This is a genomic window from Leptospira interrogans, assembly GCF_900156205.1.
Classification (GTDB): domain Bacteria; phylum Spirochaetota; class Leptospiria; order Leptospirales; family Leptospiraceae; genus Leptospira; species Leptospira interrogans.
This window is the reverse complement of the sequence record NZ_FTNA01000006.1, coordinates 1-217,214: the sequence shown is the minus strand read 5'-3', so window position 1 is coordinate 217,214 and position 217,214 is coordinate 1. Positions and strand designations below refer to the sequence as shown.

Sequence of the window (217,214 nt, the reverse complement as noted above, 5' to 3'; positions counted from 1 at the left end):
GTTTAGATAAGTAGAAGAACCGTTTCCTAGTATGGATATTCTTTTATTCGATGAAGGTCAAAAAATTGAATCTGTTTTGATAGAAGGTGTTGTTGGAACCGATTCTCTTTTGGTTCCGGAAGTTTATTGGAATCGGTTGGATTTTCAAGAAAGGAAGGTTCTTCGGAATAGGCTTCCTTTTTTACTGAGAAAATATTCGAAACAAATTGCGTCTATGACGCGACTTCATAATAAGGCGGGTAAAATTAAATACAATCTGGGTGTTGGTAAAATGAAAAAATTCAGTATTCGGGTTCATACCGGTGTTTGGGCGACCTTAGGTGTGTTAGCTGCTGCTCATGGGGTTTCTCGGTGTTATCTTTTTAATTATATGCTCTGGCTGGATGAACAAGGGGATTTTTTTGTGAAAACTTTGAACCGGGGAGTTCCTCGCTTTCACTGGACTTACGAAATGACTTGGAAGATCAACAGGAGACAAAATCTCATATCAAGAGAATTAAAGTTCGAACCAAACCCAATGACGGACAAATATCCCTATTACTTACAGGAGTCTTCGTAATCAATTCATTGCGAGGGGGTAAAATAACTGAGTCCATATTTAAAAGAATTACGATATAATGAATTGCATTTCTAAAGAATATGATTAACAATTCCTTTTTCATGTTTTCCACCGAGGAAGCCGTTTCTTTTGACTAAAACGAGCAAACGAAGTACATCTGTCCTTTGTTTGCTGACATCTTTGTCAGAAAACACGGTTTGAATGCAAAATATTAGTTACTCTGTTGTATAGTAAGAGTGTAGGAAAATCATAGACAACTTTTTTCAGTCCCGAATTCTGTTATTGAATCATGAATCCATTTTTATTTCTGTTAAGGAAAATTTTTTCCGCCTCTTTTATTGTTGGTTTCAAAATCCAAATTTCTCGGCTTAAACTTTGTCGATATGGTAGATTTCAGACAACATGTTTAGCACTATTTATTTTGTTACAGGCACTATTTGTAGCTTGTTCTTCTAAAACACCTCCTGATTCCAAAATTATTGAACTTTTATTTTCAGCCGATGAAAAAAAGAATCCTGACGTTCTATTTAAAAAAGTAGGGAATTTAGACGATGATCCTGAGCTTGAATCTTTTTCGTTAGTTAGAAACGGAACGGAAGAGGTTCTTGGAATTTTTAAAAAGCAAAAAGGGGAATGGTATTTACTTGGAAAATTCTCTTTTTCTTTATTGAACATAGGTCCGCTTCATTACGACGTTTCTAAATCTTCTTGGCTTCCCGGAGAATCTGATTCCCAAAAAAAAGAAGCGGGTTTTATAGTTAAGAGAATTCTAATGGATGAACTTCCAGGAGACAGATTCAATTCCTTATTTTTAGAAGTACTAAGCGAAGAGCCACCTCTTGGACTTTTTTCTGTTCCTTATGTGATTCGCAAGGGCCACAAAATTTTAGACGGACTTATGACTTTAAAAGATCATGAATTTCTAATTAAGTCCAAGCGGATCGATTTTGAATATAATAAAACCGAAAAAAATATTACGATCTTTCCATCTAACAGAAATTATGCGCAAAATTTTATTTTTAACGGCTGGGAGATGGTCCCCGATATTGCAAGAGTTGCGGTGCCTTCTCTTCTTTCTTTGGAGGCTCCAAAAGAGTGGAAAAAAGGAGTTCCCGGAGAAGTGGTTCTTTGGTTTAAAAACAGAGGCTCTTATTCGGCTGTTACATATCTTTCGATTTCGTTTCCAGACGGAGGAAAGATAAACATAGATACTACTAAAGAAGGGCAGAGAATGTATTCTCCCGGTTCGAACGTGTTTTCATCTTCTGGTAAGTATATCAGTTCCACGGTTCCTCTTGTTGAAATTACAAAGGAAGGTTGGGGAAGAAATCATAAATATGGAATTCGATTTTCTTTAACTCCGGATAAAGACGGAATTCCCAGCGTATTATTTCGTTCTTCTACTCGAATGGGAAGAGAAGTGGTCAATCTTCCAAATCAGTTTGGATCGATTCAAAAGCAGACGGATCAACAAGGATTCGTTTCTTACAAATTGGGTTTGGTTTCCAAGCAAGAATGAGCGATCTCACTAATAAAAAACTAAAAGCTGCAAGAGCGGAAGTCGTTCGGGCTCAAGTAGAACGGTTCCGTGTTTTTTACGCGAGTTATTTTCATTTGGAAGAAACGATTCCGATGGTGGAATATTTTTTTGAAAAAATTTATAACTTAGAAGGAAGAGAAGTTTGGCTTCATCTTGCGATGGACACATACCAAAAGGTGAAAGGTATGTTGAAAGAAACTTCACGGGAAAACATAGAATACTTGATCGAACTCAATAATCTTACTGAGGAAATGGATACTATTTTCGCCAAACATCTCGTAGACGGAGATTGGGATGGTAAAAGACTTAGTAGAGAAGAATACGATTTTTATTACAGTCAGATGGGTCATTATGAAGAACGAATGAGACAATTGGAAATCGTTTTAAGAAATTTGAAAGTTTTTTACGAATTGGCTCATAAACCTATCAGCGCTTACTTGATCAAACCAGCGAAGTTTATGGCTTCTTTGTTAGGCGTCTCTACTTTATTTCAAAGTGTGGAAGAAGCGTATAACGCAACTCTTCCGGTTTCTTCTAATATATTCAATTCTTTTTATGAAGAAGTAAAAAAAAGGGAAACGGAATATATTCAAACTTTACTTGGAGAAAGTAGAAAAGAAGCATGAGTCGACTTCGCAGACAACTTTTGGAGAAAGGGCATCGTAAGGAAGAGTCACATGAAAACAGAGAGCGTTGGCTTTTGACTTACGCTGATATGATCACTCTTCTTCTGGGTTTGTTCATTATTATGTATTCGATCTCCCAAGTAGACCAGACGAAACTCAAACAGGTGGCGGATGTAATCCGAGGAGGTTTTGGTTTAGGAGAATCTTTTTTTCAAGGAAATACGGTTACGTTAGAAAATGACCCTTTGCTCCAACCTAAAACTCAGCTTTATCGTTTTTGGGAACGTATAAGTTATACTTTAAAAAAATTAAAAGAGAAAGCGAAACTCAATATCGGAATTCAAGAGACAGAAGAAATTAAAATTATATTATTTGGTTCTTCTTTGGGGGAAGGGCAGTTTCAACCGGATGAGGATATGATGTTTGCATTTCAAAAAATTTCTGAATTGTCATCTGCGATGGATGTAGACATCATTCTAAAAGTTCAAATCCCATACGAAAACGAAGCCTCTCGAAAAGGATTTAGAAACGTTTGGGAATACAATTCGTATCGAGCGGAACTTATTGCAGATTCATTGTCTAAAAATTATAAAATTCCCAAGGAAAAAATTTCCATTCAAGCTTCCAGTTTATATAAGCCGGTGGAAAATTCCTCGTCTACTCCAGAGGGAAAAGCTTCCGGTGAAAGAGTAGAAATTTTTATTCGTAAAAAATCGGAACGCTGATTGGAAAAATTATGAAACTAAACAAATTATTTTTAATTTTTGGAATATTCTTTCTTTTTAATGTTTTGGGTTGTAAAAAAAAATCTCCTCCGCAAGGAATACAAGATGAAGTATGGAGGGAGGAATCTTCTGGATTGATTTCTGCTTATTGCCAAAAAATTTCAACTTGTGCAGAAGTATCTTTGAAAAGTTTGAAAGAATCTTCGAAAACGTTAATTCAGGAAAGGTTGAGTCCTGCCAATTGCGCGGAAAAATTTCGTAAGTCAAACGCGTATCTGCTTGCAAACGAAAATCCGGAAACCATAAAAAAAGCAGTAAGAGGATGTTTTCAAACTGTGATTAAAGAAAGTTGCGATAAAATCCAAAAAGGGGTTTTAGAACTTTCCGAAGACTGTAGTCTACTTCAAACGATTCAATCCAAATAACATCAGAATTGAATATGTTACGCGGTCTTAAAAGACTCAACCGATATGATAAGAAAATTTTAAGGATCCTAAAGTTAGGAGGTAAATTCACTTCTTTTAGTCAAATTGGGTTTTCTAGAAAAACTTCCGCAGGGTTTCGATTTCCGATTCATGCGTTAAAAATCGGAACGGAAAAAGGAATCAAAGAACATCCGGTTGGGATTGTTGCCGGGGTTCACGGTTTAGAGACGATCGGCATTTTGATCCTTCTTGATTTTTTAGAATATATACTGCATCCTGATTCAACTGGGTATCTTCCAGAATTAAAAAAAGATAAATTAGGAATTATTGTATTACCAATTTTGAATCCAGGTGGAGTTGCACTTAAACAAAGATCCAATCCGGCGGGAGTGGACTTGATGAGAAACTCCGGGATCGAAGCAGTAAAACCGATTCCCTTTTTTGGTGGACAAAAAATTTCCAAACGTTTGCCGTATTTTCGAGGAAACGGATTGGAGCCGGAATCTAGGGCTTTGATACGTTTGGTTCATGAATCTTTTTTCGAAGTAAAAGATGCAATACTTCCGATTTTAGATTTACATTCTGGCTTTGGAACAATCGATAACGTGTGGTGGCCTTATGCTTATACAAAATATTCTTGTCCAGATACTTCTTTGTATCAAAACATCGAAAAACATTTAAAACATCATTGCGGGCATATTCATTTTCAATACGGGCCTCAAAGTGAGACCTACACAACACACGGAGATCTTTGGGATAAACTCTATGACCAATATAGAAACTATCACAAAAATTCTTTGAATTGGAATTCTAAACTTCTCCCTTTGACTTTGGAAGTGGGAACTTGGTCGGATCTTAGAGAAGATCCTTCTAAGCTGTTTCGTAAACGTGGGATTTTTAACCCGGCTTCGTTTAACAAAATTGAAACAATAGGAAGATATAGAGGTTTTCTCCGGGATTTTGTTCGTTTAGGACTTATGAAACCGAAAGATTTGAAGTAATTGTAAAGATTAAGTCAGTCGTTTTTTGAAAAGTTTAAGTACATTTTAATGTGAACTTTATAAGAATCTGAAATTTCGCATAACGTATATCGAAGTTATGGATTTACACTAATATTAGTTCGACTTTGGGCGGCTCCCGCCAATGTATTGCGAAAGCGAGTTTAACAGTAACAAGGCGGGACCGGGCTCTCCGCTTTGGTCAATAAATTGTATAAAATAAACTTTATACTACATATCGCCTTTGATTTCAATTTATTGACCAAAGCATCGATCCCTGCCGCACATTAGCGTGGTACTAAATTTTTCCGCGGAGACCTGTCGAACGACTCGATCCGTTAAGTCGCTACATTGAATTTTCTTATATATTTTGGGGGACTATAACAAGAAGTAAACTTAGTATAATTTTTATATATTAGAATATTATACTTTTTTCAAAAAATTATCAATTTTATAGAAACATTCAAATCCTACTTTTTTGTTTTTTCCAATTTCTAATTTGTGGTTTAATAAAAAATAAAAATTCAAATAGAAAAACTTAGAACTTGTTTCAAAACTTTCAAAAAGTTTGAGTGATCATTCTTTAGAAGTTTTTAATATACTGTTAGTAGTTCTTACAAATTAGCTCGCATTTGGCAATTTGCGAACTTTTGAGCAGTTCTAACATCATTAGAGTTGTTGAAAAACTCTATAATGGGGATCAACAAAATTACTTCAATTGTCCATTTCAATGCAACAGAAACGGATAGAGAATTTATTTTTCAACAACTCTATTCAATTTTCATAGTAGTTCCCACATTTGTGTGAAATTGGAACCTCACCATAATCAACCTTACAAGTTGAAGAGGAATTTAGAATCAAAATTGAACTCGCTAAACGCTCTCTCAAACTCAGTGTCTCGCTTTATTGGCGCTCGAAAAACTCAACGTTTCGCTTCCTGAACTCAATGCATTGCTTCTATGGTCGCTCTACAGGTCGGTCGAAACTCCCTAGGAGTCGGTGTTTAGGATTTGTGGCAAGCTCTAAAAATGTTCCTTTAATAAGACTATCAAAGAATTTCTTTGACACCAAACTCAAACGTTTCTGTTGGAGTTAAAAGACTGAGAACGATTCTTCCCAGATTTTTTTCTTCTGGAAAGCCGAATATTTCTCCGGGATGAACGTATATCTTTTTTTCTTTTAATAAACGAAGTGCGTATTTCTCTTCGGGAAAAAATTCTTCACTTTCTAAAACGCAATACCAACCTGCGTTTGGAAAATCACATTGGATTTTTTTAGAAACACCATCGTGGCTCAAATTTTCTTTTAAAAAAGAAAGATTTCTCTGAATACGTTTGTTGATTTGGGATTGGATGAAATTTTTCCATTGAAAAAAATCTGCGAGTATATTTTGAACGGGAGTATTTACGGAAAGATAGGTATCGGATATTAGTTCCAAATATTCTTTCGATTTTTGTTTCCAGACTTTTGGTCCACTGAGTAAAATCCAAGATAATTTCATTCCTGGAAGACCTAACATTTTTGACAGACCATTTACGTTTACAACTGGTATGTCCGGATCGATCAAAGTATTATAAGACTCTGTTCCGTAAATGTAGTCTGAAAAAACTTCGTCAATAATTATAGGTAAATTATAATATTTTAAAGTATTTTTTATAGAATAAAAATCAGACTGATTTAAGACCGAACCTGTGGGATTGTTTGGACTGACCGATAAAATAAGTTTACATTTTTCTAAATCTTTTGGATCTAAGTCTGAGTTTGTTAGTTTCCAACGATTTTCTTTTTTAGTAAAATAGGAAACGGTTCGAATTCCTTCCATCACGGAAAGAAATTCAAACAACGGATAACCAGGTGCTGGGATTAGGATGGAATCCCCTGGATCACAAAATAACTTAAACAAAAACGAATATGCTTCCGAAGAAGAGGAAGTTAAAAACAAATCATCCGGGTCTATATCCAATCCTTTTGAAGCGTAGTATCCCTGGATTTTTTTTCGAGTCTCTAAGTTTCCTTGAGGATTTGGATGATAGGTAATTAGGTCCGAAGTTGCAAAACTATGTCGAATTGCTTCCGTAGGATATTGAAAATCAGCTTGTGTAGGGTTGGAGAGAGTTAGATCAAAATAATAAATTTGATTTTTCTTATATTCGGATAAAATTTTAGAAAACTCATTTTCCCCTTCTTGGAATGAAAACCGGGAACTAAACCGAAATGATTCTTTCACGGAGAGCCGTTTTTGAATTTTTGAATTAAAAAAAGGATTAAAGAAATTAGAACACTAACTAAAATCGAAGTAGTTAATGGAAAGTAGAATTTAAAATTTTCCTTTTCAATACGAATATCACCTGGGAATTTTCCTAAATAATTTAAGAAAGGAATTTTATTTCCGTAAAGAATGAATAGGCCGACTAACAAAAATAAGACGCCTAAAACCAAAAACGGTCTCGCAAAATTTTCCATTAACGGTTTTAATTATAATTTTTAGACTTCCAAAGTCAAGAATCATTCTATTTTTAAAATTTGTTCTTTCTGTATTACTGATAATTATATAACAAAGTACGCATTAGGGTTATTGGAAAACTTCATAGTTCAGATTAGCAAAATTACTTCAATGAATCGTTCCCATAAAATAAAAATAGATAGAAAATTGATTTTTCAACAACTCTAATATCTTGTATTCAAACTAACTTTTGAAATAAAAATTTACGGTATTTAATTTTGTAGAACTCGGTAAGAGACTTTTATAAATTCAAAAATAATAGAGTTTTTAATTTTTCTTTTTTTATTAAAGTGAATGATAATATCGTTTTATTATTCATAATTATATAATAAGTACCTAATATTTTGTATGGAACTGGCGATTTATGATAAAATTAACGGTACTCAATTTTATAGAGATCAGTAATAGAGTTGTTGAAAAATTAATTCGCCATCGATTTCCGTTGTATGGAAACTGTCGATTGAAGTAGTTTTGTTAAACTCCACTATAGAATTTTTCAACAACTCTAATATAAAATTTTCAAAAATCTAATGATCACCCAATCAATTTCTGCATAAAATTGTTATTTTGCGATTTTATAGAATCGAAACCTATTTTATAAAACTATAATTTTATTCCGAATCTTCGAGAATGAATTTGGCGGCTTGTTTGCTAAATGCCATAATCGTATAACTTGGATCGACGGAAACACCCGTGGGAAATACGCTGGAATCGGAAACGTATAAATTTTTTAAACCATGAACTCTGTGTCTCCAATCTACTACGGATGTAAAAGGATCTTGTCCCATTCTACATCCTCCTGCAGGATGAGGAGCGGCCATCATCATAGAAGCGGGGTTAAGTTCGAGTAAATTGATTTTATCTATTTCTTTTTCGGAAAATATTTTTGTACGTTTCAAATCCGGTAGAAGAATCCATTTAGCTCCGGCACTAAAATTTAATTGAGCTTGTTTACGAATGCAGTCTTTTAAAAATTCTTTTGTCAACTTTCCAAAGTTGTATGTAATGGTACGTTTACCGGAAGCGCTTACAGAAATATTTCCTAACTCTGAAGGAACATCATCTATCCACCCGATGGTACCTCCTATATGAGGAAGTTGTTTCATGATTTCTCTGTGTTCAACACCAAAGCCAGGAATTAAAGCCGCAAGACTTCCAGGTTGAAGTTGATTGGCCATAATTAAGAAGCCACCTTCAATATAACTTCCATCTTCTTTAAAACGGGCTAAGCGGAATTCTTCCACACCAAATGCGGAAGGAATATTTCTCCATTGAATGATAGGCTCTTCATAAAACGCATGAATGAAAGGGGAGGGATTGATTGCTAAGTATTCACCAAGAGCCGGAAGTTTTTTCTTCCATCCGTTTTTAAGTAAGAATGTAGAACTACCGAAACCACCGGCAGAGATTGCAAAAATCGGAGCTTCAAATTTTAAAACGATATTCGATTCTTTTCCGGAAGGACGGTCGATCATTACTGCTTCTAAAAATTCTACTTTATCGCCTTTTAGTTCTAAACGAACTGCTTTACAATCTGCATAAATATCTGTTCCTAAAGACATTGCTTTAGGAATATGTGTGACCAGCTGACTTTGTTTAGCCCCATACATACAACCTTGCATACAATGACCAGATTTTTGACAGTTCTTTCTGGCTTGTGGGACAGGATTGCCTTCCCAGCTGAGAGATTTGCAAGCCTTGCGCACAAGCTGATTCATTTTATTATAATATTCTTCTTTAGCGGGATGAACGTTTAGAGTTTCATCTAATTCCTTCCAATAGGGATTTAGGTCTTCGGGAGAATGACCTTGAACTCCGTATGTTTTTTTCCAAAGATTGAGTCTGTCATCAGGGGTTCTGTAGCTGTCTGCCCAGTAGTGAACGGAAGCTCCACCTACGTTTTTTCCATAAACTAAATTGATTGTACCAGTTGCATCGGTAGCCATGTTTCTTTCTGCGGAAACCTTTCCGGCCATGTTAAGTTCGTGGTTGTCGAATGTTCCTGTGTGATAGTAACCACCTTCTTCAATCATTATTACCTTCTTTCCGTTTTTAGAAAGTTCATAAGCTAAAGTGGCACCACCACATCCAGTTCCTACGATCACTACATCCGCTTTTACGGTTCTGGAATCTCCTAAGTTTTTCCATTCGTAAACGCGACCGCTCATAATTCCCCCAAGATTTTTTTATAATAGATTCTGGATTCGCTTAATTTTTCTGGAGGATTTCCAAAAGGTCCGTCATACGAAATTGCTTTGAAAGAAGATTCATGACCGTAATAAACCAAATAAACGGGTAGTTTAAGATTTGCTAATGCTGCTCGGATCGTATCGGATTTGGTTGTTTCCTGAGAAAGCAAAAAATTCTTTCGATCTATTTCGTTTAACTTAGAAAAACGACTCCAATATCCACTTATCAAAGGAAGATATTCTAAAATTATAATGAGGGATTTAAAATCGTCGGAGATACTTGGATCTACGAAAAAAAATTCTTCGTCTAACCTTCGAATTACTTCTGCTTTTTCAAGATCGGGAAAACCCGGTGTGGGAGGTAAAAGAGTTTGAGAATAAGCCTGTAAAAATTCAACTTCGGACGATGAAAAAAATAAAGTCTTATACGAGGATCGTTTGAAACGATTGAAAAAGAATGCACCAATACAAAGACTCAATAACCCCCCAAGACCAAAACCGAATAGTTTTCGTCTCGATATTTTTTCTGTCCATAAGCTCATAACTTTCGGTGATTATTCTTGAATTAGTATGAATGTCAATTCTGAAAAAGGAGATTGACGAGACGATTACTCCATAAACTTTGTCAAACATGGCCGATAAAAACGATAAGGTAAAGCAGAACGCACCTGGAAAATATTATATCGATAATAGTTGTGTTCCTTGTAATGACTGTTTAGAAGAAGCTCCTATGCTTCTTAAATATACAGAAGATGAATCTAAAGTTTATTTTCATAGACAACCGGCAACTCCCGAAGAAGAAATAGCTGCTAGAAAAGCAATGGAAATTTGTCCTGTCGAAGCCCTCGGAGACGACGGAGAATAAATTATTATTTCAGATTCGACAAGAATATCAGTTCTTCATCTTTTAAGAATTCCTAATCTTCAATTGTTCCCAAAACTTAAGAAAATAGAATTAAACCAAACTCCAGTCCTTTTTAAAAAGCTGTCTTAAATGATTTACAGTTTTTCCAAAATGAAATAATTTTCACAAATTACGTCCCATTCCAGTGCCTTGTGGATTTTGCTCAATCATATGCGTGTTTCGTTTTTTAGTAAGTGTCCGGGATTTGTATTTAAACGGTAGATTTATGCAAAAGTTTAAAACATCTATTATGTAGGAATCAAAGGTAAAAACTTTTGTTTCTTTTTTAACTTCATTGAGTATTGTTTTTGATTTCTAACTTTAAAAGCCTTTACGAATAAAAAGCCCGATAACAAACCGTTTCAGGTTAAAAATTTATGAATTCGACAAAATAAAAACGTAAAAATCTACGTTTCATTTCCGTAATGAATTGTCTTTTATAAAATAGTACCCAATTTGAGGAAATCAACGGTACACAAATTGAGTGAATTTAAGATTCAGTCGGCTGATTTTTATAAATTTCTAATTGAAAGAAGTCCGGAGCTAATTTGTTTTCATGATCCGAACGGAATTTTTCTTTATGTCAGCCCTTCCGTAACTTCTATGTTAGGTTATCAACCAGAAGAATTGATCGGTAAAAATCCATATGATTACTTTAATCCTTTAGATAGAGAAAGGATATTTACAAATTCTCATAAACCGATTTTAGAAGGAAGAGAACGGGAACGTGTAGAGTATCAGTTTCTGAGAAAGGATGGAAAATACGTTTGGTTACAGACGATTACCCAACCGATTTTTGACGACCAAGGAAATGTGATCGCGCTTTTAGCAACTACAAGAGAATATCTAGAGCAAAATACAATTTTAGATACTACAAATAGTAAACAGGTTCTGGATGAGATTCGTCTTTCCGAAGAAAAGTTTTTTAATGCGTTTTATTATTCTGGCATTGGAATGGCTCTTGTTTCTTTAGAAGGAAAATGGCTGGAAGTGAATTCGAGCCTTTTGGATATAATCGGTTATTCTAGAGATGAAATTTTAAAACTTACATTTCAAGATATAACACACCCAGATGATCTTACCGCCGATTTAAATCTTTTGCAGGAAACACTAGAGAATAAGCGAGATAGCTATAGAATGGAGAAGAGGTACTTTCATAAAAACGGAAGTATCATTTGGGTTTTATTGATGGTATCTATTGTAAGAGATTCTCAAAAGAACCCGTTGTTTTTCATTTCTCAGATCCAAGATATTACTGATCGCAAGAATATGCTTTCTGCTTTGATAGAAAAGAATGAAACGCTTCAAGTTTTGAGTAATCACTTGGCGGAAAGAAATTCTCAATTGGAAGAATTCAACCAGATCGTTTCTCACAATCTGCGTTCTCCTATTGGAAATATATTTACTCTTACTACTATGCTTTGCGAGAAATATGGCACAGACAAAGACCAGCTTTTTCAATCTTTAGAAACGAGCGTAGAAGATTTAATGACCACCTTAAATGATATTGTAGAAGTAATCAAAATTCGAAAGAATCGAAATGTAGATAAACAGACGATTCTGTTTAAAGATGCATTTAATAAGGTTCAAAATCTTCTTTCTGCTCAGATTCAGGAAATGAATGTAGATATTCGAACTGATTTTAATGCGTCTCCTGAAATTTTTTATTCGAAAGTATATCTGGAAAGTATATTGTTGAATTTATTGAGTAATGCCTTAAAATATTCCGATCCGAACAAAAAACCGGAAATTTCTTTCGTCTCATTTATTGAGGATAAAAAGATCTTTTTAGCTGTACGGGATAACGGTCTAGGAATCGATCTTAAAAAATACGGTCATCAAATCTTTAAAATGAACAAAACGTTCCATCGAGAAAAAGAGGGTCAAGGTATCGGGTTATTTATGACGAAAAATCAAATAGAATCTCTTGGGGGTGAAATAACGGTTGAAAGTTCTCCCGGTAAAGGTACATCTTTCCTCATTAATTTCAATAAATACAATGATTTCGAACAATAGTAATATGAATTTTTGGTTGGTGGATGATGATTCCATCTATATTATGATCGCTAGGCGTTTTTTGGAAAAAGACGGTAGGGTTACAAAACTACGCGATTTCCAAGATGGTGAACTAGCCCTTCAGGAACTTCAAACACTGAGTTTAGATCAGGAAGAACTTCCAGATGCAATCCTTTTAGATATCAATATGCCTTTTATGGATGGTTGGCAGTTTTTAGACGAGTTTAAGAAGATTCAAGGGGCTTTGGCTAAAAAAATTACCATTTTTATGGTTAGTTCGTCCGTAGATGAGAGAGATATTGTAAAGGCAAATTCTTTTCCGGAAGTCAAAGGTTATCTTTCTAAACCTCTTACCCAAGATCACATTCAAAGACTTTATAGCCAACTTGCTTGATTTAACATCAGTTTCCAATGGAAAGAATTTTCTAAAAGTTAGCGGCACATTTAGAAAACAAACGAACTTTGTTTTCTTTGCTATAGATTAACGTAAATTCTGCGTAAAAGAATCCGTGATTCTGGAAAATTCGTAATCTAAACATTGCAAATCGATTCCTAAAATGTGGGAGCTGCTGCAATTTAAAAATAGAAGTTGATAATCATTGAATTCGGTGTAAGAAAATTTGAGTGAATAAAAACTTAATCCATAAAACGTTTCCTAAACTAGGTTCTTTACGAATCGCAGTGTTAGGTTGTAATCAATAACCGCTTTCACATTAGTTATATCGAACTTACGTTATCCAAGTACGGGAACTCATATAAAAATTATAATAATAAAAAAAACTATAAATCATTCAATACGATGTTTTTGTGCAAATTATCGCAAATCATGATTTTACGAATCAATTCTAAAATTATAGGAACTCATACTTTTAGAAAAAACTTTCTCGTTTTCTTACGCTGAACTTACTTTATTATAAAACGTTTACGTCTTGTATTTGGTGAAAAACCATCCTACAAAAGCCCCGATTGGTAAGGTGATCCAACCATAGAAAATTAAACTCCACAAAGTGCCTATTGAAACAACGAAAAGACCAGAGAAAGGATTTAGAGGAGGAATATTATCCGGATTTCTAATATTCAAAATCCAGTATTCGATATTTGCAAATAGAATAAAATAGTAAAACGTTAGATGATGGGAAATGATCACGATTACAATTCCCAGAAAAATTCCTCTTGTGACTCCATAATTTTGACTCTTTTCTACAAAAAACTTCCAAATCACGTAAGATGCAGAAAATCCTGCCAAGGCAGAAAAAATAGGAAAAGTTTTATAATCTCCAGTTGCGGTCAATGTGATTATAATTCCTACGATCAATCCTATAATTGAACAAGTTATTGCTAATATTAAACTCATTTAATCTACCTATAAAGTTTTAGAGAAACATTTTTGTAAAGAGAAGCTTTTATAATATGCGTCTTCAATTGAACGATAATCGACAATTTCAAACAGAAATTTGATAGTATAATAGAGTTGTTTAAAAAAAGCCCGTATCGACAAACAATTTTACCTATTTATTTTAATGAAAAAAACAGAAGAAAATTAATTTTTCAACAACTCTAATTTTTTCATTCTCCTTGCCCTAAAGAAAAGGCTCTTTTTCCGTTAAAGTAATAAAGATTTTCCGTTTTGATTGTATCAAAACCGGCCAAGTCTAACTTTAAAAGAAGTTCTGCTACTTGTTTATGAGAAATTGGATGGTAGGAAGGGTCCTCTTGTTTAATCAGTGCATTTTTGCTTACAAATCTACATCTCCAATGATCGATCAAAAAAGTTTCCGGTTGGCCGTCAGGATAAACTTTGACTCCCCGGTTGGTGATGATTTTTAACATCAGTTCGTCGGAAACAGATTTGAGTTTATTTCCGAGTTCGTTCGGATCCTTTCCTACCCAATCCAGAAAAATATCCACTCCTACTAAATCTTTCTTTTGAATGTTTCTTTTATATTCAGGAATTATAATTTTCTTAGCCTTTCCAAAAGAAACTGGTTTGAATTTTCCAGGAAGATGACCTAAATTTCCGATTACCGCGTCGGAAAATTCTTTGGTTCCCACTTTAATTCTGCTTACTCCCGGTTTAAAAATATCTCCGGTATGAATTCCTTCTTCTATGGTCAATAACCACGCGTTATTAATTTTTGCAGCGATGTCCGGTTGTCCAATGTGAACGAGCATCATCACTGCGGCGTTGAGTAAGCCAGATGGATTTGCCAGATTTTTTCCTGCTATGTCCGGAGCAGAACCGTGGATTGCTTCGAACATAGAAACAATTTCTCCGATGTTGGAAGAACCTGCCATTCCTACTGAACCCGCGATCTGAGCGACTATATCAGAAATAATATCTCCATATAAATTTAAAGTAACTACTACGTCAAAATTTTGAGGTCTGTCTGCTAGGTTGGCTGCGCCTATATCTATGATTTGAGAATTTACTTCTAATTCTGGATATTCTTTGGCTACTTCTTTGAAAATGTCATGAAACAAACCGTCTGTTTGTTTCATAATATTGTCCTTTACCATCGCGGTTACTTTTTTTCTTCCGTAAGCTCTTGCATATTCGAATGCGTAACGAATGATCTTTTCTGATCCTGGGTGGGAAATTAATTTAAGGCATTGAACCGTGTCATTGGTTTGTCTGTGTTCTATTCCAGTATAAAGATCTTCTTCATTTTCACGGATGATTACAATATCTAGGGAAGGGTGTTTGGTTTCTACGTATGGATACAGTGAAAAACAGGGTCTAACGTTTGCAAATAGACCTAGGGTAGTTCTGACAGTAACGTTTAAACTTTTGTAACCGCCTCCTTGAGGAGTTGTAATGGGTGCTTTTAGAAATACTTTAGTTTGTCTCAGAATATCCCAGGCTTCCGGTTTAATTCCGGAAGAGTGTCCTTCCTTATAAACTTTTTCGCCGATTTCGATTTCAATCGGTTCAATTTTAGCTCCGGCAGCATTTAAAATTTTAAGAGTCGCATCCATAATCTCAGGACCGATTCCATCACCGTAGGCAATTGCGATTTTAGTTTTTTCGGACATTCTATTCTCCTAATACTTCTATAAGATCTGAAACGTAGAGTATGGTCAATTCTCTTACATCAAAAAAATAGAATTTGTGTAAAATGTTACGGTTCGATTTTGTATAATGTTTTTTTATTGCTCCGTATCGACTCTTTTCGCGTTATACCGAACTCACGTTAATTTAGTTTTGTACAAATTGTTTTGAGTCTTAGAAAATTATATGAGTTCTTAACATTTTGAAATTTTAAGGATTCACGTGAGTAACAAATGGGAAAGTGATTATTATGCCGCGTTCGCAAGCCATTTTAATTATAAAATTCACTGCTACTACTACGACTCAAAACGCGATCCATAGAAAACGATTTGTTGAACGACTCGGAGAACTCAGCGAATGCCTTTAAGGATTTGCATTCAGGAGTTGTTGCACCTGAGTTTTTATTCGCCCCGTTTTCTTACTCTGAATTCAAGTTTACTATTGTTTAGAACTATATAACAAAGTTATACAATGTTTTGCAGTAGAAATTTACGGTACTCAACTTTATAGAATTCGTAGAATATTTTTAATTTTGATTAGAATCAGTCTTTAAAATTAAATGTACTCTGTTTTATGCCTATCAATAGAACGAACTCTGAGAGATATTAGATGAAATTTTGAAAAAGTATGAATCCAAAGAAGTTTCTATCAGAAATATTTAATAGAATTGCTGAAAGTTCAAATTAACCAAACTGTTTCAATCAACGTTTCCATGAAACAGATGGAGAATCGATTTTTCAATAACTCTGATGGTTTCAAAATAGGAAAAATACAAATAAAATTTATTGGAAGGTATCTAACGTAAATTCCGTTGTAGGTGACTTAATTTAAGATTTTAAGATAAGCTTAAAATTCAAACCGATAAAAAAACAGATTTTTATCGATAAGACAAAAATAATTATTCGATTTCAAAATCTGCTTCTGAATCTACTAAAAACTCCTCTTTAGAATAGATTAGCTCCATAACGTCGTCCATCCAATCCGGAGTTCCGTGATTTGGATCTCCAAAAGGATCGTTTTTTCTGTATTGTTTCATGATTTCGCTGTGTTTTTGAAGTTGTTCCCTTGTGCTTGCGTTCATATTCAAATTGTCGGTTTAAAAAATCCTTTCATAACAGATTTTAGAAAATAATTAATAATTTCTTTCCAAAAAGTACAACTAAAAAATCGATTCATTTTAAAATATTCTAAATTTTAAATGAAATCTATCGTCGCAAAAATCTAGAGATACGAAAGTTGTTTAAGAACTATTTTTCTTTGTTTTTATTAAGATGAATGGATAAAGCTGATTTGTGAATTGTAAATATGGATTGTTTTGGCAATTTTAATATAGCATTGTATTGCGAATCTTGATCGCAAAGATCTGTTTAGTAAAAAATATTAAAAGTGATTTCAAAAATATCTTAGGAATCATTGGAATTTTAAACAAAAATAATCTATTATAAGCTACCAGTAAAACGAATCGATAAAATCGTTTTGTTAGTAATAGAACTAACAAACTCCATATAAATCAAAGAGAAGTCTTGAAACTCCTCTTTGATTTATGTAGTTCGTTTTAGAATAATTCGTTTCCTTTAAAAAAGAAAGAAATTTCTAATGCTGCATTGTCATCTGAATCCGAACCGTGGACTGCATTGGCTTCTTTACTTTCTGCATAAAGAGCTCGAATGGTTCCAGCGGCGGCTTCTTTTGGATCGGTGGCCCCGATTACTTCCCTCCAATGAAGAACTGCGTTGTCTCTTTCAAGAGCAGCGGCGACGATTGGACCGGAAGACATGTAGTTGCATAAGTCGTTGTAAAACGGACGAGCAGAATGCACTTTATAAAACTGTTTAGCATCTTCGAGAGATAACTTGAGGTATTTTAAACCTAGAATTTTGAATCCTTCTTTTTCAATTCTAGAGAGAATGTTTCCGACGTGTTTGTTTTTAACTCCGTCTGGTTTTATCATGATGAACGTTCTGGACATTTTTTTTCCTTATTGAGAGAGTTTTTTAAGTAATGCTTTACTTACGATTTCTGGGACCTGATTGCTTACGTCTCTTCCATGTCTTGCTACTTCTTTTACGATCGTAGAAGAAATGAATGAATATTCTCCGGAAGACATTAAAAAAACGGTTTCCACATTTGGAGCCAATTTTTTATTCATTAAAGAAATTGCATATTCGTAATCAAAGTCCGTAACGGCTCTAAGTCCTCTAATGATACTATTGGCTCCGACTTTATTACAATAATCAACGGTAAGACCTTGAAAGGTATCGATTTCCAAACCTTTCATACCTTTTGTAACTTCACGAATAAATCCAAGTCTTTCTTCGATCGAAAATAAAGTGGACTTGTTCGAATTGACGGCAATCGCAATGATTACTTTGTCGAAAAGTCCCAAAGATCTCTGAAGAATATCCAAATGACCTTTTGTAAGAGGATCAAAGGAGCCTGGATAAATTGCCAGGTGTTTCATTTTTTGCGAAGCCTTGCCGTTTCTTGAGCGGGTAAGCCGTAGATGTTTATAAAACCTTCGGCGTCTTTCTGATTGTATAATTCTTCTTTTTCGAAAGTCGCCATTTCTGGGTTGTAAAGAGATACTTGGGATTTTCTTCCTACAACAGAACAAATCCCTTTGTAAAGTTTTATTCTTACGGTTCCACTAACATATCTTTGTGTTTCTGTAATAAAAGCTCGAACTGCTTTCATTCTGGAAGAAAACCAATGTCCGTTATAAATGAGTTCTGCAAATTCGATGGAAAGTTTATCTTTATGATGTTGTGTGTCTCGATCGATCGTAATCGATTCTAAGTCTCTATGAGCTAAAAATAATATAGTCCCGCCGGGAGTTTCGTAAACTCCTCTAGATTTGATTCCTACGAGTCGGTTTTCAACGATGTCAACTCTTCCCACTCCATGTTTGCCCGCAATCGTATTGAGCGTTTCCATGATTTCAAGAGGATTCATTTTCTTACCGTTGATTGCTACACAATTTCCTTCTTCGAAATCGAGTTCCAAATATTCAGGAGCATCGGGAGCTTTTTCGGGAGAGGTTGTTAATAAAAACATTTTCTCATCTGGTTCTTTATAAGGATCTTCTAATATTCCACCTTCATAAGATATATGCATTAGATTGCGGTCCATCGAATACGGTTTTTCCGCAGTTACTGGAACTGGAATTCCTTTGGATTTTGCGTATTCAATTAGATCTGATCTACCGCCAAAACTCCAGATTCTCCAAGGAGCGATGATTGTTTTTTCAGGAGCTAAGGATTTGACTCCTAATTCAAAGCGAACTTGGTCATTTCCTTTGCCAGTGGCCCCGTGTGCAAATGCGTCTGCACCTTCTTTTTCGGCCACTTCTACCATTGCCTTGGCAATTAAAGGCCGAGCCAAAGAGGTTCCAAGAAGATACCTCATTTCATAAATTGCATTTCCTTGAATGGCTGGGAAAATAAAATCTCTAGCAAACTCTAAACGCAAATCTTGGATATAAACCTTAGAAGCTCCTGTTTTAATTCCTTTTTCTTCTAGTCCGGAAAGTTCTTCCTTTTGACCTATATCCGCAGTAAAAGCGATTACTTCGCAACCGTATGTATCTTTCAACCAGGTAAGAATTACGGACGTATCCAATCCACCGGAATAAGCGAGAACGATTTTCTTAACAGGTTTGTTTTGCGCCATTCTGAGAACACTGAAAATTGGTACGGGTCTCTAGACAACCGGATTTTCCCGATTTTACTACGGGATTTGGAGTGTTTAGTTTTGGCTCTCCGCTACGGAATAGAATATAAGTTTGGTGTAAAGAAAATTAGAAAAGAATTTTCTAAAAGTATGAGTTCCTACAATTTTAGAATTTGTTCGTAAAATCGTGGTTTGTAGTAGGTTCCTACATCATTTACAGACAAACCTAAATTTTGTGTGAGTTCCCGCATTGAATACGACAATTTCAATTGTTATCAACTTTTATTTTTTAAATTGAAGTAGTTCCTACATTTTAGGAATCGATCTATAAAATTCAGATCAACTTTTTTCAGAATTATGGATTTCTTACGCAGAACTTGTGTTAGTAGAATACTTAAAAATGATACGGTTTAAATACAGAATTTATGATACTTCATCGTATCGGGATGAATGGAAGTTTAAAATAAATTCTAAACAACATATATTGTATTTCTTTTTTGAGAACATTTTTATAAAAAACTTTTCTCAAATTTTTTTTGATCTCTTGTTTTCGAACAATCGTGTATTTTTAATTCTAAAAAAATAATCTAATTTCAATTTGGTGATGGAATAAGATTCGTTTTGTAGAATATTCTTATTTATAAAAATAATATTTGTTAATTTTTTATGTTTATGTAAAAAATTTATTTACTTTTAAGGTATATTTTTTTCTAGTTCAATCTCCTTAAATTTAACCTTTATGAATATTATTTTTTCTACATGTTATTTTTAGAATAACGGATTTTTAAATGATTATTTATATCTCGCTTAATGTTTAAGGGTTTTCGTAGAAGACAGATTTAAAATTAAAACAGAGGGATTGAATGAGACTTTTAAAGTTATTAAAGATCAATTCGAATATAAAGATACTCTTAAGTATGTTTATGATTTCGATATTATTTTCTTGTAAGGATAAGCAGGACCCAGGAATGGAATCTTGGTTGTGGGTTTTAAATCCTGTCCAATTGGATAATAAGGCGCTTTCTGAAAGGACGTATACGTCAGATGGTAGGATAACATTTGCGAAGTTCAATTCGGATCTAGTTCCTTATTCACGTAAACAAGCACCTGAAGTTCTTAAGACGTATTTACAATTACCCTTAACTTCTCAAGCTACATTCTTGCGTTCGGCTCGTGTAGGAGATTTTGATCACGATCGTTTTCAACAGAGATATAAAGGTGTTAGAGTAGAGAATGGAATTTATACAGTGGTCTCAAAAGAGAATACGATAGAACTGATGATGGGTGAATTTTACCAAGTTCCAGAGAATTTTAATTCCTCTCCTAAACTATCCGAGTCAGAAGCACTTTCAAAGACTTTAAAACATATCGGAGCTAAGAAGTATATTTGGGAATCTGTTGAACGAGAAGCAGCATTGAAACGTAAGAAAAATGATCCAAATGCAAGTTATTTTCCGAAGGGAGAACTATTAGTTTATGAACATTCATTAGGAAAATCCAATACTAAAAAAGAGTTTCGATTGGCTTATAAATTTGGTATAGCCTCGATAGATCCACCAATATCGAGATACGTGTATGTGGATTCTAACTCTGGGGAAATTCTATCCAGTAAAGATGCTAGAAGATACGAAGCGGGTGGAGGAGATACAATTCCAACGACTCCACCAACTCCTCCGGATACAAATTACGGAATTTGTTTTCCGGATCAAACTCCTTGTATCAAACAAGGATCAGCGTCTACTCGTTTTAGCGGAGTGAAAACGATTACAACTTATACTGCAGGAGAAGAAAATCATTATGAACTGAAGGATTATTCGAGAGGTAAAGGAATCATTACGTATTCTTGGGAATTTATAGAAGATCCATTTATGGGTATTTATTTATTGAATGTTCCCATTGTTGATATTAATAACGGTTGGACGAAATTTGAATATCATGACGATTATAATCATGATGCATTATTGGATGCACATTGGGGAATTGAAATGACGTATGATTATTTCAAATCCGTTCATAATCGGTTGAGTTATGATGGAAATGATAGCAAAGTAGTGAATAACGTGCACTATTTTAATATTTTCGTAGGTAATAATGCATACTGGGATCCTATGACAGAGGAAATCTATTATATATACTGTCCTCATAACAGTAGTACATGCAAAAGTCTTAATTTACCTATTATTTTAGACCCTACATATGAAGATTTTACTTCTTTGGATATTGTATCTCATGAATTTGGACATGGTATCAACGGGGATCTTGCAGGTTTTAATCTTGATATGGAGCCAGGCGCTCTCGATGAAGGTTTTAGCGATATTTGGAATGTTGGTGTAAATAACTACGTAAATAAAGTTTTAGGAATGCAAAAGAATATTTGGTTAGTAGGAGATGAAACGGTTCCGGGAGGAGGAATGCGTTCTGTGTCAAATCCAAAATCTACTACAGTAATGTCCCCTGGGCCAAATACGTATTATGGAGGTCTTTGGGATTCTGAAAATAACGAAGCGCATACGAATAGTCTTGTTTTGAGTCATTGGTTCTATACTTTATCCAAGGGAAAACAAGGGATCAATGATCATTGGTGTGAGTATAACGTTTCTGGAATCAACATTGAAAAGGCGGAAAAAATCGCTTATGCTGCTCTCTATTATCTTTTCCCTACATCCGGTTATACTTCTGCAAGGACCGCTGCGATTTATTCGGCTAAGGCTTTGTATGGTAAGTTTTCATCGGAAGTAAAAAGTACAATTGATGCTTGGGATGCAATAGGTGTTCCAGCTGATACAACTTCTCGCGGTGGACAAGGAATGTATAAGCCGCACTATTATATCACTTTTGTAAAACTTTCTAATTTAGAGAGAAGTTCCGGAAATGATTGTGGGTACAAGGATAATTCATACCTACATCCTACTGTCATTAAAGGATTTACGTATAACATGGTGTTATCGAGCGAAGGTGAGGTAAGTATTCCGTCTAAGGTTCACAAATGGAGAGTATGGATCGATTTCAATCGAAATGGTAGTTTTGAATCCTCGGAAATGGTAGTTCAGGATTCTATCAACGATACATTTGGAGGAACACTTCAAAAATCGATTCAGATTCCAACGAGTGCGCTTACTGGCGATACGAGGATGAGAGTTTCTATGAAGGCAGTCCAAAGCGGAGAAAGTTATCAACTTGCGAATGAATCCTTTACCGAAGGAGAAGTTGAAGATTATTCGATAACTATCAATAATTTCAGTATTTAGAAATCTCTAAAATAACTGCGAAAAGTTTCAAAATTGGATTAGATAGAATTAATCAATTTAGAACCTTTTTGCAGTTTGAAGTTCGAGTTTGTCTTAAAATTTTTGAATTCTCAACAAAACGTATTAGTTCCCGCAGATTAAGTTTCTTAAAATAATTTATAGATCTTTGAGTATTTATAAAGTTTGTATGGGTTTTCAGGTTTTGAAGTGTATTCTTAAAAATTCTATCTAAATTTCAAAAATAAATTCCTCGTTAATTAGTCATAACAAAACAGCAATTTGATGAAAAAAACGAATGTTAAAAAAAGCTGTTTTATGATTTTATAGAAATTTATTAAGAGCTTGTCCAAAACTTCAAAAAAATTTTACGCATCATTCTTTAGAAATTTTTAATAAAATGCAGTAGTTTCTACAAATTAGATTGCATTTGGCAATTTGCGAACCTTCGGGCAGTTCTAATCTCATTAAATTTTTGTACTAGGTCTCGCATTTCGAGATTTTTGGGCAAGTTCTAAGATAATTTCATTTTCAAATTAAATTTTAAGACCGAAAAACCTACCAAAATTATCTTTTAAACCTTCAAAAGAGATGTATTAATTCCCACAGATTAGGTCCCTTAAAACAATTTATAGATCTTTGAATGTTCTTGAAGTTTGTGTGAGTTTCCACATTTTCAGGTTTTTATTCACTGTTAAAGAATTTCATCTGATTAAAATTCATTAGAGCTGTTGAAAAATTAATTCTCATCTGTTTGTTGCATTGAAATGAATCATTGAAGCAATTTTACTAATCTCCGCTATGGAATTTTCAAAAATTCTATTTTATAAAAAGTCTTCTTTATCTTCAAATTTTTTAAATAGTATTTATATAATTGAGTATTGAATCGGTTTAGGATTCATTTTCAAAGTTAAGATTCTTCTATTTTGAGATTTTGTAAAGGTCCTTTTTAAGTATAAAAATACTTTACTCTTCTAATATATTATTTTAATCATGCGTCTGTTTAAAACCTTAAATTCACTGAGGGTATTTTATTACATATTTTTTTGTAAATTTGAAATAATTTAACCTAACGCGTTATAGTTGGTGAGTGAGGGTTTACTAAATTTAAAATTAAAACAGAGGGATTGAATGAGACTTTTAAAGTTATTAAAGATCAATTCGAATATAAAGATACTCTTAAGTATGTTTATGATTTCGATATTATTTTCTTGTAAGGATAAACAGGGCCCGGGAATAGAATCTTGGTTGTGGGTTTTAAATCCTGTTCAATTGGATAGTAAGGCGCTTTCTGAAAGGACGTATACGTCAGATGGTAGGATAACATTTGCGAAGTTCAATTCGGATCTAGTTCCTTATTCACGTAAACAAGCACCTGAAGTTCTTAAGACGTATTTGCAATTACCCTTAAGTTCTGAAGCTACATTCTTGCGTTCGGCTCGTGTAGGTAATTATGATCAGGATCGGTTCCAGCAGAGATATAAAGGTATTAGAGTAGAGAATGGAATTTATACAGTGGTCTCAAAAGAGAATACGATAGAATTGATGATGGGTGAATTTCACCAAGTTCCAGAGAATTTTAATTCCTCTCCTAAGCTATCCGAGTCAGAAGCACTTTCAAAGACTTTAAAACATATCGGAGCTAAGAAGTATATTTGGGAATCTGTTGAACGAGAAGCAGCATTGAAACGTAAGAAAAATGATCCAAATGCAAGTTATTTTCCGAAGGGAGAACTATTAGTTTATGAACATTCATTAGGAAAATCCAATACTAAAAAAGAGTTTCGATTGGCTTATAAATTTGGTATAGCCTCGATAGATCCACCAATATCGAGATACGTGTATGTGGATTCTAACTCTGGGGAAATTCTATCCAGTAAAGATGCTAGAAGATACGAGGGAGTTCAATTTCCAAGTCCAAAACCTCCTATAGAAATAGATATTGATTATAGTCGTTGTATAATAGACAGAGAATATTGTATCGAACAGGGAACGGCAATGACCCGTTTTAGCGGATTACAATCGATTACAACTTGGACGGCAGGAAAAACGAACCATTTTGAACTGAAAGATAATTCGAGAGGCGGTGGAATTTATACTTACTCTTGGGAATTTGTAAAAGATCCTTTGGAAGATATTCAACTTTTGAATATTCCAATGATTGATACTAATAACTCATGGTCGCAATCTGAATATCATGACGATTATAATCATGATGCGTTATTGGATGCACATTGGGGAATTGAAATGACTTATGACTATTTCAAATCCATTCATAATCGGTTGAGTTATGATGGTGATAATAGTAGAATATTTAATAACGTGCACTATTTTAATGCGTTTGTAGCGAATAACGCGTATTGGGATCCTGTTACGGAAGAAATATATTACGTTTACTGTCCTCATAAAAATAGTATATGCAAGGGTTTTAATCTACCGATTCTCTTAGACCCTAAATATGAAGATTTTACTTCTTTGGATATTGTATCTCATGAATTTGGGCATGGTATCAACGGGGATCTTGCGGGTTTTAATCTTGATATGGAGCCAGGCGCTCTCGATGAAGGTTTTAGCGATATTTGGAATGTTGGTGTAAATAACTACGTAAATAAAGTTTTAGGAATGCAAAAGAATATTTGGTTAGTAGGAGATGAAACGGTTCCGGGAGGAGGAATGCGTTCTGTGTCAAATCCAAAATCTACTACAGTAATGTCCCCTGGGCCAAATACGTATCATGGAGATCTTTGGGATTTTGAAGATAACGAAGCACATACGAATAGTCTTGTTTTGAGTCACTGGTTCTATACTTTATCCAAAGGAAAATTAGGATTTAACGATTATGAATGCACGTATAACGTTTCTGGAATTGGCATTGAAAAAGCCGAAAGAATTGCTTATGTTGCCCTTCTTTTTCTTTCTTCTACGTCCGGTTATACTTCTGCAAGGACTTATGCGATTATTGCGGCTAAACTATTGTATGGTTTGTTTTCTTCGGAAGTAAAAAGTACAATTGATGCTTGGGATGCAGTAGCTGTTCCGGCTGAGACGACTTCTCGCGGAGGACAAGGTATGGTAAGGCCTCGACATTATATCGCTTCTGTAAAACTTTCTAATGTAACGAACGATTCCGGAAACGATTGTGGGTACAAGGATAATTCATACTTACTTCCAACGGTCTTGAGAGGAGTGACGTATAACATGGTGTTATTGAGTCAGGGTTCGGCAAGTAATCCGTCAAAAGTTCACAAATGGAGAGTATGGATCGATTTTAATCAAAACGGTAGTTTTGAATCGTCGGAAATGGTAGTTCAGGATACTGTTAATTCTTCGTTTGGAGGAACATTACAAAAATCGATTAAGATCCCAACGAATGCACTTACTGGATATGCGAAGATGAGAGTTTCTATGAAGGCGGCTCAAAGTGGAGAAGCTTATCAAGGTTCGAGTGAAAGCTTTGTAGAAGGAGAAGTGGAGGATTATATTGTTTCGATTCTAGATTTCAGTTTATAGAAATCTTTAAGGGAATTTCTATAAAATGAATTTTAAAAGGAACTGATCACTAAACACCAGTGTTATGTAGAAGTTCTTTATGAAATTTTGTCGTCTTGAAATTTTATAGAGATTCCCTTTTATTTAAGAAACTTTTATAAAGTCTAAAAAAACTATATTCAAATCAAATTTCCGTATAAAATTATCTTTTAAGCGAAGATTTCTTTAGGTTAAAAATTTATTTGATAGAAGTTCTTTTATTTTCAGATTTCAAATAAAATCTGTTATTCTTCCCGAAAAACAAATAATGGCGATGGAAATTTTTTAACTCAAAACTCAATTGGTATAGGATAACTTTAAGTTTAGTTCTTTTTCTTTTCTATAGTAATATCTTTCCTATATAACGTGAGTTCGATCTAGGAAAGTAAAAGTTGGAAATTATCTTTGGATCTCAAATTCAAAGAAGGTTTTTTTGGAAAAGACGAAAACAAACTACGATTGTTACTACCTCACTCAAACTTAACTGAAATTTACTGTTTCTTTTTCGTAATACTGGGGCGAAAGTATTTTCCGTTCCAGATTATTTTTTGTTGTGTACAATAATCGTCTATTGATGCAGATCCATATTTAACCTCCGTTTTGCTGAAAAGTTTGGTTCAATATGTGATCTAGTGCATTTGAATACAAAATCTTTCTTTTTTTTCTATCTTACATCGAACTCACGTTATATAAATCCTTATCCCTAGTTCAACTGTACTCGTTAATTTGAGATAAATTAAAAGCTTAAAAAGTTTAATTTTTTCGTTATTAGTTTGTTTTTTTAGGCAACTTGAAATAGATCCGGTTGTTACGTTTTAGTATAAATTTTCATATTATAATATTAATTAAATATTCTATATATAAAATAATTTATTTTTTGAATATATTGCTTTTTTTATGTACCTTTCTCAAGTTTTTGATTCTTTGTTTGGAAGAATTTTAAGTTATGGTTTGTTGAAGTTGTTAGTTTTTGATTTAGCAAAAGTAAATTTAAAAATTGGGTTAGAAGGAGAAATTGAATGGAAAATTTTAAGTGGTTAGGTATCGATTTGAGGTTAAAAATACTCATTTGTATTTTTTCGATTTTATTTTCTTGTAAGGATAACAAACAAGAATTTGGAGAATCTTGGATAAGTCTTTTCAATAATGTGAAAATGGATGAAAAGGCAATTTCAGATCGTCATTATTCATCAGATGGAACACTTACGTTTGCCACGTTCAATTCGGATCTTGTTCCCTATAATCGCAAACAAGCACCTGAAGTTTTGAAAACGTATTTACAGTTAACTTTAAATTCGGAGCCAGTTTTTTTACGTTCGAATCATATTGGAGATTATGATCATGATCGATTCCAACAGAGATACAAAGGAATTAAAGTCGAAAATGGAACGTACACGGTAGTCTCAAAAAGAAACACCATCGAATTTATGATGGGTGAATTTTATCAAGTTCCGGAGAATTTTAATTCTTCTCCTAAATTGTCAGAATCAGAAGCGTTTTCAAAAGCGTTAAAACATTTTGGAGCTAAAAAATATATTTGGGAATCTCCGGAAAGAGAAGAAGCTTTCAAGAAAAAGCAAGATGATCCTAGTGCGACTAATTTTCCAAAAGGTGAACTTTTAGTTTATCAACATTCATTAGGTAAATTGAATTCTCAAAAAGAATTTCGATTGGTTTACAAATTTGGAATTGTATCAATTGAACCTTCTTTTTCGAGATATGTGTACGTAGATTCCCATTCTGGTGAGATTTTAGCAAATATGGATGCTAATCGTTATGAAGCTGGTGGTGGAGATACGACTCCAACAACTCCACAAACTCCGCCAGATACGCATTACGGAATTTGTTTTCCTGACAAAACTCCTTGTATTAAACAAGGTACGGCTGCGACACGTTTTAGCGGAATTCAGTCGATTATAACTTGGACTACAGAGGCAGATTATTTCGAACTCAAAGATTATTCAAGAGGTAAGGGAATCGTTAGTTATTCTTGGGAATTCGTGAGAGTTGCCCCATCGGCATTGGAAACTGTAAAAATTCCTCTGATCGATACTGATAATAATTGGACGAAGGCTGAATATCACGATGATTACAATCACGATGCAGTTTTGGATGCGCATTGGGGAATTGAACATACGTACGACTATTTTAAATCCGTTCACAATCGTTCTAGCTTTGATGGAGAAGATGCCAAGATAGTAAATAATGTACACTATACAAAGGTGCTTAATTTTAATAATGCACACTGGAATCCTATTACAGAAGAATTAGAATACACGTACTGTCCTCACGATAGTAGTCTTTGTCATGGTATTAATGATGAGATTCTTTTAGATCCAAGATTTGAAGATTTTACGTCTCTGGATATTGCATCTCATGAATTTGGGCATGCGATAAATGCATACGCTGCTGGTTTCGATTATAACGCAGAATCTGCTGCTCTCGATGAAGGATTTGGTGATATTTGGAATGTTGGTGTGAATCACTATGTGAATAAAATTTTAGGAATGCACAAGAATGTCTGGAGATTTGGCGACGAAACCGTTCTCAATGGAGGAATGCGTTCTCTACAATATCCGAATTCTGCTACGCCGGTTACTTTGGGAGGAGCGGATACGTATTACGGAGACCTTTGGGATTTTACCAATAAGAAGACTCATGAAAACGGTCTGGTTCTCGGTCATTGGTTTTATATTCTTTCCAATGGGAAGAGTGGGATCAATGATCATTCGTGTGAATACAATACAACTGGAATCAGTATCGAAAAAGCGGAGAAAATAGCTTATTCTACCATCCATTATCTTTCTCCAACTTCTGGATATGTAGCAACAAGGAGTGCGGCTATTCTTGCCGCTAAAAATCTGTATGGGAAGTTTTCATCAGAAGTAAAAAGTACGATCGATGCTTGGGACGCGGTAGGTGTTCCTGCGGAAACAACTTCTCGTGGAGGAGATGGAATGAGAAAGGTTGGAAATTATATCACTTCTGTAAAACTTTCGGGCATGGAAAATAATTCCGGAAACGATTGTGGATACAAAGATAACACGTATCTTCATCCTTGGGTATTGAAAGGGGGAACGTATCAGTTGGTGTTATCAAGTGAAGGTTCCCAGCTTCCTTTGAAATCTCATAAATGGAGTGTGTGGATCGACTTAAATCGAAATGGGATTTTTGATTCTTCTGAGATAATACTTCAAACTTCAAATCAACTTTGGGGAGAAGGAACTCTTCAAAGATCGATCGTAATTCCAACGACCGCTTTGACTGGAGATACGAAGATGAGAGTTTCTATGAAGGCTGCGGATTCTTGGGAAGCATATCCGCGTGCTGACGAAAAGTTTTACGATGGGGAAGTGGAGGACTATACAATAAGTATTAATAGTTTCCGTCTCTAAAAATCTATAAAACTATACGACTAGTATCTAAATCGGCTCGATGTAAAAACGTTGAGTCGATTTTTGCAAACTTGTCTGTCTTTTGCACATACAAAAATTTTTTCTAAGGTTCTCTTTGATAGAATTATAAATTAACTTTACTGAATATTCTTAAAATATAACTTATTTTCAAAGATCAGAAAATAGAGTTGTTGAAAAATAAATTTTCCATCTGTTTCTGTTTTATGAAAACAGTCGATTGAAGCAGTTTTGTTAAGCGGGCATTATGGAATTTTTCAACAACTCTAATAAATAAAAATGATTCCAGATTTTAATTTGAGTTCGTTTTTTATAATCCGGCTTCGATCCGTCCTTTGATTTTACGTAGAATTAAAATCATTGCGTACGTATCTAATTTACAGTATTCGATTAGATTTTTTTCTACTTCTTTTCTTTCATTTTCAGACATAGATTCCGTTTTGGCTCTTAAAAATTCAGAGTTTGCCATTTGGCCGGATTGTATTTTTAAATTCTTATAATTCTTACCCGTGATAATTGGAAGAATTGTTTTTAAAGAGGTACTTCCTTTTTGATCCGGATGATAATATTCATATCCCCAGAACGGCGTAGCTAAATCGAGAAAATTATCTTGGATCGACTTAAGCCAATCCTTATATTCTGTAAAAATCGCTGCTGATTCATCTAAACATCTTTTTTCAAATTTATCATTAAAACAAACAATAGTTCCTTCTGGTAAAATCCATTCTTGCAGTTTTTCTAATATTCCTTTTCTTGGATCTACGATTCCGTCGTCTATGTAGTGAAAATTTTCCGGTTCTTGGAAAAGATCCTTACGAATCACGTGTAATGAAAATAAAAAAGGAACGTGTTGAAATGGATAAGTTTTAGGATAAACCGGAATAGGAGGGTTGATCGATTCGAAATCTAAAAAATAGATTGGATAACGTATTTTTTCAAAAAGTTCAGTAAAAACTTTTTGATTTATAAACGGTTTTCCAGTCTGCATCGTTTGGACTTGGGTTTTTTGTCGGGCGGTTAAATTTTCAGTTTCTTGAATATCTTTTAGATAAAGAATTCCTTGTTTGTAAAATTTTAAGGATTCAGCCTTTCCTTCCCGAAGTGTAAAAATATCTCCCGGAACTTTTCGCGCCAGACAAATGTCCGGATACGAACAATCTCTAGGATGAGAACATAGATTACTCGTAAAACGAGGAGGAAGATTTTTTCTCGAAACAAGATCAAATAAAGAATAAGCACATTCTTTTGTTTCTTTTTCTTTAAGAAAAACTTCGTCTGTAACATCCTTTCGAACAAAAAAGGAATCGATATGGATTTCGTCTTCGAATTGAAATTTGGAATTCACAAAAAGAAGAGAACATTTAGAGATTGGAAAGCCGGATTCCTCCGCTACAAATTTTTGAAATGCAATTTCTGGAATATGTTGTTTTTTAAATGAACTTGAGGCTTTAAGAACTACGATTTCAAAAGTTCCGGGTATTTCTTTGTTTGGAAGTATATATTCCGTTTTCATTATAAACTTTTCGGTTTCCAAACAGGCGGATCTGACGCTTTGGCCGGATTTTAAAAATTTTCTGGTTTCTGTATCAGAATAACGGACGTTTTTAGACTTGGGAAAAAGAGAATGAGAAAGATCTCTTAAAAGTGATTTTTGTTTTGGAGAAATGTATTGGTGTTCAAAAGGATCGAAGTCAGGATGAGGTTGATACGTATTTAACCAGAGAAGATATTCACACTGAAATCCTGTTATAAAATCCGATTTAGTTAGCTTTGAAATTTCTTCTTTGGATCTTTTGAGAGGAAGACTTATCCATTTCGAAAAAAATTTCCGAAATGAATAAATCCATTTTAGAATTAAAGCCGCCCGGTTTTTCAGGCCAATAAAACCTTGATGTCCTTAGGACTGGAAACCGCATAGATTTTATTTTCAGAAGTTCCCATGTTCGCTTGAGTCAGTTTCTGACTTACCACACTTGGCCCGAAATCGATACCGGTAACGTTTGTTGCGGTAACAAAAGGTTTAACAGCCTTATCCCAATAAAGGGTTTTTATCAACATCTCTCTAAAAAGTGGAATCCCAAGTTCAGAGTCGGATTGCATGTTTCTTCCGTCAAAGATAGAATAAACCGGAATTTTCAAATCGGAACCTTTAAAATTAAAACCAATTCTTTCCATATCCGACGGAATGGTTTTATTTGTATCTTCCATATGAGGAGAATGAAAAGGAGCAGTAGTTCTCAGATAAACAAACTTCACTTTTTTTTCGTCCATTTCTGATTTGAATTTTTTACGAAATTCTAATAAAGATTCCGGGCTTCCGGAAACGATATTGGAGTCGGGAGTATTATAAAGACTTACATAAATCGCTTTACTTCCACTCAAACCCAAAGAGTCGTTTGTTTGTTTGACTCTGTCTTCTAATTCTTTTTGAGAATAACCGATCACTGCAACCATAGGGGCAGGTTGTTTATCACCAACTTCTTCGTTTGCTTTGAGAAGTGCTTCGGAAGGATTGTAAGTGCCTACGAGTTCTTGCGCTCTATAACCGATATATAAAACGAACTTTAAGAATTTGGAAAATGCAGAATAAAAATCTGAACCTTCTTTACCAAGCGCGATCAATGCAGAAGAGATCACTCCTTGGCTATGTCCAGTGGCGCCGATTGAATTAGAAATTAATTCGGAAACTGGAAAACCTTTGTTTGTGAAGGCTATGTAATTTCCTATTTGAGTCAGAAAAATTCCTACGATAGAAACGGGAGCGCTACAGAGATAGTTTTCATCTGGAGCCGAATCTGGGTTTTTAACCCAACTTTCAAAATCGTAACCGCCGTAGATGATTTTTTTATCGAGTTTAGGAACTTCTTCTGCGATAGCTTTAAAAGAGGTATCAAAGAATTCTTTAAGAGAAGGTTCTGACTCATAAAGTTTAGAGATTTCTTTTAAAAAGGGAGAACCTTGTCCTCCAAATTGCAAAAAGAGTTTTCCTCCGCTTGCTTTGACTTGATTCAAAAAGTTTGCGATTGCCATGAACTTTTGCTTTCCTTAGGTGTTTAAGGATGGATCTCGTTTTATAGATGGATTCGCAATTCTTTTTTCTCCAGGGATTCGAGTTGCGTTCACGCAGGAAATTGTGTATTGTTGGATTCTTGTCTTTTTAAGCTAGGATTTAATGGATGAAAACAAATCGAATGATGGAGAAGGATTTTCAAGAGCACCTTTCTAAAGCGACTCCTTCAAAACCGTTTCTATTTTTTAATCGAGTCAATTGTATTTACGACGGATCGAAAATCATTTGGAGAGGCTGCCCGCCCGAAAACGTGGATAAGAGTAATTTAGATCTCAACGCCCTGCAAAGTCATTCCGATTTTACAATCGATTTTATGAAAGGTTATGAAGATCGCATTCTTGAAGATGTTGATCCGTTTTCTCTGCGAAAAATAAATTGGAGATTATTGGCAGATGTACGTTATGTGATTCAAGATGGAATCATTTTAAAAGGAATAGACGGAGCAAGTTTTCGGTCGTTGAGTAAGAGTCCCAGTGAGATATTTTTCAAAGATAAAAAGGCGGTTTATGTCGAAAAATTTGGAAAGTTGAAAAAGATTGATAACGCGGACCCTGAGACCTTTAAAAAAATAGGATTCTCTTATGCAAAAGATAAGAATCATTTTTTTTGTGAAGATGTCGAACTCCCTGGTTTATCCGAAAACTATACGATCAATGTATGCGGTTTTTTGTATGATGATACTATAATCTATCACTATGATTTTAGAATCGATGTGGATACAAAGACCTTTGAAATTTTGGATTTCGAAGAACATTCTAAAGCTATAAATCCTTTTATGGGTCCGTTCTTGTTAAGAGACAAAATGGGAACCTATCTTTACAAAGATCGTTCGAAAGAATTGATTCCAACGGACGACACAACTTCTGTGATTCGAAATCGAGGTTATTAGGTTTATTGAATATGACTCATCAGGAATGGTATTTTTTGTCCGGAAAATGAAGAGCCGACAATCTTTCCGCCGTTCAAGTTCGCTGATTTTGATTCGGGTTATCTCGAATCAAGTAATAAAAATGGACCGGTCGATTCGCTTCAAAATTCATTTGGCATTGATCACTTGGAACAATTCTACATTAGACTCGGTCGAAAGGAATCAAAAGCAGGTCGTTCCGCTCTTTGCAAATTCGGAAAAGTTCTTTCATGAGAAAATAGATTGACCCCATCTCCTAAAGCTTTTTCTCTTTTTTTTGAATCCTATTATAAAAGTAAGATTTAGAAATTCTATCAAGATCGGACCTCCTGAGTAATGGAAATACACCGATAACAGTTTGAATAAAAAATGATCAAAGTTAAAAACCTATCTAAATTCTATGGCAAAAAACTTGCTATAGACCGCCTGAATTTTGAGTTGGGAGAAGGAGAGATCGTAGGCCTTCTTGGTTTGAACGGAGCCGGAAAAACGACTACGATTCGAATTCTCACCGGGTACTTGATTGCGTCCGACGGAATCTGCGAGATCGATGGAATCAACACGTTTGAGAATCCACTCGAAGTCAAAAAGAAAATCGGTTATTTACCTGAAACTCCTCCTCTTTATCCTGAACTTTCGGTTCAAGATTATTTAAAGTTTGCTGCGAGAATCAAACAAGTTTCTTCCGAGTTAATCGACTCCGAGATCGATAGAGTTTGTGAAAGAACTTTTCTAACCGATGTTCGTAAGAATGATATTGAAACTCTTTCACTCGGATTTCGAAAGAGAGTAGGAATCGCACAAGCTTTACTTGGAAATCCTAGAATTGTTATTTTAGACGAACCTGTTTCCGGACTAGATCCAAAGCAGATTGTTGAAATTAGAAATTTAATTCACTCTTTGAAGGATGGACATACAATTTTACTTTCGAGTCATATTCTTCCAGAAGTTTATAAAACCTGCAATCGTTTCCTGTTTTTGCACCAAGGTAGAATGGTATATCAAAGAGATAGAAAACAACTTGAAGAAGAAATGGAAAAAGTTTCGGGTCTGGAAGTGACTCTTTCGGAAACGGATGTAGCATCCGGTAAAAAATATCTTTCCTCTTTTCCAGGAGTAAACGTGGATAAAATTCGATCCATCGGAGAAGACTCTAGAGGAAACACGTTTTTAGTTTCCACTTCTACCGAAAGAGAATTTAAGGAAAAACTTTTCGCATCCGCTTCTTCTTCTCCTCGTTTGGAATACATTCGTAAACAAGAAGTTACCTTAGAACAGATTTTTATGAATCAGGTTTAAAGTTATGTTTCAAAATATTAAATGGATTTTTTTCAAAGAAGTAAAAGTATTTTTCGGAACCTTTATGGCTCCTTTAGTTTTCGGCGGGACCGCTTTTTTAAATTCGCTTTTTGTATTAATTCTGAATTTTAATTCGGGTACAAACTACGTTGATACAACGGTCATTACGTTTCTTTCCTTTATGTCGACGATCATCATTTCTATGTTGATTCTTGCTATGGGAAGTATCACGGAAGAAAGAAACCGAGGCACACTTGAGTTTCTGTTTACGGCTCCGATTACCGATTTGGAAATTGTAGCAGGTAAGTTCGCGTTCGGAACTTTGATTTGTTTTTTAATTTCTGTTTTTGTAAACGGATTGTTTCCGATTTTTCTTTATTCTTTTTGGAAAGCTCCGCTTTATATAGTGGCTTCGGGAACGATAGGAGTTTTTCTTTTAGGAATTTTTTCTTTTGCGGTTGGACTTTTTGGAAGTAGTCTCGGTAAAAATCAAATGATCTCTTTATTGATTTCCATTGTGATCATTTTAACCCTTTGGGTTTCGGGATATTTTTCGTATCTATTCGATTCGGTGACTAGAAAAATTCTTTATCACCTTCATATATTTTCGCATTTTATTGCGTTTTGTAAAGGAGTTCTACCTTTGAATGGAATCGTATTCTTTGTAAGCGGTGCGTTATTCTTTCTTTATCTGACCGTAAAAGTTTTAGAATCTAGGAGATGGAGAGGATGAAAACCATATTGTTAAGAATTTTTCCTTGGGTTTCACTCGCTTCTTTATTTCTCTATTTTCCGGTTAGAGATAGCATACAATTACCCACCAATCGTTGGCTTTGGTTGGGTTTTGTATTGGTTATTTTAATATTAGAACCAGCTTATAGATGGTTTCAGAAAAAAAACATTCAAGAAGAATGGAATTCTTATATAGCTGCGGGACTGGGACTTGTGGCCTTTGGAATTTATCACCTTAGAGTGTTTTTAGAAGAGTATGCGCTGAAGTCTAATTCGATCGGATCCGGAAACGAAAGACTCAGAGAAATTCTTTTAGTACTTTTGATATTTTCTCTGATAGGGTTTTTAATTCTAACCTTGTTAAAGGAGTTAGGGAAAGATTCCGCAGGTGCTCAGAGTGTTTTAAAAACTTCAAAACAAGCGTTGATCAGATATTTTATTCTGAATTTGGCGATCGTTTTTGTAGTTCTTGTAATTGTAAATTACATTTCCGTAATGCGAAATCATAACTTCGATCTGAGTTCTAAAGGACAGTATTCTTTTAGTCCGGCTGCGATTAAAATTCTAAAGAACGTCAACAAAGAAGTTGATGTAGTTGCTTTTTACCCAAGACCTTTGGAAAATTCTCCTTCGAGCGAAAAAGCAAATTCTTTTTCTTTAAGAAGAATCCGGCCCGATTTAGAAATTTATTTGGATCAACTGAAGTCTTTGAGTCCTCAGTTTAAGGTTCGTTTTATCAATGCAGACGTAGAGCTGGACGAGCTTGCTGAGTTTGGTCAGGTTTCGAATGGAGTCATTTTACTAAGAACCAAAAAACCTTTAGCAGAGGTGACCGGAAAACAATACGCGGAACAAAGACTTTCCATCCGAGAGAAAAATGATCTAGAAGATTTAGAACGTAAGATCGTGCAGGCGGTAGTAAACATAACGACCGAAGAAAAAAATATTTATTTTACTCAATCGAACGGAGAAAGATTTTCACCTATCTTTCAAAATCTTCCAAATGAAAAAGTTGGAATTTTATCCAATTCTTTGAGTTTTTTAAACTTTAAAGTAAAGGGACTTGGGATTGCAGAAGGTTGGCCGACTCGGATTCCGGAGGACGCGGACGTTTTGATGATTGCCGGACCTACGGTTGCTTTTTCGAAAGAAGCCCAGAGTTCTCTTATCGATTTTGTAGAAAAGAAAAAGGGAAAAATTTTTATCACGATCGATCCAAAGGGAACTGAAAATTTTGGATGGCTTTTAGAAAAATCTGGATATGAGTTTGTAAAAGGTCCAATTTCTCAAGTACAAGGACAAGCGGGCATGGTGCTTGCAAAGTCTTTTAAAAAACATCCGATTGAAGAAGCTTTAACTAGAAAAGACACGGGAACCATGTTTCCCTTTGCTGGTTATTTTGTTCCGCAGACAAATCAAGGGCCGGGCGGAAAAAATCTAGAGGCATATCCTTTGATGGAATCTGGAGGGGACGCTATATTAGATAAAAATAATAATGGAAAATTGGATGCAGGAGAGGAAAGAAGAAACGTAATTTTAGGAATGGTTTTAAAAACAGTTTTAAAGGTTCAAAAAGAATCGGCCGCAGAGAATCCAAAAACGGACGAATCTAAACAGGGTTTACAAAAAGATCTGAATTCTACAGGGTTGAATTCAGATCAAGAAGTTGTTTCTCAAAACTCCGAAATCCAAAAAGATATTTCTCAAAATACGAATGTAGATTCAAAAGAAGAAGGTCGAGTAGTAATTTTTTCGGGAACTTCTTGGATTACAGATCAGTTCATTTCTTACGGAGTGAATTACGAACTTGCAACTTCCTCAATTACTTGGATGTATCAAGACCTTTCCTTGTCTTCCATTCAACCGAAAAAAGAGGAAGTAAATACGGTTTCTTTGACTGACGTTCAAAAACGAGTCGTTTGGATTTTAGGAATGTTTATTTTTCCAGGATTGATCGCGTTTGTTTCTGCGGCGATGCTTATTCAAAAGCGTAGAAAAGAAGGACAAGAATCTTGAAACGTTGGCTTGTTTTATTTTTCGCGTTAGTCGCACTTGTGCTCAGTTTTTTCTTTTTAGAAGAAAAAAAAGAGGAACGTTCGGAGGTTTCCTTTTGGGAGATTGATATAGACGAAATTGAATACCAACCGCCTACGAATTTTTGGGACGGGGAAGTTTCTATTTTTTATAAATCTTCTATTTTTCTTAAAAAAAGAAAGGGTATTAGTGAAAGTGGAAACTTTCTTACGATCGAATCCAAAGACTTAGAAACTGGAGATACGATTGTATTTGAAGGTGGGTATAATTCTGAAAACATTTTCAGAGAACTTTCGGTTTTAAAAGTAAAAGGAGTGGAACCGATTCAAGGAGAGAAGATTTCCACCTCACTACAATTAAACGAAAATTCCCCAAAGATTTATTTAAAATCTTCTGGTAAGATCCTGAAAACAATTTGGATCGGAAAAAAGAAAACTGGAGATTCAACCAGAATTGTAAAAGAAGGAAACGAAATTTTAATCATCCAGGCAAATACTATAGATCGTTTTACAAGAGGAATTGGAGAATTTAGACAAAAACAACTCATCAATTTAAAAGACGAGTCCGTCGTTGAAACGATTTGGGAAGAAGAGGGAAAAACCATTCGTCTGGATAATCACCCGTTTAAAGAAAAAACGATAAAGAAAAATTTTTGGAGAAGACTTTCCGGTAAACTTATAACTTTGGAACAAACCTTAGGAGATTCTTGGAACAACCAAGTTGTAGGTCAACTTGTAGAATTGTATCCGGACGATCCGAATGGGGCGGGTTATGCGATTGCTAAACGTTTGACAGCGGTTCCTGCAGACGCCTCATTAAAAATTCGAATCTCCAATGGGGATTGGATCACGTTACGTTATTATCCGAAAACGAATATCAATTCAATCGATTATAGACCTGCAATTCGAATCGTAAATGATAAATTTTCAGAACCTCCTTTTTATATTCGAGAAGATAGTTTCTTGCGATTAAAAGAAGTTGTGGGGAATTTGGAGAAAGCGGAACAGAAAAAAGAACCCGTAAATCAGAACGACCAGAACGGGCTTCCTAAAAATCTAACCCCAAAAAATGATCGCAGATAAAGAACAGGATTTCTCAGACGTAAGAACCGAACTGATTCAAAAAGTTTTTCAGTTTCCTGGAGATGCTTTTGATCTTTATCAGAAGATAGAAGGCTTCGGTTATTTTGAAATTTTAAAAACTCATTTTCTACTTTGGATTCTTGCACCCGTTGCTAAGATACTGTCCAATTTCTTTTTTTCGATTCTTTCGTTTGTTCGATACGAAGAAGGCGAGTGGAGTTTGTTTTCGGGAGTTCTATTTTCTTTTGTGATGTATCCCACGGTTTTATTTTTAGTCGCCCAGTTTGATGTGTTTCGGGTTTTTATGAAAAAAGTTGATCGAACCAAAGGGGAAACTCTCCCTCCTGCAAATATACTGCTTGTTTCGTTTATCCCATTTAGTGCTTCTTCTATATTCTGGATTTTACCTTCTCCGTTACAGGCCGTATTGATTTCGATCTCGTTTTTTCTATCTTGTGTGCTTTCTGTTCATAGTTTGAAAAAAAAATTGAATTGGAAAAATAAGGAAATTCTAATATTCTTTTTATCCGGATCCGCCTATTTTTTAACTGGAATATTATTTTTAACGGTTATTTATAATTTAATCAGGACAATTCTCAATTGAAGATTTATTTGATCGGAATTGGTGGTATTGCGATGGGTAACCTCGCTTCTATGCTTCAAAAAAGTGGCTATGAGGTTTCTGGTTCGGATGCGGGAGTTTATCCTCCTATGTCGGATAAATTGAAAGAATGGGGAATTCCGTATTTTGAAGGTTTTAGAGCGGAGAATCTCAAGGGTCAAGATCTGATCATAGTAGGAAATGCGATTTCCAGAGGAAATCCGGAAGTAGAAGAGATGCTTAATTTAGGAATGGATTATATTTCCATGCCCGCAGCAATTGGAAAATTTTTTCTCAAAGGGAAAAAAGTAATCGTAGTCGCCGGGACTCACGGTAAGACCACGACTACATTCTTAATTCATCATATACTAAAAGAGAATGGAGTTGAACCCGGATTGTTTGTGGGAGGGATTCGGAAAGATGGTCTACCCGGATTTGAATTGGGAAACGGGTCAATTTTCGTAATAGAAGGTGATGAATACGATACTGCGTTCTTTGATAAGTCCTCTAAGTTTTTACATTATAAACCCACCTACACGGTGTTAAATGCATTAGATTTTGATCATGCAGATATTTTTCCGGACATTACGGCGATCGAGACCATGTTCAAACGTTTGATCAATCTAGTTCCTGGAAACGGAAAAATTTTTTATTGGAATGGTTCTGGTTCTCTTAAAAAACTAGTTCAACACGTTTCGTTTACAAAGGTAGAAGGATTTGAATGGAATCGCAAAGATTCTTGCCTTACTTGGAAAAAACACGAACTCTTTTGGGCAGATCAAAAGTTAAATCCGTCTTTATTTGGAGATCATAATTATAGAAATATAGAAGTTGCAATTCGAGTTTGTTCTGAAATTTTGAAAATTCAAAATCCTTCTGGTTATAAAGAAGGGATTGCAAAGGCCATTGATTCTTTTCCGGGTGTTAAAAGAAGACAGGATATACTTTTCCAATCTCCGAATGCGATCGTAATGGAGGATTTTGCACATCATCCGGTTGCAGTGCACGAAACAATTCATGCAGTTAAAAAAAGATTTCATGGTTATAAAATTATTTCCTTGTTCGAACCTAGAAGTGCGACCTCTCATCGAAATGTATTTCAAAAAGAATATTCATATTCTTTTATAGGTTCCGATTTAACTATTCTTACTGAAATTCATAATCTAAAAAAAGTATCAAAGGATATTCGTCTGGATGTAAAAAAGTTAGTTCAAAAACTTTTAAAAAACTCCAAAACGATTCCGGTTTATGCAAAGGATCCTAAAGAGTTACTCGTTAAACTCGAGAAAATGATTCCACAATTTACGGGTCAAAAAATTCTAATCTTAGCCATGTCTAACGGGTCTTTCGGTGGTATTTATCCAAGGCTTGTTGAATTGGCTCGGAAACACGTATGAACTTATCTGAAGAATTAGATTCTATCTATAAAGAAGCGATTCAAAAAATCGGTTCTTCCATATCCGAAGAAGATTTAGATAAAAATAAAAACGATTTTATCGGAAAAAAAGGAAAGTTGACTGCGGTTTTAAAAAACGTTGCTTCACTTTCTATTGAAGAAAAAAAAACAGTCGGACAAAAAGCAAACGAACTTTCTAAAAAATTAGAAACATTCATTTCTGAAACTAAAACTTCTTTAAAGAAAAAGCTTTTTGAAAAACAGGCGGCTTCTGAGTTTTTTGATGTTCTTCGTCCTCTTTCTAAACCTTCTAACGGAAGTTTACATCCAATCACTCAGATTCAATATGAAATAGAGGACATTTTTGCTTCTATGGGTTTTAGCGTGATGGATGGTCCGGAAATTGAAACCGATACCAATAATTTTGGGGCCTTGAATTTTACAGAAGATCATCCAGCGAGAGAAATGCAAGATACGTTTTATCTTGAAAATGGAAATCTTTTACGGACTCATACTTCCGCGATTCAAGTAAGAACATTAAGAAAATTGAAACCTCCTTTTAGGATCATTGCACCCGGTAGAGTCTTTCGTTATGAGGAAGTAGACGCTTCTCACGAACATACTTTTTATCAGATCGAAGGAATGGTCGTAGGTAAGGATATTTCTGCGGCAAACTTGATTGATACAATGCAGGTTTTACTTTCTAGAATTTTTGAAAAAGAAATCAAAACTAGACTTAGGCCTGGTTACTTTCCTTTTGTGGAACCTGGCTTTGAATTGGATATAAGTTGTCTTGTTTGTGATGGAAAAGGTTGCCCTGTTTGTAAACAATCTGGATGGCTGGAACTTTTGCCTTGTGGGCTCATTCATCCTAACGTTCTATCTCACGCTGGATTGGATCCAAAAGAATGGACTGGTTTTGCGTTTGGTCTTGGGCTTGATAGACTCGTAATGATGCGTTATGGGATTCACGACATTCGTTATTTTCAATCCGGAAACTTAAGATTTTTAAAACAATTCTAATATGATTTCTACACCCATTCAAACTCGATGGATGGACATGGACCCGTTTGCTCATGTAAGTAATTCGGTTTTTGTAGCTTATCTTGAAATTGGAAGAGTGGATTATTGCAAACGTCGTTTGAATGTGAAAGGGATTTTTGATGTTCCGTTTATTTTAGCGAGAATTGAAATTGATCTTAAAAAATCCATTGAGATACACCATCAAGTAGAAGTACAGACTTCGGTTATTCGAATCGGAAATAAGTCTTGGGACTTTCAATCTAAAATCATAGAAACAAATACCAAAGAAATTTTTGCGGTTGCAAAAACGGTTCAAGTTGCGTTTGATCACGTAAACAAATCTAGCATTCCGATTCCGCATAACGTTAGATTAATTTTGGAAGAGGATCTGAAAGAATTCCAGAGTCGCCATTAAAGAAGAAAGAACTGATTCTTGGTAGTGAAATTGTCGCTGCACAATTTATTATTTATTTGTATTCTTTCCATTTTATTAAAATATTTTTATATTGATTTGGAGAACTTTTAATGGCATCTTCTATAGTATCATAATCTGAATCTTGTTCCACTTCCCAGTCCTTATTACAGCTAAACCTGTAAATTTTTTTCGGGCATATAGCTAAACCAAATATTTCTGAAGCTATAGCACCATGAGTGTAATCGACGTAACCAAATAGCTGACTATCTGACCAATCCCATAATAATACTTTAGCACCATCTAAATATTCAGGTGGTTTCATTAAGAACTTGTCCCAAAACCTTAAAGAATTTACATGATAGTTCTTTAGAAATTTTTAATAAAACACAATAGTTCCTACAAAAACCGTCACATTTGGTAATTTGCGAACCTTCAAGTAATTCTAATATTGTTAAATTTTTGTGTGAGTTCCCACATCTTGAGGTTTTGGGACAAGTTTTAAATATTCCTTTCGTACAAGCGTTCAGCGATAGCAATTGTCGAAATTTCGCGAGTTCGAATCACATAAAGTGACTATGAAATTTTTTAATGCGAAATAGGAAGTTGCCCTGCAACGAAATATAATATTCAGTTTGAGAACAGTAAAATATTGAACACTCATGAGTTTGGTTTGGAATTGTTAGGTCGTAAGGAATAAAATACAGCATTCTTTTTGTATCCGAGAACCCACTTCTTTTCAACTCGGAATAATAAATCAGATCATTTCGGTTTACTTGGCCGATCAGAAATTTGAGCGTTTACCCACTTTAAAAATACTACTCCCATTGTCATATGTTCTTCTATATCATCCCCGTACATTTCTTCCAGAGGATCATCGTGTAGCACTGGGGGCGACCGAACCCCACTTGATTTCAGCTTCGTCTCCATAAGTGATCGTTTCGATCCAATAATTTTCCCGGTGGCACATTTGCGAACTTTTGTCGGATCCAGTTTGCGTCTTCCGTAGAAAGTTTCAAAACAAACTTCGGTCCTATCATACATGGCCGTGCCCTTTGCTCGTTGGAGGCGCACATAAAAATTTTGTTTGTGCATAAAATACATCCGAATACATAACAGCATCTTCGAGTCTATAACCGATATTTCTTGATTATAACTTTGCCCTGATTCAAATCCAACACCTCATTTCTGATAATCGGTTGCGGGTTTGTCGGTAGGGCAGTAACCTATTCCAGCGTTATATACGCAGTGAATCGAGTAAATGCAAACACTCAAAAGAATTATAAATTCAAGAATACGCAAACGGTGCAATAAAACGAAATATGGAATTAGAGAATTCATGAAAAAGATATATAGAACTTTATCTATGAGAATACAAACTTTTTTCAAAGTAATTTGTTTTGAATTATATCTTCAAAAGAATTTGAATTCTATGATATTGATTATTACAAGGACATCATCACTTTATCCAGTGATCTATTTCATATTTGGATACGATCTCTTGTAAAGAATTGATCTTTATGTTTTCCTTTCAATAAATAGAAGTTAGGCGAAAATTTTTGGTCTCAAAAAGATCTTTTTTTACCTCGATACTTTTCAACCAATGCGTTAAATGTAGAAATATATTTTTCAAGTTTAACTTTATCAATATCAGAGTTTAGTGACGGTTTCCCTTTGCCATTAACGATTATGTCTAAGATATATTCTTTATTCTGAACTATAGGGTTTTTAAGTTTTCTAAACGGTTCTAGTGACGAAGATTTAATATCTGGTCTAGCTGCTCGCAACCAAGCAATTTGTTCAGTCGTAAATAGATTAGGATCAAAGTGAAGAGACTTTAATTCTGTTATTTTTTCCAGATAAGAAATATCATTATCCTTTAGTTTTTTTAGGTTAAAATCTAAGAATTTTAGCTTTTTACAATGTACTAAAGGTGACAATGATTCTACTGTGAATTTTGTCCATACTAAGTTTCCAAAATGTATCTCTTCAATTGTTTTCGAAGATACAAAATCGGTTAGGTTATGCATACGAGAGAAATCGTCTATAGCAATTCCTTTAAGTGAAGAGTTCTTTGACATATCCCATAATCGGACTGCACGTTGGTTCCAATAGAATAATATATATTGAATATTTTCAAGTTTGCTTAAAGCAGAAAGGTCTTCGACTAATGGGCACTTCCAAAAATAAATGGCTTCGAATTGAGATGCATAATTTTCAACGAAATAATTGAAAGTATCTTGGCGCAGTCCGCTGATTTGAATTGTATTCGCTTGTGGATTGGATTTAATTGTGTCTATCCTTTCCTTTAAGATTTTACCTCCGGTAATATCGTCTTCGATTAAGTAAAGAAAGGTATCATCATTCTGATATTCTTTTTCCCAATAGTATGTTAAGGATTTGCCGTGGCTCATAAGAATCTTTTTAATGTCTATAAGTGTCAACGTTCGTCTAACGACTCAGTTTGCCAAAGTTGTATTTACGAAGTCCAGCGATAGGCTGAAGTTATACAAAGTTTTTTTACTATTTTGGTATGATAAATGTCCTTACTGATCTCTATAAAATTGAGTATCATTAATTCTATCACAAAACACTGATTCTATGCAAAAAATTAGGTACTTTATTATATAGTTATGAGTAATATTTAAAATTTTAACAATTTTTTTACTCAGTTCCTCAAATTTCTTTATTATCAATATTTTCTTTTAAAATTAAGTTTTTACAGCTCAAGTTGTGTTTCATCACATACATAAATTAAATATCTCATCTAATGTAAGTGAGGTTTTAAAGGAACATGGAACATGAAGTTAAGAGATGGAAATTTTGTAAACAAAATACGAATTTATTATTTTTAGTATATTGATGAGGTAAATTTTTTATATTAGAGTTGTTGAAAAATTCCATAGTTCAATTAACAAAATTGCTTTAATCGACCGTTTCCATGAAATAGAAACAGATGGAGAATTAATTTTTCAACTATTCTATTACATTTAAAAATGTAAAAATCTGGAACTACCTTAGTTTAAATAAGTTTTAAAATAATGGAATGAGGTATTTACTTTGATTTTGGCTCATGTTAGAGGGGAAGTGATTCTATCCCTGTTATTAGCTACTCCTTTTTCTTTGTTATTGGTATTTCTTACTTACTTATTTTCTAAGTTACTTGGAAAAATTCATCCTACTTTTTGCAAAGTTAAATTAAGAACTTATTTATATCTTTGGTTTTTGTACAACTTTTTGATCGTTGTATTTATTATTAGGAATTTTTAAATTAGAGTTGTTGAAAAATTCTATGATGGAGATTAACAAAACTGCTTTAAGTTCGTTTTCATAAAATAGAAAGAGATGGAAAATTTGTTTTAAAACTCTTTAAATGTGGGAACTACTGCATTTTTTAAAAACTTCTTCTAAGGTTGTTATAGTATGTTTAGATTAAAAATATTCATTTTACTTTGTATTTATTCTTTTTCCATTTTTGCACAATCCAAAGAGAAATGTTTATTCGGAGATTGTAAGGATGGAAGAGGTATTTTTATAGACATCCATGGAAACGAATTCGGCGGAGTTTTCGTAAACGGAAAGTTAGAAGGAGTGGGTGAAATCAAATTTAAAAACGACGGAAAATTTTCCGGCGTTTATAAAAATCCCTCATACCGTGGAAAATCTAAATTCATTGATTCAGATGGAAAAGTTGTATATGGAACCGAGTTTACGGGTGGATCTTGTGGTGACTACGGATGTGAAACTTGGACTAAATTTATATTCGATTCGAATGTGAAATGTGTTTTTCTAGGGACGTTTCAAAACGGTCAAAAAACCGGGAAAGGTAGTTATACTTGTGATAACCATGAACGTTTTGAAGGAACTTACTCAAACGATTTGGCCAATGGAATGGGAAAATTAACCTATTCCGATGGAACCATTTGGGAAGGAAAATTTAAAAACGGTCATCCGGTTCGGAAATGAAGACCGATCCTGAAGGAAGTCGTTCGATGTCGTCTAACGTTGTTTCGTTTTTGTGAACGAATTCAATCAATTACATTGAATCTCATCGAACCTGCGTTTCCAGGCCGTGTTTTCGGCTCCAGGATAGGGCCAAAAACGGTTCATTTCATCGATCGTCAAACGCACTTTCGCAGCAACGATAGAATCGGCTGCACAAATTTTGCTTAAATAGGAAAATTGACGTCCTTGAATTGCACCGCCGACATCCGCTCGATCTTCCGCGTAATTCGATGTGGCATATTCGCTCACAAAACCGTCAATGGGATTCCAAAATGGAGTTAAAAAAGGAGAGATATCACCACCCAAAGCACGAGGATTGAAGGAAGAATAATCGTAGCTTCCGTATTGAAAGGAGGGCGGGTTTAGTGATACCCATTTGGGATCCCAGTAGTATCTCATAACATCATCCATACTGTGAGTAAGTTCATGGTGTATTACCTTTGATAATCTGGCTGCACTAAAATATGTAGGATCCATAGGAGTTGTTTCTGATCTGGATTTTATCCCGTCCTGAACGTCTAAAAATATAATATTTTCACTCGGTGTTGATAGAGCTCCACAGTAACTCCCTTTTAAATGGAGATTTCGGGTAAACACGATTTTTTCTGCGCGTGCTTTGATAAAATATCCTCTTGGATACCTTGCAATTTCAGTTTCGACAAGATCTTTATAATAATTTAAGTCTTCATCAGAATAGTTAGTATCATAAGAAACGTAAGGGGATGACACCATTGTATGAGTTATGATTTGAACGTCACGATCATAGTTTTCAACGCGATCTTGAAATAATAAAAGCAAAAGAAGATCGGAGGTATTTTTATCCTCTTTTTCAGTCGAACAAGCGGACAGGAAGGTAAAAACAAACAAAAGACTTAAAACTAATTTTACTACGTTTATTCTCATGGATTTTCTCTGGATGTTTTTTATAGCATCTCAATAGAATAACGAAAAGATCGTTCATTGTGTGCCAAAGAATCCTGAGAAAGCTCGGCGAAAGAATTTAAGTTATAATAAAAACTCCGATGAACCTTTCGAAACAGTCAAAAGACCGGAAAAGGAATTTACTCAAACGACCTGGCAAATGCAAACGGAAGATTGGTCTATCCCGACAGAACCATTTTGGAAGGAAAATTTAAAAACGGTATTTTAATAAGGTCACAGAAGTTACCGCCTCATCGAGACGAAAAAAGCTCTGACAAAGAATGAATCTTAATGTGGGAACTATTGCCTTTCAGAAAAGATTTTTTAGTCGTGTACCGTTTTTTGAAAAAAACTCGTAAGAAGCGCTGACGAGGGAATTATAGTTCGGATTTTGAGTTTTACAGAAAAACCCTAAAACGTTGGAACTGCTATAAGAATTGAACAACAAGAAAGAAATTCGAAACACCATATCTTAGCAAAGAGGCGTAATCTGCGGGAACTCCAACGGCAGTTTGAAAACGATCATGAAAATTAAAAATAGAGTTTTTTTAAAAGTTATGCTATTTTTGTATTTCATATTTTCTGCATGTATTTCCGCACTTGTAGCACATCCGTGTGCCACCGAATTTAAAATAGACACGGTTGAGAAGGAAGGAGTCGGCTCTATTCAACTAACGCCTACAAATCCGAATGTTTCCGTGATTCAGCCTCAATTCGATAAGGTCGGGCAATTTTCAGAAAGCCTTGCACCCGTACGGATTGGAAACAAATGGGGATATATTGATTATACCGGAACGTTTGTAATTCTACCTCAATTTGATGATGCGAAACCTTTTTCAGAAGGTCTTGCGGCCGTTAAGGTTAAAAATAAATGGGGGTATATTGATCCTACGGGAAAAATCGTGATTCAACCTCGGTTCGATGAAACGAAATTTTTTTCACAAGGACTTGCTGCTGTGAAAGTTGGAGGTAAATGGGGATATGTTGATAAAACCGGAAAAATCGCCATTCGGCTTCGATTTAACGATGCGGATTCCTTTTCGGAGGACCTTGCGGTCGTAGAAATTAAGGGAGAAGAATATGGATATATCAATAAGTCTGGAAAAATTGTCATTCGACCTCAATTTGAAAACGTATATTCATATTCTTTAGGCTCTTTTTCGAAAGGTTTTGCCGAAGTGAGGGTGAGTTATTTCATACGGGTGCGAACGTTTTATATTAATAAATTAGGCGAACGCCAAATACCAGGTTTTATTCCTCCCAATCATTACGAATTAGAAAAAATCGTAGTTTTTCGTAATGAGAATAAATGGGGGTTTTTCAGCACAAAAGGGGAGCCGGAGATAATTTCACCACACTTCGATGCAGCACATTCACCTACAGATGGTCTTGCGCCAGTCCGTGTCGAAAACAAATGGGGATATATCGATTTTACGAAATGTTTGGAAAGCGGCGACATATCTGAAAAATAACCCGAATCATTCTAGGATAAAGGCTTAAGCGACACTCACTTCCGCCAGAATCTTTTTAATCTCGGGTAAAAGAGTCGCTACGGGATTTTCAAAGTGTAGTTCTAAGGCTTCTTGCAAATTGGATAGCGCTTCCGATTCTTCTTGGCTTGCAATATTCGCCTCTAAACACTGGGCCACTTACATTTTCTCTTCTTGCCAAACGCTTGCCGTAAAGGATTTCTTCATACTTTTAAATTGCTTCCTCATTTTCCTTGTGTCCAATTTTTTTTCGACCGCTTTTTTAGAACGATCCTATTCAAATTGTTTTAATATCCCTTTGAAGAGAATGAGGGGAACATTGGTTTTCAAAACAATAGAACAAGTCTTAAAATGAGCTCTTAGAATTTGTCCAAAACATTAGGTGATACCTCGCTTTCTAAGCTGGTCTCCGCCGGGTTAACTCAATGCCATGACTTCCTATGAATCCCCGCGGCAGGGATCAAAGCGTGGTCAAGTTATTGGCAACCTAGGTTCCAATGTTGGAGTTCCTACAAAACACAATAACTTGACCATTATAACTCGACCCACAGAGAGCCCGGTCTCGCCTGATTCCGTTCAAGCTTACTTTTTTGTAATCCGTTGGCGGGAGCCGCCCAAACTTTATTACATATTCACATTCTGTTATGAATCACTGGAAGTTTTGATCGGAATTTATCTTCCTAACTTTAAAACGAAAAAAAGATTCTCCGGTTTAAAATTCTTCATCGGAAGAATAAGTCAATATCAAAGAAGAAATCAAAGTCAATAAGAATTGCGAGAATACCCAAAGCCAAACGATTAAGTTAGGTAAAACATTCACAAAGTTTAATATAGAAATAGCAGGTCCGACGTAAGCCGCTAAAGAAAAACAAATTGCAATGATCAAACCACCTACGATTCCGGTCGGTAAAGAATCTTTTGCAAGTCGGATGATCATTCCTAAAAAGAAAACTTGGATCAGATCGGCTACGATAGGCCCTACCCATAAGATCATTCCCACAGATTGGAAAAAATTTTTATAAGTAGGGTCGTAGTAAAAACGAGAAAATAAAAGACTACGAAGAGGTACAGAGATCACTTCCCAAAAGCCGAAAGCGATAAATAATCTTAAAAGAAATTGATTCCAATCTTTCGCAGTCTTTAAACTCATTTTTATTTTCCTACGATGAAAACCACGTTAGTCGTTGCGGACCCGCCGATATTCAGCATCAGTCCATTCTTAGCGCCTTCTACTTGGTAATCTCCAGCGGTTCCAGTTACTTGTTTATAAAGATCAAGCATCATACGAACTCCAGAAGCGCCTACTGGGTGACCAACTCCGATCAATCCACCGGATGGGTTGATTGGTTTTTTGCCTTTAAAGTCAATTACACCTTCTTCGATTGCTTCGTGTTCTTTACCAGGTTGAGAAATTCCAAAAGCAGAAATAGCAGCGTATTCGGAAGAAGTAAAACAATCGTGAGTTTCAAAAACGTCGATGTCTTTGACTCCCAGCTCTGCTCTATCGTAAGCGTCTTTTACGGTTTGTCTAGTCCAAGGTAGAATGAATTTATCTCCTTTGGATTCAGCTACCTTTGCTTCAAAAGTGATCGGAGCTACTCTGTGTCCCCAGCCTTTTAATCTTGGGATTGTGTTGATCTTCTTTCCTCTTTTTTTAGCGTATTCTTCGGTGTAGGATTTGTTAGCGAGAACTACCATGGCAGCGCCGTCGGTAACTTGAGAACAATCTGTAATACAGAGCCTTCCTCCGACAGCCATGTTGTATTCTCCGCCTCTTGCGTTTGCGTGTTCCTTGTTCATAAACCAAGAACGAGTTTGTGCTTTTGGATTTCTTTTTGCGTTGTCGTAGTTGATTCTTGATATTTCGGCTAACGCTCCCATAAATCTTTGTTCTGGAAGTTTATACCTTTCGAGAATTACATCCGCGAGTTTACCGAAAAGTTTAGGAAAAGGAAATTGAACTCCTTTTGCTTCTTTTTCATAGTAGGCTGCGGTTCCTAAAAAGTCCCCACCCACGGAAGAACTTACTGTTTTCATGATCTCGATTCCGAGAACAATCGCAACGTCGTAGTCTTTTGCACGAATTTTTGTAGCCGCCGCGTCAAGTGCGATGGAACCAGAAGCGCAGGCTGCTTCAAAACGACCACCTGGAATTCCATAGAATGCGGGATCAACTTCGGTTAAGAATGCACCCAAGTGGCCTTGAGTTGCGTATTGTTCTGCGTCAAAGTTACCAACGAAAATTCCAATTCGATTTTGTTTATTCAGTTTTTTGATTTCATCGGATGTGATTCCGACAGCTTCTAATCCGTCTTGAACGGCTTCTCGCATTAAGGACATGAAGGTTTTACCTTCTTTGGTCCAGTTTCTTTGAAAGTCGGTTTGTTCTCCGCCGAGGACGTAAATCTTATCGCTCATGTTGACCCCCCTAAATTATCCTTTGAAAAGTGAACGAGCATCCAGCTTTTCTTTCAACTCGTAAAACGGCTTTCCTGGTTTCGCTTTTGCTAATACTTCAGGAACCGGAAGTTTTGCTTTTTCGATCAGTTGGATCGCGTCCTTAGGTCCGCCTAAGAAATCCACAAACGCGGAAGCGGGAGCCCAGTTGAATCCGGTTCCCATTGCGAGGTCCGCCATTTCTTTTGTGTCTACAACTTCGCCAACGATAGATAGAGAGTAACTAACGTATCTTGCGATAAAATATCTTGCAAGATCCGCTTCAAAACCTTTCGCTTCTTTTACGATGTTCATCGCGCCTGTGTAATCCGCTTCCGAAATTCTTTTATTCGCCTGACGAATAAAATCAATCTCGAACTTAGGAACCGGTTCATACAAATCAGCACCTATATTATAGACTAATTTTTCTTTTTTACCATCTGGGGTTTTGGACATCTTATAAAGTCCACCACCTGTTTTTCTTCCTAAATCGCCTTTATCAATGAGCTTCTGGAAGTAGTCTGGCATTTTAAAAGTAGAATGAGCCGCATCTTTTGTCATTTCGTAGAGATTATCTACAATCGCTTTGTGAACGTCTAATCCTACGAAATCCGCAGTATCTAGAGGAGCCATCGCTCTTCCGGTGTAACCACTCATGATCGCGTCCATCAGAGCAATTCCACCTTTATCGGAATATTTTTCAGCGATCTGTGCAACCTCGTTGATGAGCTGGAAACCGATTCTGTTTCCTGCAAATGCAGGAGTATCATTCGTATAAACGACCGCACGTCCTAAAACTTTTTCTAAGTATTCGCCGAGTTGTTTGAGAACTTTTTTATCCGAACCTTTGTGAGAAACGAGTTCACAAAGAATCATTTTGTAAGGAGGATTAAAGAAGTGAGTTCCGAAATAATGTTTTTGTCCGTCTTCGTCAAAAGCTTTAGAAAGTCTTTCGATAGAAAGACCGGATGATACGGTGGAAACGATGGTTCCCGGTCTTCTTGAGCTTGCGATTCTTTTGTTGATTGGTTCTTTTACTTCGTAACTTTCTGCAACGAGTTCGAAAACCCAATCGGATTCTGAAACTGCTTTTTCTAAATCCGCATCATACGAACCTGGAATCAGTCTGGGACGGATTGTATCTGTTTTAACCGAGCCGATTGCTTTTTCGATACCTTCTTTCGCTTTGTTTGTGTCCCTAGCGAGCATGTGAACTTTTGCCTTTCCGAATGAGGCAACAATTGCCGCAGATCCGGCGCCCATGGTACCGTTCGCGCCCAATACTGTTACTGTTTTGATTTCTCTCATGAAACTATACCAATTCTTGGATTTCCCAATGGAATAGGACTTGTTTAAAACAGCCAGGTGGGGAGGAAAGTTTTTTTCATCACTGGACGGATAGAGAATTTAAAAAACAGAACGAATGTTCTGTTTTAAAAGATTACGAAAGGCTAAAAAACCAGATTTGTGATTTGTTTGTTCATCACGAAAAATCAGATGGAAGCGATTAGAGATAAAGTCGGTTGAGTTTCGAAACTACTTTTCGGATCATTCGCATTTAAAATCTTATTTTTTTAAACCGATTTTTTATGGATTCCATTCTAATGATTACGTATGAAAATTTTGTTCATATCGGGAAGTATTCGATTCGAATCCAATGCCTCGGCCCTTCTTAGAGCTATTGCCAAAACGGCGCCATCCGAGATGGAGATTATCACCTTTTCAGAATTAGGTGATCTTCCTCATTTTAGCCCCGACCGGGATGGGAGAATTCCCCAGAATCCGTAAAAAAATATCGCGAGGTATTAAGGATTGTAGACGGCGTTTTGATCTGTACTCCGGAATACGCACACAACATGCCGGGGGTCTTGAAAAATTCATTGGATTGGGTGGTCGGTTCGGGAGAATACGTGAATAAACCCGTTATGGCTACTCAGTTCTTCTCCTTCATATATGGGAGGAGAAAAGGCTCTTCAGTCTCTGCTTACCACGCTGCGCGCGATGAATGCAGCCGTAGTCTGTTCGTTTCCGATTCCGTTTTCCAGAAGAAAGCTTAATGATAAAGATGAATGGACCGAAGGAGATATGCGTAGAAAAATCTCGGACGCGTTAGTCGTCTTTTCGGATGCAATTCGTATGTATAGAGAAAGATAGAATCGCTTGGGTTTTCTAGTTCGAATAAAGAGTAAGATCAAATCCAAAATACCCACGATAGCAAAAATCTGCCTCTTGAGTAAAGATATAGTATTTTTGAGATGGGTTCTAATAAGCTTGGATATTTTCGGTTCGTTTTTTAGATAAAAATTTAATTCATCTTCCTTATTTCGCCTAACGCTGATTTATGAGTTATTACCTCACTCTTAAAGTGAGGTAATTGAAACATCCAAGAATTGCCGAAAATGATCGTAGCTTTATAAAGCTGGTTGTGCGTTGAAAAGCTGATAACGAATAGCTAGGAAAAACTATAGATAGTAGTTACCAAAATTTCCACCATGGTTTTTTTGAAATATAAAGGTTTGCGGGTGCTGTGAAAATAGCACCTGACTGTGGGTCTATGCCCACTAAACCATACTTTGTAGCTAACTGGATAATTAAGTTGGATATTTCTTCAGCGCGGGAGAAGGACATCGAAATTATGACATGTCCTTCGGAGATGTCGAAGTCGTTACTCCAAGGGCAATTGTCAATGTCATCTTCAGGCCAATCATTGAGTTGAGGATAAGTCTTTGTCAAGTCCTGTACAAAGTTCTTAACTTTTAGATTTGGTTCGATGTAAGTGGTCAAGTCGTTCTGTTCACAGAATGCGATGTACCGATCCATCGCCATAGAATCAGATTGAGGATGTTCAGTATAGAAAACGCCTAGGTCGTAACTCATATTTGATCATAAGGCAGTAGAAGTGAACCAGAGACAAGTAAAAAACTATGAAATAGCCGCACAAGTGGACAATTGTCTTAAAACCATTCACATTCCGGATTGGGTTTAGATCATACTTGTTTTGGATTACATAACCAATCTTGCATATAATAATTCAATTTCGTAGGGATTTATGAACTTGGTATAAGATTGAAAAGTAGGCTATTGAACTACAATCTATAAATGGTCTGAAATATTTTAAAATTAGAATTCATTTTTTAAGGTGACACATCTATCTGTAGCTACTGATTGACTATCATAGATACAAATTGCTTTTTGAGTATTTTCAATTCCTGTAATCATGATTTTATGAATGGACTTTAAAAATGTAGGTACATGCCCATTTTCATATACTTATTCTAATAATAGAAAGTCAAGGAGAGCTTAAAATATGAATTTCCAAAAATTGATACGATCGTTTTATCGAATGCTTTTCTCTAACGAGTTCATATTGGATGATAAAAAAATGCGAAAAAATATTTACGGCTCCGGTTGGGAGCGCCATATCAGAGCTTGTCCCAAAACCGTCCAATGCGAGAACTACTACGTTTTTAAACGATGAGAAAAATCACCCAAAATCATAAATAACTTTGAAGGAACATAATTTACGAAAACTCCCATATTTTTTCTTTTGAGATTTTACCCAGAAATATATAACACGGTATTTAATATTTTGTTCAGAAACAGGACTTTGTAATTAAAATTTACAGTATTTAATTTTATAGGGATCAATAGAACAATAAACTTTTGAGTTTCATAAAATGAAAAGTTAATATATCTTTCTGAATTTGAGTACATCTAAAATACGATCTGCCTTTTTTGCAATGGTTATAAAATCAGTATAGATGTTTGGTTTAAAAGTCCTAAGTTAAATTGATTTTTTGAAAGATTTCATAGTTTAAAATTAACAAAACTGCTTCAATCGCTCATTTCGATAAAACAAATAGAGAAGTAATTTTTCAAAACCCTAATATATTATTACTTAGTTTTTACTCAGGACTAAGTAATAGAGTCTCTATATTCGAATTGATTTTAGGAACATGAAAATGGTACTAAAAATAACGGTGATTTTGTAAAAGTTATATTTTACTAAATCAATCTAATAGAGTTGTTGAAAAATTCCATAGTTCAATTAACAAAATTGCTTTAATCGACCGTTTCCATGAAATAGAAACAGATAGAGAATTAATTTTTCAACTATTCTAATATAAATTTATTAATCTTTATATAATAGAATTATTATTATAATTATTTTCTTAAATAGAGATATGCTGAGAGGTTTAGGTACCTATTCTATAAAAATCTGCAGAAAATGCTTATTTGTCAAACATGTGCAAAAAAGTATTCATTCCTTTGTTCTTCTTCTCTAAGGAGACTTTAATGTTGAAATACATATTCAAAACAATATATTCCTATTCTTTTATATTAATGGTCACATTTTTTGTGGGATGTGGGGGAGAAAATTCAAATTCGTTTGGAATTTCTTCTTTAAAAAATTCATTTTTGAATTTGATCGATTCACACTCGAACAATTTGACTGCGATTCCTTCTGGAGGACTTTACGTTTTTGTAACTAGTTATACGAATAGTACCTCGGTTTTACCTCTTACTCACAATGGAAACTTCACGGGCATTTCCGGCGCAGATGCTTATTGTAATTCTCATATTCCTTCTAGTCTTTCCGGGACAGGGTCTTATAAGGCGATGCTTGTAGATGGTGTCAATCGTGTTGCTACTACGGTCGGACCTAATTCTTCGTCAGGACAAAAGGATTGGGTCTTTATAAAAAATACTTCGTATTACAGACCGGATGGAAAGATGCTATTTACTACGAACGATGCGGGGCTCTTTGATTTTTCGACTGGAAGTCTGAGTTATGCGTTCGCTGATTCTTTTTACCTCTGGGATTTTGGAATTTGGACTGGACTTCAGTCCAATTGGAAAACGGTTCCATCTACACAACTTTGTTCTTCTGGATCGCAGCCTTGGACAAACGGAAATGCGTCTGTTCAAGGAGGGATTGGATATGCAAATTACAAAACAGGGACTTCTATTTCAGCGGGTTCTATTCCTTGTCAATGGAAAGAAACCCAAGACCCAAGTTCTCAAGGAAGTATGGAGATGGGGATCCTTTGTGTACAAGAAAAACCTGTTACATTAAAAGCAAAGATCGGTTTTTTAGAGGATTCGCAGTGTTATGATAATAATGCTCAAGGTTCTCCTTTTACGATCCCTTGGAAACAATGCCACGAGTTTAAACGTCATTTTGATCCCGCGACCGGAGTTGCCGTTTCGAGTGACGTTGCAAGCCCTGGAAGTTACAGACCGGTTCCCGGTCAGGTTCATTTGAATTTTTTCAACAGCACTCAGACAAACCCAGTGGGTTGTTACGTATCCAATTTACAAAGTAGTCTGGATGGAAATATAAACGTTTCTCAGATAAACGCCTGTTTGAAGACCACCCCCGCTCCGGATCGGGTTCGAATTACAGTTGTGCTGGATTACAAAACAAATCTTGTATATAACAATTCGATCGGTACGATCCGTAGCGTTTGGGAGAAGACAACGATTTCAGCCCTCAATTATTTGCCATACGACCAGAGTAAATTTTTCCAGACTTTATTCGTAGATCCAAATACACAAAAGAGCCAGGTGGAGCCTTACTTTGAAGTAGTGTTGCCCTTGAGTGAATATTGGAATGCAACTACGAAAACGTACGACTTCGGAACCGTGAATCTTTTGAGTTCAATCCCCACAAGCCTCATGAACAGTATGAAGTTGACCCTTGCGAGTTGGCAGGGAGTGGTGGAATTTCATAATCGAATGGAAGCTCCCTCCGAATCCGTGGAAAAGATTCACTTTGATATGTTTATCAACAATCCAGCTCGCAATTGTGTAACTTGTTACACAATCAATTTTAATGGCACATACGGTTCCGGAGCCTATCCTGGAAATCTTTCCTTGAGCGCGCCACAGGCAGATATTACTATCTCATCAGAACTTTCGGTTGATATTCCTTTGGGTCATGAATTTGGTCATACCATAGTACAATCTGCGGCTCCTTGGACATTAACTACGACTAATAATTGGGCGGGACAGTTTAGAGATTCTAATAACCAAAACTATGGACGGGCGCACAATCTGTATGAATACCAAGATATGAGTATGGCGCTGACGGAAGGGATTGTGAATCCTATCGGTAGATATTTGATCAGCGGAAATCGGGGGAACTGGGTGCAAGGAAACTACTATTTGGGTACATACCAAAATGGTTGGCAATTGGATCCGATCGTGGACCAGACTTATTCCGATTACCAAAGGTTTCGGTACGAAATGTGGGTCCGAGGAATCTCAGAAAATTCTCCGGAGTGGAACTCCAGGTTGCAAAATATCCAAAGCATCAATTCTACTTTTACGGATCGTAACACAAACTCGAATAATGAGTATCGTTATGATGGCTTTGTTCACTATCTGTTGCAAGTGCCTCCGTATCATGTGGATAGTTATTACGCAACGGGAAACTATGCTCCGTATGTAAATCAATTTGAATATCGATACGATCAGATGAAGTTGCTGGGAGAAATATTGGACGGTGGGCCGGTCAATTTTAAGTGGGTCTTTTATGGAGACGTGGTTCATCCTAAGAATTCTCGAGTGAGTTTGAAAGATTTGTTAACCACTTTGAACGAACTCTACGACGGTTCTCCTCTTCCTGCGAACGGAAGTCCAGAGTTCAACGACAAATACCTTTCGATCAAAAGTCCGTTTTCTCCTCAATCTCTGGGATGGAAACTGATTCAGAAAGGACTTATTTCCAAGAGCGAAGTGGATAATTTATTTCGTGCGGTGGGAATGGATCAACTCGCAAACATCTGCGGTTATCCTTGGGCTTTACCAGATTGTCAGTGAGATACGTAGAATCTTTCTAGTTTAAACGATCGATCGCGAGATATTACGATTATTCTCGCGATCGTCAATAGAGTTGTTGAAAAATTCTATAATGGAAGATTAGCAAAATTGTTTTAATACAACGGAAACAGATGAAGGATTAATTTTTCAAAAATTCTAATAATCAATTTTGATTTTTAAAAGTATTTCAAGTTTTTCTAAAATAATGTGAGTTTGGCGTAAGAAAGAATTTTCTAAAAGTATGAGTTCTTACAATTTTAGAATTTGTTTTTAAAATCGTGATTTGTAGTAGTTCCCGCATTTTACAGACAAAACTAAGTTTTGTGAAAATTCTCCCCCAATTGAATACTGCAGATTCAATTGTTATAAACTTCTATTTTGAGCGTGTTCCAAAACCGTCCAATGTAGGATCTACTACGAAAATTTAACGAGATTAGAACTACTAGAAAGTTTGTAAATTGCCAAATACGGCTGAATCTGTAAGAACTACTGCATTTTATTAAAAATTTCTAAAAAATTATCGTGTAAAATTTTTTAAGATTTTGGGACACACACTTTATAAATTGTGGTAGTTCCCACATTTAAAAAATTGATCTGTAAAGTTCAGACCAACTTTTTTCAGAACCATGGGTTTCTTATATCGAACTCACGTTAAAATATTATTTTATAAAAAATGAATTTTTTCTTTGCTTTTTCGTAAGAAACCTATTCTCCAAATTATTTGTATGTTTGAAGTAGTTTATTATAAATTTCTAAATTTTCAAAATCAAAACAAACAAAAAATACAGTTTGGATTTGATTGTCTTGTTTTAGAAATTTCGTAACACTTTGAATTGCAATCTTTGCGGCGCGTTCTTTGGGAAAATGATAAATACCTGTGCTGATATTTGGAAATGCGATTGTTTTTAAAGAATGATTTTTTGCTAAAAGAAGACTATTTTTATAAGCGTTAGAAAGTAGTTCATCTTCGTTTTTATTTCCACCGCTCCAAATAGGTCCAACCGTATGAATTATAAATTTTGCATTTAATCTTCCAGCGGTTGTAATAACTGCTTCTCCGACTTTGCATTCTCCTTGTTTTTCTCGGATTTTATAACATTCTTCTAAAATTTCCGGTCCACCTGCTCTATGAATTGCACCATCAACTCCACCACCACCTAACAAAGAACTATTGGCCGCGTTTACGATCGCGTCTACTTCGAGTTGGGTGATATCTTCTTTGATTAATTTAATTTTATTATTCACTTTTAAAAATTAATTCTATGTTTTCTTTTATAGAGAATTTGTTCCAAGCTTCTGTAAAATCTTAAAAGAATCAGAATTTTAAAAATATAACTTTGGGACTGTCTCAAAAGTTAAAAATTTTCTCCTTTATAAAATTATTTCAAGAAATTTACAGTGTATTCCAAAACTAAACGGGGCTTATATAAACATTACTACAGAATTTAAAATATAGGAATTTATTATTTCCGTATCTATTTAGAATTTACTTAAGTAAATTTACACTTAAAATTGCTAATTCTTCAACTACTCAAAATTACATAATAAAGTACTCAATAACTTACACTTTAATAATGCAAGTTCTGCAAAAGAACATCTGGGCAAATCTGGCATTGCTGGACGTGCTTTCAGCTTCAGTCAATAAATTGCATGAAAGAAAAGTTATACGATATTTCGTTTTGAGTTACAATTTAGAACGCGATCCGTCGAACGATCCATGGAAAGTGAGACGTTGAGTTACTTCGAGCGCTCATAGAAGAGAGACGCTTTCGTATTGAATTCTATCAAACTTACATGAAGTGACACTTTGTAATAAACATTAGAAATTAGTAATTGGATTCGGGAATACTTACGTTGATGGTTTTTAGAATTGGGAAGTTTCAATTTTAAATTCGAATTGCGAAATTTATTCCATACTTCAAGGTCAGAGTTTGAAAGTTATTGACTATTCTGGTTGTTACGAAACTTACTCTGTTCTAATTGATGAGAAAGAAGAAAGTTTTCCAAAAAGATTTTTATTCTTTTAAAAAGAGATTTTAAATATCTTCTTTTATGAAGCGTTTGGATAAAAAAGTCAGGAATCTTGCATCTATGAGTTTCGGAAAAAAACAAATGGTACGAACCAACTTTCAATACCATTTTTATACGTCCGAATAGTAAAAACTATCAATAACTATTGAAGAATGATCTGATCAACTTTATTCTTTCTGTATTTAACAAATGTGTTTCCGTTTTGAGAATATCCAAAATACGGTCCACTTTTTTGGAATTGTTTACCGAAAACTTTTTCGGCGGTTCCTCGATCTGAACCAATAACCACACCCTTGTCGATACCAGGACTATTGTCTCCATACGCATTGACTTGAAGAACCGAACCAATATTTAATAAAAAGGAAGTTTCTTTGTTACTATAAATATAAAATTCATTTCCGGAAGATTTATCGATTTGGATCTTATCCGGTTGCCCCCATAATTTTAGTAGATCTTCTAGTTTATCACCAGGGCCAACCCCACCAATCTTGAAAACATTTTGTTTTGTATTTTGCGATGGTTCTGGTAGATCGATTCCTTGAAGATTTGCGAGATATTTAGCCCAACCAGAAAAAGAATCATAATTTTCTAAATAATATGAAGCTAATTGTTTCGTTTTCGGAGTTTTTTCTTTGTAAGATTCTAAAAGAACGTAATTTAAAATAGGAGTAAAGTTTTCGTAAACATAATCCGGATCTAATTGTATTTTTTGATGAATTGAATTTCCGATTCCTTGTAAGTAAGCCTGAACGTCGGGACTCGATTTAGATTTTTCACTGAAATTTTGTACTCTTTTATCTACCATGTTTGCGACCGATTTGAAAATTTCCATGGCCTTTTCCTCATCGTTGGTCCAATACAAAACCACGCCGAAATTGTTTGCCAGAGGAATAGAATTTTCAGCTCTTACAGTGCTTCCTGCAAGAGACTTTGCGACGTTCATGTCGTTTTCTTCAGTGGAATAAGCAAGAAGGACTGCATAGTTTGAAATAAAGTAGGGGTCTTCTGTTTTTATAATTACCTTTTGATAAGCTTCTTTCGCTTTTGTATAAGCGGCTTGATTGCCAGGGGTTGTTCGCATAACGACCCTTTTGCGAAGTCCGCCTGGAAATAACATTGAATCCCGAAAAGAAGGCATATCGATAACCGGTTTAATTTTTAAATCTTCGTTGCTTGCGGTTGACATCCAAATTTTATGAAGACAAATTGCATAAGATTTTTCTAAATGAGTATTACCAGGAAATTTAGAAAGTGCCTTTTCTAAATTAGATTTAGCCAGATCTAGATTTTTACCGAATTGAATATCATCAAAGGTTTTTTCCAATGTAGCAAGTAAAGAATAGAGTTCTTGTTTGTCGCTATTGAATCTAGAAAGTCTATCGTTTGGAGAAGGATGACTCGTAAAATACAAAGAAGTCATAGATTCTGGACTGGTTTTATCTAATTTTTTTTTCGCGATATATTCTTTATATTGATTATCTATATCGCTCATCAATTCCAAGGTACGAATCATATATTCGCCACCATAACCCGCTTTGTTTAAAAGTTGAAATCCGGTTTGATCTGCGTCTACTTCCTGATCCTGGGAGAATTTAATATTTTCTAATATAACTTCTCCGGTTGGATTTCCCTTCAATTGATAGAATTTTTTTACGGAATTAAAAGTGTGTTTGTTATAATAATGCGAAAGTTCGTGAGACAAAACGCCCGCAATATATCTTTCTCTATAAAAATTCAGTTTATCTTTTACGTCTGGTTCTGAGTTTGCAATTACTTGGTCTAAAATATCTAAAGTGCCTGAATTGATACAGAACTGTCCGCCCGCCATAGCGAAAGCGTTAAAAGAGTTGTCTTGAATTAAATTATAAACGATCGGAAAAGTAGGATTTCCTGAAGAATCAGCCAATTTACGGAACGCCGAATCGATGGGTTTTTTCCAGTGATTATGATCTTTGAGAACTTTTCTAGATTTAAGAATTGTTCCGTATTGATAGGCGCTTTGACGAACGATTTGAGCATACAACTCGGCGTCGAAATCAATCGTATTATTTTTTTGAGCGTTGATAGGAAAATAAATTGATAATGTTCCAGCGAAAAGGATGAATTTGAAAAACCTTTGCATTTTGTTGCAACCTTTAAAAAAAATATCGATTGGGATAATATAAGATGATTAAAAAAATTTCATTGTCAAGCTTGATTCAATTCTATTTTTTTTCATAGAAAAATCATGTGTAACTTTTAACTACTACATTCATTTATCCAAAGTTAAAAAAATGCGGACTTAAAAATAAAGTTTCTTAATTCTCTTCGGAAAAAGTATTTAGGTCAAATAAAGTACAATACGAATCTTCTTTCATTCCTAAAAAGATGAGCAAACACAGATTCGATTTTCTAACCTTCATTTTTAAGAAGACGAATTTTTTCTCTAAATTGTGATCCGGCGAATTTTATTTTCTGTTTGGAGATGAACAAATCCTATTTGTTCTGTCTTCGGAATATTTCGTCTAAAAACTTTTTCGTTTTAAAATAAGCTCTATGATTGAATTTTTATTTTGAAAAATTTTTTCTTCAAATATTTAAATTCCCAAAAGTTAGAAAATAAATTTTTTTAAAATTTTTGGAATTGGAAAATATACAAAGAATATCTACGTCACTAAAATCATTTACGAGAAAGGTTATAGATCAATCTTCTTCGGGTAGTAAAGGAGAAATGAAATACGCAATGAATTCCAATTTACCAGTAGTTCCAGATTTTTGATAAATAGAAAATGTTTGGTTCTCGATTGTTTTTAAACTTTTTCCTCGAATAGCAGCAATTTGGTGATTAGACATACCCCTTAGAAGTAAGAGTGCAATTTCTTTTTCTTTATCGGAGAGGTCCCATTCTTCCAATTGTCTTTGAAGAGACTCCCAGAAAGATTGATTGGTTTGAACTAAAAATTGATTTTTATTTTTGAGTCCTTCGATCATTATTTTAGCAGATTCAATATCCGTTTTTGTGTTTCTAATTTCTTGAAATAAAAAATAAATTCCTATAATAGATAACAGACCGAATGCTGCTTCGATCGTAGTAAAATAAGCCTGAGATCTTTCTATCCAATTAATATCAAATGCGAAGGTTAAAACTTCTTCAATGATCCAAAGTAAAATTAAAAAGATATACATCGAAAAAAAATAAAATCGTCTTTCTTGTGGAAACCAAAATTTCATTTTTACCTTCTAAAGAAAATTTTATTCATACAATTGTTGAATAGAGCCTAAAATTTTTAATAGTAGATTCAATTGTAAATGATTTGATAGAAATTCTATAAAATGAATTTTTAATATACCTGCATTTTTCTCGTTTAAGTTTCATTCGTGTATTTTTTGTAAAAGATTGTTATTTTTCAGATTTTATAAAAATTCGTTTCTAAAGTTTAAAACTCGTTTACAAAAAATTTCTTACTGATCCCTACAAAACTGAATAACTTGAGTTTTTATCCCAAAACTTTATTTCCGAACGAAATATTTAGGTATTCTAATTATATCGTTTGTAAGTAATTTCACGATGAATCTTAAATTTAAAACTTGTAACTAAATAAAAAATTTTCATATCTAAAAGTCAAGCTCTATCGAGACTACTTAAAATTCTTAGGTAAAAACCACTAACAGTAAAATTGTTTCTGAGTAGTTTCCGCAACTACTGTTTACACCTATTGTATTGAATTTGGAAGTTGATACAATAAACGGATGTTGAAGGAAGAATATAATGAAACTTTTAAGTTCGATTCTAAATAAGTTTAGAAAAAACTTTTGTAAAAAAGATAACATAAAGTATATCCATTTTGTTTTCGGGACGAGTTTATTTTTTACGATGTGTGCTTTTCCGCAAGAAAGATCCGTTTCTTACCATCCTACAGACTACGTTTATAAGGATGACTTACAAGGTCTGCAAAATTGTCTTCGTTTGGGAAGGGGAGTCGATCAAAGAGATCCGTTTTTTAAAAATTACACCCCTCTTATGATCGCAGCAAAGGAAGGAGAATACTTAATTTCGGAATATTTAATTAGACACGGAGCAGACGTAAATGCAAGAACAAGAGACGGGCATACAGCGTTGATGATGGCTACTTTTAACCGTTATCCGGAGATTGTAAAGCGTTCGGGTGCGGATGTGCATACAATGACCTTACAAGGTCATACGGCTTGGTCTGAATCTACATTAGAAGATCGTAAAATTATTCAAGAACTTCTTATTAAAGCCGGTGCAGGTACGAAATGATGAAATACACACGTTATTTTTTACCGATAATTTTCGTATTTTTTTTAGAGTATTGTAAGATCGATACTTCCGGCTGTGAAAAGAATTGTGAGGCTCAATTGTCCATTTGTCTTCTCGCTGCAATCAATTCAGAATCTTCTGCTGTTCCTTTTCTCTGTTATCAAGTATGTGATACTTGTAAGGATAATTGTAGATTAAAAACTTCTTCAGGAAGTGGTAGTGGGTCTAATCGGGGTAGTGGAACACGGACAAGCGGAGGAAGTTCTTCGAATGGCAGTAACGGTGGCGGAACTGGACATGGGGGAGCTCACAGTATTTATGAAGATTTTACATTTTAAAAAAATGTAAAAGGCCTTTTATAATAAGGTCCGAATAAGAGTGGATTTAAGATCAAATTTTTGTATGAATTTCCGTTTTATTGAATGACATTAGTCAATAAATAAATTCATCAAGTAAGATACTTAAAAATGATTCTGAAATTTACGTTCATTACAAAAAGAAAGCTTTGATTTATCACTGATAAAGATGATTTTGTTATAAGATCGAAAATATTGTTTTAAAGGGTTTTGACGGAATGGGTTTTTCTAAACAATCCCGATCAAAATAAAAAGGGATTTTTAAAAGAACAACTTTAAATTTGTTTTAAATGGGATGGTATCTTTTTAACGAATTCCGTCCTATTATTTTAGAAGAAAATAATACTTTAAATATTTCTTCTAAGCGGAGTTAAAAGGTGAAGTCATTCTTTAGTTTGATTGAGCAAATTTATAAAGATAGAGATTATTTAACTCGCAAACGAGCTACTCATCTTTTTGTTTTTAATATTGCTGCGTCACTCTTGGGAGTTTCATCCGCGGTTTTTCTATGGTTTGCCAAAGGAGAACTTTTTAGAGTGGGATTTGCCGTTATGACGTTTGCATCTTTGATTTCTTTTATACTATTATTGCGAAAAAAATTTGAGCTGGCTTTAAATATAATTTTATTTGCAACTATTGTTTCTGTAACTGCGGGTTGGTTTTGGGGAATTCCTAATGCGGGTTCGGACGTAGGTAATAAAAATATCATTCTCAGTATATTTATTATGATTTTTTTATTTTTTACGGACGTTAAAAAAACCATCTTTATCATGTTATACTGTCTTATTTTAATTTTCATAGATGAGTTTTATCTCAAAGAACACGATGTGGTTTACACAGCGGATCGAATCGGTTTATTTTTTATGTTTTCAGTAATTTTGATTCTCACGGTAAGAGCTTTATATGGATCCGTTCAAGAAAAGAACGAATTGATACAAGAAATTCATCATAGAGTTAGAAATAATCTTCAGGTAATTTCCGGTTTAGTGGAAATGCATAGTGGGTCTGGTAAAGAGAATCTGCAAATCATATTATCCGATTTTCAAAATCGTATATTAGCAATATCTGAAGTTCATAATTATCTATATAAGTCCGAAAACTATTTCGAAATCGATTTTGTCGAGGTGATGGATAAGATTATTCTAAATCTTTCTCATAGATTGGGAAAACGTTCGATCAAGATAGAAACTGAAGCTGAGTCTACTTTTTTAAGAATCGAAAATGCGATTCCTTGTGCTATGATTTTCAACGAATTGTTATCCAATTCTTTAAAACACGCTTTTCGTTCGGAAAAAGGAACCGTTCAAATTTCGTTTCGAAAAAAAGGAGATAAATATTACCTTCAAGTTTCTGACAATGGTTCAGGAATCAAGGATTTTAAAATTTGGTCCAAACCGAAAACGGCTGGTTTCACTTTGATACAAATATTAACAAAACAGATTAAAGGTCGTTTTCAAATTTTCTCTGAAGGCGGTTTTACTACGGTTTTAGAGTTCAACTCAATCTAAAAAAGGCTAAACAAGTTATAGTTTTATAATAACTGAGTGATGTTAGAAATGAATGCCCATCTAATTTCTCAAAAAACTGTTCTTGTGTGTAAATTCACTATACTTTACGAATTGTTTTGTAAAAAAAATATTTTCTCTTCAAGTCTGATTAAATAGGGTGAGTTTTTTTGTTTCTCGGGTAGGCGGAAAGAAGAGGGTAAGCGGATGAAATTTTCAGGATTAACCAATCATATTTATAAAGACAGGGATTATCTTACTCGAAATAGGGCGTTCCATCTTTTCATTTTTAATGTGGTGTCGCTTTTATTGGGTTTATCTGTGAATTTTTATGTTTGGTTTGTGAAAGGTGATCTATTACGTCCTGGTTTTTTAATCATCATGCTTGCATCTGCAGTCTCTCTGTTTTTTTTATTGAGAAAAAAATTTGAATTGGCTCTCAGAATTATTTTGATCGCAAGTGTAATTGCTGTTAGCGTTGGTTGGTTTTTTGGACTTTCTCAGGGAAATTCTCCTTTGGACGAAGGGAATAAAAATATTGTTTTAGCTATATTTATTATGATTTTCTTATATTTCGCAAATGTAAAGCGAACTCTTCTAATTGCGGTTTACTGTTTTGTTTTGATTTTTATGGAAGAGCTTTTAATGCAACAAATTCATGAATCTATTCACATGGCTGATCGAATCGCTCTATTTTTCATGTTTTCTGTAATTTCGATTATCGCCGTAAGAACTCTTCATGGATCGATTGAAGAAAAGAACGAATTGATACAAGAAATTCATCATAGAGTTAGAAATAATCTTCAGGTTCTTTCCGGTTTAGTAGAAATGCATAGTGATTCTGATCAAGGGAATCTTAGGAATATATTATCTGATTTTCAAAATCGTATATTAGCAATATCTGAAGTTCATAATTATTTATATAAGTCCGAAAATTATTTCGACATAGATTTTTCGGAAGTGATTGAAAGAATCATTGCAAATCTCATTCATAAATTTGGTAAACAATCTGTAAAAATAGAAAATTTAACGGAACAGATTTTTTTAAGAATCGAATATGCGATTCCTTGTGCTATGATTTTTAGTGAACTTTTATCTAATTCTTTAAAACATGCGTTTTCTTCGGATATGGGGAAAATTGTCATTCGGTTTCATAAAGAAGGAAATAAGTATCGTCTTCAAATTGAAGATAATGGTTCTGGAATATCTGATTCTAAAACTTGGTTGAAACCAAAAACTTCTGGTTTTAAATTGATTCAACTTTTGACCAGACAAATAAAAGGTGATTTTCAAATTCTTTCGGATTCTGGTTCCATTGCTGTACTTGAATTTAACGCTTAAACATATTCAAAATTTAGAATATTTATTTAAACACTTATATTAAGGTTGTTGAAAAATTCCATAGTGAAGATTTGTAAAATTGCTTCAATTGTCCGTTTCAATACAACGGAAACAGATCAAGAATTAATTTTTCAACAACTCTATTGATCTTTACAAAATATGTTTATATGTCGAGTTTTCACAAAAAACTTTTTTGGAAATATTCAACTTTATAGAAACTCAGTTTATATGTTGAGCTTACCTTAAATGACGTAAGTAAAATCTAAGAGATTTTTTTATAAACTGATTTCTTATAAAGAATAAATGTAAGAACTCCCTGACTTGAATCACAAAAAATGAATGTTTAAAAATTTTTAAAGAATTATCGTGTAAAATTTTTTGAGGTTTTGAGACAAACTCTGATAGAGTTATTGAAAAACTCATTTTTTTCTGTTTTTATTAAAACGAATCGATAAAGAATTTTGTTCATAGTAGATACAAATTTTTTCAATTACTTTGATATAGAAATTACTAATTTAACGATGAAAAGATAATTTATAAATTTTTCAAAGATATATAATCTGTAGGAACAATCACTAAACTACGTTAAGTTAAAATAATTAATTCGTTTTTGTGATGCTCGCAGTAAGAGTGATTTTATACAAAAATTTAATTATGATTCTTTTTGGATTTTATAGATCTTTTTAAAAAAGAATCTTTCTGTAAAATAGAATGGTACTCATACTTTTCCAGCAGGAAGTTTACAATAGAGTTGTTGAAAAATTCCATAGTGGTGATTAACAAAACTGCTTCAATTGATAGTTTCCATGGAATAGAAACAAATGAGGAATTAATTTTTCAACAATTCTAATAGAGTTTTTGAAAAATTAGAATCTATTTCAAAAGTACTTTAGAATTCGGAATTTTAAGAAAAGATAAAGTGTTTTTGAGATGGTTTATAGTCTTCTTTCGTTACTCATTACTATATAACAAAGCTCCCAATTTTTTGCATTGAAATAATGTTTTGCGATAAAAATAAACGGTACTCAATTTTATTAATTATAGAGGTCAGTAAAACGAATCGATAAAATCATTTTGTTAGTCGTAGATATGGATTTTTTCTGTAACTCTATTATAAAATTTTATTTTTTGAAAATATGATTTTATTCCAAAAATCCTAAAATAATTGAAAACGGTCTTTAAATAATGGTAGAGTTTTTTAAGATGTGTTTTAGATAAATTGTCAAGGTTTCTACCGCTCAAAAATAATCTTGACTCAATAAAAATTTAAAAAAGCTGGAGCCCGAATCTACAATTTCTAAAATCAAAAATAGATTCAAAAATTTTAAAGAACGGAACCTTTCCAGGTTTTGACTCCACTTCCTTCGATCGGAAATGGGTCTCCTAAATATTTCGGATTTGTTTTGAATAGGTTCATATCAATCCAGGCCAGAGTTCTTGCAAAAAATTCTCTAAATCTGCTGAAAGGCCCGCTTGTATAAATTCTTCGATCGGATTCAAAAGCTTGAAATTTAAGACCGATTTTATTTGCAAGAAACGCTGCTCTAGGTTGGTAGACTCTTTGGCTGACAAAAATCAAATCTTGAATCTGAAAAATTTCCTTTGCACGAACCAATGTGTCTAACGTTCTAAAACCCGCGTGATCTACGAATATATCTTTTTCGTTTACTTCGTTTTTAAGAATATAGAGTAACATAGGTTTTACTTCGTTGTAATAAATGGAACCGTTATCTCCAGAAAGAAGAATTTTTTTCACCTTACCCTGGTGATATAATTCTAAAGCACAGTCCAATCTATCTTTTAAAACAGCGGAAGGTTCGTTTTTATAAACGGAAGCTCCGGGAACTACCGCGACCGTTGCTGGTTTTGCTGATCTATGATTTTGAAATCTTTCTGTACGAAGATATAATTCTTCAAAACTAAAATCGATCGCAATGGGAATGGATATAAAAATACAAAAAAAGAAAAAACTTCGGGTGTAAAACTTGGATTTTTTAAAGTAATCTAACTGAAACACAGAATTTTGGAATCCTTTAAAATCAGCGATTTTTTCATGTAAGCTTACAAGCCAAATTTTAATAGAAAAAGCCCTTTTTTACTTTTCAGTAAATCTGAGTCAGGAAAAATTTTCGAAACAGGAAACAAAACTTTGAGTTACAGGTCATATTTACTGAGTAAAAACCTAATGAATCTCCTGAATTCGTTTGTCAGAATTACTGTCGCCGGTTGTTTTTTAAACCCGGCGGTTGTTTTTTCCCAGGAATTAATGGGGTTACGTTCTGGTGTGGATGCTAATTCCACTCCGGTTCGGCAGTTAGCACCTATTCGACAGTTAAGAAGTTTTGGTTTAGTGTTTGGAAATGTAGATACGGTAAGAGAAAGATTTGCACTTTCCGAAAAACAACTGGATGAGATTTCTAAGATCAATGAGAAGCATAAAAAAGAACATCTTAAGTGGCTCCAAAAAATTTCTCCTATCGAAATTGAACTCGAAGGGCTTTTAATGGAGCCTAACGTGGATCTTGTAAAAATCAGAAAGTTACTTGTCGAAATAGGAAAATACTCAGCCGAAATTCGGATCAATCAAATTTCGCACCGTCTTGCTATAGAAAAAGTGCTTACTCAGGATCAAAAATCCAAAATCAAAGAACAACGTCCGGAGTCCAAATTTCCTGTGAATCTTTTTTCTCCGGAGAGAATTATCCTTCCAATACAAGGAATTTTACATTGAGGTATTCATGGAGCAAAAAGAATTTACTGAACTAATCGATTCAACAAAACATATCGTACTTTCGGCGATTAAAAAGAATCTGTTTGAGGAATTTCACGATTCTATTGACGATGTAGTACAGGAAACTTACTTCCGGGCTTATAAAAGTCTTTCTGCAAATAAGTTCCGAGGAGATTCTTCTGTAAGCACCTGGCTTTATACGATTGCAAGAAACGAATCTTTGAGAATGAATCAAAAGAGATCCAGACAAACGGCGCTTGCAAGTAAGTTAAAAGAAAAAGTGATCTTTGATAATAATTCCAATCAAGAAAAAGAATCTATTAGTTTTACTGATTTTGAATTGAAGGATCTTTTAGCAATGCTTCCTTGGAAATATAAATCTGTACTAAGTCTTGTAGGTGAAGGGTATAAGGAACAACAGATTGCGGAAAAACTAAGTATTCCAGAAGGAACCGTAAAATCTAGAGTATTTCGCGGAAAACAGATGTTGAAAAAGAATTTAATAGATAAGCAGTGATATAGGATCAAAGCAGAATGGAATCTAACGGAATAGACAAAGAAATTTCGGACAGACTTTATAGCAAAGTTTGGAGTTCTAAAATCTGCGACGCGGTTTATAAAAAACGCCGCTGGAGAATGATTCAATTTGGATTGATCACATTTTTGTTTGCGTTTTTTTCTAGCTCGATTGTTTGGTTGGCTTTTTTTGAAAACCGAGAAGCTGAGCTTGCACGTAATGAGCTTCAGTTTTGGGTTCAGGAGCAAATTTATGGAACGACCGTAGAAGCTGAATCCAAAGTTCAAGATAAGATTTATAGTCAAGAAACAATGAAAAAAAATCCAGTTTCTTTAGATGTGGATACTTTAATTGAAGCTTCTTTAGATCGTAGATAACGTAAGATATATTAAAAAATTCTAAACCTTAAAATAGATTTAAGAATGGCTTTTACTTTTTAATTACAGCGTGCTTTAAAAATTTAATGTTGTCCTATCAAAAAAACTAAGTTGTAAGAATTGTCCAAGTTTTAAGACAGATTTATATGTTGAGTTCACGTTAAGTTAGAATCTAAAGTCTTTAGTCTCATTAGATCTACATAAGTAATACTTATGGGCTTGGTTTCCACTTGACCTGTATTTCCCCTAGGTAGACTCTTAGCCAGGAGTCTTAAATCCTATGGAAAAAGAAATCCGCAAACGGTTGGATCGGGTTAAAGAGAAGGGTCATCAAAGATTAACTGTACTTCTCATTCCTCACGGTTTCGATAAATCCTTTCATTTTCAAATATCGGTTTTTACGATTTTTTTTCTTTTTAGTCTTTTGATTTCCATTTTAGGAATCGCAGTTTTCGGAATTGTAAAATACAATAATACAAGAAAACAAATCAACGCACTATCTCAAGTTTATGGGAAATATTTCGACGAATACATTGAATATTCGGAACAATTAGAAGGAGTTCAAGACGACTTTCTGGCTCTTACGGAGAATTTAGAGGAGATTTATTCTCTAATCGATGGACATGGGGACGAGATGCTAAAACTTCCCGATGAGTCTGATATAGAAACGATCGCACTTGCGGAGTTAAAAACCGAAGAATCTGCCGACAAAGATCTTATGTTAGGAAGAAGTTATCTTTCCGAAATCTACGGATATAGAACTGCGCGGGTTTATATGGATAAACATCGCCCTTTAGTGGATAGCGTTTACGATTTTTTAAATCTCAGATACGATGTAATGGATGCGATCCCTTTTGGAGAACCTTTGTATTCTTACAACCTTACTTCTTATTTTGGAACTAGAAGATCGCCTACTACTGGTTATATGGAATATCATGACGGAATCGATTTAGCAAATGTTCCCGGAACTCCAATTTATGCTACTGGTAATGGAAAGATTCATCGAGTCATTTATTCTAACCGAGGTTACGGAAATCATATCGTAATTCAACATGCAAATGGTTACTTTTCACTCTTTGGACATTGTACTAAAATTTTTGTAAAAGACGGTCAACAGATTCGAAAAGGAAACTTGATCGCTACAGTCGGTTCCACAGGAAACGTTACCGGACCTCATTTACATTATGAAATTTGGATTGGAGAATCCAATCGCACCGATCCTATGGAATATCTCAAAGTTCCAGTTTATTAATCTCAATCCGGATACAATATGCCAAAGAAGAAGGAAGACTCCCAGAAAACTCTTTCGGAGAAAGAGGCCAAGGGACTTATAGCCAAACTCTCCGACGAAATACGTCATCACCAATATCTCTATTATGTAAAAAACGATCCGAAAATTTCTGATTTTGATTTCGATCAGTTATTCAGGCGACTTCAAGATTTAGAAGAAGAGTTCCCGCAGTTTAAGGATCTTGCAAGTCCTACTTTGGTTGTAGGTTCTGATTTAGATAAGGACTTTGAAAAGTTTCAACATAAACTTCCTGTATTATCTCTTATCAATACGTATAATGATAATGAGTTATTAGAATGGGTCAATAAGACTGATCCGGAAGGATTGTATTCCGTAGAATGGAAAATAGATGGGGCTTCTATTGTACTATATTATGAAAATGGAATTCTTAAAAACGGAGTTACTAGAGGTTCCGGCGGAATTGGAGATGATGTTACAGATAATATCCGGACTATTCGGAATATTCCTCTTCGTTTGCCGGAGCCGATAACGGTTTATCTTCGCGGCGAAGTTTTTATGACTTTTAAAGATTTTGAAGAATTTAACGCACTTTCTTCCGGTAAATATGCAAATCCGCGAAATTTGTCTGCCGGATCTATCAAACAAAAAAATTCCTCGGATACAGCAAAACGTCCTCTTAGGATTTTTACTTACGACGCAACTTTCCCGAATATGGAAAAAAAATTTAAAACACACCAAGAAATTTTTTCCAAACTCGAAAAGCTTACGTTTCCAGTTCCGCCTAACACGGCCTTTGTGAGCGGATCTAAAATTGCAAAAACTATCCAGGAATTTAAAAAGCAAAAAGATTCTTTGGGATTTCCGACCGACGGTCTTGTTATCAAACTAAACGATATTTCTAAGCGGGATGCACTTGGTTATACTTCTCATTCTCCTCGATGGGCAAGAGCGTATAAATTTGATGCAATCATGAAAGAAAGTAAGATTGTAGATATAACTTATGCAGTTGGTCGAACTGGAAAGATTACTCCTAGAGCGGAAATAGAACCAATAAGTCTTGCGGGTACTACCGTTACATTTGCGACTCTTCATAATCAAGATTATATAGACGAACTTGGAGTAGGGATCGGTGCGATCGTAAGAGTGGCAAAACGTGGAGAAATTATTCCTGCGGTAGAAGAAGTAGTTACTCCTGGTAAAGAAGTTTTTAAAATTCCGGATCGTTGTCCTTCTTGTAATACACAAACGATTAAGAAAGAAAGTTTAGTCGATCTATTTTGTCCTAATCCGGATTGTCCCGATCGTGTGAAAAATGGAATTATCTTTTACTGTCAGAGAAAGCAGATGGATATAGAAGGACTCGGGGATAAACAGATCGAGTTCTTGTATGATCACGATTATATAAAGTCTATTGCGGACTTGTATGATCTGAAGGATCAAAAAGAGAAGTTAATGGAAGAAGAAGGTTTTGGAGAAAAGAGTGTAAACATTATTCTCAAAGGGATAGAACAATCCAAACAAAAGGATTTTCGTTTTTTACTTCCTTCTCTTGGACTCTCGGAGCTTGGTCATAAGGTAACGGAATTGTTAATCGAACACGGGATCGATTCTATAGACGAAATTCTTTCTATTGCGAAAGATCAGAAAAAAATCGAATCTCTTTTAGAAATTCCTGGAATTGGGCCTTCTACAATTCAAGCTTTTCAGGAAAATTTTTCTGATAAAAGAATTTTAAAACTAATAGAACGTCTTAAAAAGGCGGGTCTTAAAATGAAAGCGGACCCCATTCAGGTTGCGGACCAACAACCGTTTGCGGGGCAATCTTGGTGTGTAACCGGTTCTTTTGAAAACTTCCAGCCAAGAGATAAAGCGATGGATCTGATTGTTTATTATGGTGGAAGAAAGGTGAGTGCTGTAAGTTCAAAAACTACTCATCTTTTAGCTGGACCTGGTGCCGGATCTAAATTAGAAAAGGCGAATGAACTTGGAGTTTCTGTTTATGATGAAAAACAATTTTTGGATTTGTTGAAGTCTTTAAAAATTGATTTCAAAAATCTTATTTAGAGTTTGTTGTAAAGCGGTTAAATATAATTTTATATATTATAAAATTATATTTTTTTAAAATGTACTTTGGGAATTTTAAGTTTTCTGTAAAATGTAATGACTCAAACAAATTGTAAATGTGTAGATTGCGTTAATCTAATTGCTACAAGTACAGAGATCAAAAGGAGATCTCAACAACTACTCGGACGCATGAAAGTAATATTACTATGAACTTGTTTCAAAGGTTAGAATATACAATCTCCTTTAAAAACAGCTAACAATTTCGGATTAGACGCTCTTTTTAAGAACTTCCTTATTTTTGTAAAATCGACAGTTAATTTCAGGCCCATTTTCATGTGTCTGAGTAACAACTTAAGAGAAAGTTTTAAGGTTCTTACATTTTAACTAGGAAAGTTTGATGTAAGAAACCTATGATTCTGAAAAAAGTTGAAATCTGAACTTTACAGATCGGTTCTTTCAATGTGGAACGGACACAATTTATAAAATAGAAGTTTATAATAATTGAATCTATTGTATTCAAATTGTGGGAACTATTTTGTTTTGTTGTAAATACTTATTATGAAGATCCACAAAAATATATCGAAAATAAAAGAGAAATTTTACAAAGATTACATGATCATTTCGGAATCAATCGATTTTTTTAAAGGAGTTCCTATGTTCTAATTTTTGAAACAAACTTATAAAATTAGTGTATTAATAATTTATGATGAATGAATTTTATATTTAATTAATGATTTAAAAAATTAAATTCGTTTATGATGGTTTTTTAAAAAGAGTTATTGAAAAATTAACTCTCCATCTTGTTTCTGTTTTATGAAATAGTCGATTGAAGTAGTTTTGTTAATCGCCGCTATGGAATTTTTAAAAAACTCTAATATTTTTGGATAGTTTTAATTTGTTGCGAGTTTATCATAACCGAGTAGTGTTCGGTTTAAGATAAGTTTCCGATTTAGACGAGTTGTAGGCTCTCTGTCGTGAAAAGTTTGGTAAAATGAAATACTTTAGAACTTTAAATTATACTGGAGTTAATTAATTGAGATGTTATTTTTAAATCCATACATAAAAGACGAGGATCTAGATTTTTACAATACGGTCAAAGAATTTGCAAAGGAAAAAATTCTTCCTTCTGTAGAACAAAGGGACGAAGATTGTACTTGGGATAACGAATTATGGAAAGAAATGGGTTCTATAGGATTATTGGGAATTCCTATTCCAGAAGAATATGGAGGTCAAGGAGGAAATTGTTTTCAATGTTGTCTTGCACAAGAAGCGTTTAACGCGGGTTCGTTGGACTCTGGGTTTGGACTTTCTTGGGGAGCACATATGATTATTGGAAGTCTACCGATTTTATTTCAAGGAACTGAAATTCAAAAAAATAAATATTTACCTAAGTTAGTTAACGGAGAATGGATTGCTGGTTTAGGATTGACCGAACCCGATTCCGGATCGGATGCCGCCGGGATGAGAACTTACGCGGAAAAGACGAAAGACGGATTTGTTTTGAACGGAAGTAAAACTTTCATAACTAACGGACCAATTGGCCAAGTGTTTATCATTATGGCAAGGACTACAAAATCTCGTGGACCGATGGGAATTTCGGCGTTTATAGTAGAATCTAAAAACAAAGGGTTCAGTGTTTCTAAGGTTTTAAAAAAATTAGGGCATAATACTTCTACAACCGCAGAACTTACATTCGAAGATATGTATGTTCCAGATGAAAATTTGTTGGGTCCTTTACACTCTGGATTTTTAAGAATTGGAAAAGCAACTTTAGAATGGGAGAGAACTGTACTTCTTGCTGCTTTGATGGGAGGGATGGAAAATATATTAGAAAATTGTATTCGATATTCATGGCAGAGACAACAGTTCGGAAAATCGATTTTAAATTTTTTTGCAATTAAGGAAAAGATTGCGAGAATTTGGGTTTATCTATGTGCAGCAAGAAGGATGACTTACTTTGTAGCACGTAAAAAAGATTTTGAACCTAACGTAAGTTTGCCGATGGAAAGTTCTATTTTAAAAGTATTTGCTTCTGAAGTAAGTGAAGAAGTTGCATCTGATGCGGTTCAGATTTACGGAGGAATGGGCTATATGAGAGAGGTTTCGGTAAGTCGATTTTATAGAGATGTAAAATTGGGGACGATTGGAGGAGGAACTTCGGAAATTCAAAGAAGTATTATATCCGCGAGTTATGGAGGATACGAACCTTATCGAAAAATAATTCAAAGTGAGCTCATAGAAGACAAAATAAAAGAAACTCCAATCGGTGAATTGATGCGATCTTTGGGTGTTTTAATTCAAACCGTGGGAGAAAATCCAGAAAGGAAAAAAAGACAAGTCTTTGAGTTTGGATTTGCGGATTTATTAACTTTAACGACAATTTTAAAATTAAGCCTATGGGACTTAACAAGAACCAACGGTCATTATGAAACTAATGATAAAGAAAGAGATTTTAATATACTCATATATTATCTTACAGCCAGGTATATTCGAGGAATTGCATATTTAAAGGAATTAAATGAAGACGGAGTCAGCAAACTATTAAAAGCATTTGGAAAATTGAACGCGCCTGAAAAAGAAATAGAAGAGAGTATAGAATATTTAAAGTCGGGTATTTTGGATAATATAACATTCGGAAAATAGGAGTAATTTAGGCGCGTCAGAGGACTGTGATGAATTTCACTTTATTCGTTATAAACTGAGGAATATTCTCTACACTACTGTTTTTTACAATGGTTAGTGGTTATAATTGTTTCTGTTCTCGTAAAGCCGAATTTGCGGTAAATTGAGGCGTAAACATTTTAAAAGAAATTTTTCTTTGTATCAATTTATTAATTTCGTTTTGAGTTTCCATGAATATTAATTAACGTGAATTTAACATAGGGAATCCATGGTTCATTTTTCTAAAAAAAGTTGTGATCTCAATTCCTAAAATATGAGAACTCCCACAAATCAGGATTTTACGAACAAATTCTAAAATTGTAGGAACTCATACTTTTAGAAAATTCTTTCTCGTTTTTTTACACTGAACTCACGTTAGTTAATGTTCGTTATAAACAATAGATATAGTAAAACAACGCTTACTCGGGCTATATAAAAGAGTATCTAATTCAATAGTTTAACATTCCAATAACATGAATTTGAAGTAATAAAGTTTGGGTGAATCCGGTATTGTCGAATTGCGATTTCAGCTTTGATCAACAAATTGAGGACTCGCTTGAAAACAAAATCTTTTCCTGATTTCAATTTGTTATAGAACGCTATGCTTCGAACGACCTAAAACGTGACTCAAAAAACTCAGCACTCTCTGAGGAGAAGATATGTTACATTCTAAGTTTTTAAATTATTATTTTCATGCGTCCGAATTAGTAAGACAAATATTTTGTTTATGTGTGATTTTAGATGTTCTTATGTAGCGTTGACAGTAAAACTTATTTCAAAAACATAAAATAGACGATCGGAGAAATTAAGTATGTATAAAAAAGGAAAATCTTATGAAGAGATTGAAATCGGAGAAAAGGCGAGTTTTACTAAAACGATTACGGAGACCGACATTTATCTTTTTGCAGGCATCAGCGGCGATTTTAATCCACTTCACGTAGACGAAGAATATGCAAAAACTACGATATTCGGAACCAGAATTGCACATGGAGGGCTTGCAGCGTCTTTGCTTGCGCCCGTTCTTGGGATGAAATTGCCCGGTCTTGGAACGGTGGCCTTGGAAACTGTGACCAAATTTCGAAAACCAGTTTATCCCGGAGATACAGTTACCTGTATCGTAGAGGTAAAAAGTAAGATTGAAAAGATGAAAATGATACAAATGAAAATACTTTGGACTAATCAAAAAGGAGAAATGATTGGAAAAGGAGAATGTAAAGTTCTACCACCTGGTTTCAACATAGAAACAGTCAATTATGATTAAAAGTAACTGTTTTAAAAATTTTTCGGTTTGTTTTTGAACATTATTTGAGAGATTACCTAAAACTATAAGATAAAATATCTAAAACTGAGACACTTGAAATTTTATGATGTTTTAATATGTCTATAAGTATTTTTAAACTTATATTTAATAGAGTTGTTGAAAAATCAATCCTCCATCTATTTCTATTTTATGGAAACGGACAATTAAAACAGTTTTGTTAATCTGAACTAGGAAATTTTTCAACAATTCTAATAAATAAAATCCAAAGGTAAATCTATGAACCCTGTTGTATTGGGAATAAGTGATTCGATAGTTTCTGACTTTCCGGATGAATATAAAGAATGGACCGGAGAAAGAAAGGTATTAGAACATTATAAAAAATCAATATATGATCTTCTGGAATTTTTAGAAATGAAGCCGGAAACTCTTAAAGAAATTCTCACCGATTTTGTAAGTATAGAGCCAGCGTCTTTGGGAAAAGCAGGATACGGACATAGTGCACGGATAGCGAATGAACTCGGCTATACTGGATTTCGTTCTCATCTTATGGATTTAGGAGGAGCCAGTGTGACGGGAGCGTTGGGACAAGCGAGAATAATTCTTCAATCTGATCCGGAGGCAGTGGTATTGATTGCAGCTGCCGATATTCCAAAATCTGCGTTTAAGCAAATATCTGATCTAAAGCGTTTAAACGAGATCGTATGTCATCCGTTATACGAACTCAACTACGGGGCAACTTTGATTTCTATGTACGGACTTTTGATGAAAAGGATGATGTATGAAAACAGTATTACTCAGAAAGATCTCGAACAAATTACAAAAAGATTTAGAGCGAACGCTATTATAAATCCTAGAGCAAGTGTATATGGACAAGAAATTACAGAAAAACAAATCACTAGAACCATCGTCGACCCATATTCAGCACCTATGATTGCGATTGTAACCGATCATGGATTTGCCACTTTACTAGTATCCGAAAAAAAAGCAAAAAAACTGCAGACTCAAGGAAAGATCAAAAAAGGAATCAATCCAATGTATTTGATTGGAGCTGGACAAGCGGTACATTCAGAATATTTTATGTTTAAGGGAGACTTTGCTACACCTGCCGGAAGAGCGGGAGATCTTGCTTTTTCCACTGCGGGAATCGAAAGAGAAGAAATCGATTACGCATGGATTTATGACTGTTTTGTCGGAATGATAATTCTTCAATCATCAGAATACTTTGGGGTTTCCAAAAAAGAAATTTCAGAAAGTCTAAAAAACGGAATTATAAAATTCAAAAATGGTAAAACAATTTTGGTTAACCAAATGGGAGGAATTTTAAATTATCAAGCTGCTATGTCAGTTTCTGCGGCTACCGGTTTGGTCGACGTAGCGGCGCATTATGGATTGTATTCTAAAGAATCGCCTAACGTTTTAATTACGCGCCCCGGAAAAACTTTATTGGGAGGCAACGGAGGAATTGACAGTATTAATTCGGTAGCGATTTTCTCATCCGAACCTTCTAGATTAAAACCGAAAAAGATAAAAATAAAACGGCTTTTTTTAAATCAAAATTGGGCGAATGATAATGAAATTGGAACACTTTATTCTTCTACGACTGTAAATTTAAATCCAGGATTTATTACAAAAACACCTTATTCATTGGCACTTGTAAAAATGCAACCGGGTCGTTATGTAATGGTAAATGTATTTAATTCAAAAGGAGAACTTTTAAAAACAGATCAAGACTTTCAGTTTGATTCTTCAAAACTAAAAATCCGAAACGAAAACGGCATTTTGAAAGGAATTTTAATATAAGCTGAAAGAAATTTTTAAAATGATCAGTCAGACATTTTCCAAGACTTCGCAAAATTTAGGATTGGATCGATTTATGCACATAAAGGCTGAGAATGTTCGAACCGGACAGGTTCGGGTTTTTAATGGTTCCGATTTAATTCTGGTTCCTGATTCTTCCCATGAAAAAGAAGGAACTATGTTTCTTCATGGAAGAAGAGTCGAAAATTGTCTCAATCTTAGAAAATATTCTACTTTTTTTGTAGTTGCAGATTTTGTCTCTAAAACAGGATTTCCAGATAAAATTAAATTACAAGAAATCGGACCAGATGGGTCCGTTTTTGAAGTTTCCCAGAGTAAAATAGATTGTTACCGAGTTATGGGAATATTTTTAGAATAAGAATTACTTTCTGCTGGATTTGAACTCCTATAAAAATAGAATCCGTAATCAGACATTCTTTCCTAGGGGAATTCAATCATGGTCCAAAAGAAGAAGACCAAAGTTCAAAAAACAACGTCTAAAAAAAGTAAAGGCTCTGTAAATTCTTCGATTACAAAAAACGATATTCGACTTTCTGATATGTTGGATCTTGCTGCGGAAGAGTTCGTAAAAACGATCGAAATTATGGCAAGACTGACTTCTGGAAATAGGACAAAGCTCAAAAATTCTATCAAAACAGCGGCTAAGAATATTCTAAAAGATTGATAATGATTTTTTTTAAACGATTCGTTTTCTAATTGAGTCAATTTTTTTCTGAAAAAATCGAAGTGTTTCAGAAAACTTTGGAAAAAAATTTCCAAAATTGATTCGATTTTTTAAGAGAATTGTAGTCAACTATAAGTATGGAAAACTTATTTCTGATCACTCTACTATTCTTAATTTTATTTGAGCAGTATAAAACCAGGGTTTCCCGGGAGAAAGTTCCGATTCGTGCTTTAAAACAGTACGTCCATCGTTAATATTCAATTCTTGATTGAGACCGGGAAAATTCTCGGTTTCTCACTTTTTTCTTCCTTTTTATTTCATTTTAACCTAACACTAATTTAGTGTACAAGTTATGGTTCGTTTTACCGTAAAGAAATTGGATATAACTCTTCCATTGAATTAAATTTTGGCTCTCTATCAATATTAGAGTTGTTGAAAAATAATTTTCTTCTTCATTACTCAAGGCCATAGAATTAGCGTGAGTTCGACGTAAGAAAATCTTAGCGAATAAAAAAACTCAATACAAAAGCCCTGAATTAAGCAAAACGTTCCTTATGATCCGTGTTTTAAGTCGTAGTTTGCGACTGTACTTTTTGTTTTAATTCCTTTGGAATTTAACTCAATTACGCTTCTTATTGGCGCAATATAATAATCGTTTTCGCATTGTTAGGTATCTCAAAAACTTGTTTGAGTGCAAAATACTGAATATCTTTGTTATAGAGTGATCATTAAAAAGAATGAATCGCGTAGTTTTGTTAATACTAGTTTTGCTGGTTTTCAAAGTGTTTAGGAATCAAGCAAAATCTCATGCTAAACCTTTCAAAAACTAAACTCATCATCGGCGGATGAGACGGTTTCTGTGGGAACTACTGCATTTTAAAGTTAGACAATAAAATTCTACTTTGATAAAAATAACAAAATACCATTTATTACTGATAGTTAAATAGAATACCGTTAATTTTTGGTATCATTTCTATACTTTAGAAGGTTGAAACATTCCCATTCTATTGAAATCTTGTCTTAAGTACTATGTATAAAAAGCCAATGACTCCTACTCGAGCCGTAGAGACTTTCATTCTCTGCAAGAAAAAACAAGAACCGGTTTCGGAAGAAGTGATTTTAGTTTTAGATTCTTTTCAATCTTGGAACGAGATCGAACTCACTGGTCTTCTCAATGCTTCTTCTTATTTTCCTGAAATATTAAACGAAACTAGATCTGAACAAACGATTCGATCTCTTTTAGAGCAATTTAAACAAAGGATCGTAGAGATTCCTATTCGATGACTTCCTTTGCAGAACCTAAAGTAATTTACCAAGAAGCTAATCCATACGGAACGTTTACAGCGTATTTAGAAGACGACGGAAGAACCGTTTACCTTTATCTTCAAGCGGAACAAAATCCGGAATTTGGAATCAGATCCGTGTGGGTTTGTAATCGAACTGAAGCTCCCGAAAAAAGAAGTATTGAGGATCTTTCTAACGGCTTGGCTCCGATTCTTCTTCGCACTGAAGTGAACGAATCAAAACCTCACCCTGCTTTAGAAGAAAAAGATATTTATTTTATTTGGACGGAAGAAGGGGACGGAGTCGCTCTTTTTTACAAAGAAAACTTGATCGCTTTTCTTCCTCCTTGGTCTGGAATCAAAGGATTTCATGGATATTCTATTCATGCTAAAGTAGAAGCGCTTACAGCGTATCCTTTGGGCAATTCAGAGTTTGGAATCATCCCGGATCGTGTAAATGTTTCTAGAGATTTTTGGGAGGCTCGTTCCAAATCAGGAGTGTGGAAGGAAATTCAGGAAAAAAGACTTTCTTTCTTGGAATCTATATTCGGAAAACATGATAAATACTGGTCTGCAGACGGAGGAAAATATCCTCAATTAGGAATAGCACGTTTTCAATCGGAAAAATATCCAGAAATTCTAATATATTCTACAATAGGAATGAGCGCTCAAAATATGCCTACTGTGGAACTCTTTCATAAGGATTATGAAAATTTTTCTAGAATTGAACTGATTTTTGCGGTTAAAATTGGTTCGGAAGGATTGGAAAGATCTGAATCTTGGGTTCCACATTTAATCGGAGAATTGATTCGTTTTCCTTGGAATATGGCTAAGTGGTTTGGTAATGGACATACAATTACCATGTCTAGAAAAGATCCAGAGGCGCTTTATTTGGATTTTACTTCCATTCTTTTTAGAGATCTTACTTCTTTCTCAAATACGCCCGATTTAACGGGTCTTATTTCTGAGAACGGAAAGCGAGTTCGATTTTTAACTTTGTTACCGTTATCCGAAGAAGAAAAAGAATATGCGCAAAAAGATGGAATTCAATCTTTCGAACGTATATGGAACGAAAAAGGATTCCCTTGGTATCACGACTCTGAAAGACAATCTCTAATATAAAATAGAAATGTTTTTGGCTGATCCGATAACAATAAACTAACGTAAAACTATCTTCAAAATTTTAGGTTCGAAAAATTATGATACTTAAGTTATTCAAAATGAAATTTTTGATAAAGCAAAAACAAAACTCATCTGTTTTTGTGATCGTTTAAACGAATTAAAGTCGTTTTGTTGTTTATGAATCGTTTTGGTAGATAGGTTAAAATGATTTTTTTAGAAGAAATGATACATTCTATCAGATGTTACACCGCACACTCAGCGTTTTTATTAGCTTTAGCTTGTGCGACTTGTATATGGGTTACACTTCCTTTATCTCTTTTGTCTGAAAGTACAGAAACACAAATACGTGAAAAGATCTGGCAGGAGATTTATAATCAAGATTTTCATTCTTCTAAAAAATTAGTTCAGCTTGAACTTGCTAAAAGTGGTAAAAATGAGACGATCTCTTTGTTATCTTTTCTTGAAATCTCTTTAAATGGGCTTCAGAGACACAAACAAGCTAATGATATTCGTAAAAAAATCTTATCTATATGGGAAACTAAGTATAAGAAAACCTTTGTAGAGGAAAATTATCCGATCAATCTTTCTACTTGGACTAGAATGATAATCGTAAAATCGGATACTATGTTAGTTGGAGCCGAATATTTTATACCTTATCCCATCAATTCAAATAAAGACGGATTTTATTATCATAAGTTTACCTTGTATAATCGTTTCTCAAAGAAGCCAACTCGATTCTTTAAATTAGAAAAATCATCCACAACCAATCAAGAATATTGTCTTTATGAGATCAATTCGGATGGAGAATCCAAACAAATTAAGAATTACGGTGATACTTTGCCTGAGATGAAGGATGAGATGAGCTTTTTAATGGGGTTTTTAAGTATTTAAGAGTGAATTGATAAGCGAAAAACATTGAAAGAGTGTATTTAAAAAGAAAAACCCGCTTCTCAAAGCGGGTTTTAAAATTTCATCCCTTCTTTAGAATGAAAATGTGTTGCTAGATTTACTTATTTCTTCTTTGCAACTTTCTTTTTAGCTGCTTTTTTCTTAGCTGCCTTCTTTGCTGCTTTCTTTTTTGCAACCATTGACTATTCCTCCGTGTTACTAACGTTGAGTTTTAAATGATCTTAAAGCTTAACGCCGTGATTAGAGACATAATTAATGGATCAAGATAAAAATGTAAAGTGTTTTAATATTTTTTTACATTTTTTTTTAATTTATTTATTTTACTGATTGGAATCGTAATTTTTATTCACTTCGATGCAGATGAAAGATATATCATCACTAGGATCTTTCTTACCACGAAACTCTTGAATCGTTTTTAGTACAAGATCAGATAGATCTTGTGGATCTAAGTGATGATTATTCTTTAAAAGATTTAAAAAGTTTTCATCTCCAAAAATTTCTTCGTTATCGTTAAACGTTTCTGTAACTCCATCTGTGAATAAGATTAATTTATCACCAGAGTAAATCGGAATCGTTAAGTGTTTATATTCTGTATGTAAGACGCCTAAAACTCTTTGAGTTTCCGATCTTAATTCTATTTTTCCATCTTTTCGAATACAAATTGGAGAAGAATGACCTGCGTTGATGTAATGAAATGTTTCTTTTTGGGAATTATATTCTCCACAAATGAAAGTCATAAACTCACTTCCTCTATATCTTTCAATGAGAAACGAATTAATTACTTTGAATATCTTAGATAAATCCGATTTTTTTCGAATTTGATTTTGTATGATACCTCTGATCGCGCTCACTAGATAACCAGTTCCTAATCCATGGCCTGAAACATCTCCTAAAGCCAGCAACATCGTGTTTGAATCTAATTTTTGAATATCTAAATAATCACCTGAGATCCCTACAGCTGGTATAGAAAAAAATCCTATTTTAACTCCTTGAATGTGCCTACTTTCCGCTACGTGAAGCGTTTTATCGATGATCGAAGCCATATTAAGATCACGAACAATTCTTTTTTTCTCCACTTCCTCTGCTAATAAAGTATAGTTCTGTAAAAGCATCGAAGCCATTCGAGTACATTCTTTTAAAAAATGAAGTTCTCCTAAGTTAAAGTTTTTTCTGTTTTTCTTTTCTCCCACAAGAAACACAGCCAAAACCTCTTTTCCTCTGGAATAATTGAAAATCGGATATGTAAGTTGTACTCCTGAGTTATGTAGAAATTTGTAAACTGATTCTCGAATTCCAAGTCCATAGGCAAGATGTGTAGTGACCGTAACTTCCGTATTTGTCGCAAAATACTGCCATATTTCGGAGTTGGAAGAGATTCGAATGAAGTTGATGTTTTTCAGATCGGTTCTTGGAAATTTATCCGCAGGTATTAAGACTAAAATTTTAGAAATATCCAGGGCTTCTGAAACTTTTCTCATCATGTTGTTGATGGTAGCTCTCATAGAAATTGGAGCGCTGATCATAGCAGAAATTGTTTCCATAGCGGAGTGTAACTTTTGATTTCGTTTAAAACTCCAAGTATCTACAAGATTAGAAAGACGTCTGTTGATGGAACTCATTGTGTAAATGCTGGAACAAAGAAATAAAACATTAAATTCTTCCAAATACTTATCCGTTGCGATTGGATCGAATTTGAAAAACGCTCCTAACAAAAATAGATAACCTCCTGCTAATATAAGAATTAGATAAATGGAAGTGAGAGAAGAACTGAATGCGATCTGCACAGGAACAATAGAATAAGTAAAGGTTCCGTATATGATCAATGCGGGAAAGATTAGAAATGCAAATAAAATCATAAGTTTAGAAAAATCGGGAGAGATAAACTCCGAAAATTCTACAGAAACAAAAGGTAGAATGGAAATTGCACTGAATGCTAAGATCAGACTTAATTTCTTGAATAAACTCTGAATTGGAAAAAGATTTCGTATCGAGTCTGTTACAAGAAAGAAAATACAGATTACGGAGCTGAATAGTATAAAGTAAACTCCATTTGTGGCAAGTATTCCAAAGATATGAGGATCTGCTTTTTGTGTTCTACCCACAAAACCGGCGATCAAAGAAAAAATAATTTCTGGCGCAAACCAACGAGTGGGAAGTTCCTTTCCTCTAAGTCTGAAAGATATATTCAAAATTACGAATGCGGTAAAATATAGAAAAAAGAAAAATAAAAAATGAAACTCGTGAAATCCAACTAAGAAGAAATTAAATAAACTTAAACAAGACAAGGATCCGAACAATAAAAGCATGTAGAGATCTCTTGTATAAAAGAAAAACCAAATCGCGACAGATAAATAAAGCAACGATATAAGAATGTCCCTTGTGAATTCCTTAACGACTGAATAATATGATTTAGGTGCTAAAATTACAGGAATCGTTTCGCTTACTCCTTTATCGTAAACGTGTATTCCATTTTCATAAGATTGTCCAGACTCGGCCATCTTGATCGCGATTTCTAATTCTAAAAGGTCTACCTTTTTCCCTAAAATACCTGGAAACTCTTCGCTACTTTGAATAATTGTTCCATTTGGGTAGTAATAAAAAGGAGGTTTTAAAGTTTCAGAAGAAGTTTGTAAAACTCCTATCAATAAAACGATACTGAGTAGGATCAGAGATATAAAAAGTAAAAGTATATTTCTCAAGATGGAAACCTCAGGTCATGAATCGAAATCATCGTGCGATTCTTCCAAGTAAGGACCAATGGGTCTTTTTCTATATTCTCTTCTACTTCCCAGCCAGCTGAAAGTAGGTTTTTACTGAAATCTGAATTTTTATGAACTTTGAAATTTTTTCCGGAAGTTTTTAAAGAAATGGTACTTTCACTTTTTCTAATGATTCCTACTAAAAGATCGTATTCCTCGTTCCAGGAGATTTCTTTTAAATAGGATTCTACTAGATGTTTTATGTTGTTTAGACTTTGAAAGGCTCTTGACGTTTTAGCAGAATATAAAGTTCCTAATATATAACAAAGAACTAATACTGAAACCTGATTTGTAACACCTAGTTTTAAAATGACAAAATACGTTTCTTCTCCATCAGAATTTAGAAATTCAATAAGTTCACCTGGTTCTCTGGAAAGAATTTCGATACGGATGGTTCCGATCATTGGTGGTTCTGCTGCTTCTAAAAATTTTCTAATCTTGCCGGCTGTTTCCAACTCTTTTCTGTATTTTTTATTTTCCGCGACTTGAGAAGAGAGAATATGATTATGGACCGCGATTCCACATTTTCCAGAAAGAAAACTTAGATCTTGTCTGACTGAATCTTTGGGAATATTGGATACGGCCAAAAAACCGAAAAGAGTTTCTCTATAAACAAAAGGTAATATAAAATTTGCTCTAAGGCTTACAAAGTCTTCGTTGATTTCGTGGTTCTGATCTTGTTCTCCTATGATTACTCCATTTTTTTTGTTTAAAATGTATTTTAAAAGTTTTGAATCTGGATTGATTCCGTCGTGAATGATTACTTTTCTTTGTTTCTTTTTGGCGTAAGTGTAAAGTTCAAAAGTTTTTAAATCATTATTGAGTAAGGCTAATTTTCCGTAATTGCTTTCAGTCAATCGAACGAGGTCTGGAAAAACGTTTTTAATCAGACCCTCGTGATCAAATTTTCTATATGCCAATCGGGAAGAACGTGGATCGTCACTTAAATATTCGGAAATTAGAATAGACTTAAGTTTGCCGCTGAATTTTTCTTGAAGTGGAAATAGTATAAAAACCGCAAATATTAAAGTAGAAAGTAAACTTACTTCCATATAGTATTCGATTGCGCTTGGAACTGCGGAAAGAATAAAAAAATAGATTCCCAAAGCAATTAGAACCGAACTTCCTTTTGCGAATAGATTGATGATTGTGGAAATGAGATAATAATCCGTAACTAAAGAACGGAATGTTTCTTTAAATCCACTATTGGTATTTTTGCTTTCAGGTTGTATAGTAAGCATTTTCTTCTATATATTTTTCTGTAAAATCACAACCCCAAAATTTCATGGAAATCGTCCCAACATTCAACACTACATTTAAAGAAATTTCAGTATTATTTTTTAAATATTCAGAAAGCTTTTTTAAAGTTTCCGGATTGGCTTCTTTGACCGGAAGTGTTCCGAAATAAATCTGAAGACCTTCGAACGGAATGGGTTCGTCAAAAACTTTGCCAACCGCCATAATCAATCTTCCCCAGTTAGGATCTCCGCCATAAATTGCAGTTTTAACCAAAGGAGAATTTAAAATAGACTTCCCGATTTTTCTTGCTTGGGCTTCACTTTTAGCTCCTGAGATAGTAAGCTCAATCAGTTTCGTTGCACCTTCCCCATCAGTTGCAATCAGTTTGGTAAGATCGATACAAATTTCAGTAAGCGCTTTAGAAAAATCTTGAACACTACTTTCTCCGGATAAACCGTTACAGAGTAATGCAACCGTATCAGACGTTGAAGTATCCGAATCAATTGTTAAACAATTGAAACTTTGATCAACCGAAGATTTTAAAATAGAATATAGATCAGTTCCTTCTGGAAGCGAAACATCCGAAAGAATATAACAAAGCATAGTCGCCATATTTGGTTCAATCATACCGGCGCCTTTTGCGATTCCGTAAATTGTTCCTTGTCCTGATTTCGTTTTAATATTTCGGGAAGAAATTTTTTTTCTAGTATCCGTTGTCATAATCGCCTCGGCGACTTCTTCCAAGTTGCCCGGTTTTAAAAGGGATTTCGCTTTTTTGCAAGCTGGCAGAATGATTTCCATTTTCAGAGGAACTCCGATTACACCAGTAGACGAAGGAAGGACTAACGTTTCTTTGATATCAAGAGATTCTCCAATTATCTTACAAATTTCTCTTGAATTTTGAATTCCTTTTTCGCCAGTTGCAACGTTCGAGTTTTTAGAATTGATAACAATTGCCTGAAGAACTCCGGACCGAACGTGTTCTTTGCCAACAATCACTGGAGCTCCTGGAAAATTGTTTTTGGTAAACACAGCAGTCGCCTTACACGGGATTTCGGAATAAATAACTCCAAAATCCTTTGTATCGTCCTTGATACCGATATTAATTCCAAAAGATAAAAATCCTTTAGGCATGTGCATGAGTAGATCCCTTGAGCGAGTCGATTGGATCTATATTTAGAAAATTATCTCTGTCGAAAAGAATAAATTCAGGATGTTTCGGTCTGATAACGAGTGGGAATCGTAACTGAAAAAATGGTTCCACCTTCTGGATTATCAAAAACTTTAACGGAACCGTGGTGAAGACGAACGATATGTTTCACAATAGAAAGACCTAAACCGGTTCCACCTTCTTTTCGGGAACGATTTTTATCGACTCGGAAGAATCTTTCGAAAATTCTAATCTTGTCCTCATCTTGAATACCAATTCCCTGATCAATTACTTGAAATTGAACCTGATCCGATTTGATAGGTAAAATTTTGAGAGTAATCGTTTTTCCTTCGGAAGAATAAGACGACGCGTTTGAAATTAAATTTAAGAGCATGTGTTCTAAAAGGATCCAGTCCGCAGAAATCATCAAAGGATTGGGCATCTCAACTACAAACTTCTGACCTTTGGATGAAACAACTCCTTCTACTGTATAACTTAGGTTTTCTACGAGAGATTTTAAGGAGAATTCTTCTTCACTTGAAATTTTGGTTTGGTTTTCGATTCGTGTGATTGTGAGCATGTCCTCTACGATCCGAACCATACGATCCGTGTTCCTAGAAATTGCGTCTAAAAATCTTTTTTCATGGCTTTCAGGCGAAAGGCGCAAACGATCGAGTAACGTTTCCGTATATCCCTTAATGGATGTAATAGGAGTTTTGAGTTCATGAGAAGCGTTTTGAACGAATTGCTCTCGAATGATGTGGGATTGTTTTTCTTCGGTGATGTTTCGGATTACTCCGATGTACATTAGAGTTTTACCGTTTGTTTTAAGAGGATACATTTTGATCGCGTAAAAATTTTGACCAAGGTCGAGTTCCATTTTAGAATCGCCGGAGCCTTTAAGGTGGTTTAATACAAATTCTAGAAGCCTTAAATCTCTAGTTGCATCGGTTAATTTCCTAGATCTTGAATTTGGTTCGATCAAAGATCCTGGAACACTTTTATTTTGAAAAAGAATAGAAGCGTTTTCCGGATCGATTGCAAAAACTCCTTCCTTTAAGTTTTGTAAAACGGAATCGAATTTTTCTTTTTCTATCGTGAGATCCACAAATTGATTTTTAAGTCTTGTAGACATTAAGTTGATCGAAGACGCAAGGTCTGCAAGCTCTCGAATATCAGAAAGTGTTAGTTCTGAACCGAAATCACCTGCGTTAATTTCTCCGGTTTTTTTTTTCGATTCGATCTAATGGTTCTACAACACTTTTAGCGATTGAGTAAGACATGTAGAATGTACCAAACATCGCAAAAAGAACGTAAAAAGAGAACAAAAGGATTTTAAAATCAGAATGAACGAACTTCTCTACGAAAAGAGCAATACCGGCGACCACAAGAAGTACAAGTAGAAGTAGCCAATTACTAAGAAGAAGTTTTGAAAATAAACTACGCCTCATTGAATCTATAGCCGATTCCGCGTATCGTTTCTAGTCTTTCCTTTTCGTCTCCGAGTTTATCGCGTAGTCTTTTGATATTTACGTCTACTGCTCTATCGGTAACGTAAATATCTTTTCCCCAGACTCGATCCAATAGTTTATCTCTAGTAAAGGCGACTCCTGGATTGGTCATAAAAAGATTTAGTATTTTATACTCTATTAAAGTTAAATCGACTTCAGAGTTATTTATGAAGGCTTTATGCGCTTTCAGATTGAGAAAGATATTTCCAATCGTGATATTTCCTTCGAATTCATCTTCTTCTTCATCTTTGATTCTTCTTAAAACGGAGCGTACCCTGGCGATTAATTCCCTTGTGCTAAATGGTTTACGAACATAATCGTCCGCCCCTAATTCCAAACCGAGAACTGCTTCGGTTTCTCCAGATTTTGCGGTAACCATAATGATCGGCATAGAATACTTTTCTTTGATTTTCTTGCAAAGATCCATACCTCCGATTCCGGGAAGCATAAGATCTAAGATGATTAAGTCAGGAGTATTTTTTTCCAATTTTGGAAGTACTTCTAATCCATTTTGGCATGTATCTACTTGGTAACCGTTTTCTTCTAAATGAAATCGGATCAGCTCGGCTATATCTTCCTCATCGTCTACGACGAGAACTTTTTGCCCTGGGTTCCCTGATTGATTTTTCATGATTCCTGTACTTTTTTACCGGTTTATCGTAGTTTTTTACAAACCGATTTTCTTTTTAAAAAATCGGAGCCTGCAAGAGCACCGGGTAGGTCTTATCATCTTAATATTTCAGAAATGCGTTACAATTGAAATACGAAAAAATTACAAACTACAGAAAAAGGCTTCTAATTTTGCAGTAGTTTCCAAATTCGCAATGCAGAGAAAATTCTCTTTCAAGAATCATTGATTTTATAACTTTCACAATCAAAAGTCGTATTGTAACATTACACCACACCGAATCACAATACTTTCAGAAATTTAAAAATACTGATCTCTATAAAGTTGAGAGTCTTAGATTTTTATCGCAAAACCTTATTTTATAACAAAATATTATATGCTTTATAGTCCTAATACAATGTGAGCAGGAAGGTAAGAAAATTCGTTTTATCATAAGTCAATTTTTTCGTAAAAAAATAAATGTGGGAACTCTCACAAATCGTAGATTGACTAGTTAAACTTTGAAAATTGTGATACTATTTTGAGAGACAAAAGAATCATCGTCTAATCCGATTTTTACACAAAACCTCTGTTTTGCGGCTGACGTGCTCCGTTTTTAGTACCAGTGTAATGTGTAGAAAATCCATTCAAGCAAAACGTCTTAAATATTCCTCTGGAGTTAGACCTCCGAGTGAACTATGCAGTCTTTCTGAATTGTAGAAGATTCTCCATTCTTCTATAAAGCGCTTGGGCTTCTTCAAGATTTTGTGTGAGTTCTCACAATTTGAATATGATAGATTCAATTGTTATAAACTTCTATTTTATAGATTGTGGTAGTTTCTACATTTTAGGAATTGATTTGTAAAGTCCAGACCCCAATTTTTTTCAGAAAAATGAATCGTGGATCTTTCCACCAACTCACGTTAAAATATAAATTTATAATAGTTCCCACAGATTAAGGCACATTACAGATTTTTAACATTCATTTTTTGTAATTCGAGTCGGGGAGTCTCACATTTATTTTTTATGGAAAAATCAGGTTTTTATAAAACATCCTTACGCCAAATTCACGTTAACTATAGGAAACCTTTATAAAAGAGTTGTTGAAAAATTTCCTAGTTCCGATTAACAAAACTGCTTTAATTGCCCGTTTCATAAAATAGAAACAGATGGAGAATTAATTTTTCAACAATTCTAAAATAGATTTTAAATTTTTGTGAAAGCTATAAAACGGGATTTTATATAAGAATTTGAAGACGATCATTCTTCTTAAATTTATAAAAGTTCCCTATAACCAAATAAAGATGAAAATTACTTGTAGAGTTTAGTCGATTATCCATTTTCAGTTTTGTGAAAATCTTTATCATCTAACTGAGCGTTGATTTTTCGAATTAGAGTACGTTGACGAAAAATGGAAAAAACCAAAAATCCACCAAGTAATAGAGCACCTATTAAATAAACTTCATTTAAACTCTTTAATCTTTCGTGTTCTTCTTCGATCGCTTTAATACTTTCCAAATGAGAAATTAGAAAGTAGAAGTTGTCCGCCTTAGGCCATTCTTTTTTAGATTCTTCTCGGATTTGACTGATTAAGACTACAGCTTCCTCTTTTTTCATTTTTTGTAGGAAAGGAAAAATCCGATCAAGGTCAGAATTGAGAAATTCTTTCGCACTCATTGTGGGTTTTGAAGTTGTATCCGCAAAAGCGTTGTTTGTTGGAATTAAAGCGAAAAAAATTAAAAAGGAAATAAGAGAAACTCTAAAATTAACTGGATTCATTCAAAAAAGCCTAATTTATTTTTCCATTCTTTGGTATATGGATTTCTATAATGGACAAGATAGATTCCCGTTAAAATTGCGAAAACACAAAAGAGAATACTACTCGTGATTAAAATAAAAGCGAGCATACCGGTCTGTATTAAAAATTCAAGATCTAGAAAAAATAAAACGGATAGAGGAGAAAATCCGAGAAGGAATAAACCGGATAATATAATTTTAATATGACGCACTGGAACGATGTGTAACATCACTCTGCGTTTTAAGTCCGGTGGAACAGGCGTATTTGTTTGAGAATTTAGAGTTTCGTCTTCGAAAAAGTGAAGTTTTTCCTCGAGTTCCGCCGGAACGAAATCATTCTTTTTTTTCATTATTTAACCAATCTTTCATGATTTCTTTACCTCTGAAAATATAACTCTTTAAAGTGTTCATTTTCAAGTTTAATTTTTTAGAAATTTCTTTATAAGACATGTTTTCGAAATAGTGAAGTGTGATCGGTTTTCTATAAAGCTCTGGCAGCCTTGCTACTAGATTTCTAATTTTCTCTGAGTTTTCCTGTTTTAGAAATTTTGATTCCTGCTCGGAATAGATCTCACCTTCTTTTTCGTTTTCTGCTAAAAGAAGCGCGTCTAATCCGGAGATTTCCGGGTATTCTTTGCGGTATTTTCGAATAATCTCGTTACGAGCGATTACAAATAACCAAGTGGAGAATTGTGATTTACCTTGAAACGTAGATAAACTTTCAAAAGCTTTTAAGAAAATGTCCTGTGTAAAGTCTTCAGCTTCGGTCTCGTTTCGAAACGCTTTGATCGCTTGGGAATAAACCAAACCTTGATAACGATTCATCAACAGTTCAAAAGAATTGAAATCGCCGTGCAAAACTTTCTGAATGCAGTCCCAGTCTTCCCGGTTGCATAGGATTGGTTCCCTCATCAGGACTGGGAAAATTTATAATAACAGAGTAATCCCAGACCGGTTCCTAGTGGGACAAGTCCGCCGAGCATTGCAAGCGATTGTCCTAAAACAGAAATGAATCCGATGGAAAGCGCGATTCCTACAAAGGTAAGAATCAAACCTAAAAAGAAAGAATAAGTTCTAAGATCGAAAGTTTCTTTTTTATAAAGTCCTGCTTTGATAATTTCGATTCTTTGTCTATACCACCAATAAAAAACAAAAAATAATAAGGCAGATCCGAATACGATTCCAAAAATAGGAACTAAGTAGAGAACTACTTTATAATCGGATCCGGAATTGGAACTTTGACTCTGAAGATGTTTCAGAATCAAATCCAGTGTTTCTAAGAGTTTAGCTTTTTCTTCTGGGTTCATCTTACAACGACTGCAGCTTTTTTATTTTCGGCTTTAGTCTTAAAGTAAGGAATTCTTTCTTCAATTCCAGGACGGTTGACTAAGGATTGATACCATTCTTCTTCTTGAAAACTTTCCTTTAAAAATGAACTACGTATTTCTTTTTGAAATAAGTTTTTAATAATCTTCATTGTTTTTTACTTCCTTTATAATTGCAATATTAGAAAAATATAATTTTCTATTAAAACTTATCCAGAAATTTGACGATTCACAATTTCATTTTATGTGTGAGTTCCTATATTATAGGATTTTCGGATCAGTTTTTTGAAAACGATTCAAAGTTACTTCTATTTCATTTAACATAAAATCGGATGATTTTCTATTGGATTGACCAATTTTATGTCTTATTAAAATGATCGACAGATAGTAAATTTTTCAAGAGTCATTTTATCCACAATTTCTACGGCGCATACTAGATGAAGAAAAAAATACTTTTAAGCGTTTATTTCAAAACCTTAAGGAAAATAGACTACTGAAAGTTATACAATAGATTGTCTAAAACTCCCTCTTTAAATGGGGTTTGTCTTAAAACTGGAACTTTCAAAAACGTATTTATGCAAAATTACTAATTGGCTGAAAGAAACAAAATTTGTAGGAACTCATATAAATTATGTCTTATTTCTATGAGTTTACGGGTTTTTAAAATTTTATTCCATTAAATAACGTGAGTTCAGAGAAAGAATTTTCTAAAGGTATGAGTTCCTTACGGTTTTAGAATTTGTTTGTAAAATCATGATTTGTGGTAGTTCCCACATTTTAGGAATCGATCTGTAAAGTCCGGATCCCAACTTTTTTCAAAAAAATGAATCATGGCTGAAGTTTACGTTAAATAGGAAATCATCATACGACGGTTCTTGTGAGAACACCATATTGGATTAAAGATTCAAAAGTGATTTATTCTAAGATTTTGTAATAAGTTCTAGAAAATTTTTGTAATAGTTCCTACATTTTTCCTGTTTTAGAGCCAACCACTTACTCGGACTTATAAAGATAATACTGATACTACTCATAACTATATAATAAAGTACCTAATATTTTACATAGAATCAGCGTTTTGTGATAGAATTAACGGTACTTATTTTTATAGAGATTAGTAACTTGTTTCAAAACTTAAAATGTGGGATCTCACTCCTTCAAAAAGCCAACAAACACGTGTTAAATATAATTTTTTAAAAGCTTCTATATCTTTGGTAAAATCGATCGTTAACTTTTGGCACTACTTTTATACGTACGAGTAAGTAATTTTACATTAAACTTACGTTATCTTAGAACCGTCCAAAAACTGAAAGATTTGCTGATTGGAAGTTACTGGAAAATTCGCAAATAACTAAGAACTTGTCCCAAAACCTCAAGATGTGGGAACTCACACAAAAATTTAACAATATTAGAATTGCTTGAAAGTTCGCAAATTACCAAATGTAACGGTTTTTGTAGGAACCATTGTGTTTTATTAAAAATTTCTAAAGAACTATCATGTAAATTATTTAAGGTTTTGGGACAAGTTCTAAAGTAAATTAACGCGAAAGGGATCGATGCGAGGTCAATAAATTGAAGTTAAAGACAATTGTTGTATTATGTTTCCTTTATGCAATTTATTGACCAGAGCTGAGAGCCCAGTCCGGCTGCCCGCGGCAAGCTGGATTCGCCCAGATTTTCTTACGTCAAACTCACGTTAAAAATGCAATCATTCTTACATGATTAGAATTGTAAGAACTTTTACTAAAAACGGTAGGAATGCCGTAATCATTTCTAAAAAATACGATCATATGAATTTGACAGTTTTTGTGGCAACTTCAGTAGTTTATTAGAAATTTCTAAAGTATGATCCTCTAGGTTTTTTGAGGTTTTGGTACAAACTCTTAATTCTTTTTTGAAAATTTACGAGAGGGATCGAAAAAGGGCGGGCTGCTTAAATTTGGTTCTACAAAAATAGGTTCCCTGTTAAAGTTCGCGTGTTCTCTCAGAAAATTTACGATGATTCTTCCGGTGGCTCCCCAAAGTAACCCTTCTTTTAAATCAAAATAATAAATTTCTATTTCATTTGCACCGGACCTTCGAATTCGAATCGAATAAAACGGAGAACTTTCCAGAAGGTTCAGATCCAAAAGAATAAAACGTTCTACTTCTTCCGGGTTTGTATTAAATAGAAAGGATCCTTTGTAATGCGCAATAAACGGGGAAATATGAAACCCAGTAAAAGTAAAAATTCCATTATATTCTCCTAAAACCTCTAGAAAGGAACTAGATTCACCCATCTCTTCTTCCCATTCCCTAAGTGCGGTATTTAAAAGATTTTTATCTTTTGGAGAATAGGCTCCTCCTGGAAAAGAAATTTGTCCTGGATGTGTTTTTAGATTGGAATTCCTTTTTTGAAGTATGATTCCTTGACTGCGATCTGATTCTTCATAAATGGAAAGAATGACTGACGAAGCTCTGGATTTTTCTTGTCCGATAGGTGGAATTGGAATTCCTATAAAATTTTCCTGAGGGATTATAAGGCGTTCTTTGAGTGATTGAAAGTCCAATCGCATTCTTAAGGTATATTCAAATATTAGAATTTATTTATTCGAACTTTTTATTAATTGGAATCAAACCTTTGATATTCGATTCGTAAGGTACGTTTTCTAAAGCCGCTAATATAGACGGGCCGTAGTGTATCACTTTCCATTCCGAAAAAAGATTCATTTTCCTCAATTCGTCTAAGGTTTTTGGATTTTTTTGAGAGAGTTCTGCAATCATCTTGTTAGAAGGCATCATCTGATGACTCATTCTTCGTATCGACATGATTGTCTCTCTCCAAATTCTCAGACGTTTGAAACGTTCTCCTTCTTCGTTGGTAAGGTTTTCTCCCGGTTTTTTAAAAAGCTCTGACTTTTGGATCGGAGGTCCGCTAGGATTTGCATAGATTTGAAAAAGTGTTTCTGCGTCTTTTTTACCTACGATTTCGGTTAACTTTTTCATATCTCTTCTTGCTTTCATGAGTAGAACTACTTTCTCATTATTAAATACTCTAAAAGGCGCCTTGTTTAACTTTCTAGATTTATCGTCCCTGAAAACCAATGTGTCGTATATAAATCTTCTTTCGTCTGCGCTATATTCCAAAATCTCCGGAAACTTATCCATAGATATAGAATTTCCTTCAGAGCCTGGTTCTTCAGAAGCGATCTTTTCAAATTCGGAAATTGCTTCTTCGTAAAGATTTCTTTTGATAAGCTCTTCCTTCATTTTTTCCCAAATCGTTTCCAGATAAACCGTATCTAAGGCTGCATATTGAAGTTGGCTTTTTTCGAGAGGCCTTTTTTCCCAATTGGATTTTTGTTCCTTCTTGGAAAGTTTAATCTTGTGATAGTAATCCACAAGATACGTTAGGGAATATTGTTCATGATCCAGAAGACGAGAACTAAATCCTGTATCCGCGATATTTTGAAATTGAAAACCGAAATCTTTCTTGAGAGCTTTAATGTCGTCGATAGCAGAATGAAATATTTTTAGGATTTTTTTATCTTCAAATAAGTTTCCAAGACTTTCTAAATTCTGTAACTTTAAAGGATCAATGATGTAATTTTTTCCTTTAGCGGAAATTTGAATCAGACATACCTTAGAAAAATACGTATAATAACCTGAGGACTCTGTATCTACGGAAATAGAATCCGCCTGACTCAGATTGATGAGGACTAGTTGTAGGCTTCGAGCTGTGTCAACGACTATGTAATCGGAATTTATTTGCATGAAAAACGCAACCTGAGATTTTAAGCTTAAGAAGGCAGAGAATGAGTCGAATTCCCGATAAATCCAGAATAAGAAGACAAGCCCAGGATGACAAACCAAAAGAGGAATGTGCGATTTTTGGTATATTTAATTCATCGGAGGCTTCTAATTTCACCTATTTAGGTCTTTACTCGATGCAACATCGGGGGCAGGAATCGAGCGGAATCGTTTCTTCGGACGGGGAACACTTATATCGTTATGCTGGAATGGGCTTGGTGGCTCATATCTTTACGGAAACCAAATTAAAGGAACTGCAAGGAAATGCGGCTATCGGCCACAATCGATATTCTACAACTGGGGCTTCTTTTTTAAGAAATGCTCAGCCTCTTCGAGTAGAATCCCACTTAGGAGCCGTTTCTTTGGCTCATAATGGAAATTTGGTTAATTCTTGGGAACTTAGAAGCCAACTCGAAAAAGAAGGAAGTATCTTTCAGACTACGATTGATTCCGAAGTAATTGTTCATCTAATGGCTCGTTCTGGAGAAACGGACTTTCTTTCTGCTCTTTCTTCCGCTCTTAAAAAAGTAAGAGGGGCATATTCACTTGTAATTCTTACAAAAACCCAATTGATTGCAGTCAGAGATCCAAATGGGTTTCGTCCTTTAGTGATGGGTCGTCGAGAAGACGGATCGATCGTATTTGCTTCGGAAACCTGTGCGTTTGATATTACGGATACGAAATATGAAAGAGATGTAGAACCGGGCGAGATGATCGTAGTTGATAAGAATGGAATGAATTCTTATTATCCGTTTCCAAAAGCTTCCCCGAGTCTTTGTATTTTTGAGTATATCTATTTCGCAAGACCCGATTCTAGTATCTTTGGAGAGTCGGTTTATAAAGTTCGAAAGAATTTAGGAAGATTTTTAGCTAGAGAATTACCCGTTCCAGCGGATGTAGTCATTCCAGTTCCGGACTCTGCCAACATAGCTGCGTTAGGTTATGCAGAAGAATCTGGAATTTCTTATCAATCTGGTTTGATCCGTTCTCATTACATCGGTAGAACTTTTATAGAGCCGGATCAGAAAATTCGGGATTTTGGAGCTAAGATTAAATACAATGTAGTTCGAAACGTAGTCGAAGGAAAAAGGGTGATCGTAGTTGACGATTCGATTATGAGAGGAACGACGAGTCGAAAAATCATCAAAATGATTCGAAATGCTGGCGCTAAAGAAATTCATCTTAGAGTTTCTGCACCTCCTACTATATCACCTTGTTATTATGGAATCGATATTCCTACTCATAACGAATTGATCGCGGCGACTCACACGATCGAAGAAATTCGAAAGTATTTAAGAGTGGATAGTATCGCTTATCTTTCCGTCGAGTCTATGAACCGTGCCGTAATGGATCATAAAGGTGGTGGGTTTTGTAACGCGTGTTTTACGGCTCAATACCCAGTGGAGTTTCAGAGCGAGTTAGGAAACCAGAAAAGTCTTTTTAAAGAATATCAAGTGGAAGAAAGGGTCGTTTATTGAGTTTGTTCCAAAGTTATTGAATAGAATTTGGCTTTGGACGAATCCTGCTAACTGATTATAAAAACAAGTTTAAATGAAATGTGGGACCTGGCTCTCAGCTCTGGTTAATAAATTGCATAAAAGAAACATTATACATCATATTATTTGTAGTTTCAATTTATTATAGAACGCGATTTGTCGAATGCTCTAAAAGCGACCCAATAAGAAGCCAATAACCAACCCCACAAGTGTTGTATCTCAAGATTAATCTGGTCGGAATTACGACAAGTCCTCTATGAAACTTAGTTCCTACAACGCGATCCATAGAGTGTTGTGTTGAGTTTCAAACGCGATCTATCGAACGACCTGCAGAGCGATCCGATGCATTGAGTTCAGGTAGTAGTTGCACCTGAGTTTTTTGTTGGCTCAGATTTCCTTTCTCTGAATTCACATGGTTAAAGTGTAAACTATTACGTAATGTGAGTTCGACGTAAAGAATTCATTTTTCTGAAAAAAGTTGGGATCTGAATTTTACAGATCTATTTCTAAAATGTGGGAACTACCACTCATTTCCATTTAGAATTTATACAATTCCCACTTGTCTGGGTTTGAGAAATCATATATGGATCATCCAAAACAATCCTTAAAACGTGGGAACTACTACAAAGATCAAATTTTAAAAAAGATAATTACAAAATGATAAACTGGTTTCTAAACAACGGTTTCTGTGGAAGTGCTGCTGACATGCCCGGAATTTATGAACAAATTCTAAAATTGTAGGAACTACTCTAAAAAATTTTTTCAACCGCCAAACTCGCGTTAGATAGATATAGATGCTTTATTATGTAGCTATGAGTAAAAAACTTTAAATCCTACAATTTCTGCGAGAACTCATACAAAATCTAACAACGTAAAGAACCGTTTGAAGTGCGTAAATTACCGAAGGAAACGGTTTTTATGGGAGCCATTACTTCACGTTTTTTGTTAAAAACTTGCAAAATGGATTTCCATTAAATTTTGGGTAATTCTTTTTGAAATCAATCTTACAATGGGAGTGTTCCAAAGCCATCTTTATGAAACTTAGAATGTTACAAATTGACTCGTTTGCGGAAAAAGTTTTTCAAGGAAATCCAGCCGCCGTTTGTCCATTACAAGAATGGATCTCCGACGAATGGATGCAAAAGATTGCGTCGGAAAACAATCTGAGTGAAACCGCCTTTTTTGTGCTTGAAGGAGAATCGTATCGGATTCGGTGGTTTACGCCTTTACGCGAAGTGGATCTTTGTGGTCATGCTACTTTGGCTGCAGCCTATCATCTTTTTCGAGAAGGTGAAGTGATAGGAGACAAGTTAAATTTTCAATCCTTATCTGGGGAATTAAACGTATTTAAAAAAGAAAATATTCTCTATTTGGATTTTCCTTCTCGGAAACCAGAAAAAGTAGAAACTCCAAAAGAGATTTTGAATTCATTTTCAATTTCTCCTAAAGAAGTTTTTAAATCTAGAGATTATATGCTCTTGTATGAAAATGAAAACCAACTTAAAAAGTTAGAATATTCTGTGGAGGGAGTTAGAGAACTGAATACATTAGGCATCATTGCTACTTGTGTGGGAAACGATTCTTACGATTTTTTGTCTCGGTTTTTTGCTCCGTCTGTGGGTTTGTATGAAGATCCGGTAACCGGTTCTGCACATTGTACTCTCATTCCATTTTGGTCTGAGCGTTTGGGTAAAAAAATAATGAAAGCATATCAAACTTCTGCTCGAGGTGGAAAACTTTTTTGCGAAGATTTAGGAGAAAGAGTTCGTATTGGAGGAACTTGTGTTCCCTATTTGGATGGGTGGATTGAAATATAAAGGAATTCTTAAGTAATTTCGTTTTTAAGATGTTTATGTTTGAAAAGAAGTTCTTTGATAAGGTTTTTTTCTGATCTTCCCAAAATTTCTTTTTCTTCAAAAATCCCTAAAATCTCCATCGATATTTCGAGTTCTAAAACGGATAAATCTCCAAACAAGGATTGATGATTGAGTTTTCCCGATTTGTATTTTTCAAGAATTGCATGCGAGGATTCTATGATTTGTTGTTTTCTCAAAACTAGTTCTTCCATAGTGGATAGGATCAAAAAAATTTCCGGATCGTCTTCGAATAAACTTAAAATATGCCGATAGATTCCAGGAATTTGAATCGGTAGTTCATAGATTCCATCTTTAAGAGAAAGATAGAGTTCTTTTTCTTCTTCAACGTTTAAACCCGCTAGATTTCTTAGATCGGAAACTGCTTCTGACGGTAAGACGGTTAAAAATTGAGAAGCGAATTCAGGATCTTTTGCTTCTTTAAGACAATAAGCTATAAAACTGCATATTCTTTCGGGTGATAAGGAGCCCCAATATGCATTTTCTCTTAAATCTAGAAAAGAAGCGTTCTTTTTTAGACTTTTCCTTTCGTCTTCAGTTTGTTGGTATATATTGTATTCGTAAATTATAATTTTATAGAGTAATTTATTGCTGAACGAATCTATAACTTCTTTTACTTTTTCAGGTTCTATGATGGAAAGAAAATATATTAGAATTTCTAAATAAACTCTCCCTTTGGAAATGAATTCTTCCAAAACAAATGGGAGAGCCTGTAAAAATGCAGAAGCTCCCACATTAATTCCTGCTTTTCCTTCCGCAAAAGCGTTCATTTTTTCACCTGCGATACAGGATTCTCTAATCTCAGAACTCCATTCGTTGTGAAGTAGATTTTGTCTACAATTGGCAGGGCACGGCTCTCCAAGAGAGACACCGATTTTACAGCGAGTTTTAATTTCTTTATCCAGGCAAACTTCCACGTTTAATGTACTAGGTCCCCACAATCTCTCATTTCGGGAGCATAAGGATTTCGAATTTTAGTTCCTTGGCTTACCCAAGTTTTATTTACCATAGGGCAGTAGAAACGATTGAAAACTCCTGTTCCCCCTGCAAGTTTTAGACTTTCCGCGAGGTTTTCAGAAAAAGAAGAATAGGCTTGGAAAAATTTTTCTACGTCTTGTGTTTCTTTATCTTTTAAGGAGTTTTGCATTTTTTCGGCTTGAGATTTTAATCCCCCATTTAAAGAAACGAGCTCTACTACATGAGCGATTAATTGATTCGTATCTGGAATTTTTTCTTCTTCCTTCATTAAAAATTTATGAATGGATTCGTTTTCCATAAGAATTTGTTGTAATATATCCTTTTCCTGTTCCGTCACAGCAGGGTTGGGTTTTTTACAGGACGAGAAAAAGGTAAGAATACTAATTATTAAGATTAAAAATTTTTTCATTTTTTCCAATCTCCAAAAAAGAAACATAAACTTAAGTCTATAATTCCTGAAAAAATCTTGGTGTAAATACGGAATCGTTTTCGATCTAAAAAATACGTTTCTTGAAAAAGAGTTTGTGGAATTTTTTGAAAGACGGGCTTATCTTTTCTAAGTATTGAAAAGAAGCAAATCGTATCAAAATTATTCAGAATGACAAGTTACTATCATAATCCTTTTTGGTTAAAGAATTGATTAGAAGTTTCTCAAAAAAGACTTACAAAATCTTTCGGAAAGTATTTAAATTCAAAATAGAAACTTTTTGTAATTGTTCCTAATTATATCTGTATGATGTTTTTTGAATGGTTCTTTTTATGGAAACGGATTGCGAAATCGTCCTGAAATTGGATCCTATTAAAAATAAAAAATCGAGGTTTTGATTCAATGACGAACTTTTATACCAAACACGTTTTTGTATGCGAAAACGTAAGGGCTGAAGGAGAGAGGGTTTCTTGTGGTCGTTCTGGCTCGATTCAGTTGTTGGCTTCTCTCAAGAAAAAAATGAAGGATCTTTCGATCGAAGGTAAAGTTCGAATTCAAAGGGCGGGTTGTTTGGATCGATGTGAGTTAGGTCCCGTTCAAGTAAGTTATCCGGAAGGTAGATGGTTTTCCTTAAAAACCGAGGAAGACGTAGATATATTCTTAAAATATTATATACAATCTGAACAAATCCAAAAGATAGAACATTTAATTATTAAGGAAAACCAATGAACCTTCCAACAACTTATAAAGCTTTAGAACTTAGGGAATATAGTGAAAATCGAAACAGAGCCAACATTGTGGAAAAAACGATTCGTCCTCTGAAAAAAGGAGAGGTTTTGATTCGTATGCACTCTGCTTCGATCAATCCTTCCGATTTGATGTTTATGAGAGGTCTTTACGGAATTAAAAAAAAACTTCCGATAGTTCCCGGTTTTGAAGGAAGTGGAAACGTAGTTTCTTCTGGTGGTGGGTTTTACGCTTCTTATCTAAAAGGAAAAAATGTGGCTTGCACTGCTTCCGGTAGAGGGGACGGGGTTTATGCTGAATATATGATTACAGATGCATTCAATTGTCTTCCGATTGGAAAGGATCTTTCATTAGAACAAGGAGCTTGTTTATATGTAAATCCCATTACTGCGATTGCAATGGTGGAAAGAGTACAAAGCCTAGGAATTAAGGCTTTGGTCCAGACGGCTGCGGCAAGCGCTTTAGGAAAAATGGTGGTAGGGATTGCGGCTCGTAAAGGAATGAAAGTAATCAATATTGTTCGTAAACCGGAACAAGAAGAGGTCTTAAAAAAAATTGGCGCGGAATATATTCTAAATTCAGAATCTTCTAATTTTGAAAGACAACTTAGAATTCTTTCTAAAGACTTGAATGCTACTGTATGTTTGGATGCAGTTGCAGGAGAATTAACTTCCAGAGTTCTATTAGCGATGCCTTATGGAAGTAGAGCTATTGTGTATGGTGCACTTTCTGAAAAAGAGGTTCCAATTCATGCAGGAATGATGATATTTCAGGACAAGAAGTTAGAAGGATTTTGGCTGTCTACTTGGGTTCTGCAACAAACCCCGTATAAGATTTGGAAACTTTCGAAGGAACTAAGATCCCTGGCAAAAAAGGAATTAAAAACTGATATAGCTTCTCGGTTTCCTTTAGAAAAGGCGGTCGAAGCAATCGACCACTATGCTGTGAACATGACCAAAGGAAAGGTATTGATTCAAACTTCGTTTGCGGAAGGGAATTAAAATTTTGAAAAATTCTAAACTCCGTTGGATTTTTTTATACTTAACTTTGATTTCTTTATATTCTTGTTCCAGTTTACAAGAAAATTATAAAGCACTTCAAAAATGTAAATTTCAGGTTTTATCCTTAGAAACTCAAAAGGCGGAATGGCTTTCTTTTCCGCCGGTTCCAAAGATTGTCTTTTTAGCAAAGATTGAAATTGAAAATCCTAATGAAACAGAGGTAACTCTTTATAAGTTTGATCTTTCTTTTATAGTTCCTGATAATTTTGAAAAGGAGTTCTTACTCGCTAAAATACAATCCGAAGAAAAAATTATCATTCCGGCTCTTCAAAAGAAAACTGTGGATTTGCAAGTAGAAACCCTTTTTGAAAAAAAGATGGATCGTAATCTTTTACAAATCGTTTTAGGAATTTTGCAAGCAGGGTTGGCTGGGAAGGAACTTGAATTTAAAATTCAAGGAAACTTTGAATATGATACAATTTTGGGTTCGGTTCGAATTCCTGTGAACGAAAAGATTCCTCTAAAAATGGGAAAAAAGAAAGGTTTTGAAATTTGAAGTGTTTCTTTGTGGTTTGATTTTTTTGAATGTGGGAACTCACACAAAATACATGTTTTACGGACTATTTCAAAACTCATAAGTTACCATAATGGGACATTATTCTATAGAAGTTATTATGATTTTGCGGAGATTTAGGGTTTTGAAAAAACTTTTGATAAAGTAATGAAGCTACTTTACTAATAGTTCGAAAACGTAAAAGTCATGACTGCAAAATCTTGAATAAAATGAGAAAATCTGCGCAGATTTTCTCATTTTAAATACGTTTATAGGCGTTTGAACTTTTTTATCCTAAAAATTTTTAACTAAAATATGATGGATTGCTGAAACTTATTAAAAAGAACTTCTATAAAAATCAAAAAACTATAATTTTTATCTTAAATTTTTGTATGAAATCATTGTTTGGTGATCTTCATTTAATAAAAAATTTACTTTATTAGAAATTTCTTAAATAGATAGGAAATATATGGTACAAAAAATTCAATTCAAAACAATAATAAGGATCCAACTGGCGATCTTTATTTTGGCTTTATTCTTAAGTATTGGATGTTATCAAAAAAATACAGATGCAGATTTCTATTCGTTTGAAGATGCAAATACTAAATTAATTTCCGCGTATGAATCGAAGGATGTAATTTGTAATACAAATCGAAGACTTACCGCGTTTGTTCCAGGACGTTCTAGAAAAAAAGATATAGATCTTTGTGTAAGTGCAGTTCTTGCGGTAAGTTGTGAATCTTGGGCTTCTACTTCTATCGATGCGACTCCGACTACGTGTAAGTCGATAGAGTTTAGATATTGAGGGAGTAAAATGAAACCAGCAGAATGGTTTTTTGTATTGAGCCTTTTATTTGCGGGTTTGATTTATTTGTTTCTTCTTCTTGTAAAAAGAAAAGAAAAGGACACTAGTAATTCGATCGTAAAATACTCACTTCCTAAAGAGGATTTAAATTCTTCCATTAATCGAACTTCTGATTCGGAAGATAGTAGAAATTCTAAAATGAATGTTTTAGAAGTATTCGACTACAACGGAATTAAGATTATGCACGAGAACGGAATTTATACCGTAAATACAGGCGGTGAAATTGAAGTTTATGGTTCTTGGCAGGCTCTTCCTTCTCGTTATCAAAGAATGGTCAAGGAAATGGATCACAGGGCCACCGGTGAAAAAAAAGCAGGAAAATATTATATGGAAATATTGAATGGAGTGTACTACGTAATTTTCCCAGATGGAAAAAAACATAAATACAAACGTTTTGAAGATATTCCCGAAAAGATCCGAAAAAATTTAGGTTACTAAGTAAATATAGTATATTATAATAATATGATTTTGTATGTTTAAAATGATTAACCCTTCTAGGATTTATTAAAAATAAAATTGAAGATTAAGCTTGATTGTAATTTAAAAGAGTGTTGAATTGTTGTTTTGTACTTTAGAACTTGTTCCAAAACCTGTCCAATGTGGGAACTCGCGCAAAAGTTTAACAATATTAGAATTACTTGAAAGTTCGTAAATTACCAAATGTGATGGTTTTGTAGGAACTACTGTATTTATTAGAAATTTCTAAAGAATTATCACACAAATTCTTTGAGGTTTTGAGACAGATTCTTAATAAAACCATTTCATTGTATGAGAAACACTTTTTATATAGTAGAATTGTTGAAAAATTAATTCTCCATCTGTTTCTATTTTATGGAAACCGGCAATTGAAGTAGTTTTGTTAATCGTCACTATGGAATTTTTCAACAACTCTAGTGATCATATTTTATCCAATCAGTATTTTTAGTAAGGACGACATAAAACAACGTGGGGACAAATCAAGTGAATGTATTTTATTTGTTCATGGATTTTTAAGATCATCGTTCCTTCTTCTCGTCAGGAAAGAAAGAATGATGCATTGATATGTTCGATAATATTAATATTATATAATATTCTGTAGGATCTCGGTTTGCGCTTTTATATCTACTGAGACGCGCGATAAGGAGGGCCTCGTCACCAACCCCACAAGTTGAATAGGATTTTAGAATCAGAATGAACTCAACAGAACGGGCTTTCTATGGATCGCCGTTCTGGGCTCAAAAAGGCACATTTTTCAAGTGTTCCGATAAGAATGAGTCTTTTTACTTGCAAAAAGTATGTTTTTCTGATAAAGAAAACCTTTCCACCTCCTCCCCCACCCAAAATAGGGAAACTCAACACAACGCTTTCCTCAAACTCAATGCATCGCTCCCTAAGGGTCGCTCTGCAGGTCGCGTTGGAAAACTCAACACAACGCTTTCCTATGGGTCGCGTTGTGGGGCGGGAACTAAGTTTTACAGAAGATTTTGTCGTAATTCCGACAGATTTATATTGAGATCAAATACTTGTGGGTAAGGTTATGGGAAGGTCAGGGTGTAATCTAGGGAATAGAGATTCCTTTGGTATAATGGTGCCTGCTCGTTACTTTTAGAAAGTTGCTGAACTTCATTCAATCATGATACATAAAATGATTCCACACAGTAGGTGTTTAAGGTAAATGTCTCTTAATCATTTCTTTACAGGAAATGGAAAGAGAGGATTCATGATTCATCAGACAACGTAAAATTCTACCACCGCCTGGAATTACGAACTTACAGAACTTACTTCTGTCTTCAGAACATTCTTCCGAACTTTTTCTAATTTCTTCTTTTTTGAGCTTTAACCAATCCGAGCAAGTAGTGGAAAGATCTGATTCTTTTTCCATTAAACATTGCATTTGAGATAAGCGATCTTCGCTTTTACGATGACTGCAAAAATTTTCCACGTCTTTAGAACAAGGGGTAGCTTTCGGATTTGATTCTGCGAATAAACCTGACAAAATGAATTGGACTGATAAAAAAAAGAGTAATGGATGTTTCATATTTTTCCTAAATTCTAATATTTTAATAATCTTATATATTTTTATTTAATTCGGATTGCCCTCGGGAAAGTAGGACAAGCGCTTACACACTGACCGCAGCCTGTACAGTTTTTGGAAAAAGAAGGTTTGTTCCCTTTGAAGTTGACCACTCCTTCGATGGGACAACTGTCTCTACAATTGGAACAAGTGGATTCTCCAGTTTTAGAATTGATACAATATTCGAAAATCCCTTTTGCCTGACCAAACTTAGGTGCACCTTCCAAAGGAATAAGAGCACCTGTTTTGCAAGAATTGATACAAGGCCAATCCTTACAAAGCATACAAGCATTTAGATTGACGTCCATTCTTGGAATATGTTTTTCTAAGTTTTCTTCAAAAACTGGAAATAATACGCTGTAAGGACATGCATAAATACAATCTCCGCAACCTGTACATTTTTTTAAAAATTCAGTTTCGTCTAACGCTCCTGGAGGAAATTGAACGTTTCGAATTTTTCTTTTTCGGTTGGATTTAATTTGTTCTGGAAGAAGAAACTCTGTTTGTTTTCTAACTTTTTTAGTATTTGTTTTTTTGGGAGCGGGCGGGGGAGTTTCTTTAGAAACGATTTCCTGAAAACCGGAAACGAGTTCGGTCGCGTTTTCCTGCGCGAAGTCTAACATTCTCGCAAGACCTTTTTTAAAAAAATCTTTTCGGTTCAATCTGCGTTTACTCTTTCGATTCTTGCACCTAACGCGCGTAAGCGGGTATCTATGTTTTCAAAACCTCTGTCGATTTGACCTATATTATGAATGTAACTTGTGCCTTCTGCACAAAGAGCAGCAATGATCATTGCCATACCAGCACGTATGTCTGGGCTGGCTACTTTTTGACCGTAAAGTCTAGAATGACCAATTACGATTGCACGATGTGGATCACAAAGAATAATCTGTGCTCCCATTGCGATGATATTATCTACAAAGAAGAGCCTGGATTCGAACATTTTTTCGTGAATCAAAACTGTTCCTTTGCACTGAGTGGCGGTAACGAGCGCGACAGAAGTCATATCCGCAGGAAAACCAGGCCAAGGAGAATCGTCTATTTTAGGAGTTGCACCATGATAATCCGGAATAATTTCCATCTTCTGATCGGAAGGAACTAAAATTCCGTTTTCATGTGGACGCACTTCGATTCCAAGACGAGAATAAACCATTCGGATCATACGGATGTCTTCCAATTCTACGTCTCGAATCATAAGTTCTCCGCCTGTGACTGCGGCCAAACTGATAAACGAACCCACTTCTAAATAATCAGATCCTATTTTGTGCTCTTTGGCGGGAGGTTTTAAAGAAGTTACACCTTCGATCGTAAGAATGTTAGAACCGATTCCTGAAATTTTGGCTCCTGCAGAATTTAAAAAATGACAAAGTCTTTGAACGTGAGGTTCGCTTGCGGCGTGACGAAGGATTGTAGTACCTTCTGCAAAAACCGCGGCCATTACCGCGTTTTCGGTTCCGGTAACGGAAGCCTCGTCCATAAGTATGTCCGTTCCTTTTAGTTGATCCGCTTTAATCTCATAGCCGTCCGGGAATACTTCTATACTTGCACCTAATGCTTGTAATGCGAGAAGATGAGTGTCTAGTCTTCTTCTTCCTATTTTGTCTCCGCCTGGTTTTGGTAAAAAAACCCTTCCAGTCATCGCAAGAATTGGACCTGCTAAGGTGACCGCACCTCGAATGCGAGAACAGAGTTCTTCGGGAAGTTGATTTTTTAGATTTCCATCGTGTTTAAAAATATAAGTTCCAGGTTCTTCTTCGGTGATTTCCATACCGAGATGACGAAGAACTTCCATAAGCATGAGTACGTCTGAGATTACAGGAATGTTGCTAATACGAACGGTTCCCGGAACCATACAGACCGCTCCTAACAATGGTAATGCCTCGTTTTTATTTCCTTGTGGAACCACGGTTCCATGAAGAGGGGTCTTTCCAATGATCTTAAAATACGAAGATCTCATAATGATAAACTGTAGGATAGGTTCTTTCTGGCAAATCGAAATGTTAGCAGGATGTTAATTTTGATTCGTTGAGTTTGGTTTTTAAAATGGCTTCTTACTGATTGGGCATCTTTAATTTTTATCATTCCAAAGAAAATGTTCGGCACTCTTTCATATAGTTCTGAGTGTAGTCAGTCTGTTTGATTCGATGGAATCTAAAAAGTAGTTCTTGTTGACTTCTATTTCTAAAATCAAGATAAACGTTTTATCCATGGATACATTACATCATCGTTTTCAACAATTTCAAAAAACAATCTGGTTCAACATATTCTGTTATCTTTGGACAGGAATTTTTTCTTTTTTAGCGTTTGCTCCTGTCTCTCTAACTCATTTTGTATGGATCGCACCTTTTGGATTTTTTTGGCTGAGTTTGAAATACCACGGAAAGTATAAAAAATTATTCTTTCACGGATTGCTTATAGGAGTTGTCTTCTATGCGATTTCTTTTCATTGGATCATTCATATGGCGATTACTTTCGGAAATTTTCCGTATGTGGTTGCGATACTCATTCTTTTATTTGCGGGTCTATTATTCGGTTTAAAATTTCCGATTTTTATGATGAGTTTTTCTTTTCTTTCGGGAAAGATAGGACGTCATTCCGTTTGGGTTGCTGGTTTTTGTGGACTTTTATCCGAGTTGATTGGACCTCAGTTATTTCCTTGGTATTGGGGAAACTTAGCCGCTGGAAATATAATTCTCGCGCAGAATGCAGAAATTACCGGAGTGTATGGTATCAGCTTTTTAGTATTCATAGTTTCTTATACTTTGTTTCAATCCAATCCTTGGCATTGGAAAGAAATTATACATTCTAAAGAAAAAAGAAAACAATATCTTCGTTTTATTACGTTGCCCGCTCTTTTACTTTTAACATTTATTGTTTCAGGCATTTTTCTTTTTAAAAAATGGGAAAATGTAAAACCAGTTAAATCTTTAAATGTACTTATCGTTCAACCAGATGCTCCTTTGAGTTTTAGAGATGGAAGAGAAATTAAAGAATCCATTGAAGCTCTGATGGCTCGTATCGAAAAACTGACCGACGAAGGCGCAGTAAGGCTGGGAAAAAAACCGGATCTTATCGTATTGCCTGAGGCAGGGGTTCCGTTTTTTTCCGCCCACAAAACAGAAATAACTACGAAGGTTCGTAGAATGTATTGGGATCGATTTGATTCTTTGATGTTTTTACTTGCCAATCGATACAAAGCGAATGTATTTTTTAACGAAATTGACGCAGGATTTAAAGGAGCCCCTAGTCCTCGTAATTTAAGATATTATAATAATAATGTATTATATGATCCTAATGGAGATCGCAGGGATTCGTATCAAAAGAAATTTCTTTTGATGTTCGGAGAATATATGCCATTCGATTTTTTATATGAACTCAGTCAACAAACCGGAAGATTTGAGCCGGGACTGACTCATAATTTGATTCGATACTACACTCCCCGTTATTACACTCTCGCGGAAAAAGAAAAATCTCCGAAAGGCCGACATTTGGGATGGACGGATACGGAAACTTTCAATCACGAAGCGGTAAGATCGTATTACGAAACGACAAGAACGGAAGTTTCAGAAACCGGAAAGTTTCTTCCTTTGATTTGTTATGAGGTAATTCTTCCAGAGTTTGTTAGAGAATTTAGAACCGCTGGAAACCCAGAATTTATAGTAAATCTTACCAATGATAAATGGTATGGGGCAACAACGGAAAGTGATCAACACATGGAGCTTGGAAGATTACGTTCCATAGAGTTGAGAAGATGGATGGTTCGTTCTACCAATTCTGGAATTTCCGCAAATATAGATCATCTCGGTAGATTTGTAGGAAATAAAAAAACAGGATTGATGACGGCGGAAGCGCTTTCTGAAACGATAGACGTAATTGATTCTCCGCCTACGTTTTATACTCAGTATGGAAATTTAATTCCTTGGTTGATGCTTTTTTTAACTGGAATTTATTACCTTAATCTTTTGATCGGAATCCGAAGAGGAAAGTCCTCCTAATTGAAAAATTCTTTTAGGAAAAATGGATTTGAATCTGTTCGTATTTTGTTTAAGCGCACATAAATCTGGAGGTTCGTTTTTTAGGGTTTGTTTAGAAGAAAATTTGAATCTAAAAAAAGAGCGAATATTTTATACTATAAACTAATAAATGTTAAATGAGGTCAAATATCCGTTTGTTCCAAAATCCAATCGATCTTTGATCCCAGGTCAATTTTGGGCAATCCCGTTGAATAACGGGAAATTTGCTTGTGGAAGAGTCATCGAAGTTCATCCTTTTGAAACGAAAATGTTTTTGGCAGGTTTGGTGAATTGGATTGGAGAAGTGGTTCCAAAAGAAAACGATTTGGCTGGAAAACAAACTATAAAACAAGGTCAAGTTCATATTAAAACAATCCATGAAACCGGATCGGATGGAATGATAATCGGGTATAGAAATTTATCTTTGGATAAAATAGAACCGGATTTTTTCAAATCTCAGGATGGTTATCAGTCGGGAACTTCTAAATTGATGAAAGGATATCAAGAAATCCGGCCTTTGACAAAAGATGAATCGGATCTTTATCCCACTTTTTCTACTTGGGGTTATGATGTGATTCGTGTTCTGGCGGAAGAATTGTCAGTATCAAAGAAGATTTAAAACTTCTTCACTGCTTGGAGTTGTATAATAAGGTATTAATACAATAGTCAATAAATTGCATGGAACATTGTACAACAATCATCTATAATTTCAATTGATTATAGAAGCGAAACGCTGAGTCCCCTCGCATTGATCCCTTCACATTACTTACATGAAACGATATTTCGTGATAAACATTGAAATACTCAATTTTATAGGGATGAGTAAAATAGAATTGTTGAAAAATTAATTTTCATTTGTTTTCGTTTTATTGAAATGATTTCGTTCAGATCAACTATTGAACTTTTTAACAATTCTAATAAACTTTAAAGTATTTTAAATAAGGATTTTGTTCTAACGTTTCAAATGTGGGAACTCATATAAACTTAAACTTTACTTGTATGGATCTTTATAAAATTCAAATATAAAGTTTTCAATGTGTAAATTCTCTTTAAAGAAATGTAATCTTTAGGAACTCATGATCCTGAAAAAAGTTGGAATTTTACAGATCGATTTTTTAAATATGGGGAGCTTACTGCAAACCACGATTTTACGAACAAATTCTAAAATTGTAGGATTTGTACTTTTAGAAATTTTTTTACGCTGAATTCAAGTTACCTATAAGCGAACTTAAATATTTCTCTGTGTTAAACAAATTAGAAAAATTTTTCAAAATATTAATATTTTCTAATTTTCTAAAAATAGACTCTTGTGCTTAATTTTTTAATTTTTAAGGACTAAAAAATATAATAGAATTGTTGAAAAATTAATTCTCTATCGGTTTTCGTTGTATGGAAACGGTCGATTAAAGCGTTTTGTTAATTGTTGTTATGGAATTTTTCAACAACTCTAATAGTTTTAATCTTTCGATTTTACTTTTAAGTAAAATTAATTTTTGGAACGTTAAATTGGCGTTAGTTGAAATTTAAATTCTGTAATTAAAAAAATTTATTCTGTATCAAATATGAAAAAAAATAATTATATTTCAAATTTTTGAAAAAAATGAAATTCAGTCTGTTAAAACATCAAAGAATGCGATAAATATGAATCTTTTATGTTTTTTAAGTCATTAATGCTTATGTATTAGATTCAAGGTTTTTCGTAATTTTAGGAGTACATCAAAGATTATGAAGATTAAATATAAATTTGCGATCTTATCAGCTTTTACGCTGGTATTCGTTGCGTGTTTAAATAAGTCATCTGGTGACGACAATGCGGTTTTAAGTGGATTGATTTCGCTTATTTCTAACGAACAAGGATGTGTTGGATTGGATTGTTCAAAGAATCGAACGTTAAGAAGTAATCAACTTCAAAGTGGACAGAGTTTACAGGCTGCTTTTCCGCAAGGTTATCTTCCGTATATCTATGTGACTTCGGTTTCCGGTGTGGGTCACAATGGAAACTTTGGAGGAATTGCAGGAGCGGATGCTTATTGTCAGAGCAATATTCCAGGAAATCTTTCTCCAACAGGAGTGTATAAGGCGATGTTAGTGGATGGGGTCAATCGGGTAGCTACTACTGTAGGTCCTAATTCAACAGTAGGACAAAAAGACTGGGTGTTTCAACCAAATCAGCAATATCGTAGGGCTGATGACGGTGGGATTGTAATGACTACCAATGCTTCCGGTATGTTTGATTTTTCAAATGGTGCAAGATTACAAAATCCTTTCACTCGTGACTACCATGCAGCTCATTGGTCGAGTATCAACATAGATTGGACGACTTGGGCGGTAAATGGTATTCCTCAAGCCTGTGATTCTTGGACAACGAGCGAGTGGATACCTAAGTATGCAATTTATGGAATGTCGGATCAAGTAAATGAAAATATACTAACTGCTAAGATTAATTTTACAAAACCTTGTTCGGACTATTATGCAGCCCCTTTGAGCGATGGAACTTGGTCTAGATTAGGTCTGGTCTGTGTGGAACAACCACCACCTCCTAAATACATATTTGTTACTTCCAGCAATGGAGAATATCATAACGCAAACTTTGGAGGAATTGCAGGAGCGGATGCTTATTGTCAGAGTCGTATTCCTTCGAATATTCCAAATAATAGAATTTACAAGGCGATGTTAGTGGATGGGATCAATCGGATAGCTACTACTGTAGGTCCTAATTCAACAGTAGGACAAAAAGACTGGGTATTCCGACCAAATCAGCAGTATCAAAGAGCGGAAGACGGTGCGATCGTAATGACTACCAATAGTTCCGGTATGTTTGATTTTTCAAATGATGCAAGATTACAAAATCCTTTTACTAGTAACCCTCGTGCAGCTCATTGGTCGAGTATCAACATAGATTGGACGACTTGGGCGGTAAATGGTATTCCTAAAACCTGTGATTCTTGGACAACGAGCGAGTGGATACCTAAGTATGCAATTTATGGAATGTCGGATCAAGTAAATGAAAATATACTAACTGCTAAGATTAATTTTACAAAACCTTGTTCGGACTATCATGCAGCCCCTTTGGGCGATGGAACTTGGTCTAATTTAGGTCTGGTCTGTGTGGAAGAATAAAATCGAATTATAGTTTCAGAATATTTGATTTTTTGAAAATACTATAAAATCAAATTCATAAAATTAATTTAGATAGCGGGACTTAAAAAACCCCGCTATTTTTATTTAGAACTTTTCCCAAACCTCAAGAAATTTTACACGATAGTTCTTTAGAAATTTTTAATAAAATGCAGTAGTTCCTACAACTTAAGTTGCATTTTGCGAACTTTCAAGCAGTTCTAATCTCGCTCAATTTTGTAGTAGTTCCCATATTTTTGTGAAACTCGAATCTTAGGCCCGTTCGAAAAACTCAGCACAACGCTCTCTATGAATCGCGTTGGAAAACTCAACACAACGCTCTTTATGAATCGCGTTGTGGGATGTAAGTTTTACAGAGGATTTGTCGTAATTCCGACAGATCTATATTGAAATCTAAATACTTGTGGGGTTGGTTATGGCTCTCTAAGGATTGATCAGATAATATGAAAGGATTCCACTAAAAGTTTCCAGAGAATCAGAGGACAGATTTTTATTAGAACACTGAACATTCAAATCTGCTAATGAATAAATTTGGTACGGTTTGGCAAAAAACAAACGAATAAAAAAGCGAAGAACAGAAGAAATATTAGAAAGAACGTAAATACTACCTACCGATTGTTTTCGAATGATTTCTGCAGAACAATCATCTTCAAAATAAAATTTTTCTTTAAGAGGGAGGTCATAACCAGAAAAAGGTTCTTTTGCCGTTTCCAGCACTTCAAATTTTATAATTCTACCGGAAAGAATCGTTTTACCTTCTGGATTTAAAAGCGCCGCCGTTCTAAAATAACCTCCTGGAAAAGAATCGTTTCCTAAAAAACCCCCCGTATAAAAACGAAACTCTTTTGAGTTGATAGATCGAAATAGTTCCCATCTTTTACTGTATTTGTATACCTCATAGTTTGTAAGAAGATGCTCTAACCCACCGGTTCCCAGAAGTTCTTTCTTTTTACCGTCTTGGATCAAATAACCCCATACGGATTGAAACGAAAATGCCATATCGGCTTGAACAAAACCCCCAGGGTCTTTGACGGTATGTTTGCCACCAGAAAGAGAAACTCCTTGTTTTAAATCGGATTTAAAAGATAAGAATAATTTAATATTCTCTACATCTTGTTGAATTTCGATTCCTTCTGAATTTAGGGACATACGATTGTTTTCAATTTTGAGGTCGAATTTACCTTTTTCTGCGGATAATTCTTTAACGGAAAATTCTTTCGTAACAAATTTAGTACCTTCTCCCAAAGTATGTATCACTAAACTGATTCCACAGTTTTTAGTTCCGGGTCCTAAATTACTTATTAGAAAAGTTGCATAGATAAAAATCTTATCATCTCGATAAGAATAATTCCAGGCTTGAAAATAACCTTCCTGCGTATAAGGTTGAAAGGTATAATCTTTAAGAGTGGCTTTTTTTAGAGATGTGGAATCGTCTGCTTTGAGAGTTGAATACGATGCGAAAAAAAACAAAAATAAGAAGGTTTGAAATTTTAGAAGGGTCAAGATTGAATTTTTTTTCGAGTCGGCTTGGTGGAACATTCCGAAGATCCTTCGCTTAGGAAAAAAATGATCAAGCAGAATCTTTTCCGTTTAGAGTTTTCATTTCGTCAGCTTGGGCGATAGAGCAGTGTTTTTGATAAAGATCTCCGATACAAGGGAACTTAAATACAAGATGATCGGTTTTTCCTTCCATCAAAAAACGTTCTTTGGCTTCTCCGATTCCGTCTTGATGAATCCAAGATGTGAATTGATCTCCGACTTTAAGAAAAATTATAAACTCGTGATCGTTTCTCTTTTTGAAAAATACTTCAAAATTTTTTACCTTTTTTTGAACCAACTGAATTCTTATTTTCTGACCTTGATCCAGTTTTGAAAAATGAACTTTTGGAATATAAAATTCGTTTAACGTCGATACGATTTTTATAAAGTCGTCTTTTTTTGAAATGAGTTTCATCCATATTTCCTGATTTGAATCGATTGTATTTTTCATTTTTTCCTCTTTGAAAGCGGTTCCCAAAAGGTAGAAGGAAGAGGAATAAATCTGATTTTTTTCGAAATGAAAAAGAAAAAGTCCAGGTTTGAATTTTGAAGTTCAGAACAAAGATTGTGTTTTGAAAATATCCTTTTTCAAAAGGTTTTGAATTTTGAAAAAAGGAACTGTAGTTTTTGGTTAGATTAATTGGATATTCTTTAAGGAATTTTGGTTATCGGCTCTAAAGACTTCCTTTTAATAAATCTTGCTAAAAAAGCGAAAATCAAAATAGTATCATCCAGAACTATGGAATCCGATTTATTGGCAATATTTTGGACAGAGAAAATTAAACTCACCCAGTATATCATTCAAACCACCAAAAATTTTAGTTCTAAACAACTTGATTTTTCGGTTACGCCTCGCGAGTCGGTTCGTTTCTTTTTGCAAGGTATGGTCGCAGGGGACTTTTTTCTTCGTGTTTCGCTTCCGATTTCGGTGGGAATTAGTTCCATTCTTCCAATTGCAAGACAATCCGAAGAAGAAATTGAAAAAGATCTCGTTCGTCTTCGGGATCAGCTTGGTTCTCCAGCGTTACCGATCGGTATTAAAGAAATTATCACTCAAAGTGCGGACGAACTTTTTTTCGAAGATTGTAATCCAGAATTAAAACCGCTTTTTATTCGTTGGAAAAAAATTCTTATCCGTCTTGAAAAAACGATTCAAGGACTCAGTACAAAAGATTCTTTAAAATACCGTTATTTCTCAGTAATCGGAATTGTTTCACTTCCCGTTGCGATTAATTATTTTGAAATGCAAAATCTAACTTGGCTTAGAAATGGAATTATGAAAATTGCGGAGAATCCGAATTTTCCTTCCCAATAATCGTCAGGACTTTAGAACAGAATTATATTCTATTATTATATCATTGTAAAATATTAAAGGAGAATTCAATGGCAAAGATCAAGGTAAAAACCCCGCTCGTGGAGCTTGACGGGGACGAGATGACCAGGATCATCTGGAAGGAGATTAAGGATAGATTCATTCATCCGTATCTCGATATAGAACTGGATTATTATGATTTAGGCGTGGAGTACAGGGACAAAACGGATGATAAAGTAACTGTGGATTCTGCTCACGCGATTCAAAAATATGGAGTAGGCGTAAAATGTGCGACGATTACTCCTAACCAAGATAGAGTTAAAGAATACAATCTCAAACAAGAATGGAAATCTCCGAACGGAACCATTCGTTCTATTTTAGACGGAACCGTTTTTCGTAAACCGATCATCGTAAAAAATATTCCTCCTGCGGTTCGTTCTTGGAAAAAACCGATTACAGTAGGACGTCACGCTTACGGAGATCTTTATAAGGACACAGAACTTTATATTCCCGAAGCCGGAAAGGTGGAACTCGTTTATACCGGAAAGGACGGAAAAGAAAAACAAAGAGCTTTGATTCACGACTTTGAAGGAGCCGGTGTGATCATGGGGCAACATAACTTGGATAAGTCGATCTTAAGTTTTGCCCAGGCTTGTTTTAACTACGCTATTTCCGAAAAGATTGATCTTTGGTTCGCTACAAAGGACACAATCTCCAAAAAATATCACGCCAGATTCCGCGCCATCTTTGACGAACTTGCAAAGGCTAAAGCTGCGGATCTCAAAAAAGCGGGAATTGAATATTCGTATTATCTAATCGATGACGCGGTCGCTCAGCTGATGAAAAATGAAGGTGGAATGCTCTGGGCCCTGATGAATTACGACGGAGATGTTATGAGCGACATGGTCGCCTCCGGATTTGGATCTTTAGGACTTATGACTTCTGTGCTCGTTTCTCCTGATGGAAAATTTGAATACGAAGCAGCACACGGTACTGTGACCAGACATTATCGTAAATACCAACAGGGTGAAACTACTTCTACAAATTCGGTAGCTTCTATTTTTGCTTGGACGGGTGCGTTGATTAAAAGGGGAGAGTTGGACGGAACTCCCGATGTGGTCGCATTTGGTCATAAGCTGGAAAAAGCGGTGATTGATACAATCGAAAGCGGAGAGATGACAAAAGATTTAACTCTTCTTTGCACCGATTCGAATGCAAAAGCTTTAGACACTTTTCAATTTATGGAAGCAATTCAAAAACGACTTTAATCTATCGTATTAAAACAAAATTCCCGGCGGGGTACTGTCGGGAATTTAAGATTGATTCGTATAACTAGTGTAATTCGAAATTTTAATCGTAAAGATGAAAACCTTGAAACACAAAACTTCGATTTTCAACCGGATTCTATTTCTCAGTTTGGAATGTTTTTTTACGTTTGTGTTTCTGTTTTTAAATTTCTCTGTTCATTCACAAAAAAGTCCTAAAGAACCCACTTTGCCTGTAGAACCTACGATCGGAGATTCTCGCAATTCAAGAGGGGAAACAGAAAAACAGACCGGAACGGGATTGGATGAAAAGGGAGAAAAAAAAATCAAAGCAGTTTTTTGCGATGGGCGCGAGGTAGAAGGTTTTTGGAAAAATCCTCCGTTTGAATTTAAGTTCCGACATAAAAAAAATAATATTACATATTCAAAATCCTTAAAGCTTGAAGAGATTGCCAAAATTAAAATCACAAATTGGAAATTAAAGTCTTCTAATAGACGAAAGGAAGGAATTCCATATCGGGCCGAACCTTATCAAATCCAAATGATTTCCTTTTCGGGTGAAATCTTTCTTAAAGAACCTTCACCGACAGGAGAGATTCAACAGATTCAATTTAACAATCAATTTGGAGATGCGACCTTGTTTCTGTTTTGGAACGATTTACAATACGAAAACGGACAATGGTTTTCTGGTTTAAAACCTTTTTCGGGGGAATTTAGGTTGGATTGTCATCCTGACGTGATTCGGGAAATTCAATTTTTTACAATAAATTAAACTTTTTGAATATATTCTAAAATTTTTCTTTCAAAATACGGCTTTTGAAGTAAGTAAATATTTTTTTGAGGAATGGAGATTTTAAAATCTTCTTTTTCTTCAATTCCAGTGATGACCGCAATCGGAATGTCGTTAAATTTTTCCTGTTTACGTATTGCTTCTACAAGCTCTTCTCCTGAAAAATCCGGCATGATCCAGTCTGTTAAAATATAAGATACTTCGTTCGAAGATTGAAGATATTCGTAGGCTTTTTTTCCTTCTGTAAATGCTTGAAAAGAATAGCCATTTTTTTCTAAAATTTTTCCCAAAAGAAGCAAGTTTAATTCTGAATCGTCTATGATCAGGATTTTTCCAGCTTTTTTAGATTCTATAGGACTAGATTGATAAGCCAATTTTATAATCTCTTCGATTACCGTTTTAAATTCTTCAATTCCGGTAGGTTTTGGAAAAATTCCATCAAAGCCAGATTCTACTGATTTTATTCGGTTTGTTTCTATATTCCCAGAAGTTATGAGAAATATTTTAGAATTTTTGCATATACTCTGTTTGTTGTCTATTAGACCGTTTCGGATAGTTTTACAAACCGTAAATCCGTCCGAGTCTGGAAGTACCATTCCGATTGTGATTAGATCAAAATGTTCCTGAAACGTAAGATCTAATCCTTCTTTTGCCGTACCTGCTTCGAAAATTTGAAAATCCTCAGTAGGAAAAAAAGAGGATATAATTTTTCTAACCGTTGTACCAGAATCTAAAACGAGTACTTTCAAATTTGTTTTTCTCTCAAGTTTATGTTTGAAATAGAAGTTTCAAAAATTTGAATATGTTTTTTTAATTCTTCGAAAATTTGTTTTAGATCTTGTATCATTTCTCCGTCCGGTTTTGTCCAAACAAGTTGTTGATTAGAATTCGTATTTAAACTCAAATAATAAATAGGAGAAGTTAATCTTGGATCGTTCGGAATTAAAGTAAAAGAACCAAAAATCGAAAACATGGCTTTGTAACTTTTTTCAAGATGTGTCAATTTATATATTCGAGGCCATTCTTCTAAATTAGATTCTAACTTCAAAAAAAAACCTTTGGAAAAAAAAGAAATCAAAGTTTCTGTTTGTTCGATTCTATTTTTGAATGAATCGGGCCCATTCATTTTTCCAACTCTTTTGCCTCGTTCCAAAGACGATCCATTTCTTTTAAATCGGATGTGTTCGGGTTTTTACCGCGTTCTTGGAGGACTTTTTCTATATATTGAAATCTTTTCTTAAATTTTGCATTCGCTTTTGTAAGCGCGGACTCGGAAGAAATTCCAAGGTGTCTTCCGAAATTTACTAAACTGAATAATAAATCTCCAAATTCTTCTTCGATACGAACTTGGTTGTCTTTGGAACGGTTCAATTCCGTAAGAAATTCTTCCATTTCTTCCTTAACTTTTTTTTGAACATCCGAAATATCGTTCCAATCAAATCCTACTTTGGCTGCTTTCTTTTGGTATTTTTCTGCTTTTAAAAGGGAAGAGAAATTTTCTGGAATGTTTGAGAAGATAGATGAATCTTTTGAATTCTTTTTTTCTTTATCTTTGATTTTTTCCCAGTTCTCTAAAACTTCTTGAGAAGTAGAAAGAGTAAGCTCTTCGGGTTTGAAAACGTGAGGATGTCTAAAAATGAGTTTATCAGAAACTCTCTTTGCTATGTCTCCTAAATCGAATGAGCGTCTTTCTTCTGCAAGCCTTGCATGAAACACTACTTGAAATAGTAGGTCTCCCAATTCTTCTTTAAGAAGATCATCGTCCTTTTTTAAAATTGCTTCGATCACTTCTTGGGATTCTTCTATCAAGTAGGGAACTAAAGTTTGGTGGTCCTGTTCTTTATCCCAAGGACATCCGTTTTCTCCTCGGAGAATAGCTGTCACTTCTTGGAGTTTAGTGATTTCTTCTACAATTGATTTTGTTCGCATACATCCTCTTTCAAGAACAAAGAAATAGTCGAAATTTGTTCCATTTTTTATCTCCGGAGCGGGTACCCACTCTTTTTCGCTCAGTTCCAAATCGGGATTGGATTGACGGGAGCCGTAAACTTGAAGTATAGTTCAAAAAAATAATACATTCCAGGCACTTTATGATACGTTCCAAAAGTCTTATCGTTTTTTCACTCATTTTGATTGCGGTCGCAAGTCGTTATCTTCCCCATCCGGCTAATTTTACGCCAATTCTTGCGATTTCTCTTTTTGCCGGGGCTCATTTTGCTTCTAAGAAGTTGTCTTTGTTTCTTCCCGTTTGCGCTCTTTTGATCAGTGATTTATTGATCGGGTTCCACGATCAAATGATTCCTGTTTATGGAATTTCTTTACTTCTGGTCGTAGCTGGATGGCGGTTGAGAATTTCTTCTTCCGTTTCTAAAATTGCACTTTGGTCTTTGAGTGGGTCGGTTCTTTTCTTTTTAGTTACTAACTTTTACGTGTGGCTTGCTGGATATTATTCTTACGATTTAAACGGGCTTGTTCAGTGTTTTATTATGGCCGTTCCGTTTTTTCAAAATTCTCTTTTAGGGGATTTATTTTATACGACCGTTCTTTTTGGTGGTTTTGCTTTGATTGAAAAAATCGGTTGGATGAAACTTTCAAACGTTCCTATTAAATAATACTTTTTTAAAACGAAATGCCTTCGACTTAAGATGATTAGTCGAGGGTGATTGATTGAATTCAATTTCTTTTTATAAAGAACTTGTCCCAAAACCTCAAAGAATTTTACACAATCATTCTTTAAAATTTTTAATAAAATTGCAGTAGTCCGTACATTTTTGTGAAACTCAATGCATCGCTTCTATGGTCGATTTGACAATTTACGAACTTTCGAGCAGTCTAATTTCGTTCAATTTTCGTAGTAGTTTTACATTGGACGGTTTGGGAACAAGCTCAAAATCTAATTTTTATTTTCTAAGTTCGTTTTTAAGGATTTTGATTTTTGTTTCGTGTGCAAACTTAAACTTTGTATTTCCTAAATAGACTTTCAATATTCGAAATTTGCCGTGTCAAAGGGTTTGGTTTTATCTAGATTTAAATTTTTTACTTTTTTAAAGTATATGTTAAGTTTTGAATATTATTATTTTTGAAAGTTTTTTGCATTTGATTTTTTATGAAAAAAATGAATCCTGTCAAACTTAAGAATTCATTAGAATTGTTGAAAAATTAATTCTCCATCTGTTTCTATTTTATGGAAACCGGCAATTGAAACAGTTTTGTTAATCGTCACTATGAAATTTTTCAACAACTCTATTGATCAGTAAATCCAAAAAATTCTCACTTTAAAGAGTAAAAGTGACTCCAAAATAAAATCCGTAGTACGTATCGATTACTTCTTTTTGTAAGGCGGGTCTTGTGGTAACTAAATCCACTGTTTTGGTAACCGTGTTTAATACGGTAGAACCTACTAAATCAGGAAATAACAGATTTATGTTATAGTTGTATCCTGTGACGGAGGATCTCATTTCTGTATATTGGAAACCGAATGTAAATTTAAGCCAACTTGTTCTTAAAAAGGAAAGTCCGGTGTCGATTTGATAACCCCCTCTTTTGACTAAATTTTCACCTGCTGAACCAGAAGTTTCTGTGATTAAAAAATTTGGGGCTCCGTTGTAAATTGTGGCCCCATTCGTTTTTAGATGATATTTTCCTAATGTTCTAAAATAGTCTGCGTTTGCATGAAATTGAAAGTAGTGATTTAGTTTTTTGACGATTCTAAATCCGATTTGAGGACCTAGACCTCCCGCTTTTTCTTCCATGGTTCCAAAGCCGAGTCCTCCAGGTAAGTTACCGTATTCTTTGGAATAAATGTCTAAATTACGAATTCCTAATGAAGGCCCGATTTTAGTTCCGGACCCAGTTTCAAAAAAGTAAAGAAAATTCAATTGAATATCCGTTCTTCTAAGTTCGGGACTGTATAAACTATAGGTTTGGTTTAAATTATTTGAAATAGGATTGGTATTGATAGAAGAATAAGAAGGATAAATTCTTAAATCTAGAAATGTTGCTTCTATACCGAATTTTTTGGATTCGGTTAAGAATAAAAATCGAATTGGGTACGCGGTTTTTGTATTTCCTTGCGGATTAGAATAAAAACTTCCCGTGTTATTGATGATATGTGCATCTAAACTTCCATTTCTCGCAATTGTATCTATGTTTTGATAAACTCCGTTTGTGTAAAGAAACGTATTTGTCTCGTTAACGGAAACGTTTTGTCTTCTTGCTAAGGATTCTGGAATCCAACTCGTTTGATTGAATAAAAACGTAATTTCAAAGACGGTTCCTTTGGGTGTTTTAGAAAGTTCTTGTTCGTGAAGTTTATCTCTAAGTTCCGAAGCCTCTTTTCGTTTTTTCTGAACTTCTAAAATCATCCTTTTTCTCGTAATTGGATCCTGTGCCTTGCCGGCTTTGATCTCAAGTTCGTTGGCTTCCTTTTCCAAAACGTTTGGGTCTGACTCAGTTAGGTTTTTTTGTCCGATTAAGTTCGTTTGGAACAAGACTAAAAAAATAACAAAAAGGAATAGGATTGAACTTTGAATTCTTTTTTTCATAGGCTGAATATGGGATAGATATAAGACGAAAGAATTCCAACTTTTTTTCCGAAGTTTCAAACAAGAAAAATGTTACAAAATTCTATTTATTGTAAATAACGATGGAATGATTTTATTCCGATCTTATTAAATAGAAGTAAATAAAAGAGAGATTATGGATTTAACCAAATTGGCGGTTTGTGTTTTTTGTGGTTCGCGTTCCGGGAACAATCCGGTTTATGTGGAAGCGGCTCGGAATTTGGGTCGATTGCTCGTTGAAAAAAATTTAGATTTGGTTTTTGGAGGGGCTTCGTGCGGTATCATGGGAACGATTGCTGATGCTGTAATGGACAAAGGAGGAGGTGTATCTGGAATCATTCCGGATTTTCTTTCTATCAAAGAAGTTAAACACGATCGTGTTAAGGATTTGATGATCGTTTCTTCCATGCATGAAAGAAAATTTAGGATGTATGAAAGGTCCTCAGGTTTTATCGCCTTGCCTGGTGGAATTGGAACTTTGGACGAGCTCGTAGAAATCACTACTTGGAATCAACTCAAACTTATTTCAAAACCTTTGGGTTTACTCAATGTAAACGGTTATTTTGAATATTTGCTTAAACAATTAGGTAGAATGGTGGACGATGGTTTTTTAGATTCGGAAACTAAAGAAGGTCTAATCGTTTCGGAAGATCCGGAAGAATTACTCGACTTATTGAGTAGACGTTTTGTTTAAAGTTTATTTCTAATATTCAAATTTTATGTTATATATTTTTAATTTGCTTAAAGCATTAAAAAAGATAAGTCTAACGTGAGCTCTATGTAAGAAAATCTGGGCGAATCCCGCCAATCGTCTGTAAAAGAAAAATTAAATGGAACAAGCGGGACCGGGCTCTCAGCTTCAGTCAAGTTATTGCGTATTGTAGTTCTACATTCAATTTCTTTAATTTCAATAACTTGACTCCGCATCGATCCCTTTCGCTTTACCGAATTTAGGTTAAGTCGTTGTATTTTAAACAAAACGTGGTAGTTCCCACAAATTCTGTCTCTTTATATAAAATTTGAACGCAGAGTCTATAAAATATCTTTAATTGAATGAAGATTACTCAACAGAGATTTCATGCAAAAATTTGATTGGACGAACTTTATTTGGGCTTTATAGAGATTTCCTAAAGCTAATCTAGTTTATATGAGTTCCCACATTTTTAAAAGTTATTATTTTTGTTAAACAACGTGAATTCGGTATAACAAATGCGAAAGCGATTATGCTTGCGATCCGTAGAGAAACAGCATTGAGTTTGGAAATTCCGGTTAGAACTCATAAATGCCTTCCTATGGGGCGGCATTTAGGAATTGAAACATTATGTTGCGACAGTAAGGAGCAACATTGAGTTCAAGAAACTCAATGAAACGCTTTTTACGAAAGCGTTTGAAACTCAGTAAAACGGCTCTCTACGGATCGGCATTCAGGGAGTCGTTGCATTGAGTTTTTTATTCGCCCAGATTTCCTTACGCCGAACCCACGTTAAACAATATGAGTTTGGCGTAGGAAATCATGATTCATTTTTCTAAAAAAATTGAAATCTGAACCTTGTAGATCGATTCTTAAAATGTGGGAACTCATACAAAAAATAAATGTTTAAAAGTTTATAATGTGACTTAATTTGTAGGAATTACTACAAATCGCAATTTTATGAACAAGTTCTAAAATTATAGGAGCCGTACTTTTAGAAAATTCTTTCTTTGAATCCACGTTATATAGAAATTTTTTAATCGTTTTCTGGTTCAGGTTCTAATATCCGAACGAGTTCTATTTTCTCTGCTGCTTTTGCAATGTCTAAAGGTGATTTTCCATTTAGGTTTTTTAAGAATGGAGAGGCGTTCCATTGGATCAATAGTTCAGTGGTAGAAATCTGGTCATGAATGACTGCGACGTGAAGCGGTGTATTTCCTTCTTGATCGATTGGGTTAGGTGAGATTCCAATTTGAAGAATATTTTTGCAAAGTTCGTCTTCTCCATGTTTGGCGGCAAAAAATAATTTTTCAGTAAGAACTTTTTTAAGAATTTTGGTGACGTGATGATATTTTTGTCTTTCCGCTTCTTCCAACCCGGTTTTTCCCGATGCGTTTAATTGTAAAATATTCGCTCCAACTTGAATCAGCTTTTCTAAACATTCTACGCTGTCATGGGAGGATGCAAGAAGTAAGGCGGTATTTCCATCTGCATCCTTATCTTCTAATATGATTTTTGTTTCTTCTTTTTCTAAAAATAAATCTAATATTTCAAAATCATTATGTAATGCTGTTAAATGAAGAATAGTTCTTCCTTCTGAATTTTTCTTTAAAAAATCTGCACCTTGGTCTAAAAGATATTCTACAATGTCTAGATGTCCTAGATCTACTGCTAAAAGAATTGGAGTATATCCTTCTCCATTTCTTTCTTCTAAATCTGGAGTTGAATATTCGTTTTCCAATACCATTTCTACGATCGAAACGTTTCCGGTGCTCACAGCTTTGGTAAGAGGAGTGTTTCCAGCAAAATCCTTTTTTTCTGTGTCTGCACCTGCTTCTAAAAAAATTCGAATCAAATCTTCGTTGTTTTGATCCAAAGCGTTTAAAAGTGGGGTTTCTCCTCTTGCATTGGTTTCATCGGGTTCTGCTCCGGCTTCGAGTAAAAGTTCAATGGCTTCTTGATCTGAATTTTTTACAGCCCAAGATAAAACCCCAGAACCATAACTATCTCTATAATCCTTTAGCCAATCGATAAGAATTGCTTCCCCTTTCAAGGCGTTTAGAAGTTTTTGAATTTCGTTCGTTTTTCCGGTTTTAACTGCGGAAAATAGATCGATCAGTGATTCAGAAAAATCAGTCAGAAAAAATTCTCCAGAATAAAATAAAATAAAAACAAGGTTGGAATCGAACATAAGATTCCTATCCCTGGAAAGGCAGCAGAAAGACTAGGTCTAAAACCCATTTGAATGGAAATGATAGACGCGGTAATCATTGGAGCCATTCCCGCCTCTAAGATTGCTACCTTTAGATGGTTTGGGTTTATGTTTAGAAAAATATAAATTAAAAATATCATAATAGGAGAAATTAGCAATTTATAAATAAGTCCGATAGATAGAGGTTGTATAAAATTCTCCGATTTTTTTGGTTTAGAACCTAATTCCATTTGAAATCCTACTGCGAACAATGCGATTGGTGCTAAAGTTTCTCCCAATATTTTCAGTACAAAATAAATTGATTCTGAAAGGGGAAAAAATCTGAGAAAAAACGAAAAAAGTAAAGCAAGAAAAGGAGGAAAAGTAAAGAGCTTTTTTAAAACAGAAGCAATCGGATTTCCGTTTATATTCGGGTCTTTTTGAAAACGTAACGCGACAATAAATCCTGGAATAGCGAGACAGAGAAAGGTCCCCAATTGATCTACGATTAACACTGAGTTGGTGACTTCTTCTCCATATAACATTCTTAAAATGGGCAATCCTAAAAAAGAGGTATTTCCCAAACCACAACAAAGTATAGTTGCGATTTTTGTTTCCAAATCCCAATGAAAGAATTTTCCGATGGTATAAAAGAATACAACTGAAACTCCGAAGATCAGCCAAGGTATAAATGCCAAAAAAAACAAAGAGTTTTCCAGTTTTATATTACTAATTAAAATCAGAGATGGTAAAGAAACATAAACTACGAAGTTTCCGAGTACAATTCCTGAATTTTCGGGAAATATTTTTACTCGTTTGAGTATCCAACCACCTACAAGACAAATCGGGATAAGCATTAGATGAGGCACTCAGTACAGAGTTCATATTGTTTGAGATAGGGCAAGAGATTTAAGATTAGCCCGCTGCCGGAATTGAACCGGCGACCTTTTCATTACGAGGGAAATGCTCTACCCCTGAGCTAAGCGGGCATTAGACTCAATCGAAAAAGGAAACTTTAACTTTCAAAAAAACGGAACTTTATGTCCGTTTTACGAAGATGTAACGTTAGGCGCATCTTTAATGCGTTACCTAAGTGCAAATTGTAAACTCAAAGTTTTTCTTTCTTCGATTTCTTAAATTCTTTTACCATCATTGCAGTAATACTGTCAAGATGTTTCACTTGATCTTTGAGTTCCGGTTTTTCGTGACGTGTGGAAAAAGAATAACAGGAATTTTTGACTCCTCTATCTTTCATCCACCAGTGCCTTCCGATTTCTCTTCTTTCTCGAGCGGGAAGGTTTCCTTCGTACATTTTGTATTCGTCTAGTTGGGCCGGAAAATTTCTTTCTTTAAGATAAAAGGCGTATGCGGAATGAAAATTCATAGCCGCGTTTTGAATCAGCTCGTTGATATGAAGACAACCTAACGTTTTGTCCGCTGGAAAACGATTCATCAATTTTACGTAGGACATTTCTTCTCCTACTAAATAATCGTATGTTTTGATTGCGGCTGGACAAGTTTCATAAGGAACCCTTTTTTCTTCTACACCAGAGTTTACGATCTTCAATGTGGTGAGGTCTACTTCCAAATATAAAGTCATATCATGATAAGGATCGTATTGATTTACTTCTATAATACAAAACGGCGGAGATTCTTCCGGAAACCAATAATATCTACTTTCATAGTTTCTTTGAAAGTCGGTGTTTCGAAAACGAATCCTTTCTTTAAGTTCCTGTAACTTGCTCATTCAAACCTCTTATTTTAAAGAAACGTTTTCAATAAAACATTTTCCGTTTCTTTCAGGATCATCTTTTCACTAGACTCAATTCTCTAAAGAATTTTTCCGTTTATTTTCATTTGCTTTTTTAAGACTTTCAAATATCTTCGGTCCGGTCTTATGATTCATTCTTTCTTTTTAGAAAAATCTTTTTTGGTTACGGGAGCTAGTTCCGGTATTGGTAGGGCTCTTGTTTTAGAACTCAATCGAAATGGTGCTGTAGTAGGGGCAATTGCTCGAAGAAAAGAATTGTTAAAAGAGTTAAAAAGTGAAGCTAAGTTTCCAGATAAAATCATTTCTTTTCCCGGAGACGTTTCTGATCTTTCTCAGCTCAAAAAGATTACAGAGGAATTCAGAAAAAAAGTTAGGCGTATCGATGGAATGATTCATAGCGCTGGAATTAGCATGCGTGGTCTTGCCAAAGAGACGGATATTAAAGTTTATGAAAATCTAATGAACATAAATTTTTATCCTTTGGTTCATTTATTCAAACTTTTAGAATCGGAACTGAGGCAGAATCAAGGTCATTTTATTGCTGTATCTTCTTTGCAAGGAAGATTTGCAACTCAGTATCGTTCTGGTTATGCTGCGAGCAAACACGCAGTTCAGGCGTTTATGGATAGTATTCGACTGGAAACCTGCGAGAGTGGGATGCACGTTATGACGGTTTCTCCGGGTTATGTAAAAACGGATATTTCTTTGAGAGCTTTATCTGGAGACGGTTCCGCTTACGGAATTATGGATGAAGGAATTAAGAACGGACTTGCGACAGAAAAAGTGGCGACCATCATTTTGAAGGCCATTGAATCCAGAAAGAGAGACGTATACCCGTCTCAGTTCAGAGAGATGTTGGCTTATTGGATCAGTCGATTTTCTCCTTCTTTATTAGATCGACTTTTGAGAAATGCAAGAGTTACTTAGTATTTCCTTCACAATCTGGTAATCAAGAGTTTCGTATTGTGTAAATTCTACTTAAAATTTTTAGATACTCCAACGCCGGCTCTTAGTTAACTTGAATTGGCATAATGAATTTCATTTTTCTGAAAAAAGTTGAGATTTGAACTTTACAGATCAATTCTTAAAATGTGGGAACTACCACATGAACATTACTGATCTCTAGAAAATTGAGTACCGTTAATTTTATCGTAAAACGCTGATTCTATGTAAAATATTAGGTACCTTATTATATAGTTATGAGTAGTATGGAAATCTATTCTAAACTTAAACACGGATCAATGCGACGTAATTTGTGGGAACTACTGCAAACTTAAATTTGTAGTAAAATTTTCAAAATAGTAGGAACTCATACTTTTAAAAAATTCATTTTCTTATGTCGAACTCACATTATTTAAGTAATAAAAAACATTATAAAGTTTGAATTTATCTGATAGGAAAAATCATTTCTAAGTCTGTGGCAGTTTCTACAGATTCAGTTTCTTTGTGAATGTATGGTTTTTAAATACTTTTTTAATTTTTGCATCAGTTTCTTGAATCAAAAAGTTTTACTAAATTCTATAAAGAGTTTGTCCCAAAACCGTCCAATGTAGAAACTACTATGAAAATTTAACGAGATTAGAACTGTTCGAAAGTTCACAAATTGCCAAATGTGACGTAATTTGTAGGAACTACTGCATTTTATTAAAAATTTCTAAAGAATGATCGCATAAAATTCTTTGAGGTTTTGGGACAAGCTCAGAATTAAATACTATAATTTTTTATTGCAAAGCATTGTTTGAATGCAAAATATTTAATACTCTATTGTATAGTTTTCTGAGTAGTTTATAGAAATTGAATATTCTTTATTTTCCAGGAAGATCCCAAACAAGTCTAAAGCCGGCTCTGCGATCCGTTTTTAAATTTGGAATTCCACCAAAGGATCTAAAGTAAGTAGTGGCTTCTTCTTTTGTAGAGGAAAACGAGCCGCCTCTAATTACTTTATGCATTTTTCCGAATGTGTTTCTTTTGAGAGAATGTCCTGGATAGGGAAGATAATCCGAGCTTGTCCACTCTGCTATATTTCCGCACATTCCGATGACTCCGTAAGGACTTGCAGATTTTTTTGCAAGTTCGTAAACTGAAATTGTATCGTTTTGTTTGCTTTCTATAGTATTGCATAATGTAGAATCAAAATCGTTTCCGAACGGATATTCCAAAGGACTTGGAAAAAAAGAATAGGATTCGTCTCGATTAATTTTCCAAGTCATTCCGGTTCCGCGAGCCGCTTTTTCCCATTCCATTTCTGTAGGAAGTCTTTTACCGGACCAACGTGCGTAAGTTTCCGCTTCTCTGTAAGTGATCCCGCTGACTGGATGATGTTCTTTTCCCGCAGGAAAGTTTCCACTTTTCCAATGAGGTGGGGGAGAAGTGTTTGTTTCCTTTAAGAATTTTGAATATTCTTGATTTGTAACTTCGTACTTATCTATATAAAAAGAAGAGACGTCTTGAAGATTACCACGCTCTGGTTTAAAATAAAATGGATTATAACTGTCTTCAGAAGGATCGTTTCCTTGTCCGTGAATAAAAAATCCCATCGATTCGTAAAACGGTTCTCCGTTTTGTTCGTAACCTCCTGAGACAAGAACCATCTCCTTACCGTCTTTGGGATGTCTAAGTTGTTTTGAAGGTCTTGTTCTTCTTCTATCTTCGGTGAAAAAAGCACCCGGTTCGATATAGGCGATTTCTTGTTTATAGTCTTGGATAAAAGTTCCTGCTGTGAGTAAACTTTCAGGGACACCTGGAATTGCAGAAAATGAACCATAAAGTTCAACTTCGGAAGCTTTTTTTCCACCTGAATTGTTTTGATAGACCACTGAGATCTGGCGGATAGAAAAGTAGCCGATTTCTTTTTCGGGATTTTTTTGTAAGACGGAATACTGAGATTTTTTTTCCAGGATGGCTTTGATTTCCTCTTCTTCCTTACCGTAAAATATAGAACCTCTTCGGATTCGAATTTTTACCTTACCTTTACCGCTATAAACCGCTTCTACTTCTCCTTTCCAAAGTGGGATCATTCTCGTATTAAGAGAGGAATCTTGTGTTTGTGCGAATAGAAAAGTAATCGATCCAAATAAAAGGAAAAAATAGAATCGTTTGAGTTTAAAATCGAAAGTCATAATGTTTAATAATCCGTTTTGTAAAGAACGGTTTTTCTATTATTCATTTCGGCATAAATTTCAGGATTAAAAAATAAATTTCCCGAAGATTACAAATCTAATTCTTAAAGTAACTTGGATATTGTTTTACTTTTTCTTTTTTTTGAAAGAAGTAGCCCCACCACCCTGTTTTTGATTTTTATCTCCCTTGGAGAATTTAGAACGAGAACCGTCCTTGGAGTTATTGCCGAAATGAGAATTCGAATTTGATTTGGATCTAGACCCAGAACCGGATCTACCGAAATTCCGGTCTCTGTATCTTCCACCACCAGATTTCTTTTTAGTAGAATGTTTTTCTTCGTATTTAAAATCAGATTCAAATTGAACGGAATCGTCAAAGGTAACGCTGTCTTTTAAAATTGTCATTTTAAATAAGGCGGCGGCGATGTCGAGAGCCGTGTAATCGTCTCCCATCAGTTTTTCTACTTGGTTTACGTATTTGCCAATATGACCGGCGTCTACGATGGATCTTACTTTAGAAGTGTAAGAATGAATTTTTGTTTCTTCTAAATCGTCTAACGTTGGAATCTTACCGGCTTCGATTTTGATTCCGTTGATACGTTCTATTTTTTTCAAGTTGTAGATTTGTTTTCCTACGATAAAAGAAAATGCGATTCCTTTTTTACCGGCTCTTCCGGTTCTACCAATTCTATGAACGTAGTCCTCTCCGTCTCTTGGAAGATCATAGTTAAAAACGGCTTCGACGTTATTGACATCGATCCCCCTTCCGGCCACGTCAGTTGCAACTAAAATCTCGATGCTTCCTTTTCTAAAACCGCTCATCACTTTATCTCTTTGTTTTTGATTCAAGTCTCCGTGGAGTGCTTCTGCAAAGTAACCTCTGGATTTCAAAAGTTCTACAACCGTATCTACTTGCGCTTTTGTATTACAAAATACTAATGCTAGTTTTACATTTCTGTATTCGATCAATCTCGCAAGGGCTTCTCCTTTTGCGTTTTCTTGAATTTCGTAGTAGATCTGTTCAATTTTAGGAGCACTCAATTTCTGATGAGTAACATCTATAATTTGGGGATGATTTTGAAATTTTTTCATCAAAGTAAGTACATCGTCCGTCATCGTAGCGGAAAACATAATTGTCTGACGATCTGCAGGTGTATCCTTTAAGATGAATTCCATATCTTCCCGAAAACCCATGTCTAACATTTCATCTGCTTCGTCTAAAACTACGATTTTGATTTCGTCGAGGTGGATAGAACCTCTTCTCATGTGGTCCATCATTCTACCTGGAGTCGCAATTACGATCTGAGGGTTTTTGCGAAGGGCTCTAAGTTGTCTTTCAATCTCTTGGCCGCCGTAAATTGGAACAACTTCAAAGTTGCCTTTGTATTTTATTAGCTTGCGAAATTGTTCGCTAACTTGTATCACCAATTCTCGAGTCGGACAAAGAATTAAGGCTTGTAAATGTTTACTTTCTACTTCGAGGAGTTCAATTGTAGGAATTGCAAACGCTGCGGTTTTACCAGTGCCGGTTTGAGCGTGTCCGATAATATCTTTTCCTTTTAATATAACCGGAATTGCTTCTGACTGGATCGGTGAAGCTTCTTCAAAACCCATTTCTAAAATTGCGTTTTGGATCTCGGCGGATAAGTTTAGTTCACTAAACTTGAGTTTTTTCATAGATGTTCCTTTCAAAACAATAAATCACCCGCTTCCGGGAACCTCTAGTGTTTTGAATTTTCAAGATAACTTATCTGGAAGATCAAAAAGTGGATCGAAGAGAGGAAGATTGGAACCAGGAGAAATTTTGCGTCTTTATGAATAAGACGTTTATTTTTACTACGATTTAAGGGTCGGTTATTTATACAAGGATAAAAGAACAAAACGACTTTCTTGTAAAATTTTCAGAAATGTTTGAATGTTTCAATTTAAGAACTCGTTTGGAGAAATCTGAACTTTAGCTCGTCGATTTTAAAACGAATTTGATTTATAAATGAAAAAGAGCCTCTATAAAACCAAGGATAACAATTTTAAAATTAAATTTCTATATCAAATGCCGTCTTAGGTTATCGTTAAATTAAAAATTCATTTTATAGAGGTTCTTATGAGAACTTTTATAAAATCTAAAAATAAGGATTTTAGGATTCAGGTTTTACACAAAGTCGTTGTTTGGCGACTTTTATACGATAGGAATTCATTTTATAGAAGTTTTTTTATTTAAAACTAATATAAGACGGAACTTATGGGCCGAAAAAAAATCTCTTAGTATATTCAAAATACTTAAAGTAATTTCGGTTTAAAATTGAGCCGTCATCATTAGATAGCCAAACTGTGCTTGAGGAAGAAATTGTGTTTTTCTAAATTCCGGAGAAATCGAATCGTCATTGAGTTTACGTCGAACCGCGTCTCCCGCAAAAATCCAACTTCCGCCTAATGCCCAAAGTATACCCTTATATTTGAAAGAGTATATTAAATTAATTTCTCTAAATAAGTTTTTTCCGAGAGTTACAACCGATCTTTGATCCAAGGCTCCTTTTTCCGTTTGAACGTAAGGGTCTTTAAAACGTTCGTTTGTAATAGATTCTGTACTGGCTCCTTCTTTGAGTGCTCCCGTAACGTCATACCAACCGTCTTGTCTTTTGTGTTTGTCAACGATCCAATAGGCGATTCTCAATTTACCGAATTCTTTTCCATCCCAAGTAAGATTAGCGGATTTACCGATCATATTCACCCAGCTTACTTGATCCGCTTCTCCAAAAAATCCGTGATTGGAGTGGAATAAATTCGAGAAGGTAGTAACTTTTCCGTCTTTTCGATTTGGATCTCCGCTACCAAGATCATATTCGCCGCCCAATCGAAAAGAACCAATTGTATAACCTATGTCGAGTGCAAACGCATAAGCGTCGTAAGCTTGTCTTTCTTTATAAACGTTATTGGTTATTGTTTTGCCGGTAAGAGGATCTACCGTAGAAATGTTTGTGTTAAAAGTATCCCAACTAGGTGTAATGTTGATTCCATTTCTTCCGGTTTGTCTTGCGTATTCAATTGAAAAGTCGAAAGGGATTTTCGCTTTTTTATCCTGGGTGGTTCGATTGGAAATTCTGAGACCGAAAGTATGTAATTGATCGTATCTGGAATCTCTAGGAATCGTTTCCGGGTTGGGAAGGAGTAAGATCGTAGAGTTATTCTGAGGAAACCATTTTTTATACAGCCCTATATAATAGGCGTCTATATGAATTAAGTCGGAAGGTTTTAACGTATTATAAAAACCTGTAAAAGTAGAATCTCCTTGTTGTTGTTTGGAAAGTTCTGCGGAAAAAGTACACGTAGAAAACGAAGTGGAGTTTGGAGGACAGTTATATTGAATTGGAAAAGAATTTTTTTTTCCTAAATTCGTGGAATTGCCTGCGACGTCTGAATCTTGTTCACCTACGATCATTGCCCAAGCGTGAGAAGAAAAAATTTCTTTATCGATCTTAAATCTAAGTCCGTTAAAACTTCTTCCGACGTTGTTCCATTCCAAAGCGCCAACGAGTCTTTCGTCTCCGTATTTTAGGATTTGTCTACCGGCCTGTAAGGTAATCGGACCGACTAATTCTTTGGATTCTATCCAGGCTTCTCGAATTCCTACGAATTGTCTCGTATTATCATTTGCCGTATCGAGTCCGTTAGGTGAACCTTTTTCCCCTCCCCAAATGGTGGAATCTTGTAAGTTAATTTTTACTTTTGTGTTTTCAGTAAATTCTTTTTCGATCCAGATTTGAGCCTTAGCGCCTACGAAAGAAATATTATCATTTTTGAATTTATCGAAATCGTAATTATATTTTGCTTCGGGACGAATCCGGATCATAGCACCTAACTTAACAGTTTCATACCAGGGGGCTTCTTTTTTAGTTTCTTGAATTTCGATTGGATTTGAGGGTTGTTGTGGTATCACTTCTTGAGTTTGAACTTCGATCGATTGTTTTTGAACTATGCGGGTTGTGTTATGGCGTCGGACTTTATGAGTTTTGAATCGTTTTGTTTTTTTAGCGTTAATTTCCGTAAAAGAAAAAACCACTAAGATAAGTAAAAGTTTAATGATTCCCAATTTGCAAATTTTCAATTTGATCCTCTTTCGATTTTACTTTTTCAAAATTTATAAGAGATTTATTTTTTTACTGATTTCTATAAAACATTAACACCATAAATTTTTATCACAAAGTTCTGTTCAGTGCAAATGGTCTGGTACTATTTTGTATAGCTCTGAACAGGAGCATTTCTTAATTGACGGGTTCAGTGTGGAAAAGTTGTGAAACACTATTCTTATATTATTAATTTCTAAATAATAGGTAACTTAAATTTTAAGACGAATCCTGGTATCAGCTTAAAATTTTAATTACTCTATTATTCAGTTCTAAGTAAAATGATATGAGAGTTTCCATAAAACTTTGAAATTATAGTTTTTTAACACTTCATTATAATTTCTGTTTTTTTTAATTTCCTTATACTGAACTCATGTTGGTTTACAATTTCGAAACTATTTAGACATCTATAATTAGAAGATAATATATTATAAAAAATAAACATATTTAAAAAAATTATTAACAAAATGAATTACTTTGGAAATAAATTTTTTCTCGGGTCAAAAGGGCGACTGAAAGCTAATTCTAAGATCAAGCAAGTTTTTATATTACTTGAATGTATGAAAATTAACGGTCGATTTTACCAAAAATGTAGAAATTCTTAAAAATTGCGTTTAACTCGGAATTGTTGGCTTTTTTGAAGTTTTAAATCCTGAAACCAACTCACCAAGTATCACTTTCGTGTATTCGAGTGGTTAATTTTAAAGGAATCATCATCCAATTCTGTATGGAATTGTTATTTTGCAGCATCACAAAAATGAAAAGCCTATTTTATGCAGGTTCTAATCAGTAAATCACTTGGGAGTTTTAAATAATGTGAATTCAGCATAAAGAATCTATAATTCATTTTTCTGAAAAGTTGGATCTGAACTTTCAGATCTATTCCTAAAATGCGGGAACTACCACGAATCACAATTTTAAGAACAAATTCTAAAAGCTCGCTACTTTTAGAAAATTCCTTCTCATTTCTATAAGCCAAACTTGTGTTATTTAAAAAGTGGTTCCTACAAATTAATTACGTCGCTTTATACGGTTTGTGGCTTTTTAAAAATTTTTAGTAATTTAATTTTTGTGTGAGTTTCCACATTTTGAAATAGATTTTGATATTCATTATGTCGTATCAATTGAATTTAAAATTTTAAAGTCAGAACTTGATATAAATTGAATATTAGAAAACTTCTTTTTAAAAAAGGCCCAACATTTTAACCTTTATTACTCATCTCTATAAAATTGAGTACCTAAATATTAGAGTTGTTGGAAAATTAATTCTCCATCTTGTTTCTGTTTTATGAAATGGTTGATTGAAGTAATTCTATTAATCATCGCTATGAATTTTCAACAATTCTATTCATCACAAAGTGTCTTTTTAGGTAAATTCGATGTAACCTAATGTGAAAGCGATTGGGGAGTAGAGAAACGCTCTTTCAAACTTAGCGTCTTACTCCCTGAATGCAGACCCTTAGAGAGGTATTCACTGAGTTTTCCGGATCGAGCTCTATAATAAATTGTAACTAAAAAAATATCGTATTACGTTTCTTTTATGCAATTTATTGACTAAGGTTGAATGCGCGGTCTGGCAACACCGGATTCGCCATATTTTTTAGACAGAATTCATATCGTTGAAGTGTAAACGATTAGATTGATACTTTATTATATAGTTACTATTAATAGAAGTTATGAGTTTGTCCCAAAATCTCAAAAAATTTTACATGATCATTCTTTAAAAAATTTTAATAAAATGTAGTAGTTTCTACAAATTAAGTCTCATTTGAAAATTCGTGAACTTTTGAGTATTTATAGTATTGTTAAATTTTCATAGTAGTTCCCACATTGGACAGTTTTTGAACAAGCTATGTGAAAAAAACTTCAAAATAAATCTTTATAAAGATCAAAAATAATAGATTATTGAAAATTTAATATATCATATTAAAAAAACAGAATTATCTTTTCACTTTAATGAAAAAGAAACAAAAGAAAATTAATCTTAAGATTTTCATAAAATCACAGTTTGAAAAATTTATTTTTTACAGAAATATAAATGAAAGGATTTTTTCAAATTTCATTGAAAAAATCAAAATTAACAAGTTCAGAAAATTAGTTAATTTTTTCATGAGGAACTGTTAGATGAATGCTGACGCTGTATAAAAATTCTCTTAAATTTAAGTTTAAATTGTTTTTATTTTTTCTTTTGGACTTTAATGGAACTCATCGCATGAACTAATTTTTGAATTCGTTTTAATCTAGTCTCAGGTAACTTTGCATCTAAAATTGCTTCAATGTATTCTCTTTTATGAGACCAGGATAAGGATTCAAAAGACTTTATCGCATTCTTATCTTTGGAAAGAAATTTCTTTACATCTTCAGGAAGTTTTACGGTTTTTGTTTTGTAATTAATATATTTAGAAAGTTCAGGACGTTTTTGTTTTTCCGCTTTTGAGCCTCCTTTTTTGACAGCATCAGTTTTTTTAAAACGAAGTGCAGACCAGGTCTCGTCTAACGAAATCAAGGCGACTCCTTCGTATCCATTTTTCGAAAGTAATTCCCAGCCGTGGTCTCTATCTAAATCCGTTTTTGTTCCTGAAGATTTTTTGGTATATGCAATCCATAAAATACTTTCTTCACGAATCGATTTAAGTATTTTTAAAAGATAAGATTGGAGAGAGGAAGCCGAATCCGCAAAAAAAAGAATTCCTTCCGCTTCTGAGATTTTATCTGTAAAAATAACCCCTCCGATGGGAGAGGATGTATGTACTTTTTCTTGATCAAATACTATCAGCTTATTTCCTTCTTTGAGTCGCATCTTTTTAATTAAGTTCGGATTCCAATCTATCATAAGGCGTAAGAAAAAGTGGGTTTTTAAAAAATGCAAATGAAAAAAATCAGAAATTTTACAAATAAAATTTCGATCAGAACATTCAAAAAATTTGTTATTTCTAATTCTTAGACAATAGGTTTTAAAAAAATTAATTTGACTTCATTTTTTAAGCTTTTACCCATCCCTATAAAATTGAGTACCGTTAACTTTTATCACAAAACACTGTTTCAATGCAAAATATTAGGAGCTTTATTATATAGTTATGAGTAAGATGCTTTTGTGGAAAACTATATTCAAAATCGATTAAGTATCAATTATTTAACATGGGAATGAGAAGATAATGATTGCCATTCATTGCTTGACAAAACGATACATTTGAAAAAGCCCAATTGTTTGCCTATTTATACCCCGATAATCACGAACTTAGAGAGAAGGCTTTCTCTGCAAATTTATCTTTAAAACTTCGGATCGAAAAACCAAAACCAAAAAAGTATTTAATGGTTGATCATCATTTGTTACCTCGGCCGGTAGTATCAAAGAGAATAAAAGATTTGATAGAGTTACTTTTACCAAATAGAGTACATTGGGTTCCTGCGGAAATTGATACGGATAAAAAATTATATCATTATTTTATTATGATCCCTCCAGAAATCAATTGTTTAGATCCTGAAAAATCCAAACTGCATCTGCAATCGGAAGGGTAAATTTTTGAAGTAGAAGAAATGGTATTGGATCCAGAAAAGTTAAAAACGTATTCCTATCAAGATCGTGGGATTTTCCGGTTTACTGCTGGAATAACATACTATTTGATCGAGGGACAAATTGCTTCTGCAATTCAATTATTAGATCCATCAGGAATTCGATTTATATTACTTGCAGATTGGAATTTTAAAACTGCTTTCATTAAAAACTTACTATAAAATTTTAGAACCAACTTCCACACAAATAACTAAATGATCAATTGATTCATGAAAATCACCTTGTAAGCGATACTATATCTTTGAAACTGACCTAATGATTTCACCGTTACGTTGGCTACTCCCTGCAAAAGCAAAGCCATTATTATCAAAAGAATTAATAGATCGATCTTATCCGCGTTTTAGATGGAGGATTTTAGAAGCAACCTTTATCGGTTATGCGACGTTTTATCTCGTAAGGAATAATTTTCCAGTTATTTCCAAAGAAATGGGAGAAGCCCTTCATTATAGTCAAGAACAAATCACAAACATTTTAGCAGTGACTGCGATCACATACGGGATAGGAAAATTTTTAATGGGAATCTTATCCGATCGTAGTAATCCAAAATACTTCATGCCATTGGGTTTGATTTTAACCGCGATTTGTAATTTGTTTTTCGGAGCATCAAATCAGTACGAAATTCATTTTTATCTTTGGGCATTAAACGGATTGATGCAAGGGATGGGATGGCCTCCTTGTGGACGTTCTCTTGGTCATTGGTTCGGAGTTTCCGAAAGAGGATCTAAATTTGCAATTTGGAACATAGCGCATAACGTGGGAGGAGGTTTGGTAGGAATTATCGCAGCTTACAGCGCATCTTGGTGGGGTTGGAGGAATGCGTTTTATATTCCCGCTTTGATTGCGATTGTGACCGCGATTTATCTTTTATTTCGATTGGTGGATACACCTCAGTCGGTTGGTCTTCCTCCAATCGAAGAATATCAAAAAGATCCGGAAAAGGAGGTAAGACTTTCTATACAAGAACAAGAAAAGGAACTTTCTTTTCGAGAAATCATTTTAGGTTCTGTATTAAAAAATCATTATGTTTGGACTTTTGCATTTGCTAATTTTTTCGTTTATGTGGTTCGATATGGTTTGACGGATATAGGTCCTACTTATTTAAAACTTTCTAAAGGAGCTTCTTTAGAAAAAGGTGGGATCAGCACGTTGATCTACGAATTTGCCGGAATTGCTTCTACCCTTCTTGTAGGATGGGGTTCCGATAAGCTGGGGGGTAAAAGAGGAATGGTAAGTCTTTTATGTATGCTTCCTATTTTGTTTGCTTTAATTTCATTATTATTTACTCCTTTAGGATTTCTATGGTTGGATCTTGTATTGTTCGGAATCATCGGTTTTTTTATCTATCCACCTGTTATGTTGTTAGGTGTTGCTGGGCTTGATTTTACTTCTAAAAAAGCGGTTGGAGCTGCAGCCGGTTTTATAGGTTTATTCGGTTATTTGGGAAGGACGATTCTTTCAAAATCGGTAGGATGGTTGAGTAAACAAACTGGATTTCATTGGGAACAACCTATGTATTTAATGATCGGTGCGACTTTAATTTCAATTGCGTTGCTCGCCATTACTTGGAATTGGAAACCTAAGGCATAGAATGAAGTTTTTATTTTACACTTGCTTTTCCTCTAAAGGTTAAAATAGTTTTCTGTTATGGTACATCCTTGGCATGATATTTCTCCCGGCGATCAAAATCCTGAAATTGTAAATGGCGTCATAGAGATCAAACGCGGCAGCCGCGCAAAATATGAAGTAGATAAAGAGTATGGAATTTTAAAACTAGATCGAGTTTTATATTCTTCTTTTTATTATCCTGCAAATTATGGATTTATCCCTCAATCTTATTGTGGAGATCAAGATCCTCTTGATATTTTAGTTCTTTCTCAGGTAGAATTGGAACCTCTTTGTTTGGTAAAAGCAAAGGTTATAGGTGTGATGAGGATGTTAGATTCCGGAGAAGAAGACGATAAGATCATTGCGGTTGCGGCTAACGATATGTCAGTCAATCATATTAATGATATTTCGGAACTTCCTCCACATTTTACTTTGGAATTGAAACACTTTTTTGAAGACTATAAAAAATTGGAAAACAAAACGGTAGTTATCGAAGAATTTCAAAATGCAATTTTAGCGCGAAAAATAGTTTTAGATTCTTTAGAATTATATAAAAAAACGTTTCCGAAAAAATAAAAGTATTTTGTAAGACTCGCAACAGATGACTAAACATATTAAAAAATCGATGTATTTTAGGGATAGAAATCAAATATATTCTAATTTACTTAAATATATTTAGGAAGAAAGTCTTTTGAGCCTTCAATTCTAAAATCCTATTCAACTTGTGTGGTTGGTTATGGTAGAAAGCGTTTTGCTGAGTTACTTCGAACGACCTTTCGGAAATGAGACACTGAGTTCAGGAAAACTTGAATTTGGTATAACGCGAAAGGGGTCGATGTTAGAGGAATTCAGCAGAACGCTCTTTCAAATTAAAGCCGTCTTTACTTCTATGGATACTCTACATCGCGTTTTATAATAAATTGAAACTAAAGATGATTATTGTATGATGTTTCCTGTATAGAATTTCTTGACCAGGTGCGTCTAGATTTTTTTTCTGAATTCACATGATTAAAACGTAAACTATTCAATAACGTGACTTCGGTCATAATTCACTTTTTCTGAAAAAAGTTGAAATCTGAATTTTACAGATCGATTGCTAAAACGTGGGAACTAACCTAACCGCAAATCACAATTTCACGAACAAATTCTAAAATTGTAGGGACTCATACTTTTAGAAAATTCTTTCTTATGTCGAACTCACGTTAAATAGGTACTTTATTCTGTAGTCATGAGTAAAAGGAATCGATAAAAATCTTTTGTAGATATGGATTTTTTCAACAGTTCTAATAAAACTATAATTTATCTTAAAAATACTTTATTTTTGCTTATGCCGATTCCTATTATTCTAAGATATTTTTGAGATGGTTCTATATAAAAAAGTTCATCTAAGTAATTAATTTGGATAAAAATTAGAATATTATAAAATTATAAATAATGAGTTAAATTTGACCAGGAAAATCCCCTGGTTTTGTTCTCCAGCGTCTATGGACCCAAAAGTATTGTTCTGGAAAAAGTTTCACTTCTTCTTCTAAGGCTTTTGTCCAAACTTCTGTATAGTGACGAATTGCGGTTTCTCTATCAGTAAACGCTTTTTTATCCACAAAACCTAAGTCTTTAACTCTAACGATCACTTTACCTTTCTCTCCGCAAAGAACCGAATACAAAAGCATCTTTGCACCCGTAAGATAAGCCATTAAAGCGGGGCCTTGATAGGTAGATGCAGGGCGATTGAAAAAGTTTACGAAAATTCCGACTTTGCCCGCATTTTGATCTGAACCAAAACCAATCCAATAACCTTGTTTTAACATTTTAGTCACTTGACTGGATTCTTCTGTGGAAACGAGTTTGATTCCGTTTTTTGTTCTAAGTTTATAAATTAGTTTATCCACGAGAGGATTTCTGACTTTTTTATAAATCCCTCCGCCTTTCATACGGACTCCCATAAACTGAACTAAAATTTCCCAAGTTCCAAAATGACCGGAAATTAAAACGACTCCTACACCTTCTTCGTTTGTTTTCTTTTCGATCTCCAAAGATTTCGGATCGTAAACTAAATAACGATCCATCCATTTTTGATTTAAACGAGGAGCAAATAAAGTGCCTGCGACTAAATTCCCGATATGAAGAACACTTTTCCAAACAAGTTCTTTCTTTTGTGATTCTGTATATTCCGGAAAAGCGTGGGAGATATTTTCGTATGCAATCCTTCTATGTTTTCTTGCAAACGGATAAAGGAGAATCACAAGAAATTTTCCGTATAAAAGACACAAACGATACGGTAAAATTCGAAACGGAAGATAAAATAAATAAACAAAGATAAAAGCAGGTATATAACGAATCACGAGGACCCCGAAATTTTCTTTTCTTACAAATGGATTGGTTTCTATCCGGATTGACAAGCAAAAGAACAAGCAAATTTTTTTGAACTCAATGTATGAGTTCCTACATTTTTTAGTGAATCAAGATACATATAACTAACTTTGCAAGTTTATTACTGATATAAAAATTAATTACTGTGAGTTTTAATCTTGAGCCTGTTTCGATACAGAATATTGAGAATTCTGTTATATAGATCTGGGTAGGCAGATTTTTTGGAATGTGGGAACTACTGCATTATTTTTGAATTTACTGCTAATCTGTCAAATTGTGGGAACTCTTGCGCTCTTAAAAAATTCTATGTCAACACGAAGTTTTACAAAGGAAAAAAATCTGCCTTTAAAAATGTAGCTCCGAGGGTTGACCGCAAAGGGTAGTTTCTAAATTCTGGAATTTGGATTTTTATTTTTTTGCGAACTTATCTTTGGTCTAAAGAAAAATCTTGTACTCGAAAGAACCCATGGACAATCTGAAAACCTCTGTACATGAAATTTATCTTTCTCTTTCTGGAGAAGGAATTTCAACCGGCATTCCTACTATATTTGTTCGAATGGCGGGATGTTCTCTTCGTTGTGGAATGACTGTCGGAAGAAAGTTATGGTGTGATACTCCATACGCGTTGTCTCCAAAAGCTGGAGAAGAAATGAGCGTAAATCAAGTCTTGGATAAAATCCAAGAGCTAAGTGCTGTAAATATTCAGATTCTACTAACGGGAGGAGAACCTCTGGAAGGAAGAAATAGAGAATTTAGCATCACTTTAGGAAACGAAATTTTTAGAATTAGAAATTCTTCCGGTTTCTATCCAAGACCCAGGGTAGAAACCAACGGAGCCGAGTCGATCGAAGGAATGGATCAATTCGTTTTTACGTTGGATTATAAACTTCCTGGTTCCGGAATGGAAGACCGAATGAATTTGAAAAACTTGGAAATTTATAAGGAAAGAAAAAATCCTTTGGACGAGATTAAATTTGTGATTCGAGATAAAAATGATTTCGAAAGATGTTTAGAAATAATCGAAAAACACGCGTTAGTTGGAAATCTCTTGGCGTCCCCAGTTCAAGGAGAATTATCTCCTGAAATTCTTGCCGAATGGATAAAATATTCTCTTGGTTCAGGACTTAGACTTTCAATACAAACTCATAAATATATCTGGGGCGATCAAAGGGGAGTTTAGTTGGAAGAAGTTTTACAGCTCAGCCTAGACTTTGAACCCAAATCAAGTTCTGGTTATCGAGGGGATTTTTGTTACTTAACGAATTCTCCCGAATCCGGAATCGGAAAGATCGTTTCTTCTGCTGAAGGTAAATTTACGATTGAATTCTCCGTTTCTCAAACAAAAAAGACAGTTTCTGAAAATTCTACTTACTTGAGAATTCTTCCGGGTTACCCATCTTCGCTTCGAAATGTGGAAGAGTATTCTAGTTTAATGAACTTAGCGCTCACGGCCTACGAATTAAAACTCACTCACGCATTTGATAAACTTTCGGCTCTTTCTAATTCGAGGACGAGACTTCTTCCACATCAGATCGAATCCACATATATCGTAGTTAATAGTTTACGTCCTCGTTTTATTCTCGCAGACGAAGTTGGTTTAGGAAAGACGATCGAAGCCGCTTTAGTTATGAAGGAACTTATCTTCCGAAGGGGATATAAAAAAGTTTTGATCGTCGCACCTTCTCCTTTGTTGGTTCAGTGGCAACAGGAATTGAAAAATAAATTCAACGAAGATTTTAAAATCGTTAAACGAAAAAATTTCCACACAGACGGAGAAAAGAATTGGAGAAATTTTCAACACGTAATCACTTCTATCGACTTTATTAAAAATCCAAAATATGCCGAAGAAATTCTAAAAACAAAATGGGACATCGTAATTTTCGACGAAGCCCACAGGTTGAGAAGAGACTATCACAAAATCACTCGCGCCTATCTATTTGCTGAAAAAATTTCTAAAAAATGCGAATGCCTCTTGCTTTTAACAGCGACGCCGTTTCGTGGAAAATTAGAAGAACTTTATTATCTAATGCATCTCATTGATCCGAATATTTTAGGTCCTTATCATACGTTCGTAAATGATTATATTCTAGGAAACAAAGCAGATCTCAAAGATAAAATTTCCAAGGTCTTGTTACGAAGGAGAAAGATCGAAGTAGGTGGATTTACAAAACGGTTTGCCAAAACCGTTCGAATAGAGTTGTCTTCGGTCGAAAGGGAATTTTACGAAGAAACGACCAATTATGTCAGAAGAGAATACAATCTGGCGATGAGAACTCAAAACCGTGCAATCGGATTTGTGATGATCGTATTCCAAAAACTTTTGGATTCTTCTGTGTTTGCGTTATTATCAGCGCTTACAAAAAGAAAATTTCTTTTGGAAAATAAGTTTCATCATATTCAAAAAATGGAATCTAATTTAGAAGAATGGGATTTGGACGAGACCGAAGATGTAGAAGAATTTGTTTCCGGTTTGGATGAATCGGTTCAACTAGATCTTCAAAGTTTAAAAAGAGAGCTTCTTTCCCTCAATCGATTGATACTTTTAGGAAAAAAGATCAAAGAAGATAAAAAATCCATTAAATTGAAAGAAACGATTCTTAAACTTCAAAAAGAGGGACATTCAAAATTTATTATATTTACTCAGTTTAGAACCACCCAAGATTTTTTAGCCTCGGTTCTTTCTGATTTTCAAGTTACTTTGTTTCACGGTTCTTTGAGTGCTGACGCAAAGGAAAAAGCGATTGTAGAATTTAAAACAAAAACGGAAATTTTAATCTGTACTGAAGCTGGAGGAGAAGGAAGAAATCTTCAATTTGCAAACGTTCTTTTTAATTACGATCTTCCTTGGAGCCCGCTGAAGATAGAACAAAGAATAGGACGGATCCATCGATTTGGCCAGAAAGACAATGTATTTATATTTAACTTTGCGAGCAAGGACACCGTCGCAGAAAGAATTTTAGAAGTGTTGACAAACAAAATCCGTTTGTTTGAAGAATCAATTGGATCTTCTGATGAACTTTTAGGCGCGATCGAAGACGAGTTGGATTTTAATTCTTCCTTTATGAAATTTGTTACCGGTAATAAGTCTAAAACGGAAATGGAAGAAGAGATCGATAACCGGATCAAAATTGCCAAAAAAGGTTTTGAAAAGTTAGGCGCTCTTGTCACTCCTAAATTGATCGATTTTAATCTTCAGGATTATTACAGTCATACACTCGAGGAGCGTTCGTTTAATAATACTCATTTGGAAGAATTTGTTTCTCGTTTTACTAAAATTTTTCCGGAAGAAGCTGGTTTTCAACTACTCCGAAAAAAACCACAAATTTACGAAATTGATTCTCCACAATATAAGGGAAAATATGGAACGTTTGATTCCGAGCTGGCACTTCAAAATGATAGTTTGGAATTTTTGGCATTTGGTCATCCTCTTATAGATAAAACGGTTTCTTATTTGATTCAAAATCAAAAAGGGTGGAGCACTGCTTTTCATTCTGTTTCTAATAAAGAATATTATGTTTTTCTGGTAGAATTTCAATTTACTCTCAATCGAACCGAGTTGTTCTACTTTGAAACAAATCCTAATACCGGTTCCGTAAAACAAATTGAAACACTTCCGGAAGAACTTAGAGAATACAATTCTTCGGTAAGACCTTCAGAGATTTCTTCGCATCCTGAATTACCTTCTCGATTGGAAGAAAATTTAATCCGAACTTTTATCTCTTTGGATGAAATTGTGGAATCCAGAAAAAAAGAACTTGGGGATCAGACCTTGGATCTTTTTCAAAAAGAAGAATTTAAAATTAGAACTAGCAATCAAAATACTCTAAGACAGCTCGAAGAAAAATTGATGCGTCAAGAGGCGGCATTTAAATGGGAAGGGAAGCCAGAAAAAAAATCGGCAATGAATCGGACCCGAAATGAAATTCAAAAAGTGAAAGAAGATTTTGATCGAGAGCTTCGTAAGGTGAGAAACGGCAAAACGATTCAACATCGATTTCAACTTTTTCAAGTATATCTTCCTTCTTGAACCGGAAAAGTTTTCCTGCTCGACATCCGATTTTAATCGAGGTTTCTGGACCTTAATCATTGGACCGGAGTTCTTGACGTGAAACTTTCTTTAGATTGGATGAACGATTTTACACCTTTGAAGGAGGTGGGACTCGATGCAATTTTAAAGAAGATTGCGATTTCTGTTTGTGAGATCGACGACGCGACGGAGTTTCGTCCCGAATTGGATTTTGTAAAAATTGTTCGAATCGAATCTCTGGAAAAACATCCTTCTGCGGATAAACTTCAAATAGCCCAGGTTTTTGATGGAAGTTCTAAATCTCAAATTGTTACCGGAGTAACTAACGTAAAAATAGGCGATTTGGTCCCTCTAGCGATTCCGGGAGCAAAATTAGGAGACAAAGAAATTTTAGAATCTGAACTTAGAGGAGTTAAAAGTTCAGGAATGTTATGTTCCGAAAAAGAACTTTTTTTGTCGGAAGAGGGTAATGGTGTTTGGATTTTAAACGGGTTAGATCAAGCCGAAGTCGGTAAGACAATCCGTTCATTTTTATATTATAATGATATTATATTCGAAGTTGATAATAAATCTATCACACATAGGCCAGATCTTTGGAGTCACTTCGGTTTTGCAAGAGAACTCGCTTCTCAACTTCGTTTACCGATAGTTTTTAATCCTTTCGAATCTCTTTGGAATTTCGACTTATCAGTCAAACTTCCGAAAGTATTAGAAAATCAGAATGCGCATTCTTACTATGCGTCTTCTATTTCTGGGGTTTCTGTCTTTCCTTCGAAAAGAAAATTTCAATCCAGATTGCAAAAATGTGGGGTTAGAGTGATTAACAATGTAGTGGATGTTTCCAATTATGTAATGTTGGAAATGGGCCAGCCTACTCATTTTTTTGATAAGAAGTTTTTAGAAAACCAAGGTGGAATTTCTCTCGAAGTTTCCTTTGCAAAAAAAGGGGAAAGTTTTGCACTTTTAGACGAGACCTCTCCAGCTTTAGAAGAGGAAGTTTTGCTGATTCGTAATCAAGGGAAACCTGTGGCAATTGCAGGTGTAATGGGCGGTAAAGAATCTGCTGTACAAAATACTACGACGGAAATCGTGATGGAATCCGCAGTCTTTATGAGAGAAAGGATTCGTAAGTCTATACGTTCCACAGGTATCCGATCCGATTCTTCTGTTCGTTACGAAAAAGGACTGGAGGCGACTACAACTCTTCCTGTAATTCGTCGTGCGCTCAATCTTTTAAAAGAAAATGGTTGTTCCGAATTGAAAGCGAGCGAACCTGTGGGTTTTTTACATATTCCTCATAAAGAAGTTCGTATTCATACGGACATTCATTTTATTAATGCGAAGTTAGGCGTTACCTTGTCTCAAGGAGACATTACGGATATATTAGAAAGATTGCATTTTATAGTTTCTTGGAAAGGGGAACATCTGGAAGTTTTAGTTCCTAAATTTCGTCATAATTATGACGTGACTATCCCGGAGGATCTTGTAGAGGAAATTGGAAGAACCAAAGGTTACGATACAATCCAAGTCTCTCCTTTATTAGCGGAGGTTAAAACTCCAATTCGAAATTTAAATAGAGAATTGGAAAGAAAGTGCAAAACTTTTTTTGCCATAGCTTTAAAATATCATGAAGTTTTTAATTATTCTTTTCAATCTTATAAAGAAAATGAATTTTCTGGAGATCCTAAACTTTCGGTAAAAATTAAGAATGAAATGCCAGAAGAACAATCCGTTCTGAGAAATTCGCTTTTACCCTCTTTGTTAAAAAATACTCGCACCAATCAAGATCGATTTTCGGAGATTAAAATTTTTGAATTTGGCCGAGTGTATTTTAATCTTCCAGAACCAGAAAACGAGAAGAAAATTTTTGCTTTTGCAGTTTCTTTAGATAAAAAAAGTTCCGAGCCTGATTTAAAACTTTTAGAAGAAGATTTTTTAAAAATAAAAAAGGAAGTAGAATCTTTTCTAGAGTCCATTCAGATTTATGAATATACTTGGAAAATACAACAAGAAACTATCTTTCATCCAGGTGCAAATCTGTGTTTGGTGGCGAGATCCGGAAAAGATGGTTTAGAAACCATTGTAGGTAATTTAGGATATGTTCACCCTGCGATTTTAGATTCTTTCGAACTTAAAAAAAGGGTAATTTACGGTTCTTTTGAATTTGAACGGATTGTAGAACTTTGGAATCAAAATCGGAAAGTTTCCCGTTTTGTGACTCCTTCCCAATTTCCGGAAGCAGAAATTGATCTTTCAATTTTGGTTGGAGAAAAAGAAAATACGAACGTATTTACAGATCTTGTAAAATTGGAAAGAATTCCTGAGCTAAAAGAAGGTTGGGTATATTCTCAATTCATGGGTGGAAATGTTCCGGAAGGAAAAAAGTCAGTGAGTTATCGTTTTCGATTAGTGAACTATGAAAGAACTTTTACCCAAGAAAGAATCAAAGAAATTTCGGATCAGTTAGTTATTCTTGCGGGAAAAAATGGATTTGTATTGAGATAGGGAACTGGTTTCAAAACCTAGAAAGATATACAAATACCTTAGAAATTTTTAATAAACTACTGCAACTTTCCGTAGAAGCCGTCATATTTGACAATTGCAAACTTTCTATAGTTCTAATGTCGTTAAATTTTCTTAGTAGTTCTCACATTTGTACGAAATTCAATGTATCTCGTTAAACTTAGTAAAACGCTTTCCTGAACTCAAATCTCGCTCCTGACGGGTCGCGTTGAACTCAGTAAACGCTTTCTATGGATCGCGTTTAAGGTTTTGGACAAGCTCTAAGTTCAAGATTGAGTATAAATACATATTAGAAATTTAATTTATAAAAATTTAATATATTATTGAATCTAATTTTTCAGGGACTCGTGTCCGCTGGCGTTTTCTCATTTGGAATGTGCGTCGGAATTTCAGAGTTTTTAGGAATATTTCGGAAAATACGAGGGTTTTACAGAATTCTAATAATTGTTGAAAAAATCCTTTTGTCGATGTCAAACTGTTCGTGGTGATTACCACATTTTAAGTTTTTATGATAGAATTAACCAACATTGATAACATTTTTGTAGACTTGATAGAACCTTTTGATAAGGTAACTTCGGAAAAAATAAAATGAATATTCATAAAACTGCATTTATTCACCCTCTGGCGACGGCGATCGGTCTCGTAGAAATGGGGCCTTATTCTTCTCTTTGGCCTGGAACGGTAGTTCGTGCGGATATGAACCAAATTGTTTTGGGCAAAGGGGTAAACATTCAAGACAATTCTACTCTTCATACCGATTCAAGCCGAGGAATTACGATAGGGGATTATACATTAGTCGGTCATAATACTATGTTACACGGATGTAAAATCGGAAGGGGTTGTCTAATCGGAATCGGAAGTATCGTTTTAGACGAGGCTGAAATTGGGGATGGTGCTATGATAACCGCTGGTTGTATGATTCGAGGTGGAAAAAAAATTCCTCCTGGAGCGATGGTTATACAAAAAAACGGAGAATTAAAAATTTTAGAAGGAAAATCAAAACCCATTTTAAGTGTAGCGGGTTGTTTAGAATATATTGCTCTTTCTGATCGATTCCGAAAAGGAATTTTTGGACCGTTTACTCTGGAAGAAGAAATCGAATTTCAAAATCAAGCAAAAACGGTTTTAAAAGAAATGGGAATTCCTTTTAAAGAATAAAGAAGTCATTTGGATCTAGAATAAACTACTCAGGCTATATAATAAAGTATCTAGTGCCCTGTATTGAAACAAGGTTTTGCAATGAAAATTTGCGGTAATCGATTTTATATGGGTTAATAAAAAATGAAAGTAATTGTTTTTGCATTTTTAAGTAAAAATCTGTTTTATTTTTAAAATCGAATCAAATATTTTATAGTCTTTATATTTTTTATTAAATAAAGTTTTATATATTATAATTATCTAAAGTATTTATTATTCATAACTATATAATAAAGTACCTAATATTTTGTATAGGACCAGCGTTTGGTGATAAAATAACGGTACTCAATTTTATAGAGATCAGGAATTCAATTAGGATAAAATTTATTATTTATGGCAGAAAGTTTATGAAAATAAAATACCAACTAAAAATTATAATCATTACAATTTTGTTTATGAGTAACTATTTGTATTCTCAAAAAAGTTTTGAAATTTATGCGAATCTTATTTTTATAGAAAAATTACCAATGCCTTATGAAATAGTAACATTAAAAATCAATAATATTTATTCTAAAAGGAATTTGAGTAAATTAGAATTTTTGATATTATTGAGTAAAGCTAAGAGAATTCGGCCAAAGGATGAAAAATTAAGAAGTTGGCATTATTCTTCTTGGTGTAATAGAGTTGTTAAAAAATTCCATAGTGGTGATTAACAAAACTGCTTCAATTGATAGTTTCCATGAAATAGAAATAAATGAGGAATTAATTTTTCAACAATTCTAATATTCAATTTCTTACAATTTTGGGAAGTTATGAGCTTAAATTATATCTTGGTGGACTTGGTTTTTTGACTTTACCTGATGGAAAAACAGAGGCGTTATTGTTTGACCTGAATGGAAAATGAAATCAATTTTAAAAGGATAAATGTCGTTAAATACACATTGTATAAAAGGAATCTATCTTATAACATTGTTGTCATAGCGAGAAGTTGATACTATTTGTGGAATTCTGACTCAGTCTATTTTTCTGAATCCTAGTTCTAAAAAGTTTCCATGAAAATGTGTAATCTGTTTCGAACGAAGTGATTTCATTTTGTCTGCTATTACACTCACCCGAAAATCTACGTAATCGTTTCGATAAGCGTCTCCTTCTTGTATTGAAAAATTAATGATCGAGAATATTCTACCTTGTTTAGATGGTTTGCTAATTTGAAATGGAAGTTCTTTATGACCTTCTCCGTTCAACGAAATTTTAAATAAGGATATAAAATTGGAAGAAACGTTTGTGTTTGTACCCAGTACGACCTGATATTTACCAGCTGTCTTTGTAGGTAATCGAATCCCTGCTGAAAAATCCTGATTCAATTTGAAGTTTAAATAAAATGGATAACTGGAAGTTTCTTCCTCTTTGAAATAATCAGGAAGTCTAATATCATGACTCCATGTTTTATTGATCGAAAGAAAAAATAAAAATAACATCCATAAGAGTAATCGAATTCGTTTTGAAAAAAGTTTCATTGGAGAATAATCCTTTTGATTAATTTTAAGTCTCTGAGCGTCTTTTATTTTCATTATAAAATCAATGTATCGAAACTTAAGATATAGAAATTCATACATGAATTTGGCAACGAAAATGCGATTGAAGAATTAATGAATTGTTCAAAACAATATGATCTGTATATATTTTAAATAAACTACTTTTTCCCTGAATTTTTGAATTGAAAGAGGTAAACAAGTTTTATCTTTACTCAGAACTATATAGTAAAGAATCTAGTGTTTGACAATAAAAATTTACAGTAAGCAATTTTATGTGGATCAGTAAGTATGAACAAGGGCCGTAGGCCAAGTTCAAAAAAAACATCTTCTTTTATATTTGTCTGCTACAATATTAATTTATAATTCCAATTGAGCTCATCTGGGTAAGCATTAACTTTATGTTTAAATAAACATGTTTTAAATGTCATCAGACGACGAAATTAGAAAGATCTTTTGATTGTTTGTATAAAAAATTGTCACTTTTACAATGTGAGCATCTTTAAAATTTACGAGGTCAGAATAGGTTATTTCTATAATAGAGTTGTTAAAAAATTAATTTTCTATCTGTTGTATTGAAATGGAAAATTGAAGCAATTTTGCTAATCTCCATTATGGAATTTTTCAACAGCTTTAATACTTAAAAGTATCGATTTACTATTTTAGTATATTTTATAATACTAATTTTTTACTGATTGCAATAAGGCTTGAACTTTAAAAGAATCTCCGTTTGAAAATTGGACTCTATTATATATTTTTGAGTGTGTACGATTTGAAGTTGAATTTATAATTTAACAAATTTAGTTAAAACTTCTAAAACTTTGGGACCTTTAGATCTTGAATCTTTGTCTAAAAATGTTCCCGTAAAAACGTGAGCTTTTTTATTAACGATAAAAATCCTTTGATAATTGTGAATTTTTACATTTTTACCATCAACGGATTGTTCAAATCTGCCTTCTAAAAGTAAATTTTCCATTCCGTGAATTTTAGATTTTTTAGGAGGGCTGATCATTTCGTATTTTTGAAATACTGTCGGATAAAATCCGGTTATTGCGGAAGCATAATCATCCAAGGTAGTTTCCCTTGGTTGTTTAGAAAGATCTTCAATCGTATAATTAATGTTCGTATTAAATGGTTTGGCTTGTGCACTACTTTGAGGATATTCAAATAGAAAAAAATTAATTTCTACTACTTCCAGAGCCTTTTTGACCTCTGGGTTCGATATAGATTTTTCCGTTTGATCTAAAAGAGTTTCATTGCTGCTAAAATACCAGCCCTTGTAGTCAAGTCCAAGTCCGAGAGCTGGAATTTGAATCACTTGTGTATCCGGATGAAGTGTATGTTCTTTTTTACAACTCAAGATTATAAGTATTAAGATAGATAAGAAAAATAGAATACGAATTAAATTGTATTTCATAAAGAATTCTCCGGAAAATGAAAAAATCTTAGATAAAGAAAAGTGAGTCAATTGATTCTTTAGAAGTTTTTAATAAAATGCAGTATTCCTACATTTTTGTGAAACTCAGCGTCTCGCTTCTATGGGCGCTCGACAGGTTGCATTTGGCAATTTGCGAGCAGTTCTAACGTCGTTAAATTTTCGTAGTTCCCACATTTTTGAGAAACTCAATTGAATCGTTTGAGAAACTCAGCAAAACGCTTTCCTACGGGTCGCGTTTTAGGTCGTTCGACTGGTTTGGGGACAAATTCTCAAATAAACAATTGCTCCGACACTTATTCTATAGAAGAATATTCTAATTCTTTAATTTGTAGGAACTAATACAAAAATAAAATAGAGTCGTTGAAAGATTCCATAGTTCAGATTAACAAAACTGTTTTAATTGCCCGCTTCCATGAAATAGAAACAGATGGAGAATTAATTTTTCAATAATTCTAATGTATCTCACCCAAATCATCAAAAAATATGACTTTAAAAATAGGCAGAGATTTTACCTAGGATTTGTGGAAACTACTACAACTTTTCATAATCCAAAGACGTTCAAAAAGTAATGATAGACTTCAATGAGACAAAATTTGTGAGAGTAACTACTACTTTTAGAAAAGTATTTCTATGATATTTTTTTACATCGAAATTATTTCACTATTCCAATGTGAGAAGTTTCACATTTAAAACCAGAAAAGAGATAACTAAAACAATTAAATTTGATCTAAGTTTCTAATTAACGTGAATTCAACGTAAAGAATTCATGGTTCATTTTTCTAAAAAAAGTTGCGATCTCGATTTCTAAAATGTGGGAACTCCCGAAATCATGATTTTACGAACAAATTCTAAAATTGTAGTAACTCGTACTTTTAGAAAATTCTTTCTCGTTTTCTTATGCTGAATTTGCGTTATTTAAAAAGAATTCTCTGAGCTTTTTACCCAAATTTAAATCGAGTTGTTCTATGAATTCAATTTCGAAATGGTTTCTAGAAATAAAAAAGCCGATCTCCACGATCGGCTTTTGAACTTTTTAAAAGATTAGTGTTTATTGATCAGAATGCGAAAGAAAGTAAAACCTTAAATCTTGTAAAAATATCTGCTGCAGAAAACCCAAACAATAATAGAAGAAAGAAAAATCCAGATCCAAAGATGACCCTGTTCATCAAAGTATCATATTTAAGATGCATAAAATATCCGAGAACTAAGGAAGCTTTTGCAGTTGCTACCGCCATTGCTATGATTACGTTCATCGCACCGAAGTCGATACCCGCAACCCAAACGGTGACAAATGTAAAGAAAATCAAAGTAGCAAAAATTAGAGAATAAGTTTTAACAGAAATGACATGGTGCGAACCGTGGCTTTCTTCTTTGTGAGCCTCTTTAGTAGGACTACTTTTTAATTTTTCTTGGCCTTTTAGAACTACTTCTTGAAGAAACTTTCCTAATTTGTTGTCTTTGTTTCTTTCGATAAAGTCTTGGAGTTTATTTTCTTCTAAAACTTGAGAAGAAAAGTTAACGGCAAACCCCACGAGAGTCGCTTTGATAATCGTTCCGGCTCCGATTACAAATCCGGTAAAGGGAATTAAAAATCCAATGCTGACGATTACGTAAAGTGCGTAGTTTAAAAACAGTTCCATTTTTTATCCTAAAGTTGGTTGCGGATGGTTTATAGGACATACTGTCAGGGTCTGAAAAAGCCTCAAGTACATTTCAGTAAAGAATTCGTTTCCTCCATTTGGAATAAAACTTTTGGATTCTGTATTGTATCTTTTCCTCTGAATTTTTTAAAAATCTCAAAAGAACCCAAGAAGTCCCATACGATTTTCCGGACGCAAAACGGTCCGGAGTTAAAGGAAAAATTTCGATTTCTTGAGATTGACCCCAATCGTAAATCCATTCCGAATAATTCGGAATCGTTTGTTTCAAAGGCAAAGTAAGAATGGAAAGATTGTCTCCAAACGTGTTTCTTTTTTGTTGGAAGAAAACGGATTTAGAAAGTTCGAATAGAATTCTTCCCATAGACCATCTGTAATTGGTTTCGCTGATTCTTTGTATTTTTTTTATGTTTTGAGAATTGAACTCAAACCCGTCGATTGAAACTGGGCCTTGGTATTCTGGAGAAAAACTTTCGGATAATTTTTTTACGATCGGTTCTAATAGAAAAAAGAAAAATTCAGATTCTTTTGTGGAAGTAATATAAGCGCCGTTATAGCTTCCTTTTTCATCGCAGATTTGAATCGTACTCCCTAAAAATGTGGGAACTCCAATCGCAAAATCATAGAGGCACGAAAAATCATAAATTCTCTGAACCCAAGGTTGTGCAACACAGGGAAACCAGGAAGATTCTTTTTGAAGGTTAGAATTTTCCCACTGTTCTGAAGCGATAGAAATGAATTTGAGAATTTTATGTCTTCCCGAAAAACTAAATTCCGGTTTAAGAACAATCTTATCAGTCTGTAGTTCCGACCATTCGAAAATCAAATCGGAAAGATCATAAGGTTTTTCTAAAATTTTTGAGGGAATATCTTGAAAACCTTGTTCTGATTTCCAACGGGTCAAAAGAATCTTAGAGTTTAATCTTTTGGAAAAACTTGCTTTTTCCAAAGAAAAAAGAATTTCACCCGAGTCGTTTAGATCGGAAACGGAACCCCATTCTTCCCAGGTTCGAATCGGATCGATGGTAGAAGAAGATTGAAAAATTTTCTTTGAGTTTCTTTTGAGAAGTTGGAAATTGCAAAATTGGATTCCTCTGTCTTCCCAAAACCGAATCCAACTTGGATCTGGAAGTTCGTGTAAAAACTGAATCGTAGAAGGATTACAGATCGATTGGAAAAGAAAAAATAAAGTCTCTAAAGACCGATTTTTTAAATCTAATTTTTCAGGTGCTATATGGGAGGACCTTAATTCTTCTTCAAAAAATCCGTTAAACCTGCAATAACGAGTCATAATACGTTGAAATTTTTTAGTTTGTAAAATCAAGAATGAGGGATCAGAATTTCGATAATCTGAATAAGGGCAAATCTATGAACATCCGTATTTTTTCATTTCTGATTATTCTTACCATTTTTGGTTTAGGAGCGGCACCTAACAAGGTTTTAACGTTAGAAGAAAAGGAAGAATTAAGACAGATCGAAACGGTACGCAAAGGTGGTTTTACGGATATAGAAGTAGATAATTTACACGCTTCGATTGCCGGAAATATTCTTAAAATTAATAATCTACTTGGAAACGAAACGTATAAAAAAGCGCTTCGATATATTGAAGACGAACCACGGGAAGCCGCTAAGTTTTTGTTTCAAGATAAGGAAAATAAACAATATCTTCAATTGGATTTAGGTCTTGGTCAATCTTTTGCCGATTATCCGAAAACGTATTTATATCAGTCCAAGATTTACATTTATCCTGGAACCGATGGCAAGTCTTTGGAAAAAATCATTCTTCAATTTAAAAGAACAAATGCAAAAGGAGAGGTTTTTATTCGAGAGATGAGAAGACTTATCAATAATTCTCCCAAAGGACCTACTTTTTTAGGAGATGGAAAAAGAACTCCGAACAACAACAGTGAAATTCTTTTAGAATTCTTTTCGAGTCACGATACCGATTTTCTTTGGCCTGATAATCCGATTCAACCCGTTCCAGCAAGTGTTACCACAAAGTTGAATGAGGCGGTTAATCCTCTTCCTTATAACAAACAAAAACAGATCATTCTCCAATATAAAAGATATTTGAGAAAAGTAGATAAGATGGTAAGTCTTAGACTCCACACTATGGAATTGGACCAGAAGATGATGATCTCTAAAATGCTGGAATTTCAGTGATTTTAAAAAAGCTTGTCCCAAAACCGTCTAACGTGGAAATTACTACGAAAATTGAACTACATTAGACTACTTGAAAGTTGCCAAATGCAATTTAATTTGTAGAGGAACTACTGCATTTTATTAAAAATTTCTAAAAAATTATCATCTAAAATTTTCTGAGGTTTTGGGACACGCTCAAAATTCAAAAAGAAAGATCGCCTAATTAATTTTTGCATAAAATCGATGTTTGGCGATTAATTCTAAATTAATAATGCAAAAGCGATTATTATCTAACGTGAGTTCGGCGTAATAAAATCTGGGCGAATCCGGCTTGCCACGGGCAGCCGGACCGGGCTCTCAGCTCTGGTCAATAAATTGTATATAGGAAACGTTATACAACATTCATCTTTAGCTTCAATTTATTTACCTCGCATCGATCCCTTTCGCGTTAATTTACGTTATTTAACGTGAGTTTGGTATAAGAGAACGAGAAAGGATTTTTTAAAAGTATGAGTTCCTACAATTTAGTAGATAGAGATCAGATTTCAGAGGGAAGGAGAAAGTTTACTCTGTGATAGTTCCCACATTTAGAAAAAAATCTGCAGATTCCAGACCCCAATTTTTTTCAAAAAAATGAATCATGGATTTCTTTACGAATTCACGTTAAAATATAAATTTGTGGTAGTTCTCGCAGATTAAGTCGCATTGCAGATCTTTAAACATTCATTTTTTGTGACCGAGTTGGGGAGTTCCTCATTTTATTTTTTGATTAAAAAATCACTGATGACCTTTTCTTGAGTTAGGTATTTTTTATTGAGATAAGAGATTGCTAAATTGATAAATCTTGGAACTTCTTTTCCTGCCTCCAACAAATCCAATTTTGTCTGAGTTAATTCATCAATTGTAGATAAAGCTAATCTTCTTTGACTTTGGTGAGATTCGAATTCGTCTTCGGTTTCAAAAGCCATCTTGTCTTTTTCCTTTTATGGAGATTACTTTTAAAGAAATCAACTTAAAACGTTCAAAAAGAATCCATATATAGTTTAAAATAGATTCTTTTTTAAAAAATGCAAGTGATTCTTATTAGATTTCTTTATAGTCGATTGCCGTTTGAATTCCCCTTTTTTCATCTACAAGAAAATTGATTAAAAGAGAAACGATAAAGAAAATAGAGACTACTAAAAAGGAATTTCTTAAATCAAAAAGAACCTGTAATCCTCCTACTGCAACTAAACCAAATGCAGCGGCTATTTTTCCGGATAAACCCCAAAGACCGAAAAATTCTCCTGATTTAGATTCCGGAGCAAAAAGACCTACAATTGCACGGCTCGCGGATTGTGTAGCTCCAAGACCTGCCCCAGCAAATACAGTAGTTCCTACAAATACCCATTGTTTTGTAGTAGGAATTCCGATGCCGGTTAAGAATGTTGTTAGATCTTCTACCCAATAGATTAATAGAAGACAAGCAATCCATAATAAAAGCGTAATATTAAAAGTTTTCTTTGCACCTATTTTATCTTGAATAAAACCGAATATGATCGCACCGATCGCCGCAAAAAGTTGAATCAATAAAAACATAGCGATTTCGTGTTCTTTTTGAGTTTTAATTTCTTGAGCTCCGTAAATAAAAGCGAAACTGATTACGATTCCGAGCGCCGCCATTGCAAAAAACAAAGATACAAGATACAAAGCCATGTCTCGGAATTTATGGATTTCTTTTAGAGTGGAGGTGACCCTTTCCACTCCGATTTTAAGATAGGAAAGTCCGGCCGGTTTTTCTTTTCCTGCGGTATATTCTCTCAAAAGAAGAAAGGTTGGAATTCCGGAAAATAAAAAGAAAAATGCGGTATAAGGGCCAACCAAACGGAGACTACTAAAGTTATCTATTGTTTTCGGACCTAAAGTATTGACTAACGCAACCGCAGCAATTCCTCCGAAGTATCCTATTCCCCAAGCATAACCGGAAATTTTACCTAGATCCTCTTTCGGTCCTAAATAGGGAAGAAAACTGGAAGCAAAGTTTTCACCGGATGCAAAAAAGAAATTAGAAAAGATGATTAAAATAAACGCTAGGAAATATTGTCCCGGAGCGATTACGAACCAAAGTGCACCTGTTGAAATGATACAAAAAACGTAACTATAAAATAAAAATTGTTTTTTCCGCGCCGAATAATCTGTAATTGCTCCGAATATCGGACCTGTTACAACTACCAAAAGATAGGAAATTGCAAGGGCGATTGACCAAAGAAGATTTCCGTATTCGAACGGATTTTCTTGGTTGGAAGAAGCCGGGACTACCAATTGGCTGAAAATGATTCCGTAAGTTACACTAATGATGACTGTCGTATAAGATGAGTTCGCAAAATCGAACATGCACCAGCCGAGAATTTCTCGAAATGGGGCTCTTTTAATGTCTTGCATGGTTTGCCTTTCTGTTTTTGATCAGAAATTTCGAAGGCTATTTTTTTGAAAACAGGGTGTCAAATGAAAACCGTAAAAAATTTCTCTTGCATAGGATTTTCGGAGTCTTTAATCTGAATGAAAGACATCGTCCAATAAAATAAAAGAATATGGATTCCTCCTTTTTCAATCAAGTTGATTTATATCAACTCATGCGCCCTCGAAAGGTTTGTGTATGCAATCAAATTTCCGAAGAAGAAATTTTGACTTCTATCCGAAATGGAAATGATACACTTCAAAAACTCATGGATGATACCGGTGTCTCAACTGGTTGTGGAACTTGTTCCAGTGCGATTCTTAAAATTTTAGCCAAAGAACTTAAAGTTTCGAGAGAATGAATTCTCTTCCAAACGTATCCGTCAATATGGCTATGACTCTAGACGGGAAGGTCTCTCGTCCAGATGGAAGGTGGTACGGACTTTCTTCCAGAAATGATAAGAAAAGAATGGATGAAATTCGCTCCAAGGCGGAAGTCTTAATTTTAGGAAAAAATTCAATTTTAAATGATGATCCTGTAGTTCATCTTCGTTATGTTGATAACGTTCAAGATCCTCGTCCGGTGATCTTGGTCAGATCCGGAACGATTCCAAAAGACAAAAAAGTATTCCGTTTTTCTAAAATACCACCTTTGATTTTTTGTTTAGACGAAAATCATCATTTGATCCAAGAAAATCTTTCTTCCTGCGCACAGATCGTTCCAATCTCTGGAAATGATTTGAGTCCTTTAAAAGCTCTCAAGGTTCTCTCCGAAATGGGTTATAGGGAAATTCTTTTAGAAGGTGGTCCTTCTTTAAACGATTCTTTCTTTCGGTTGAATTTAGTTTCTAGAATTTATCTTACGATCGTTCCTTTTATAATCGGAAAAAAGGATCTTCCTTCGATTACGGGTGGGCGCGAGGAGTATTTGGACTTTGATTTGAAAAAATGGAATTTAATTTCTTCAGAAACATTAGAAAATGAGATTTTTCTAATTTATGAAAATGAAATGTTTTTTCGGCCTTGATATTTTTTAAATTTTGTAATATGTCAGGTTTTGCTTTTTGTATTAAGAACTTGTCCCAAAACAGTTCAGTGTGGAAGCTACAACGAAAATTAAACGACATTAGGGCTGTTTGAAAGTTCCCAAATGCGACCTGTCGAGCGCCCATAGAAGCGATACATTGAGTTTCACAAAAATGTAGAAACTATTGTACTTTATTAAAAATTTCTAAAGGATGATCGTGTAAAATTCTTTGAGGTTTTGAGATAAGTTTTAAATGTTTTTTAAAGATAAAATGGATAGAGTTGAAAGATTAATTTTCTTTTATTTTTTAGTTAAAATGAATGGAATGGGCAGAATCGTTTGAAATATGGATTTTTTCAACAACCTTAGTACAAAACAAAAGAAGTATAATGAAACAAATTTAATGTGATTTTTTATGAAACAAAAAAAACTATTTTATACTTTCTGTTTAAAGTTTCTTCTGATTTTTTTTGTAGGAGTTTTAATTTACGAACAATTCTTTCCGGGAAAGAAAATTTTAATACAACAAGATCGACTGATTTATTTACCAGATCAAAAGAAATCAGTTCCCTTAGAATTGGAATGGGTGTTACTTTCTGAGATTCCTGAGGAATGGATTTTTTATACCGTTCAGGTGGAAGACAAAAGATTTTATTCTCATCGAGGTTATTCTATTTCTGATATTCACTCTAGTCTGATTTCTTCCGTTTTATTTTTTAGAAAAATTAGAGGTGCAAGTACAATCACACAGCAGCTGGCCCGAACTCTTTTTTTATCTCGGGAAAAATCATTATCTAGAAAGTGGAAAGAAATTCAAATTGCTTCTGCATTGGAAGATGAGCTTGGAAAGAATACCATTTTAGAATATTATATCAATAGCGTTTATTGGGGTAGAGGAATGAACGGATTGAATCAGGCTTCTAAATATTATTTTAAAAAGAAACCAACCAATCTGAAAACTAACCAGTTTAAGGCATTAATTCAGATTTTAAAAAAACCGGATGCTTACACTCGAGAAGAAGTTGTTTTGCTTTCAAAGAACCTATAAATATTGCTCAGAGCTACATAATAAAATACTTATTTAATAGTTTATGCTTTAGCATGTGAATTCATAGAAAGAAAATCCAAATATTCAAAATTTTATAACTAGGTTGGTTACAAAAAAATCGAAAACAAAAAACATTTTGCGAACAAAATTTTAGAAAGTCGTATGATGTAATTGAACGCGAAAGGGATCGATGCGAGGTCAAGTTATTGGTATTTTATAAAAATTGAATCTGATTTTGTAGTTTCACAATAACTTGACCGGAGCTGAGAGCCCGGTCCGGCTGCCTGTGGCAAGCCGGATTCGCCCTAATTTTTTTACGTCGAACTCACGTTAAATTAGTTAGAACTTATTCTAAAGTTTGTCGAATTTTCTGAAAAGTCTTAAACTCCAACTTTTTTAAAGATTTTGAAAAAGACTATAAACTCTGAAAAAGATGTTTGTAGGAGTTATATTGATTTCAAGAATTCGTAAAGATGAGGATTTTTTTGAAACGTCTAAAATCTTAAATTTATGAAAGAACGGAAGTATAAACATGTCGGTTTCTGAATCTGTAACACAAGCGTGGAGTGATATGAACAAGATGGCGGATAAAATGTTCAAAGAATACGGTCTTAGTCTTGAACTTCCGCCCAAATCATTTCAGGAGATGAAAGCTGAGTTCGTTGAATTTGAACCTCCTAAAAGACTTGTAGTTCGAATCCCTTATGATTCTCGTTTTACAAACCCAGTTGGGATTTTTCAAGGTGGGATGCTCTGTACTGCTTTAGATAATACCTTTGGTCCTCTTTCTTATCTTGCGGCTAAAAGACCTTGTGTTACAACAGATTTATCCACTCAATTTTTTAGAACCTTTTCTCCAAAAGACGAATACGTTTTGATCGAAGCGAAAGTTGTTTCTAAATCTCCGGCTATGATGACAATGCAAGCAGAAGTTAGAAATCCTAAAAATAAACTCGTTGCGATTTCTACTACAAGCGTTTTGATTTTACAAGAATCAATGTTAAAAAGAATGACGAGTAAACAAGAACAAGAAGATTAAAATTTCCGAATTTAAGTTTTGTATTAACTGATTTTGCAGTCCATTTTAGATATGAAATTTATCAGCGATTTACCCGTATTTTTTAATCTGCACTCTTATTATATTAACGCGAACCGACGTAAGAAAACGGGAAAAAATTTTCTAAAAATATGAGTTCCTACAATTTCGGAATTTGTTTGTAAAATTGTGATTTGCGGTAGTTACCTCACGTCATTTTTACGTACAAACCTAAGTTTTGTAATAGACCACACTTGGATACTACAGATTCAATTATTATAAACTTCTATCTTTTTAATTGTAGTAGTTCCCACATTTAAAGAATTGATCTGTAAAGTTTAGATTCTAACTTTTTTCAGAATCATGGATTCCTTTACGTCAAATTCGCGTTTTTTAGAAAAATGAATCATGGATTTTTTACGGCGAATTTTCTATATATTATAATAATTGAATGTTTTAAAGTGAAAGATTTGGTCCTGATGAGAAATATCAATTACAATCAATTTGTTCGCAGTTTTCTCTTTCTTCTTCTGTTTCTAATGTGACGTGTTCGATTTTTAAACCTTTTAAAATTTCTCTTGCCTTGGACTTTATAATTCTCTGATGTTCAAAAGTAAGGTCATTTTTTAAAACGAGGTGTGCGGTAAGTGCATTTTCGGTTGTACTTAAAGACCAAATATGAATATGATGAATATTTAATACACCTTCTATAGATTTGAGTTCCTTTTCTACGATTCCAGATTGGATCGTTTCTGGTGTGGAATCCAAACTTAATCTTAGGCTTTGCCTAAACAGCGGAATATTACCATAAAGAATTACCAATCCTACTAAAAGACCAACAACTGGATCGATCCAAAAAAATCCGAGCCACTGGATCAACAAACCGGAAATGATTACTCCCAAGGATACTAATCCGTCCGCGAGAAGGTGTAAATAAGCGCCTTTCATGTTGATGTCTTGGTCTTTACTTTTATGAAATAAAAAAGAAGAAGAAAAATTTACTAAAACACCTACAAACGCCACTGCGGCGATCATGCCACCCGGAACGGAACTAGGTTTAGATAACTTTTCGATCGATTCGTATACAATTAAACCCACGGTTCCAAAAATGAGAATGGAATTGAGTAGACTTACTAAAATTGTAGATTTTTTCCAACCGTAAGTAAATCCGGGAAATGGTTTTTTTTCCTGCAATTTAATTGCGATCCAGGCCAGTAACAAAGAACTTACGTCCATTAAGTTATGACCCGCATCTGAAAGTAAGGCAAGAGATCCGGACGTTAGGCCGATTCCGGCTTCGATCCCGGCATAAACTAGGTTAAAGATCATTGCGATCACAAGACTTTTACCCGCATTTTCAGAATGGGGATTGTGGGAATGATCGTGAGAATGGTTATGCGAATGATGATGTCCCATGAGTTTTTGAAAACGATACCATTCTCAGATTAGAGAAGCTACGGGTTTGTAAACTGAAAAATAGGCTCTTTGTTGAGAATCGATTCTCTAGAAGGAAAATTTTTTCGTCATCTGAATGGTAGATTTGTTCTATTTTATTAGACTTTTATGAAGTAATTTGTCTTTGTTATGTGTAAATTTTCACTTTGTTAAAAATTTTTTAGAAACTGACTGATGATTTGGTTTTTAAGGAATCAATATTAAAGATTTGCTCTAGAAACATTTCAATTCCTATGGAATCATTTATATACTCTAAAGATTTGTTGGGAATTCAAACCTAAAAATTTAAGATCTTATTTTAATTCACATTTCTATCCTTTTTTATTAAGAATTTATCCAAAAACCTCAAAGAATTTTATGCGATAATTCTTTAGAAATTTTTAATAAACTGCAGTAGTTTCTACATTTTTGTGAAACTCAATGCATCGCTTCTGTGGGCGCTCGACAGGCCGCATTTGGTAATTTGCGAACTTTCAAGCAGTCTAATTTTCGTAGTAGTTCCCACATTGGATGGTTTTGGGTGAGTTCTTAATTCACATTTCTATCCTTTTTTATTACTCATAACTATATAATAAAGTACCTAATATTTTGCATGGAATCAGTGTTTTGTGATAAAATTAACGGTACTCAATTTTATAGAGATTAGTAAAATAGAGTTGTTGAAAAATTAATTCGCCATCGATTTCCGTTGTATGGAAACTGTTGATTGAAGTAGTTTTGTTAAACTCCACTATAGAATTTTTCAACAACTCTAATATATTACAAATAAGTTCTGGGATAAATTTTGAGACAAATCTATCGTTTAACGTAGAATTTTGTTCATTCTATTTTTTAGTTTTGAGTAAGACTCATACAATAATATTATAAGTTTGTTTAGAAACCTAGAATAGAGTTGTTGAAAACGCGGTTAGCAAAACTGCTTCAATTTACCGTTTCTATGAAATAAAAACAGATTGAGAATTCATTTTCCAACGACTCTAAGTTAACGCGAAAGGGATCGATGCGAGGTCAAGTTATTGGTATTTTATGAAAATTGAATCTGATTCTGTAGTTTCACAATAACTTGACCGGAGCTGAGAGCCCGGTCCGGCTGCCTGCGGCAAGCCGGATTCGCCCTAATTTTTTTACGTCGAACTCGCATTAATTTAGAATCTTTTTTTTAATAAAGGAATCAATTTAGAAGTATAGCGGATACGTTTTACAAAGATCCATCGTTCATTTCATTTTTTCATCTATATAAGTTGTAAACGATCTTCGTAGAGTAAATAAATTTATCTCAAAAATACTTTATCTTTGCTTAAAATGCCGATTCTAAGATTTTTGAATTGGTTTATAAGTATGAATTTTAAGATTAGTCTCAGTTTAGAGACGAATTTTGGACGATTGATTCTATCGTTCTGAACATCAGTCCATATTCTTAAGATATTGATGTGCTAAAGTCTGAATATTTGATTTCAAAACTTCTTTTAAAAAATATCTAGAAAGTCATCTGAAATCGAAACAATTGTTGCAATTGTTGTTAAAAAAAGTATTCATTGTCGATCTATGTCTTGGAAGAAGTTGGTTTTATACGTTTCGATTTTCTCCATTCTACTATGTCACGGTTTAAATGCGTATCAAGAGGATGGACATTTTTATACGGTTCAAACCGTTTTAAATAATTTTCAGACTTCTTCTCCTCTTACCAAAGAAGAAACTGCACTTGTCGCTTTTTGCACTCAGCTTCCGGATGAAGTTCCCGAGTTGGATGCGATTTCAGTATATCAAAAGTTTGCTCTCAAATATCCTTTGGATTATACTCGTTGGGTTTTTACAGATCAGGGTTCTTCTGAAATTTTAGGCAGAATGGCTGAAGTACAACAGTTGTTACACGGTCTAACCGGCGGGAATAGCGAACATCTACGAAATGTTGCCATTGTAACGTTGGATCGACTACGCACTGAACTTACTTCTAAAAATGAAAAGTCCCCCGAAAAATTATGCGCATTAGGTTTTGCTTTTCATCTTTTGGGAGATTCATTCGCACATCGTAAATTACTGAATTCTAAAAAGATGTATCCTACGGGTAGGGGACATGCTTCGGATATGACCTTGCCGGATCATCCAGTTTACAACGATGATAGAGTTTTAGAATGGGAGAAATATGCAAAAGGGATTCCTAGTTTATTTCGTTCCGATTTAAAGGAAATTGTAATTAAAGATGACTTTCAAAAAGCCAGAAAACTTACCGGAAACAACTATCCTTGGCATTGTATTTTCGGAAGAAAATGCGAAGACAGGTTAAGAAGAATTCTTTTGCATCGATTGAGGGAGTCTGATTCTTTTCCAAGATACAATCCGATACAGAAAGACCGTTATCCGGCTGTCAACTGTCAAGAATACGTTCAAAGAGTAGTGGAACAAAAAGATATTCCTTTTACTCCCGATTGTGGTAAGTCTTGGAAAATTTATAAACAAGTTTCTTTGGACGTTTGGAAACGCCTCGGTTACTTTCAAGACGAAAACTCCCGTAAACAAATCCAACTCTATGATGGAGATGACTTATGGCAAAATCTTTAAGTAAAGTAGACGAAGAAGAACATCCTCGTAAAAAAAGAAAAAGAAAAGTAAAAAAGAAATCTGTTTTGGGAGAAATACTAATCGTATTTGCAGGATTTCCCATTTTGATCGCTTGGATTTCGCTTCGTACTTTTTTTTGTTGGGGTAATTTGAGTTATACAGGAGAAGTTTTTTGTACCGTTTCCGGTGCTATCAATCCGCTCCTTTTGATTTTAACTTCGGTTCTCATTCTTTTGACGTTTGTAGATCTTCACAAATTGGGAGATGAACTAGAAGAATTGCCTAAGTGGTCTACAAAGAGGATTTATAAAGGATTCCGATCTCTGGAAAAAGTAGATAAACTTCATTTTCTATTTTCGTTTGTTTCTTTTTTAGGAGCTTTGGTCATTGGCCTATACCTTCTGAATTATTTTGAATTTAGTTTATTTTAATATATAAATATTCTTATTCGGGGTTGTCATGAAAAAATACGAAGCGGTTGTAATTGGTACTGGATTTGGCGGAGCCGTGAACGGTTGTAGATTGAGTAAAAAATGGCCGGGTAAAGTTTTGATTTTAGAACGTGGAAAACGTTATCCCAAGGGCTCTTTCCCTCGTTCCCCTCACGATATGTCCAAGAATTTTTGGAATGTTCCAGAGGAGAACAGTTCCAAAGTTCGTCCTAAAAAACTTTCGAAATTAAATCAGACGGGTTTGTTTGACATTCGAAATTACAAAAATATGGATGTGGTTATTTCTGCCGGACTTGGCGGAGGGTCCTTGATTTATGCGAATGTATTTTTAGAACCTCCGGATCATATCTTTGATGAGCGTTGGCCTGCGAACATAAAAAAGAAAAGTTTAACACCGTATTATAAAATTGTAAAAGACGTTTTGGGCTCCAGGCCAATTCCTTTAAACGATGATCCTCGTAGAAAAATTGTTCGAACAACTCTTTACCAAAAGTTTGCAAAACACACTGGCAGAGAATCTAAATTGGCGGACATAAACGTATTTTTCGGAAACGATTTTAAAAAACCAACTCCAATAGGACTTCAAGAAAAAAATAGATACGGAGCTGTTCAGACTTCTTGTACGTATTGCGCGGAATGTGATATAGGATGTAATACTCATTCTAAAAATACTTTAGATCTAAATTATCTTTTTGTTGCGGAGAATAAGTATAAGGCGGAAGTCAGAACGGAACAGCTGGTTCAAAAAATTGTTCCTCTTGGGCCGGATGGAAATGATAATTCCTCTTATCACGGCGAAAACGGGTATCGTGTTTATTTTAGAAATTTTTCCGATCAAAAAAGGGAGCTTATCTCCGTCATTACAAAACGTGTAATAGTTTCCGCAGGAACATTAGGAAGTACTGAACTTCTTTTAAAATGTAAGGAAGAATTTAAAACACTTCCAGACATTTCGGATCATCTAGGAAAACAATTTTCAGGCAACGGAGATTTTTTATCTTTTGCGATCAAAGGAAAAGAACCTGCTAATCCGAATTACGGTCCGGTGATCACTCAATATACCGATTATAATTTATTTAAGAGTTATAATCCTAAAAAGGCTTTTATACTTCAAGATGCTAGTTATCCAGTCTTTGCTTCTTATTTTGCTGCGGCTTCTGTTCCATGGTTTTTAAGAATTGGATTTTTCTTTCATAAGTTCGTGGAACTTTTTAAAAAATTTCTAAATGGAAAAATTTTCGGAAAGATAGGTTATCTGATGGGCGAACTGTTGAAAGGTGACCTTTCTTATACGTCTGCGGTGTTGTTGTGTATGGGAATCGATCGAGCGGATGGTACAATGGTTTTAGACCGTAAAAAGAATCTTCAGATTCAATGGCCTCAGAAAAATAATATGTCTCTTTATGAAGCCATTTTAAGTGTGATGAAGGACTTTGCTTCGTTTATCAAAACTGATTTTTATTTTCCACTTCCTACTTGGTCATGGCCGATTCGAAATAACGTTTCTGTGCATCCACTTGGTGGTTGTATTCTTGGAAATTCTAAAACCAATTCGGTAACGTCTGCAGATTTTAAAACGTTTGGACAGGTTTTTTCGTATCAAGGCCTTTACGTTGCAGATGGAAGTCTTTCTCCTACTGCGATTGGGGCAAATCCTTCTATGACAATTGCTGCTCTTTCTGAAAAAGTCGCTGAGGGAATTACAGGAATCAAACCGACTGCCAATCTTTAGCTAAGATGGATATAACTTTATAATATAGAGAATGTGGGAACTCATACTTTTTATAGGTTCTTGGATAAATCAAAATAAGGAGACTTAATTTGTGGGAACTACTGCGAAGTTTAATAACAAAAAAATAACGTTCTCAAACATGTTAAGAGACGTAATCTGTATAAATTATTGCATTTTGTTAAAAATTTACCGAATGATTTTAGGCGACTTCACTTGAGGTTTTGTTATGGACTCTTAAGACATATCGATTGTCTATCAAGCTTGCAAAATTGAATGCACGAAAATAATATTCGTTTTTAGGATTATTATGAATAACACAACGGAATCTTTCAAAGACACATTGGAATTGATCAGACCTTATTTACCCTCCGGAATTGTTAGAAGACTGGCGAATTTTGGTGAATCGAAACTACAGAGGTCTCAGTCTTTTGAAGGGGCTGTTTTGTTTTTCGACGTTGTGGGTTTTACACCTACAACTCTCGCTTTGGCTGCTAAAGGTACAAGAGGAATCGACGCTTTACAAATTGTTCTTTCCAATTATTATACGGGATTGTTAAAACATCTCAATGAATGGGGCGGAGCTGTTTATCAATTTGCTGGAGATTCTGTTTTAGTCAGTTTTGAAAAAAGAGAAGGGGAGACCGCCGAAGAGGCTGCACTTCGCGTCGCAAATTGTGCATTAGGAATTTCTAATTCAATTGCTGAATATAGTTCCAACGAACTTTTAGGAGAAACCGTAAATCTTCCAGCCCGAGTTGGTTTAGCTTACGGAGTATATCAAGAATTTATATTGGGAGAACAAGATCGATTTTTAAGAGCCGTGATTGCGGGAGCACCGGTGGATCAATCCATTGCAGCCGAAAAACAAGCGTTAGGTGGAGACATTATCCTAAGTTCGAGTCTTTGGAATCTTCTTCCTGCTTCTAAAGTAGGTGAGAACGTTAATTCGGATTTTTTTCGTTTAATCGATTGCGAAAAATGCGAGAACTCAGTTCCACCCCCTTCTCGTTCCACTACGGAAGAAAGATTTTCCGACGAGCGTTTCTTCAAACGTTGTAGACGTTTTATTGTTCCGGAATTGTATCAAAGGGTAACAAGTGTTCATAAGGCTTTCTCTGGAGATTATCGAGAAGTAGCTTCTGTGTTCGTACGAATCGACGCACCTTTGGAATCTCATTCTGATTCCAAAAACTTTAATGACTTTTTTATTTATGTTCAAAGTGTTGCTGCTTCTTGTTCAGGAACTTTTGTACTTACAGATCTTTCCGATAAAGGAGGGGTGTTTAGCGTTTTGTTTGGAGCTCCAGCGGCGTTGGAAAATAAAGAAGCTCTTGCTGCTCGGTTTGCGGTTCGACTGATGGAAGGGGCTTCTAATTATTCTGCGGCCAAGAATTTACAAATTGGTATTTCGACCGGAATGGCTTATTGCGGGGATTTAGGAGCACCCTTTAGAAAGGATTTTACTGCCATCGGCGAAATGATGAATATCGCCGCAAGACTTGCGACTTTATCCGGATATAGCGGAATCCTAATCGATTTTCAAACGAAGAGTAAATTAGGAAAGAATTTCTCCTTTCATGAAGTAGGTGACGTAGAACTCAAAGGTGTAACTGGTGCTAAGAAGGTATTTCAACTAACATCTGAACAAAAAAATATTCCGGGACTTTTGATCCAGTATAAGGATAAAATGATCGGAAGAAAAGAAGAGATTGATCGTCTGCATAAGATGTTGGATTCTTCCATAGAAAAAGGAGGAGTGGTCTGTAGAATTATTGCGGATGCGGGTCTTGGTAAATCTAGACTAACCAATACGTTTATTGATCAGGCATACGATCGTAACGTGGAGATTTTAATCGGTTATTGTTATCCTTACGAAAAATTCACTCCGTTTTACCCTTGGAAGGAATTATTAAGTTTATTTTTGGGAATTTTCGAAGACGATTCTACGGAGGCGAGAGTTGCCAAGGCAGAAAAAGCATTAGAAAATTTGAATTCTTTTGACATTGCTTGGGCAAAAGCGTTAGTCGCTTTGATGGGGGTTTCCGTAGAAGAAGATCCTCTGACTAGAGAAATCGATCGGAAACAAAAGAATGAAAGATTGTTTGAAATTATCATCTCTTTGTTACAGGAACGCGCAAATAAAAAACCTTTGATGCTCGTATTTGAAGACGTTCATTGGATTGATGAATTGTCTAGTCGTCTTTTGGAAAAGTTAGCGTTCCGATTGTCTGAGATGAAGGTGATGCTCCTTCTTGTGTCTAGACCGGAGGGGCAGTTTGGGGAAGACTCAGTTGCTCCGAACGAAGAACTCATCCGTTTAAAAGAATTTAAATCGGAAGAAGCGAAAGATTTTCTCATTCATAAATTTAAACTGGATACAAGCCACGAAGAATTTTTAGATCAGATTCTCAATCGATCCAGCGGAAACCCGTTCTTTCTTGAATCTATCGTACACAATTTGATTGAAGAAGGAACTCTTATCAAATTAGAAGATGGAACACTTTCTCCTTCTGATAAAACCAGAGACATCCAAATTCCAAATACGTTAAACGACGTTTTACTTGCTCGTGTGGATCGTCTTCAAGAAAGAGAGAAAATCGTTTTGAAAACCGCTTCTGTAATCGGTCGTTTGATTAACGTTGACACTCTTAATCACTTATTACCCGTTGAATTTCGTTCGCAGATTGATAATATTCTACAGAGTTTAGAAGGTTTGGATCTGACTCCTCTTGAAGTTACGGAACCTCTTACGTATATATTCAAACATATCGTAATTAGAGATATTGTTTATAATACTCTTCTGCATTCTACCAGGGAAGACCTTCACAAGAAAATTGCTTCGTTTATCGAAAAAGAAAACGAAAACAATTTAACGGAAATGGCGGACATTCTTGCGTTTCACTATCAACAGTGTTCTGATTTTGAAAAAGCTTCTAAATATTCTCTGATGGCAGCTCGTAAGGCAAGAAGTAAATACGCAAATAGAGATGCGATATATCACTACGGTAAAACTTTGGAGACACTTGCTCAGTTCGAAAAAACGAAAAGCGAAACCTATTACGAAATCAAATTGGAACTTGCTCACGTTCATCGTCAATTCGGTGAGTATTCAATCGCCGAAGTTCTTTTTAAAGAATGTTTGGAAAATAAATCTACTCTCAATTTGATTCGTTCTTATACTGGTTTAGGTCAGGTTTATCAAGAGCAGGATGATATTTCCCGTGCAATGGAAACCTTGGAGAACGCATTAAGAATTACTGGAATTCGTCCACCTGGAAGTAGACCTGATACAATTCTTAAAATTGTATTACAACTTACTTTAGTTCTTAGGTTCTCTTTTTTTGGTCCTTCTTATACTTCTTCCAATAAAGCGGAACGTTTGAGACTTAGATGTATCATTTTAGCTACATTAGCAAAAATGTATATTATGAAAGACGTAAAAAAGTTTGGTTGGTCCGTATTTACTCAATATAATGCGACTCAAAGATTTGAAGATCCGGTTCGTTCTTCTCTTGCGGAATGTGCTCTTGGGCAAGTTTTTGTGGGAATGAATTTATTCGGACCTTCAAAACATTTTTTACTGAAGGGAAGAGAACTCGCCGAAAAAACTGGAGATCCTTATGCGAGGGCAATCAGTCTTTTGGTGCAAGGTGGGTATTATATGATGCTCAATCGTCCCGAATTAGGACTTCCATTTCTTCAAGATTCCATTTCTATTTATCGCCAAGTCGGAGAGAAGTGGGATCTTTTGTCCGCACTTTCTTCTAGTGGATTTCTTTACTATTTTCAATCTGATTTTAGAACCGCAAAACAATACTTTGACGATATTGGAGAAATCGCTAGTGATTTAGGTGCTCAGTTACAACTTAGATGGACTCGGATTTGGTCTCCGTATTTCGGTTATCTTTTAGGAGAGGTGGAACCTCCTGAACTTGAAAAAAAACTGATCGTAGAAGTGGAAAGAGCCGCCTCAGAAAACGACGTCATGAACGAACTTTCTACGATTAATAAATTATTGAAGCTCTCTATTTTGGAAGGCTGGCCCGAAAAAGCAGAGTTATGGGCTAGAAGAAGTTATGCAGGATTTCTAAAATGTGAAGTGAAATTTCCTCAGCTTCAAATCGGAAACGTGTATCTTGCGGAAGCCGCATTGTATGCGCAAATGGAAAACGGAAATAAGAATCTTACTAAAATTATCAACTATGGACTTAAGAATGGATTAAAACTTGGAAAATCACTTCCGTATTTGTATGGTCCTTCTTTGGTTTTAAAAGGTAAGTTATTGTTTCATTCCGGAAAGCGTAAAAAAGCAGAAGCCATTTTTAAAGAGGCGGAATCTTTTCTTTCCAACACCCAAAATCGTTGGGAATATGCTACTGCATTGTATGAAATTGGAGAGCTTCTAGGCGATGGCGATACGGAGCGTATTTCCACATCTAAAAAAATTCTCCACGAATTAGGAGCGAAAGCGGATCTGAAACGATTGGATAAGATTCAATTGTAAAAAAGCAGCACAAGTTTCTTAAATTTGTGCTCACTTATGATTTAGTAAAATTTAAAATTCTAATATTATTTTTGTTTCTAGTTTTGATATTTTTCGTGTTACTCGTCTTTATAAAGTTGAGTGCCTAAATTTTTATCACAAGGGTTGTTTCAGTAAGTTCGATGAATGTGCCATTGTACCCTTAAAATCCAATGCGAAAGCGATTATTAGGCTGCGACCTGTAGAGAAGCAGCATTGAGTTTAAGAAACTCAGTAAAACGTTCTCTACCATCACTAACCCCACAAGTTAATAGGATTTTAGAATGAGAAGGATCAAAACGTACATTTTTTAAGTGTTCCGACAAGAATGAGTCTTTTTACTTGCAAAAAGTATGTTTTTCTGATAGAGAAAAATTTTCCGAACCTTACCACCCCACCCAAAAATAGGGAAAACTCAACACAACGCTCTCTACGGATCGCGTTTTAGGTCGCAACTCACGTTATTTGAACGTCAGCTTGTAGATAAAATTGGAAGAGAGAATATTCTAAAAGAGTAAAGTAAAAACTGTAAATTTTGGGCTGTAGATAGAATAAGATCTTTTGCGAGAACTGCTACAAACATTCACACGAGAAAGTCTGTTTTAAACCTCGATGCAAGTCAATACGACTTTAATCTGTGGGAATTATACATCTACAATTATCTCAAAAATACTTTATTTTTGCTTAAAACGCCAGTTCTAATCATTCTAAGATATTTTTATATTTTACACTAAAACATAAAAAAACCCGGGATTTCCCTGGACAAGAGACTTTGGTCTGTAAGAATAAATATTTTTAGAAAATTGTCTCTTACATCAAATTTATGTTAGGTGAATAGGTTTTAGTAAAAATCTACAGTATGCAATAAATGCGCATATTGCGGCTACAACAAGCCAATAAATCATAGGACCGTAATTTGTGTCACCGGAATAAATGTGTAATACAGAAAAGAATAACATTTCCGTGGTTATACAGATCGCCGCAATAGGAGTAAGAATGCCTAGAGGTTTTTTTAATGCCGGGAGGATTAGACTTAGGCTGCAAAACATTTCAATAATGCTCATTATTAACCAAATTGTGTGTGGAATTGCTTTTAGGGAAGATACAGTTTGTTCGGAATTAGAAAATTTCCATACCGCACCTATTACGGTATGTAGTGCCAAAAGGATTTGAAGAATCCATAAAAAAATATTCATATTTACTTCCTTAAATATTGTTATTAGAGTAATAGTTCATAGAAATGAAAAATCTATTTGAGAATAAATAATATTTATAATTTTTAATATTTTACTTTTATTTATTATTTTTTCTTAAAATTATTTCCAAGCCTATCCATGCTTGGCCTATAGCAAATGTACCTAAAATTATCAGGGAAACAATTGATCTTTTATAGAGAAAAATCTTATTTATAATCACGGCGCCCGGAATCCCGGCGAAAATTGCAATTAGGAAAACGACCATTGGAATCTTAGAAATTACGTTCTGTAATTTTAAACCTATACTTAAAATTAGACTTCCAATAAAAAAAGACAGTAGAAGAGGAACGAGTATAATTACTCCTTTTGTCTGCATAAAATTCATTATGATAATTACGTTTTCTTGGATGAATACTGAATCGTCTGTCATGTAGTAAGCTAATAAATGAAAGAACGCGTCAGAGCACATTCCTAACACTCCGATTCCAAATAAAACAAATCCGGATAATGTCGTTTTTTTCTGTGAGGTGATAAGGTCAGCTAATGAGAATAATGCGATTATATAACAAACCGAGGACACAATTTGTGTGATTGCAGAATACCAAACGAAATTTCTGGATACTTTTACAATTTCGAGAATATGACGCGCGTCCGTAGTGCCAGGATCAGGCATCAGAAACCAACTGATCCAGAAGGTAATTGCTGCAAAGATAAGTAGAATACCTGTCCAAAACGTTTGTTTTTTCATTTGAATGTATCTTTTAGTTTAAATATTAAAAATAATAATATTAAACTTTTATATTATTCTGAAACTATTTTAATGATATTGAAAACGAAATCAATTGTTTCTTTATTAGAATTGTTGAAAAATTAATTCTCCATCTGTTTCTATTTTATGGAAACGGCAATTAAAGCAGTTTTGTTAATCGGAACTAGGGAATTTTTCAACAACTCTATTATAGTCAGTTTTTATCTAAAATAATTTTATAAAACTTCGTTTATAAATTTGAAACCGTTAGAATCAAGTAAAGTAGTAAAAAATCAATTCCTTTTTATAAATATTACAAAAAGGAAACAAAAATCTTATTTCCTTTTTGTAAAATAAAATCTAACGATAAATTAGATCCTTGCTCCAATCTCTTTCAGGTGAGGTATTTAATTTAGCAATAAAGTACGAATTTGGTTGGGCATTTGTGTACCAAAGATAGATATAATCTTTCCAACTTCCATTTTCCCAGACTGCAAGAAAATAATAGTATTTCCCGTATGTATCAAAATCTTTAAATACGACCAAACTTTCGTCTTCTAAACATCCTTGACGTATTATTATCATTTCGAGTAGTTTGGAGCTATCATCAAATTTAGGATAATAGGCATAGTTACCTCCTCCTCCTCTAAGCCACCAAGTCCAAAAGTAATTTAAATATTGAGAAGATTCGATTCTTACACGCCCACCTAACATACAAAAGGTGTCTGAATCAGGGTCGTATTCTTGCAGTAAATTGAATTTTGTAAATTCTGTTCCTTTTTCTTTTGCAGTTCCATCTGCTTTTAACCATCCGTCTGGTCTATTATGATCCACTTGTATTGCTTTTCCGGTATATTTAGCTATTAAGGAAACTTGATCGTATTTTCTTCTGTGTCCTGACTTTGTAGGAGTGGAAGGGTCGGCGTAAACAAAACCATAAATTGGGAAATGATCAGAAAATTCATAACTTGTATATCCATTTTTTCTTTTCCACGTAGTCGGTGAAATCGGATCATACGCTAAATTCTGCCAAATCGGAAGTTGAAAGTGATTTTTGGAAACGAGTATATATTCCCCGTAATTTGAGGTCTGGTTCCAGGAGTAATAGATATTATTATAAGCAGCGATCTTGTTTTTTTTCGTGTCCCATGTAAATGGAATTCCTGCATAATTTGGTTCGTTTACTTCTAGTATATTAAGCATATTCTTATATTCAGATTGATTACTTTTGTCTACGTTCAAAGCTCCCGCGATCAATACGATTTCTTTGTTGGATATACGTTTTGAATCGATAAATTTTTTAATTTCAGTGAGCTGATTGATTCTTGCATTTACCCCTAAATCGGAACATGTCGAATCTTCCGATTGAGTATCGGTTCCTACAATATGAATGATCTGACTTCCTTTTTTAATTTTTACGTAAGCAAAACCCTTATTGTAGAATGTGTCATTACCACATCCATGATTTTTGAAGATATACTGTATCTTTTCTTGAATAGGCCATTTACTTAAAATGACAACTCCTCCGTTGTTGATCTGCTGTCTAAAATCTCCGAGAGTTTGATCCCAACCATACTTAGTTTTTCCGATTACGTCGGTTTGGTCAGGATATTCTAAATTAAGATTGTCTAGGAGAGTATTTCGTGCATTTGTATCAAACACTCTGCTGAGTACAATGACGTCCTGATTTTTTGTAAATTTTGATTTTCCAAGAAGCTCCGCCCTTTTTTCTTCTTCCCAATATCCAAAATATATATCTTCTTTTGAATATAAAAAAAGATTATAACTGAGAATATTTAAATCTATTTCTGACTTTGGTAAAAGGGTCTTTCTAGTTGAATTGATGTTCTCTAATTCAAAATTTAAATTCTTATGTGAAAATGAAATATACATTAAAAATTTATTGTATACTAATGAATCTTTAAATGTACAATTTAGAGGGAATAAACATAGTAAAAGCCCAATTAATAGGTTTCTATATTTAAATTTGTTTGGTTTTTTGCATTTGTTTAGAAGGGGATTTCGTTTTGTTTTCATATAACATTCTCCATATGTGATTTTATTGTATTTAATATTGCTCAGAGTTATATAATAGAATGTCCAAATTCCGTCTTAAGTGGAAATTTGGCTTAAATTTCATGACACTTTATTATATAAAAATCAGTATGATTCAAAATTTGGAAAGAGACATTTTTTTGAAAACTTTATAGAGATGGATTTTTATACACTACTTGTGTAAGCAAATTTAAAACGAATTGATTTCTTGTTGGCATAATTAGATTTAAAATAAATTCTCTTTCTATAAAAATAATTTATATTTTTACTTTTGAATATTCTATATTATTTATATAAAATATATTTTTTGTTAAAATAAATTTGATTAAAAATGGTTATTAAAATTTTTATGATTGGTTTGGAAAACTTTATGAACGTTCTAGGTTTAAAAGTTTAAATTCGATTTATTAGAATTAAAAAAATATCCCGAAAGGAAAATGAATTTATGAGTGATCAAAGAGAACAAGTCATCCAAGAATGGACCGTCAATCTGTACCCGATCCGCTTTACGAATCGGGAAAATGGAATTAAAGAATGGCTCGTTCAAAACAACGCAAAACAATTTTTGACCCGTGCAGAAGAATTACTTTCTTCGCTTCCTAAAGAAGAAATACTCCAAGAATTTATTTCCAGAATTAACACTGCAATTCAATTCTGTACCGAACAAAACAAGATCGCTGCTTTGGATTTTTCCTGGTATTATGGTGGAGATCCTATTGATGTCGCGTATGCTTATGGACTCGCTTCTTGCAAGGGTCAAGGTAAATTGAGTAAGACAGATCTTGGCCCGAAAGAAATTCCTGGAATTGAATCCGATCTGGAACATGGAAATTTATTAGAAGAAGATTTTTCAGAACTACCCGTGGATCGAGCGATCAATCTTTGGGTCGAAAATTTAGATCCACACGTTCAAAAAGCAAAAGATAAAAAAGAAATTTCATTTGATGCAGATGATATTTTAGTTGATCTTTTTCAAATATGGAATTATCGGATCGGTTTAGAAGCTTGCAACAATATCTCAACAGAATTCCAAGATATTCTGAAAAAAAGAAAACCATTTTGGATTACTATGTCGCAACATGGGAGATGGGCGGTTCCGATCGGTTTGATTTGACTGTATTCGAATCAAAAATTATTGAGAGTTTTGTTCTAAAACCTAAATAATGTGGATTAACGTGAAAGGGATCAATGCGAGGAACTAAAGCAGAACGCTCTTACAAACGTAGCGTCTCGCTTCTATGGACGTTCAACAATTGCGTCCTATAATCAATTGAAACAAAGACGAAATGGAATATAATGTTTTTTTAATGTAATTTATTGACTAGGACTGAGAGCGAAGTCCTATTGCCTGTGGCAACCAGATTTGCTTACGTTGAATTCACGTTAAATATTACTAAGGTTTGATGATAAGAATTACTAAAAGGTTTGCGAATGTCCAGATGTAATGTAATCTGTTGTGGGTTTTAGCATTCTATTAGAAATTTTTAAATTACTATCGTTTATGTCTTTTGAGATTTTAGGACAACTTCTTAAATTAAACCAAAGAAGAATCGATCCTAAGTTTTAATATGAAAGGATACATATTAGAGTTGTTGAAAGATTTCATAACGGCGATTAATAAAACTACTTCAATTGACCGTTTCCATAAAATAGAAACGATGGAGAATTCATCTTTTAACAACTCTAATATATTAAAATTAACTTACAACCTCTACAAAAACCTAATTTTGCTTTATTGGAAAGACCAGGCTGTAAGAAACCCTGTCCCAGTTTTGAGACAGAGTTGATGTTTCATTTTTGGTCAAAAGTTCGTTTGACTTTATAAAAAAGCTTTTTGGAGATAAACGTTTTTCGTTTCTATATATATTGTATTTTACTAATTTAATTTTTTGAATATTTTTATTTGGCTTTTTTCCCCACAAAAAATGCAATCGCACCAATCACATACAATTCATATTCTTTAAAATTCTCTTTAAGCGCCGCTTCTAAATCTGGAAGAGTGTCTTCGGTGTTATGAAACACTCCATTTCGATTTAATCGTTTCATTCCTATCCTAGATAAAAAATGGGTTTGACCTAGATCGTATAAACCAGTGGACCCAAAGATTACTCCTTCCGGTTTGCGGATTTCTAAGAGATTTTTAAATGCGGTGGAAGCCTTTTTGCGAATCGGTCCAGGAACACAATGAAATAAAAAGCTCAGTCCGATTGAATCGAATTTCTCCGTTATGTGAATTGGCTCTAGTATGTTTGCTCTATAAGCCTTGAATTGTCCCGCGATGTTAGAAAGTCTTCTTCTAGATTTGATCAAAGTGTTCGGATTTAAATCCATCACCGAGATGGTTGGTTTTTCTACTGGAAATTTTGTTTTTTGTAAAAGATAACCAGTTCCTACCCCTATATCCAAATGATTGCCACTTACATTTTTGTCATACAAATCGATCATGTTTTGAGGAGGGCAGCGCCAGAACCATGTACTGATAATGTGCAAAACGATTAGATCGTAAAACCTCAAAAAACTAGGAGTATAAACCTGTTGTCCTTCAATAATTTCTTTGCTGTATTGATTTTCGGACATACCAAGATCAATATATAGTTTATCTTGTTGCATGTTTCGCCCTCTCTTATGTTTAGAATTCACCGATAAAGGAATAATTTATTTTCTATCTAAATTCTTCAAGTAGATTCTGAAAATATATTAGAGTGTTCTTGTATTCAAAAAATATATAAGATAATTCTATATAATAGGATATCCAATGTTTTTCACTATGAGATAAAAATTCATAGTGTTAATTTTAATTTGATAGAGATCATTACCGATCCCTATCAAATCGGGTACCGCAGATTTTTATTATAAAGTACTGTTTTATAGCAAAATACTGCGTACTCAATTTTATAGTTCTGAGTAACAACGTTACTTTTAATGCCGGATTATAATCCGGCACAGATGGAAGCTGCAGTATGTTCGGCCACGGCGGAAATTGTCATCACAGGATGAAATCCGATTGAAGAAGGAATTACAGATCCATCGGCAATGAATAGATTTTTATAACCGAATACTTCTCCCGTTTCGGATACAACTCCTTTGTCCGGATTGGCGGAAAGAATACAACCTCCTAAAGAATGAACTGAGATGATCCGATTGAATAACAAAAAGGTAGCTAACGGACCGAACTGTCCGCCGTATGCGTCTCCTATCTGCTGCATAGAAGCAGTCATGTTCTGAATGAGGGTTTGGTTTTCTTTAGAATACTTCCACTTCACGTCTATGTTTTTGCCACGACGTACGATTTTCCCATTTGCATTGTCTCTTCCTATGGCAAATAGATTTGTCATATAGTTTGGATTACCCGCTCCCGGAAGACCAGGTGGTAGAGGTTTGGAAAGTAATCCTTTTTTAAATACAAAAGGAAGAATCCATTTCAAACTTTTCCAAAAGATAGGACCAATCAGCTTTAAAAACCAATTCGGTTTAGCAATTCCTAATGAAGCAAGTACTGACATTACCGGTTGACTGAACGTAGGCGCTGCCATTGTAAATTGAAATCCTTGTGGAAAATAATTGATTACGGTAGTTACGTCCGGTCCGTCCCAAGGTATGAGTTCACTTTTACTCGATTCAATTCCGCCTAAAAAGTCCCCATTTCCAGAATATCCTTTTCCAAGTTGTTTGCTTAGATTTGGTAGGGTTTTGTATCTGTCTCTGCTGTTAAAAAGAATCCTATTTGTACCTAACGTTCCTGCGGAAAGTATGACCCTTTTAGCATATACCGATTTTTTTTCTCCGGTTTCCGTATTTTCATAATAAACTACGTAACCGTTTTGACTATCTGGGGCTATATGAGATGCTAGGGAATTGGTTTGAAACACGGCACCGTTTTTTTCGGCGTCTGCAATATAATTAAAATCTAATGTGTTTTTAGCTCCGTGATTACATCCGAACTCACATTCCGCACAACGTATGCAAGTAGATTGTCCTGGTCTGGAAGGTTTTAGCCAACTTGCAGCTGCATCCGGATCAAAATGAGTATGTCTGTTTAAATCCGCAGCGGCTTTAAATCTATTTCTTTTTGGAAGATCCCATTCTGGTGGAACCGGTTTTACATCAAATTTAGAGGCAACTTTATCAAAATAGGGATCCAAATAATCTCTGTTAAACGGAGCTGGCCAGCGAGGATCTTCAAAAACCTTATGATCGGGACGGATATGAATATTCGCGTAGATCAAGGAACCTCCGCCTAAACCGGAAGCGGTTACGGTTCCGAGTCCACTAAAAAAATTGAGTTCGTATAAACCCAAAGACTTTTTCTTTTTGGGATAACGCCAGAGAAGATTGTCTATTTTACGTACGTCCCTTGGAAAATCTCCGGGAGAATATTTTTTTCCTCTTTCTAATACTAAAACCCTTTGGCCTTTTTCTGAAAGTCTTAAGGCGCTGATGGAACCACCAAATCCAGAGCCAATAACGATTGCGTCGTAACGAGTATTATCTTTTGACATATTTTCCTGTAAAATAAAATTATAAATTTATAAAATTCAAAATTCTTTAATATCGATTTAAAGACTGTAGTATAAATGGATATACGTCCTTGTAGGCGTCTTTTCCAAATATACAATCTATGTGCCCGTAGTCAGGTATTACGTGACGTCTGTACTGATTTGGGTTAAATCGATCGATTAGTTTTTTGTAAGTTGTTTCTGTACTTTCTGGGAGATAACAACGATTTTGCGCTCCGTGAATGAACGTGATTGGTAGATTGAGCCGATCCAAATGGGGAACGTAAACGTCTTGTCCTTCTGAATTTACTACCTTATGAGCGCGGATCATCTTAGATAAATGTTCAAACGCTTTGATGTTTGAAACTCCGAACATTTCTCCCAAACCGTAACGATAGGTTTCTTCATTCAAATTTTCTAATCTATAGAGACTACCGTAAAGAAAGGAGATTCTTCTACTAACCGGGTTTACGTCGTGAGAAAAAAGGGACTGAGGTTGTAACGCTAAAACGCTGTTAAAGAATCGATCCAACCAATCGTCGTGATTGCTCGTATACGCGGTCATATCTTTGATTCCAAGGGCGTCTAAAATTTCCGCAGTATGAAATCCTACTTTAATATCCATCGAGGTGGGAACTTCTACATCCGCAGAAATTTGAGACAGCACTACGGAGCGAACTCCTTCTAAACCAGAGAGTAACGCCATCGTAAATGTAGTTGCGCCAAAACAATGAGCTACTACTTGAATTTTATCTACTTTGGTGAGTTCTCTTACTTTGTTAACTGCAGCTGGATAATCTTTGGTAGCGATCGCGTCTCCTGTGTTTGGAAGAGGAGCCGAAGGAAGAGCAATCGAAGTTCTATAATCAAAAAGCCAAACGTCGTATTGATTTTCAAAAAGATATTCTAAAAGATTTGTATCGATCGTATCGATGCTAAAAATCAAACTAGAGACGCCTAACCCAGGAGATAACAGAACTGGTCCTTTGTTACCACCCTTATATCTTAAAAGTCTTAAGTTGGCTCCGTCTTCTGCTTTAAAAAAATGAACTTCGGGAGAAGAAACCCTCAAAGGTCTTTTGGTTCTAGGTCTTGCGTCCTTATCCCAAGGAACAATGGAACTTGCTACTCCACCATAAACGTCATACAGTGCACCTGCAAAAAAAGAACCGAACTTGGTTAATCCTTGGATTGTGTCTATTAGAGATTTTGCATGAATGACTTTCATCGTGGTCATTTGTTTGGCAAAATCTTCTGGAAGAATGTGTAAAATTCCTTTTCCTAAAACAGGAGAATTTTCTGTTTCACCTTCGTAAATCGTAGTAAAAAGCGTGCTTGTATCTCTCCAGATGTTTGTAAGTCCGTCGTTTTGTATCCACTTGGCTCCTACAAAAAGATATTTTTTGCCTTCTTCCGTATTGAGAATCATACGATAAACCATGTTTCTCGTTTCTACTTCGTCTTCTCTAGAAATAAAAAGTAAAAATTCTCCGTTTGTTACAGTGATTACGTCTTTGGAAAGAACAGGAGCTTTTACAGTGCCGAATAACGTTGCCTTGTGATCCGGATTACTAATCATTTCATTTAGGTTTTCGCTTCGGATCGTAAGTAAAAATTCTATGGAAGAGCCTTCGTCCTTACCGATTTGATAACCTCTTTCTGTGTCTTCTTTGGATTGAGTGGAAAAAAAACCTTTCATACATTCTGTAAATTCTATGCCTAATGTTTTTTCATCTGGGACGTTTGTATGTTTAGGATATGAAGGAAGATTGTAATTGATTGTAAGACCTTTTTGAGAGATTAGTTTTTCGCAGGCTCTTTCTGAGATAGCACAGATTGTAAGTAATGGATTGACTCCTAAGGATCTAGGAATTACAGAACCGTCCATGATGTACAATCCGTTATACGTTTCTTTGCCGCTTTTGCCGGAATAAACCTGGCAATTTTCATTGACTGCGGAAGTGGAAGCGTCGTCTCCCATTGGACAACCGCCGAGAGGATGGACGGAAATTAAATCCTGGTCCGTTAGACGATTCCATACAGGGTTTTTAATATAGGTTCCTTGCAGTGGAACAGTAGCTTCTTTTAGTATCGTACTGATTTTTTCAAAAATCGGTTTTTTACCAACGTTCGGCCAGGAAATTCTCAAACGATCATTTTGAAGAAACATTTTTCCGTCATTCCCATCGTGCGCCATTACTAAATAAGTCTGAGTGTTTTTAACTGCGCCTCTATAAGAACCTAAAATAAAACTTAAGAATATTCTAATTTTCTCAATTACCCATTGAAAAAAACCTTTTTTGGTTTTTACTCCTGTCAGTTTAGACGCAATCGCAAAAATTTCTGGTAATTGACCTCGAATTGCACCTGGGATAGAACCTTCTTCTATAATCATTCCTTCATTTAAAGATGCACCTTTACGTGTATCGATGACTCCAGTGATACAAGGGCCTACTTCTGTGTTTGTTTTTTTAGAACCAAAGCCGATTCCGTTGATCGTAGTATTTCCATTATAAGAAAAACCTAACATATCTCCGTTTCCGCTAAAACGAACTCCTACAGAGTCGGAAACGTTGAGTCCTTTTTCTTTGGAGCGAAGTAGGATTTCAGTAGAACCTAAAGAGCCTGCGGAAAGAATTACTGTTTTAGCGCGGATAAATAATTCGTCTTTACTAAACTTTTCCCGATCGAGTCCAAGTGGAACAAAATGAATCAGCCAAGAATCTTCTTGTTTTTCAATATAACTTACTTTTACTTCCGTAAAAATTTGAGCGCCGAAATTTGCTGCATCTGGGAGGTAATTCATCAGAGTTGTATTTTTAGAAGATACGTTACAACCGGTTACACAGTCTCCACAATTTGTACAAGCTTCTTGTTTGACTCCAACGTGATTGATTTTGGATTGGAACGTTACATTAATCGGAGTAGGATAAAATTCTTTCTTTAAAAAAGAAGCGGATGTTTTCAGTGCTTGGTGTTTGGCGAGATTTCGATATTGATTCGGGATGGGGTTTGGTCTTAACATCTCTTCAGCAAGAGAATAATACGGATCAAATCCATGTTTACTTGCTTCTTCTCGAATATTTTTAGGCCAAGCCGGATCTTGAAACACTTCCGGAACTGCTCTAAGGCTTACGTTAGCATTGATAAGCGAAGTGCCTCCCAAGCCACAACCTACTAAAACGTTAATATCCTTGTTAAAGTGAAAATCAAACAGACCATTTTTAGGGCCGATTTGTTTATCTTCGTAGTTTGCTTGTACTTCTTCTAAAGCAGAGATTTCTTTATTCGGAAATTCTCCCGGCCTGATTTCTTTGCCTCTTTCTAAAAGACAGACCTCGATTCCGGCTCTGGAAAGCCTAGATGCTGCGATTGCCCCGCCATAACCGGATCCGATTACGACCGCTTCGTATTGATTTTTAATTTTTTCGATGGGTTGAGATATTTTCTGAATCAATGTTTTTGCCTGGATTAAATTGGCAGAACATTTTCAAAAAAGAGAAATATTGCAAGAAAAATAGCGATATGTAACTTTGAATATTTTAATTTTCTATAAATAGGTTTTAAATATTCGGATAAGTTATGTTAGCTGATTTTTCAACTATTTTCATGGTAAATGACGACTTGCGTTATTTTTTGTTACTACGAAATATTTGATTTGAACTTCTCCCGAAAAATCGGACATGGTTATGTAGAATTTTTATTTCGAAACTCAATTGATAAACTGGAAATAAATTATCAATGAGATTGTCTGTCCTCGTTTACCTAAGAATTGTTCTGTGTATTCTAATGTTAGAATTTATCGTGAAATTTAAAAATGTGGGAGCTCTTACAACTTAAAGATCTACAGTAAGATTTTAAAGATGTAGGAATTCATATAATTTTAAACTGCAATAAAAACAGTTATAAAAGCTTATAACTGTTGAGTAGACGTAATCTGTGGGAACTCCCCATTTAAAAAAAATACTAAGAGCCGGTCTCAAAACCTCATAATACGGGAACTACTACGAAAATTTAGCGAGATTAGAACTGCTTGAAAGTTCGTAAATTGTCAATGCTGCCTAATTGTGGAACTACTGCATTTTATTAAAAATTTCTAAAAAATTATCTCATAAAATTCTTTGAGGTGACAAGCTCTAAGTTGTTGTTTGTAAAAGCGTATGAGTTCCCACCGATTTTGTCTCATACAGTTTGTAAATGGGGAATCATGCAAAAATATTGTAATAGTTCTCACATTAAATGGTTTTGAAGCAGGCTTTTTAATTTTCCTAATCAAGTATGGACCCGAGTTTAGATTCTTGGATATTGTTCTTAGAATTGACTTTGGATTCAAAGTTCGAAAGGTTGATGAATAAAATTTATATAGTTGTTTAATTTTATTTTAAAAATCTAAATTTTCAGAATCTAAAAAGAGGAAAAAATATGTCACAACCAAATTCAATCCTAATGTCTTATGGTTGGGATCCGAGCATTTATTTAGAAGAACCGAAACTTCTTGAAGGTTTAAAACCTGGACGTGTACTTGCTGTTTACGGAGAATATTCAAAAATTATAATAGAACAGGGCGAAAAGAAAGGTATTTTTTCTGGTGCTCTGATGGCTTCTGGGGAATCAATTGTAACTGGAGATTGGGTACTCATACGAGAAATTGAAGGAGATGAACTTTGTATCGTAGAAAAAATTCTTCCCCGAAAAACTTTTCTAAGAAGAAGTAATCCAGGAAAAAGAAAAGGTTCCCAGGCGATTGCGTCAAACATAGATCTTTTATTAGTGATTATGGGTTTAGATAACGATTATAGTCCGAGAAGAATAGAACGTTATTTGTTCTTGGCCAAGGTTAGTGGGGCACAAGTCACGATCGTTTTAAATAAAAAGGATCTTTGTATGGATCCTGAAAATAAATTTATGGAAATTAAAATGATCGCTGGAGAAACACCGATCGAAATGATTTCAGCTTTGGATCTAAAACAGACTCGAACAATTTTGCAATGGATCGATCCGGGAAAAACGATCGCATTTTTAGGATCTTCGGGCGCGGGTAAATCTACTATCATTAATTCTTTATTAGGTGGAGAGATTCAAAAAACCAATGAGGTAAAAGTTTCCGATGGAACCGGAAAACATACTACAACTCGCAGAGAACTGTTTCTTTTACCTTCGGGTGGGGTTCTTATGGACAATCCGGGAATCAGAGAAGTAGGTTTGTTTTCAGAAGGAAGCGAAGACGAACTTGAGGAAGTGTTTCCGGAAATTGCAGTGGCTGCGGAAGAATGTCGTTTTAACGATTGTTCTCATAATGAAGAACCCAATTGCGGAGTTGTAGCGGCCGTAAAAGATGGAAGAATCAGTGAAGCTAGATACTTTTCTTATTTAAAACTTTCGAAAGAATTAATGGCTTATCAGGCCTTGAACGATCCGGAAGAAGCGAGAAAGAAAAAACAAAAAGATAAACAAATGTCCAAAGCTTTACAAAAGAGACTTAAGGATAAGGGTAGAAAATAGTAGCTTTTACAGATTACGTCACTTCGTGTTTAGGAATTTTTTTATTAAATAATAGATTTGTTAAAAAATTCCATAGTGGCCGATTAACAAAACTGCTTCAATCGAACGTTTCCATAAAACAGAAACAAATAGAGAATTCATTTTTTAATGACTCTATTTTAATTTTCAAGTTTAAGAATCCCTTTTTTATTACTTAAATTTATAGAATAGAATGTTGGAATTTTACGTTAAAGAAGAGATTTGTCTCAAAATTCATGATAAAATCAATAGGAGTAAAAAAAGATTTTTACTCCTAAAATAGATTTCGTAGAATAGATCCAAAATCGCCTTTCCCAGTTTTTCGGTTTTTACTTTTTTGAATATGAGATTTTTATTATTATATATCATATTTCTATTTCATTATTCTCTAATGGCCGAGTCTTTATCTCCGGTTTCGGGAAAAATTTCACAATTACAGAAAGATTCTTCTTTAAGTTTTTTTGTATATTACTTTAGCAGTGACTCGGATGAAAATTTTCGAGAAAGAATTTTTGCAAAGGATTCTTCTCTTTCTTTTCAAAACATTCCTGCAGAAGTGTTTTCACTCGGTTTTACAAGTAATACTGCCTGGTTTTATATTCCTTTAAAAAACGATACCAAAAAAGATTACCGAGGAGAATTCGAAATTTTTAATCCTTATTTGGAAGAAGTAGATATTTTCTATCGATACGGTTCTAAGGATTCAATTCATGAAATTCTCGCGGGAACAAGTCGTGTTTACGAAAAAAGTTTTCCTGCACTCAATTTTTACCTTCGTCCTGGGGAAGAAATTCAAATCGTTTGTAAGATCAAAAGTGGAACTCCTATGCGAATTCCTATTGTGTTGGAGTCGGAAGAAAATTTCAATTTTACAAAACTATTTAGAGCGATTCTATTCGGATTAACCTTAGGGTTTGGAATCGCGATGGGTTTGTATAATTTTTCATTGTACATGTTTTTTAGAACGAGATCATACTTATATTATTTTATTATGATTTTATTTTCTACGGTTTATTTGACTTCTTGGGACGGATTAATTTCTCCTCTTTTTAAACCAAATTATGGAAGATATTATCTTCCATTTATACTGGTCCTTTTTTATACTTCCGCTTTGTTTCTTTTTCTTTTTTCTATGGAATTTTTATATCCTGAAAAAAAAGAAAGATATGTAAAAATTATAATATTTTTATATGTAGTTGTCAATTTGCTTTTAATACCTCTCTCCATTTTTTATCCTACTCACTTAAATCGGATTTCGTATTATCTGGGATTGGTTAATAATCTAATCATTGTTTATTTTTGTATTGTGAGAATTAGAGGTGGTTTTAAGTCTGCAAAAAATTTTCTAATCATTCATCTTGTATTTCCTGTCGCTGGAATCCTCACAAATTTAAGTACGTTCGGAGCGATTTCGATCGATTATCTTTCGCTTCATCTACTAAAATTGGCGTTTATTTCTCAGTCCGTTCTTTTTTCGGTTATGCTCGTCCAGAGAATTAAAGAATTGGAATTTAGACTTAAGGATGGTTTACAATCTGAGATTCATAAAAACATTGTACTCCTTAAAAAAGAAATTCAACAAAGAAGAGAAACTGAATGGGAATTAATACAGGCCAAAGAGGTCGCCGAAAAAGCTTCTAAGGTCAAAAGTAATTTTCTTGCAAACATGAGTCACGAAATTCGGACTCCGATGAACGGCGTTTTAGGAATGGTTCAGCTTTTGGGAACAACTAAACTCAACGACGAACAAAAAGAATATGTCGAAGTTCTTTCTGTTTCCGCCAAATCGTTGTTACAAATTATCAACGATATTTTAGATTTTTCTAAAATTGAAGCTGGAAAAGTTATCTTGGAAAGAGAAGTTTTTTCGATTCGTTCTGTTTTGGATGAAATTCACGATCTTTTATATCCTCTTGCAAAACAGAAAGAGATCAATTTTCGTTTAGAAGGTAAATTAGAAATTCAAGAATACGTTTATGGAGATCCTCTTAGACTTCGACAAATTTTATGGAATCTTGCAGGTAATGGAATTAAATTTACGAGTCGCGGAGAAGTGGTTCTTAAGGTGACTCAAAAAAATATTTCTAAAAGTAGCGTATCCATAGAGTTTACGGTTATGGATTCAGGAATCGGAATTCCTTTGGAAAAACAAAAACAAGTCTTCGAAGCGTTTTCTCAAAATGATACGTCTACCGCCAGAAAGTTCGGAGGTTCTGGTTTGGGACTTAGCATCACAAAACAACTCGTGGAACTTCAAGGTGGAGTTTTGAAATTAGAAAGTAAGGATGGTGAGGGCTCTAAGTTTACGTTCACGATTGATTATGATATTCCTTCAGCTTTGGAAATAGAAAAAATTCTTGAAGCGGAAAAGACTAAGGATCTGGAAAAATCTTTTCAAGATGTTGTTGCTAAAAGCACTCGAATTCTGGTTGCAGAGGATAATGAAACGAATTGTCTTTTGATCGAAAGAGCTCTTAAAAAATTAGGATATGATCCGACGGTAGTGCATAACGGTAGGGAAGTAATTGAAAGAATGCAGTTGGAAGCTTTTGATATAATTCTTATGGATATTCATATGCCGGAAGTGGATGGAATTGAAGCTACAAAATGGATTCGTTCAAAAAATCAAAATTCGGAATTTCCTATTATCATCGCTTTGACAGCGGATGCAATTGAAAGTAGTAAAGAAAAATATATTTCTAAAGGAATGAATGATTGTTTAACTAAACCTTTGGATTTGCCAATTCTTAAAAGTACTCTTGATTTATGGTCTAATCGAGTAGACGTCTCTCATTGGAAGTTGTAAGTAGCAATTTTATTGAGTGTAAATTTTACGTAAAAAAATTTTGGATTCTCTTTCGTCGTAAATATATGTTCAAAAAATTTTTTGCTTTCTGTAGATCATTTTATCTGCACTTTTAAACTTTCAATTTAATAGGAGTTCAATTCTAAATTCGGTTCTTTTAAGGACATAAAAGAGTTTAGATCTTTCAGATCAATATTTCCACCGGAAAGGGTTGTGATCTTGTCCAATCCTGAAAAAACCATTTCAAAAACTTTGTATCGAAATTTATCTAAAAAAATCAAACCTTGAGGTGCAGAAGCGTATAGTTTTTTCTCTTCCAGTAATTTTTTAAAGAGTTTTACTCCTAGAAAAGATCTAGAATCATAATTTTCTAATATTCTAAATGTATCATTTAAAGAAGCCAAATTGTCTTTGGGGATTTGAGCGCTTTTTAGAAAATTTAACATTCTAGTAATTATAAAAAGAGAATAAATATCTTCCCTATCAAAATGTTCGGAGGGAATTGCCATGGAAGTTAACCTTGCAAGAAAAATGTCCGATTCGTTTCTTTCCGGAAAGTTAGATGCAATCGGAGAATTTGGAGTCAGATAAAAAAGAGAGGCCCCCATTAAAACTGGCTGTCCCGCGTTAAATTGAAGAGTTTGAATCATGGATTCCAAAGTTTCCATCGGAAGTCCGAGAATTTGATAAGAGGTAATTTGGAATCCAAGCTTAAATCCTTCTTGAACGATCTGAATATATTTTTCGACCGTATGAGGTCTTTTGGTTGTTTCTCGAACGAGTTTATCAGAACTGACTAGAGCTAAGTTTAAATTTGTAAATCCTGCTTCTTTCATTAAGCGAAGAAGTTCTGGATCTAAGCTGATATAAGAGATTCCATTCATAGCCACAAACCGAACGTCTTTTTTTGGAAAGGCATCAATCAATTCTTCACAGAGTTGTTTCATTTCCGGACGAAAGAAAGTCAAGTTGTCGTCTTCAAAATCAAATACTCGATAACCTAATTCGTAGGATTTTTTGATTTCACTTAACACTCGTTCTACGGTGTTTCTTCTATATTTGGTTCCAAAAGTTGTGTGAACTGAACAAAAACTACAACGATGCGGACAACTTCTAGAAGTGATGATAAAACGCATCGGTTTTCCTTCAAAAAGATAATGTATTTTCGATAAATAGGAAAGATCGGGAGGAGGTAGATCTTGAATCGGAAAATTTTCCCCAATCGGATTTAGATACATTTTTCCACTTTCTTTCCATCCAAGGGAACCAACGAGCGCATAACGTTTTTCATTTTGAAATTCGTTTAAAAAGTCACAGATCGCTTTTTCTCCTTCTCCTCGAATTATGAAATCCACATACGGATTTGAAAGCATCAATTCGGGACAGGCGGAAACGTGAGAACCTCCCATCAAAACGGGAACGTTTAAAACTTTTTTTATCTCTTCCGCTGTTTTTAAAGCTTCTCTATAATAGGGAGAAAATAAAGAGGAAATTCCTACAAGATCTGGATTTAAGTATTTTACTTCTTTTGATATATCTTCATAAGAAGCGCCAAAATGAAAGTATTCAAAAAATGTTGAGAATGGACTTCGATCCGGAACCGGATAGTATTCTTTTAGGTATTTGAGTTCGTTTGGAATAGGAATCGTTCTTCTTCCGGCGAGTTTGTTTCCTAATCCTCTATGAAAATCTCTGATTATTACTTCCACATTCGGTAAAAATTTTTGTATGGCCCCTTTGAGATAACAAAGTCCGATCGGCTGTAATCGAATATCGGTATCGTAAAAATCTTCCACCGGAGGTTGAATGAGCAGTAGCCGCATGTCGCCATAGAAACAGAAGGAATTACAAGATCAAGCCTCTTCGTTTTGTTTTAAGTCTAAGAATTGAATTTGACCTAAAGTAAATTTTAAGTTATACTTCGCGCGCGATGGAAAGAAAAGATAGAATACCTTACAAACCTACACAACCAAGTATGAATCTAAGTAAACTGTTGATTCGATTTGCAAAAGATACTTCGGTGGGAACCTTGGAAACGGTCCGGTCCGTTTTGAGTGAATCTTTAGATTGGTCGTCTAAACGGTTATCCGAACTTTCGGGTACACCTTTGGTTCAGAATACGAGTCTGGCTGAATTCTTTTTCAAATCCGGAGAAGTCCTGAAAAATGCAGGTGAAAAAACGGAACAGGGGTTGACGGATGCTTTGATTTCTACTTCAAATGCAATGCAGATAGCGTTAGACGCTCTTGAAAATGCTGATGAAGTTGTTAAAAGAACTCTTTTTGAGAATATTCCAGTTTCTAGTATCGTAGGCGAATCTTTTGCGGGAGTTGTAACTACTTCTCAGGTTCAAGCTTCTTTTAGACTCAAAGGTAAAGATGCAGAATATCAAGAAATTCTAATGGATTGGAAAAATTCAAAATTACCTTATGTGATTTTATGTATTCCAGGTCTTTTTTGTGACGAAGGGCTTTGGAATACAAATGGAGAAATTCCACTTTCAGAAACGATGAAAGAATGCGGTTATTATCCCGTTTATCTTCGATTTAATCCCGGAATTCATCTTTCTACAAATGCAAAAAAAATGTTGGATCTTGTGGAGAATCTTCTAAATTCCCCAGAGTTGGAAAATAGAACGTTAGACGTTATATCTTATAGTCAAGGAGGTTTGATTTTCAGAAGCGCATTATATCAGTCTAAACAGAATGGTTCCCAGTTTTCAAAAAGGATTCGTCATGCGCTTGTGATTAATTCTCCCGATGGAGGATCGTATATCGAAAAGATTGGTTTTTGGTTAGGACTTGGAGCGGAATCGTTGCCGATTCTTCCGGTTCATATTTTGGGTTTTATCGGAAATCAGAGAAGCGACGCAATCAAAGATCTTTCTCATGGAATCATACGTGAAGAGGATTGGATTCAGAACGATCAGATGAAAAGATATTTAAACGATTTGTATTTTGGGGAGCTTGACGACGTAAATGCGACTCAAATTTACAGTTTGGTAACAAAAACGGAATCCAAATGGTCTTCTTGGATTGGAGACGGAATTGTGGAAAAGCCGAGCCTTACTTTGTTAAGTGATAAAGTGTACCGAAAAAAATCCAATCCGGAATCGCGGGTTCATTGTTTATTTGAAACTTCTCATTATCAGGTTATGGCACATCCACAGACGAGTAGGATTCTCCGAGGAACATTAAACGATCGAATAAATTTTTGATTATAAAAGTTCTTTTGTAAACTATTCGTCTCTTTTGATTTATGCCAAGCTGAAACGATATTGATTACTCGGGCACATACAAATAATATTATGAGTTTTTTCTAAAAATTAAAATGTGGATTGTTTTAAAAAAAGACATAAATTTCAGGTTAAACTTAATTTGTGAGAATTTCTATATCTTCGCAAATTGGTCGTTAGTTTTAGGTACAATTTTAATATGTTATAGTAGTAAAGATTATTTAGAGTTTTGTTTTATTATTAAATAAATATATAAACAATAATATTTTATAATTTTATAATAAACTGTTAAACTTTCTATAAAAATAGTCCCATCTAAAATTTGTGAATTTTCTAATCATTCTTCATGTGTAAGTTTTGGGATGGATTCTTAGTGCGGTAAATCTTGATCTCAAATAGACTTTTACGATGAAAATTTGCTGTAGTCTATTATATAATCTTGAGTAGGATTTCTAAATTAGAGTTGTTGAAAAATTCCATAGCGATGGTTAACAAAACTGCTTCAATCGATTATTTCATAAAACAGAAATAAGATGGAGAATTAATTTTTCAACAATTCTATTCTTAAAATTATTTTTTAGAACTTGCTCAATGATGTCAGGCTATTTTTCTGAGTTTCAGAACGGGCTTTAAATTGTAAGTGTCGTTTTTTGGAAAAATTTAAAATGAATATTAAAGAAGCCTCTCTTCTGGATTTGCCAGAAATTGCTAAACTTTTTGACGAATATCGCCAGTTTTATAAACAGAAATCGGATTTAAAGGGTGCGGAAAAATTTATTGAAGAAAGAATTCTTAAACAAGAATCCAAAATTTATCTCTTGATGGACGGTAATACTTGTTGTGGTTTTACTCAGTTATATCCGATATTTACCTCCTTGTCTATGAAACGGGCTTGGATTTTAAATGATCTTTTTGTTAGACTGGAACATCGTAAAAAAGGAGGAGGTAGGGCTTTGATCGAAAAAACTGCTGAACTTGCGAGAGAAACAAGGGCGAAGTATATTCAATTATCAACTGCTTTTGATAATCGTATTGCCCAAAAATTATATGAATCTATAGGTTTTGTAAAAGACGAAGAATTTATTTATTATACTTGGGTTGTGTAGTATATTTTAATTTTATAATATATGTCTGAAGAAAATTTTTTAAATCCGGCAGTCGCTATAAAACTCTGTCAGCGTTGTGGGCAGACTTTTGGTTGTGGCGCCGCTTTTTATTCCTGCGAATGTTTTTCTATAAGTTTGTCGTCTGAGATTCGAAATCAAATCAAAGAAAATTACAAAGACTGTCTTTGTGTTCCTTGTTTGAAAGAATTAGAAAAGTCTAAAAAAGGGAATTTGTAATAACTCACGTTTTATAAAACATTCATTTGTAAATCTTTGAAAGTTTTTAAAAGTAAACTTTCATTTTTATCGTCTAACAGTGTAAAAGGAGCCTATTCTACAATCCATTCCGTTGATACTTCATCATTTTTATGCTTAGACATTTTATTATTAACTCCAAAATCAAATTATCGACTCTAAAAATCTAACGTTGTAAAAATTTCCTAATTAGGTGATTAAATAGATTTTAAATTTGAAAACTAGAGAAGTATGAAATTTTTTATACGTTGGATTTTTCAGTAATATTTTAGAAACTATAAAAAAGCAACTGTGACAGTTGAAAATTGGATTTAAGAGAAAAAGTAAAATTTCAAATTGAGTCTATTTAGATATGAACAAAGTCTGAAAGAAATTTTTGGAATGACAACTTTCATTAAAAAAAGGGAATGAGAATAAACTTATCTTTCGTATAAGATCTAAAAAAGAAATTTTAAATAATGGAATTTGAATTCAATACACTTATCTTATCAGGGTTAATCATACTCAGCATAGGACTTTTAAGAATTTCGTCCAAGTTCGGAGTACCTTCTCTATTGTTATTTTTAATGATAGGAATGGCCGCCGGTTCGGATGGTCCGGGAGGAATTGATTTTGATAATCCGATTCTTGCAAGACAAGTAGGTTCCATAGCATTGGCGTATATTCTTTTTTCAGGAGGATTAGAAACCGAATGGCAAAAGATCAGACCGGTTCTCTGGAAGGGAATCGTTTTAGGCAACTTAGGAGTGTTGATTACTTGGGCCGTAATGGGGCTGTTCTCTGTTTATGTTTTAGGATTCTCACCGATTATAGGATTTTTGTTGGGAGCGGTCGTATCATCTACGGATGCGGCTGCTGTATTCAATGTATTAAGAACTAGAAATACAGGAATGAAAAAAGGACTGACTTCCTTGCTCGAGTTAGAGTCTGGAAGTAACGATCCGTTAGCTGTTCTTTTAACCGTAAGTATATTAAGTCTTTTAGGCCCTCAGATACCGAAGGCAGAAGAATTAGTATTTCATATTATTATACAATTTTCAATTGGGTCTGTAGCGGGAGCTCTATTTGGATACTTAATCTATAAAGGGCTTAATCGAATTAGGTTAGAATACGAAGGATTGTATCCAGTGTTGATTTCTGCTTCTGTATTATTTGTATATTCTGCTACGGAATTGATAGGAGGGAATCCGTTTTTAGCTGTTTATATTGCGGGGCTTGTGTTAGGAAATCAATCCTTTGTTCATAAGCGGAGTAATTTACGATTCTTAGATGGGATTGCGTGGTTGATGCAAATTGTAATGTTCTTAACGTTAGGTTTGCTTGTTTATCCGAGTAGAATTCCTCCACTTTTCGGAACCGGAATTTTATTTTCTTGTTTTTTAGTATTCATTGCGAGACCAATTGCAGTGTTTATCTCTTTAATTAAATCTGGATATAATTTCAAAGAAAAATTATTAGTATCTTGGATCGGACTTAGAGGTGCGGCGCCGATTATACTTGCTACATTCCCGTTTGCTCAAGGAGTGGAAGGGTCAGATAAAATTTTTCATTTAGTATTTTTTACGGTACTCGTTTCTTTGCTGATTCAAGGAACTAGTGTGCCTCAAGTGGTTCGATGGCTCGGGCTAGATGCGCCTTTAGAACAAAGAGCTTCTTATCCGTTCGAGTTTGAAAATAGGGAACAGAGTGATTCCAACCTACTTGAGTTTATCGTACCTTACGGATCGGATACGGTTGGAAAATTTGTATATTCTTTAAATTTTCCGGAGAATTCGTTAATTACTCTAATTTATCGAGGAGACAAACATATTGTTCCAACAGGAAAAACTAAATTAGAAGAAGGTGATGTACTTTTGATTTTGACTCCAAAAGGGAGTGAAGATAAAATTCGAGAAATTCTATCTAAAGTAGATTCAAGTCTGCCTTAATAAATTATCCCAAAATCTAGAAAAGCATAAACATAATATTTTAGAAAATTCAATAAAAGGTTATAATTCTCCCAAGTAGTTCTGTATCTGGAAGTTTTTGAAATTTATAGTAATTTTTATATAGAGCTGTTTCAAAACCTTAAAGAACTTTACGCTATAAGTCTTTAGAAATTTTTAATAAAATACAATAGTTCCTACGAGTTAGGTTACGTTTGGTAATTTGTGAACTTTCGAGCAGTTTTAATCTCGTTAAATTTTTGTAATAGTTCTTGTATTTTTATGAAACTCAACCTCGCGAGTCATTTGATACAAGTTCGTATTTGATGGATGTTTATTAATACTTTATATTTTTAAAATATATTAATTTTTTTATGTTTTTATTTTAGTGATCCCTATGAAATCGAGTGCCGTAAGTTTTTATTGCAAAGTCTTGTTTTAATGCAAAATATTGGGTACTTATTATATGGTTCTGAGTAAATTTACCATAATATTTTATAGCTAGTACTCGGATGCATGAAAATAATACTACCATAAACTTGTTTCAAAAGTTAGAATATACAACTTCCTTTAAAAATGGCTAATAATTCTGGATCAGATGTAATTTTTGAGTACTTCCGCATTTTTGTAAATCGACGGTTAATTTCGGGTACTATTTTTATGCGTTCAAATAGTAGGAAGATGTATTTCTTTTTTACACTGGAGATGATAGAAACTTTTTATTATGAATCTAATATACGGTAGAATAATTACAGCCTATAAATAACGAATATTAAAACTATTAATTTCTACGGAATGGTTTGATAAGAATCCCAGTTTAACACAAAATTTATGACATCCATATTTTATAATATTGAGAGTAAAATCAAATTTCTGGATGAAGATTATTTATTTTATGATTTTAAAATTGGAATCATTTATAACAAAAGGATAAATCACTAAAATGTTTGGTATCAAACTGTATGAACTTAAGGCAAAAATTTAGATTTTATTTTTTAAACTTCTACCCTCCTTACTTTGCGGCGGGGATTCGGTATAAAAAAATAGGTAAGGATTTTACACACTTTCGACTAACAATGAAACTTCATTGGTGGAATCGAAATTTAGTAGGAACTCATTTTGGAGGTTCACTTTATTCTATGTGCGATCCTTTTTATATGTTGATCCTTATGGAAAATTTAGGAGAAGAGTATATCGTATGGGATAAGGCTGCAACAATTCGATTTATTACTCCTGGATTGGGCCAGGTGGTTGCGGATTTTGAAATTCCTAAAGAAGAGATAGAAAGAATTCAAAAAGAAGCGGATGAAAAAAGGAAATTGGATGTATTTTTTCAAACTAAGATTTATGATTCTAAAACTGGAAAGGTAGTCGCAGAACTTGATAAAGTGGTTTATGTAAGAAGAAAAGAAAGGATCAAAAAAGAAAAGAATATTATAAATTCTTAAAAAATCTGAGTATCATTTATTTACTAAACATTCTAGAATTAAATTTATAAAATCTGCATCTAAACAGAATTTATTTTAAAATTTATATGTAGAAATTGCTGATCTCCATAAAGTTAAGTATCGTGAATCTTTATCCAAAACTCTGTTTGAGTAAAAGATATGTGTATTCTATTACGCAGGTCTATTTTTTTTATAAAAATCCAATTGTTTCAGTTTTGGTAAATTTTTTTCAACAAAATCTATTAAAAAGCTCTTAACTTAGATATATTACAAAGTTTTAACTATTGATTTTGAAATTATTACAAAGTTTTGAAATGAACAGTAGTAAAAATTTTGATTACAAACCCTAAAAGTTACTTCGAAAATAGAATTTAACGTTCAAAAAAATTATTCATAAAGTAATCAAATTAGAATTATTTTGGTCAAATTTTTTTTGAGACCTTGACTCTAAGAATGACTCTTGATACTATTTCACCTATAATTGGGACAGACCTTTTGTAAAAATAGAAACGAGTTTAAGAGGCACGATTATTTGTAATGTGTCAGACTTTCTTTGATAAAACCTAACCAAATGGATTGAGATGTTTTTTTTCTTCATGAAATTCCAGCAAACTTTTATCAATTGTTTCTTATTTTTGATTTTATTCTTATCTTTTGTATTATCGAAGGAAATTCATTCTTCTCCTGTAGCCGAGATCTGCGAGTTTGATCAAATTGAATTTGCACTCGATCCTGATTTATCAAACGAAGTGCCTAAAGAACCTAAAAAGAGTCTCGTTTTTTTACCGAAAGAGAATTCGTTTTTAAAATTGGGTTTTATCAAAGAATCGGTCTGGATTCGGTTTAACATCAAACAGTATCCAAGATCCAGATGTTTTTTGAGGATTCCACAAGTAACGTTAGACGGAGCGGCGCTTTTTGCAAAATCTTCCGTTCAAATTACGGGTGATCGTTTTAGATATTCGGAAAGATTCGTAGACGATTATTATCCTGTTTTTTATTTGGAGCCTTTAGATATACAAAAAGAAAAAAATCAATATTATCTTTGGATCAAAACGTCTTCTATTATCAACTTTCCAATTTTTTTGGAATCCGGTTTGGAATATCAAAAAGGAAATTATTATAGAAATCTTTTGATTCTTTTTTTGCTCGTATTGAGTTTATTTATTATACTATTGATTGGTTTTATCTATCGCCAAACTCTTGATCCGGTTTATTTAAGTATCATGGGATTTCTTGTGTTTATAACACTGGAAGGTTGGGTCTGTTTTGCAAACGGATATAAATATCTATGGCCTAACGTACCTCAATTTCAAAATATTACACCTACGTTATTTGCTTTTTTTGCTCTTGCTTGTTCCGTTTGCTTTATGGTTCAGTTTCTTTCGCCTTCGGCTCTTCATAAAATTTTTCGTTTTCTGTTATTCGGAACTGTGATCGTAATTGTATGTTTGGCGATTTTGTCCTCTTTCGTTTTGGATCGTGCTTTGGTCGTAAAAATATTCTCGTGGACATTTATTTTTGTTTCAGTTTTAGTTTTAATTTCTACTTTTTCCATAATAAAATCTTTTTCTCCTGCTAGAAAAATAATCCTATGTATGATTCCTATTATTGGAAGTGGATTAATTAGAATTTTATATTATTTAGATTTACTAAAATATAATGAATACTATGTGCACGCTTATTTATTATCTCTTCCTTCGATTTATATAGTAATTACGGTAAGTCTTAGAGATCGAGAGAAATTTGTAAAAAGGAAATTTTTGAGTCGTGCTTATGATATACGTCAGATGCAGGAAAAATTAAATCTTCCGGTTCAAGTAGTAGGTCAGAATAAAACTCCTTCACTTCAATTCAGTTTAGATCATCTATTGAGAGTAGAACGAATTTTTAAAAATCCAGAATTAAGTAAAAAGGATTTTGCGGAAATTCTCAGGATTGCTCCTAACGATTTAGATCGATTTGTTCAGGAATTTTCTAACCTTCAATCGTTTGAAATTTACATCAATCTATACAGAGTAGAAGAAGCAAAACATCTTTTGAAGACTAGAAAGGATCTAAAATCTTCAGAAATTGCACATAGATCTGGTTTTGCTTCTGGTAGAGAAATGGAAAAGTCTTTTAAAACCTTAACTGGAATGACTTCCTCCGAATATAAATTGATGTTATTTCCGGATTCTATTTAAAAAAATTATTACTGGGCTTACTTTCTAATTGAATGTTATAATTTAAAAAAAGATCGTTTGGGCCGCTACTGGATTTTAAATTAAATATCGATAATCTATAAAATGCGTTTGTTATCTATTTTTATTTGTTTTATTATACTCAACGTATATTCGTTATATTCGCAAGAGTTAGAAAAATCTGGATTTATTGTTCATCAAAAGTTCGATTCAATTTTACAATTGGAGGATTTTGATTCTTTGGATCGTGCTTTAAAAGAATCGGAATCGTATTACCAAAAACTTCCTTCTAATTGGAAAACTCAAGTTCGAAAAACTTCGTATCATAAAAACCAAATGTTGAATTCTTTGAAGATTTTAAAAAAAATTCTTCGAGAAAAAAATCCAGAGTCTAGAAAAATCCAATTTCAAAATTCGTTTTTACTTTTAGAAACAAAGGATGAAGCTCTTGGAAGAATTACTGCATATTATGAAGTTATAATAGAAGGGAGGTTTTATCCAGAAGGAGATTTTATTTATCCAGTTTTGGAAACTCCATCTGATTTAATTGTAAAAAAAGACGGAAATAAAAAATCCGTTGGCAAAATTATAAATGAGGTTTTTGTTCCGTATGAAACTAGAGAGGAGTTGTCTCATACTTCCGTTTGGAAAAAACGATCAAAGGCGATCGTATATGTCAAAATTGTAGATTTACATCTCGCACAATTAGAAGGTTCGGCTTTTGTAAAAGTTCCGGATCATATTCCATTTCGCATAACGTATTCAGAGGATAATGGAAAAGAATATCAGAGTCCTGCGGAATCTCTAAAGGGAATTTGCAGTAGTTTGATTCCTTCCGATTTAAAAAGTTGTATTCTTAAATATCCGAAAGAGGTCGAAATGGCTATCCTCAAAAATCCAAGATATATTTTTTTTAAACTAGAATCTTCTGCACCTCGAGGAAGTGGGGGAATTGAGCTGATTCCGAAACGGTCTGTTGCAATGGATCCAGGGATTCCTTTGGGGATTCCAGTTTTGATTTCTTTTGAATCTTCTGTTTTAACTGAAAAAAATAGAATTGTATTTGTCCATGATAGAGGATCTCAAATTACGGGGCACGGTCGTTTGGATTATTTTTTGGGAACTGGTGAAACGGCAGAATATCAAGCCGGGAAGATTAATACCCAAGGAAAAATTTTTTTAATTCTGCCTAAAATAAAGAATTAGACTTTTGTAAATTAAGAATTTTTGAAATATTCTTCAATAGATTAACGTGGTCTAAAATGAGAAATTGGAGCGAACCGGGTTCTCGGCTTTGGCTAATAACTTGTATGCAGAAAACGTTATATAAAAATATTTTTTAGTTTAATATAGAACGCGATCCATAAAGAGCATTCTGCTGAGTTCAAACGCGATCTGTCGAACGATCCATGGAGAGTGAGACGCTGAGTTTGAGAGCCATAACCTTACCCACAAGTTGAATAGGATTTTAGAATCAGAATGAACTCAACAGAACGGGCTTTCTATGGAATCGCCGTTCTGGGCTCAAAAAGGCACATTTTTCAAGTGTTCCGACAAGAATGAGTCTTTTTACTTGCAAAAAGTATGTTTTTCTGATAGATAAAAATTTTCTGAACCTTACCACCCCCACCCAAAAATAGGAAAAACTCAACACAACGCTCTCTATGAATCGCATTGTGGGGTGGGAACTAAGTTTTACAGAGGATTTGTCGTAATTCCGACAGATTTATATTGAGATCAAATACTTGTGGGGTTGGTTATGATAAAGAGCGTTCTGCTGAGTTTTCTCGCATCGATCTTTTTCGCGTTCATTCAAGTTCGTCGTAAGATAATCGGAAAGAAGCTTCTTAACGTGAACTCGACGTAAGAAGACGAGAAAGAATTTTCTAAAATTATGAGTTCTTACAATTTTAGAATTTGTTTGTAAGATCGTGATTTGTGGTAGTTCCCACAGAAATCGTTGTGTTGCGAATTTTTAAACATTTATTTTTGTAATTTAGAGTTTGTATGAGTTTCTACATTTTCAAAATCAATTGTAAAGTTTGGGTTTGTAAGAGTTCCCACATTTTATTTTTTACGGAAAAATTGGTTTTTTAGATCGAACTCACACTAAATTATGATCATAGTTTAAACATAAGCATTGGACAAAATTTGCAGTTATTTTAAAAAAATTGTAAATTTGAGGAATTTTTTTCTTTTTTCAATTGACTAAAATTGTGCGCTGCAATATAAAAGGATTGTGCGCTGCACAAGAAGAGAAACGATCTTAAGGAGAAAAATTGAATGGAAAAGCAAATTCTAGATGTTCTAAATGCGGGTCTGGGACTCATAAAAGCTAGTCAGGAAGGTCTGGGTAAAGCGAAAGCTGATCTTGAAAAAACCTATATGGAACTTGTCACAAAAGGAGCTTCTGATAATTCTGAGGCGACTGTAAAAATCCGTGAAACCGTTGATAAAGTTATCAACGATATTAAGGAAGTGACTTCCGTTGCTGGCAAAAACTACGAAGAAACCAGAGCTAAAATCATCGAGAACTACAACAAAATCACCGAAGAAATCAAAAACAAAATCCCTGAAGGTCAAATCGAAGCCGTAAAAGCAAAAATCAACGAAGTGGCAGAGGCGATTAAAAATACTACTGCTGGAAAGGCTACCGTTTCTAAATAAGAATCGTAACTTTCTCTCTCGGGCGGGATCTTAACCCGCCTGAATCCTTTCTTATCTTTTCAAATTTACTATTGGTTTTAAATTCAATTTTTCGTTGTAGTTCTGACTTTATAAATATATTCATAAAATAGAATATGATTGAGAATATTAAAAATCGGAACGATTTAAAACGCCCCCTCGTTTTTGCACATCGAGGTTTTAGCGGAGAATTTCCGGAAAATACTATGATTGCGTTTCAAAAGGCGATTCACGAGAAAGCGGATCTGATCGAATTGGACGTAACCCTTTCCGAGGATAGGGAAATTGTGGTCATTCACGATGACGATTTAGATCGAACTACAAAATGGGTAGGAAGTGTTCGTAAGTTTGAAGCAAAAATACTAGGTGAGCTCGACGCCGGTTCATGGTTTGCACGAAAATTTAAAAAAGAAAAAATCCCTTTTTTAAAAGACGTATTACGTTTGGTTCAAAAATCCAAGACCGATTTAAATATCGAAATTAAATCAACCGCACTTGATTCTCACGTAAATGAAAATTCTATCGAATTGAAAGTCTTACATTTGATTCGTAGATTTCAAATGTTTCATCGAGTTGTAATTTCTTCTTTTTCTTGGGAATGTTTAGAAAGAATTAGAAATATAGATTCACAAATAAAATTAGGCGTTCTTGTTGGGGACGGAAGCGAAGATGTTTCAGAAGCGGTCATTTTTGGCGAAAAGATCAAGGCTTGGAGTATTCATCCTTCTATGGAAGACTCTTCGGAAGAAAATTTAAGATCAATATCTGAAAAAAATTTTCTAAGCATAATTTATACGGTGAACGAAAAAAGAGATATGAAACGATTTTTAGATTTTGGAGCGGATGGTCTCTTTACGAATTTCCCAAAAACTATGAGGAAGTTGGTAAATCAATATTCACGTTAGTTGTGTTTGATAGATTTTTTACATATTAGAGTTGTCGAAAAATTCTATAGTGGGATTGACAAATAATTGATTCTGAGGTTTTAGAAATTATATTGTTTAGGTCTATATAATAAAGTGTCCAAAATTTTGTATTCAAACAGAGTTTGAAGATTAAAATTTACGGTATTCAGTTTTATAGGAATTAGTAGAAATAACTGGAAATTAATAAACCTCTATAAAATCTCAAAACAATGACTCTTCGATCAGATTTCTGTGTGAAATAGATGTTTGACGACCTTCATAGAATCAAAAATCCATTTTATAAGATTCACTTTAAAATTAAACTTCTCAGTGAAATGCCGTTATACGATTTTCATTCAATAAAAAATTTATCTTATTTTGAATGGAAAACGACAGTTTAAATCTATTTTTTGAGGTGATTTCTAATTTCTTTCGATTGGATCTATGTCCGTATTGATCCCAATATTCATCCCCATAATCGAAGAATAATTCTTCTCCTGACTTAATTTTTCGGATGGCTTCAAATCTTGCGGTTTTCCAACGAACTGATACTACAAGTCTTACGTTTGGTTTAGAACTATGATTCATAAAACGAGTGTAGTTGCTTTCTTTTCCTTCTCCGTAAATCCAATGGTCCTTGCAGATCCAAAGTAAATACTTTGATTCGCAGTATTTTGATGAGTTTGCGGTCCTATCGGTAAGAATTTTTCCAGTATAATATCCGATGGTATCACCTTTGTTTACGTTTTCTTTTGGGAATAATCCCATTCCAATTCCAGGAATCGAAGAGGGTTTTATCTCGAAGTCCTTTTCATGGAAGATATGAGATCGTGAAGTTTTTTTACGTAATTGCATTGGTGAAAATCAAACTCCTGAATGCGATGAGAATTTACCTTAAACTGTACTTCTTAGGAACTGTTCTCAAGCTATCATTTCCAAAAGAGTATAAAATTTGCAACTGAATTCTTAACGTTACTATCAAAAGAGATTTTATAGAAAGGGTTTGTTCTTTGAAATATCTCCACTATTAAAATAACTGCCGGAGTATTAAAGAAATGATAAGTTTTCAAAGATAAAAATATTTGAAAACGGCGTTTAACGACAAACTAGAATATTTTTGAGATGAGGTTCGAGCTATTTTCTACTCGGAACTATTGGATAGAGTTTTCAGTTTTACTTCTAAACGCGAATTTGTCTAAAAATTCTTGATACTTTATTATATAGGAATTAGTAAAACCTATTTCAAAAGTGATCCAATTCTGTATAACGATCTTTTAAAATCGAAATGACTGGTTCGAAAAATTGATTTTTTATTTAGTTCTGCGTTTGTATAATATTGGGGTTAAATAAGTGACTTTAAAACTTCTTGTCATAGAATAGAGTTAACGGGAGCTTATTCGTATGGACAAACCCTACCGAAAAAATGTCGGGATGGTCGTATTTAACTCTCGTGGAGAGGTTTTGGTTGGAGAAAGATTGAATTTTCTAGGTTCTTGGCAATTTCCACAAGGTGGAATTGACGACGATGAAGATCCGATCAAGGCAGCCATGAGAGAATTATATGAAGAAGTCGGAATCGATTCTGGAAAAATCGTAGCTGAATATCCAGATTGGATTTCCTATGACTTTCCCGAAAACCTTCCTCTAAACCGTCATCTTCAAAAATATAGGGGACAACTTCAAAAGTGGTTTCTTATCTATTGGGACGGGGAAGTGGATCAATGTGATTTGGATATTCATGAAAGAGAATTTGGAACGGTTCGTTTTATTCCTATAAAAAACACGTTGAATACAGTCGTTCCTTTTAAAAAAGATGTATATTATAAAATTGTAAATGACTTTGAGCCTAAGATCCAAAACTTTTTGCAAGACATCGGAAATAGATCGTAATGTCCTTTTTTATTCCACCTGGTGGCCCTCCGGGACCAATTCCTGGTTTACAATTGGTTTTCGGTTCTGTTGGCGAAAATAGTCTTCGTAAACTCGTTTCTGATTTTTATGATCAGATTCCTTCTAGTTCGATCTCTTTTATGTTTCAGGAAAATCTAGAAGATAGTAAAATTAAATCCGCTGATTTTTTAATTCAGGTAACGGGCGGTCCACCTTTGTATTCTCAAAACTACGGACCACCTAAAATGCGTGCCAGACATCTTCTGTTTCCGATCGATGAAAAAGCGAGAAGGGTTTGGCTTTCTTGTTATCGTAAGGTTTTGGACGATTGGGATGCGGAAGTTTCAGCTAAAGAAGTTCTTTGGATTTTTTTTAAGGACTTCTCTACGTGGATGGTAAATCTGGAAAGTAAAACGGAGGAATCTAATGGGATCTAAAAATAATTCGAGGGCAAAAATTTTAGTTCGAGGAAAGGTTCAAGGAGTTGGTTTTAGATATTATATTCTTCAAAGAGCCCAAGAATGTAGGCTAAGCGGTTATACTCAAAATCTTCCAGGTGGGGAAGTAGAAACTGTTGTAGAAGGAGATAAGATGTTTATAGAAGATCTCTACAGAGCGATTCAAAGAGGTCCTAAAGGGTCTGAAGTAAAAGAAGCCCTGATTACTTGGGAAGATCCAAAAGGAAACTTTAGAACTTTTGAAATTAAGAAATGACCTACGTATAATATCGATTCTGTTTTTAGGATTCTGCTTTTTTTTCTGTGACTAAGTTGGAATCTGCTTCGATTTCTCTGAGCCATTCTGCTCTGATTTTTTCCAATTGTTTTTTTCGATTTTCCTTATATACAATTTCTCTATTGAGTTGCTCTAATTGAACGATGGATTCCTCGTGTTCCAAGTAGGTTTGTAACAATTTATAAATTCCTAAAAAATTTAATATTTTAGAAAACCAAGAGAGATTTTCTTTATAACAAGAATATTTCAATTGTATGAGAGCTAGTTTAAAATTTGCGTTCTGATATAAGTTTCCGAGATTATTTTTTTCTTTTTTTAAAAGATATAAGAAATTTCTAATAGTATCTTTTTTGAAAGCGTATTTTTCCACCATTAGTTTCATTAAGGAAATAATGATGTCTTCTTTTTTACTGCAAAAACATTCCATTTTTTTTCCTTTTTCATACCAATCGCAAGAAATACAATCTGGATCTCTTCTTAGATTGTCTACTATGGAATGAGAAAATTCCCGATCCTCATCCGAATTGATAACTACAAACTGCGATAAATTGGAGCTTTTCATAGTCATCATCGTTTTTAACATCTTGATCGATTTTAGGTCTTCTCCGGAGGCACTGTGATTTCTTTCTTGATCGTGTTTTTGTGAAATATAGTTTGCTATGATCAAAAAATCTCGAAACGTTTTCGGAATCAAACCGTTCAGATTTTCGCCTATAATCTTTAATTCTTCTGAAACGAATTTTTCTTCGAGACCTGAGATGGGGCCGGAATAATTGACGTCTACCACTATGTTCTTTCGATTTTTCGAAATCAGTTCCCAAGCGGTTTGATAATTTTCTTTTAATTTTTGAGAAAACTGGTTGAGGTAGTATCCTTTTAGAATTTCAAACGCTTTTTCGGTAAGTTCGTCAGTTAGATGAAAAAGTCCGATACTTTTTGTAACAGCAATATATTCACTTTCTTGAATGTTTTCTAAAATAAATTGAACCGAATCCTCGATCACTTCTTCTTTTAGAAGTTCTTTGAATGTGAAAGAATGAATCCAATTTTTGATATTAAAAGATTGTTTAATGAAGGTTCCTTCGGCGTTTTCCGTAATTAAATATTCAAATATAGACATTAATTCGCTAATTTGGTAAGGTTCACTTTCCAAAATATAGTTTTGAATTGCCAGTGCGGATTTGCTTAGACTATTTAGATAAATTTCTTTTAATTTTTCTCGATTAGAACTTTTGAATTCTTTTTCTGAGATGAGACAGAGACAGACCGCAAGTTGATTGGTCTCTTTTAAAAATTTAAACTCCGGAAATACTAGAATCAAATTCTCGTTAACAAGTTTTTTCAAAGTATTTACGTAGATAGGTTTTGAACCTTCGTCTTTCCATACCTTTAAGATTTTACCTGAAAAAAAACCTTCCAGGGTCGTATGATTTCTAATTTGATAGAGGATTTCTATTTCTTTTGGATTTAAGGAAATTGCCTCTTGATCGGTGGCATCTGCCTCGTTTTTCAGATACAAATACGAAGGCATGAGGTTTTCGTATTTCTCATGATCGTAAAGCGAATCTGGATCCAAATTCTTTACCTCTTGCGATAAATTTTAGGACGAAGTTTTACGATTTTATACTATATTAGAATCAAAAATAGTAAAAAATATTCAAAAGTTCTACTAAAGGGAACTTTCATGAAACCTAAAGATACCGATCTTAAAATTATATTTCTGTATGAAATGGAAATTTTACAAATTTAAGCAGATTAAAAATCTGTTTTATAGAGTAGAGGTTATATCAAAAATAACTCTGTTTTTTTAGCAGAAAGATTACCGATAAAATCAAGTTGATATATGCAAAAACTATGATTCATTTCTTCTTGATAAAATAAAGTTTTAAAATGTGAGTGTAGTGTTCGGGTAACTTAATATTTTTATATTCAAACTTTTTTAGCATAGTTATCTATAGGAAACGTCAAATTTTTTAGTTCTTTTTAAATGCGGTAACCAATTCTTATAATTTGTTTTTCAAATGTTGGTTTGAAAACGTTTCGGATTGCCTTTGTCGATAAAAGGCTCATTTTTGACTTTAAATGGAGGAATAGAATTGAAAAAAAGAAGACTGGGAAAATCAGGTATGGTCGTTTCTGAAATCTGTATGGGAACGATGACCTTTGGATCTACTTGTGACGAGGTGGAGGCGTTCCGTATTTTAGATAGGGCTTACGACGCGGGAATCGATTTTTACGATACGGCTGAAGTTTATCCAGTTCCACCTGATGCTAGTTATGTGCATGAGACGGAAAGAATTTTTGGAAAGTGGTTAAAGACCAAAAAAAGAGATTCTATTTTGATCGCCACTAAGGTCTGCGGTCCTGGACACGGTTGGTTTGCCCCTCCAGTTAGAGAAGGAAAAACGGCGTTGGATCGGAAAAATATCCGAACTGCGATTGAAGGAAGTCTTAGACGTTTGGGAACTGATTTTGTAGATCTTTATCAAACACATTGGCCGGATCATGATTTCGGTTATGAAGAAACTCTACAAGTTTTGACGGAACTAATTAAAGAAGGAAAAGTTCGTTATATCGGTAACAGTAATGAAACTGCGTGGGGAATGATGAAAAGTCTTTCTATTTCCGAAAAATTTAGTTTGTCACGTTATGAGTCCATTCAGAATAATTTTAGTATATTAAACCGAAGATTTGAGGACGCGTTATCCGATATATGCAAAAAAGAAGGTGTGAGTCTTTTGCCTTATTCTCCGATTGCGGGTGGAGTTCTTTCGGGAAAATACAATTCTTCTAATCCTCCTCAGAACGCTAGATTTAGCCGTTATCTAAATTCTGGTGAAAGGCAAAAAAAAATGGCTCATCGTTTTTTAAACGAAGGCACATTGGCTTCTACCCAAAAATTAATGAAGATCGCGCAAGAAGCTGGAATGTCAGTTACGGTTCTTGCGGTGGCCTGGTCTAAACAACACGACTACGTTGCTTCTACAATTATCGGAGCGAATACAGTGGAACAATTGGAAGAAAGTTTAAAGGCTAAGAACGTGATTTTATCAGAGGATGTTTTAAAAAAGATAGACGAGGTTTCCAAAGAAATACCTTATCCAATGGGATAGGCGTTCGTAAACTGTTTGATACTTTCGGACTTTCCGAATAGGATCAGAATTTCTTTCTCTCGAAATATCGTTCTAGAATTGGGGAGAAACACTCCCCCTTCCGATTCACTTCCATTGGATTCTGCTCTTCTAATTGCAACTAAGTTAAGCTGAAAATTTTCCCTAAGGTTGAGTTCTTTTAGTTTTGTACCGTAAAGAAGAGGTGAAATTTCCACTTCAAAAAGACTATATTCTTCGCTTAACAAAGTAGCCTTTTTAACTCCCTGATAACTCAGTTGTTCCGCCATGGAGGCTGCCGCTCTTTCTTCCGGATTAAAAAGGTTTTCGATTCCGATCATTTGAAGTATTTTACGATTCAATTCGGAATGATAACGTATGTGTAATGATTTCAGATTCATCGCTTTTAAATTGTATGCAGTTGTGATCAGTGATTCGAAATTTTCAGCGAGTGCGACTACGATTTCATCCATGTCTTCTAAATCTAATTCTTCTAATGAAGTTCGATTGCTCGTATCCACACATACAGCGAGAGCACAAAAGTCTTTAATTTCTTCTATGATTTTTATGTCTTTATCTATTGCGGTAACCTCGTGTCCGTTTTCATTCAAATAGACGACTAAGGCCTTGCCGAATTCTCCCAGACCGATAACCGCGATTCTTTTTTTGAGAGTTTTATTTTTTCTTTTAATCGCCATGAGGTTTCTCCTTTATCCTACTATGACTGATTCTTCCGGAAATTTAAGTCCGGATTTTTTTTCTTTAGGAACAAATGCGATCAGTATTGTCAACATTCCGACCCGACCGCAAAACATCATTAAACAGATCAACACTTTACCTGCTGAAGTGAGAGAAGGAGTGATTCCTCTGGAAAGTCCTGCAGTTCCGAATGCGGAGACTACTTCGTAACAAAGATCTAAAAACGCTGAGTTTTCAGTACAGGTTAAAAAGAAAATTCCAAAAAAGATTAAAAATAAAGAAACTAAAATTCCAGCGGAGGCTCTGGAAGTAGTTCCGGAAGAAACTCTTCTTCCGAAAACTTCTAATTCTTCCTTTCCTCGAATGTGATTGAATAGATGTAGTACTGAAATTGCAAGGGTAGTTGTTTTGATTCCACCTCCTGTTCCGTTAGGTGATGCTCCTACCCACATCAAAAAAAGACTAACGAATATCATAGGGGTTCCCATTTTAGAAATACTTAATGTATTAAAACCAGCGGTCCTTGAACTGATAGAATAAAAAAGGGAGTGAAACATTCCGTCTATTATACCTAATTCAGAAAGTGTTTCTTTTCTTTCTAAAACGTAATAAGAAACCATTCCGAATAAGATCAAACCTACGGTTACAGTCAGAATTAGTTTTACACCGAGTTCCATTCTTTTGGGATAATCTCCGATTTTAAATACCCATTGAATCAGATGGTTTACCGTTGGAAAACCCAAACCACCGAGTACGATTAAAATCATCACCACGGATAAAAATTCTTTTTGGTTTAACATCCAATCGGTTTCAAATCCTTTCGGAAAGGTGGAAAAACCTGCGTTGCAAAACGAGCTTACTGAATGAAACAAGGAATAAAAAATTTTATTTTTAAGATTTGTTTCATTTGAGTCTGGATAACAGATAAAGATCAATAATACTCCGATCGCTTCTATGAGAAAAGTTTGAGCGGCTACTTGTTTTAAAACAGAGGAAGCCCGTCCTACACTTTCCTGGCTGAATAGATCTTTAATTAGAAGTTTATTTGTGACGCTGACTTGACCCGCTAAAAAGATTGCAAAAAAAACGGTAAGAGTCATTAAACCGAGTCCACCGATTTGGATCAAAATCATCAGGATCGTTTGTCCCGTTCCGGTCAGTTGAGTGGAAACTGAAATTGTACTCAAACCGGTGACACAAACGGCACTTACTACCGTAAAAAAAACGTCTATCGTAGAAATCGAAGTCGCTTGGGCTCTTGGTAAGGATAATGCGAGCGTACCTAAAAGAATCAAAATTCCGAAACTTACCGCGATGACTAAGGACGGACTGATTTGTCTGTAATTGAGAAGTTCTGTTTTTCGAATCAGTCTAGAAAAGTTACTAAATAAAAGAAATAGTTGGCTCAAAGATAAAAAAGCCAAACTTGCGTCTTCTCCACTTAAAGAATCGAGAGTTAGAATTTCATAAATTTCTTGACTGATGATTTCTTGAAATACGATCAGAAAAACGACGATTGCTTCTGTTTTGTGTGTTTTCAAATAATTGAATAAATTATTTTCTACAAAAATAAACGAAAGGGCTTCGTAAACTACAAGAGAAACTACAATTACGTTTACGATTAATCGAATCCAGTGAGTCCATTCGTGTGGATAATAAAATCCATAGATCAAAACCAAAAGACAAAGAGAAATGGTCCCGCAGATAGAATAATAAATTCTGAGAAAGGGATAGATCTTAGTTTGATAAAAGATAGTTACGTTTCTTCTTATATTTGATAGTTTGAATATAATGTCTTTAATGGAATTCATTAAAAACTGACGTTAAAGAGAGAAATCTCCAGTTTATATTCTCTTCCTGGAACCGGAGAAGCTGAGGCCGAACCGGAAATCGGAAGAGAATTTCCGAAACCTAGAGAGTCTGCGGATGTGGGTTCTACGGGAGGAGACTCTGGTTGATTCTCCTTTTTCATGGATTCATATTCTTTCATATCGTGCCAGGCGTTTGCAAAAGCAAGACTGGTTCCGAAAGTAAAAATAAAAATTGAGCCTCCGAAAGTTTTTTGGAATTTATGATAACCTGGAACTCTTGCATTGGCGGCGATTGCATATCCTATTCCTAGCGTGATCGGAAGTGTCATAAAAAAGATGATGGTAAAACGACGAAACGTGGTTTCGGTATATTTTTCTTCTTCGAAAACTTGATTCTGTTTTCTTTTTTTATCTGCTTGTTGTTGTGCCTGTCTTTGAAGAATCGTTTCTACGTTGATATTGCCTGTAAGAGGATTTACTAGATTGTCCTGTCTTCTTTCCGTATTTGGAGTTGTGGTTCTTCGCAACCCTCCTGTAGCTGGGAAGGGGCTTTCAAAAGGGATCTGAACGTTTTTAGGAGAAATTAAGGCGGGTTTTTTAAAAGTAGGGGGAACCGTATATTCCTGAAACACTTCTCGGGCTTGAGAATCTTTATAGTTCCTTAGATTAAAATCATAAGGATCGGCAAAGTCTGTCTGGCTCTGAGAGAATAGAGAGTTAGGATTTAAAAAAGAAAAGATAAGAAGTATGGTTGTAAGTTGGGTGATTTTATGAAATCGGAACCAATCTGTTTCGTTGAAAAGATTGGCAAAAGAACTTTGGATTTTTTTACAACTTTTTCCATTTTTATATACAAGTGTTTCGCAGTTTCGAACGAAATTCAGTCGATTCTTGCAGATTTCTTGTAAGTTTAGCATGGCTTTCTTCTAAAATCTTTTAGACATAGGTCGAGGCAAGGATTTTTAGAGTTCTCCCGGATGAGCTGCAAGCGCCGGAACTCACAAGCATATTTACAATAAAAAAAATTGTTCACAACTTGCAAACCACCGAAAGAGACGTAATCTGTGGGAACTCACGCATTTTTTAAAAACTTTCTAAAACTTCGAATTCAGAAGACGATTTTTTTCCACTTAGAATTTCCGAAGTAAATAAAAAAGAATTTCTCCTGACCGTTTCCAATACTTCGGTGCTAAGACCAATTTTTGCCGCTTTGGAAAATTCTTCTTTGATGGAGGTTCCGAAAATTCCAGGATCATCCGTGGAGATTGTAAATTTCATATCATTCTTTGCGAAACGAAGGATTGGATGAGATTCCGGATTGACTACCATTCCTATATATTCGTTTGAACTGGGGCAAGACTCGATGATTGCATTTGTCTGTTTGATTTTAGAAATGCAATAGTTTTGAAAACCAATACATTCTTCTAAAAAAGAAGGGCTAATATTGAATTTCACGGTTTCCTTATGTTTGAGAGAATCGATTTCGTTTCCGATTTTTTCTCTCGAAGGAACTTCAAAATAAGAATCCAATTCCTCTTTTCGATCATAGTATAATTGAAGTTGGTCCAATCTTTCCGATCTAGGTTCCGTAATTTCATCTTTCATTTTTTCGGAAGGATGAAGCCCAAGAGCGATCGCGTGCCCAAGACGATGGGCTCCCCATTCCGCAGATTCTAAAACCCATCTAGAAGCAGATAAAATCGACTTATCTTGAAAACTTTCTCCTACGTGATAAAGAATTGCAAGTGCCGTGTTTTTTTCGGCTTGATTGTCTCTATTTACTTCTTGGAAAAATTTTCTTTTCCCCTTGGGAGGAAAACCTTCTTCTATATAACAAAAATCTAAACCTACTAAGTAGTTTCGAATCAGTGAATTTTTTTCCATAATATTTTTATAAATTAGATATTCTTGAAATACATCCCCGTCTCTATGCAAAGAAATTACTAATTTGCCTTTGGCAAGCCCGCCGGTTTTTTGTTCGCCGAGCGCCAAACCTTCACAGGCAGCCAAGGTTTTTTCATAGATCCCAATTTCTGTTTCCAGTGGAGAATACATCAATCTATATTCTCCGTAAGTTACACCTTGAAGGAATTGATTTTCTACAACTCGAGTGGCGACTAACGATATTTCGGCGGGATCGAACTTGGACAAAGCGATGATTAGATTAAACTTTGCCTGAAATTCAGTAAATGGACCTCTGTGATTAAACTGATAGAATTTACGAAAAGAATCCGGATCTTGATAGTCTTGGAAAAAAGTTTCTGTAGAAATTTTTTTACCAAAACATTGTAAGTAAGAACTGGTGAAAATTTCCCAACGAGGAGACGGATTAGATTTTCCCAACTCGTATAAAAATTCAGAAGTGATCGATCCATAAAGATGATTGTGAAGATCTGCGTATGGTTTCATAAAAGTTACGATGTCCGATTTTTGTATTTTTATAAGATAAATTAGAATTCAATTTTAGAGGAAAGAAATTTTTAGAATATACACACTCTACAAATTTTGTGAATTCTATTTGCGCCTTATACGACTTGGGAAACTTAGGAGTCATACTATGTAGGTTTTTGATAAAACACATGTTTATTAGTTGGGATCTTATATTAGAATAGTTGAAAAATTAATTCTCCATCTATTTCTATTTCATGGAAACGGTCGATTAAAGCAATTTTGTTAATTGAACTATGGAATTTTTCAACAACTCTATTCTAAGTTTTGAAATAATCTCAGTATAATACTGTTTTTATAACGTCCGGAGTAGTAAATAAAAATTCAAAGGGTTGAAATAGGAAAGGGCGGAGCCGTTTTCGGATTTTTTTGAAAAAACAATGAATGATTTATATTTTATAGTATTATAATATACTTAATTTATGAATTTGGAGAATATTGTTTTTGCCGTTCAGTCTTTTGGGAGGGGAAAGCCTTCCCCTCGCTGCAGCCGAATACTCCGTTTCGGCTTCCACTACCCCTTTTCCGGGTCAATTCTTTTGTTTTCAAGACCCGGACTCAAACTCGCATTAAAATATTAGAGTTATTGAAAGTGCGGATTAGCAAATTGCTTCAATCGACCGTTTTTATACAACGAAAACTGATAGAGAATCCATTTTTCAAAAACTCTATTATGTTTTCTTTCTAAATTTTTTTTATAAACCATTCCGTTTAGATAAGTAGAAGAACCGTTTCCTAGTATGGATATTCTTTTATTCGATGAAGGTCAAAAAATTGAATCTGTTTTGATAGAAGGTGTTGTTGGAACCGATTCTCTTTTGGTTCCGGAAGTTTATTGGAATCGGTTGGATCTTCAAGAAAGGAAGGTTCTTCGGAATAGGCTTCCTCTTTTACTGAGAAAATATTCGAAACAAATTGCGTCTATGACGCGACTTCATAATAAGGCGGGTAAAATTAAATACAATCTGGGTGTTGGTAAAATGAAAAAATTCAGTATTCGGGTTCATACCGGTGTTTGGGCGACCTTAGGTGTGTTAGCTGCTGCTCATGGGGTTTCTCGGTGTTATCTTTTTAATTATATGCTCTGGCTGGATGAACAAGGGGATTTTTTTGTGAAAACTTTGAACCGGGGAGTTCCTCGCTTTCACTGGACTTACGAAATGACTTGGAAGATCAACAGGAGACAAAATCTCATATCAAGAGAATTAAAGTTCGAACCAAACCCAATGA

General features: G+C 34.4%; 172 protein-coding genes, 1 tRNA gene and 5 pseudogenes. 97 read left to right on the top strand and 81 right to left on the bottom strand.

Going from position 1 to position 217,214, the window contains the following annotated elements:
- The first annotated feature begins 31 nt into the window (after nucleotides 1-31).
- From BW942_RS07640 to BW942_RS07615, 6 genes are all read left to right on the top strand, one after another.
- On the top strand, nucleotides 32-559 hold the full coding sequence (locus tag BW942_RS07640) for a DUF1564 domain-containing protein (RefSeq protein WP_000353596.1): 528 nt from the start codon (nucleotides 32-34) through the stop codon (nucleotides 557-559).
- Nucleotides 560-848: 289 nt separating this feature from the next.
- Nucleotides 849-2,078, top strand: coding sequence for an LIC13341 family surface-exposed protein (locus BW942_RS07635; RefSeq protein ID WP_001067879.1), 1,230 nt, complete (start codon nucleotides 849-851; stop codon nucleotides 2,076-2,078).
- The gene (locus tag BW942_RS07630; RefSeq protein WP_001281797.1) at nucleotides 2,075-2,725 is read left to right on the top strand and encodes an FFLEELY motif protein; all 651 of its coding nucleotides are present in this window, start codon (nucleotides 2,075-2,077) and stop codon (nucleotides 2,723-2,725) included. The genes BW942_RS07635 and BW942_RS07630 overlap by 4 nt, the downstream gene beginning before the upstream one ends.
- Nucleotides 2,722-3,450: an OmpA/MotB family protein gene (locus BW942_RS07625; protein ID WP_000088841.1), complete on the top strand. Its 729-nt coding sequence runs from the start codon at nucleotides 2,722-2,724 to the stop codon at nucleotides 3,448-3,450. Before BW942_RS07630 ends, BW942_RS07625 begins: the two co-directional genes overlap by 4 nt.
- Nucleotides 3,451-3,461: 11 nt before the next feature.
- Nucleotides 3,462-3,875 (top strand): LA_2478/LA_2722/LA_4182 family protein, encoded by a 414-nt coding sequence (locus tag BW942_RS07620; RefSeq protein ID WP_000773476.1) that lies wholly within the window; start codon nucleotides 3,462-3,464, stop codon nucleotides 3,873-3,875.
- A 14-nt stretch (nucleotides 3,876-3,889) separates the two neighbouring features.
- A complete protein-coding gene (locus BW942_RS07615; protein ID WP_000943793.1) occupies nucleotides 3,890-4,876 on the top strand; it encodes a M14 family zinc carboxypeptidase in 987 nt (328 codons plus the stop codon).
- 1,045 nt (nucleotides 4,877-5,921) lie between these two features.
- Here the strand turns inward: BW942_RS07615 and BW942_RS07610 are convergent.
- From BW942_RS07610 to BW942_RS07590, 4 genes are all read right to left on the bottom strand, one after another.
- On the bottom strand, nucleotides 5,922-7,100 hold the full coding sequence (locus tag BW942_RS07610; protein ID WP_000664912.1) for a pyridoxal phosphate-dependent aminotransferase: 1,179 nt from the start codon (nucleotides 7,098-7,100) through the stop codon (nucleotides 5,922-5,924).
- Nucleotides 7,097-7,336 (bottom strand): DUF2905 domain-containing protein, encoded by a 240-nt coding sequence (locus BW942_RS07605; RefSeq protein WP_000426905.1) that lies wholly within the window; start codon nucleotides 7,334-7,336, stop codon nucleotides 7,097-7,099. The genes BW942_RS07610 and BW942_RS07605 overlap by 4 nt, the downstream gene beginning before the upstream one ends.
- A 651-nt stretch (nucleotides 7,337-7,987) precedes the next feature.
- Nucleotides 7,988-9,544: an FAD-dependent oxidoreductase gene (locus BW942_RS07595; protein ID WP_000016784.1), complete on the bottom strand. Its 1,557-nt coding sequence runs from the start codon at nucleotides 9,542-9,544 to the stop codon at nucleotides 7,988-7,990.
- A complete protein-coding gene (locus BW942_RS07590) occupies nucleotides 9,541-10,107 on the bottom strand; it encodes a hypothetical protein (RefSeq protein WP_000061045.1) in 567 nt (188 codons plus the stop codon). The genes BW942_RS07595 and BW942_RS07590 overlap by 4 nt, the downstream gene beginning before the upstream one ends.
- An 89-nt stretch (nucleotides 10,108-10,196) precedes the next feature.
- Between BW942_RS07590 and BW942_RS07585 the strand changes: the two genes are divergently transcribed.
- The 3 genes from BW942_RS07585 (at nucleotide 10,197) to BW942_RS07575 (ending at nucleotide 12,879) form a co-directional block, all read left to right on the top strand.
- Nucleotides 10,197-10,430 carry a ferredoxin gene (locus BW942_RS07585; protein ID WP_000764038.1) on the top strand — a complete coding sequence of 78 codons (234 nt, stop codon included), beginning with the start codon at nucleotides 10,197-10,199 and terminating at the stop codon, nucleotides 10,428-10,430.
- Nucleotides 10,431-10,949: 519 nt separating this feature from the next.
- Complete coding sequence (locus BW942_RS07580) at nucleotides 10,950-12,485, top strand: sensor histidine kinase (protein ID WP_001288616.1); 1,536 nt, start codon at nucleotides 10,950-10,952, stop codon at nucleotides 12,483-12,485.
- A gap of 4 nt (nucleotides 12,486-12,489) precedes the next feature.
- A complete protein-coding gene (locus BW942_RS07575; RefSeq protein ID WP_001012319.1) occupies nucleotides 12,490-12,879 on the top strand; it encodes a response regulator in 390 nt (129 codons plus the stop codon).
- 528 nt (nucleotides 12,880-13,407) lie between these two features.
- On the opposite strand, the gene BW942_RS07570 is transcribed toward BW942_RS07575, so the two are convergent.
- From BW942_RS07570 to BW942_RS07540, 6 genes are all read right to left on the bottom strand, one after another.
- On the bottom strand, nucleotides 13,408-13,776 hold the full coding sequence (locus tag BW942_RS07570) for a hypothetical protein (RefSeq protein ID WP_000127382.1): 369 nt from the start codon (nucleotides 13,774-13,776) through the stop codon (nucleotides 13,408-13,410).
- 275 nt (nucleotides 13,777-14,051) lie between these two features.
- On the bottom strand, nucleotides 14,052-15,518 hold the full coding sequence (locus BW942_RS07565; RefSeq protein ID WP_001291837.1) for an NADP-dependent isocitrate dehydrogenase: 1,467 nt from the start codon (nucleotides 15,516-15,518) through the stop codon (nucleotides 14,052-14,054).
- Nucleotides 15,519-16,432: 914 nt separating this feature from the next.
- A complete protein-coding gene (locus tag BW942_RS07555) occupies nucleotides 16,433-16,615 on the bottom strand; it encodes a hypothetical protein (RefSeq protein ID WP_000994380.1) in 183 nt (60 codons plus the stop codon).
- A gap of 474 nt (nucleotides 16,616-17,089) precedes the next feature.
- Nucleotides 17,090-17,503 (bottom strand): nucleoside-diphosphate kinase, encoded by a 414-nt coding sequence (locus BW942_RS07550; protein WP_000091691.1) that lies wholly within the window; start codon nucleotides 17,501-17,503, stop codon nucleotides 17,090-17,092.
- 9 nt (nucleotides 17,504-17,512) lie between these two features.
- On the bottom strand, nucleotides 17,513-17,995 hold the full coding sequence (gene coaD / locus BW942_RS07545; protein ID WP_000681221.1) for a pantetheine-phosphate adenylyltransferase: 483 nt from the start codon (nucleotides 17,993-17,995) through the stop codon (nucleotides 17,513-17,515).
- Nucleotides 17,992-19,203 (bottom strand): argininosuccinate synthase, encoded by a 1,212-nt coding sequence (locus BW942_RS07540; RefSeq protein ID WP_000068289.1) that lies wholly within the window; start codon nucleotides 19,201-19,203, stop codon nucleotides 17,992-17,994. Before BW942_RS07540 ends, coaD begins: the two co-directional genes overlap by 4 nt.
- Nucleotides 19,204-20,066: 863 nt before the next feature.
- Here BW942_RS07540 and BW942_RS07530 point away from each other — a divergent pair.
- Nucleotides 20,067-22,451 carry a M4 family metalopeptidase thermolysin gene (locus BW942_RS07530; RefSeq protein ID WP_170870525.1) on the top strand — a complete coding sequence of 795 codons (2,385 nt, stop codon included), beginning with the start codon at nucleotides 20,067-20,069 and terminating at the stop codon, nucleotides 22,449-22,451.
- Between the two features lie 1,128 nt (nucleotides 22,452-23,579).
- Entirely contained in the window at nucleotides 23,580-25,958 is a 2,379-nt protein-coding gene (locus BW942_RS07520) for a M4 family metalopeptidase thermolysin (protein WP_011172400.1), read from the top strand.
- A gap of 457 nt (nucleotides 25,959-26,415) precedes the next feature.
- Here BW942_RS07520 and BW942_RS21680 read toward each other — a convergent pair.
- Nucleotides 26,416-26,548, bottom strand: a pseudogene (locus BW942_RS21680) (IS982 family transposase); the annotation flags it as partial.
- A 447-nt stretch (nucleotides 26,549-26,995) separates the two neighbouring features.
- Between BW942_RS21680 and BW942_RS07515 the strand changes: the two are divergent.
- Nucleotides 26,996-29,371 carry a M4 family metalopeptidase thermolysin gene (locus BW942_RS07515; RefSeq protein WP_000427069.1) on the top strand — a complete coding sequence of 792 codons (2,376 nt, stop codon included), beginning with the start codon at nucleotides 26,996-26,998 and terminating at the stop codon, nucleotides 29,369-29,371.
- 328 nt (nucleotides 29,372-29,699) lie between these two features.
- On the opposite strand, the gene BW942_RS07510 is transcribed toward BW942_RS07515, so the two are convergent.
- Nucleotides 29,700-31,166, bottom strand: coding sequence for a DUF2779 domain-containing protein (locus BW942_RS07510; RefSeq protein WP_332306696.1), 1,467 nt, complete (start codon nucleotides 31,164-31,166; stop codon nucleotides 29,700-29,702).
- 95 nt (nucleotides 31,167-31,261) lie between these two features.
- Nucleotides 31,262-32,419: an ACP S-malonyltransferase gene (locus BW942_RS07505; RefSeq protein ID WP_000951976.1), complete on the bottom strand. Its 1,158-nt coding sequence runs from the start codon at nucleotides 32,417-32,419 to the stop codon at nucleotides 31,262-31,264.
- Nucleotides 32,420-32,565: 146 nt separating this feature from the next.
- Between BW942_RS07505 and BW942_RS07500 the strand changes: the two genes are divergently transcribed.
- From BW942_RS07500 to BW942_RS07455, 9 genes are all read left to right on the top strand, one after another.
- Complete coding sequence (locus BW942_RS07500) at nucleotides 32,566-33,348, top strand: DKNYY domain-containing protein (RefSeq protein ID WP_000856340.1); 783 nt, start codon at nucleotides 32,566-32,568, stop codon at nucleotides 33,346-33,348.
- Nucleotides 33,349-33,735: 387 nt separating this feature from the next.
- Complete coding sequence (locus tag BW942_RS07490; protein ID WP_000598571.1) at nucleotides 33,736-34,665, top strand: ABC transporter ATP-binding protein; 930 nt, start codon at nucleotides 33,736-33,738, stop codon at nucleotides 34,663-34,665.
- 4 nt (nucleotides 34,666-34,669) lie between these two features.
- Complete coding sequence (locus BW942_RS07485) at nucleotides 34,670-35,398, top strand: ABC transporter permease (protein WP_000487316.1); 729 nt, start codon at nucleotides 34,670-34,672, stop codon at nucleotides 35,396-35,398.
- Nucleotides 35,395-37,413: a Gldg family protein gene (locus BW942_RS07480; RefSeq protein WP_000849194.1), complete on the top strand. Its 2,019-nt coding sequence runs from the start codon at nucleotides 35,395-35,397 to the stop codon at nucleotides 37,411-37,413. Before BW942_RS07485 ends, BW942_RS07480 begins: the two co-directional genes overlap by 4 nt.
- Complete coding sequence (locus BW942_RS07475; RefSeq protein WP_000832927.1) at nucleotides 37,410-38,513, top strand: DUF4340 domain-containing protein; 1,104 nt, start codon at nucleotides 37,410-37,412, stop codon at nucleotides 38,511-38,513. Before BW942_RS07480 ends, BW942_RS07475 begins: the two co-directional genes overlap by 4 nt.
- Nucleotides 38,500-39,117 carry a hypothetical protein gene (locus BW942_RS07470; RefSeq protein WP_000559687.1) on the top strand — a complete coding sequence of 206 codons (618 nt, stop codon included), beginning with the start codon at nucleotides 38,500-38,502 and terminating at the stop codon, nucleotides 39,115-39,117. Before BW942_RS07475 ends, BW942_RS07470 begins: the two co-directional genes overlap by 14 nt.
- Entirely contained in the window at nucleotides 39,114-40,511 is a 1,398-nt protein-coding gene (locus BW942_RS07465) for a UDP-N-acetylmuramate--L-alanine ligase (RefSeq protein ID WP_000708411.1), read from the top strand. Before BW942_RS07470 ends, BW942_RS07465 begins: the two co-directional genes overlap by 4 nt.
- Nucleotides 40,508-41,533: a phenylalanine--tRNA ligase subunit alpha gene (gene pheS, locus BW942_RS07460; protein WP_001053743.1), complete on the top strand. Its 1,026-nt coding sequence runs from the start codon at nucleotides 40,508-40,510 to the stop codon at nucleotides 41,531-41,533. Before BW942_RS07465 ends, pheS begins: the two co-directional genes overlap by 4 nt.
- A gap of 1 nt (nucleotide 41,534) precedes the next feature.
- Complete coding sequence (locus BW942_RS07455) at nucleotides 41,535-41,948, top strand: acyl-CoA thioesterase (RefSeq protein WP_000626110.1); 414 nt, start codon at nucleotides 41,535-41,537, stop codon at nucleotides 41,946-41,948.
- 52 nt (nucleotides 41,949-42,000) lie between these two features.
- Here BW942_RS07455 and BW942_RS07450 read toward each other — a convergent pair whose 3' ends face one another.
- The 3 genes from BW942_RS07450 to BW942_RS07440 all read right to left on the bottom strand — a co-directional run bounded on the left by BW942_RS07450 (nucleotide 42,001) and on the right by BW942_RS07440 (nucleotide 44,359).
- The gene (locus BW942_RS07450) at nucleotides 42,001-42,270 is read right to left on the bottom strand and encodes a hypothetical protein (protein WP_000804140.1); all 270 of its coding nucleotides are present in this window, start codon (nucleotides 42,268-42,270) and stop codon (nucleotides 42,001-42,003) included.
- 437 nt (nucleotides 42,271-42,707) lie between these two features.
- Complete coding sequence (locus tag BW942_RS21420; RefSeq protein ID WP_154213860.1) at nucleotides 42,708-42,989, bottom strand: hypothetical protein; 282 nt, start codon at nucleotides 42,987-42,989, stop codon at nucleotides 42,708-42,710.
- 521 nt (nucleotides 42,990-43,510) lie between these two features.
- Entirely contained in the window at nucleotides 43,511-44,359 is an 849-nt protein-coding gene (locus tag BW942_RS07440; protein ID WP_000017970.1) for an internalin, read from the bottom strand.
- Nucleotides 44,360-45,005: 646 nt separating this feature from the next.
- On the opposite strand from BW942_RS07440, the gene BW942_RS07435 reads away from it, so the two are divergent.
- Entirely contained in the window at nucleotides 45,006-45,215 is a 210-nt protein-coding gene (locus BW942_RS07435; RefSeq protein WP_000599286.1) for a hypothetical protein, read from the top strand.
- A gap of 153 nt (nucleotides 45,216-45,368) precedes the next feature.
- Entirely contained in the window at nucleotides 45,369-45,911 is a 543-nt protein-coding gene (locus BW942_RS07430; RefSeq protein ID WP_000489169.1) for an MORN repeat-containing protein, read from the top strand.
- Nucleotides 45,912-45,977: 66 nt separating this feature from the next.
- Here the strand turns inward: BW942_RS07430 and BW942_RS07425 are convergent, their stop codons facing one another.
- Nucleotides 45,978-46,853 carry an LIC13305 family lipoprotein gene (locus BW942_RS07425; RefSeq protein ID WP_001222431.1) on the bottom strand — a complete coding sequence of 292 codons (876 nt, stop codon included), beginning with the start codon at nucleotides 46,851-46,853 and terminating at the stop codon, nucleotides 45,978-45,980.
- Nucleotides 46,854-46,914: 61 nt separating this feature from the next.
- Between BW942_RS07425 and BW942_RS07420 the strand changes: the two genes are divergently transcribed.
- Both BW942_RS07420 and BW942_RS07415 read left to right on the top strand, forming a co-directional pair.
- Entirely contained in the window at nucleotides 46,915-47,100 is a 186-nt protein-coding gene (locus BW942_RS07420) for a hypothetical protein (protein WP_001125657.1), read from the top strand.
- Between the two features lie 295 nt (nucleotides 47,101-47,395).
- Entirely contained in the window at nucleotides 47,396-48,343 is a 948-nt protein-coding gene (locus tag BW942_RS07415; RefSeq protein ID WP_000694947.1) for a WG repeat-containing protein, read from the top strand.
- Nucleotides 48,344-48,367: 24 nt separating this feature from the next.
- Here the strand turns inward: BW942_RS07415 and BW942_RS07410 are convergent, their stop codons facing one another.
- From BW942_RS07410 to BW942_RS07395, 4 genes are all read right to left on the bottom strand, one after another.
- Nucleotides 48,368-48,520 carry a hypothetical protein gene (locus BW942_RS07410; RefSeq protein ID WP_000035982.1) on the bottom strand — a complete coding sequence of 51 codons (153 nt, stop codon included), beginning with the start codon at nucleotides 48,518-48,520 and terminating at the stop codon, nucleotides 48,368-48,370.
- Nucleotides 48,521-49,073: 553 nt separating this feature from the next.
- Nucleotides 49,074-49,511, bottom strand: coding sequence for a hypothetical protein (locus tag BW942_RS07405; RefSeq protein WP_000054119.1), 438 nt, complete (start codon nucleotides 49,509-49,511; stop codon nucleotides 49,074-49,076).
- 2 nt (nucleotides 49,512-49,513) lie between these two features.
- Nucleotides 49,514-50,779, bottom strand: a complete 1,266-nt coding sequence (locus BW942_RS07400; RefSeq protein WP_001280808.1) for an acetyl-CoA acetyltransferase — start codon at nucleotides 50,777-50,779, stop codon at nucleotides 49,514-49,516.
- Between the two features lie 15 nt (nucleotides 50,780-50,794).
- On the bottom strand, nucleotides 50,795-52,105 hold the full coding sequence (locus BW942_RS07395) for a 3-hydroxyacyl-CoA dehydrogenase family protein (protein ID WP_001206943.1): 1,311 nt from the start codon (nucleotides 52,103-52,105) through the stop codon (nucleotides 50,795-50,797).
- Nucleotides 52,106-52,411: 306 nt separating this feature from the next.
- Here BW942_RS07395 and BW942_RS22070 point away from each other — a divergent pair.
- Nucleotides 52,412-52,951: pseudogene (locus BW942_RS22070) on the top strand (NADPH-dependent FMN reductase).
- Nucleotides 52,952-53,272: 321 nt separating this feature from the next.
- Here BW942_RS22070 and BW942_RS07380 read toward each other — a convergent pair.
- On the bottom strand, nucleotides 53,273-53,674 hold the full coding sequence (locus tag BW942_RS07380; protein ID WP_000119461.1) for a hypothetical protein: 402 nt from the start codon (nucleotides 53,672-53,674) through the stop codon (nucleotides 53,273-53,275).
- Between the two features lie 1,419 nt (nucleotides 53,675-55,093).
- Between BW942_RS07380 and BW942_RS07375 the strand changes: the two genes are divergently transcribed.
- The gene (locus BW942_RS07375; protein ID WP_000922377.1) at nucleotides 55,094-57,622 is read left to right on the top strand and encodes a DUF1554 domain-containing protein; all 2,529 of its coding nucleotides are present in this window, start codon (nucleotides 55,094-55,096) and stop codon (nucleotides 57,620-57,622) included.
- Between the two features lie 717 nt (nucleotides 57,623-58,339).
- Here BW942_RS07375 and BW942_RS07365 read toward each other — a convergent pair.
- From BW942_RS07365 to BW942_RS07350, 4 genes are all read right to left on the bottom strand, one after another.
- Nucleotides 58,340-58,867 carry an O-acetyl-ADP-ribose deacetylase gene (locus BW942_RS07365; protein WP_001060301.1) on the bottom strand — a complete coding sequence of 176 codons (528 nt, stop codon included), beginning with the start codon at nucleotides 58,865-58,867 and terminating at the stop codon, nucleotides 58,340-58,342.
- A gap of 693 nt (nucleotides 58,868-59,560) precedes the next feature.
- Nucleotides 59,561-59,761, bottom strand: a complete 201-nt coding sequence (locus tag BW942_RS07360) for a hypothetical protein (RefSeq protein WP_000243415.1) — start codon at nucleotides 59,759-59,761, stop codon at nucleotides 59,561-59,563.
- A 34-nt stretch (nucleotides 59,762-59,795) separates the two neighbouring features.
- The gene (locus tag BW942_RS07355; RefSeq protein ID WP_001188705.1) at nucleotides 59,796-61,775 is read right to left on the bottom strand and encodes a M48 family metallopeptidase; all 1,980 of its coding nucleotides are present in this window, start codon (nucleotides 61,773-61,775) and stop codon (nucleotides 59,796-59,798) included.
- Nucleotides 61,776-62,335: 560 nt separating this feature from the next.
- On the bottom strand, nucleotides 62,336-62,863 hold the full coding sequence (locus BW942_RS07350) for a helix-turn-helix transcriptional regulator (RefSeq protein ID WP_000674089.1): 528 nt from the start codon (nucleotides 62,861-62,863) through the stop codon (nucleotides 62,336-62,338).
- A 538-nt stretch (nucleotides 62,864-63,401) separates the two neighbouring features.
- Between BW942_RS07350 and BW942_RS07345 the strand changes: the two genes are divergently transcribed.
- The 4 genes from BW942_RS07345 to BW942_RS07330 all read left to right on the top strand — a co-directional run bounded on the left by BW942_RS07345 (nucleotide 63,402) and on the right by BW942_RS07330 (nucleotide 67,116).
- Nucleotides 63,402-63,914, top strand: coding sequence for an ankyrin repeat domain-containing protein (locus BW942_RS07345; protein WP_000771927.1), 513 nt, complete (start codon nucleotides 63,402-63,404; stop codon nucleotides 63,912-63,914).
- Nucleotides 63,914-64,252, top strand: coding sequence for a hypothetical protein (locus BW942_RS07340; protein ID WP_000878047.1), 339 nt, complete (start codon nucleotides 63,914-63,916; stop codon nucleotides 64,250-64,252). Before BW942_RS07345 ends, BW942_RS07340 begins: the two co-directional genes overlap by 1 nt.
- Nucleotides 64,253-64,647: 395 nt before the next feature.
- Nucleotides 64,648-65,778, top strand: a complete 1,131-nt coding sequence (locus tag BW942_RS07335; protein WP_000834508.1) for a sensor histidine kinase — start codon at nucleotides 64,648-64,650, stop codon at nucleotides 65,776-65,778.
- A gap of 204 nt (nucleotides 65,779-65,982) precedes the next feature.
- Entirely contained in the window at nucleotides 65,983-67,116 is a 1,134-nt protein-coding gene (locus BW942_RS07330; protein ID WP_000672464.1) for a sensor histidine kinase, read from the top strand.
- 1,324 nt (nucleotides 67,117-68,440) lie between these two features.
- Here BW942_RS07330 and BW942_RS07325 read toward each other — a convergent pair.
- The gene (locus tag BW942_RS07325; RefSeq protein ID WP_000487065.1) at nucleotides 68,441-69,133 is read right to left on the bottom strand and encodes a SanA/YdcF family protein; all 693 of its coding nucleotides are present in this window, start codon (nucleotides 69,131-69,133) and stop codon (nucleotides 68,441-68,443) included.
- A gap of 168 nt (nucleotides 69,134-69,301) precedes the next feature.
- Between BW942_RS07325 and BW942_RS07320 the strand changes: the two genes are divergently transcribed.
- The 13 genes from BW942_RS07320 to BW942_RS07260 all read left to right on the top strand — a co-directional run bounded on the left by BW942_RS07320 (nucleotide 69,302) and on the right by BW942_RS07260 (nucleotide 83,757).
- A complete protein-coding gene (locus BW942_RS07320) occupies nucleotides 69,302-69,847 on the top strand; it encodes a Spy/CpxP family protein refolding chaperone (protein WP_001050790.1) in 546 nt (181 codons plus the stop codon).
- A gap of 7 nt (nucleotides 69,848-69,854) precedes the next feature.
- The gene (locus tag BW942_RS07315; RefSeq protein WP_000435437.1) at nucleotides 69,855-70,364 is read left to right on the top strand and encodes an RNA polymerase sigma factor; all 510 of its coding nucleotides are present in this window, start codon (nucleotides 69,855-69,857) and stop codon (nucleotides 70,362-70,364) included.
- 17 nt (nucleotides 70,365-70,381) lie between these two features.
- On the top strand, nucleotides 70,382-70,741 hold the full coding sequence (locus BW942_RS07310) for a hypothetical protein (RefSeq protein WP_000445427.1): 360 nt from the start codon (nucleotides 70,382-70,384) through the stop codon (nucleotides 70,739-70,741).
- Nucleotides 70,742-71,021: 280 nt separating this feature from the next.
- Complete coding sequence (locus BW942_RS07305; protein WP_000409996.1) at nucleotides 71,022-71,993, top strand: M23 family metallopeptidase; 972 nt, start codon at nucleotides 71,022-71,024, stop codon at nucleotides 71,991-71,993.
- An 18-nt stretch (nucleotides 71,994-72,011) separates the two neighbouring features.
- Nucleotides 72,012-74,057 carry an NAD-dependent DNA ligase LigA gene (gene ligA, locus BW942_RS07300; RefSeq protein ID WP_001124828.1) on the top strand — a complete coding sequence of 682 codons (2,046 nt, stop codon included), beginning with the start codon at nucleotides 72,012-72,014 and terminating at the stop codon, nucleotides 74,055-74,057.
- A gap of 1,038 nt (nucleotides 74,058-75,095) precedes the next feature.
- Complete coding sequence (locus BW942_RS07295) at nucleotides 75,096-76,700, top strand: acyl-CoA dehydrogenase family protein (RefSeq protein WP_000898172.1); 1,605 nt, start codon at nucleotides 75,096-75,098, stop codon at nucleotides 76,698-76,700.
- A gap of 829 nt (nucleotides 76,701-77,529) precedes the next feature.
- Nucleotides 77,530-77,979, top strand: coding sequence for a MaoC family dehydratase (locus BW942_RS07290; protein WP_000276952.1), 450 nt, complete (start codon nucleotides 77,530-77,532; stop codon nucleotides 77,977-77,979).
- A 276-nt stretch (nucleotides 77,980-78,255) separates the two neighbouring features.
- Complete coding sequence (locus BW942_RS07285) at nucleotides 78,256-79,779, top strand: thiolase family protein (RefSeq protein ID WP_001070403.1); 1,524 nt, start codon at nucleotides 78,256-78,258, stop codon at nucleotides 79,777-79,779.
- 19 nt (nucleotides 79,780-79,798) lie between these two features.
- Nucleotides 79,799-80,155 (top strand): hypothetical protein, encoded by a 357-nt coding sequence (locus tag BW942_RS07280; RefSeq protein WP_000625513.1) that lies wholly within the window; start codon nucleotides 79,799-79,801, stop codon nucleotides 80,153-80,155.
- A gap of 78 nt (nucleotides 80,156-80,233) precedes the next feature.
- The gene (locus tag BW942_RS07275; RefSeq protein ID WP_000250249.1) at nucleotides 80,234-80,461 is read left to right on the top strand and encodes a hypothetical protein; all 228 of its coding nucleotides are present in this window, start codon (nucleotides 80,234-80,236) and stop codon (nucleotides 80,459-80,461) included.
- 1,029 nt (nucleotides 80,462-81,490) lie between these two features.
- On the top strand, nucleotides 81,491-81,745 hold the full coding sequence (locus BW942_RS07270; protein ID WP_000277167.1) for a hypothetical protein: 255 nt from the start codon (nucleotides 81,491-81,493) through the stop codon (nucleotides 81,743-81,745).
- The gene (locus BW942_RS07265; RefSeq protein WP_000200272.1) at nucleotides 81,742-82,866 is read left to right on the top strand and encodes a suppressor of fused domain protein; all 1,125 of its coding nucleotides are present in this window, start codon (nucleotides 81,742-81,744) and stop codon (nucleotides 82,864-82,866) included. Before BW942_RS07270 ends, BW942_RS07265 begins: the two co-directional genes overlap by 4 nt.
- A gap of 204 nt (nucleotides 82,867-83,070) precedes the next feature.
- Nucleotides 83,071-83,757 (top strand): hypothetical protein, encoded by a 687-nt coding sequence (locus BW942_RS07260; protein WP_000576459.1) that lies wholly within the window; start codon nucleotides 83,071-83,073, stop codon nucleotides 83,755-83,757.
- 338 nt (nucleotides 83,758-84,095) lie between these two features.
- On the opposite strand, the gene BW942_RS07255 is transcribed toward BW942_RS07260, so the two are convergent.
- The 11 genes and pseudogenes from BW942_RS07255 to BW942_RS07205 form a co-directional block, all read right to left on the bottom strand.
- Nucleotides 84,096-86,474, bottom strand: a complete 2,379-nt coding sequence (locus tag BW942_RS07255; protein ID WP_001244388.1) for a PP2C family protein-serine/threonine phosphatase — start codon at nucleotides 86,472-86,474, stop codon at nucleotides 84,096-84,098.
- A complete protein-coding gene (locus BW942_RS07250) occupies nucleotides 86,471-87,775 on the bottom strand; it encodes a hypothetical protein (protein ID WP_000955953.1) in 1,305 nt (434 codons plus the stop codon). Before BW942_RS07250 ends, BW942_RS07255 begins: the two co-directional genes overlap by 4 nt.
- A complete protein-coding gene (gene argJ / locus BW942_RS07245) occupies nucleotides 87,756-88,907 on the bottom strand; it encodes a bifunctional glutamate N-acetyltransferase/amino-acid acetyltransferase ArgJ (protein WP_001123874.1) in 1,152 nt (383 codons plus the stop codon). The genes BW942_RS07250 and argJ overlap by 20 nt, the downstream gene beginning before the upstream one ends.
- Nucleotides 88,908-88,981: 74 nt before the next feature.
- Nucleotides 88,982-90,374, bottom strand: a pseudogene (locus BW942_RS07240) (HAMP domain-containing sensor histidine kinase).
- Nucleotides 90,364-91,065, bottom strand: a complete 702-nt coding sequence (locus tag BW942_RS07235; protein ID WP_000795919.1) for a response regulator — start codon at nucleotides 91,063-91,065, stop codon at nucleotides 90,364-90,366. The pseudogene BW942_RS07240 and the gene BW942_RS07235 overlap by 11 nt, the downstream one beginning before the upstream one ends.
- Nucleotides 91,066-91,688: 623 nt before the next feature.
- Nucleotides 91,689-91,844, bottom strand: coding sequence for an integrase core domain-containing protein (locus tag BW942_RS22215; RefSeq protein ID WP_096637613.1), 156 nt, complete (start codon nucleotides 91,842-91,844; stop codon nucleotides 91,689-91,691).
- 529 nt (nucleotides 91,845-92,373) lie between these two features.
- Nucleotides 92,374-92,820 carry a hypothetical protein gene (locus tag BW942_RS07225; protein WP_001070328.1) on the bottom strand — a complete coding sequence of 149 codons (447 nt, stop codon included), beginning with the start codon at nucleotides 92,818-92,820 and terminating at the stop codon, nucleotides 92,374-92,376.
- Entirely contained in the window at nucleotides 92,817-93,188 is a 372-nt protein-coding gene (locus tag BW942_RS07220) for a hypothetical protein (RefSeq protein ID WP_000728628.1), read from the bottom strand. Before BW942_RS07220 ends, BW942_RS07225 begins: the two co-directional genes overlap by 4 nt.
- Nucleotides 93,172-93,750, bottom strand: coding sequence for an RNA polymerase sigma factor (locus BW942_RS07215; RefSeq protein ID WP_001209037.1), 579 nt, complete (start codon nucleotides 93,748-93,750; stop codon nucleotides 93,172-93,174). Before BW942_RS07215 ends, BW942_RS07220 begins: the two co-directional genes overlap by 17 nt.
- The gene (locus BW942_RS07210) at nucleotides 93,750-94,145 is read right to left on the bottom strand and encodes a hypothetical protein (RefSeq protein WP_001067616.1); all 396 of its coding nucleotides are present in this window, start codon (nucleotides 94,143-94,145) and stop codon (nucleotides 93,750-93,752) included. The genes BW942_RS07215 and BW942_RS07210 overlap by 1 nt, the downstream gene beginning before the upstream one ends.
- Nucleotides 94,142-94,315 (bottom strand): LIMLP_16695 family PerRB-regulated protein, encoded by a 174-nt coding sequence (locus tag BW942_RS07205; protein ID WP_000691535.1) that lies wholly within the window; start codon nucleotides 94,313-94,315, stop codon nucleotides 94,142-94,144. Before BW942_RS07205 ends, BW942_RS07210 begins: the two co-directional genes overlap by 4 nt.
- Here BW942_RS07205 and BW942_RS22210 point away from each other — a divergent pair.
- Nucleotides 94,315-94,515: pseudogene (locus BW942_RS22210) on the top strand (hypothetical protein). The gene BW942_RS07205 and the pseudogene BW942_RS22210 sit on opposite strands and share 1 nt — an antisense overlap.
- Before the next feature lie 1,528 nt (nucleotides 94,516-96,043).
- Here the strand turns inward: BW942_RS22210 and BW942_RS07190 are convergent.
- Both BW942_RS07190 and BW942_RS07185 read right to left on the bottom strand, forming a co-directional pair.
- Nucleotides 96,044-96,715 (bottom strand): NUDIX hydrolase, encoded by a 672-nt coding sequence (locus tag BW942_RS07190; protein ID WP_001234817.1) that lies wholly within the window; start codon nucleotides 96,713-96,715, stop codon nucleotides 96,044-96,046.
- Nucleotides 96,716-96,746: 31 nt separating this feature from the next.
- A complete protein-coding gene (locus tag BW942_RS07185) occupies nucleotides 96,747-97,913 on the bottom strand; it encodes a ribonuclease D (protein WP_001166720.1) in 1,167 nt (388 codons plus the stop codon).
- Between the two features lie 41 nt (nucleotides 97,914-97,954).
- Between BW942_RS07185 and purF the strand changes: the two genes are divergently transcribed.
- Nucleotides 97,955-99,427, top strand: a complete 1,473-nt coding sequence (gene purF, locus BW942_RS07180; protein WP_000086941.1) for an amidophosphoribosyltransferase — start codon at nucleotides 97,955-97,957, stop codon at nucleotides 99,425-99,427.
- Between the two features lie 1,052 nt (nucleotides 99,428-100,479).
- Nucleotides 100,480-101,262, top strand: a complete 783-nt coding sequence (locus BW942_RS07175; RefSeq protein WP_000776815.1) for a PhzF family phenazine biosynthesis protein — start codon at nucleotides 100,480-100,482, stop codon at nucleotides 101,260-101,262.
- An 8-nt stretch (nucleotides 101,263-101,270) separates the two neighbouring features.
- Here BW942_RS07175 and BW942_RS07170 read toward each other — a convergent pair whose 3' ends face one another.
- Nucleotides 101,271-102,260 carry a hypothetical protein gene (locus tag BW942_RS07170; RefSeq protein ID WP_000264550.1) on the bottom strand — a complete coding sequence of 330 codons (990 nt, stop codon included), beginning with the start codon at nucleotides 102,258-102,260 and terminating at the stop codon, nucleotides 101,271-101,273.
- Entirely contained in the window at nucleotides 102,239-102,733 is a 495-nt protein-coding gene (locus BW942_RS07165) for an LIC13259/LIC11441 family protein (RefSeq protein WP_000478349.1), read from the bottom strand. The genes BW942_RS07170 and BW942_RS07165 overlap by 22 nt, the downstream gene beginning before the upstream one ends.
- Before the next feature lie 393 nt (nucleotides 102,734-103,126).
- On the opposite strand from BW942_RS07165, the gene BW942_RS07160 reads away from it, so the two are divergent.
- From BW942_RS07160 to BW942_RS07140, 5 genes are all read left to right on the top strand, one after another.
- Nucleotides 103,127-103,453: a (2Fe-2S) ferredoxin domain-containing protein gene (locus BW942_RS07160; RefSeq protein WP_000181227.1), complete on the top strand. Its 327-nt coding sequence runs from the start codon at nucleotides 103,127-103,129 to the stop codon at nucleotides 103,451-103,453.
- Nucleotides 103,450-104,472 (top strand): zinc-binding dehydrogenase, encoded by a 1,023-nt coding sequence (locus BW942_RS07155; RefSeq protein ID WP_001053085.1) that lies wholly within the window; start codon nucleotides 103,450-103,452, stop codon nucleotides 104,470-104,472. The genes BW942_RS07160 and BW942_RS07155 overlap by 4 nt, the downstream gene beginning before the upstream one ends.
- 4 nt (nucleotides 104,473-104,476) lie before the next feature.
- Complete coding sequence (locus BW942_RS07150) at nucleotides 104,477-105,028, top strand: LEA/WHy family protein (RefSeq protein WP_000798179.1); 552 nt, start codon at nucleotides 104,477-104,479, stop codon at nucleotides 105,026-105,028.
- A gap of 466 nt (nucleotides 105,029-105,494) precedes the next feature.
- Complete coding sequence (locus BW942_RS07145) at nucleotides 105,495-105,830, top strand: LIC13255 family lipoprotein (protein ID WP_000250245.1); 336 nt, start codon at nucleotides 105,495-105,497, stop codon at nucleotides 105,828-105,830.
- A gap of 9 nt (nucleotides 105,831-105,839) precedes the next feature.
- Nucleotides 105,840-106,328, top strand: coding sequence for a hypothetical protein (locus BW942_RS07140; RefSeq protein WP_000801153.1), 489 nt, complete (start codon nucleotides 105,840-105,842; stop codon nucleotides 106,326-106,328).
- A gap of 1,207 nt (nucleotides 106,329-107,535) precedes the next feature.
- On the opposite strand, the gene BW942_RS07130 is transcribed toward BW942_RS07140, so the two are convergent.
- From BW942_RS07130 to murA, 3 genes are read right to left on the bottom strand one after another with little or no spacing between them, the layout of a single operon-like run.
- Entirely contained in the window at nucleotides 107,536-107,907 is a 372-nt protein-coding gene (locus tag BW942_RS07130; protein ID WP_000682546.1) for a hypothetical protein, read from the bottom strand.
- A gap of 41 nt (nucleotides 107,908-107,948) precedes the next feature.
- The gene (locus tag BW942_RS07125; protein ID WP_001080168.1) at nucleotides 107,949-108,605 is read right to left on the bottom strand and encodes a 4Fe-4S dicluster domain-containing protein; all 657 of its coding nucleotides are present in this window, start codon (nucleotides 108,603-108,605) and stop codon (nucleotides 107,949-107,951) included.
- A complete protein-coding gene (murA, locus tag BW942_RS07120; protein WP_001257925.1) occupies nucleotides 108,602-109,900 on the bottom strand; it encodes a UDP-N-acetylglucosamine 1-carboxyvinyltransferase in 1,299 nt (432 codons plus the stop codon). Before murA ends, BW942_RS07125 begins: the two co-directional genes overlap by 4 nt.
- Before the next feature lie 208 nt (nucleotides 109,901-110,108).
- Here murA and BW942_RS07115 point away from each other — a divergent pair, with 208 nt between their 5' ends.
- The 3 genes from BW942_RS07115 (at nucleotide 110,109) to lenF (ending at nucleotide 115,076) form a co-directional block, all read left to right on the top strand.
- Nucleotides 110,109-111,938, top strand: a complete 1,830-nt coding sequence (locus tag BW942_RS07115) for an apolipoprotein N-acyltransferase (RefSeq protein WP_000958086.1) — start codon at nucleotides 110,109-110,111, stop codon at nucleotides 111,936-111,938.
- Between the two features lie 148 nt (nucleotides 111,939-112,086).
- Nucleotides 112,087-112,575 (top strand): immunity 26/phosphotriesterase HocA family protein, encoded by a 489-nt coding sequence (locus BW942_RS07110; RefSeq protein ID WP_000931455.1) that lies wholly within the window; start codon nucleotides 112,087-112,089, stop codon nucleotides 112,573-112,575.
- A 1,106-nt stretch (nucleotides 112,576-113,681) separates the two neighbouring features.
- Nucleotides 113,682-115,076, top strand: coding sequence for an endostatin-like outer membrane lipoprotein LenF (gene lenF, locus BW942_RS07105; protein WP_000696002.1), 1,395 nt, complete (start codon nucleotides 113,682-113,684; stop codon nucleotides 115,074-115,076).
- A 441-nt stretch (nucleotides 115,077-115,517) separates the two neighbouring features.
- Here the strand turns inward: lenF and BW942_RS07100 are convergent, their stop codons facing one another.
- Together BW942_RS07100 and BW942_RS07095 are read right to left on the bottom strand one after the other, a co-directional pair.
- On the bottom strand, nucleotides 115,518-116,633 hold the full coding sequence (locus BW942_RS07100) for a hypothetical protein (protein ID WP_000468940.1): 1,116 nt from the start codon (nucleotides 116,631-116,633) through the stop codon (nucleotides 115,518-115,520).
- A 31-nt stretch (nucleotides 116,634-116,664) separates the two neighbouring features.
- Nucleotides 116,665-117,084 (bottom strand): LIC_13246 family protein, encoded by a 420-nt coding sequence (locus BW942_RS07095; protein ID WP_011172394.1) that lies wholly within the window; start codon nucleotides 117,082-117,084, stop codon nucleotides 116,665-116,667.
- Nucleotides 117,085-117,372: 288 nt separating this feature from the next.
- On the opposite strand from BW942_RS07095, the gene BW942_RS07090 reads away from it, so the two are divergent.
- The 3 genes from BW942_RS07090 to BW942_RS07080 all read left to right on the top strand — a co-directional run bounded on the left by BW942_RS07090 (nucleotide 117,373) and on the right by BW942_RS07080 (nucleotide 119,982).
- The gene (locus BW942_RS07090) at nucleotides 117,373-117,948 is read left to right on the top strand and encodes a hypothetical protein (protein ID WP_001983916.1); all 576 of its coding nucleotides are present in this window, start codon (nucleotides 117,373-117,375) and stop codon (nucleotides 117,946-117,948) included.
- A gap of 68 nt (nucleotides 117,949-118,016) precedes the next feature.
- Nucleotides 118,017-119,213 (top strand): NADP-dependent isocitrate dehydrogenase, encoded by a 1,197-nt coding sequence (locus BW942_RS07085; protein ID WP_001062719.1) that lies wholly within the window; start codon nucleotides 118,017-118,019, stop codon nucleotides 119,211-119,213.
- A 169-nt stretch (nucleotides 119,214-119,382) separates the two neighbouring features.
- Nucleotides 119,383-119,982: a hypothetical protein gene (locus BW942_RS07080; protein ID WP_002145669.1), complete on the top strand. Its 600-nt coding sequence runs from the start codon at nucleotides 119,383-119,385 to the stop codon at nucleotides 119,980-119,982.
- Here the strand turns inward: BW942_RS07080 and BW942_RS07075 are convergent.
- From BW942_RS07075 to mazG, 3 genes are read right to left on the bottom strand one after another with little or no spacing between them, the layout of a single operon-like run.
- Complete coding sequence (locus BW942_RS07075) at nucleotides 119,979-120,749, bottom strand: response regulator (RefSeq protein WP_000866874.1); 771 nt, start codon at nucleotides 120,747-120,749, stop codon at nucleotides 119,979-119,981. The two genes, BW942_RS07080 and BW942_RS07075, sit on opposite strands and share 4 nt — an antisense overlap.
- Nucleotides 120,746-121,126, bottom strand: a complete 381-nt coding sequence (locus tag BW942_RS07070) for an LIC_13241 domain-containing protein (RefSeq protein WP_001014228.1) — start codon at nucleotides 121,124-121,126, stop codon at nucleotides 120,746-120,748. The genes BW942_RS07075 and BW942_RS07070 overlap by 4 nt, the downstream gene beginning before the upstream one ends.
- Nucleotides 121,123-122,019: a nucleoside triphosphate pyrophosphohydrolase gene (gene mazG, locus BW942_RS07065; protein WP_000423512.1), complete on the bottom strand. Its 897-nt coding sequence runs from the start codon at nucleotides 122,017-122,019 to the stop codon at nucleotides 121,123-121,125. Before mazG ends, BW942_RS07070 begins: the two co-directional genes overlap by 4 nt.
- 71 nt (nucleotides 122,020-122,090) lie before the next feature.
- On the opposite strand from mazG, the gene BW942_RS07060 reads away from it, so the two are divergent.
- The gene (locus BW942_RS07060) at nucleotides 122,091-122,612 is read left to right on the top strand and encodes a DUF6580 family putative transport protein (RefSeq protein WP_000621285.1); all 522 of its coding nucleotides are present in this window, start codon (nucleotides 122,091-122,093) and stop codon (nucleotides 122,610-122,612) included.
- A 663-nt stretch (nucleotides 122,613-123,275) separates the two neighbouring features.
- On the opposite strand, the gene BW942_RS07050 is transcribed toward BW942_RS07060, so the two are convergent.
- On the bottom strand, nucleotides 123,276-124,544 hold the full coding sequence (locus tag BW942_RS07050) for an LA_2444/LA_4059 family outer membrane protein (RefSeq protein ID WP_000746197.1): 1,269 nt from the start codon (nucleotides 124,542-124,544) through the stop codon (nucleotides 123,276-123,278).
- A gap of 154 nt (nucleotides 124,545-124,698) precedes the next feature.
- Between BW942_RS07050 and BW942_RS07045 the strand changes: the two genes are divergently transcribed.
- Nucleotides 124,699-125,256, top strand: a complete 558-nt coding sequence (locus tag BW942_RS07045; RefSeq protein ID WP_000366324.1) for an LOG family protein — start codon at nucleotides 124,699-124,701, stop codon at nucleotides 125,254-125,256.
- A gap of 1,033 nt (nucleotides 125,257-126,289) precedes the next feature.
- On the opposite strand, the gene BW942_RS07035 is transcribed toward BW942_RS07045, so the two are convergent.
- From BW942_RS07035 to BW942_RS07020, 4 genes are all read right to left on the bottom strand, one after another.
- Nucleotides 126,290-127,444, bottom strand: a complete 1,155-nt coding sequence (locus BW942_RS07035; RefSeq protein WP_000460443.1) for an ankyrin repeat domain-containing protein — start codon at nucleotides 127,442-127,444, stop codon at nucleotides 126,290-126,292.
- The gene (locus BW942_RS07030; RefSeq protein ID WP_011172390.1) at nucleotides 127,390-128,313 is read right to left on the bottom strand and encodes an AEC family transporter; all 924 of its coding nucleotides are present in this window, start codon (nucleotides 128,311-128,313) and stop codon (nucleotides 127,390-127,392) included. Before BW942_RS07030 ends, BW942_RS07035 begins: the two co-directional genes overlap by 55 nt.
- Before the next feature lie 48 nt (nucleotides 128,314-128,361).
- Nucleotides 128,362-128,433: transfer RNA gene (locus BW942_RS07025), tRNA-Thr, on the bottom strand.
- A gap of 119 nt (nucleotides 128,434-128,552) precedes the next feature.
- On the bottom strand, nucleotides 128,553-129,191 hold the full coding sequence (locus BW942_RS07020) for a DUF2889 domain-containing protein (protein ID WP_000040881.1): 639 nt from the start codon (nucleotides 129,189-129,191) through the stop codon (nucleotides 128,553-128,555).
- A 150-nt stretch (nucleotides 129,192-129,341) separates the two neighbouring features.
- Here BW942_RS07020 and BW942_RS07015 point away from each other — a divergent pair, with 150 nt between their 5' ends.
- Complete coding sequence (locus BW942_RS07015) at nucleotides 129,342-130,142, top strand: SDR family oxidoreductase (RefSeq protein ID WP_000581855.1); 801 nt, start codon at nucleotides 129,342-129,344, stop codon at nucleotides 130,140-130,142.
- Nucleotides 130,143-131,020: 878 nt separating this feature from the next.
- On the opposite strand, the gene BW942_RS07010 is transcribed toward BW942_RS07015, so the two are convergent.
- The 4 genes from BW942_RS07010 to BW942_RS06995 all read right to left on the bottom strand — a co-directional run bounded on the left by BW942_RS07010 (nucleotide 131,021) and on the right by BW942_RS06995 (nucleotide 139,288).
- Nucleotides 131,021-132,334 (bottom strand): formylglycine-generating enzyme family protein, encoded by a 1,314-nt coding sequence (locus tag BW942_RS07010; RefSeq protein ID WP_000141824.1) that lies wholly within the window; start codon nucleotides 132,332-132,334, stop codon nucleotides 131,021-131,023.
- Nucleotides 132,335-132,460: 126 nt separating this feature from the next.
- A complete protein-coding gene (locus tag BW942_RS07005) occupies nucleotides 132,461-134,011 on the bottom strand; it encodes a DEAD/DEAH box helicase (RefSeq protein ID WP_000734111.1) in 1,551 nt (516 codons plus the stop codon).
- Between the two features lie 616 nt (nucleotides 134,012-134,627).
- On the bottom strand, nucleotides 134,628-136,436 hold the full coding sequence (locus BW942_RS07000) for an alginate export family protein (protein WP_000686593.1): 1,809 nt from the start codon (nucleotides 136,434-136,436) through the stop codon (nucleotides 134,628-134,630).
- A 2,195-nt stretch (nucleotides 136,437-138,631) separates the two neighbouring features.
- A complete protein-coding gene (locus BW942_RS06995) occupies nucleotides 138,632-139,288 on the bottom strand; it encodes a YdeI/OmpD-associated family protein (protein ID WP_000568128.1) in 657 nt (218 codons plus the stop codon).
- 371 nt (nucleotides 139,289-139,659) lie between these two features.
- Here BW942_RS06995 and BW942_RS06990 point away from each other — a divergent pair, with 371 nt between their 5' ends.
- The 4 genes from BW942_RS06990 to BW942_RS06975 all read left to right on the top strand — a co-directional run bounded on the left by BW942_RS06990 (nucleotide 139,660) and on the right by BW942_RS06975 (nucleotide 142,210).
- Nucleotides 139,660-139,974: an imm11 family protein gene (locus tag BW942_RS06990; RefSeq protein ID WP_000458492.1), complete on the top strand. Its 315-nt coding sequence runs from the start codon at nucleotides 139,660-139,662 to the stop codon at nucleotides 139,972-139,974.
- A gap of 18 nt (nucleotides 139,975-139,992) precedes the next feature.
- Nucleotides 139,993-140,190, top strand: a complete 198-nt coding sequence (locus BW942_RS06985) for a hypothetical protein (protein WP_000242158.1) — start codon at nucleotides 139,993-139,995, stop codon at nucleotides 140,188-140,190.
- Nucleotides 140,191-140,284: 94 nt separating this feature from the next.
- Nucleotides 140,285-141,616, top strand: a complete 1,332-nt coding sequence (locus BW942_RS06980) for an MFS transporter (RefSeq protein ID WP_000625277.1) — start codon at nucleotides 140,285-140,287, stop codon at nucleotides 141,614-141,616.
- A 57-nt stretch (nucleotides 141,617-141,673) separates the two neighbouring features.
- Entirely contained in the window at nucleotides 141,674-142,210 is a 537-nt protein-coding gene (locus BW942_RS06975) for an inorganic diphosphatase (protein ID WP_000233562.1), read from the top strand.
- A gap of 863 nt (nucleotides 142,211-143,073) precedes the next feature.
- Here BW942_RS06975 and BW942_RS06965 read toward each other — a convergent pair.
- Complete coding sequence (locus tag BW942_RS06965; protein ID WP_000027687.1) at nucleotides 143,074-144,033, bottom strand: lysophospholipid acyltransferase family protein; 960 nt, start codon at nucleotides 144,031-144,033, stop codon at nucleotides 143,074-143,076.
- A gap of 437 nt (nucleotides 144,034-144,470) precedes the next feature.
- Between BW942_RS06965 and BW942_RS06960 the strand changes: the two genes are divergently transcribed.
- The 5 genes from BW942_RS06960 to BW942_RS06935 all read left to right on the top strand — a co-directional run bounded on the left by BW942_RS06960 (nucleotide 144,471) and on the right by BW942_RS06935 (nucleotide 152,404).
- Nucleotides 144,471-145,184, top strand: a complete 714-nt coding sequence (locus tag BW942_RS06960; RefSeq protein ID WP_000369357.1) for a 7-carboxy-7-deazaguanine synthase QueE — start codon at nucleotides 144,471-144,473, stop codon at nucleotides 145,182-145,184.
- On the top strand, nucleotides 145,185-148,031 hold the full coding sequence (locus tag BW942_RS06955) for a DEAD/DEAH box helicase (RefSeq protein WP_000393265.1): 2,847 nt from the start codon (nucleotides 145,185-145,187) through the stop codon (nucleotides 148,029-148,031).
- Nucleotides 148,032-148,109: 78 nt separating this feature from the next.
- Nucleotides 148,110-150,536, top strand: coding sequence for a phenylalanine--tRNA ligase subunit beta (gene pheT / locus BW942_RS06950; protein ID WP_000777483.1), 2,427 nt, complete (start codon nucleotides 148,110-148,112; stop codon nucleotides 150,534-150,536).
- Nucleotides 150,537-151,142: 606 nt separating this feature from the next.
- Complete coding sequence (locus tag BW942_RS06945) at nucleotides 151,143-151,712, top strand: gamma carbonic anhydrase family protein (protein WP_001020828.1); 570 nt, start codon at nucleotides 151,143-151,145, stop codon at nucleotides 151,710-151,712.
- A gap of 386 nt (nucleotides 151,713-152,098) precedes the next feature.
- Nucleotides 152,099-152,404, top strand: coding sequence for a hypothetical protein (locus BW942_RS06935; protein WP_000696044.1), 306 nt, complete (start codon nucleotides 152,099-152,101; stop codon nucleotides 152,402-152,404).
- 300 nt (nucleotides 152,405-152,704) lie between these two features.
- Here BW942_RS06935 and BW942_RS06930 read toward each other — a convergent pair whose 3' ends face one another.
- The 4 genes from BW942_RS06930 to BW942_RS06915 all read right to left on the bottom strand — a co-directional run bounded on the left by BW942_RS06930 (nucleotide 152,705) and on the right by BW942_RS06915 (nucleotide 157,643).
- Nucleotides 152,705-153,262: a hypothetical protein gene (locus tag BW942_RS06930; RefSeq protein WP_000692782.1), complete on the bottom strand. Its 558-nt coding sequence runs from the start codon at nucleotides 153,260-153,262 to the stop codon at nucleotides 152,705-152,707.
- Nucleotides 153,263-154,007: 745 nt separating this feature from the next.
- The gene (locus BW942_RS06925) at nucleotides 154,008-154,691 is read right to left on the bottom strand and encodes an LIC_13215 family putative lipoprotein (protein ID WP_000148686.1); all 684 of its coding nucleotides are present in this window, start codon (nucleotides 154,689-154,691) and stop codon (nucleotides 154,008-154,010) included.
- 1,025 nt (nucleotides 154,692-155,716) lie between these two features.
- Nucleotides 155,717-156,301 carry a cytochrome C oxidase subunit IV family protein gene (locus BW942_RS06920; RefSeq protein ID WP_000418707.1) on the bottom strand — a complete coding sequence of 195 codons (585 nt, stop codon included), beginning with the start codon at nucleotides 156,299-156,301 and terminating at the stop codon, nucleotides 155,717-155,719.
- A gap of 73 nt (nucleotides 156,302-156,374) precedes the next feature.
- Nucleotides 156,375-157,643 carry a hypothetical protein gene (locus tag BW942_RS06915; RefSeq protein ID WP_000603129.1) on the bottom strand — a complete coding sequence of 423 codons (1,269 nt, stop codon included), beginning with the start codon at nucleotides 157,641-157,643 and terminating at the stop codon, nucleotides 156,375-156,377.
- 44 nt (nucleotides 157,644-157,687) lie between these two features.
- Between BW942_RS06915 and BW942_RS06910 the strand changes: the two genes are divergently transcribed.
- Nucleotides 157,688-158,482 (top strand): LIC13212 family protein, encoded by a 795-nt coding sequence (locus BW942_RS06910; protein ID WP_001026144.1) that lies wholly within the window; start codon nucleotides 157,688-157,690, stop codon nucleotides 158,480-158,482.
- A gap of 737 nt (nucleotides 158,483-159,219) precedes the next feature.
- On the opposite strand, the gene BW942_RS06905 is transcribed toward BW942_RS06910, so the two are convergent.
- On the bottom strand, nucleotides 159,220-159,429 hold the full coding sequence (locus tag BW942_RS06905) for a hypothetical protein (protein ID WP_000863678.1): 210 nt from the start codon (nucleotides 159,427-159,429) through the stop codon (nucleotides 159,220-159,222).
- Between the two features lie 115 nt (nucleotides 159,430-159,544).
- Complete coding sequence (locus tag BW942_RS06900) at nucleotides 159,545-160,882, bottom strand: MFS transporter (protein WP_001152295.1); 1,338 nt, start codon at nucleotides 160,880-160,882, stop codon at nucleotides 159,545-159,547.
- Between the two features lie 149 nt (nucleotides 160,883-161,031).
- Here BW942_RS06900 and BW942_RS06895 point away from each other — a divergent pair, with 149 nt between their 5' ends.
- The 4 genes from BW942_RS06895 (at nucleotide 161,032) to BW942_RS06880 (ending at nucleotide 164,011) form a co-directional block, all read left to right on the top strand.
- Nucleotides 161,032-161,259, top strand: coding sequence for a (2Fe-2S)-binding protein (locus BW942_RS06895; RefSeq protein WP_000378416.1), 228 nt, complete (start codon nucleotides 161,032-161,034; stop codon nucleotides 161,257-161,259).
- Nucleotides 161,256-161,924, top strand: coding sequence for a RibD family protein (locus BW942_RS06890; protein ID WP_001087012.1), 669 nt, complete (start codon nucleotides 161,256-161,258; stop codon nucleotides 161,922-161,924). The genes BW942_RS06895 and BW942_RS06890 overlap by 4 nt, the downstream gene beginning before the upstream one ends.
- 415 nt (nucleotides 161,925-162,339) lie before the next feature.
- Nucleotides 162,340-162,972: a biosynthetic peptidoglycan transglycosylase gene (locus tag BW942_RS06885; RefSeq protein WP_000810588.1), complete on the top strand. Its 633-nt coding sequence runs from the start codon at nucleotides 162,340-162,342 to the stop codon at nucleotides 162,970-162,972.
- Between the two features lie 532 nt (nucleotides 162,973-163,504).
- Entirely contained in the window at nucleotides 163,505-164,011 is a 507-nt protein-coding gene (locus BW942_RS06880; protein ID WP_000116457.1) for a PaaI family thioesterase, read from the top strand.
- A 486-nt stretch (nucleotides 164,012-164,497) separates the two neighbouring features.
- Here BW942_RS06880 and BW942_RS06875 read toward each other — a convergent pair whose 3' ends face one another.
- Entirely contained in the window at nucleotides 164,498-165,424 is a 927-nt protein-coding gene (locus tag BW942_RS06875) for a cation diffusion facilitator family transporter (protein WP_000509832.1), read from the bottom strand.
- A gap of 1,584 nt (nucleotides 165,425-167,008) precedes the next feature.
- On the opposite strand from BW942_RS06875, the gene BW942_RS06855 reads away from it, so the two are divergent.
- The 4 genes from BW942_RS06855 (at nucleotide 167,009) to BW942_RS06840 (ending at nucleotide 174,710) form a co-directional block, all read left to right on the top strand.
- The gene (locus tag BW942_RS06855) at nucleotides 167,009-168,022 is read left to right on the top strand and encodes a hypothetical protein (protein WP_000118553.1); all 1,014 of its coding nucleotides are present in this window, start codon (nucleotides 167,009-167,011) and stop codon (nucleotides 168,020-168,022) included.
- The gene (locus BW942_RS06850; protein ID WP_001129998.1) at nucleotides 168,007-168,453 is read left to right on the top strand and encodes a hypothetical protein; all 447 of its coding nucleotides are present in this window, start codon (nucleotides 168,007-168,009) and stop codon (nucleotides 168,451-168,453) included. The genes BW942_RS06855 and BW942_RS06850 overlap by 16 nt, the downstream gene beginning before the upstream one ends.
- Before the next feature lie 28 nt (nucleotides 168,454-168,481).
- Entirely contained in the window at nucleotides 168,482-170,206 is a 1,725-nt protein-coding gene (locus BW942_RS06845) for a GMC oxidoreductase (RefSeq protein ID WP_000759726.1), read from the top strand.
- Between the two features lie 307 nt (nucleotides 170,207-170,513).
- Nucleotides 170,514-174,710 (top strand): adenylate/guanylate cyclase domain-containing protein, encoded by a 4,197-nt coding sequence (locus tag BW942_RS06840; protein WP_001066610.1) that lies wholly within the window; start codon nucleotides 170,514-170,516, stop codon nucleotides 174,708-174,710.
- 206 nt (nucleotides 174,711-174,916) lie between these two features.
- Here BW942_RS06840 and BW942_RS21415 read toward each other — a convergent pair whose 3' ends face one another.
- From BW942_RS21415 to sph, 4 genes are all read right to left on the bottom strand, one after another.
- Nucleotides 174,917-175,054, bottom strand: a complete 138-nt coding sequence (locus BW942_RS21415; RefSeq protein WP_002082620.1) for a hypothetical protein — start codon at nucleotides 175,052-175,054, stop codon at nucleotides 174,917-174,919.
- A gap of 495 nt (nucleotides 175,055-175,549) precedes the next feature.
- Nucleotides 175,550-175,924 carry a DoxX family protein gene (locus tag BW942_RS06835; protein WP_001020127.1) on the bottom strand — a complete coding sequence of 125 codons (375 nt, stop codon included), beginning with the start codon at nucleotides 175,922-175,924 and terminating at the stop codon, nucleotides 175,550-175,552.
- A 97-nt stretch (nucleotides 175,925-176,021) separates the two neighbouring features.
- The gene (locus BW942_RS06830; RefSeq protein ID WP_000744954.1) at nucleotides 176,022-176,672 is read right to left on the bottom strand and encodes a hypothetical protein; all 651 of its coding nucleotides are present in this window, start codon (nucleotides 176,670-176,672) and stop codon (nucleotides 176,022-176,024) included.
- A 360-nt stretch (nucleotides 176,673-177,032) separates the two neighbouring features.
- Nucleotides 177,033-178,709 (bottom strand): sphingomyelin phosphodiesterase, encoded by a 1,677-nt coding sequence (sph, locus tag BW942_RS06825; RefSeq protein ID WP_011172385.1) that lies wholly within the window; start codon nucleotides 178,707-178,709, stop codon nucleotides 177,033-177,035.
- A 463-nt stretch (nucleotides 178,710-179,172) separates the two neighbouring features.
- Here sph and BW942_RS06820 point away from each other — a divergent pair, with 463 nt between their 5' ends.
- Nucleotides 179,173-179,841 (top strand): LIC13197/LIC10919/LIC10469 family protein, encoded by a 669-nt coding sequence (locus BW942_RS06820; protein ID WP_001984079.1) that lies wholly within the window; start codon nucleotides 179,173-179,175, stop codon nucleotides 179,839-179,841.
- Between the two features lie 785 nt (nucleotides 179,842-180,626).
- Here the strand turns inward: BW942_RS06820 and BW942_RS06810 are convergent.
- The 3 genes from BW942_RS06810 to BW942_RS06800 all read right to left on the bottom strand — a co-directional run bounded on the left by BW942_RS06810 (nucleotide 180,627) and on the right by BW942_RS06800 (nucleotide 186,680).
- Nucleotides 180,627-181,337 (bottom strand): class I SAM-dependent methyltransferase, encoded by a 711-nt coding sequence (locus tag BW942_RS06810; protein WP_001183580.1) that lies wholly within the window; start codon nucleotides 181,335-181,337, stop codon nucleotides 180,627-180,629.
- Nucleotides 181,338-181,657: 320 nt separating this feature from the next.
- Complete coding sequence (locus BW942_RS06805; protein ID WP_000031208.1) at nucleotides 181,658-183,226, bottom strand: GMC oxidoreductase; 1,569 nt, start codon at nucleotides 183,224-183,226, stop codon at nucleotides 181,658-181,660.
- 46 nt (nucleotides 183,227-183,272) lie between these two features.
- Entirely contained in the window at nucleotides 183,273-186,680 is a 3,408-nt protein-coding gene (locus tag BW942_RS06800) for an alpha/beta fold hydrolase (RefSeq protein ID WP_000615085.1), read from the bottom strand.
- Nucleotides 186,681-187,645: 965 nt separating this feature from the next.
- On the opposite strand from BW942_RS06800, the gene rsgA reads away from it, so the two are divergent.
- Nucleotides 187,646-188,725 carry a ribosome small subunit-dependent GTPase A gene (gene rsgA, locus BW942_RS06785; RefSeq protein WP_000082164.1) on the top strand — a complete coding sequence of 360 codons (1,080 nt, stop codon included), beginning with the start codon at nucleotides 187,646-187,648 and terminating at the stop codon, nucleotides 188,723-188,725.
- 361 nt (nucleotides 188,726-189,086) lie between these two features.
- Nucleotides 189,087-191,549 carry a hybrid sensor histidine kinase/response regulator gene (locus tag BW942_RS06780; RefSeq protein WP_001211616.1) on the top strand — a complete coding sequence of 821 codons (2,463 nt, stop codon included), beginning with the start codon at nucleotides 189,087-189,089 and terminating at the stop codon, nucleotides 191,547-191,549.
- A 125-nt stretch (nucleotides 191,550-191,674) separates the two neighbouring features.
- Here BW942_RS06780 and BW942_RS06775 read toward each other — a convergent pair whose 3' ends face one another.
- Nucleotides 191,675-193,372 (bottom strand): B12-binding domain-containing radical SAM protein, encoded by a 1,698-nt coding sequence (locus BW942_RS06775; protein ID WP_001237996.1) that lies wholly within the window; start codon nucleotides 193,370-193,372, stop codon nucleotides 191,675-191,677.
- Between the two features lie 107 nt (nucleotides 193,373-193,479).
- Between BW942_RS06775 and BW942_RS06770 the strand changes: the two genes are divergently transcribed.
- The 9 genes from BW942_RS06770 to BW942_RS06725 all read left to right on the top strand — a co-directional run bounded on the left by BW942_RS06770 (nucleotide 193,480) and on the right by BW942_RS06725 (nucleotide 205,291).
- Entirely contained in the window at nucleotides 193,480-194,766 is a 1,287-nt protein-coding gene (locus tag BW942_RS06770) for an esterase/lipase family protein (protein ID WP_000439958.1), read from the top strand.
- Between the two features lie 683 nt (nucleotides 194,767-195,449).
- Nucleotides 195,450-195,890 (top strand): GNAT family N-acetyltransferase, encoded by a 441-nt coding sequence (locus BW942_RS06765; protein ID WP_001021825.1) that lies wholly within the window; start codon nucleotides 195,450-195,452, stop codon nucleotides 195,888-195,890.
- A 21-nt stretch (nucleotides 195,891-195,911) separates the two neighbouring features.
- Entirely contained in the window at nucleotides 195,912-196,127 is a 216-nt protein-coding gene (locus tag BW942_RS06760; RefSeq protein ID WP_001288215.1) for a cysteine-rich CWC family protein, read from the top strand.
- Nucleotides 196,128-196,603: 476 nt separating this feature from the next.
- Nucleotides 196,604-198,073, top strand: coding sequence for a potassium/proton antiporter (locus BW942_RS06755; RefSeq protein WP_000393930.1), 1,470 nt, complete (start codon nucleotides 196,604-196,606; stop codon nucleotides 198,071-198,073).
- A gap of 959 nt (nucleotides 198,074-199,032) precedes the next feature.
- A complete protein-coding gene (locus BW942_RS06750) occupies nucleotides 199,033-199,518 on the top strand; it encodes a DUF4442 domain-containing protein (RefSeq protein WP_001053574.1) in 486 nt (161 codons plus the stop codon).
- 581 nt (nucleotides 199,519-200,099) lie between these two features.
- Nucleotides 200,100-201,704 (top strand): 7TM diverse intracellular signaling domain-containing protein, encoded by a 1,605-nt coding sequence (locus BW942_RS06745; protein ID WP_000464730.1) that lies wholly within the window; start codon nucleotides 200,100-200,102, stop codon nucleotides 201,702-201,704.
- A 102-nt stretch (nucleotides 201,705-201,806) separates the two neighbouring features.
- Nucleotides 201,807-202,907, top strand: a complete 1,101-nt coding sequence (locus BW942_RS06740) for an MltA domain-containing protein (protein ID WP_001238476.1) — start codon at nucleotides 201,807-201,809, stop codon at nucleotides 202,905-202,907.
- A 1,077-nt stretch (nucleotides 202,908-203,984) separates the two neighbouring features.
- Complete coding sequence (locus BW942_RS06730) at nucleotides 203,985-204,368, top strand: phasin-related domain-containing protein (protein WP_000414808.1); 384 nt, start codon at nucleotides 203,985-203,987, stop codon at nucleotides 204,366-204,368.
- Between the two features lie 134 nt (nucleotides 204,369-204,502).
- Entirely contained in the window at nucleotides 204,503-205,291 is a 789-nt protein-coding gene (locus tag BW942_RS06725; RefSeq protein ID WP_000572014.1) for a glycerophosphodiester phosphodiesterase, read from the top strand.
- Nucleotides 205,292-205,713: 422 nt separating this feature from the next.
- On the opposite strand, the pseudogene BW942_RS06720 reads toward BW942_RS06725, so the two are convergent.
- Nucleotides 205,714-206,146 (bottom strand): annotated as a pseudogene (locus tag BW942_RS06720) (SET domain-containing protein).
- Between the two features lie 546 nt (nucleotides 206,147-206,692).
- Here BW942_RS06720 and BW942_RS06715 point away from each other — a divergent pair.
- From BW942_RS06715 to BW942_RS06705, 3 genes are read left to right on the top strand one after another with little or no spacing between them, the layout of a single operon-like run.
- Complete coding sequence (locus BW942_RS06715; protein ID WP_000360599.1) at nucleotides 206,693-207,181, top strand: RNA pyrophosphohydrolase; 489 nt, start codon at nucleotides 206,693-206,695, stop codon at nucleotides 207,179-207,181.
- The gene (locus BW942_RS06710; RefSeq protein ID WP_000007621.1) at nucleotides 207,181-207,618 is read left to right on the top strand and encodes a globin domain-containing protein; all 438 of its coding nucleotides are present in this window, start codon (nucleotides 207,181-207,183) and stop codon (nucleotides 207,616-207,618) included. Before BW942_RS06715 ends, BW942_RS06710 begins: the two co-directional genes overlap by 1 nt.
- Nucleotides 207,608-207,895 (top strand): acylphosphatase, encoded by a 288-nt coding sequence (locus tag BW942_RS06705; protein WP_000534971.1) that lies wholly within the window; start codon nucleotides 207,608-207,610, stop codon nucleotides 207,893-207,895. The genes BW942_RS06710 and BW942_RS06705 overlap by 11 nt, the downstream gene beginning before the upstream one ends.
- A 25-nt stretch (nucleotides 207,896-207,920) precedes the next feature.
- On the opposite strand, the gene BW942_RS06700 is transcribed toward BW942_RS06705, so the two are convergent.
- Nucleotides 207,921-209,492 carry a hypothetical protein gene (locus BW942_RS06700; RefSeq protein ID WP_000371179.1) on the bottom strand — a complete coding sequence of 524 codons (1,572 nt, stop codon included), beginning with the start codon at nucleotides 209,490-209,492 and terminating at the stop codon, nucleotides 207,921-207,923.
- Nucleotides 209,493-210,012: 520 nt separating this feature from the next.
- Here BW942_RS06700 and BW942_RS06695 point away from each other — a divergent pair.
- Nucleotides 210,013-211,029 (top strand): aldo/keto reductase, encoded by a 1,017-nt coding sequence (locus tag BW942_RS06695; protein ID WP_002185292.1) that lies wholly within the window; start codon nucleotides 210,013-210,015, stop codon nucleotides 211,027-211,029.
- Here the strand turns inward: BW942_RS06695 and BW942_RS06690 are convergent.
- From BW942_RS06690 to BW942_RS06675, 4 genes are all read right to left on the bottom strand, one after another.
- Nucleotides 211,014-211,724, bottom strand: coding sequence for a potassium channel family protein (locus BW942_RS06690; protein WP_000985723.1), 711 nt, complete (start codon nucleotides 211,722-211,724; stop codon nucleotides 211,014-211,016). The two genes, BW942_RS06695 and BW942_RS06690, sit on opposite strands and share 16 nt — an antisense overlap.
- 12 nt (nucleotides 211,725-211,736) lie before the next feature.
- A complete protein-coding gene (locus BW942_RS06685; RefSeq protein ID WP_001084504.1) occupies nucleotides 211,737-213,536 on the bottom strand; it encodes a TrkH family potassium uptake protein in 1,800 nt (599 codons plus the stop codon).
- On the bottom strand, nucleotides 213,536-214,453 hold the full coding sequence (locus BW942_RS06680) for a hypothetical protein (RefSeq protein WP_000933457.1): 918 nt from the start codon (nucleotides 214,451-214,453) through the stop codon (nucleotides 213,536-213,538). Before BW942_RS06680 ends, BW942_RS06685 begins: the two co-directional genes overlap by 1 nt.
- A 166-nt stretch (nucleotides 214,454-214,619) precedes the next feature.
- A complete protein-coding gene (locus tag BW942_RS06675) occupies nucleotides 214,620-215,945 on the bottom strand; it encodes an adenosine deaminase (RefSeq protein ID WP_000805986.1) in 1,326 nt (441 codons plus the stop codon).
- A gap of 483 nt (nucleotides 215,946-216,428) precedes the next feature.
- Between BW942_RS06675 and BW942_RS21955 the strand changes: the two genes are divergently transcribed.
- The gene (locus BW942_RS21955; RefSeq protein ID WP_001116772.1) at nucleotides 216,429-216,557 is read left to right on the top strand and encodes a hypothetical protein; all 129 of its coding nucleotides are present in this window, start codon (nucleotides 216,429-216,431) and stop codon (nucleotides 216,555-216,557) included.
- Nucleotides 216,558-216,724: 167 nt separating this feature from the next.
- A partial coding sequence (locus BW942_RS06670; protein ID WP_082279636.1) for a DUF1564 domain-containing protein occupies nucleotides 216,725-217,214 on the top strand: 490 nt, incomplete at its 3' end.

What these genes read in the sequence shown, in the direction of transcription:
- ligA (WP_001124828.1), top strand. Translation starts at nt 72,012, where the DNA reads ATGCCAAAGAAGAAGGAAGACTCCCAGAAAACTCTTTCGGAGAAAGAG.
- BW942_RS07620 (WP_000773476.1), top strand. Translation starts at nt 3,462, where the DNA reads ATGAAACTAAACAAATTATTTTTAATTTTTGGAATATTCTTTCTTTTT.
- purF (WP_000086941.1), top strand. Translation starts at nt 97,955, where the DNA reads ATGAGTCGAATTCCCGATAAATCCAGAATAAGAAGACAAGCCCAGGAT.
- BW942_RS06730 (WP_000414808.1), top strand. Translation starts at nt 203,985, where the DNA reads ATGGAAAAGCAAATTCTAGATGTTCTAAATGCGGGTCTGGGACTCATA.
- BW942_RS06710 (WP_000007621.1), top strand. Translation starts at nt 207,181, where the DNA reads ATGTCCTTTTTTATTCCACCTGGTGGCCCTCCGGGACCAATTCCTGGT.
- BW942_RS07455 (WP_000626110.1), top strand. Translation starts at nt 41,535, where the DNA reads ATGATTTCTACACCCATTCAAACTCGATGGATGGACATGGACCCGTTT.
- BW942_RS06920 (WP_000418707.1), bottom strand. Translation starts at nt 156,301, where the DNA reads ATGGAACTGTTTTTAAACTACGCACTTTACGTAATCGTCAGCATTGGA.
- BW942_RS07500 (WP_000856340.1), top strand. Translation starts at nt 32,566, where the DNA reads ATGAAAACAAATCGAATGATGGAGAAGGATTTTCAAGAGCACCTTTCT.
- BW942_RS07415 (WP_000694947.1), top strand. Translation starts at nt 47,396, where the DNA reads ATGAAAATTAAAAATAGAGTTTTTTTAAAAGTTATGCTATTTTTGTAT.
- BW942_RS07145 (WP_000250245.1), top strand. Translation starts at nt 105,495, where the DNA reads ATGGTACAAAAAATTCAATTCAAAACAATAATAAGGATCCAACTGGCG.
- BW942_RS07350 (WP_000674089.1), bottom strand. Translation starts at nt 62,863, where the DNA reads ATGAAATTTTGGTTTCCACAAGAAAGACGATTTTATTTTTTTTCGATG.
- BW942_RS07530 (WP_170870525.1), top strand. Translation starts at nt 20,067, where the DNA reads ATGAGACTTTTAAAGTTATTAAAGATCAATTCGAATATAAAGATACTC.
- BW942_RS06910 (WP_001026144.1), top strand. Translation starts at nt 157,688, where the DNA reads ATGAACATCCGTATTTTTTCATTTCTGATTATTCTTACCATTTTTGGT.
- rsgA (WP_000082164.1), top strand. Translation starts at nt 187,646, where the DNA reads ATGTCACAACCAAATTCAATCCTAATGTCTTATGGTTGGGATCCGAGC.
- BW942_RS07395 (WP_001206943.1), bottom strand. Translation starts at nt 52,105, where the DNA reads ATGAGAGAAATCAAAACAGTAACAGTATTGGGCGCGAACGGTACCATG.
- BW942_RS07625 (WP_000088841.1), top strand. Translation starts at nt 2,722, where the DNA reads ATGAGTCGACTTCGCAGACAACTTTTGGAGAAAGGGCATCGTAAGGAA.
- BW942_RS06875 (WP_000509832.1), bottom strand. Translation starts at nt 165,424, where the DNA reads ATGGGACATCATCATTCGCATAACCATTCTCACGATCATTCCCACAAT.
- BW942_RS07540 (WP_000068289.1), bottom strand. Translation starts at nt 19,203, where the DNA reads ATGGCGCAAAACAAACCTGTTAAGAAAATCGTTCTCGCTTATTCCGGT.
- coaD (WP_000681221.1), bottom strand. Translation starts at nt 17,995, where the DNA reads ATGAAACACCTGGCAATTTATCCAGGCTCCTTTGATCCTCTTACAAAA.
- BW942_RS07590 (WP_000061045.1), bottom strand. Translation starts at nt 10,107, where the DNA reads ATGAGCTTATGGACAGAAAAAATATCGAGACGAAAACTATTCGGTTTT.
- BW942_RS07280 (WP_000625513.1), top strand. Translation starts at nt 79,799, where the DNA reads ATGATCAGTCAGACATTTTCCAAGACTTCGCAAAATTTAGGATTGGAT.
- BW942_RS06690 (WP_000985723.1), bottom strand. Translation starts at nt 211,724, where the DNA reads ATGGCGATTAAAAGAAAAAATAAAACTCTCAAAAAAAGAATCGCGGTT.
- BW942_RS07190 (WP_001234817.1), bottom strand. Translation starts at nt 96,715, where the DNA reads ATGCGATTGGACTTTCAATCACTCAAAGAACGCCTTATAATCCCTCAG.
- BW942_RS07430 (WP_000489169.1), top strand. Translation starts at nt 45,369, where the DNA reads ATGTTTAGATTAAAAATATTCATTTTACTTTGTATTTATTCTTTTTCC.
- BW942_RS07630 (WP_001281797.1), top strand. Translation starts at nt 2,075, where the DNA reads ATGAGCGATCTCACTAATAAAAAACTAAAAGCTGCAAGAGCGGAAGTC.
- BW942_RS06930 (WP_000692782.1), bottom strand. Translation starts at nt 153,262, where the DNA reads ATGAAAATAAAAGACGCTCAGAGACTTAAAATTAATCAAAAGGATTAT.
- BW942_RS06985 (WP_000242158.1), top strand. Translation starts at nt 139,993, where the DNA reads ATGGTATTGGATCCAGAAAAGTTAAAAACGTATTCCTATCAAGATCGT.
- BW942_RS07575 (WP_001012319.1), top strand. Translation starts at nt 12,490, where the DNA reads ATGAATTTTTGGTTGGTGGATGATGATTCCATCTATATTATGATCGCT.
- BW942_RS07095 (WP_011172394.1), bottom strand. Translation starts at nt 117,084, where the DNA reads ATGAAAAATACAATCGATTCAAATCAGGAAATATGGATGAAACTCATT.
- BW942_RS06960 (WP_000369357.1), top strand. Translation starts at nt 144,471, where the DNA reads ATGGACAATCTGAAAACCTCTGTACATGAAATTTATCTTTCTCTTTCT.
- BW942_RS06890 (WP_001087012.1), top strand. Translation starts at nt 161,256, where the DNA reads ATGAATTCTCTTCCAAACGTATCCGTCAATATGGCTATGACTCTAGAC.
- BW942_RS06835 (WP_001020127.1), bottom strand. Translation starts at nt 175,924, where the DNA reads ATGAATATTTTTTTATGGATTCTTCAAATCCTTTTGGCACTACATACC.
- BW942_RS07085 (WP_001062719.1), top strand. Translation starts at nt 118,017, where the DNA reads ATGGCAAAGATCAAGGTAAAAACCCCGCTCGTGGAGCTTGACGGGGAC.
- BW942_RS07440 (WP_000017970.1), bottom strand. Translation starts at nt 44,359, where the DNA reads ATGAGCCACGGCAAATCCTTAACATACTATTGGGAAAAAGAATATCAG.
- BW942_RS07425 (WP_001222431.1), bottom strand. Translation starts at nt 46,853, where the DNA reads ATGAGAATAAACGTAGTAAAATTAGTTTTAAGTCTTTTGTTTGTTTTT.
- BW942_RS07205 (WP_000691535.1), bottom strand. Translation starts at nt 94,315, where the DNA reads ATGAAGATTATTAAAAACTTATTTCAAAAAGAAATACGTAGTTCATTT.
- BW942_RS07515 (WP_000427069.1), top strand. Translation starts at nt 26,996, where the DNA reads ATGGAAAATTTTAAGTGGTTAGGTATCGATTTGAGGTTAAAAATACTC.
- BW942_RS06745 (WP_000464730.1), top strand. Translation starts at nt 200,100, where the DNA reads ATGTTTTTTTTCTTCATGAAATTCCAGCAAACTTTTATCAATTGTTTC.
- BW942_RS07295 (WP_000898172.1), top strand. Translation starts at nt 75,096, where the DNA reads ATGTTATTTTTAAATCCATACATAAAAGACGAGGATCTAGATTTTTAC.
- BW942_RS07310 (WP_000445427.1), top strand. Translation starts at nt 70,382, where the DNA reads ATGGAATCTAACGGAATAGACAAAGAAATTTCGGACAGACTTTATAGC.
- BW942_RS07320 (WP_001050790.1), top strand. Translation starts at nt 69,302, where the DNA reads ATGAATCTCCTGAATTCGTTTGTCAGAATTACTGTCGCCGGTTGTTTT.
- BW942_RS07260 (WP_000576459.1), top strand. Translation starts at nt 83,071, where the DNA reads ATGATTTTTTTAGAAGAAATGATACATTCTATCAGATGTTACACCGCA.
- BW942_RS06685 (WP_001084504.1), bottom strand. Translation starts at nt 213,536, where the DNA reads ATGAATTCCATTAAAGACATTATATTCAAACTATCAAATATAAGAAGA.
- BW942_RS07210 (WP_001067616.1), bottom strand. Translation starts at nt 94,145, where the DNA reads ATGAACCCAGAAGAAAAAGCTAAACTCTTAGAAACACTGGATTTGATT.
- BW942_RS06765 (WP_001021825.1), top strand. Translation starts at nt 195,450, where the DNA reads ATGAATATTAAAGAAGCCTCTCTTCTGGATTTGCCAGAAATTGCTAAA.
- BW942_RS07330 (WP_000672464.1), top strand. Translation starts at nt 65,983, where the DNA reads ATGAAATTTTCAGGATTAACCAATCATATTTATAAAGACAGGGATTAT.
- BW942_RS07550 (WP_000091691.1), bottom strand. Translation starts at nt 17,503, where the DNA reads ATGTCCAGAACGTTCATCATGATAAAACCAGACGGAGTTAAAAACAAA.
- BW942_RS07060 (WP_000621285.1), top strand. Translation starts at nt 122,091, where the DNA reads ATGATACGTTCCAAAAGTCTTATCGTTTTTTCACTCATTTTGATTGCG.
- BW942_RS07020 (WP_000040881.1), bottom strand. Translation starts at nt 129,191, where the DNA reads ATGAGCAAGTTACAGGAACTTAAAGAAAGGATTCGTTTTCGAAACACC.
- BW942_RS07345 (WP_000771927.1), top strand. Translation starts at nt 63,402, where the DNA reads ATGAAACTTTTAAGTTCGATTCTAAATAAGTTTAGAAAAAACTTTTGT.
- BW942_RS06840 (WP_001066610.1), top strand. Translation starts at nt 170,514, where the DNA reads ATGAATAACACAACGGAATCTTTCAAAGACACATTGGAATTGATCAGA.
- BW942_RS07235 (WP_000795919.1), bottom strand. Translation starts at nt 91,065, where the DNA reads ATGAAAAATCAATCAGGGAACCCAGGGCAAAAAGTTCTCGTCGTAGAC.
- murA (WP_001257925.1), bottom strand. Translation starts at nt 109,900, where the DNA reads ATGAGATCTTCGTATTTTAAGATCATTGGAAAGACCCCTCTTCATGGA.
- BW942_RS06675 (WP_000805986.1), bottom strand. Translation starts at nt 215,945, where the DNA reads ATGAAACCATACGCAGATCTTCACAATCATCTTTATGGATCGATCACT.
- BW942_RS07045 (WP_000366324.1), top strand. Translation starts at nt 124,699, where the DNA reads ATGGATTTAACCAAATTGGCGGTTTGTGTTTTTTGTGGTTCGCGTTCC.
- BW942_RS07285 (WP_001070403.1), top strand. Translation starts at nt 78,256, where the DNA reads ATGAACCCTGTTGTATTGGGAATAAGTGATTCGATAGTTTCTGACTTT.
- BW942_RS06945 (WP_001020828.1), top strand. Translation starts at nt 151,143, where the DNA reads ATGAATATTCATAAAACTGCATTTATTCACCCTCTGGCGACGGCGATC.
- BW942_RS06900 (WP_001152295.1), bottom strand. Translation starts at nt 160,882, where the DNA reads ATGCAAGACATTAAAAGAGCCCCATTTCGAGAAATTCTCGGCTGGTGC.
- BW942_RS07090 (WP_001983916.1), top strand. Translation starts at nt 117,373, where the DNA reads ATGGAATCCGATTTATTGGCAATATTTTGGACAGAGAAAATTAAACTC.
- BW942_RS06725 (WP_000572014.1), top strand. Translation starts at nt 204,503, where the DNA reads ATGATTGAGAATATTAAAAATCGGAACGATTTAAAACGCCCCCTCGTT.
- BW942_RS07505 (WP_000951976.1), bottom strand. Translation starts at nt 32,419, where the DNA reads ATGGCAATCGCAAACTTTTTGAATCAAGTCAAAGCAAGCGGAGGAAAA.
- BW942_RS07640 (WP_000353596.1), top strand. Translation starts at nt 32, where the DNA reads ATGGATATTCTTTTATTCGATGAAGGTCAAAAAATTGAATCTGTTTTG.
- BW942_RS07450 (WP_000804140.1), bottom strand. Translation starts at nt 42,270, where the DNA reads ATGAAACCACCTGAATATTTAGATGGTGCTAAAGTATTATTATGGGAT.
- BW942_RS07070 (WP_001014228.1), bottom strand. Translation starts at nt 121,126, where the DNA reads ATGAATGGGCCCGATTCATTCAAAAATAGAATCGAACAAACAGAAACT.
- BW942_RS07565 (WP_001291837.1), bottom strand. Translation starts at nt 15,518, where the DNA reads ATGTCCGAAAAAACTAAAATCGCAATTGCCTACGGTGATGGAATCGGT.
- BW942_RS07140 (WP_000801153.1), top strand. Translation starts at nt 105,840, where the DNA reads ATGAAACCAGCAGAATGGTTTTTTGTATTGAGCCTTTTATTTGCGGGT.
- BW942_RS06850 (WP_001129998.1), top strand. Translation starts at nt 168,007, where the DNA reads ATGGCAAAATCTTTAAGTAAAGTAGACGAAGAAGAACATCCTCGTAAA.
- BW942_RS07215 (WP_001209037.1), bottom strand. Translation starts at nt 93,750, where the DNA reads ATGAGGGAACCAATCCTATGCAACCGGGAAGACTGGGACTGCATTCAG.
- BW942_RS07165 (WP_000478349.1), bottom strand. Translation starts at nt 102,733, where the DNA reads ATGTTTCTTTTTTGGAGATTGGAAAAAATGAAAAAATTTTTAATCTTA.
- BW942_RS07185 (WP_001166720.1), bottom strand. Translation starts at nt 97,913, where the DNA reads ATGCAAATAAATTCCGATTACATAGTCGTTGACACAGCTCGAAGCCTA.
- BW942_RS07555 (WP_000994380.1), bottom strand. Translation starts at nt 16,615, where the DNA reads ATGAACGCAAGCACAAGGGAACAACTTCAAAAACACAGCGAAATCATG.
- BW942_RS07290 (WP_000276952.1), top strand. Translation starts at nt 77,530, where the DNA reads ATGTATAAAAAAGGAAAATCTTATGAAGAGATTGAAATCGGAGAAAAG.
- BW942_RS06805 (WP_000031208.1), bottom strand. Translation starts at nt 183,226, where the DNA reads ATGTCAAAAGATAATACTCGTTACGACGCAATCGTTATTGGCTCTGGA.
- BW942_RS06855 (WP_000118553.1), top strand. Translation starts at nt 167,009, where the DNA reads ATGTCTTGGAAGAAGTTGGTTTTATACGTTTCGATTTTCTCCATTCTA.
- BW942_RS06770 (WP_000439958.1), top strand. Translation starts at nt 193,480, where the DNA reads ATGGAAAGAAAAGATAGAATACCTTACAAACCTACACAACCAAGTATG.
- BW942_RS06680 (WP_000933457.1), bottom strand. Translation starts at nt 214,453, where the DNA reads ATGCTAAACTTACAAGAAATCTGCAAGAATCGACTGAATTTCGTTCGA.
- BW942_RS07635 (WP_001067879.1), top strand. Translation starts at nt 849, where the DNA reads ATGAATCCATTTTTATTTCTGTTAAGGAAAATTTTTTCCGCCTCTTTT.
- BW942_RS07375 (WP_000922377.1), top strand. Translation starts at nt 55,094, where the DNA reads ATGTTGAAATACATATTCAAAACAATATATTCCTATTCTTTTATATTA.
- BW942_RS06755 (WP_000393930.1), top strand. Translation starts at nt 196,604, where the DNA reads ATGGAATTTGAATTCAATACACTTATCTTATCAGGGTTAATCATACTC.
- BW942_RS21420 (WP_154213860.1), bottom strand. Translation starts at nt 42,989, where the DNA reads ATGTATGATAGGACCGAAGTTTGTTTTGAAACTTTCTACGGAAGACGC.
- BW942_RS06820 (WP_001984079.1), top strand. Translation starts at nt 179,173, where the DNA reads ATGAGTGATCAAAGAGAACAAGTCATCCAAGAATGGACCGTCAATCTG.
- BW942_RS07380 (WP_000119461.1), bottom strand. Translation starts at nt 53,674, where the DNA reads ATGAGTTACGACCTAGGCGTTTTCTATACTGAACATCCTCAATCTGAT.
- BW942_RS07265 (WP_000200272.1), top strand. Translation starts at nt 81,742, where the DNA reads ATGACTTCCTTTGCAGAACCTAAAGTAATTTACCAAGAAGCTAATCCA.
- BW942_RS06980 (WP_000625277.1), top strand. Translation starts at nt 140,285, where the DNA reads ATGATTTCACCGTTACGTTGGCTACTCCCTGCAAAAGCAAAGCCATTA.
- pheS (WP_001053743.1), top strand. Translation starts at nt 40,508, where the DNA reads ATGAACTTATCTGAAGAATTAGATTCTATCTATAAAGAAGCGATTCAA.
- BW942_RS07275 (WP_000250249.1), top strand. Translation starts at nt 80,234, where the DNA reads ATGGTCCAAAAGAAGAAGACCAAAGTTCAAAAAACAACGTCTAAAAAA.
- BW942_RS07175 (WP_000776815.1), top strand. Translation starts at nt 100,480, where the DNA reads ATGAAACTTAGAATGTTACAAATTGACTCGTTTGCGGAAAAAGTTTTT.
- BW942_RS06780 (WP_001211616.1), top strand. Translation starts at nt 189,087, where the DNA reads ATGAGATTTTTATTATTATATATCATATTTCTATTTCATTATTCTCTA.
- BW942_RS07485 (WP_000487316.1), top strand. Translation starts at nt 34,670, where the DNA reads ATGTTTCAAAATATTAAATGGATTTTTTTCAAAGAAGTAAAAGTATTT.
- BW942_RS07480 (WP_000849194.1), top strand. Translation starts at nt 35,395, where the DNA reads ATGAAAACCATATTGTTAAGAATTTTTCCTTGGGTTTCACTCGCTTCT.
- BW942_RS07595 (WP_000016784.1), bottom strand. Translation starts at nt 9,544, where the DNA reads ATGAGCGGTCGCGTTTACGAATGGAAAAACTTAGGAGATTCCAGAACC.
- BW942_RS07010 (WP_000141824.1), bottom strand. Translation starts at nt 132,334, where the DNA reads ATGACTTTCGATTTTAAACTCAAACGATTCTATTTTTTCCTTTTATTT.
- BW942_RS07400 (WP_001280808.1), bottom strand. Translation starts at nt 50,779, where the DNA reads ATGAGCGATAAGATTTACGTCCTCGGCGGAGAACAAACCGACTTTCAA.
- BW942_RS06895 (WP_000378416.1), top strand. Translation starts at nt 161,032, where the DNA reads ATGGATTCCTCCTTTTTCAATCAAGTTGATTTATATCAACTCATGCGC.
- BW942_RS07155 (WP_001053085.1), top strand. Translation starts at nt 103,450, where the DNA reads ATGAACCTTCCAACAACTTATAAAGCTTTAGAACTTAGGGAATATAGT.
- BW942_RS07490 (WP_000598571.1), top strand. Translation starts at nt 33,736, where the DNA reads ATGATCAAAGTTAAAAACCTATCTAAATTCTATGGCAAAAAACTTGCT.
- BW942_RS06775 (WP_001237996.1), bottom strand. Translation starts at nt 193,372, where the DNA reads ATGCGGCTACTGCTCATTCAACCTCCGGTGGAAGATTTTTACGATACC.
- BW942_RS07605 (WP_000426905.1), bottom strand. Translation starts at nt 7,336, where the DNA reads ATGGAAAATTTTGCGAGACCGTTTTTGGTTTTAGGCGTCTTATTTTTG.
- BW942_RS07015 (WP_000581855.1), top strand. Translation starts at nt 129,342, where the DNA reads ATGATTCATTCTTTCTTTTTAGAAAAATCTTTTTTGGTTACGGGAGCT.
- BW942_RS06705 (WP_000534971.1), top strand. Translation starts at nt 207,608, where the DNA reads ATGGGATCTAAAAATAATTCGAGGGCAAAAATTTTAGTTCGAGGAAAG.
- BW942_RS07130 (WP_000682546.1), bottom strand. Translation starts at nt 107,907, where the DNA reads ATGAAACATCCATTACTCTTTTTTTTATCAGTCCAATTCATTTTGTCA.
- BW942_RS07585 (WP_000764038.1), top strand. Translation starts at nt 10,197, where the DNA reads ATGGCCGATAAAAACGATAAGGTAAAGCAGAACGCACCTGGAAAATAT.
- BW942_RS07160 (WP_000181227.1), top strand. Translation starts at nt 103,127, where the DNA reads ATGACGAACTTTTATACCAAACACGTTTTTGTATGCGAAAACGTAAGG.
- BW942_RS07110 (WP_000931455.1), top strand. Translation starts at nt 112,087, where the DNA reads ATGTTAAATGAGGTCAAATATCCGTTTGTTCCAAAATCCAATCGATCT.
- BW942_RS06935 (WP_000696044.1), top strand. Translation starts at nt 152,099, where the DNA reads ATGAAAATAAAATACCAACTAAAAATTATAATCATTACAATTTTGTTT.
- BW942_RS06885 (WP_000810588.1), top strand. Translation starts at nt 162,340, where the DNA reads ATGAAACAAAAAAAACTATTTTATACTTTCTGTTTAAAGTTTCTTCTG.
- BW942_RS06810 (WP_001183580.1), bottom strand. Translation starts at nt 181,337, where the DNA reads ATGCAACAAGATAAACTATATATTGATCTTGGTATGTCCGAAAATCAA.
- BW942_RS06760 (WP_001288215.1), top strand. Translation starts at nt 195,912, where the DNA reads ATGTCTGAAGAAAATTTTTTAAATCCGGCAGTCGCTATAAAACTCTGT.
- BW942_RS06880 (WP_000116457.1), top strand. Translation starts at nt 163,505, where the DNA reads ATGTCGGTTTCTGAATCTGTAACACAAGCGTGGAGTGATATGAACAAG.
- sph (WP_011172385.1), bottom strand. Translation starts at nt 178,709, where the DNA reads ATGAAAACAAAACGAAATCCCCTTCTAAACAAATGCAAAAAACCAAAC.
- BW942_RS06905 (WP_000863678.1), bottom strand. Translation starts at nt 159,429, where the DNA reads ATGGCTTTTGAAACCGAAGACGAATTCGAATCTCACCAAAGTCAAAGA.
- BW942_RS07220 (WP_000728628.1), bottom strand. Translation starts at nt 93,188, where the DNA reads ATGAAAAAAAAGAATGATTTCGTTCCGGCGGAACTCGAGGAAAAACTT.
- BW942_RS07355 (WP_001188705.1), bottom strand. Translation starts at nt 61,775, where the DNA reads ATGCAAAGGTTTTTCAAATTCATCCTTTTCGCTGGAACATTATCAATT.
- BW942_RS07050 (WP_000746197.1), bottom strand. Translation starts at nt 124,544, where the DNA reads ATGAAAAAAAGAATTCAAAGTTCAATCCTATTCCTTTTTGTTATTTTT.
- BW942_RS06975 (WP_000233562.1), top strand. Translation starts at nt 141,674, where the DNA reads ATGGTACATCCTTGGCATGATATTTCTCCCGGCGATCAAAATCCTGAA.
- lenF (WP_000696002.1), top strand. Translation starts at nt 113,682, where the DNA reads ATGAAGATTAAATATAAATTTGCGATCTTATCAGCTTTTACGCTGGTA.
- BW942_RS06845 (WP_000759726.1), top strand. Translation starts at nt 168,482, where the DNA reads ATGAAAAAATACGAAGCGGTTGTAATTGGTACTGGATTTGGCGGAGCC.
- BW942_RS07005 (WP_000734111.1), bottom strand. Translation starts at nt 134,011, where the DNA reads ATGAAAAAACTCAAGTTTAGTGAACTAAACTTATCCGCCGAGATCCAA.
- BW942_RS07615 (WP_000943793.1), top strand. Translation starts at nt 3,890, where the DNA reads ATGTTACGCGGTCTTAAAAGACTCAACCGATATGATAAGAAAATTTTA.
- BW942_RS07270 (WP_000277167.1), top strand. Translation starts at nt 81,491, where the DNA reads ATGTATAAAAAGCCAATGACTCCTACTCGAGCCGTAGAGACTTTCATT.
- BW942_RS07520 (WP_011172400.1), top strand. Translation starts at nt 23,580, where the DNA reads ATGAGACTTTTAAAGTTATTAAAGATCAATTCGAATATAAAGATACTC.
- BW942_RS06995 (WP_000568128.1), bottom strand. Translation starts at nt 139,288, where the DNA reads ATGATAGATTGGAATCCGAACTTAATTAAAAAGATGCGACTCAAAGAA.
- BW942_RS07035 (WP_000460443.1), bottom strand. Translation starts at nt 127,444, where the DNA reads ATGTTCGATTCCAACCTTGTTTTTATTTTATTTTATTCTGGAGAATTT.
- BW942_RS07470 (WP_000559687.1), top strand. Translation starts at nt 38,500, where the DNA reads ATGATCGCAGATAAAGAACAGGATTTCTCAGACGTAAGAACCGAACTG.
- BW942_RS07100 (WP_000468940.1), bottom strand. Translation starts at nt 116,633, where the DNA reads ATGTTCCACCAAGCCGACTCGAAAAAAAATTCAATCTTGACCCTTCTA.
- BW942_RS07305 (WP_000409996.1), top strand. Translation starts at nt 71,022, where the DNA reads ATGGAAAAAGAAATCCGCAAACGGTTGGATCGGGTTAAAGAGAAGGGT.
- BW942_RS07225 (WP_001070328.1), bottom strand. Translation starts at nt 92,820, where the DNA reads ATGAATCCAGTTAATTTTAGAGTTTCTCTTATTTCCTTTTTAATTTTT.
- BW942_RS06715 (WP_000360599.1), top strand. Translation starts at nt 206,693, where the DNA reads ATGGACAAACCCTACCGAAAAAATGTCGGGATGGTCGTATTTAACTCT.
- BW942_RS07315 (WP_000435437.1), top strand. Translation starts at nt 69,855, where the DNA reads ATGGAGCAAAAAGAATTTACTGAACTAATCGATTCAACAAAACATATC.
- BW942_RS07405 (WP_000054119.1), bottom strand. Translation starts at nt 49,511, where the DNA reads ATGAGTTTAAAGACTGCGAAAGATTGGAATCAATTTCTTTTAAGATTA.
- BW942_RS06830 (WP_000744954.1), bottom strand. Translation starts at nt 176,672, where the DNA reads ATGAAAAAACAAACGTTTTGGACAGGTATTCTACTTATCTTTGCAGCA.
- BW942_RS06740 (WP_001238476.1), top strand. Translation starts at nt 201,807, where the DNA reads ATGCGTTTGTTATCTATTTTTATTTGTTTTATTATACTCAACGTATAT.
- argJ (WP_001123874.1), bottom strand. Translation starts at nt 88,907, where the DNA reads ATGCCTAAAGGATTTTTATCTTTTGGAATTAATATCGGTATCAAGGAC.
- BW942_RS07250 (WP_000955953.1), bottom strand. Translation starts at nt 87,775, where the DNA reads ATGCTTACTATACAACCTGAAAGCAAAAATACCAATAGTGGATTTAAA.
- BW942_RS07340 (WP_000878047.1), top strand. Translation starts at nt 63,914, where the DNA reads ATGAAATACACACGTTATTTTTTACCGATAATTTTCGTATTTTTTTTA.
- BW942_RS07360 (WP_000243415.1), bottom strand. Translation starts at nt 59,761, where the DNA reads ATGGTATTGAAAGTTGGTTCGTACCATTTGTTTTTTTCCGAAACTCAT.
- BW942_RS06750 (WP_001053574.1), top strand. Translation starts at nt 199,033, where the DNA reads ATGAACTTAAGGCAAAAATTTAGATTTTATTTTTTAAACTTCTACCCT.